Source organism: Microbacterium sp. SLBN-154 (assembly GCF_006715565.1).
Lineage (GTDB): Bacteria > Actinomycetota > Actinomycetes > Actinomycetales > Microbacteriaceae > Microbacterium.
Genome location: NZ_VFNL01000001.1, coordinates 1861967 through 2091733 on the forward strand (window position 1 = coordinate 1861967; position 229767 = coordinate 2091733).

The 229767-nt window shown below is 69.4% G+C and carries 217 protein-coding genes and 5 tRNA genes (2 of these 222 only partly in view); 151 read left to right on the forward strand and 71 right to left on the reverse strand.

Features of this window, described 5'->3' with window-relative positions; genetic code table 11:
• From murD to FBY40_RS09115, 13 genes are all read left to right on the forward strand, one after another.
• Positions 1 to 1099, forward strand: partial view of a UDP-N-acetylmuramoyl-L-alanine--D-glutamate ligase gene (gene murD, locus FBY40_RS09055; protein WP_141938138.1) — the 3' portion only. Its footprint begins 464 nt before the window's first position; the window shows 1099 of its 1563 coding nt (coding positions 465–1563); the start codon falls outside the window, past its left edge; it ends in the stop codon at positions 1097 to 1099.
• Positions 1044 to 2273, forward strand: a complete 1230-nt coding sequence (gene ftsW / locus FBY40_RS09060; RefSeq protein ID WP_141938140.1) for a putative lipid II flippase FtsW — start codon at positions 1044 to 1046, stop codon at positions 2271 to 2273. The genes murD and ftsW overlap by 56 nt, the downstream gene beginning before the upstream one ends.
• Entirely contained in the window at positions 2270 to 3361 is a 1092-nt protein-coding gene (locus FBY40_RS09065) for a UDP-N-acetylglucosamine--N-acetylmuramyl-(pentapeptide) pyrophosphoryl-undecaprenol N-acetylglucosamine transferase (protein WP_141938141.1), read from the forward strand. Before ftsW ends, FBY40_RS09065 begins: the two co-directional genes overlap by 4 nt.
• Before the next feature lie 53 nt (positions 3362 to 3414).
• The gene (gene murC, locus FBY40_RS09070) at positions 3415 to 4884 is read left to right on the forward strand and encodes a UDP-N-acetylmuramate--L-alanine ligase (protein WP_141938143.1); all 1470 of its coding nucleotides are present in this window, start codon (positions 3415 to 3417) and stop codon (positions 4882 to 4884) included.
• Positions 4885 to 4888: 4 nt separating this feature from the next.
• Positions 4889 to 5926, forward strand: a complete 1038-nt coding sequence (locus FBY40_RS09075) for an FtsQ-type POTRA domain-containing protein (protein WP_141938145.1) — start codon at positions 4889 to 4891, stop codon at positions 5924 to 5926.
• Positions 5927 to 6128: 202 nt separating this feature from the next.
• Complete coding sequence (gene ftsZ, locus FBY40_RS09080) at positions 6129 to 7289, forward strand: cell division protein FtsZ (RefSeq protein WP_141938147.1); 1161 nt, start codon at positions 6129 to 6131, stop codon at positions 7287 to 7289.
• A 16-nt stretch (positions 7290 to 7305) separates the two neighbouring features.
• Entirely contained in the window at positions 7306 to 8028 is a 723-nt protein-coding gene (locus FBY40_RS09085) for a YggS family pyridoxal phosphate-dependent enzyme (protein WP_141938149.1), read from the forward strand.
• 33 nt (positions 8029 to 8061) lie between these two features.
• Complete coding sequence (locus FBY40_RS09090) at positions 8062 to 8517, forward strand: cell division protein SepF (RefSeq protein WP_124293020.1); 456 nt, start codon at positions 8062 to 8064, stop codon at positions 8515 to 8517.
• Between the two features lie 9 nt (positions 8518 to 8526).
• Positions 8527 to 8829, forward strand: a complete 303-nt coding sequence (locus FBY40_RS09095) for a YggT family protein (RefSeq protein WP_124293021.1) — start codon at positions 8527 to 8529, stop codon at positions 8827 to 8829.
• A 120-nt stretch (positions 8830 to 8949) separates the two neighbouring features.
• A complete protein-coding gene (locus tag FBY40_RS09100) occupies positions 8950 to 9543 on the forward strand; it encodes a DivIVA domain-containing protein (RefSeq protein WP_124293022.1) in 594 nt (197 codons plus the stop codon).
• Positions 9544 to 9546: 3 nt separating this feature from the next.
• The gene (gene lspA / locus FBY40_RS09105; protein ID WP_141938151.1) at positions 9547 to 10128 is read left to right on the forward strand and encodes a signal peptidase II; all 582 of its coding nucleotides are present in this window, start codon (positions 9547 to 9549) and stop codon (positions 10126 to 10128) included.
• A gap of 1 nt (position 10129) precedes the next feature.
• The gene (locus tag FBY40_RS09110; RefSeq protein WP_141938153.1) at positions 10130 to 11050 is read left to right on the forward strand and encodes an RluA family pseudouridine synthase; all 921 of its coding nucleotides are present in this window, start codon (positions 10130 to 10132) and stop codon (positions 11048 to 11050) included.
• A gap of 38 nt (positions 11051 to 11088) precedes the next feature.
• The gene (locus tag FBY40_RS09115; protein WP_141938154.1) at positions 11089 to 11658 is read left to right on the forward strand and encodes a GNAT family N-acetyltransferase; all 570 of its coding nucleotides are present in this window, start codon (positions 11089 to 11091) and stop codon (positions 11656 to 11658) included.
• A gap of 11 nt (positions 11659 to 11669) precedes the next feature.
• Here the strand turns inward: FBY40_RS09115 and FBY40_RS09120 are convergent, their stop codons facing one another.
• Positions 11670 to 12143, reverse strand: a complete 474-nt coding sequence (locus FBY40_RS09120; protein ID WP_141938156.1) for an NUDIX domain-containing protein — start codon at positions 12141 to 12143, stop codon at positions 11670 to 11672.
• A gap of 123 nt (positions 12144 to 12266) precedes the next feature.
• Between FBY40_RS09120 and dnaE the strand changes: the two genes are divergently transcribed.
• The 5 genes from dnaE to FBY40_RS09145 all read left to right on the forward strand — a co-directional run bounded on the left by dnaE (position 12267) and on the right by FBY40_RS09145 (position 19892).
• Positions 12267 to 15731 carry a DNA polymerase III subunit alpha gene (dnaE, locus tag FBY40_RS09125; RefSeq protein ID WP_235015077.1) on the forward strand — a complete coding sequence of 1155 codons (3465 nt, stop codon included), beginning with the start codon at positions 12267 to 12269 and terminating at the stop codon, positions 15729 to 15731.
• Between the two features lie 115 nt (positions 15732 to 15846).
• The gene (locus tag FBY40_RS17565) at positions 15847 to 17031 is read left to right on the forward strand and encodes a hypothetical protein (protein ID WP_442922858.1); all 1185 of its coding nucleotides are present in this window, start codon (positions 15847 to 15849) and stop codon (positions 17029 to 17031) included.
• 13 nt (positions 17032 to 17044) lie between these two features.
• Positions 17045 to 18343, forward strand: coding sequence for a histidinol dehydrogenase (gene hisD, locus FBY40_RS09135; RefSeq protein ID WP_141938162.1), 1299 nt, complete (start codon positions 17045 to 17047; stop codon positions 18341 to 18343).
• A gap of 12 nt (positions 18344 to 18355) precedes the next feature.
• Positions 18356 to 18841 carry a transcriptional regulator NrdR gene (nrdR, locus tag FBY40_RS09140; protein ID WP_124293029.1) on the forward strand — a complete coding sequence of 162 codons (486 nt, stop codon included), beginning with the start codon at positions 18356 to 18358 and terminating at the stop codon, positions 18839 to 18841.
• 10 nt (positions 18842 to 18851) lie between these two features.
• The gene (locus tag FBY40_RS09145; RefSeq protein WP_141938163.1) at positions 18852 to 19892 is read left to right on the forward strand and encodes a quinone-dependent dihydroorotate dehydrogenase; all 1041 of its coding nucleotides are present in this window, start codon (positions 18852 to 18854) and stop codon (positions 19890 to 19892) included.
• 1 nt (position 19893) lies between these two features.
• Here FBY40_RS09145 and FBY40_RS09150 read toward each other — a convergent pair whose 3' ends face one another.
• Positions 19894 to 20493 carry a DUF3043 domain-containing protein gene (locus tag FBY40_RS09150; protein WP_124293031.1) on the reverse strand — a complete coding sequence of 200 codons (600 nt, stop codon included), beginning with the start codon at positions 20491 to 20493 and terminating at the stop codon, positions 19894 to 19896.
• A gap of 48 nt (positions 20494 to 20541) precedes the next feature.
• Here FBY40_RS09150 and FBY40_RS09155 point away from each other — a divergent pair, with 48 nt between their 5' ends.
• The 6 genes from FBY40_RS09155 to FBY40_RS09180 all read left to right on the forward strand — a co-directional run bounded on the left by FBY40_RS09155 (position 20542) and on the right by FBY40_RS09180 (position 26484).
• On the forward strand, positions 20542 to 21936 hold the full coding sequence (locus FBY40_RS09155; RefSeq protein WP_141938165.1) for a dipeptidase: 1395 nt from the start codon (positions 20542 to 20544) through the stop codon (positions 21934 to 21936).
• A 90-nt stretch (positions 21937 to 22026) separates the two neighbouring features.
• Positions 22027 to 22389 carry an iron-sulfur cluster insertion protein ErpA gene (gene erpA / locus FBY40_RS09160; RefSeq protein WP_124293033.1) on the forward strand — a complete coding sequence of 121 codons (363 nt, stop codon included), beginning with the start codon at positions 22027 to 22029 and terminating at the stop codon, positions 22387 to 22389.
• 155 nt (positions 22390 to 22544) lie between these two features.
• Positions 22545 to 23474, forward strand: coding sequence for an aa3-type cytochrome oxidase subunit II (gene ctaC, locus FBY40_RS09165; RefSeq protein ID WP_141938167.1), 930 nt, complete (start codon positions 22545 to 22547; stop codon positions 23472 to 23474).
• Between the two features lie 2 nt (positions 23475 to 23476).
• Positions 23477 to 25240, forward strand: a complete 1764-nt coding sequence (gene ctaD / locus FBY40_RS09170) for an aa3-type cytochrome oxidase subunit I (RefSeq protein ID WP_141938169.1) — start codon at positions 23477 to 23479, stop codon at positions 25238 to 25240.
• Entirely contained in the window at positions 25241 to 25681 is a 441-nt protein-coding gene (gene ctaF / locus FBY40_RS09175) for an aa3-type cytochrome oxidase subunit IV (RefSeq protein WP_124293036.1), read from the forward strand.
• Positions 25682 to 25683: 2 nt separating this feature from the next.
• Entirely contained in the window at positions 25684 to 26484 is an 801-nt protein-coding gene (locus FBY40_RS09180; RefSeq protein ID WP_141938171.1) for a PP2C family protein-serine/threonine phosphatase, read from the forward strand.
• A gap of 27 nt (positions 26485 to 26511) precedes the next feature.
• On the opposite strand, the gene FBY40_RS09185 is transcribed toward FBY40_RS09180, so the two are convergent.
• The 5 genes from FBY40_RS09185 to ctaE form a co-directional block, all read right to left on the reverse strand.
• Complete coding sequence (locus FBY40_RS09185) at positions 26512 to 26937, reverse strand: rhodanese-like domain-containing protein (RefSeq protein ID WP_141938173.1); 426 nt, start codon at positions 26935 to 26937, stop codon at positions 26512 to 26514.
• Between the two features lie 204 nt (positions 26938 to 27141).
• Positions 27142 to 28938 (reverse strand): cytochrome bc1 complex cytochrome b subunit, encoded by a 1797-nt coding sequence (gene qcrB, locus FBY40_RS09190; protein WP_141940107.1) that lies wholly within the window; start codon positions 28936 to 28938, stop codon positions 27142 to 27144.
• Between the two features lie 44 nt (positions 28939 to 28982).
• Complete coding sequence (gene qcrA / locus FBY40_RS09195; protein ID WP_141938175.1) at positions 28983 to 30062, reverse strand: cytochrome bc1 complex Rieske iron-sulfur subunit; 1080 nt, start codon at positions 30060 to 30062, stop codon at positions 28983 to 28985.
• 29 nt (positions 30063 to 30091) lie between these two features.
• Positions 30092 to 30892 (reverse strand): cytochrome bc1 complex diheme cytochrome c subunit, encoded by an 801-nt coding sequence (gene qcrC, locus FBY40_RS09200; RefSeq protein WP_141940108.1) that lies wholly within the window; start codon positions 30890 to 30892, stop codon positions 30092 to 30094.
• 20 nt (positions 30893 to 30912) lie between these two features.
• Positions 30913 to 31557 (reverse strand): aa3-type cytochrome oxidase subunit III, encoded by a 645-nt coding sequence (gene ctaE, locus FBY40_RS09205; protein ID WP_124293040.1) that lies wholly within the window; start codon positions 31555 to 31557, stop codon positions 30913 to 30915.
• Between the two features lie 146 nt (positions 31558 to 31703).
• On the opposite strand from ctaE, the gene trpD reads away from it, so the two are divergent.
• From trpD to FBY40_RS09235, 6 genes are read left to right on the forward strand one after another with little or no spacing between them, the layout of a single operon-like run.
• Positions 31704 to 32768, forward strand: a complete 1065-nt coding sequence (gene trpD / locus FBY40_RS09210) for an anthranilate phosphoribosyltransferase (RefSeq protein WP_141938177.1) — start codon at positions 31704 to 31706, stop codon at positions 32766 to 32768.
• Positions 32765 to 33760 (forward strand): PHP domain-containing protein, encoded by a 996-nt coding sequence (locus tag FBY40_RS09215; protein WP_141938179.1) that lies wholly within the window; start codon positions 32765 to 32767, stop codon positions 33758 to 33760. Before trpD ends, FBY40_RS09215 begins: the two co-directional genes overlap by 4 nt.
• Entirely contained in the window at positions 33739 to 35055 is a 1317-nt protein-coding gene (locus tag FBY40_RS09220) for an MFS transporter (RefSeq protein WP_160141382.1), read from the forward strand. The genes FBY40_RS09215 and FBY40_RS09220 overlap by 22 nt, the downstream gene beginning before the upstream one ends.
• Before the next feature lie 23 nt (positions 35056 to 35078).
• Positions 35079 to 35576, forward strand: a complete 498-nt coding sequence (locus FBY40_RS09225) for a hypothetical protein (RefSeq protein ID WP_141938183.1) — start codon at positions 35079 to 35081, stop codon at positions 35574 to 35576.
• A 57-nt stretch (positions 35577 to 35633) separates the two neighbouring features.
• A complete protein-coding gene (locus tag FBY40_RS09230; protein ID WP_141938185.1) occupies positions 35634 to 36068 on the forward strand; it encodes a hypothetical protein in 435 nt (144 codons plus the stop codon).
• Positions 36065 to 36715, forward strand: coding sequence for a DUF6226 family protein (locus FBY40_RS09235; RefSeq protein ID WP_141938187.1), 651 nt, complete (start codon positions 36065 to 36067; stop codon positions 36713 to 36715). Before FBY40_RS09230 ends, FBY40_RS09235 begins: the two co-directional genes overlap by 4 nt.
• Before the next feature lie 6 nt (positions 36716 to 36721).
• On the opposite strand, the gene FBY40_RS09240 is transcribed toward FBY40_RS09235, so the two are convergent.
• From FBY40_RS09240 to FBY40_RS09250, 3 genes are read right to left on the reverse strand one after another with little or no spacing between them, the layout of a single operon-like run.
• Positions 36722 to 37651 (reverse strand): 5'-3' exonuclease, encoded by a 930-nt coding sequence (locus FBY40_RS09240; RefSeq protein WP_141938189.1) that lies wholly within the window; start codon positions 37649 to 37651, stop codon positions 36722 to 36724.
• A gap of 41 nt (positions 37652 to 37692) precedes the next feature.
• Positions 37693 to 38415: a hypothetical protein gene (locus FBY40_RS09245; protein WP_141938191.1), complete on the reverse strand. Its 723-nt coding sequence runs from the start codon at positions 38413 to 38415 to the stop codon at positions 37693 to 37695.
• A 26-nt stretch (positions 38416 to 38441) separates the two neighbouring features.
• Entirely contained in the window at positions 38442 to 38954 is a 513-nt protein-coding gene (locus FBY40_RS09250; RefSeq protein ID WP_141938194.1) for a hypothetical protein, read from the reverse strand.
• A gap of 207 nt (positions 38955 to 39161) precedes the next feature.
• Between FBY40_RS09250 and FBY40_RS09255 the strand changes: the two genes are divergently transcribed.
• Genes FBY40_RS09255 through FBY40_RS09270 form a run of 4 tightly spaced genes read left to right on the forward strand, consistent with a single transcriptional unit; the run spans position 39162 to position 43480 of the window.
• Positions 39162 to 40097: a hypothetical protein gene (locus FBY40_RS09255; RefSeq protein ID WP_141938196.1), complete on the forward strand. Its 936-nt coding sequence runs from the start codon at positions 39162 to 39164 to the stop codon at positions 40095 to 40097.
• Positions 40094 to 41293: an acylneuraminate cytidylyltransferase gene (locus FBY40_RS09260; protein ID WP_141938198.1), complete on the forward strand. Its 1200-nt coding sequence runs from the start codon at positions 40094 to 40096 to the stop codon at positions 41291 to 41293. Before FBY40_RS09255 ends, FBY40_RS09260 begins: the two co-directional genes overlap by 4 nt.
• Positions 41290 to 42162: an N-acetylneuraminate synthase family protein gene (locus FBY40_RS09265; protein WP_141938200.1), complete on the forward strand. Its 873-nt coding sequence runs from the start codon at positions 41290 to 41292 to the stop codon at positions 42160 to 42162. Before FBY40_RS09260 ends, FBY40_RS09265 begins: the two co-directional genes overlap by 4 nt.
• A gap of 13 nt (positions 42163 to 42175) precedes the next feature.
• A complete protein-coding gene (locus tag FBY40_RS09270; RefSeq protein WP_141938202.1) occupies positions 42176 to 43480 on the forward strand; it encodes a DUF6716 putative glycosyltransferase in 1305 nt (434 codons plus the stop codon).
• Here the strand turns inward: FBY40_RS09270 and FBY40_RS09275 are convergent.
• The 3 genes from FBY40_RS09275 to FBY40_RS09285 all read right to left on the reverse strand — a co-directional run bounded on the left by FBY40_RS09275 (position 43441) and on the right by FBY40_RS09285 (position 46333).
• Positions 43441 to 43608 carry a methionine/alanine import family NSS transporter small subunit gene (locus tag FBY40_RS09275; protein ID WP_141938203.1) on the reverse strand — a complete coding sequence of 56 codons (168 nt, stop codon included), beginning with the start codon at positions 43606 to 43608 and terminating at the stop codon, positions 43441 to 43443. The genes FBY40_RS09270 and FBY40_RS09275 overlap by 40 nt on opposite strands.
• A complete protein-coding gene (locus FBY40_RS09280; RefSeq protein WP_141938205.1) occupies positions 43605 to 45197 on the reverse strand; it encodes a sodium-dependent transporter in 1593 nt (530 codons plus the stop codon). The genes FBY40_RS09275 and FBY40_RS09280 overlap by 4 nt, the downstream gene beginning before the upstream one ends.
• Before the next feature lie 92 nt (positions 45198 to 45289).
• Entirely contained in the window at positions 45290 to 46333 is a 1044-nt protein-coding gene (locus FBY40_RS09285) for an FUSC family protein (protein ID WP_141938206.1), read from the reverse strand.
• Positions 46334 to 46418: 85 nt separating this feature from the next.
• On the opposite strand from FBY40_RS09285, the gene FBY40_RS09290 reads away from it, so the two are divergent.
• The 8 genes from FBY40_RS09290 (at position 46419) to FBY40_RS09325 (ending at position 55544) form a co-directional block, all read left to right on the forward strand.
• Positions 46419 to 47078 (forward strand): SDR family oxidoreductase, encoded by a 660-nt coding sequence (locus tag FBY40_RS09290; RefSeq protein WP_141938208.1) that lies wholly within the window; start codon positions 46419 to 46421, stop codon positions 47076 to 47078.
• A gap of 48 nt (positions 47079 to 47126) precedes the next feature.
• Complete coding sequence (locus FBY40_RS09295) at positions 47127 to 47624, forward strand: MarR family winged helix-turn-helix transcriptional regulator (RefSeq protein ID WP_124293057.1); 498 nt, start codon at positions 47127 to 47129, stop codon at positions 47622 to 47624.
• A gap of 83 nt (positions 47625 to 47707) precedes the next feature.
• A complete protein-coding gene (locus FBY40_RS09300; protein WP_141938209.1) occupies positions 47708 to 48097 on the forward strand; it encodes a hypothetical protein in 390 nt (129 codons plus the stop codon).
• A 204-nt stretch (positions 48098 to 48301) separates the two neighbouring features.
• The gene (gene rpsA, locus FBY40_RS09305) at positions 48302 to 49756 is read left to right on the forward strand and encodes a 30S ribosomal protein S1 (protein ID WP_124293059.1); all 1455 of its coding nucleotides are present in this window, start codon (positions 48302 to 48304) and stop codon (positions 49754 to 49756) included.
• 100 nt (positions 49757 to 49856) lie between these two features.
• The gene (locus FBY40_RS09310; RefSeq protein ID WP_141938211.1) at positions 49857 to 51065 is read left to right on the forward strand and encodes an MFS transporter; all 1209 of its coding nucleotides are present in this window, start codon (positions 49857 to 49859) and stop codon (positions 51063 to 51065) included.
• 9 nt (positions 51066 to 51074) lie between these two features.
• Complete coding sequence (locus FBY40_RS09315) at positions 51075 to 52676, forward strand: MFS transporter (RefSeq protein ID WP_141938212.1); 1602 nt, start codon at positions 51075 to 51077, stop codon at positions 52674 to 52676.
• A 4-nt stretch (positions 52677 to 52680) separates the two neighbouring features.
• Entirely contained in the window at positions 52681 to 54366 is a 1686-nt protein-coding gene (locus FBY40_RS09320; RefSeq protein WP_141938214.1) for a sensor histidine kinase, read from the forward strand.
• Positions 54366 to 55544, forward strand: a complete 1179-nt coding sequence (locus tag FBY40_RS09325) for a hypothetical protein (protein WP_141938215.1) — start codon at positions 54366 to 54368, stop codon at positions 55542 to 55544. Before FBY40_RS09320 ends, FBY40_RS09325 begins: the two co-directional genes overlap by 1 nt.
• Before the next feature lie 3 nt (positions 55545 to 55547).
• Here FBY40_RS09325 and FBY40_RS09330 read toward each other — a convergent pair whose 3' ends face one another.
• A complete protein-coding gene (locus FBY40_RS09330) occupies positions 55548 to 55919 on the reverse strand; it encodes a response regulator transcription factor (RefSeq protein ID WP_235014741.1) in 372 nt (123 codons plus the stop codon).
• Positions 55920 to 56028: 109 nt separating this feature from the next.
• Here FBY40_RS09330 and coaE point away from each other — a divergent pair, with 109 nt between their 5' ends.
• The 14 genes from coaE (at position 56029) to FBY40_RS09400 (ending at position 71331) form a co-directional block, all read left to right on the forward strand.
• The gene (coaE, locus tag FBY40_RS09335) at positions 56029 to 56655 is read left to right on the forward strand and encodes a dephospho-CoA kinase (protein WP_141938218.1); all 627 of its coding nucleotides are present in this window, start codon (positions 56029 to 56031) and stop codon (positions 56653 to 56655) included.
• Positions 56656 to 56695: 40 nt separating this feature from the next.
• Positions 56696 to 57304, forward strand: coding sequence for a hypothetical protein (locus FBY40_RS17320; RefSeq protein WP_160141383.1), 609 nt, complete (start codon positions 56696 to 56698; stop codon positions 57302 to 57304).
• Positions 57305 to 57341: 37 nt separating this feature from the next.
• On the forward strand, positions 57342 to 59420 hold the full coding sequence (gene uvrB / locus FBY40_RS09345) for an excinuclease ABC subunit UvrB (protein ID WP_124293067.1): 2079 nt from the start codon (positions 57342 to 57344) through the stop codon (positions 59418 to 59420).
• Complete coding sequence (locus FBY40_RS09350; protein WP_235014743.1) at positions 59413 to 59850, forward strand: VOC family protein; 438 nt, start codon at positions 59413 to 59415, stop codon at positions 59848 to 59850. Before uvrB ends, FBY40_RS09350 begins: the two co-directional genes overlap by 8 nt.
• A gap of 73 nt (positions 59851 to 59923) precedes the next feature.
• The gene (uvrA, locus tag FBY40_RS09355) at positions 59924 to 62878 is read left to right on the forward strand and encodes an excinuclease ABC subunit UvrA (protein ID WP_141938221.1); all 2955 of its coding nucleotides are present in this window, start codon (positions 59924 to 59926) and stop codon (positions 62876 to 62878) included.
• A 7-nt stretch (positions 62879 to 62885) separates the two neighbouring features.
• A complete protein-coding gene (gene uvrC, locus FBY40_RS09360; RefSeq protein ID WP_235014745.1) occupies positions 62886 to 64796 on the forward strand; it encodes an excinuclease ABC subunit UvrC in 1911 nt (636 codons plus the stop codon).
• A complete protein-coding gene (rapZ, locus tag FBY40_RS09365) occupies positions 64789 to 65700 on the forward strand; it encodes an RNase adapter RapZ (RefSeq protein WP_442922859.1) in 912 nt (303 codons plus the stop codon). The genes uvrC and rapZ overlap by 8 nt, the downstream gene beginning before the upstream one ends.
• Before the next feature lie 74 nt (positions 65701 to 65774).
• Positions 65775 to 66752 carry a DNA-binding protein WhiA gene (gene whiA, locus FBY40_RS09370; protein ID WP_124293069.1) on the forward strand — a complete coding sequence of 326 codons (978 nt, stop codon included), beginning with the start codon at positions 65775 to 65777 and terminating at the stop codon, positions 66750 to 66752.
• 119 nt (positions 66753 to 66871) lie between these two features.
• Positions 66872 to 67498, forward strand: a complete 627-nt coding sequence (locus tag FBY40_RS09375) for a superoxide dismutase (RefSeq protein ID WP_124293070.1) — start codon at positions 66872 to 66874, stop codon at positions 67496 to 67498.
• Between the two features lie 111 nt (positions 67499 to 67609).
• Positions 67610 to 68620, forward strand: coding sequence for a type I glyceraldehyde-3-phosphate dehydrogenase (gene gap / locus FBY40_RS09380; protein WP_141938223.1), 1011 nt, complete (start codon positions 67610 to 67612; stop codon positions 68618 to 68620).
• 8 nt (positions 68621 to 68628) lie between these two features.
• Positions 68629 to 69846, forward strand: coding sequence for a phosphoglycerate kinase (locus FBY40_RS09385; protein ID WP_141938224.1), 1218 nt, complete (start codon positions 68629 to 68631; stop codon positions 69844 to 69846).
• A complete protein-coding gene (gene tpiA / locus FBY40_RS09390) occupies positions 69834 to 70652 on the forward strand; it encodes a triose-phosphate isomerase (RefSeq protein WP_141938226.1) in 819 nt (272 codons plus the stop codon). Before FBY40_RS09385 ends, tpiA begins: the two co-directional genes overlap by 13 nt.
• A gap of 73 nt (positions 70653 to 70725) precedes the next feature.
• A complete protein-coding gene (gene secG / locus FBY40_RS09395) occupies positions 70726 to 70974 on the forward strand; it encodes a preprotein translocase subunit SecG (RefSeq protein ID WP_124293074.1) in 249 nt (82 codons plus the stop codon).
• Positions 70975 to 70977: 3 nt separating this feature from the next.
• Positions 70978 to 71331 carry an RNA polymerase-binding protein RbpA gene (locus FBY40_RS09400; protein WP_141938228.1) on the forward strand — a complete coding sequence of 118 codons (354 nt, stop codon included), beginning with the start codon at positions 70978 to 70980 and terminating at the stop codon, positions 71329 to 71331.
• A 28-nt stretch (positions 71332 to 71359) separates the two neighbouring features.
• Here FBY40_RS09400 and pgl read toward each other — a convergent pair whose 3' ends face one another.
• From pgl to tkt, 6 genes are read right to left on the reverse strand one after another with little or no spacing between them, the layout of a single operon-like run.
• Entirely contained in the window at positions 71360 to 72133 is a 774-nt protein-coding gene (gene pgl, locus FBY40_RS09405) for a 6-phosphogluconolactonase (RefSeq protein WP_141938230.1), read from the reverse strand.
• Entirely contained in the window at positions 72126 to 73079 is a 954-nt protein-coding gene (locus tag FBY40_RS09410; protein ID WP_141938232.1) for a glucose-6-phosphate dehydrogenase assembly protein OpcA, read from the reverse strand. Before FBY40_RS09410 ends, pgl begins: the two co-directional genes overlap by 8 nt.
• Complete coding sequence (gene zwf / locus FBY40_RS09415) at positions 73076 to 74668, reverse strand: glucose-6-phosphate dehydrogenase (protein ID WP_141938234.1); 1593 nt, start codon at positions 74666 to 74668, stop codon at positions 73076 to 73078. Before zwf ends, FBY40_RS09410 begins: the two co-directional genes overlap by 4 nt.
• Before the next feature lie 7 nt (positions 74669 to 74675).
• Positions 74676 to 76298: a glucose-6-phosphate isomerase gene (locus FBY40_RS09420; RefSeq protein ID WP_141938236.1), complete on the reverse strand. Its 1623-nt coding sequence runs from the start codon at positions 76296 to 76298 to the stop codon at positions 74676 to 74678.
• Positions 76295 to 77425 (reverse strand): transaldolase, encoded by a 1131-nt coding sequence (tal, locus tag FBY40_RS09425; RefSeq protein ID WP_141938238.1) that lies wholly within the window; start codon positions 77423 to 77425, stop codon positions 76295 to 76297. The genes FBY40_RS09420 and tal overlap by 4 nt, the downstream gene beginning before the upstream one ends.
• Before the next feature lie 50 nt (positions 77426 to 77475).
• Entirely contained in the window at positions 77476 to 79581 is a 2106-nt protein-coding gene (gene tkt / locus FBY40_RS09430) for a transketolase (RefSeq protein WP_141938240.1), read from the reverse strand.
• A 258-nt stretch (positions 79582 to 79839) separates the two neighbouring features.
• Here tkt and FBY40_RS09435 point away from each other — a divergent pair, with 258 nt between their 5' ends.
• A complete protein-coding gene (locus FBY40_RS09435; RefSeq protein ID WP_141938242.1) occupies positions 79840 to 80766 on the forward strand; it encodes a heme o synthase in 927 nt (308 codons plus the stop codon).
• A gap of 204 nt (positions 80767 to 80970) precedes the next feature.
• On the forward strand, positions 80971 to 81825 hold the full coding sequence (locus tag FBY40_RS09440) for a type IV toxin-antitoxin system AbiEi family antitoxin domain-containing protein (RefSeq protein ID WP_235014747.1): 855 nt from the start codon (positions 80971 to 80973) through the stop codon (positions 81823 to 81825).
• Positions 81826 to 81984: 159 nt separating this feature from the next.
• On the opposite strand, the gene FBY40_RS09445 is transcribed toward FBY40_RS09440, so the two are convergent.
• Complete coding sequence (locus FBY40_RS09445; protein WP_141938244.1) at positions 81985 to 83082, reverse strand: COX15/CtaA family protein; 1098 nt, start codon at positions 83080 to 83082, stop codon at positions 81985 to 81987.
• Between the two features lie 291 nt (positions 83083 to 83373).
• Here FBY40_RS09445 and sufB point away from each other — a divergent pair, with 291 nt between their 5' ends.
• From sufB to FBY40_RS09480, 7 genes are read left to right on the forward strand one after another with little or no spacing between them, the layout of a single operon-like run.
• Complete coding sequence (gene sufB, locus FBY40_RS09450; protein ID WP_124293084.1) at positions 83374 to 84792, forward strand: Fe-S cluster assembly protein SufB; 1419 nt, start codon at positions 83374 to 83376, stop codon at positions 84790 to 84792.
• On the forward strand, positions 84793 to 85983 hold the full coding sequence (gene sufD, locus FBY40_RS09455; RefSeq protein ID WP_141938246.1) for a Fe-S cluster assembly protein SufD: 1191 nt from the start codon (positions 84793 to 84795) through the stop codon (positions 85981 to 85983).
• Positions 85980 to 86306 (forward strand): non-heme iron oxygenase ferredoxin subunit, encoded by a 327-nt coding sequence (locus tag FBY40_RS09460; RefSeq protein ID WP_141938248.1) that lies wholly within the window; start codon positions 85980 to 85982, stop codon positions 86304 to 86306. Before sufD ends, FBY40_RS09460 begins: the two co-directional genes overlap by 4 nt.
• Positions 86306 to 87076, forward strand: coding sequence for a Fe-S cluster assembly ATPase SufC (gene sufC, locus FBY40_RS09465; RefSeq protein WP_141938250.1), 771 nt, complete (start codon positions 86306 to 86308; stop codon positions 87074 to 87076). Before FBY40_RS09460 ends, sufC begins: the two co-directional genes overlap by 1 nt.
• A 24-nt stretch (positions 87077 to 87100) precedes the next feature.
• Positions 87101 to 87430 (forward strand): metal-sulfur cluster assembly factor, encoded by a 330-nt coding sequence (locus FBY40_RS09470; RefSeq protein ID WP_124293088.1) that lies wholly within the window; start codon positions 87101 to 87103, stop codon positions 87428 to 87430.
• A 7-nt stretch (positions 87431 to 87437) separates the two neighbouring features.
• Positions 87438 to 88589 carry a MalY/PatB family protein gene (locus tag FBY40_RS09475; RefSeq protein ID WP_141938252.1) on the forward strand — a complete coding sequence of 384 codons (1152 nt, stop codon included), beginning with the start codon at positions 87438 to 87440 and terminating at the stop codon, positions 88587 to 88589.
• Entirely contained in the window at positions 88586 to 89974 is a 1389-nt protein-coding gene (locus tag FBY40_RS09480) for an MFS transporter (RefSeq protein ID WP_141938254.1), read from the forward strand. The genes FBY40_RS09475 and FBY40_RS09480 overlap by 4 nt, the downstream gene beginning before the upstream one ends.
• A gap of 22 nt (positions 89975 to 89996) precedes the next feature.
• Here FBY40_RS09480 and FBY40_RS09485 read toward each other — a convergent pair whose 3' ends face one another.
• The 6 genes from FBY40_RS09485 to FBY40_RS09510 all read right to left on the reverse strand — a co-directional run bounded on the left by FBY40_RS09485 (position 89997) and on the right by FBY40_RS09510 (position 95639).
• Positions 89997 to 90893, reverse strand: coding sequence for a siderophore-interacting protein (locus FBY40_RS09485; RefSeq protein ID WP_141938255.1), 897 nt, complete (start codon positions 90891 to 90893; stop codon positions 89997 to 89999).
• Positions 90890 to 91726, reverse strand: a complete 837-nt coding sequence (locus tag FBY40_RS09490; protein WP_141938257.1) for an ABC transporter ATP-binding protein — start codon at positions 91724 to 91726, stop codon at positions 90890 to 90892. Before FBY40_RS09490 ends, FBY40_RS09485 begins: the two co-directional genes overlap by 4 nt.
• The gene (locus FBY40_RS09495) at positions 91723 to 92799 is read right to left on the reverse strand and encodes a FecCD family ABC transporter permease (RefSeq protein ID WP_442922860.1); all 1077 of its coding nucleotides are present in this window, start codon (positions 92797 to 92799) and stop codon (positions 91723 to 91725) included. The genes FBY40_RS09490 and FBY40_RS09495 overlap by 4 nt, the downstream gene beginning before the upstream one ends.
• A complete protein-coding gene (locus FBY40_RS09500; RefSeq protein ID WP_141938259.1) occupies positions 92796 to 93842 on the reverse strand; it encodes a FecCD family ABC transporter permease in 1047 nt (348 codons plus the stop codon). The genes FBY40_RS09495 and FBY40_RS09500 overlap by 4 nt, the downstream gene beginning before the upstream one ends.
• A gap of 13 nt (positions 93843 to 93855) precedes the next feature.
• Positions 93856 to 94872, reverse strand: coding sequence for an iron-siderophore ABC transporter substrate-binding protein (locus FBY40_RS09505; RefSeq protein WP_141938261.1), 1017 nt, complete (start codon positions 94870 to 94872; stop codon positions 93856 to 93858).
• Positions 94873 to 95009: 137 nt separating this feature from the next.
• The gene (locus FBY40_RS09510) at positions 95010 to 95639 is read right to left on the reverse strand and encodes a biotin transporter BioY (protein ID WP_141938262.1); all 630 of its coding nucleotides are present in this window, start codon (positions 95637 to 95639) and stop codon (positions 95010 to 95012) included.
• Positions 95640 to 95747: 108 nt separating this feature from the next.
• Between FBY40_RS09510 and FBY40_RS09515 the strand changes: the two genes are divergently transcribed.
• Complete coding sequence (locus tag FBY40_RS09515) at positions 95748 to 97346, forward strand: ABC-F family ATP-binding cassette domain-containing protein (RefSeq protein ID WP_141938264.1); 1599 nt, start codon at positions 95748 to 95750, stop codon at positions 97344 to 97346.
• Between the two features lie 24 nt (positions 97347 to 97370).
• Here the strand turns inward: FBY40_RS09515 and FBY40_RS09520 are convergent, their stop codons facing one another.
• The 4 genes from FBY40_RS09520 to FBY40_RS09535 all read right to left on the reverse strand — a co-directional run bounded on the left by FBY40_RS09520 (position 97371) and on the right by FBY40_RS09535 (position 99460).
• Positions 97371 to 98270 (reverse strand): SURF1 family cytochrome oxidase biogenesis protein, encoded by a 900-nt coding sequence (locus tag FBY40_RS09520; RefSeq protein ID WP_141938266.1) that lies wholly within the window; start codon positions 98268 to 98270, stop codon positions 97371 to 97373.
• Between the two features lie 20 nt (positions 98271 to 98290).
• The gene (locus FBY40_RS09525) at positions 98291 to 98509 is read right to left on the reverse strand and encodes a hypothetical protein (RefSeq protein ID WP_141938268.1); all 219 of its coding nucleotides are present in this window, start codon (positions 98507 to 98509) and stop codon (positions 98291 to 98293) included.
• The gene (locus tag FBY40_RS09530) at positions 98506 to 98778 is read right to left on the reverse strand and encodes a DUF3099 domain-containing protein (protein WP_235015081.1); all 273 of its coding nucleotides are present in this window, start codon (positions 98776 to 98778) and stop codon (positions 98506 to 98508) included. The genes FBY40_RS09525 and FBY40_RS09530 overlap by 4 nt, the downstream gene beginning before the upstream one ends.
• 193 nt (positions 98779 to 98971) lie before the next feature.
• Complete coding sequence (locus FBY40_RS09535; RefSeq protein ID WP_141938272.1) at positions 98972 to 99460, reverse strand: DUF4190 domain-containing protein; 489 nt, start codon at positions 99458 to 99460, stop codon at positions 98972 to 98974.
• Between the two features lie 78 nt (positions 99461 to 99538).
• Here FBY40_RS09535 and FBY40_RS09540 point away from each other — a divergent pair, with 78 nt between their 5' ends.
• Positions 99539 to 100249, forward strand: coding sequence for a beta-ketoacyl-ACP reductase (locus tag FBY40_RS09540; protein ID WP_141938274.1), 711 nt, complete (start codon positions 99539 to 99541; stop codon positions 100247 to 100249).
• Between the two features lie 25 nt (positions 100250 to 100274).
• On the opposite strand, the gene FBY40_RS09545 is transcribed toward FBY40_RS09540, so the two are convergent.
• Genes FBY40_RS09545 through FBY40_RS09555 form a run of 3 tightly spaced genes read right to left on the reverse strand, consistent with a single transcriptional unit; the run spans position 100275 to position 102942 of the window.
• Positions 100275 to 100997 carry an alpha/beta fold hydrolase gene (locus tag FBY40_RS09545; RefSeq protein WP_200829966.1) on the reverse strand — a complete coding sequence of 241 codons (723 nt, stop codon included), beginning with the start codon at positions 100995 to 100997 and terminating at the stop codon, positions 100275 to 100277.
• Positions 100998 to 101031: 34 nt separating this feature from the next.
• Positions 101032 to 101670, reverse strand: coding sequence for a phosphoserine phosphatase SerB (serB, locus tag FBY40_RS09550; protein WP_141938276.1), 639 nt, complete (start codon positions 101668 to 101670; stop codon positions 101032 to 101034).
• 27 nt (positions 101671 to 101697) lie between these two features.
• Entirely contained in the window at positions 101698 to 102942 is a 1245-nt protein-coding gene (locus tag FBY40_RS09555; RefSeq protein ID WP_124293102.1) for a glucose-1-phosphate adenylyltransferase, read from the reverse strand.
• 77 nt (positions 102943 to 103019) lie between these two features.
• Here FBY40_RS09555 and glgA point away from each other — a divergent pair, with 77 nt between their 5' ends.
• The 3 genes from glgA to FBY40_RS09570 all read left to right on the forward strand — a co-directional run bounded on the left by glgA (position 103020) and on the right by FBY40_RS09570 (position 105408).
• On the forward strand, positions 103020 to 104225 hold the full coding sequence (gene glgA, locus FBY40_RS09560; protein WP_141938278.1) for a glycogen synthase: 1206 nt from the start codon (positions 103020 to 103022) through the stop codon (positions 104223 to 104225).
• Positions 104226 to 104255: 30 nt separating this feature from the next.
• Positions 104256 to 105041, forward strand: coding sequence for an ABC transporter ATP-binding protein (locus tag FBY40_RS09565; RefSeq protein WP_141938280.1), 786 nt, complete (start codon positions 104256 to 104258; stop codon positions 105039 to 105041).
• Positions 105042 to 105156: 115 nt separating this feature from the next.
• Positions 105157 to 105408 carry a type B 50S ribosomal protein L31 gene (locus FBY40_RS09570; protein ID WP_141938282.1) on the forward strand — a complete coding sequence of 84 codons (252 nt, stop codon included), beginning with the start codon at positions 105157 to 105159 and terminating at the stop codon, positions 105406 to 105408.
• Between the two features lie 45 nt (positions 105409 to 105453).
• Here FBY40_RS09570 and FBY40_RS09575 read toward each other — a convergent pair whose 3' ends face one another.
• Entirely contained in the window at positions 105454 to 106209 is a 756-nt protein-coding gene (locus tag FBY40_RS09575; RefSeq protein WP_141938284.1) for an exonuclease domain-containing protein, read from the reverse strand.
• 53 nt (positions 106210 to 106262) lie between these two features.
• Here FBY40_RS09575 and FBY40_RS09580 point away from each other — a divergent pair, with 53 nt between their 5' ends.
• The gene (locus FBY40_RS09580) at positions 106263 to 107162 is read left to right on the forward strand and encodes an alpha/beta fold hydrolase (RefSeq protein WP_442922861.1); all 900 of its coding nucleotides are present in this window, start codon (positions 106263 to 106265) and stop codon (positions 107160 to 107162) included.
• Here the strand turns inward: FBY40_RS09580 and FBY40_RS09585 are convergent.
• Positions 107122 to 107685 (reverse strand): CGNR zinc finger domain-containing protein, encoded by a 564-nt coding sequence (locus tag FBY40_RS09585; protein WP_141940116.1) that lies wholly within the window; start codon positions 107683 to 107685, stop codon positions 107122 to 107124. The genes FBY40_RS09580 and FBY40_RS09585 overlap by 41 nt on opposite strands.
• Before the next feature lie 74 nt (positions 107686 to 107759).
• Here FBY40_RS09585 and FBY40_RS09590 point away from each other — a divergent pair, with 74 nt between their 5' ends.
• Positions 107760 to 108764, forward strand: a complete 1005-nt coding sequence (locus FBY40_RS09590) for an EamA family transporter (protein WP_141938286.1) — start codon at positions 107760 to 107762, stop codon at positions 108762 to 108764.
• Here the strand turns inward: FBY40_RS09590 and FBY40_RS09595 are convergent.
• Positions 108736 to 109209 (reverse strand): Lrp/AsnC family transcriptional regulator, encoded by a 474-nt coding sequence (locus FBY40_RS09595; protein ID WP_141938287.1) that lies wholly within the window; start codon positions 109207 to 109209, stop codon positions 108736 to 108738. The genes FBY40_RS09590 and FBY40_RS09595 overlap by 29 nt on opposite strands.
• A 162-nt stretch (positions 109210 to 109371) precedes the next feature.
• Here FBY40_RS09595 and pdhA point away from each other — a divergent pair, with 162 nt between their 5' ends.
• From pdhA to FBY40_RS09610, 3 genes are read left to right on the forward strand one after another with little or no spacing between them, the layout of a single operon-like run.
• Entirely contained in the window at positions 109372 to 110499 is a 1128-nt protein-coding gene (gene pdhA, locus FBY40_RS09600) for a pyruvate dehydrogenase (acetyl-transferring) E1 component subunit alpha (RefSeq protein ID WP_141938289.1), read from the forward strand.
• 2 nt (positions 110500 to 110501) lie between these two features.
• Entirely contained in the window at positions 110502 to 111512 is a 1011-nt protein-coding gene (locus FBY40_RS09605) for an alpha-ketoacid dehydrogenase subunit beta (RefSeq protein WP_141938291.1), read from the forward strand.
• Positions 111509 to 112909, forward strand: a complete 1401-nt coding sequence (locus FBY40_RS09610; RefSeq protein WP_141938293.1) for a dihydrolipoamide acetyltransferase family protein — start codon at positions 111509 to 111511, stop codon at positions 112907 to 112909. The genes FBY40_RS09605 and FBY40_RS09610 overlap by 4 nt, the downstream gene beginning before the upstream one ends.
• A 16-nt stretch (positions 112910 to 112925) precedes the next feature.
• Here FBY40_RS09610 and FBY40_RS09615 read toward each other — a convergent pair whose 3' ends face one another.
• Positions 112926 to 114671, reverse strand: coding sequence for an alkaline phosphatase family protein (locus tag FBY40_RS09615; protein WP_141938295.1), 1746 nt, complete (start codon positions 114669 to 114671; stop codon positions 112926 to 112928).
• Between the two features lie 19 nt (positions 114672 to 114690).
• Positions 114691 to 115284, reverse strand: a complete 594-nt coding sequence (locus FBY40_RS09620) for an SACE_7040 family transcriptional regulator (RefSeq protein ID WP_141938298.1) — start codon at positions 115282 to 115284, stop codon at positions 114691 to 114693.
• A gap of 105 nt (positions 115285 to 115389) precedes the next feature.
• On the opposite strand from FBY40_RS09620, the gene FBY40_RS09625 reads away from it, so the two are divergent.
• The 5 genes from FBY40_RS09625 to FBY40_RS09645 are packed head-to-tail and all read left to right on the forward strand — an operon-like array spanning position 115390 to position 121470.
• Entirely contained in the window at positions 115390 to 116994 is a 1605-nt protein-coding gene (locus FBY40_RS09625; RefSeq protein WP_141938299.1) for a carboxyl transferase domain-containing protein, read from the forward strand.
• Positions 116991 to 118964, forward strand: a complete 1974-nt coding sequence (locus FBY40_RS09630) for an acetyl/propionyl/methylcrotonyl-CoA carboxylase subunit alpha (protein WP_442922862.1) — start codon at positions 116991 to 116993, stop codon at positions 118962 to 118964. The genes FBY40_RS09625 and FBY40_RS09630 overlap by 4 nt, the downstream gene beginning before the upstream one ends.
• Positions 118945 to 120111 (forward strand): acyl-CoA dehydrogenase family protein, encoded by a 1167-nt coding sequence (locus FBY40_RS09635; RefSeq protein WP_141938302.1) that lies wholly within the window; start codon positions 118945 to 118947, stop codon positions 120109 to 120111. Before FBY40_RS09630 ends, FBY40_RS09635 begins: the two co-directional genes overlap by 20 nt.
• 13 nt (positions 120112 to 120124) lie before the next feature.
• Entirely contained in the window at positions 120125 to 120655 is a 531-nt protein-coding gene (locus FBY40_RS09640) for a MaoC family dehydratase (protein WP_141938304.1), read from the forward strand.
• A gap of 5 nt (positions 120656 to 120660) precedes the next feature.
• On the forward strand, positions 120661 to 121470 hold the full coding sequence (locus FBY40_RS09645) for an HpcH/HpaI aldolase/citrate lyase family protein (protein ID WP_141938306.1): 810 nt from the start codon (positions 120661 to 120663) through the stop codon (positions 121468 to 121470).
• Here FBY40_RS09645 and FBY40_RS09650 read toward each other — a convergent pair.
• Both FBY40_RS09650 and FBY40_RS09655 read right to left on the reverse strand, forming a co-directional pair.
• Complete coding sequence (locus FBY40_RS09650) at positions 121460 to 122074, reverse strand: histidine phosphatase family protein (protein WP_141938308.1); 615 nt, start codon at positions 122072 to 122074, stop codon at positions 121460 to 121462. The genes FBY40_RS09645 and FBY40_RS09650 overlap by 11 nt on opposite strands.
• A gap of 37 nt (positions 122075 to 122111) precedes the next feature.
• Positions 122112 to 122966, reverse strand: coding sequence for a Sir2 family NAD-dependent protein deacetylase (locus FBY40_RS09655; RefSeq protein ID WP_442922863.1), 855 nt, complete (start codon positions 122964 to 122966; stop codon positions 122112 to 122114).
• Positions 122967 to 123071: 105 nt separating this feature from the next.
• Here FBY40_RS09655 and FBY40_RS09660 point away from each other — a divergent pair, with 105 nt between their 5' ends.
• Positions 123072 to 123884 (forward strand): TrmH family RNA methyltransferase, encoded by an 813-nt coding sequence (locus tag FBY40_RS09660; RefSeq protein ID WP_141938312.1) that lies wholly within the window; start codon positions 123072 to 123074, stop codon positions 123882 to 123884.
• Between the two features lie 6 nt (positions 123885 to 123890).
• Here FBY40_RS09660 and FBY40_RS09665 read toward each other — a convergent pair whose 3' ends face one another.
• On the reverse strand, positions 123891 to 124721 hold the full coding sequence (locus FBY40_RS09665) for an SGNH/GDSL hydrolase family protein (protein WP_141938314.1): 831 nt from the start codon (positions 124719 to 124721) through the stop codon (positions 123891 to 123893).
• A 131-nt stretch (positions 124722 to 124852) separates the two neighbouring features.
• Here FBY40_RS09665 and FBY40_RS09670 point away from each other — a divergent pair, with 131 nt between their 5' ends.
• Both FBY40_RS09670 and FBY40_RS09675 read left to right on the forward strand, forming a co-directional pair.
• A complete protein-coding gene (locus FBY40_RS09670; RefSeq protein ID WP_141940117.1) occupies positions 124853 to 126661 on the forward strand; it encodes a DEAD/DEAH box helicase in 1809 nt (602 codons plus the stop codon).
• An 83-nt stretch (positions 126662 to 126744) separates the two neighbouring features.
• Complete coding sequence (locus FBY40_RS09675) at positions 126745 to 127872, forward strand: VIT1/CCC1 transporter family protein (protein WP_141938316.1); 1128 nt, start codon at positions 126745 to 126747, stop codon at positions 127870 to 127872.
• A gap of 48 nt (positions 127873 to 127920) precedes the next feature.
• Here the strand turns inward: FBY40_RS09675 and FBY40_RS09680 are convergent.
• Positions 127921 to 128005: transfer RNA gene (locus FBY40_RS09680), tRNA-Leu, on the reverse strand.
• Between the two features lie 141 nt (positions 128006 to 128146).
• Here FBY40_RS09680 and FBY40_RS09685 point away from each other — a divergent pair.
• Complete coding sequence (locus FBY40_RS09685) at positions 128147 to 129448, forward strand: M20/M25/M40 family metallo-hydrolase (RefSeq protein WP_141938318.1); 1302 nt, start codon at positions 128147 to 128149, stop codon at positions 129446 to 129448.
• Between the two features lie 40 nt (positions 129449 to 129488).
• Complete coding sequence (locus tag FBY40_RS09690) at positions 129489 to 130319, forward strand: undecaprenyl-diphosphate phosphatase (RefSeq protein WP_141938319.1); 831 nt, start codon at positions 129489 to 129491, stop codon at positions 130317 to 130319.
• Between the two features lie 19 nt (positions 130320 to 130338).
• Here FBY40_RS09690 and FBY40_RS09695 read toward each other — a convergent pair whose 3' ends face one another.
• Positions 130339 to 131205, reverse strand: coding sequence for a PAC2 family protein (locus FBY40_RS09695; protein WP_141938321.1), 867 nt, complete (start codon positions 131203 to 131205; stop codon positions 130339 to 130341).
• Between the two features lie 86 nt (positions 131206 to 131291).
• On the opposite strand from FBY40_RS09695, the gene FBY40_RS09700 reads away from it, so the two are divergent.
• The 9 genes from FBY40_RS09700 (at position 131292) to lnt (ending at position 141186) form a co-directional block, all read left to right on the forward strand.
• On the forward strand, positions 131292 to 131978 hold the full coding sequence (locus tag FBY40_RS09700; protein ID WP_235014752.1) for an HAD family hydrolase: 687 nt from the start codon (positions 131292 to 131294) through the stop codon (positions 131976 to 131978).
• Positions 131975 to 132964: a tRNA (adenine-N1)-methyltransferase gene (locus FBY40_RS09705; protein ID WP_141938323.1), complete on the forward strand. Its 990-nt coding sequence runs from the start codon at positions 131975 to 131977 to the stop codon at positions 132962 to 132964. Before FBY40_RS09700 ends, FBY40_RS09705 begins: the two co-directional genes overlap by 4 nt.
• A 9-nt stretch (positions 132965 to 132973) precedes the next feature.
• Complete coding sequence (locus FBY40_RS09710; RefSeq protein WP_141938325.1) at positions 132974 to 133930, forward strand: FKBP-type peptidyl-prolyl cis-trans isomerase; 957 nt, start codon at positions 132974 to 132976, stop codon at positions 133928 to 133930.
• Positions 133931 to 133977: 47 nt separating this feature from the next.
• The gene (locus tag FBY40_RS09715; RefSeq protein WP_141938326.1) at positions 133978 to 134985 is read left to right on the forward strand and encodes a helix-turn-helix transcriptional regulator; all 1008 of its coding nucleotides are present in this window, start codon (positions 133978 to 133980) and stop codon (positions 134983 to 134985) included.
• Positions 134982 to 135980, forward strand: coding sequence for a helix-turn-helix transcriptional regulator (locus FBY40_RS09720; RefSeq protein WP_141938328.1), 999 nt, complete (start codon positions 134982 to 134984; stop codon positions 135978 to 135980). The genes FBY40_RS09715 and FBY40_RS09720 overlap by 4 nt, the downstream gene beginning before the upstream one ends.
• Before the next feature lie 41 nt (positions 135981 to 136021).
• Complete coding sequence (tatA, locus tag FBY40_RS17570) at positions 136022 to 136276, forward strand: twin-arginine translocase TatA/TatE family subunit (RefSeq protein WP_141938330.1); 255 nt, start codon at positions 136022 to 136024, stop codon at positions 136274 to 136276.
• A gap of 62 nt (positions 136277 to 136338) precedes the next feature.
• Positions 136339 to 137094, forward strand: coding sequence for a twin-arginine translocase subunit TatC (gene tatC / locus FBY40_RS09730; RefSeq protein ID WP_141938333.1), 756 nt, complete (start codon positions 136339 to 136341; stop codon positions 137092 to 137094).
• A gap of 22 nt (positions 137095 to 137116) precedes the next feature.
• Positions 137117 to 139591 (forward strand): DEAD/DEAH box helicase, encoded by a 2475-nt coding sequence (locus tag FBY40_RS09735; RefSeq protein WP_141938335.1) that lies wholly within the window; start codon positions 137117 to 137119, stop codon positions 139589 to 139591.
• Complete coding sequence (gene lnt, locus FBY40_RS09740) at positions 139588 to 141186, forward strand: apolipoprotein N-acyltransferase (RefSeq protein ID WP_141938338.1); 1599 nt, start codon at positions 139588 to 139590, stop codon at positions 141184 to 141186. The genes FBY40_RS09735 and lnt overlap by 4 nt, the downstream gene beginning before the upstream one ends.
• Here lnt and FBY40_RS09745 read toward each other — a convergent pair whose 3' ends face one another.
• From FBY40_RS09745 to FBY40_RS09760, 4 genes are all read right to left on the reverse strand, one after another.
• Entirely contained in the window at positions 141187 to 141570 is a 384-nt protein-coding gene (locus tag FBY40_RS09745; RefSeq protein ID WP_124293134.1) for an RNA polymerase-binding protein RbpA, read from the reverse strand.
• 114 nt (positions 141571 to 141684) lie between these two features.
• On the reverse strand, positions 141685 to 142488 hold the full coding sequence (locus FBY40_RS09750; protein WP_235014755.1) for a glycerophosphodiester phosphodiesterase family protein: 804 nt from the start codon (positions 142486 to 142488) through the stop codon (positions 141685 to 141687).
• A complete protein-coding gene (locus tag FBY40_RS09755) occupies positions 142469 to 143617 on the reverse strand; it encodes an SPFH domain-containing protein (RefSeq protein ID WP_235014757.1) in 1149 nt (382 codons plus the stop codon). Before FBY40_RS09755 ends, FBY40_RS09750 begins: the two co-directional genes overlap by 20 nt.
• A complete protein-coding gene (locus tag FBY40_RS09760) occupies positions 143614 to 144108 on the reverse strand; it encodes an NfeD family protein (RefSeq protein WP_141938340.1) in 495 nt (164 codons plus the stop codon). Before FBY40_RS09760 ends, FBY40_RS09755 begins: the two co-directional genes overlap by 4 nt.
• Positions 144109 to 144236: 128 nt before the next feature.
• On the opposite strand from FBY40_RS09760, the gene FBY40_RS09765 reads away from it, so the two are divergent.
• Both FBY40_RS09765 and FBY40_RS09770 read left to right on the forward strand, forming a co-directional pair.
• The gene (locus FBY40_RS09765; protein ID WP_141938342.1) at positions 144237 to 145001 is read left to right on the forward strand and encodes an SDR family oxidoreductase; all 765 of its coding nucleotides are present in this window, start codon (positions 144237 to 144239) and stop codon (positions 144999 to 145001) included.
• 3 nt (positions 145002 to 145004) lie between these two features.
• A complete protein-coding gene (locus FBY40_RS09770) occupies positions 145005 to 146984 on the forward strand; it encodes a S9 family peptidase (RefSeq protein WP_141938343.1) in 1980 nt (659 codons plus the stop codon).
• 28 nt (positions 146985 to 147012) lie between these two features.
• Here FBY40_RS09770 and FBY40_RS09775 read toward each other — a convergent pair whose 3' ends face one another.
• Together FBY40_RS09775 and FBY40_RS09780 are read right to left on the reverse strand one after the other, a co-directional pair.
• Positions 147013 to 147564 carry an HdeD family acid-resistance protein gene (locus FBY40_RS09775; protein WP_141938345.1) on the reverse strand — a complete coding sequence of 184 codons (552 nt, stop codon included), beginning with the start codon at positions 147562 to 147564 and terminating at the stop codon, positions 147013 to 147015.
• Positions 147565 to 147673: 109 nt separating this feature from the next.
• Positions 147674 to 148699: a sugar-transfer associated ATP-grasp domain-containing protein gene (locus FBY40_RS09780; RefSeq protein WP_141938346.1), complete on the reverse strand. Its 1026-nt coding sequence runs from the start codon at positions 148697 to 148699 to the stop codon at positions 147674 to 147676.
• A gap of 48 nt (positions 148700 to 148747) precedes the next feature.
• Here FBY40_RS09780 and FBY40_RS09785 point away from each other — a divergent pair, with 48 nt between their 5' ends.
• The gene (locus FBY40_RS09785; protein WP_141938347.1) at positions 148748 to 149446 is read left to right on the forward strand and encodes an alanine racemase C-terminal domain-containing protein; all 699 of its coding nucleotides are present in this window, start codon (positions 148748 to 148750) and stop codon (positions 149444 to 149446) included.
• Entirely contained in the window at positions 149443 to 150495 is a 1053-nt protein-coding gene (locus tag FBY40_RS09790; RefSeq protein WP_141938349.1) for an alanine racemase, read from the forward strand. Before FBY40_RS09785 ends, FBY40_RS09790 begins: the two co-directional genes overlap by 4 nt.
• 3 nt (positions 150496 to 150498) lie before the next feature.
• On the opposite strand, the gene FBY40_RS09795 is transcribed toward FBY40_RS09790, so the two are convergent.
• Positions 150499 to 150717: a DUF7455 domain-containing protein gene (locus FBY40_RS09795; RefSeq protein ID WP_141938350.1), complete on the reverse strand. Its 219-nt coding sequence runs from the start codon at positions 150715 to 150717 to the stop codon at positions 150499 to 150501.
• A 168-nt stretch (positions 150718 to 150885) separates the two neighbouring features.
• Between FBY40_RS09795 and FBY40_RS09800 the strand changes: the two genes are divergently transcribed.
• Complete coding sequence (locus FBY40_RS09800; protein WP_141938352.1) at positions 150886 to 152958, forward strand: DNA gyrase/topoisomerase IV subunit B; 2073 nt, start codon at positions 150886 to 150888, stop codon at positions 152956 to 152958.
• A gap of 10 nt (positions 152959 to 152968) precedes the next feature.
• On the opposite strand, the gene FBY40_RS09805 is transcribed toward FBY40_RS09800, so the two are convergent.
• Positions 152969 to 155422, reverse strand: a complete 2454-nt coding sequence (locus FBY40_RS09805; RefSeq protein ID WP_141938353.1) for a DNA gyrase/topoisomerase IV subunit A — start codon at positions 155420 to 155422, stop codon at positions 152969 to 152971.
• Between the two features lie 61 nt (positions 155423 to 155483).
• Here FBY40_RS09805 and FBY40_RS09810 point away from each other — a divergent pair, with 61 nt between their 5' ends.
• Positions 155484 to 156608 carry an alkaline phosphatase family protein gene (locus FBY40_RS09810; protein WP_235014759.1) on the forward strand — a complete coding sequence of 375 codons (1125 nt, stop codon included), beginning with the start codon at positions 155484 to 155486 and terminating at the stop codon, positions 156606 to 156608.
• A 15-nt stretch (positions 156609 to 156623) separates the two neighbouring features.
• Here FBY40_RS09810 and sepH read toward each other — a convergent pair whose 3' ends face one another.
• Positions 156624 to 157667, reverse strand: coding sequence for a septation protein SepH (gene sepH / locus FBY40_RS09815; protein WP_141938354.1), 1044 nt, complete (start codon positions 157665 to 157667; stop codon positions 156624 to 156626).
• 276 nt (positions 157668 to 157943) lie between these two features.
• Here sepH and FBY40_RS09820 point away from each other — a divergent pair, with 276 nt between their 5' ends.
• Positions 157944 to 158237, forward strand: a complete 294-nt coding sequence (locus FBY40_RS09820) for a DUF4193 domain-containing protein (protein WP_124293148.1) — start codon at positions 157944 to 157946, stop codon at positions 158235 to 158237.
• On the opposite strand, the gene FBY40_RS09825 is transcribed toward FBY40_RS09820, so the two are convergent.
• The gene (locus tag FBY40_RS09825; RefSeq protein WP_327437039.1) at positions 158170 to 158721 is read right to left on the reverse strand and encodes a DUF3093 domain-containing protein; all 552 of its coding nucleotides are present in this window, start codon (positions 158719 to 158721) and stop codon (positions 158170 to 158172) included. The genes FBY40_RS09820 and FBY40_RS09825 overlap by 68 nt on opposite strands.
• Before the next feature lie 18 nt (positions 158722 to 158739).
• On the opposite strand from FBY40_RS09825, the gene dut reads away from it, so the two are divergent.
• From dut to dxs, 5 genes are all read left to right on the forward strand, one after another.
• A complete protein-coding gene (gene dut, locus FBY40_RS09830) occupies positions 158740 to 159192 on the forward strand; it encodes a dUTP diphosphatase (RefSeq protein ID WP_200829968.1) in 453 nt (150 codons plus the stop codon).
• On the forward strand, positions 159189 to 159785 hold the full coding sequence (locus tag FBY40_RS09835) for a DUF3710 domain-containing protein (protein ID WP_141938358.1): 597 nt from the start codon (positions 159189 to 159191) through the stop codon (positions 159783 to 159785). Before dut ends, FBY40_RS09835 begins: the two co-directional genes overlap by 4 nt.
• A complete protein-coding gene (locus tag FBY40_RS09840) occupies positions 159782 to 160561 on the forward strand; it encodes a DUF3159 domain-containing protein (RefSeq protein WP_141938359.1) in 780 nt (259 codons plus the stop codon). The genes FBY40_RS09835 and FBY40_RS09840 overlap by 4 nt, the downstream gene beginning before the upstream one ends.
• A 134-nt stretch (positions 160562 to 160695) precedes the next feature.
• Positions 160696 to 163518 (forward strand): aconitate hydratase, encoded by a 2823-nt coding sequence (locus tag FBY40_RS09845; protein WP_141938361.1) that lies wholly within the window; start codon positions 160696 to 160698, stop codon positions 163516 to 163518.
• Between the two features lie 143 nt (positions 163519 to 163661).
• Positions 163662 to 165620 carry a 1-deoxy-D-xylulose-5-phosphate synthase gene (gene dxs, locus FBY40_RS09850; RefSeq protein WP_141938362.1) on the forward strand — a complete coding sequence of 653 codons (1959 nt, stop codon included), beginning with the start codon at positions 163662 to 163664 and terminating at the stop codon, positions 165618 to 165620.
• A gap of 86 nt (positions 165621 to 165706) precedes the next feature.
• Here the strand turns inward: dxs and FBY40_RS09855 are convergent, their stop codons facing one another.
• From FBY40_RS09855 to FBY40_RS09870, 4 genes are all read right to left on the reverse strand, one after another.
• Positions 165707 to 167869: a 3-hydroxyacyl-CoA dehydrogenase NAD-binding domain-containing protein gene (locus FBY40_RS09855; protein WP_141938363.1), complete on the reverse strand. Its 2163-nt coding sequence runs from the start codon at positions 167867 to 167869 to the stop codon at positions 165707 to 165709.
• A 13-nt stretch (positions 167870 to 167882) separates the two neighbouring features.
• Positions 167883 to 169088, reverse strand: coding sequence for a thiolase family protein (locus tag FBY40_RS09860; RefSeq protein WP_141938365.1), 1206 nt, complete (start codon positions 169086 to 169088; stop codon positions 167883 to 167885).
• 76 nt (positions 169089 to 169164) lie between these two features.
• Positions 169165 to 170364, reverse strand: a complete 1200-nt coding sequence (locus FBY40_RS09865; protein WP_141938367.1) for a ribonuclease D — start codon at positions 170362 to 170364, stop codon at positions 169165 to 169167.
• Positions 170357 to 170944, reverse strand: coding sequence for a DUF3000 domain-containing protein (locus FBY40_RS09870; protein ID WP_124293157.1), 588 nt, complete (start codon positions 170942 to 170944; stop codon positions 170357 to 170359). The genes FBY40_RS09865 and FBY40_RS09870 overlap by 8 nt, the downstream gene beginning before the upstream one ends.
• Before the next feature lie 25 nt (positions 170945 to 170969).
• On the opposite strand from FBY40_RS09870, the gene FBY40_RS09875 reads away from it, so the two are divergent.
• Positions 170970 to 172259 carry an alpha/beta hydrolase family protein gene (locus FBY40_RS09875; protein WP_141938369.1) on the forward strand — a complete coding sequence of 430 codons (1290 nt, stop codon included), beginning with the start codon at positions 170970 to 170972 and terminating at the stop codon, positions 172257 to 172259.
• Here the strand turns inward: FBY40_RS09875 and FBY40_RS09880 are convergent.
• The 3 genes from FBY40_RS09880 to FBY40_RS09890 are packed head-to-tail and all read right to left on the reverse strand — an operon-like array spanning position 172228 to position 174414.
• On the reverse strand, positions 172228 to 172959 hold the full coding sequence (locus tag FBY40_RS09880; RefSeq protein WP_160141384.1) for a dihydrofolate reductase family protein: 732 nt from the start codon (positions 172957 to 172959) through the stop codon (positions 172228 to 172230). The two genes, FBY40_RS09875 and FBY40_RS09880, sit on opposite strands and share 32 nt — an antisense overlap.
• 44 nt (positions 172960 to 173003) lie before the next feature.
• Entirely contained in the window at positions 173004 to 173465 is a 462-nt protein-coding gene (locus FBY40_RS09885) for a SufE family protein (RefSeq protein ID WP_124293160.1), read from the reverse strand.
• Positions 173466 to 173508: 43 nt separating this feature from the next.
• Positions 173509 to 174414, reverse strand: a complete 906-nt coding sequence (locus tag FBY40_RS09890; RefSeq protein WP_141938374.1) for a sulfurtransferase — start codon at positions 174412 to 174414, stop codon at positions 173509 to 173511.
• A gap of 134 nt (positions 174415 to 174548) precedes the next feature.
• Here FBY40_RS09890 and zapE point away from each other — a divergent pair, with 134 nt between their 5' ends.
• The 3 genes from zapE to FBY40_RS09905 all read left to right on the forward strand — a co-directional run bounded on the left by zapE (position 174549) and on the right by FBY40_RS09905 (position 177653).
• The gene (zapE, locus tag FBY40_RS09895) at positions 174549 to 175583 is read left to right on the forward strand and encodes a cell division protein ZapE (protein WP_141938376.1); all 1035 of its coding nucleotides are present in this window, start codon (positions 174549 to 174551) and stop codon (positions 175581 to 175583) included.
• Between the two features lie 213 nt (positions 175584 to 175796).
• Positions 175797 to 177065: an ammonium transporter gene (locus FBY40_RS09900; RefSeq protein WP_141938378.1), complete on the forward strand. Its 1269-nt coding sequence runs from the start codon at positions 175797 to 175799 to the stop codon at positions 177063 to 177065.
• Positions 177066 to 177131: 66 nt separating this feature from the next.
• Complete coding sequence (locus tag FBY40_RS09905; RefSeq protein WP_200829970.1) at positions 177132 to 177653, forward strand: type II toxin-antitoxin system PemK/MazF family toxin; 522 nt, start codon at positions 177132 to 177134, stop codon at positions 177651 to 177653.
• Between the two features lie 10 nt (positions 177654 to 177663).
• Here FBY40_RS09905 and FBY40_RS09910 read toward each other — a convergent pair.
• Positions 177664 to 177739 (reverse strand) — tRNA-Val (locus FBY40_RS09910).
• Positions 177740 to 177886: 147 nt separating this feature from the next.
• On the opposite strand from FBY40_RS09910, the gene FBY40_RS09915 reads away from it, so the two are divergent.
• The 5 genes from FBY40_RS09915 to FBY40_RS09935 all read left to right on the forward strand — a co-directional run bounded on the left by FBY40_RS09915 (position 177887) and on the right by FBY40_RS09935 (position 180271).
• Positions 177887 to 177959, forward strand: a tRNA-Gly gene (locus tag FBY40_RS09915).
• Between the two features lie 55 nt (positions 177960 to 178014).
• A tRNA-Cys gene (locus tag FBY40_RS09920) sits at positions 178015 to 178088 on the forward strand.
• 25 nt (positions 178089 to 178113) lie between these two features.
• A tRNA-Val gene (locus tag FBY40_RS09925) sits at positions 178114 to 178185 on the forward strand.
• A gap of 390 nt (positions 178186 to 178575) precedes the next feature.
• Positions 178576 to 179490, forward strand: a complete 915-nt coding sequence (locus tag FBY40_RS09930; RefSeq protein ID WP_160141385.1) for an Ltp family lipoprotein — start codon at positions 178576 to 178578, stop codon at positions 179488 to 179490.
• A 547-nt stretch (positions 179491 to 180037) separates the two neighbouring features.
• Positions 180038 to 180271 (forward strand): hypothetical protein, encoded by a 234-nt coding sequence (locus FBY40_RS09935; RefSeq protein WP_141938382.1) that lies wholly within the window; start codon positions 180038 to 180040, stop codon positions 180269 to 180271.
• 118 nt (positions 180272 to 180389) lie between these two features.
• Here the strand turns inward: FBY40_RS09935 and FBY40_RS09940 are convergent, their stop codons facing one another.
• Complete coding sequence (locus tag FBY40_RS09940; protein WP_235014761.1) at positions 180390 to 180668, reverse strand: hypothetical protein; 279 nt, start codon at positions 180666 to 180668, stop codon at positions 180390 to 180392.
• Positions 180669 to 181003: 335 nt separating this feature from the next.
• Positions 181004 to 183469 (reverse strand): glycoside hydrolase family 10 protein, encoded by a 2466-nt coding sequence (locus FBY40_RS09945; RefSeq protein ID WP_141938386.1) that lies wholly within the window; start codon positions 183467 to 183469, stop codon positions 181004 to 181006.
• 223 nt (positions 183470 to 183692) lie between these two features.
• On the opposite strand from FBY40_RS09945, the gene FBY40_RS09950 reads away from it, so the two are divergent.
• From FBY40_RS09950 to FBY40_RS10005, 12 genes are all read left to right on the forward strand, one after another.
• Entirely contained in the window at positions 183693 to 185021 is a 1329-nt protein-coding gene (locus FBY40_RS09950) for an ABC transporter substrate-binding protein (protein WP_141938388.1), read from the forward strand.
• Positions 185022 to 185026: 5 nt separating this feature from the next.
• The gene (locus tag FBY40_RS09955) at positions 185027 to 185905 is read left to right on the forward strand and encodes a carbohydrate ABC transporter permease (protein WP_141938390.1); all 879 of its coding nucleotides are present in this window, start codon (positions 185027 to 185029) and stop codon (positions 185903 to 185905) included.
• Positions 185902 to 186822 carry a carbohydrate ABC transporter permease gene (locus FBY40_RS09960; protein ID WP_141938391.1) on the forward strand — a complete coding sequence of 307 codons (921 nt, stop codon included), beginning with the start codon at positions 185902 to 185904 and terminating at the stop codon, positions 186820 to 186822. The genes FBY40_RS09955 and FBY40_RS09960 overlap by 4 nt, the downstream gene beginning before the upstream one ends.
• Positions 186819 to 187583 (forward strand): GntR family transcriptional regulator, encoded by a 765-nt coding sequence (locus FBY40_RS09965; RefSeq protein WP_160141386.1) that lies wholly within the window; start codon positions 186819 to 186821, stop codon positions 187581 to 187583. Before FBY40_RS09960 ends, FBY40_RS09965 begins: the two co-directional genes overlap by 4 nt.
• 29 nt (positions 187584 to 187612) lie before the next feature.
• A complete protein-coding gene (locus tag FBY40_RS09970) occupies positions 187613 to 189094 on the forward strand; it encodes a DUF4127 family protein (protein ID WP_160141387.1) in 1482 nt (493 codons plus the stop codon).
• Complete coding sequence (locus tag FBY40_RS09975) at positions 189091 to 190902, forward strand: FAD-dependent oxidoreductase (RefSeq protein ID WP_160141388.1); 1812 nt, start codon at positions 189091 to 189093, stop codon at positions 190900 to 190902. The genes FBY40_RS09970 and FBY40_RS09975 overlap by 4 nt, the downstream gene beginning before the upstream one ends.
• A gap of 5 nt (positions 190903 to 190907) precedes the next feature.
• Complete coding sequence (locus FBY40_RS09980; RefSeq protein ID WP_268815534.1) at positions 190908 to 191639, forward strand: N-acetylmannosamine-6-phosphate 2-epimerase; 732 nt, start codon at positions 190908 to 190910, stop codon at positions 191637 to 191639.
• The gene (locus FBY40_RS09985; protein ID WP_141938398.1) at positions 191632 to 194394 is read left to right on the forward strand and encodes a hypothetical protein; all 2763 of its coding nucleotides are present in this window, start codon (positions 191632 to 191634) and stop codon (positions 194392 to 194394) included. The genes FBY40_RS09980 and FBY40_RS09985 overlap by 8 nt, the downstream gene beginning before the upstream one ends.
• Positions 194391 to 195332, forward strand: a complete 942-nt coding sequence (locus FBY40_RS09990) for an N-acetylglucosamine kinase (protein WP_141938400.1) — start codon at positions 194391 to 194393, stop codon at positions 195330 to 195332. The genes FBY40_RS09985 and FBY40_RS09990 overlap by 4 nt, the downstream gene beginning before the upstream one ends.
• An 80-nt stretch (positions 195333 to 195412) precedes the next feature.
• A complete protein-coding gene (locus tag FBY40_RS09995) occupies positions 195413 to 196441 on the forward strand; it encodes a cupin domain-containing protein (RefSeq protein WP_141938402.1) in 1029 nt (342 codons plus the stop codon).
• Positions 196438 to 197112 (forward strand): DNA alkylation repair protein, encoded by a 675-nt coding sequence (locus tag FBY40_RS10000; protein ID WP_141938404.1) that lies wholly within the window; start codon positions 196438 to 196440, stop codon positions 197110 to 197112. The genes FBY40_RS09995 and FBY40_RS10000 overlap by 4 nt, the downstream gene beginning before the upstream one ends.
• Positions 197113 to 197134: 22 nt before the next feature.
• The gene (locus tag FBY40_RS10005) at positions 197135 to 197659 is read left to right on the forward strand and encodes a DUF6790 family protein (RefSeq protein ID WP_141938406.1); all 525 of its coding nucleotides are present in this window, start codon (positions 197135 to 197137) and stop codon (positions 197657 to 197659) included.
• Positions 197660 to 197678: 19 nt separating this feature from the next.
• Here FBY40_RS10005 and FBY40_RS10010 read toward each other — a convergent pair whose 3' ends face one another.
• Complete coding sequence (locus FBY40_RS10010) at positions 197679 to 198836, reverse strand: SLC13 family permease (RefSeq protein WP_235014763.1); 1158 nt, start codon at positions 198834 to 198836, stop codon at positions 197679 to 197681.
• 271 nt (positions 198837 to 199107) lie between these two features.
• On the opposite strand from FBY40_RS10010, the gene thrS reads away from it, so the two are divergent.
• The 3 genes from thrS to FBY40_RS10025 all read left to right on the forward strand — a co-directional run bounded on the left by thrS (position 199108) and on the right by FBY40_RS10025 (position 202236).
• Positions 199108 to 201036 carry a threonine--tRNA ligase gene (thrS, locus tag FBY40_RS10015; protein WP_235015083.1) on the forward strand — a complete coding sequence of 643 codons (1929 nt, stop codon included), beginning with the start codon at positions 199108 to 199110 and terminating at the stop codon, positions 201034 to 201036.
• Positions 201029 to 201583 (forward strand): HIT family protein, encoded by a 555-nt coding sequence (locus tag FBY40_RS10020; protein ID WP_235014765.1) that lies wholly within the window; start codon positions 201029 to 201031, stop codon positions 201581 to 201583. The genes thrS and FBY40_RS10020 overlap by 8 nt, the downstream gene beginning before the upstream one ends.
• Positions 201584 to 201648: 65 nt before the next feature.
• Positions 201649 to 202236 carry a hypothetical protein gene (locus FBY40_RS10025; RefSeq protein ID WP_141938410.1) on the forward strand — a complete coding sequence of 196 codons (588 nt, stop codon included), beginning with the start codon at positions 201649 to 201651 and terminating at the stop codon, positions 202234 to 202236.
• A gap of 31 nt (positions 202237 to 202267) precedes the next feature.
• On the opposite strand, the gene pdxY is transcribed toward FBY40_RS10025, so the two are convergent.
• Both pdxY and FBY40_RS10035 read right to left on the reverse strand, forming a co-directional pair.
• On the reverse strand, positions 202268 to 203119 hold the full coding sequence (pdxY, locus tag FBY40_RS10030) for a pyridoxal kinase PdxY (protein ID WP_141938412.1): 852 nt from the start codon (positions 203117 to 203119) through the stop codon (positions 202268 to 202270).
• Positions 203120 to 203126: 7 nt separating this feature from the next.
• The gene (locus FBY40_RS10035; protein ID WP_141938414.1) at positions 203127 to 204467 is read right to left on the reverse strand and encodes an aminotransferase class I/II-fold pyridoxal phosphate-dependent enzyme; all 1341 of its coding nucleotides are present in this window, start codon (positions 204465 to 204467) and stop codon (positions 203127 to 203129) included.
• 78 nt (positions 204468 to 204545) lie between these two features.
• On the opposite strand from FBY40_RS10035, the gene pdxS reads away from it, so the two are divergent.
• Together pdxS and pdxT are read left to right on the forward strand one after the other, a co-directional pair.
• The gene (pdxS, locus tag FBY40_RS10040) at positions 204546 to 205436 is read left to right on the forward strand and encodes a pyridoxal 5'-phosphate synthase lyase subunit PdxS (protein ID WP_141938416.1); all 891 of its coding nucleotides are present in this window, start codon (positions 204546 to 204548) and stop codon (positions 205434 to 205436) included.
• Positions 205426 to 206022, forward strand: coding sequence for a pyridoxal 5'-phosphate synthase glutaminase subunit PdxT (gene pdxT, locus FBY40_RS10045; RefSeq protein ID WP_141938418.1), 597 nt, complete (start codon positions 205426 to 205428; stop codon positions 206020 to 206022). Before pdxS ends, pdxT begins: the two co-directional genes overlap by 11 nt.
• A 96-nt stretch (positions 206023 to 206118) precedes the next feature.
• Here pdxT and FBY40_RS10050 read toward each other — a convergent pair whose 3' ends face one another.
• Positions 206119 to 207498, reverse strand: a complete 1380-nt coding sequence (locus tag FBY40_RS10050; protein WP_141938420.1) for a pyridoxal phosphate-dependent decarboxylase family protein — start codon at positions 207496 to 207498, stop codon at positions 206119 to 206121.
• A gap of 127 nt (positions 207499 to 207625) precedes the next feature.
• Here FBY40_RS10050 and FBY40_RS10055 point away from each other — a divergent pair, with 127 nt between their 5' ends.
• The 8 genes from FBY40_RS10055 to FBY40_RS10090 all read left to right on the forward strand — a co-directional run bounded on the left by FBY40_RS10055 (position 207626) and on the right by FBY40_RS10090 (position 216383).
• On the forward strand, positions 207626 to 208384 hold the full coding sequence (locus tag FBY40_RS10055) for a YebC/PmpR family DNA-binding transcriptional regulator (RefSeq protein ID WP_141938422.1): 759 nt from the start codon (positions 207626 to 207628) through the stop codon (positions 208382 to 208384).
• Between the two features lie 52 nt (positions 208385 to 208436).
• Positions 208437 to 209015 (forward strand): crossover junction endodeoxyribonuclease RuvC, encoded by a 579-nt coding sequence (gene ruvC, locus FBY40_RS10060; RefSeq protein WP_141938424.1) that lies wholly within the window; start codon positions 208437 to 208439, stop codon positions 209013 to 209015.
• Between the two features lie 56 nt (positions 209016 to 209071).
• On the forward strand, positions 209072 to 209692 hold the full coding sequence (ruvA, locus tag FBY40_RS10065; RefSeq protein ID WP_141938426.1) for a Holliday junction branch migration protein RuvA: 621 nt from the start codon (positions 209072 to 209074) through the stop codon (positions 209690 to 209692).
• Positions 209685 to 210713, forward strand: a complete 1029-nt coding sequence (gene ruvB / locus FBY40_RS10070; RefSeq protein WP_141938428.1) for a Holliday junction branch migration DNA helicase RuvB — start codon at positions 209685 to 209687, stop codon at positions 210711 to 210713. The genes ruvA and ruvB overlap by 8 nt, the downstream gene beginning before the upstream one ends.
• Positions 210714 to 210797: 84 nt before the next feature.
• Positions 210798 to 211259 carry a preprotein translocase subunit YajC gene (locus FBY40_RS10075; protein ID WP_141938430.1) on the forward strand — a complete coding sequence of 154 codons (462 nt, stop codon included), beginning with the start codon at positions 210798 to 210800 and terminating at the stop codon, positions 211257 to 211259.
• A gap of 36 nt (positions 211260 to 211295) precedes the next feature.
• A complete protein-coding gene (gene secD / locus FBY40_RS10080) occupies positions 211296 to 213026 on the forward strand; it encodes a protein translocase subunit SecD (RefSeq protein ID WP_141938432.1) in 1731 nt (576 codons plus the stop codon).
• A complete protein-coding gene (gene secF, locus FBY40_RS10085) occupies positions 213026 to 214015 on the forward strand; it encodes a protein translocase subunit SecF (protein ID WP_141938434.1) in 990 nt (329 codons plus the stop codon). Before secD ends, secF begins: the two co-directional genes overlap by 1 nt.
• 94 nt (positions 214016 to 214109) lie before the next feature.
• Positions 214110 to 216383: a RelA/SpoT family protein gene (locus FBY40_RS10090; RefSeq protein WP_141938436.1), complete on the forward strand. Its 2274-nt coding sequence runs from the start codon at positions 214110 to 214112 to the stop codon at positions 216381 to 216383.
• Here FBY40_RS10090 and FBY40_RS10095 read toward each other — a convergent pair.
• The 3 genes from FBY40_RS10095 to FBY40_RS10105 form a co-directional block, all read right to left on the reverse strand.
• Positions 216353 to 216931, reverse strand: a complete 579-nt coding sequence (locus FBY40_RS10095; RefSeq protein ID WP_141938438.1) for a hypothetical protein — start codon at positions 216929 to 216931, stop codon at positions 216353 to 216355. The genes FBY40_RS10090 and FBY40_RS10095 overlap by 31 nt on opposite strands.
• Positions 216932 to 216993: 62 nt before the next feature.
• The gene (locus FBY40_RS10100) at positions 216994 to 218262 is read right to left on the reverse strand and encodes a DUF349 domain-containing protein (protein ID WP_141938440.1); all 1269 of its coding nucleotides are present in this window, start codon (positions 218260 to 218262) and stop codon (positions 216994 to 216996) included.
• Positions 218263 to 218362: 100 nt separating this feature from the next.
• A complete protein-coding gene (locus FBY40_RS10105) occupies positions 218363 to 218689 on the reverse strand; it encodes a dioxygenase (RefSeq protein ID WP_141938441.1) in 327 nt (108 codons plus the stop codon).
• A 162-nt stretch (positions 218690 to 218851) separates the two neighbouring features.
• On the opposite strand from FBY40_RS10105, the gene FBY40_RS10110 reads away from it, so the two are divergent.
• The 11 genes from FBY40_RS10110 to aroB all read left to right on the forward strand — a co-directional run.
• Positions 218852 to 220165: a replication-associated recombination protein A gene (locus FBY40_RS10110; protein WP_141940124.1), complete on the forward strand. Its 1314-nt coding sequence runs from the start codon at positions 218852 to 218854 to the stop codon at positions 220163 to 220165.
• The gene (locus FBY40_RS10115; RefSeq protein WP_235014768.1) at positions 220162 to 220701 is read left to right on the forward strand and encodes a tetratricopeptide repeat protein; all 540 of its coding nucleotides are present in this window, start codon (positions 220162 to 220164) and stop codon (positions 220699 to 220701) included. Before FBY40_RS10110 ends, FBY40_RS10115 begins: the two co-directional genes overlap by 4 nt.
• 286 nt (positions 220702 to 220987) lie before the next feature.
• Positions 220988 to 221617: a 30S ribosomal protein S4 gene (gene rpsD, locus FBY40_RS10120; protein WP_124293195.1), complete on the forward strand. Its 630-nt coding sequence runs from the start codon at positions 220988 to 220990 to the stop codon at positions 221615 to 221617.
• A gap of 110 nt (positions 221618 to 221727) precedes the next feature.
• Positions 221728 to 222009 (forward strand): ATPase, encoded by a 282-nt coding sequence (locus FBY40_RS10125; protein ID WP_124293196.1) that lies wholly within the window; start codon positions 221728 to 221730, stop codon positions 222007 to 222009.
• A gap of 67 nt (positions 222010 to 222076) precedes the next feature.
• Positions 222077 to 224737 carry an alanine--tRNA ligase gene (gene alaS, locus FBY40_RS10130; RefSeq protein ID WP_141938443.1) on the forward strand — a complete coding sequence of 887 codons (2661 nt, stop codon included), beginning with the start codon at positions 222077 to 222079 and terminating at the stop codon, positions 224735 to 224737.
• Positions 224734 to 225201: a Holliday junction resolvase RuvX gene (gene ruvX / locus FBY40_RS10135; protein ID WP_141938445.1), complete on the forward strand. Its 468-nt coding sequence runs from the start codon at positions 224734 to 224736 to the stop codon at positions 225199 to 225201. The genes alaS and ruvX overlap by 4 nt, the downstream gene beginning before the upstream one ends.
• A 248-nt stretch (positions 225202 to 225449) precedes the next feature.
• Positions 225450 to 226751, forward strand: coding sequence for an endolytic transglycosylase MltG (mltG, locus tag FBY40_RS10140; RefSeq protein ID WP_235014770.1), 1302 nt, complete (start codon positions 225450 to 225452; stop codon positions 226749 to 226751).
• A complete protein-coding gene (locus FBY40_RS10145) occupies positions 226745 to 227602 on the forward strand; it encodes a shikimate dehydrogenase (protein WP_141938450.1) in 858 nt (285 codons plus the stop codon). Before mltG ends, FBY40_RS10145 begins: the two co-directional genes overlap by 7 nt.
• A gap of 5 nt (positions 227603 to 227607) precedes the next feature.
• The gene (aroC, locus tag FBY40_RS10150) at positions 227608 to 228840 is read left to right on the forward strand and encodes a chorismate synthase (protein WP_141938452.1); all 1233 of its coding nucleotides are present in this window, start codon (positions 227608 to 227610) and stop codon (positions 228838 to 228840) included.
• The gene (locus tag FBY40_RS10155; protein ID WP_141938454.1) at positions 228824 to 229348 is read left to right on the forward strand and encodes a shikimate kinase; all 525 of its coding nucleotides are present in this window, start codon (positions 228824 to 228826) and stop codon (positions 229346 to 229348) included. Before aroC ends, FBY40_RS10155 begins: the two co-directional genes overlap by 17 nt.
• Positions 229345 to 229767 carry the 5' end (the start) of a 3-dehydroquinate synthase gene (gene aroB / locus FBY40_RS10160; protein ID WP_141938456.1) on the forward strand. It continues 654 nt past the right edge of the window, so 423 of the gene's 1077 nt are visible here — the first part of the coding sequence; its start codon is at positions 229345 to 229347; its stop codon lies beyond the right edge, outside the window. Before FBY40_RS10155 ends, aroB begins: the two co-directional genes overlap by 4 nt.

The window sequence follows — 229767 nt, forward strand, 5'->3', positions numbered from 1 at the left end:
GCTCGTCGCGGGTGGACTGCGCGCCGCCCCGGTCGGCAACATCGGCACGCCCGTGCTCGACGCCGTCCGCGACCCCGGTGGCTTCGACGTCCTCGTCGTCGAGCTCTCCAGCCACCAGCTCTGGTATCTCGGACTCCAGACCGGCCCGGCGCCGGTCTCACCGCACGGCAGCGTGTGCCTGAACCTCGCCGAGGACCACCTGGAGTGGCACGGTTCCTTCGCCGACTATCGCGACGCGAAGGCGCACGTGTACGACAACACCCGGGTCGCATGCGTCTACAACAAGTCGGATGTCGCGACCCGCACCATGGTGGAGGAGGCGGAGGTCGTCGAGGGCGCACGCGCCATCGGGTTCGACCTGGGCGTTCCCGGGCCGAGCGACCTCGGCGTCGTCGACGGGATCCTCGTCGACCGGGCCTTCCTCGACGATCGCCGCACCAGCGCCCTGGAGCTGACGACGGTCGCCGAACTCGCCGAGCGAGGCCTGGCCGCACCGCACATGGTGGCGAACATCCTCGCCGCCGCGGCACTGGCCCGGGCACTGGAGGTCCCCCCGGCGGCGATCCGCGAGGCGCTCCGCGGGTTCCGGCTCGACCCTCACCGCATCGAGGTCGTCGCGTCGCACCGCGGGATCGTCTGGGTGGATGATTCGAAGGCCACCAACCCGCACGCCGCGGCCTCGTCGCTCTCGGCCTTCCCCGGGGCGATCTGGATCGTCGGGGGACTGCTGAAGGGCGTGGAGATCGCCCCGCTCGTCGCCCAGGTCGCCGGGAAGGTGCGCGCGGCCGTCGTCATCGGTGAGGACCGGACCGCGGTCACCGCGGCGTTCTCGCGACACGCGCCGCACGTCCCCGTCTACGAGGTGACCCGCGGCGAGACTGAGGACGTCATGACGCAGGCGGTCGAACTGGCCGCGCAGGTCGCTCGTGACGGGGATGTGGTCCTCCTCGCCCCCGCCGCGGCGTCGTTCGATCAGTTCTCCTCCTACGCCGACCGCGGAAGGAAGTTCTCCGCCGCCGTGCAGCGATGGATCGAGATGGGGGATGACGGTGACGACGACGCAGACCCGCAGCCCCCGCACCCCGCCGAGCCCGCCTGACGTCGACGGGCGGCGTGGACTCGCGGCCCGGGTATCGCTCGGCCGGGTCTTCGCCCCGGTGCCGAGCGAGTTCCTCCTCATCGCCTCCACGGCGCTGCTGCTGACGATCTTCGGTCTGGTGATGGTGCTCTCCGCGACCTCCGCCACCTCCACCGCCGCGGGCCAGGCACCCTGGGATGCCGCGATGAAGCAGGCGGTGTTCGCGGTGATCGGCGTGCCGCTGATGTTCATCGCCAGTCGCCTGCCGATCAGGTTCTGGAAGCGGATCGCATGGCCTGCCCTCATCGGGGCCGTCGCCTTCCAGCTGCTGGTGTTCACCCCCCTGGGCCACGGCGCCGACGGCAACCGCAACTGGATCACGCTCGCCGGGTTCCAGGCGCAGCCCTCCGAGTTCCTCAAGCTCGCCCTGGCCCTGTGGGTGGGGTACGTGCTTTATCGCAAACGCACGCTTCTGGCGATGTGGCGGCACGTGTACATCCCGCTCGTCCCGGTGGCGGGCCTCGCCATCGCGACGGTGCTCGCCGGTCGCGATCTCGGCACGGCGATGATCCTCGTGCTGCTCGTGCTCGGGGCGCTGTTCTTCTCGGGCGTTCGGCTCCGCATCTTCATCCTCCCCGCCATCGCCGCGGCAGCGGCGGTCGCCGTGCTCGCCGTGACGAGCCCCGACCGCATGCGCCGCTTCCTCAGCTTCCTCAATCCCAACTGCCTCGAGGACTACTTCAACGACTGCTATCAGCCCCTCCACGGCATGTGGGGCCTGGCCGGGGGCGGTGTCTTCGGCCTCGGTCTCGGCAACTCGAAGGAGAAGTACGACTGGCTCCCCGCCGCGGCCAACGACTACATCTTCGCCATCGTGGGCGAGGAGCTCGGCCTGATCGGATGCGCCGTGGTGCTCGGCCTCATCGCGCTCTACGCCGTGGGCGCCTTCCACGTGATCCGGCGCACCGACGACCCGTTCGTCCGCATCGTGGCCGGCGGTATCACGGTCTGGGTCGTGGGTCAGGCACTGATCAACATCGGCGTGGTCCTCCGTGTCTTCCCCGTGCTCGGGGTGCCGCTGCCGTTCATGTCGCAGGGCGGGACGTCGCTCGTCTCGGTGCTCGTGGCGTCGGGCGTCCTGCTGGCCTTCGCGCGTTCGCTCCCACCCAGACGGGCGGTTAGTGTCGTCGGGTGACGACCTACCTTCTGGCCGGCGGCGGCACCGCCGGGCACGTCAATCCTCTGCTGGCGGTCGCCGACGCCCTGCGCGCGCGCGAGCCCGACGCCGAGGTGCTCGTCCTCGGTACGCGAGAGGGTCTGGAGGCCCGCCTCGTGCCCGAACGCGGGTACGAGCTCCTGTTCGTCGACAAGGTGCCCTTCCCCCGGCGTCCTGATCGCGCCGCCGCGATGTTTCCGCAGCGCTTCGGGCGGGCAGTCGCGCAGGTGCGGCGCCATCTGCGCGACCGGGGGGTGGAGGTCGTCGTCGGCTTCGGTGGATACGCCGCGGCGCCGGGCTACGTCGCGGCCCGGCGCGAGCGCATCCCGACCGTCGTCCATGAGGCCAACGCGCGTCCGGGGCTCGCCAACGTGCTCGGCGCACGACGCGCGGCGGCGGTGGGCGTGGCCTTCCCGGGGACGCGCCTGCGCGGTGCCCGGGTCGTCGGCATGCCGCTGCGCCGGGAGATCGTCGACCTCGACGCCGCCGCCCGACGCGGCGAGGCGGCGGAGGCCTTCGGTATCGACCCGGCACGGCCCGTGCTGCTGGTGTTCGGCGGGTCGCTCGGCGCGCAGCGACTCAACGAGGCCTTCGGCGACGACGGCGGCGCCGCCTGGCGGGACGTGCTCGACGCCGGCTGGCAGCTGCTGCACGTCACGGGCGAGCGGAGCGCGACCCCCGACCCGGGAGTCGCCGGGTACTGCGTTCGCCGCTACATCGATCGCATGGATCTCGCGTTCGCGGTGGCCGACGCGGTGGTCTCCCGCGCCGGGGCGGCGACCGTCAGCGAGATCAGCGCGCTCGGCATCCCCGCGGTCTACGTTCCCTATGCGGTCGGCAACGGCGAGCAGGCGCTCAACGCGGCATCAGCGGTCGCCGCGGGGGCGGCCGCACTGATCCTGGATGCGGACTTCACCGCCGAGCGGGTGCGTCGAGAGGTCATCCCGCTCCTCGCGGAGCCGGCGCGCCTGGAGTCGATGCGCCGGGCTGCAGCATCCGTCGGCACGCGCTCGGGAAGCGAGGCGGTCCTCGCCCTCATCGACGAGGCGCTCGCTCGCGGCCGGTGACCTCAGCGCGCCGGGAGGGGGTGCGCAGGAGGCCGATCTAGGATTGACGGGCCATGATCAGACCTGACCTGTCCCTGCCGATCCCGGATGACATCCGCGCCGCCCACTTCATCGGCATCGGGGGATCCGGGATGTCGGGGCTGGCCCGGATGTTCCTGGCCCGAGGAATCCGGGTGTCCGGCTCCGACCGAGCCGACAGCCCGTCCCTCCGGGCCCTCGCGGAGCTCGGTGCGACGGTGCACGTCGGCCACGACGCCGCGCACCTCGGCGACGCCGACACGGTCGTGCACACGGGAGCGATCTGGCCGGAGAACCCCGAGTACGTCACGGCGAAACAGCGCGGTCTCGCTGTCATCCACCGTTCGCAGGCGCTGCACTGGCTCATCGGCGGGCGCCGACTGGTGTCCGTCGCCGGTGCGCACGGCAAGACCACCTCGACGGGCATGATCGTCACCTCGCTGCAGGCTCTCGGCGCGGACCCCACCTTCGTCAACGGGGGTGTCATCGCTCAGCTCGGCGTCTCCAGCGGAACGGGAGCCGACGAGCTGTTCGTCATCGAAGCAGACGAATCCGACGGTACCTTCCTTCTCTACGACACCTCGGTCGCCCTCATCACCAACGTCGACCCCGACCACCTCGACCATTACGGATCCGCCGAGGCCTTCGTCCAGGCCTTCGCCCGTTTCGGCGGCGAAGCCCGCGAGGCAGTGGTGATCTCCGCCGACGATCCCGGCGCGAAAGAGGTCGCAGCGCTGCTCGATCACCCTCGCGTGATCACGTTCGGCCGGGACTCCGGGGCCGATGTGCGCCTGAGCGACATCGACGCGCACGGGCCCGTCGGGTTCCGGCTGACGCATGAGGGCGAGACGGTCGAGGTCCGTCTGCGCATCCCCGGAGTGCACAACGCCGTCAACGCCGCGGGTGCGGTCGCCGTGCTGATCGGCCTCGGCTTCCCGCTCGGCTCCGCGGCGGACGCGGTCGCCGGCTTCGCCGGAACCGACCGGCGGTTCGAACTGCACGGCAGCGAGCGCGGGGTGAGCGTGTACGACGACTACGCCCACCACCCGACCGAGGTCGCCGCCGCCCTTGCCGGCGCTCGGAGCGTGATCGGCGACGGTCGCATCATCGCCGTCCACCAGCCCCACACCTACTCTCGTACGCAGCACATGTACCGCGAATTCGCCGAGGTGCTCGAGCAGCATGCCGACCACACCGTCGTCCTCGACGTGTACGGCGCGAGGGAGGATCCCGTCCCCGGGGTCACGGGCGATCTCGTCGCCCACGCCTTCACCGACCCCGATCGGGTGCGCTTCGTCGCCGACTGGCAGCGTGCTGCAGACCACGCCGCGGCGCTCGCGCGACCGGGCGACTACGTCATCACCCTCGGATGCGGCAACGTGAACCTCATCGTCCCGCAGATCCTCGAGGCGCTGACCCGCATCCGTCCGGGCGCCGACGATCCTGCGGTCCTCCGCCGCGCCCCTGTCTCCCGCGACACCGATACCGCCGCCGTCGAAGGCTGACCCGATGGTCCGTCGGCCGTCCCCCCTCCCGCCGCCGGCCACGCCGGCGCGGCGCGAGCCTGCTGCGGCGTCGGCGGACGACACGCTCGACGGTGACGACGGCTCGGGCGTCATCCTCCCGCTCCCGACGGCCGTCGGCTCCACCGCGGGCCCGCGCGGGAGAGCACGGGGACGTTCCGGCGGGCAGGACGCCGGCGAGGTGCGCGGATCGGAGCCCGACGGGTCGGCGCCGGGAGGGTCGGACGCCCCGCCCCCCGAGGACGTCGAGCCGACGGAGCAGCCCGTCGGGCTGCTGGCGGTGTGGCGCGCGTCGCGTGCCCGGCGGAAGGCGCTGCGCGCAGAAGTCCGGCGTTTCACCGTCCGCCAGCGCCGTCGGCGTGCGCTGTGGGTGTCGGCGATCGGCGCGATCCTGGTCGTGGCGGGGGTGACCGCCGCCGTGGCATACAGTCCGCTCTTCGCCGTCGAACGTGTGCGGGTCGTCGGTGCGGTTCAGCTCGACGCCGGCGGGGTCGAGGCGGCGCTGTCGTCGCAGCTGGGCACCCCGCTTCCGCTCGTCGATGAAGCGGCCATCCAGGACACGCTCTCGGACTTCCCGTTCGTGCAGAGTTACACCCTCGAGGCGCGGCCGCCGCACGAACTCGTGGTCCGGATCGTCGAACGCGCGCCCATCGGCGCGATCGCATCGGCCTCGGGATACTCCGTCGTCGATGCCGCAGGGGTCGTCCTGTCCGCCAGCACGGAGCCGCCGCCCGGCGAGCCGGTCCTGGATGTCCGCGGCGGGGTCGACGGCGACGCGTTCGCGGCCGTCGGCAGGGTGATGAGGGCGCTTCCCGCCTCGATCGGCGACCAGGTGACGGCCGTGAGTGCGACGTCGGCCTTCGACGTGACGTTGACGTTGACCTCGTCCTCCCGCGTGGTGTGGGGGAGTGCGGAGGAGTCGGCGATGAAGGCCCGCGTTCTCGAGACCGTCATGGCCGCGCGGCCGGCCGACACCGTCACGGAGTACGACGTGTCCTCGCCCGACGCGGTCGTGATCCGCTGACACGCTTCTGACCGGCGGGAGCCGCGCAGGATCGGGGGTGCACCCGGTCGTCTGCGCCACCGGGAGATCAGGATGTCGCGACACGCCGCGACCCTCCGCGCCGAGCCGCGCTGGCCGCTTACCTTCAAGAACAGGAATTGCATACCGAGCAATTCTTTATACCTCTAGTAGAGGTTGAAGGTTCGGGAAGACGGAGGCCGGCATGAGCCAGAACCAGAACTACCTCGCCGTGATCAAGGTGGTCGGTGTGGGTGGCGGCGGCGTGAACGCCGTCAACCGCATGATCGAACTCGGGTTGCGCGGCGTGGAGTTCATCGCGATCAACACCGACGCCCAGGCGCTGCTCATGAGCGACGCCGACGTCAAGCTCGACGTCGGACGGGAGCTCACGCGTGGGCTCGGCGCCGGCGCCGACCCCGAGGTGGGTCGTCGAGCGGCGGAGGACCACGCGGAGGAGATCGAGGAGGCCCTGCGCGGTGCCGACATGGTCTTCGTCACCGCGGGTGAAGGTGGTGGCACCGGCACCGGTGGTGCGCCGGTCGTCGCCAAGATCGCGAAGTCCATCGGAGCCCTCACCATCGGTGTGGTCACCAAACCCTTCTCCTTCGAAGGTCGTCGTCGACAGAGCCAGGCCGAGGCCGGTGTCGCTCGGCTGAAGGAAGAGGTCGACACCCTCATCGTCGTGCCGAACGATCGTCTGCTCGAGATCAGCGACCGCGGCATCTCGATGGTGGAGGCCTTCGCCACCGCCGATCAGGTGCTCCTGGCCGGTGTGCAGGGCATCACCGACCTGATCACGACCCCGGGTCTGATCAACCTCGACTTCGCCGACGTCAAGTCGGTCATGCAGGGCGCCGGGTCGGCGCTCATGGGCATCGGCTCCGCCCGCGGCGCCGACCGCGCCATCAAGGCCGCAGAGCTCGCCGTCGAATCGCCCCTCCTCGAAGCGTCGATCGAGGGCGCGCACGGTGTGCTGCTGTCGATCCAGGGCGGGTCGAACCTCGGAATCTTCGAGATCAACGACGCCGCTCAGCTGGTGAAGGAGGCCGCGCACCCCGAGGCCAACATCATCTTCGGAACGGTCATCGACGACACCCTCGGCGACGAGGTGCGCGTCACCGTCATCGCGGCGGGATTCGACGGCGGCGAGCCGTCGCTGCGGATCGATCCGGTCGCCGCGGCCCGCCCGGCCAGTGTGCCCGTCGTGCCCGCGATGCCGGCTGTCGATGCCGCGCGGGAGGTCGAGCCGGAGCGGGTCGAGCCGAAGAAGGAATCGGTCGCGGTGGGGGCGCCTCTGCCCGACACCGGCTACGACTCGGCATTCGGCGACGACGATCTCGACATCCCCGATTTCCTGAAGTGATCCGCATCGCCTCGCGATGACCGGACCCGCGACTCTCGGCGAGCCGCCGGACGAGGACGACCTCGCCCGGCGGCTCGCCGACGTGGATGCGCGCATCGTCGAGGCGGCGCGCTCCTCCGGTCGTCATCCCGAGGAGATCACCCGGATCGTGGTGACCAAGTTCCACCCCGCGCGTCTCGTGGAGAGGCTGCACGGGCTCGGCGTCCGGGATGTGGGAGAGAACCGTCAGCAGGAGCTCTCCGCCAAGCACGAGGCCGTAGGCCCGCTGCCCGGCCTTCGCTGGCACTTCATCGGTCAGGCGCAGACCAACAAAGCCCGCGCGATCCGTTCCGCCGCCTCTGTCGTGCACTCGGTGGATCGTCCGAAGATCGCCGACGCCCTCGAGCGCGTCGCCGAGGAATCCGATCCCCGGCTGGATGTCTTCCTGCAGGTCAACCTCACCGACGACCCCGGCCGCGGAGGAGTCGCCCCGGGCGAACTGATCGCCCTCGCCGACCACACCGCGCGCTGCGGCACCCTGCGCGTGCGCGGAGTCATGGCCGTCGCCCCCCTCGACGAGCCCCCCGCCGCGGCGTTCGAGCGCCTCGCGCGGTATGCCGAGGCGGTGCGCACCGCGGTTCCCGACGCGACCTGGTTGTCGGCGGGGATGACCGGAGACTTCGCCGAGGCGATCGCCGTCGGCGCGACACACCTACGCATCGGTACGGCAATCACCGGCCCGCGGCCCGAGCGCGGTTAACCTCGGAAACGACACGAGCAAACGGAGGATCCGATGTCGAACCCGCTCAAGAAGACCATGGTGTACCTGGGCCTCGCCGACGAGGAAGAGGTCTACGAGGAGCCCACGTCGCAGCCCGCTGCCCGGCAGAAGCCGCAGGCCGTCGAGAAGGCCGCACCCATCACCCCGATCCACCGTCCGGCCGTCGTCCGTCAGCCCGCGCCGACCGCGGTGAGCGAGATCCTGACCGTGCACCCCAAGCAGTACCGCGACGCACAGGTGATCGCCGAGAACTTCCGCGACGGCATCCCCGTGATCATCAACCTGTCGCAGATGTCCGACGCCGATGCGCGCCGCCTCATCGACTTCGCCAGCGGCCTGTCGCTGGGTCTGTACGGGCGAATCGAGCGTGTCACCAGCAAGGTCTTCCTGCTCTCGCCGGAGAACGTCGCCGTGTCCGGGGACGGTGCCATCGCGCACGCGGACCCGGAGGCCGTGCCCTTCTCGTAGCCTAGGTACGTGCCCGTCATCGCGTTCATCGCTTCCATCCTCAACGCGATCCTCTTCATCTACGTCTTCGTCCTGCTCGGACGCCTGGTGCTCGAGTGGATCCCCTTCTTCAACCGCGAATGGCGGCCGAAGGGCGTAGGCCTGGTGCTCGCCGAGGTCGTCTACACCGTCACGGATCCGCCGATCAAGATGTTCCGGCGCTTCATCCCGCCGCTGCGGGTGGGGCCCGTCGCTCTCGATTTCGGCTTCGCGCTGACGATGCTGCTCTGCTTCATCCTGCTCGCCGTCACCCGTTCGCTCACGATGGTCTGAGCCCCTCCGGCGCCTTCGACACGTCCCGGGCCCGGGGCTATGCTTGGCTGGATACGACCGCCGCAGGACGGTGGGAGGGCCGCGACGTCGGCCAACGACCAGCTCGAAAGAGGAATCACCATGGCATTGACCCCCGATGACGTCGTCACCAAGCAGTTCCAGCACGTCCGCTTCAAGGAGGGTTTCGACCCGGACGAGGTCGATGACTTCCTCGACGAGATCGTCGTCGAATGGCGCAAGACGATCGCCGAGAACGAGGAGCTGAAGGCCAAGATCGCCGCCCTCGAGTCCGGCGAGTCCGCCGGCCCGGCCACGGTCGCCGCCCCGGTCGCCGAGGTCCCCGCCGCCGTGTCCGAGCCCGCGCCCGCCGCGGACGCCGGTTCGCCGAGCGCCGCCAGCGCCGGCATCATCGAGCTCGCGCAGCGCCTGCACGACGAGCACGTCGCCGAAGGCCGCGCCAAGCGCGATCAGCTCATCTCCGACGCTCAGGCGCAGGCCACGTCGATCGTCTCCGAGGCCGAGGCCCGCGGACGCGACGAGATGGCTCGCCTCGAGAAGGAGCGCGCCACCCTCGAGGGCCGCATCAGCGAGCTGCGCCAGTTCGAGCGCGATTACCGCACGCAGCTCCGCAGCTACATCGAGGGGCACCTGCGCGACCTGGACGCGTCGTCGACCGCCACCGGGTCTGCGCCCGTGCCGGCCGTCGGCCTGTAATCCTTGACCGGTCGAACCCCGCTTCACCGGGCGGCGGCCAGCATCATCGTCGTGATCCTCGCGACGGTCGTGCTGGCCGCCGACCAGTTCACGAAGTACCTCGCCATCGAGAACCTGCCCTACCAGGAGCCGGTCCGCATCCTGGGGGACTTCCTGATCTTCTATCTCACCCGCAACCCCGGGGCCGCGTTCTCCCTCGGTGAGGACGTCACCTGGATCTTCACGATCGCCCTGGCGGTGGTGGCGGTCGTGATCGTGTTCCTCGCGGTCACCCGCCTGCGCTCGCGCATCTGGGCGGTCGTCCTGGGGCTCCTCCTGGGCGGCGTGCTCGGCAATCTCACCGATCGCCTTCTCCGTGAGCCCGGGTTCCCCGTCGGTCACGTGGTGGACTTCATCAACACCCCGTGGATGATGCCCGCGATCTACAACGTCGCCGACATCTTCATCGTCACCATGATGATCTCGGTCGCCGCCCTCGTCCTGTTCGGTCCGCACCTGGACGGGACGCCGCAGGAGCGCTCGCCCCGCAAGGGAGAACCGGCACCCGCCGATCCCGCGGCACGCTCAGAGCGCTCGGCCGACTGACGTGGAGTCGCGACACCTCCCCGTTCCGGACGGGCTCGACGGCACCCGCGCCGACGCCGCGCTGGCGAAGATGCTGGGGTTCTCCCGCACCTTCGCGGTGGACGTCCTCGATGCCGGCGGTGCGCGCATGGACGGGCGTGCCCTGGGGAAGTCGGATCGCCTCCGCGGCGGCGCCTGGCTCGAGGTCGAATGGGCGGCCAAGGAGGACCCCCGCGTCATCCCTATGGAGGTCCCCGATCTCGGGGTGGTGCATCAGGACGACGACCTGATCGTCGTGGACAAGCCGGCAGGAGTCGCGGCGCATCCGTCGGTCGGCTGGGAGGGACCCACGGTCCTCGGCGCCCTTGCGGCGGCCGGTGTGCGCGTCGCGACGACGGGAGCGGCTGAGCGGCAGGGCGTGGTCCACCGGTTGGACGTCGGTACGAGCGGTCTCATGGTGGTCGCCAAGACCGAGGCGGCCTACACCGCTCTCAAGCGCGCGTTCAAAGAGCGCGAGGTCGAGAAGATCTACCACGCCGTCGTGCAGGGGCACCCCGATCCGCTGGCGGGCACGATCGAGGCGCCGATCGGGCGCCACCCCACGCATTCCTGGAAGTTCGCGGTCATCCCCTCCGGTAAGGATTCGGTCACCCACTACGAGACCCTCGAGGCCTTCCCGGGCGCATCGCTGCTGGAGATCCACCTCGAAACCGGCCGGACCCATCAGATCCGCGTGCACATGGCCGCCCACCGGCACCCGTGTGCCGGAGACCCCCTGTACGGTGCCGATCCCACCCTCAGCGCGCGCCTGGGTCTGACCAGGCAATGGCTGCACGCGCATCACCTCGCCTTCACCCACCCCGCCACGGGGGAGTGGGTCGCCTTCACGTCGGACTACCCGGCCGATCTCGCCGCAGCGCTGGAGACCCTCCGCGGCGAGTGACGGTGCCGGTGTCGGTCGGGCCGCGGCAGAGTGGAGCCATGGCCATCCAGGTGAGACCGGCGACGGTGTTCGATGACATCCGCGCCGTGGTCGGCCCGAAGAATCCGGCGTCCAACGTCTGCTGGTGCCTGAGCTACCGCATCCCCGGCACCGAGAATCGCGAGCTGCGCGGGCCTGCACGCGGCGAGAGAGTGCGACAGCTGCTCGCCGCCGGCCCACCGGGCGTTCTGGCCTACGACGGCGGAGAGGTGGTGGGCTGGGCCGCTGTGCATCCCCGCGCCGACACGTCGTTCGCCACGAACCGGAAGATCCCCCATGTGGACGAGAAGGATGTGTGGAGCGTGTGGTGCATCCGCGTGCGGCCCGGATTCCGCGGGCGCGGCATCTCCCACGCTCTGCTGGACGGCGCGGTCCGATTCGCGCGCGAAAGCGGCGCACCCGCGATCGAGGGATACCCCGCCGACAACCGCGGGGCGAAGGTCGACCTGACGATGGCCTACGTGGGCACCCGCGCGCTGTTCGAGCGGGCCGGTTTCGTCCACGCGGCCGACACGACGTCCGTCCTGAACGGCTTCCCGCGGGTGCTCATGCGGCGCGACCTCGGCTGAGACTCCGGCGCTCACCGACCCTGGAGGAAGACGGCCGGACCGTCCTCGAGCGCACGGCGGACGCGTTCGGCCATGTCGTCGTCAAGCAGGCGCTCGACCGCGGTGATCGGGTACCAGCCGACCTCGGTCATCTCGCCGTCCACCGGTGCGGGCGAGCCCGAGATCCACTCGCAGCGGAAGGTGAGATCGAGATAGTCGCTCTGATCGCCGTTGTCGTAGGTGATCCGGGGGATCTGGTGCACGAAGGCGAGTCGGACCGCGCGGACGACGACCCCCGCCTCCTCCTCCGCCTCACGGCAGGCGGCGTCCGCGGGCTCCTCGCCGGGATCGACGATGCCGGTGACGGGGGTGAGCCGGCCATTGTCGCTGCGGCGCCCGAGCAGCACGGCGCCGTCGCGCTCGATCACGGCGGTCACACCCACGAGGGGGAGGGGGCGGGTCCCCACGTGACGGCGCAGCTCCAGGACGAAATCCGGTGTCGGCATTGCGGTCTCCCTCTGTCCGGCTGCCACGCTATCCGACACGCCGCCGGTGTCCGACCTGCCGCGTACGCTGGTTCCGTGGCATCCGACTCCTTCGTTCACCTGCACGTGCACAGCGAATACTCGATGCTCGACGGGGCGGCCAAGATCGGCGCCATGACGCAGGCGGCCGCCGACTACGGCATGCCGGCCATCGCCGTCACCGACCACGGCAACACCTTCGCCGCGTTCGAGTTCTACAACGCCGCCAAGGCCTCGGGCATCAAGCCGATCATCGGTCTCGAGGCCTATGTCACGCCCGGCACGCACCGCAGCGACAAGTCCCGCGTGCAGTGGGGCACCCCCGAGCAGCGCAGCGACGATGTCTCCGGCTCGGGCGCGTACACGCACATGACGATGTGGAGTCAGAGCACCGAGGGCATGCACAATCTCTTCCGGCTCAGCTCGTTGTCGAGCATGGAGGGGTACTACTTCAAGCCGCGCATGGACCGCGAGCTGCTCGAGACCTACGGCAAGGGGCTCATCGCGACGACGGGGTGCCCGTCGGGCGAGGTGCAGACGCGACTGCGTCTCGGCCAGTACGACGCCGCGCGAGCGGCGGCCGCGGAGTTCCAGGACATCTTCGGCAAGGAGAACTACTTCGCCGAGATCATGGATCACGGGCTCTCCATCGAGCGCCGGGTCATGACCGATCTGATCCGCATCTCGAAGGATCTCGGCATCCCGCTGGTGGCGACCAACGACTCCCACTACACCCACCAGCACGAGGCCGACGCGCACGCGGCGCTGCTGTGCGTGCAGTCGGGATCGACCCTCGACGACCCCAACCGCTTCAAGTTCGACGGCGACGGGTACTACGTCAAGACGGCGCAGGAGATGCGGCAGATCTTCCGCGAGCACCCCGAGGCGTGCGACAACACCCTCCTCATCGCCGAGCGATGCGACGTCGAGTTCAACACGAGCGCCAACTACATGCCGCGCTTCCCCGTGCCCGACGGCGAGACCGAGGACAGCTGGCTGGTCAAGGAGGTCGAGAAGGGCCTTCACTACCGGTACCCGAACGGCATCCCGGACAACGTCCGCAAGCAGGCCGAGTACGAGACCGGCATCATCCTCCAGATGGGGTTCCCCGGCTACTTCCTGGTCGTCGCCGACTTCATCAACTGGGCGAAGGACAACGGCATCCGCGTCGGCCCGGGCCGTGGCTCCGGTGCGGGCTCGATGGTCGCGTACGCCATGCGCATCACCGACCTCGACCCGCTCGAGCACGGCCTGATCTTCGAGCGCTTCCTCAACCCCGATCGCGTCTCGATGCCCGACTTCGATGTCGACTTCGACGACCGGCGCCGCGGCGAGGTGATCGACTACGTCACCGAGAAGTACGGCTCCGAGCGGGTCGCGCAGATCGTGACGTACGGCACCATCAAGTCCAAGCAGGCTCTGAAGGACGCGGGGCGGGTGCTGGGCTTCCCGTTCAGCATGGGGGAGCGGCTGACGAAGGCGATGCCGCCGGCGGTCATGGGCAAGGACATGCCGCTGAGCGGCATGTACGACGCACAGCATCCGCGCTTCAAGGAGGCCAGCGAGTTCCGCGCCCTCATCGACTCCGATCCCGAGGCGAAGACGGTCTTCGATCGGGCGCTCGGACTCGAGGGGCTGAAGCGTCAATGGGGCGTCCACGCCGCGGGCGTCATCATGTCGTCGGAGCCCCTGCTCGACATCATCCCGATCATGCGTCGCGAGCAGGACGGCCAGATCGTCACGCAGTTCGACTACCCGTCGTGCGAAACCCTCGGCCTGATCAAGATGGACTTCCTCGGGCTTCGCAACCTCACGATCATCTCGGACGCGCTCGACAACATCCGGATGAACCGGGGCGAGGAGCTCGACCTCGAGCACCTCGCGCTCGACGACACAGCGGCGTACGAGCTGCTCACCCGTGGCGACACCCTCGGCGTGTTCCAGCTCGACGGCGGTCCGATGCGTTCGCTGCTGCGACTTCTCAAGCCCGACAACTTCGAAGACGTGTCGGCCGTCATCGCGCTCTACCGCCCGGGCCCCATGGGTGCGAACTCCCACATCAACTACGCCCTCCGCAAGAACGGGCAGCAGGAGGTCACGCCGATCCACCCCGAGCTCGAGGAGCCGCTCAAGGACATCCTCGACATCAGCTACGGCCTGATCATCTATCAGGAGCAGGTCATGGCCATCGCGCAGAAGGTGGCGGGCTTCTCACTCGGCCAGGCGGACATCCTCCGCCGTGCGATGGGGAAGAAGAAGAAGTCCGAGCTCGACAAGCAGTACGAGGGCTTCTCGGGCGGTATGAAGGAGCGCGGCTACGGCGACGGGGCCATCAAGGCGCTGTGGGACATCCTGCTGCCCTTCTCGGATTACGCCTTCAACAAAGCCCACTCGGCTGCGTACGGCCTGGTCTCGTACTGGACGGCGTATCTGAAGGCCCATTATCCGGCCGAGTACATGGCGGCGCTCCTGACGAGCGTCGGTGACTCCAAGGACAAGATGGCCGTCTACCTCAACGAGTGCCGACGCATGGGCATCAAGGTGCTGCCACCGGACGTGGGGGAGTCGATCCGCTATTTCGCGGCCGTCGGCGAAGACATCCGCTTCGGACTGGGCGCGGTGCGCAATGTCGGCGCGAACGTGGTCGACGCCATCGTCGCGGCCCGCCAGGAGGCGCGCTTCACGTCCTTCCACGACTTCCTGTCGAAGGTTCCCGTGCCCGTCGCTAACAAACGGACCGTCGAGTCGCTGATCAAGGCGGGCGCGTTCGACTCGCTCGGGGCGACGCGTCGTGCGCTGATGGAGATCCATGAGGATGCCACCGAGCAGGCCGTCCTCGACAAGCGGCGTGAGGCCAACGGCGAGGTCGGATTCGACTTCGATTCCCTGTGGGACGAACCGCAGCAGGTGCAGAAGGTGCCCGACCGGCCGGAGTGGACCAAGAAGGACAAGCTGGCCTTCGAGCGCGAGATGCTCGGGCTCTACGTCTCCGACCACCCGCTCGCGGGGTTGGAGATCCCGCTGGCCAAGCACGCCTCGCTGTCGATCCACGACCTGTTGGCCTCGGAGGACATCGCCGACGGCGAGCAGGTGACCGTCGCCGGCCTCGTCACGAGCGTGCAGCACCGGGTGGCCAAATCCAGCGGCAACCCGTACGGCATGATCACCGTCGAGGACTTCGACGGTGAGGTCACCGTGATGTTCATGGGTAAGACCTACACCGAGTTCCAGTCCATGCTCCAGGCCGACTCGATCCTCGTGGTCCGCGGACGCGTGTCGCGACGCGATGACGGCATGAATCTGCACGCCGTCTCGGCCTTCGTGCCCGATCTCGGTGCGGTGGATGCCTCCGGTCCGCTCGTTCTCCTCGTCCCCGAGCATCGGGCGACCGAGACGGTGGTGACCGAACTCGCTCAGGTGCTGACCCGTCACCGAGGCGACACCGAGGTGACCCTGCGCCTGCACAAGGGCGGGGTGGCGAAGGTGTTCGAGGTCCCGCTGCCGGTGACGGTGACCGCCGACCTGTACGGCGAGCTGAAAGGTCTTCTCGGGCCCCAGTGCCTCGGTTGATCGAGTGTGACGGCTCGTCGCCCGCGCGGGCTGTCGCGATGACGCCCGTGAGGAGGATGGGCGGCGCGGGTAAGATCGGGATTCGCCGTGCGGACCGCGCGGCTCCCCGGGAAGGATGACTGTGACCGACGGAATCAGCAACGACGAACCGACCGTGGACACCCCCGCCACGACCGCCGCGACCGATGACGCACCCACCGTCGCCGGCGGCCCGTCCGACACCGGGGTGCAGTACGGCGTGGGGCCCTTCTCGCTGCGCGAGGTGATCCTGGGCGGCGTCTGGCTCGTGGCCTTCGTCGTGTCGTTCTTCTCGTTCAGCACCGTGCAGTTCAGCTCGGTTTGGACCACCGGTCTGTGGTGGATCCTCACGATCGGCGCGCCCACGGCCGCGGTCTTCCTGCTGGCGCTGCGCCGCCTGTCGCCCGAGGGCATCCGACGCGTCGGCTCGCTCGGAATCGACCAGTTCGCCTCCGTGGCCTTCACCGTCTCGGCTGTCATCTGGCTTCACCTGATCTGGGAGACCGTCGCCATCGTGGTCGCCGGCGGGCCGTGGCTGCGCGGCTGGGTCATCTGGGTGGAGTTCTTCCTCATGCTCGCCGGTGTCGTCCTCACCGTGTTCGCGCCGCTGATCCCTGCCCTCGCCGAGGACTTCCGAGACCGTCGCGAGGTCGTCGCCCACCGCTTCGCCCGCCCCGCGCGGCCGGTCACGCCGCGTCCGCGCACCCCGCGTGCTCAGAAGCCCGTGCCGGCCCCCGCCGCCGCGCCGGCACAGGACAGCGCCCCCGACACCGCCGCCGACGACACCGGACCGTACGACACCGGCGCGTACGGCGTGAACCCCTACGCACCCGCCTCCGCCGGCGCGCACGCCTCTGCGGGTGTCCCGGTCGGACCCGAGGCGATGAGCGGATCGGACGCGGATGCCGACCGTGCGAGCCAGACAGGCGATCTCGAGGCGATGTTCGGGCCCTCGCGCACCGAGCGCCCCGACGCCGATGACGACCAGCCGAAGACGGCGGTCGCCGACACCGTGGCCACCGACGTCACTCCCGACGACGATGCTCGGGATGCCGACCAGACGGCCACCACGGTGATCGAACCCGAGACGCGCTACCAGGCGTTCTGGGCCCTCGTGCCCGAGGAGCGCGACATCGTCGACGAGAAGGGCGCCACGCTGTTCCGCATCGGTCCGACGGCGTGGGCTCTCGTGATCGAGGACCGCCAGAGCCACTTCGTCGTCCGTCACGAAGACGGCCGCACCGGGTACCTGCACGACGTCTCCGGCGTCACCCGCGGCTGAGGACCCCATCCCCATGCGCACCATCGATCTGCGGGGGCAGGCTCTCACCCCCGCTGAGCTGCTCGCCGCCGTCCCGCGTGCGGCCGGTACTCGCGAGGCGGCGTTCACCGCCGCCTCCGACATCGTCGCCGACGTCGCGGCGCGTGGCGAGGCGTCGCTGCGTGAGCAGGCGGAGCGATTCGACGGGGTCACCGGACACGACATCCGGGTGCCGGCAGCGCACCTCGATGAGGCGCTGACGGGCCTCGCCCCCGACATCCGCGCAGCGCTCGAGGAGGCGATCGACCGCGTGCGCCTCGGTTCGGCGGCCCAGGTCCCGGCGGAGATCGTCACCATGATCCGTCCCGGCGCGCGCATCGTGCAGCGGTGGCAGCCCGTACGTCGCGTGGGCCTGTACGTTCCCGGGGGCAAGGCCGTCTACCCGTCGAGCGTCGTGATGAACGTCGTCCCCGCGCAGATCGCCGGGGTCGTCGAGGTCGCGCTCGCCTCGCCTCCGCAGCGTGAGTACGGCGGGCGGGTGCACCCCGTCATCCTCGCCGCCGCGCGACTTCTGGGCGTCGCCGAGGTCTACGCGATGGGCGGTGCCGGGGCGATCGGCGCCTTCGCCCATGGTGCCACCGCCATCGGGCTGGAGCCTGTCGATGTGGTGACCGGACCCGGCAACAACTTCGTCGCAGCGGCCAAGCGCGCCGTCGCGGGTCTGGTCGGTACCGACTCCGAGGCCGGGGCCACCGAGATCCTCATCGTCGCGGACGAATCCGCTGACGCCGACATCGTCGCGGCTGACCTCATCAGTCAGGCGGAGCACGACGAACAGGCATCCGCCGTCCTCGTCACCACGTCGCCCGCTCTCGCCGACGCGGTTGCGGCGGCGGTCGCATCGAAGGCAGCCGCCACCCGTCATGCGACGCGCGTGCAGACCGCCCTCGCCGGCGCGCAATCCGCCATCGTGCTGGTGGACGATCGGGCTGCTGCCACGGCGTTCAGCAACGCCTACGCCCCCGAGCACCTCGAACTCCACCTCGCCGACCCCCGCCCGGAGGACTTCGTCCACGCCGGCGCGATCTTCGTCGGTCGCCACACACCGGTGAGTCTCGGCGACTACCTCGCGGGGAGCAATCACGTCCTTCCGACGGGGGGACAGGCCCGCTACGCTGCCGGGCTGTCGGCGTCGACATTCCTCCGGCCGCAGCAGGTGGTGACGTACGACGAGCAGGCACTGGCCGAGGTGCGCGACGCGATCGTGACGCTCGCCGATGCCGAGGACCTGCCCGCGCACGGCGAGGCCGTGACCGCACGCTTCTCGGCGTAACCTGTTCTCGCCATGCATTGTCCCTTCTGTCGTCATTCCGACTCCCGCGTCATCGACTCGCGTACCAGCGACGACGGACTGAGCATCAAGCGCCGCCGGCAGTGCCCGGAGTGCGGCGGCCGGTTCTCCACGATCGAGACGGCGAGTCTGAATGTGATCAAGCGGTCCGGGGTGATCGAACCGTTCAGCCGCGAGAAGGTCATGTCGGGTGTCCGCAAGGCCTGCCAGGGACGCCCTGTCACCGAGGGCGATCTCGCGGTCCTCGCCCAGACCGTCGAAGAGGCGGTACGTCAGACCGGCGCCTCGCAGATCGACACCAACGAGATCGGCCTGGCGATCCTCGGCCCGCTCCGCGAGCTCGACGAGGTCGCCTTCCTGCGTTTCGCCAGCGTCTACCAGGCCTTCGATTCCCTGGAGGACTTCGAATCGGCCATCGCCGGCCTCCGTGCCGACCACGCCGATCGCGTGCGGACGGGTGAGAGCGAGCCGACTCGCTAGCCTGGAGGGGATGTATCCCCTCCTGTTCCGCACGGTCCTCGCGCGCATGGACCCCGAGACCGCGCACCACGCCGCGGTCGTCGTCATCCGGGCGCTCGGCGTGCGGCCGCTGTCCGCACTCGCAGCCCGATTCACCCGGCCGGCTCCGACACTGGAGACCTCGGCGCTCGGCCTGACGTTCCCGACGCCGTTCGGCGTCGCAGCCGGGTTCGACAAGGACGTCCGCGCGGCGCGTGGACTGGCCGCACTCGGATTCGGTCACATCGAGGTGGGCACGATCACCGCCCACCCGCAGCCCGGGAACCCCCGCCCACGCCTGTTCCGCCTGATCCCCGACCGTGCGGTGATCAACCGGATGGGCTTCAACAACGCCGGTGCCGAGGCCGCTGCCGCGCGATTGGTCGCCCTCCGCCGACGTCGACGCCGGCCCGTCATCGGGGTGAACATCGGCAAGAGCCGCGTCGTCGAGGTGGCCGATGCGACCGCCGACTATGTGCGCAGCACGACGCTGCTCGCCCCCCTCGCCGACTACCTCGTGGTCAACGTGTCCTCACCCAACACTCCGGGCCTGCGCGACCTTCAGTCCGTCGCGAGCCTCGGGCCCCTGTTGACGGCCGTCAAGGATGCCGCCGGCGACACGCCCCTGCTGGTGAAGATCGCCCCGGACCTCGCAGACGAAGACATCGTCGAGGTCGCCCGGCTCGCCGTCGACGGCGGTCTCGCGGGCATCATCGCCACGAACACCACCATCGGACGCGAGGGGCTGGTCACGGATCCGCAGACCGTCGCCGCGGCCGGCGCAGGCGGCCTCTCCGGAGCGCCGCTGCGCGATCGCTCGCTCGAGGTGCTGCGACTGCTGCGCGGAAGCGTTCCCGCATCCTTCGCGGTGATCTCCGTCGGCGGGGTGGAGACGGGGGAGGACGTGCGCGAGCGGCTGGAGGCCGGCGCCACCCTCGTCCAGGGCTACACCGGATTCCTCTATCGCGGTCCGCTCTGGGCGCGTCAGATCAATCGAGCGCTCGCCCGCTCGGTCCCGCACCCGTCGGTCTGAGTCAGGCGATCCGCCCGCCACGGAAGCCGCGACGCTTCACCTGGGGCTTGGGAAGGCGTAGGAACCGCATCTGGATGCTGCGCATCGCGGCGTACCATCCCAGGCCCTTCTCCATCTTGTCGGCCCCGAACTTCTCCCGGGCGCCGCGCTTGACGCGGATCGAGGTGATGATCATGTCGCCGATGACGAACAGGATGAAGATCCACAGCACCACGAACGACCAGTACTGCACGGCGAGCACGGGGACGAAGGTCGCCACGATCACCAGGACCATGGCGGGCATCACCGCTTCGCCCAGGTGGAAGCCCGAATCGACGAAGTCGCGGACCCAGCGGCGCTGCGGGCCCTTGTCGCGCACCGGGAGATAGCGCTCGTCTCCGGCCGCCATGCCGGCGCGCGCCTTCTCGCGCTGCGCGGCCAGGTCGGCGCGCGCGCGTGCCTTGGCCTCCTTGGTGTCGGGAACCAGGGGGCGCTTGCGAGCGGCCTCGCGCTCGGCGCGGGTCGGCGTCGCGCGACCCTTCCCCGTCGCGGACGCGGCGCCCTCGGGCGCGTCCTTCGGTGTGGAAGCTGCGGGGGTGGGTGCGCCGGGAGTCTTGGCCACGGGAGATCCTTGGAAGCGGAGAACGGGTGTCCGCTTAAGATTACCCGCATGACCTCCACCCCCACCCGGCGTGATGTCGTCCGCGACGCCGCGCTCTCCGGCATCCCCACCGCCCTGGCCGATCTCGGCGCGCTCGTGCGCATCCCCTCGGTGGCGTTCCCCGGTTTCGATCACGCCGAGGTGCGCCGATCGGCCGAGGCGGTGGCGACCCTCGCGCGCGAGACCGGGGTCTTCGACGACGTGCGGATCGTGGACGCCGCCGTCCCCGACACCGGAGAGCGGGGGATGCCGGCGGTCCTGGCCACGCGCCCCGCGGCGCCCGGGCGGCCGACCATCCTGCTCTACGCCCACCATGACGTCCAGCCTGTCGGTGATGAGTCGCTGTGGGATTCACCGCCCTTCGAGCCCACCGTGCGAGACGGGCGGCTCTACGGGCGGGGCGCCGCCGACGACAAGGCGGGCGTGATGGCCCACATCGCCGCGGTTCGGGCGCTCCGCGATGCTGCGGGCGAAGACCTCGGTCTCGGCATCGCCCTGTTCATCGAAGGGGAGGAGGAGGCGGGCTCGCGTTCGTTCGCGCAGTTCCTCTCCGACAACGCCGAGACGCTGCGCGCCGATGTGATCGTCGTCGCGGACTCGGGCAACTGGGACGCGCGGACGCCGGCCCTGACCGTGTCGTTGCGCGGCAATGTGCGCTTCACGCTGACCGTGCGAACCCTCGATCACGCCTCGCACTCGGGGATGTTCGGCGGTGCCGTGCCCGACGCCATGCTCGCCACCATCCGACTGCTGTCCACGCTCTGGGGCGCCGACGGGTCGGTCGCGGTCGAGGGGCTCGCTCGCCGGGACGCGGCCACGCCCGAGTACACGGAGGAGACCCTGCGCGACGAGGCCGGCCTGCTCGACGGCGTGAGCCCGATCGGGTCGGGGTCGATCCTGAGCCGCATCTGGAACCAGCCGTCGGTGACGGTCACCGGCATCGACGCGCCGAGCGTGAAGAACGCCTCCAACACGCTGAGCCCGGAGGTCTCGGTCGTCGTCAGCGCGCGCATCGCGCCGGGCCAGTCGGCGTCGGAGGCGTACGAGGCCCTCCGTGCCCATCTCCAGCAGCACGCGCCGTTCGGTGCCCGACTCGCCTTCGGCGATGTCGACCTCGGCGACGGCTTCCTCGTCGACACCAGCGGCTGGGCCGTGGAGTCGGTCCGGACCGCCTTCGCCGAAGGCTACGGCGTCGACCCGGTGGACCTGGGTGTCGGCGGATCTATCCCGTTCATCGCCGACCTCGTCCGGGAGTTCCCCACCGCCCAGATCCTCGTCACCGGTGTCGAAGACCCCCACGCCCGCGCCCACGCGCCGAATGAGTCGCTCCACCTCGACACGTTCCGGAACGCCGTCGTCTCGGAGGCGCTGCTTCTGGAGGAGCTTGATCGCAGAGTCTCTTGATGGGCGTGCTATCCCGTCCTGAAGGAGGGGTCGGGGCGTAGAATCGGTTCACCGAGCCCTGTCTCGCGCACTGCACCCGGAGGATCTGAAATGACCGACACCGCTCTGTCCACCGACACCGCGCGCGCACACGGCGTGCTTCTCACCGATGCCGCCGCGCTGAAGGTGAAGAACCTGCTCGACCAGGAAGGTCGCGACGACCTGCGACTCCGCGTCGCCGTCCAGCCGGGCGGATGCAGCGGGTTGATCTACCAGCTCTACTTCGACGAGCGCCTCCTCGAGGGCGACAAGACCGTCGACTTCGACGGCGTCGAGGTCATCGTCGACGACATGAGCGTCCCCTACCTCGACGGTGCGACGATCGACTTCAAGGACACCATCTCCGAGCAGGGCTTCACGATCGACAACCCGAACGCGGCCGGCAGCTGCGCCTGCGGCGACAGCTTCCACTGACCCGCTCGTGACCGCTCATCTCACCTCGGCGACCCATCGTCGAGGGCGACGATGGGCGTGTCCCCGCGGTCGAACAACCTGGGCGTCAGGCCAGAACGCGCCCAGAGGTTGCCCTAGACTAGCCACGGAAACACACTGAACGGAAAGGTGCGCACGTGCCCTCGAAACGCCGTCTCCGCTGGGCGTTCGTCCCGGTCGGGATCGCCGCGGCCCTCGTGCTCGCGGGATGCACTCCGACCGAGTTGAACGGGTACCTGCCCGGCTTCGTCGAGGAGGGTACGCCGGCGACCAACCGGACCGAACTCGTCTCGGGTCTCTGGGTCAACTCCTGGATCGTCCTCCTCGCCGTCGGCGTGGTGACCTGGGGCCTCATGGGCTGGGCGGCGATCGCCTACCGGCGGCGCAAGGGTCAGACCGGCCTTCCCGTCCAGCTGCGGTACAACATGCCGATCGAGATCTTCTACACGATCGTGCCGTTGATCCTCGTCGTCGGCTTCTTCGCCTTCACCGCCCGCGATCAGGCGATCATCGAGACGCAGTACGAAGACCCCGATGTCTCGATCACCGCGATCGGCAAGCAGTGGGCGTGGGATTTCCAGTACAACGGCGAGGACGAGGACAACTCCGACGCCGTGTGGAGCATGGGCGTGCAGGCCGAGCCCGACGCGCGCGGCGACTACGACCAGGCGGCGCTGCCGACCCTGTACCTTCCCGTGAACCAGACGGTGAAGATCGATCTCGAAGCCCGCGACGTCATCCACAGCTTCTGGATCATCGACTTCCTCTACAAGAAGGACATGTACATCGGCAAGGACAACGAATGGTCCTTCACGCCGACCCGAGAGGGCACGTACGCCGGCAAGTGCGCCGAGCTCTGCGGCGAGTACCACTCCGCGATGCTCTTCAACGTCGAGGTCGTCAGCGAGGCGGAGTACGAGCAGTACCTCGACTCTCTCCGCGATCGCGGCCAGACCGGTGACATCACCGATGCGTACGACCGGTTGCAGAACCTTCCCGGCACCGGGGCGGGCTCCGAGACGGAGACCAGCTCGAGCGGGGAAACGAGCACAGAGGATCAGGGCTGATCATGGCGACGACACTGCCACTGCAGGAATCCACCCCCGGCCGCTCGACCACGCTGCCGCCGCGACAGGCCGCGCTGCTGAGCTCGTCCCGCGTCGAGCAGAAGGGCAACATCGTCGTCAAGTGGATCACCTCCACTGACCACAAGACGATCGGGTACATGTACCTGATCGCGTCGGTGGTGTTCTTCATGTTCGCCGGCGTGATGGCCCTCATCATCCGTGCCGAGCTGTTCGAGCCCGGCATGCAGGTCGTTCCGACCAAGGAGCAGTACAACCAGCTGTTCACGATGCACGGCACCGTGATGCTCCTGATGTTCGCGACGCCGCTGTTCGCGGGCTTCGCCAACGCCATCCTTCCCCTGCAGATCGGCGCCCCCGACGTGGCCTTCCCGCGTCTGAACGCCTTCGCCTTCTGGCTGTTCCTGTTCGGTTCGCTGATCGCGGTCTCGGGCTTCCTGACCCCGGCAGGTGCGGCCTCGTTCGGCTGGTTCGCCTACCAGCCGTTGGCGAGTGCGACCTTCTCACCAGGTGTCGGTGGAAACCTCTGGATGCTCGGCCTCGGCATGAGCGGTTTCGGCACGATCCTGGGTGCCGTGAACTTCATCACGACCATCATCACGATGCGTGCCCCGGGCATGACGATGTGGCGCATGCCGATCTTCACCTGGAACACCCTCGTCACCAGCATCCTGATCCTGATGGCCTTCCCGGTCCTCGCCGCCGCCATCCTCGCCGCCGGCTCGGATCGCATCTTCGGCTCGCACGTCTACGACCCCGAGAACGGCGGCGTGCTGCTGTGGCAGCACCTGTTCTGGTTCTTCGGCCACCCCGAGGTCTACATCATCGCGCTGCCGTTCTTCGGCATCGTCTCCGAGGTGTTCCCGGTGTTCAGCCGCAAGCCGATCTTCGGTTACAAGACCCTCGTCTACGCGACCATCGCCATCGCCGCCCTCTCCGTGGCCGTGTGGGCGCACCACATGTACGTCACCGGCGGCGTGCTCCTGCCGTTCTTCGCGCTGATGACGATGCTCATCGCCGTTCCCACAGGCGTGAAGATCTTCAACTGGATCGGCACGATGTGGCGGGGGTCGGTGACCTTCGAGACGCCCATGGTGTTCGCACTCGGCTTCCTGGTCTCCTTCGTCTTCGGCGGTCTGACCGGCGTCATCCTCTCGTCGCCGCCGCTGGACTTCCACCTCTCCGACTCGTACTTCGTCGTGGCGCACTTCCACTACGTCGTCTTCGGCACGGTCGTGTTCGCGATGTTCGCCGGCTTCTACTTCTGGTGGCCGAAGTGGACGGGTCGCATGCTGAACGAGCGCCTCGGCATCATCCACTTCTGGCTGCTGTTCATCGGCTTCCACATGACCTTCCTCATCCAGCACTGGCTGGGCGTGGACGGCATGGTCCGTCGCTACGCCGACTACTCCGCCGCGGACGGGTGGACCTGGCAGAACCAGGTCTCCACCATCGGTGCGATGATCCTCGGTGCGTCGATGATCCCGTTCCTCTTCAACGTCTGGATCACCGCGCGCAAGGCGCCGAAGGTCACCGTCAACGACCCGTGGGGCTACGGCGCCTCGCTCGAGTGGGCGACCTCGTGCCCGCCGCCGCGGCACAACTTCACCTCGATCCCGCGCATCCGCAGCGAGCGTCCGGCGTTCGACCTGAACCACCCCGAGGCGGGCCTCCCCGTCGGCGTGGGCCCGGCGAAGGACGCGCCCGACACGCCCGTGGTCGACCTGGCACAGGGAGAGGTCAAGTAAGTGCGTACCAACGTCGGACTCTGGTGGCTGCTCAGCGGCTTCTTCCTGCTGGTCTTCGCGTTCTACACGGTGTGGAACATCATCTCCTACACGACCGCCGAGGTCCCGTGGTTCTCGGCGATCGAGTGGGTCGGCTCCGTCGCGCTGCTGTTCACGGCCTTCATGGCGGCTCTGATCGCGTTCTACATCCAGCGCGTGCACGTCGCTCAGGGTGGCGAACTTCCCGAGGACGTGCTCACCGCCGATATCGATGACGGCGACCCCGAGATGGGCGAGTTCAGCCCGTGGTCGTGGTGGCCCATCGTGCTGGCCTTCTCTGCGGGTCTCGCCTTCATCGGCCTGGCCGTGGGCGCGTGGATGGTGCCGATCGGCCTCGGAGTCTTCGCCGTCGCGATCGTCGGCTGGGTGTACGAGTACTACCGCGGATACTTCGCCCGCTGACGGTGGGGTTCCGACTGGAGTCCGTCGCGGCGTCCGCCTCGGGCCCGCGACCGAGCAACCAGGATTCGGCGTTCGCGGCGCCCTGGGGTGCGGGAGTTGCCGACGGCGTCGGCGGTGGTCCCGCCGGAGATCTCGCGTCAGCCGCTTTCGTGCACCGTCTGGTGGCGGGGTGGCACCAGTCTCCGGATGCCGAGATGCTGACCGAGCGCACGCTGATGGCCAACTGGGACATCGCGGCCCATGGGCACCGCGATCCACGGCTCGTCGGAATGGCGACGACCTTCACGGGCCTCTTCGTCGGATATCGGAACCGGCTCCTCCTCGCCCACATCGGAGATTCCCGCGCCTACTCTCTCCGGTCGGGAACGATGACCCGGATGACGCGCGACGACTCGTTCGTCCAGGCGCTGGTCGACGGCGGCCATGTGCGCGCCGAGGACGCCATGAGCCATCCGCACCGTAACCTGATCACGGCCTCCATGTCCGGCGGCCCTGATGACCTTCCGCTGGTGACGTGGGTCGATACTCTCCAGGACGACCGCTGGCTCCTGTGCAGCGATGGACTCACCGACTACGTCGACGACGTCGCGGTGAGCGAGGTCTTGAGTCGGGATGACCGCGAGGAAGCGGCGTCAGAGCTGATCGACCTGGCGCTCGATGCCGGCGCTTCCGACAACGTCACCGTCGTGGTCGCCGACGTGATCGCTTCCGACGACGCCCCGCCGAGGAAGACGCCGGTGTTCGTCGGCGCCGCGGCGCGACGCTTCACGCTCGACGATCCGTTCCGCGACGTCGCCGTCTGAGTCGGGTCGCGTCTCGCGGCGCGCCGGTCAGCGAGCCGCAGACGTCTGCGCCCGCACGACCATGACGGTCGGGTCGAACGTTCGGGGGAGAGGGCCCTCGTCGTTCTCGGTGGGCTGTCCTTCTCTGACCCAGTATTCGTACCCGCCGATCATCTCCCGCACCGCGATGCCGAGGCCGGCAAGGGCGGCCGCCGCCTTGGTGCCGGCGTTGCAACCGGGGCTCCAGCAGTAGACGATGACCTCTCTCACCCCCGCCAGCTCCTGGGGCGCCCGCGTGGGGATCTCGCGATAGGGGAGATGCCGGGCGCCGGTGATGCGCCCCTGCCGCCACGCCTCGTCGCTGCGCACGTCGAGGAGGACGACGTCCTCGCCCGCGCGTTGCGCGGCGTAGACGTCGGAGGCGTCGGTCTCGTAGGCGAGCTTGGCGGCGAAGTACGAGGCGGCGTCGATCATGCGCCCACTGTAGGAGGCGGACGGCCGACGTCGCGATCTGCGTGACGGTCATCGACCGGTGGTTTCCTGCCGTTCCGCGAGGATGCGTCTACCCGGGGGCGGCGGGGACACGAGCCGGGCGGATGCACCGGCCACCCGCGACGGCCGACATGGTGAAGGGCCCTACCCTCCCGGGGGAGTGCAGGGCCCTTCACCGTGAACGGATCAGTCCTTGTCGCGCGTGGGGGGACGGGTCTCCTCGGCGACGATGACGTTCGAGGGGCGAACCGCCGTCTCCGAGCGGCTGCCGTCGTCGATGGGCACATGCGGAGCGTCGGGGACCCCGGCGCGCTCGTGGGCGCCCTGCAACTCGGCATCCTTCTCGCTGGCGACGTGGTCGAGCGTGTGGTGCTGGTGCTCCAGCGCCGCGTCGAGTTCCGTCTGCGTGAGCGGGGTGAGGCGGTCCTCGAAGAACCACCGGGAGATGGATGCGCGCACGTTCTGGTGCCACGGGATGCGGCCCTTCGCGTTCGGACGCACCACCAGGGGCTCGTACACGTCGGTCTCGATGAGCTTCCAGCGCTCGTACTCGTCGACCGGCTGGTGGACCTCGATGTACTCGCCGCCCGGGAGCCGCACGATGCGGCCCGACTCGTAGCCGTGCAGGAGGATCTCGCGGTCCTTCTTCTGCAGCGCGATGCAGATGCGCTTGGTGACGAAGTAGGCGATGATCGGGCCGAGGATGAGCGCCACCTGCAGGGTGTGGATGACACCCTCCATGGTGAGCCAGAAGTGGGTTGCGATCAGGTCGGAAGACGCTGCCGCCCACATCACCGCGTAGAAGGTGACACCGGCAGCGCCGATGGCGGTGCGGGTCGCCGCGTTGCGGGGACGCTGGGCGATGTGGTGCTCGCGCTTGTCACCCGTGATCCATGCCTCGATGAAGGGGTAGAGGGCCACCACGACGAGGAAGAGCCCGAGGATCGTGATCGGGATGATGATGTTCCACGACCAGGTGCGGTCGAGGAAGACCGTCTCCAGGTGCGGAGGGATCAGACGCAGCATCCCGTCGGCGAAGCCGATGTACCAGTCCGGCTGGGTTCCCGCCGACACCGGCGACGGGTCGTACGGGCCGTAGTTCCAGATCGGGTTGATGGTGAACAGCGACGCCACCAGCACGATCACGCCGAACGTGATGAAGAAGAAGCCGCCCATCTTGGACATGTAGACCGGCATCATCGGGTAGCCCACGACGTTGTCGTTCGTGCGGCCGGGGCCGGCGAACTGCGTGTGCTTGTTGATGATCATCAGCATCAGGTGCGCGACGAGCAAGGCCACCAGGATGGCGGGCAGCAGCAGGATGTGCAGCGCGTAGAGGCGACCGACGATGGCGGTGCCCGGGAACTCGCCGCCGAAGAGCAGGAACGAGGTCCACGTGCCGATCAGGGGGATGCCCTTGATCATTCCGTCGATGATGCGGAGGCCATTGCCCGAGAGCACGTCGTCGGGGAGCGAGTAGCCGGTGAAGCCCTCACCCATCGCGAGGACGAACAGCACGAAGCCGATGACCCAGTTGAGCTCGCGGGGCTTGCGGAACGCGCCGGTGAAGAACACGCGGAGCATGTGCACGCCGATGCCGGCGATGAAGACCAGCGCGGCCCAGTGGTGGATCTGGCGGACCAGGAGGCCGCCTCGGATGTCGAACGAGATCTCGAGCGTCGAGGCCATGGCAGCCGACATCTCGATACCGCGCATCGGCAGCCACGACCCGGTGTAGTGGGTCTCGACCATGGACGCGTCGAAGAAGAACGTCAGGAACGTCCCCGAGATGAGGACGACGACGAAGCTCCACAGCGCGATCTCACCGAGCATGAACGACCAGTGGTCGGGGAAGATCTTGCGACCCAGCTCTTTGACGAGGCCGGAGACGCTCGTGCGCTCATCGACGTAGTTGGCCGCCCAGCCGACGAATCGGCCTCCCAGCGGCTTGCCGTCGGTTGTGCCCTGGGTTCCGTCCGTCATGGCCGGCTCGAGGGTCACGTTCTCTGTGGGGTGGTTCCCGGTGCTCATCGGCGCTCCCAGAAGCTCGGGCCAACGGGTTCGGTGAAGTCACTCTGGGCCACGAGGTAGCCCTCGTCGTCCACCGTGATCGGTAGCTGCGGCAGCGGCCGCGCGGCCGGGCCGAAGATCACCCGTGCGCCGTTGGCCACGTCGAACTGCGACTGGTGGCACGGGCACAGCAGGTGGTGGGTCAGCTGCTCGTAAAGAGCGACGGGGCAGCCGACGTGGGTGCAGACCTTGGAGTAGGCCACGATCCCGTCGTAGGTCCAGTCCAGACGGTTGGTCTCGGCGGGGAGGTCCTCGGGGCGCAGGCGCATGAGGAGGACGATCGCCTTGGCCTTCTCCTCGAGATAGCCCTCTTCGTGCGACAGCTCGGCGAGGGGCTCGGGGATGACGTGGAAAGCGGAGCCGAGCGTGACGTCGGCGGCCCGGATGGGCTCGCCGGTCGGGTCGAGGGCCAGACGCATGCCCTCCCCCCACATGGTGTGCTCCAGAAGGGCGACGGGGTTTCCGGCGATCGGGTTCTCGGTGGAGTTGAACGGAGCGAGACCGCGGAACAGCGTGATGCCCGGGAGGATCGAGGCGACCAGCGCGGCGAAGAGGCCGTTGCGGATCAGCGCGCGGCGGCCGAAGCCGGACTCCTCGTTCGCGGTGCGGAACGATTCCACGACTGCTGCTCGGGTCGTGTCCTTGCCGCGGGTGGCGTGACGGGGCTCGACGTGCTCCTTGTCGGCCATGATCGCCTTGGACCAGTGGATGGCGGCGATGCCGATGGCCAGGAGCGCCAGGGCGATCCCCAGACCGATGAAGAGGTTGTTGTACCGGATGTCGGTCAGGCGGCCACTCTCGATCGGGAACGCGAAGTACGCCACGATCGCTGCGATGCTGCCGGCGACCGACAGGTAGAACAGGGTGTAGACCGTGCGGACCGCCCGCTTCATCGCGGCGGGATCCTTGTCCGTCATCCGCTCACGGTGGGGCGGCAGAGCCGGTGCTTTCACCGGATCCTTGACGGCCACGGCAAGACCGCTCGAGGGCTGCCAGGAAGCCCTCTCGTGGGCGAGCGCGTCGTCCTCGTGTGCCATGGTGCTCCTCGTTGCTGTGTCGTGTCGGGTCAGTTGGATTTCGCCGTGACCCACACGGTGATGGCGATCAGCGAACCGATGCCGAAGATCCAGATGAACAGACCCTCGGAGACCGGGCCCAGCGAACCGAGCTCGAACCCACCGGGGGACCGGTTTTCCTGTATGTAGAGCAGGTAGGTGATGATGTCCCGCTTCTCCTCGAGGGAGAGGTTCATGTTGTTGAACACCGGCATGTTCTGCGGGCCGGTCACCATCGCGGCGTAGATGTTCAGCGGCGTCGTGCCGTTCAGCGCCGGAGCGTACTTGCCCTCCGTCAGCGCACCGCCCGCGCCGGCGACGTTGTGGCACATCGCGCAGTTGATGCGGAACAGCTCGCCACCGTGGGACGCGTCGCCCTCACCGTCGAGGACTTCCTCGGCCGGGAACTCGGGACCCGGGGCGACCGACTGGACGTACTCGGCGAGAGCCTGGGTCTGCGCCTCGGTGAACTGCACGGGCTTCTGCGGAGCCTGCGGGCCCTGCGCCTGCAGCGGCATGCGTCCGGTGCTGACCTGGAAGTGGACCGACAGCTCGCCGACGCCGTACAGCGACGGGCCGGCCTCGGAGCCCTGCAGGTCCAGGCCGTGGCAGGTGGCGCAGTTGGCCTGGAACAGCAGCTCGCCGTCTTCGACCGTGAGCTCCTGCGTCGAGCCACCGTCGTCGGTGGCCGCGACGGCTGCGGAGGCGCCGGCGTAGACGCCGCCGGTGATCAGCAGGCCGATGCCGATGAGGGCTGCGGCGGCCCAGGGGCTGCGGCGACCGGTCGCGCGGTGTGATTTCTTGCGTGCCATGTCGGGGTTCAGCTCCGCTCTCACTTGAGGAAGTAGATGACGAGGAAGAGGGCGATCCAGACGACGTCGACGAAGTGCCAGTAGTACGACACGACGATCGCCGAAGTCTCTTCCTTGCGCCCGAAGTTGCGGACCGCGTAGGCACGGCCGATGACGAGGAGGAAGGCGATGAGACCACCTGTGACGTGCAGGGCGTGGAACCCGGTGGTGAGGTAGAAGGCCGAGGCGTACGAGTCGGAATCGATCGTCATGCCTTCGTAGACGAGCTGGGCGTACTCCCACACCTGACCCGACACGAAGATCGCGCCGAGCGCGAAGGTGAGCCAGAACCACTCGACCATGCCCCAGCGGTTCCAGAAGCGGTTCGACTTCACCGTGTACGGCTGTGCGCGCTCAGCGGCGAAGACGCCCATCTGGCATGTCACCGATGACAGCACCAGGATGATCGTGTTGACGGTCGCATACGGCACGTTCAGCAGCTCGGTGCGGTCGGCCCAGAGCTCGGGCGAGGTGCTGCGGAGGGTGAAGTAGATCGCGAACAGTCCCGCGAAGAACATCACCTCCGAACCGAGCCAGACGATCGTTCCGACGGCGACCGGATCGGGTCGCTTGACGGACCGCATGGCCTGGGAGTAGGTGGCAGGGGTGGTCGTCACGCTCCCCATTATGTCTGAGATCGGGCCGTCGATCGCCCAACGGATCGGGTGGATCTCTCACCGTCGAACCAATCCTGGGGCTGCATGATCGCTGAGGTTCCCCTCACAAAAGCCCACGAAATGGCTTGACGGCCGTCGACAGTAGGCTGATGGCCATGGCGGAGCTGTATTCGTGGCCGGGTGTGCTGACGAGCCTGTTGGATCGACGCGACCTCAGCGTGTCCGAGTCCACCTGGGCGATGCGTCAGATCATGACGGGCGACGCGACCCCCGCGCAGATCGGCGGCTTCCTCACCGCCCTGCGCGCGAAGGGCGAGACGGTCGACGAGATCGTCGGGTTCCGCGACGCGATCCTCGAGGCGGCGGTGCCCCTCGACGTGCCGGCCGATGTCCTCGACATCGTCGGCACCGGTGGCGACAGGTTCGGCACGGTCAACGTCTCGACCATGGCTGCCGTCGTCGCCGCGGCATCCGGAATCCCCGTCGTCAAGCACGGCAATAAGGCCGCGAGCTCGTCGTCGGGATCCTCCGACGTGCTGTCCGCCCTCGGTATCGATCTCACCCTCGATCCCGCAGCCGTCGCAGAAAGCCTCTCCCGCGCGGGCATCACCTTCGCCTTCGCCACGGCGTTCCACCCCGGATTCCGCCACGCCGGTCCGGTGCGGCGCGAGCTCGGCGTACCGACGGTGTTCAACTTCCTCGGGCCGCTGTGCAACCCCGCCCGCGCCGAGGCGAACGCCGTAGGGGTGGCAAACCTCGACCGCGTCCCCCTCATCACCGGCGTCTTCCGCACGCGAGGCGCGACCGCGCTGGTCTTCCGCGGCGACGACGGATTGGATGAGCTCACCACCACCGGTCACAGCCGGTTGTGGGAGATCAGCCTCGGCGACGTGCACGAGCACGACCTGGATCCGCGCGACCTGGGCATCCCGCTCGCCGACATCGACGATCTGCTCGGCGGTCAGCCCGAGGAGAACGCCGCGGTCGTGCGTCGCGTGTTCGACGGCGAGAGCGGTCCGGTGCGCGACATCGTGCTGCTCAACGCCGCCGCGGGCATCGTCGCCTACCGGCTCTTCCGCGATCCCGGCCAGGCGGGTCGCCCGATCCTCGAGCGGCTGGCGGAGGCTCGGGATGTCGCTGCGGCGGCCATCGACGACGGCGCGGCCGCCGGCAAGCTCGACGAGTGGGTCACCACGTCGCAGGCGCTCGCGGGGGCATGAACCCGCACGACGCGCTGACCGAGATCGCGCGACTCCTCGAACGCGAGCGGTCGTCGCGCTACAAGTCCAAGGCCTTCCGGACGGCGGCGGACGCCATCGCCGACCTCGACGACGCGCAGCTGCGCGACACCGCCGCGTTGAAGCGGAAGAAGGGCATCGGCGATTCGACCTTCGCCGTGATCCAGGAGGCGCTGGCGGGCCGGGTTCCGCAGTATCTGACGGATCTGCGCGCCAAGGCCGGGGGAGAGCGCATGTCTGCGCTGCGGCCCCTCCTGCGGGGCGACCTGCACGCGCACAGCGAGTGGTCGGACGGACTCACCTCCATCGACCTGATGGTCGCCGCGGCGAACGACCTGGGGCACGAGTACTTCGCGCTGACCGATCATTCCCCGCGGCTGCGCGTGGCGAACGGACTGTCGGCCGAGCGGCTCCGTGAACAGCTGAAGGTCGTCCGGTCGCTTCCCTCCGGCGGTGTCACCGTCCTCACCGGCATCGAGGTCGACATCCTCGATGACGGCGGTCTGGATCAGGAAGACGACCTGCTCCACGAGCTCGACGTGGTCGTCGCGTCGGTGCATTCCCACCTGCGCATGGAGCGGGGACCGATGACACGGCGGATGGTCGCGGCGGTCTCGAGCGGTCGCGTCGACGTGCTCGGGCACGTCACGGGGCGGCTGGTCGAAGGATCGCGCGGCACGCGTCCGCCGTCGGAGTTCGACGCGCGCGCGGTGTTCGAGGCCTGCGCGGCACGCGGGGTGGCGGTGGAGATCAACTCCCGCCCCGAGCGCCAGGATCCGCCCGACGACCTCATCGCGATCGCCCTCGACGCCGGCTGCCTGTTCTCCATCGATTCCGATGCCCATGCGCCCGGACAGCTGTCGCTGCTGGACTACGGCGCCGAACGTGCCGAGAAGGCCGGGATCCCCGCGGAGCGGATCGTCACCACGTGGCCGCTGGCGAAGCTCCGGGAGTGGACAGGCTCCCGGCGGTGAATCGCTCCTTCCCCTGGTTCGTCATCGCCGGCGTCCTCACCGCTTCCCTGAGCCTTCGTGGACCCATCGTCTCGCCGACACCGGTGCTGCGCGACATCGAAGCCGACCTCGGCATCACCGGCGCGACCGCCGGGCTCCTCACCACGGCGCCCGTGCTCATGTTCGCGCTGCTCACCCCGCTCGCTGCGGTCTTCGTCCGCCGCACGGGTGCCGAGATGGCTCTCCTCGTATCCCTGTCGGGTGTGCTCCTGGGCACGGTCATCCGCGCCGTGCCCGATTTCGGCTTCATGCTCGCCGGGATGGTGGTGATCGGAGCATCGATCACGATCGGGAACGTCGTGATCCCGGTGATCATCCGGCGCGATGTGCCGCCCGAGCGGGTCGCGGTCGTGACCGCCGGGTACGCGGCGACCATGAACGTCGGGTCGCTCATGACATCGTCCTTGACCGCACCGCTGGCGTCGCTCATCGGCTGGCCTTGGGCGCTGCTGTCGTGGTCGCTCATCACGATCGCGGGCATCGTGCTCTGGGGTGCGCATCTCGCGCGGTCGCGGCGACAGGGTGAAGACGCGGAGCGTTACTCCGGAGACGTGACACGTGGGCGCGACGGCTCGGGCGGGGCATCCGCTCTCGACATCGACCCCGCCACGATCACCGGCCCGCTGCCGGTCGTCGCCTCTCGGCGCGAGGAGAGGTCGATGATGCGCCGGCCCGTCACCTGGCTGCTGGTGGCGTCGTTCGGGTTGCAGAGCTTCCTGTATTACGGCCTATCGACCTGGATGCCCGCGATCGCCTCCGACGAACTCGGGGTCGGGCCTGACGCGGCCGGGGTGCTCGCCTCGATCTACCAGGGGGCGGGGATCCTAGGAGCGTTCGTGGTCCCGTTCCTCGCCCGGTGGACGCCCCGGTTGGTGCCACCGGTGGTCATCTGCGTGTCGTGGGTCGTGCTGGGCATCGGACTGCTCGCGGCGCCCGGTCTTCTGGGCCTGTGGCTCGCGATCGGCGCCATCGGGCATGCGGGCGGGTTCGTCGTGATCTTCTCGGTGCTGGTCGCGGTGGCGCGCAGTGACAGCGAAGCGGCCGGTCTCTCGGCTTTCGTGCAGGGTGGCGGATACGTCGTCGCGGCCGCCGGTGGGCCCCTCTTCGGCCTGCTGCACGACCTCACCGGCAGCTGGACGCCGGCGCTCGTGCTCGTGCTGGCGCTGGTCGGGGTCTATTCCGCAGTGCTGATCGGGGCTAGCGTCGCCTCCGTGCGGAGCGGACCGCGGGGAGGGACGAGGGGCGGACGAGGATGACGCGGCATCGGCGTCTTGCTGAAATGGCCGGCTTCGCCCTCGTCCTGGGGTGCGCGGTGTCGGTCCTCGCAGGATGTGCCGGCGGGGGAGTGCAGGTCTCGGCCGAATCCAGGGCGGGCAGTCCGACGCCGACGGCGGCGTGTCCTGCCGTGCCGGGGGTCGAGCTTCCGCCCGAGTGCGCTCCTTACGACCCCGACGCCGCGATGGCCGCCAACGATGGCTATCGGGAGCGCATGCCGCTGTCGGACGAGGCTGTCGCGGCGAACCGCGAGCTGCTTCCGGAGGTCGTCGTGGCGTTGGACTCGCTGCGAAGCGACGGGGCGGTCACCCCGGAGTCGGTCGTCGCGACGCTGCACGATGCGGGGCTCACGGACGTGCAGACGCGGGGCGATTCCAACGGTCTTCTCTTCGGGGCGGTGGGCGTGGCTGGGGGGTGCTTCTACGGAGAGATCTCCGTGCAGACCGTGCAGATCGAGGTCGGCGGGCTCATTCTCGACGGCGGCTGTCTGCCGGCGCAGTGACGTCGTGGTGGCTCTCGCACAGCGTTCCCGCTCGGTGGTGTCGGATAGCGTGGGCCGATGAGCACCGACCGCGTACGGGAGGTCCGCGTCCGAGCGGGGCGCGTGCAACCGTCAGGCTCCTGGATCTACGTCTGGATCGACGTCGTGACGAACGCAGTGGCCTACGTCGGCGGCACGGGGTTCGATCCCGAGCTGCGTGCATATCTGCACGTCACCAGCGACGACCCGGATATCGGTCGGGTCCGCGCAGCGATCCCGCGGTATGAGGAGAGGAACTTCGACGTCCTCGCGTTCGCGGTGCCCGGCCACATCGACCGGGCCGAGGCAAGATCGGCGCTCGCCGCCGACGTGACGTGCGGTGGGCAGCCGGCGGCGTCGTCATCTCGGGAGGTCGCGGAGTTCGTCGGGCGGATCCTCAGCGAGCTCGACGCTCGCGGGGTGAAGAGGATGCTGGGCGACGCGGCGCGACCCGAACACGGTTCGCCGAGATGATGTACGTTCGCCCGTCCTTCGCGACACTGACCTTCCGAGACCGGGACGGTCGCGTCATCGACTATGGCAACAGGTGGCACGGTTCGCCGCCGGACGACACGTATTCGGTGGTGACGCATCCGGAACGGTTCGCGCCATTGCACGCCGTTGCCGACGCTCTGATCGAGCATCTCCGACTCACATATGACGTTGTCATCGCGCAGGGCGACGACCTCGTTGCGGACCTTCTGCACCCAATTCATCACGACGTCGTGAAGGGGGTGCGGCTTCGGCCCGTCGATGCTTCGTGTGCCGCGCTGACCTTCATCTTCCACGACCATCCGGGCGTGCATGTCCATGCGGGCCTCCTTCATGACTTCGCGTACCCGGTGTGTGGCTGTGATGCCTGCGACTCGACGTGGGAACGCGAGGCCGATGAACTCGAACGACTGGTGGGTGCGGTGGTGACCGGTCACTACAGGGAAGCGATCTCTTTCCGGGAGGGAGACCCCTGGCTCGCCTTCGCATTCGAGTCGCCGGACAGCCGTTCATCCGGGGGATTCCGAGCGCAGGGCATGTCGCGAGAAGACGCTCAGATGGCGCTGGATGCCCTCCAGAGCATCTCCGGACCCTGGTCTGCCTGGCCGCCCGCCTCGACGGTGGTGTGAGGGTAGCTACGCGCCTGCGAGGCCGATCGCCGCAAGAACACGATCCATCGATCCGCCCAGCGCCCAGCGCTCGACGAGCTCGCGCGCGGCCTCCGTGGCCTGGGAATCGAGGGGAGTCAGATCGTCACCGGTCACGGTGAGATCGAGATCACGTGCCACGCCGACGACCCGCGGTGCCACGTCGAGGTAGGGGAGTGCGGCCAGGATCTTGGATCGCACCCCCGCGGACATGCCCTCGCCGGCCTCGGCCGCCGCGATGATGCCCGCAAGATCGTCGTGCTGCGACAGGAGGCCGGCCGCGGTCTTCTCTCCCACGCCGCTCACGCCGGGAAGACCGTCCGAGGAGTCCCCGCGCAGTATGGAGAAGTCGGCGTACTGGTCAGGTCGCACCCCGTACTTCTTCTCCACCACCTCGCCGGTGATCACTTCGAGATTGCTCATTCCCCGGGCGGTGTAGATGACGCGGACGCCGCGTTCGTCGTCCACGAGTTGAAAGAGGTCGCGGTCGCCGGTGACGATGTCGACCGGCACCGTCGCTGTCGTCGCCAGCGTGCCGATGACGTCGTCTGCTTCGTAGTCGGATGCCCCGGCGATCGGAATCCGCAGCGCGTCGAGCGTCTGGCGAATCATCGGCACCTGTGCTTCGAGCGGATCGGGCACCACCTCGACATCGTGCCCGCCCGCGACGATCTCGGCGACGCGATGCGCCTTATAGGAGGGAATGAGATCGACACGCCACTGCGGGCGCCAGTCGTCATCCCAGCACGCCACCAGTCTCGTCGGCTCGTACGTCGTCACCAGCTTGGCGATGATGTCGAGGAAACCGCGTACGGCGTTCACGGGCGTGCCGTCGGGTGCTTTGACCGTGTCGGGCACGCCGTAGAACGCGCGGAAGTACAGGGACGCGGAGTCGAGCAGCATCAGGCGATCCGGCATGGGCACATCCTGTCACGTCGACCGAGTTCAGTTGCGTCCGATCAACAGCCCGGACCGGCCGGGTCCTCCCGGCACGTCCGGTCCACCAGTGCCGTTCGTACCTCGCGGACGTCGACCTCGTAGCCTCCGGCCGAAGAGGTGACGACCCCGGGCACAGGGCGCCACGTCGACCCGAAGGTGACGGCGGCGGTGTACTCCACCGTCACCGTCACCGGGTACACCCCGCGCTCGGCGTAGACATGGCTGGTCGCGGTGGGCGTGAACTGCGGCTGCCCGAGGGCCGACCACGACGACCCGCCTGAGGAGGACCGCGTGGTCGTGCCGTCGCCATAGGAGAACACATACGCCGCCGGCTCGAACCGGACCACCACATCCCAGCCGAGGATCTCGCCGGGGATCTCCTGCGCACTCGCGGATGCGTACACATTCGTCGGCATCCCGACCACACCGAACCCGGAAGGCTCGCCGCCGAGGTGCGGCACCGCCGGACGGAACGAGGCGAGATCCTCGATCGTCACCTCGGGAGGAGCCTCGACCTGATAGTTGATGTCGCATCTCCGCAGTTCGACGACGCAGTCGGGTTCGACAGGATCGGCGACGTCCGCACTCTCCGATCCGCCTCCGCGAGGGGCATCGCCGACCTGCGCACCGCCTCCGCCCGAGCCCGTGCTGGCGCCGACGTTGACCTCGGTACCGGTGTTGCCGACCTCGCACGCTGTCCACGCATCTTGTGCACCGCACCCGGTCGAGCTAACCGCAACCATCAGCGGGACGGTGATTAGTAGGGCGCTTAGGAATCGCATATTGGCGAATCAATCGCTGTGCTTTCGGAGATCTTCAGCCCGGTGGCGGCATCAGCTGCGCTGAAGCTAACCCTTACGGGCTGGCGATCGGCCCGGGTCTCAGGCACGACAGAGTCGCCCTCCGCATTCTTTACGTCCACGCTCGTGACGTCCAGGCAGAGATCTGCGATGACTCGTTCTATCTCGCCGGTCGGAGTGAAATCGATCGGGGTGAAGGAGTCGAATGCGGTGGCGCCGGTCACGGACCAGTTGTCGGCGAACATCTGAGAGAAGGATTCGCGGCTTGAGGCGTATGCGTCGCCGGTCGTCCACTCGTAGACGGGCTCGAAGGTCTCAGGATCGCTCAGGTCGACGGCGTTGAGCGCGTCGACGTAGTTGCGGTACGTCTCCTCGGCGGCGGCGAAGGCCTCTTCCTCTGTCGCGAAGGGCTCTTCGGACTCCACCGGCTCGGGCTGCGGTGCGCACCCGGCCGTGAGCACGAGCACCAGGCCGAGCGTCACACCGGCGACCCCTTTCACCGTGCCTCGTGCTCCTGATCCACCCCGGCTTTTCACGGACACCACCGTAGTGCGCGGCCGCGCGGACTCTCGGAGTTATCCACACCCGATACCGGCACCGGACGTTCACCTGCTCGTCGACCGACCGACCCCCAGGGGAGTGCTCACCGTTCACCTGCGCGCTCGACGCTGGACGCTCTGGGAGGTGGCATGAACCGAGACGCCGTGCTGGCGTGGGTGGAGTCACCCCTGCAACTGATCGGCGCCGCCGAGTGGGCCGCCGCACATCGCATCACCGTCCCGGTCGCGGGGCGCCTGACGCCGCAGATGTCCGAGACGGCCGACCTCCTCCTCGCGCGCGGAGCGCGGTTCGGTGAGATGGAGCCCTACCTCGGTATCCCGTGGAAGCTGCTCGCGCAGCATCCGCACTGGCTCGTCGGCGACGGATTCTCCGGACAGTTCCGTCTCGCCGCCGCCGTCCTGCGTCCCCGCACCCTCACGTTCCTCGACGACGGCGCCATCGCACTGCCCTTCGCCGACACCCTCCTCCAACGCCGCCCCTATGCCCGCCCTCACGTGACCGAGAAGGGCCTGACCTCTCTGGTCGCGCCGTTCACCGCCGAGACGATCGCCCGCCGCGCGCGCTCCCGTGCCGCCCGGTTGTTCACGGCCTTCGACCTCGGCCCGGATCGCGAAGCCGCGCTCGCCGATCGGGGCTTCGCGATCGAGCGGCACCGATTCGCCTGGACGCGCGCCACCGCTCCCTCGCCGGTCGATCTCGGCACCCGCGTGATCCTCGGAAGCGCCCGCCCGGTCGACGGACGGATGACACGTGACGCCTACCTCACATGGCTCGCCGAGGTGACCGAGGCCGCGCCGACCGGCGCCGAACCTGCGACCTACCTCCCGCACCGGCGCGAGACCGCCGAACAGCTCGACGCCGTCCGCCGCGTTCCCGGTGTCGCGGTCGCCGCGGCATCCGTCCCCGTCGAACTGATCCTCGCCGGCGCGACCCGACCGCTGCAGCTGCACACCCTTCCCTCGACGACGTCGACCACTCTTCCGCTCATCCTCGCCGGCACCGGCTCGACCATCAACGGCGAACCGGTGCCGACCGGCCAGGCGCGGGCGGGGGCCGAACGATGAGCGACGTCGTCGCGATCATCCCCGCCCGGGGCGGGTCGAAGGGTGTTCCCCGCAAGAATCTGCGTCGCGTCGGCGGCATCCCGCTCATCGGACGCGCGATCCAGGCAGCCCGGCGCTGCGATCTCATCGACCGCGTCTGCGTCTCGACCGACGACGACGAGATCGCCGCCGTCGCGGAAGAGTGGGGAGCCGAGGTCATCCGGCGCCCCGCCGACCTCTCGGGCGACACCGCGAGCTCCGAGTCGGCGATCCTCCACGCCCTCGACGACCTCGAGGCGCGCGACGTCAACGTCGGCGTCGTGGCGTTCCTGCAGGCCACCTCGCCGTTCATCGACAGCGAAGCCCTCGCCGGCGCCATCCGCCTGGTGCAGCAGCGCCGCCGCGACAGCGTGTTCTCGGCGATCGAGACGTACGGCTTCCTCTGGCGCAAAGGCACCGGCGACTGCGCCGAGGCGATCAACCACCGCGCCGAGCACCGTCCGCGCCGGCAGGACCGCGAACCGCACTACCTCGAGACGGGCGCGTTCTACGTCATGCGAGCCCGGGGGTTCCGCACGGTCCGGCACCGCTTCTTCGGCAGCATCGGGATCGCCGCGGTGCCCGAGCGCACCGCGATCGAGATCGACTCCTTCGCCGAGCTCGAGCTCGCACGCGCCCTCGCTCCTCTCATCGACGCACCTGAACCCCTCGATGTCGATGCGGTCGTCACCGACTTCGACGGCGTGCACACCGACGACACCGTCACCGTCACCGAGTCCGGTGTGGAGGCGGTGCGCGTCAGCCGCTCCGACGGCATGGGCGTCGCGCGCCTGCGCGCCGCGCAGATCCCCGTTCTCATCCTCTCGACCGAAGAGAACCCGGTCGTCAGCGCCCGGGGGCGGAAACTCCGCGTCGAGGTCGTCCAGGGCGTCGGCGACAAGGCCGGGGCGCTCCGCGGCTGGGCCGATGCCGCACGCATCCCGCTGTCGCGGATCGCCTACCTCGGCAACGACGTCAACGACGTGCCGGCGATGGACATCGTGGGCTGGCCCGTCGCCGTCGGTGACGCCGACCCCGTCGTCCTGAGCGCCGCGCGCGTCGTCCTCGACCGACACGGCGGCGACGGCGCCGTGCGCGAGCTCGCCGAGCGTGTGCTCCGCGCCCGCCGCGGCCCGACATCCCTTCCCTACCTCCAGGAGAACAGGACCACCCCATGACCGTCACCATCGGCTCCCGCGTCATCGGAGGCGGCCACCCCGCCTACGTCATCGGCGAGATCGGACTGAACCATAACGGCGATGTCGAGATCGCCAAACGTCTCATCGACGTCGCCGCCGACGCGGGCGTCGACGCCGTGAAGTTCCAGAAGCGCACGCCCGAGATCTCGACCCCGGAGCACATGCGCGACATCCCGCGCGAGACGCCGTGGGGAACGATGAGCTACCTCGACTACCGTCGCCGTGTCGAGTTCGATCGCGATCAGTACATCGAGATCTCCGACCACGCCATCCTGCGAGGACTGGAGTGGTTCGCCTCGCCATGGGATGTGCCGAGCGTGGCGTTCCTGGAAGACCTGGGCGTCGGTGCGCACAAGGTCGCCTCCGCGTGCCTGACCGACCGCGCGCTGCTGAGCGCCCTCTGCGACACCGGCAAGCCGGTCATCCTCTCCACCGGCATGTCGACGATGGCGCAGATCAGCGCGGCCGTCGACGTTCTCGGCACCGATGACCTCGTGCTGCTGCACGCCACCTCCACCTACCCGATGGAGCCCGAGGAGGCCAACCTGCGCATGATCCCCGCGCTGCGCGACCGCTTCCCCGGAGTGCCCGTGGGGTACTCCGGCCACGAACGCGGCCTCCAGGTCTCGCTCGCCGCGGTCGCTCTGGGCGCGGTCGCCGTCGAACGCCACATCACGCTCGATCGCACGATGTGGGGCTCCGACCATGCCGCCTCCCTCGAACCCGCCGGCCTGCAGCACCTCGTGCGCGACATCCGGATTATCGAGGCAGCTCTGGGAGACGGCGTCAAGCGCGTGTACGACAGTGAGCGAGGCCCCCTGGCCAAGCTCCGCCGCGTCCCGACGTGACGGGTTCTCCCTCGTGACAGGCGCGGCCGCCGGCATACTGCCGCCGCGGAGGATCCGGGTCGTCGGTATCGCCGACACCGACTCGTACGTGAAGTGGGCGGCGGCGCTTGTGGGAAGCGCTCCGGCCACCTGGGACCGCTCGATGCGGATCCTCGATACGCCGCTGGCGGTATCGGACGACCAGCTGCGCGCGGCTTTGACCACGAGCGGCCTGTCCGTCGACGCCGTCGCGCGGCTGACGCTCGCGCAGCTGGAGGAGAGCGTCGCCGACGATCCGCCGGATGTGGTGATCATCGGCGCGCGCGGCCCGTTGGCCCGCGTTCTCGTGCGTCTGTTCGCCACCCTTCCGGGGCGACCGGTCGTGGTGACGGGGCTTCCCGGCATCTCCGTCCCGGCCACCAGGAAAGCTCTGTTCTACCGGCAGGGAGCCGATCTCTTCGTCGTGCACTCCCGGCGCGAGCGGACGGAGTTCGCAGCGCTGTCGGCGACCACCGGTCTGCCCCACCGCTTCGCCCTGGCCACCCTGCCCTTCGCTGCCGCGGCCGCGCGGGCGGGCGGTCAGGGGCGTGCCCCCGAGGCGACCGACATCGTCTTCGCCGCCCAGGCCATCGTGCCGAGTGACCGGGAAGATCGCGTGAGGTTGGCCGGGATGCTCCGGAGCCTCGCATCGGCGGACAGCTCACGGCGCGTCGTGGTCAAGCTTCGCGCCGCAGCGGGGGAGCACCAGACCCACCTCGAGCGCGACGCGTTTCCCGAGCTCCTGCGCTCCCTCGGTGAGTCGCCGGAGAACCTCGTCCTGTCGACGGCGCCGATGCAGGCGGCCCTCGATCAAGCCGCCGGACTGGTCACGGTCAGCTCGACCGCGGCGATCGAGGCCATCGCCCGCGGCATCCCGGTTCTGGCGCTCGATACATTCGGCGTCTCGCCCGCGCTCATCAACGTGGTCTTCGAGGGCAGCGGCCTCCTCGGGGGCGAGGACGACCTGCTCGCGGGTCGATTCCGGCTCCCGGCGGCGTCGTGGTTGCGGGAGAACTACCTGCACGACCCGGCAGAGGATGACTGGATCCCGGCCGTCGAGCGGATGGTCGGGTTCCGGCGACAGGGGCTGCTGGCTCACCCCGCGCTCCCCACGGGACGCGGAGGGCGCCTGCGTCTGGCCTGGGAGCGGAAGTCCGTGTTCGGGGAGATGGACCGTTCACCGGCCGGGCGATGGGCGCTCGCGGTCGGGGTGCCCGCGCGAACCGTCGTGCGGACGGCGCGGCGCGTCCGCACCCGGCTTCAGGTGTCGCGTTCGGCCGGGCCGATGTCTTCGCGGTGATCATCCGTCCCACCCGGGGGGTACTCGCTGGGCTCGGGGCGCGAGCGAAGGAAGAGGATGCTGACGGCCAGCCCTCCCCAGACGATGACGATCGACAGGATCAGGAATGTGATGGCGAGACCGGTCATTTCGCGTGCTCCTTCCGGGTCTCCGCCTGGCCTTCGGGCGGGAACGACGGCCACGCGCGGAAGTCATCCGGCGAGTCGCGCCACTTCAGCGCCGACATCACGATGGCAGCGACCACGATGAAACCGATCGTGCCCCAGCCGAACACCAGCAGGTACCACTCGGGAAGTCCGCCGTACCCCTCCACGATCAGCACGACGATGCGCTGGATCAGCATGTAGGCCAGCACGATCGGTGCGAGGACTCCCACGAGCACCACCCACACGCGCCCGACCTGGAATGTCGACACCGCATTGAGGTGGTAGCGGAGCTCGGGGCCGCCGCGCAGCACCCAGATCACCACGATCGTGGTCAGCACCGCCGAGGCGACGATGCCCACATTGTTGGCGTACTGGTCGGTGACGTCGAGGGCCAGGAGGCCGGTGGTGGTGGAGAAGAGCAGGATCGACAGCACCGCCGAGACCGAACCCACGGCGGTGGCCGCCACCCGCGGTGTCAGTCGGAACTTCTCCTGGAACGCCGCCGAGACGACCTGCAGGACCGAGATCAGCGACGTGAAGCCGGCGAGGGTGAGGGAGCCGAAGAACAGGCAGCCGAACAGCGGCCCGCCGGGCATCTGCGACACGATCGCGGGGAAGGTGATGAACGACAGACCCACGCCGGTCAGGCCCTCGAGCTCGGCGACCTGGATGCCCTGCTGGAAGGCGAAGAACCCCAGCGTGGCGAAGACGCCGATGCCGGCGAGGATCTCGAAAGACGAGTTCGCGAATGCCACGACCAGGCCGGGCGAGGTCAGATTCGACCGCCGACGCCGGTAGGAGGCATAGGTGATCATGATGCCGAACGCGATCGACAGCGAGAAGAAGATCTGGCTGTACGCCGCGATCCACACATTCGGATCGCCCAGGGCCGCCCAGTTCGGCGTGAAGAGGGCGTTCAGCCCGTCGGCTGCGCCGTCGAGGAAGAGGGCGCGGACGACGAGGACCAGGAAGGCCGCGATGAGGATGGGGAGGAAGATGACGTTCGCCCGCTGCAGGCCCTTTGCTACTCCCGCGGCGAGCACGAGGATCGCCGCGATCCACACCACTGCGAGGGGGATGAGCACGCCCGGGACGAACTCCAGGCTCAACCCGGGGTCGCCGACCTGCAGGTAGTCGGCCTGGAAGAAGGTCGCCGGGTCATCTCCCCAGCGCAGGTCGAAGGAGAAGACGAAGTAGCTGAGCGCCCAGGCGATCACGGCCGTGTAGTAGAGGCCGATGACGAAGGCGATCGCCACCTGGAACCATCCGAGCGACTCGGTGAAGCGCCCGATCGATCGGCCGATGCGCCGGAAGGCGGTGGGGGCAGCACCCCGGAACCGGTGCCCGAGGGCGTAATCGAGGAACAGGATCGGGATGCCCGCGGTCAGGAGCGCGACCAGATAGGGGATGAGGAACGCCCCACCGCCGTTCTCGTAGGCGACCCCCGGGAAACGCCAGATGTTGCCGAGGCCGACCGCCGACCCGATGGCCGAGAGGATGAAGCCGACCTGGCCGGTCCACTGCTCGCGGGGCCGGGCCGTAGCCGAAGGGGCGGGGGCGTTCTGAGTCACTGTCGTCCTCCGTCGTGGCTGTGGTGCGTCACCGCGGTGCCCCCGCACGCTACCAGTCCCGAGGGCGGGCGACACCCCTCATCGACCGCCCGTCACGGATTCCCCTCGCTGAGCTGATCGTGGATGCGGCGCAGGTCTTCCATCAACGAACCCACGACGATCCAGTTCGTCGCCGACGGCGCGGTCAGCCGCAGGGGTGCGGTCAGCGCCGGGATCGTCGTCGTCGCCGTCGGCTCCGCGTCACCCGACCGGGGGGCGCGGCGCAGATCCAGGCGGATGTCGTGCGCCGCGCGACGCAGCTGATCGGCGATCGCGAGGACAGCGGGCTCGGTGGCGAGAGTGGCGTCGTAGTGGTCGTAGACAGCACGCGTCATCCCGATCGTCTGGGTCACGATGGGACCGAAGAGGGCGAGGAGCTGCTCGACCTCGCCGAGCTCGCGTCGATACCGCCGGGCCCGCGGATTGAGCGAGAGCGAGTCGCGCGCCGTCGCGATGGCCTCGTCGGCGTCGACCACCATCGGCCGCAGCAGCCGGACGGTGAGCATGAGCTCTTCGATCTGCGGACGCGTCTGCTGCGCGGTGAGAGCATCGGCGAGGCGTTCGAGGGATCGGGCGAGTTCCTCCCCGACCCGGTCGACGGCTTCGTGTGCAGGAGCCACGGCGACCGGCGGCACCATCACGATGTGGACCACCATTCCGATGAGGGCGCCGATGATGGTCTCGAGGATGCGGTCGACGGCGTAATCAGGGGTGGTGGCGCCCAGGGCGAGCACGAGCACCGCGCTGATGGCGACCTGGTTCGCCGTTCCCGCCGTCACGCGAGCCGCCCAGGCCACGATCAGGGCGACGATGATCGCGACCAGGACCACCCAGGTGGCATCGCCGAACACCATCCCGAGCCCCGAGGCGATGGCCACACCCACGATGACCCCGACGCTGCGTTCGATCGCCTTCGCGAACGACTGGTTGAGGCTCGGCTGCACCACGAGAAGCGCGGCGATCGCGGCGAACACCGGGGGAGGACCCTGGATCAGCCAGCCGGCGACGAGCCAGGCAGCCACGGTCGCGATCGCCGATTTGGCCACCTGCAGCACAGGCGCGCGACGCGGCGCGCGGATCGCCGAGGTCAGTCGCATACCTCAACGCTAGCCACGTCGGGCGGGGTTGACAGCGCCGACGACGCCCGATGGGCTGAGGGTTCGTCGAAGAGAAGGAGAGCGGATGTCTCGGGTGCTGGTTTTCGGTGGACACGGCAAGGTCGCGATGCTCCTGGCGCCGCTGCTGGTCTCGCGGGGGGACGAGGTGACCGCGGTCATCCGGAATCCCGCCCACGTCGAGGAGGTCGAGGGCACGGGTGCGACGCCGCGCGTGGCCGACATCGAGCAGCTCGACACCGAGGCGCTCGCCGAGCTGGTGGCGGGCCACGACGCGATCGTCTGGTCGGCCGGTGCCGGCGGCGGCGACGCCGCGCGCACGTACGCGGTGGACCGCGATGCGGCGATCCGCTCGATGGACGCCGCGGGCCGGGCGGGTGTCGAACGATACGTGATGGTGTCGTGGCTGGGCTCCAAGGCCGATCACGGCGTGCCCGAAGACGACGACTTCTTCCCCTACGCCGATGCCAAGCTCGCCGCCGACGATCATCTGCGCGGCACCGAACTGGAGTGGACGGTGCTCGGACCGGGCGCACTCCTGGATGAACCCGGCACAGGACGGATCACCATCGATCCCGACGGCCGCGGTGCGGTACCGCGCGCCGACGTCGCCGCCGCCGTCGCGGCGGCGCTGGTCGAGCCCGCGACGGTCCGGCGGACGCTGCGCTTCGGCGGGGGAGAGCAGCCGATCGCCGAGGCCTTCGTCGCCGCATCCGACGCGCGATAGCGCTCCGGGACGCAGCTCACCCCTCGTGGCGTCCGCTACGGTCGAAGTATGAGCGGGGAGGCCCGGGAGAGGGATGACGACGTCGATCTGCTGATCGACGCGTGGTCCCGTCGGCTCCCCGACGTCGATCTCACTCCGCTTGATGTCATGTCGCGACTGAGGCGCGTCGCGCTGCGACTCGCCCGCCTGCGCGCCGAGGCCTTCTTCAGCGCAGGTCTGTCGGTATGGGAGTTCGATGTGCTGGCCGCTCTGCGTCGAGCGGAGGACCCTCACGAGCTGAGCCCTGCGCAGCTGATCGAATCCACCATGATCGGCAGCGCGGCGATGACCAACCGTCTGGAGAAGCTCGCCGCACGCGGCCTCGTCGAGCGGCGGCCGAACCCGCGCGACGGTCGCGGCGTGCTCGTGCGCCTGAGTCCCGAGGGCACCGAGCGCGTCGACGCCGCAATGACGGAGCTCGTCCGCCGGGAGGCCGAGGAGCTCGCGGGGCTGTCGCGCGAGGAGCAGGGCCTGCTGACCCGTCTCCTGGGCCGGCTCCTGGTCTGAGGCGGACATCCGGCGGTGTCCTCGCGGAGCCCCCGGCTGCCGCATCCTTTCCTTTCCGCACCCGCTCCTGCCATTGTGAGATCATGCGCAGCCCGAAGCTCGTCCTCGCCGCCCTCTCCGCGGCGGCATTCGCCCTCTCGCTCAGCGCCTGCGCACCCGGCGCGGCGAATCCCGGGAGCACGTCCGTGATCGCCCCCGTCACCGAGTCGGCCAACGACCTGCAGGGTGCCACGGTCGAGCTCATCGTCGGTCAGGTGCTCAACATCGACACCGGTGACCTCGCGATCGACAGCTACGAGGGGGAGGTGGCAGACCCCGCGGTGGCGGAGTTCGTCCAGGGCAGGGATGACGGCAGCGCCACCTTCAACCCCGGCGTGCGTGCGCTCGCCGAGGGCACGACGACGGTGACGATGATCAATCAGGACGGCGGGATCCAGCCGCTGGAGTTCACCGTCGAGGTCTCCGCGGGCTGACGCTGTCTGATAACCTGAAGTGTCACGCGTGTGACGGTTCCACCATGCCCGGTTTCGATCTCGGGATGACGTGTGGGCCGGTGCGCCACATGTGACGCCGTACGACCACAATCCGCTCCGCCTCGGGGCCGGAACCCGTCCGCTTCCGCGTGCGGATCAGGCAGCCGAGGCCCGAACACCACACCACCAAGGACAACCCACTACATGACTACCGCAACGACCGCCCCGGCCACCAAGCAGGTCGCGATCAACGACATCGGATCTGCCGAGGACTTCCTGGCCGCGGTCGAAAAGACCCTGAAGTTCTTCAACGACGGAGACCTCATCGAAGGCACCGTCGTGAAGATCGACCGCGACGAGGTCCTCCTCGACGTCGGCTACAAGACCGAGGGTGTCATCCCCTCGCGCGAGCTTTCGATCAAGCACGACGTCGACCCCAACGAGGTCGTCAACGTCGGCGACCACGTCGAGGCGCTCGTCCTCCAGAAGGAGGACAAGGAAGGGCGTCTGATCCTGTCCAAGAAGCGCGCGCAGTACGAGCGCGCCTGGGGCGACGTGGAGAAGATCAAGGAGACCGACGGCGTGGTCACCGGTCAGGTGATCGAGGTCGTCAAGGGCGGCCTCATCGTCGACATCGGCCTGCGCGGATTCCTCCCCGCCTCGCTCATCGAGCTGCGCCGCGTCCGCGACCTCACCCCGTACCTGGGTCAGGAGATCGAGGCGAAGATCCTCGAGCTCGACAAGAACCGCAACAACGTCGTGCTCTCGCGTCGCGCTCTGCTCGAGCAGACCCAGTCCGAGTCGCGCACCACGTTCCTCAACAACCTGCACAAGGGTCAGGTCCGCAAGGGGACGGTCTCGTCGATCGTCAACTTCGGTGCCTTCGTGGACCTCGGCGGCGTGGACGGCCTCGTGCACGTCTCCGAGCTGTCGTGGAAGCACATCGAGCACGCCTCCGAGGTCGTCGAGGTGGGCCAGGAGGTCACCGTCGAGATCCTCGAGGTCGACCTCGACCGCGAGCGCGTCTCCCTGTCGCTGAAGGCGACGCAGGAGGACCCGTGGCAGGTCTTCGCCCGCACCCACGCGATCGGCCAGATCGCGCCGGGCAAGGTCACCAAGCTCGTGCCGTTCGGGGCGTTCGTCCGCGTCGCGGACGGCATCGAGGGTCTCGTGCACATCTCCGAGCTCTCGGGCAAGCACGTCGAGCTCGCCGAGCAGGTCGTGTCGGTCGGCGAAGAGGTCTTCGTCAAGATCATCGACATCGACCTCGAGCGTCGCCGCATCTCGCTGTCGCTGAAGCAGGCCAACGAGTCGGTCGACCCCTACGGCACCGAGTTCGACCCGGCCCTCTACGGCATGGTCACCGAGTACGACGAGAACGGGGAGTACAAGTACCCCGAGGGCTTCGACCCGGAGACCAACCAGTGGAAGGAAGGCTTCGACGAGCAGCGCGAGGCCTGGGAGCAGGACTACGCCGCCGCGCAGGCGCGCTGGGAGGCCCACAAGGCCGCCGTCGTCAAGGCCCTCGAGGCCGAGGCCAACGCGCCGGCCGTCGAGTCGACGGGTTCGTCCTCGTTCTCGTCCGACACGTCGGGCGGCGGAACGCTGGCCGACGACGAGGCGCTTGCCGCGCTTCGTGAGAAGCTCTCTGGTCGCTGAGCCCGCACCATCCGCGCACAGGGCCGGAACCCGTCAAGGGTTCCGGCCCTGTGCCGTGTGCGAACGAACGTGACGGGATGAACCGCGTAGCGTCGGACCGATGAGCGACGCGACCGGGCACCTGCCGGGGAGTCGCGCGTACCGGCGTCTCCTCGTCGCCCTGTTCTTCGCCGGGATCGCCACCTTCGCGCAGCTGTACTCGCCCCAGGCTGTGCTGCCGCTCATCTCCGCCGACCTCGACGTCTCACCGCCGACCGCCTCCCTCGCGGTGTCGGCGACGACGCTGGGTCTGGCCGCCGCCGTCATCCCGTGGTCCATCGTCGCCGACCGCTTCGGTCGCGTGCCGGCCATGACCGTCGGGATCTGCACGGCCACCGTCCTCGGTCTGCTGGCACCGCTGGCAAACGACATCGGCGTGTTCCTCGGCATCCGACTCGCCGAGGGGGTGGCGCTCGGCGCGATACCCGCCATCGCCCTGGCCTATCTCAGCGAGGAGGTCGACGCGCGCCACACGGCGTCCGCGGCAGGAAGCTACATCGCCGGCACGACCGTCGGCGGGCTGTCGGGGCGGCTGGTGTCCGGGCCGGTCGCCGACCTCGTCGAATGGCGGGCCGGAATGTGGGCGGTGGCGATCCTGTGCGCGGCTTCGGCCGTCGTCTTCCTCTGGCTCGTCCCGCGGGCGCGGGGTTTCATCGCCCACCGCCACCGGCCGGAGCGCGGGCTCGGCCAGCGGCTCTCCGCGCTCCTGCGAACGCCCGCCCAGCTCGCGATCGACGCGCAGGGATTCCTCCTCATGGGGGCGTTCGTCGCGGTGTTCAACTACCTCGGTTTTCACCTCGCGGAGCCCCCGTTCTCCCTGCCGGGCTGGCTGGCGACCCTGCTGTTCCTCTCCTACCTCGCCGGGACGGTCTCGTCCCCCTGGGCGGGTGCGCTCGCCGTGCGTCACGGCCGGCTCCCGGTGCTCCTCGGCGGCATCTCGGCGATGCTCGTGGGGTTGGGGGCGCTGCTGGCGCCCGCAACCGTGGTCGTCCTCCTCGGCCTCCTCGTCTTCACCGCGGGGTTCTTCGCGGCCCACGCCGTGGCATCGGGGTGGGCCCCCGCGGCCGCCTCGGCCGACACCCGGGCGCAAGCGTCCTCGCTGTACTATCTCGCCTACTACGGCGGGTCGAGCCTGTTCGGCTGGTGCCTCGGCTTCGTCTACGCCGGGTCCGGGTGGACGGCCTTCATCGGCGCACTCGCGGCGATGTGCGCCGCTGCGGCGGTCACCGCTGCGGTGGCGCTGCGCACCGCAGGTCTCGCGCCTCGATAAAGTGAGCGCGTGACTCAGACGCGCGCGGGCGACGCAGACCTCGGCACGGTCCCGCCCCGGGCGCCCGTCGTCCTGACGGCCCTGATCCTGGCCGCGCTGGTGTGCAACATCAACCTCGCCGCGGCCAACGTCGCTCTTCCCGATGTCGGAGACGCCTTCGGCGCCACCCAGACCGCGCTGAATCTCGTCGCCGTCGGATGCGGGCTGGGGCTTGCGATGTCGGTGCTGTACCTCGGGGCTCTGGCCGACCGTTACGGACGCAAGCAGCTGCTTCTGCTCGGCTTGGCCCTCACCGTCGTCGCAAGCTTCCTCTCCGCCTTCTCCCCGTCGGTGGAGATGCTCATCGCCGCGCGGATCTTCACCGGTGTCGCGGCGGGGATGGCCTTTCCCACCACCCTTTCGCTGATCACCGCCCTGTGGGCCCAGGGGCCCCGGCGCACCGTGGCGATCGCCCTCTGGTCGGGCGTCAGCGCCACGGCTGCGGTCATCGGCTCCGTGCTCGCCGGGTTGCTGCTGACGATCTGGTGGTGGGGCTCGGCCTTCCTGCTGGCGGCGCCCATCGCCGCGATCGCGTTCGTGCTCGTCGCACTCTTCGTGCCCTCGCACGTCAAGGAATCGGACGAACCCGTCGACCATCTCGGAGGGGTCCTCGCGACCCTCGCGATCGCGGCGCTCGTGCTCGGAGTGAGTCTGGTCTTCGCGCCCGGCCAGACGGTGCTCGGGCTGATCCTGCTCGGCGCCGCGGTGGTGCTCCTGGCACTGTTCGCCTGGCGCCAGATCGCGGCGCGGCATCCGATCTACGAACTGAAGGTCGCCCGGCGCCGCATGTTCTGGGTGCCGGCCACCGGCGGCACGATCGTCTTCGGGTCGCTGATGGGGGCGATGTTCGTCGGGCAGCAGTTCCTCCAGAACATCCTCGGGTACAGCACCCTCGAAGCCGGGCTGGCGGTGGTGCCGGCCGCGGTCGGTCTGCTGCTGTGCGCACCGCTGTCCGCGCGGCTCCTCACCTCCCGCGGCTCGCGCGCGACCATGCTGGCGGGGTACGCGCTGGTCCTGCTGGGCTTTCTCACCACCCTGTTGTGGGGGGAGTCCACGCCGTACGTGCTCGTCGGCGCCGGCTTCCTCTTCATCGGCAGTGGTGCCGCGTTCGCGATGACTCCGGCCTCGCGCGCGCTCACCGAGAGCACGCCGGTGAGACGTGTCGGAATGGCCTCAGCGACGTCGGACCTGCAGCGCGACCTGGGCGGATCGATCATGCAGGCCCTCCTCGGGGCGGTTCTCGCCGCCGGCTTCGCCGCCTCGTTCGCTCGTCAGATCGCCGCGTCGGCGGAGGCGCAGTCGGTGAGCGCCGAGGTGACGCAGGCGCTGCAGGCCTCCTACGCCTCCGCATTGCGGGTCGCCGAGCAATACCCGCAGTACGCCGGCGAGATCACCCAGGCGGCGACGCAGTCGCTGCTCGACGGCGCGTTCTTCGCCTATCTGATCGGGGCGGTGGCGATCATCGTCGGCGCGACGGTCGTGGCGGTCTTCCTGCCCCGCTTCGCCCGCGAGCAGGAGCTCGTCGCGGACTACGCGCGGGAAGACGCCGACCCCTCGGCAAGCCGGTCGTAGTCGCATGGACGTCACCCCCACCGCATCCGTTCCCTCCGCCGCCCCCGATACGCGCCGCTGGATCGATGTCGTTCTCGCCGATCGCACCCGCGGGCGTTCGCCCGCTCTCACCCAGCTCCTCCTCGGCGCCCTCGTGCTGGCGGTTGCGATCGCCGTCCTCGCGACCGATCTCGTCGGGAGCATGCCGGTCTTCTTCGCCGGGGTGATCGGGATCTTCATCCTCACCGGACTCGCCCTCGTGGTGCCGTGGGACCGCATGTCTTCGTGGTGGCTGATGGCGATCCCGCTGGCCGACATCGTCGCCGTCGGTGTCATCCGGAGTGCCGCCCCCGCCCTCGGGACGGGATTGCTCTTCATCTTCCCGGTGATGTGGCTGGCGACCGGCTTCGGACTCGCGGGCCTCATCTCGGGCGTCGTCACGGCCAGCGTGACGTACTGGATCACCGTTGCCATCGGGCCGCCGACCGGGGCTTTGCTGAGCACCATCCTCCTTCCCGTCGTCCTCGTCGCCGTCGGGCTCACCTCCTTCGTCGCCGCGCGGCGGGCTGCGGCACAGCGGATGCTGCTGGACAAGCAGGCCGCGCTGCTGCGGCAGTCGGCCGAGCGGGCCCGGCGGCAGGAGCAGCTCGTGACCGAGGTGCTCGACGCCGTCGACTTCGGCATCATCCGCATCGACGAGACCGGCGCGATCACGGTGACCAACGACGCCCATGCGCGCCTGCAGCAGGTGCTGGCCGACGTCGAGGCGGAGGACCAACTCGAGGCCTATCGCATGGATCGCACGACCCGTCTGCCCCGCGAAGAGCTCCCGCTCGAGCGGGCGCGCCGCGGCGCGGTCTTCCAGGACGAACGCGTGTGGTTCGGCTCGCCGGGCGGGCTGCAGCGGGCGTTGAGCTTCACCGCACGACGACTGCGCGATTCCGACGGTCGGGATGCCGGGGCGGTCGTCGTCTCCCGCGACGTCACCGTTGAGATGCTCGCGGCACGGGCGCGCGACGAGGTGATCTCGTCGGTGTCGCACGAGCTGCGGACGCCGCTGACGTCGATCCTCGGCTACATCGAGCTCGCCATCGACGACCCCGAGACACCGTCCCGGATCCGATCGAACCTCCAGATCGCCGACCGGAACGCCGAGCAGCTGCTCGAACTCGTCTCCGACGTCCTGACGGCATCGGCGGCTGCCGACGACCGCGTCGAGCTCGTCATGCAGCCGGAGGTCGTGGAGGTCTCCGAGGTCATCCGCGCTGCCGTCGAATCGCTGGTGCTTCGCGCGGGCGAGCGCGGCGTCACCATCGACACGACCCGGCTGCGTCCGGCGCACGCCTATGTCGACCCGCGTCGGCTCGCCCAGGTGATCGACAACCTGCTCTCCAACGCCGTCAAATACAACCGCGAGGGTGGGCGGGTGTCCCTGCAATCGGCGACGACGGGGCGATGGACCGCGATCGTCATCGAGGACAGCGGCGTGGGCATGACGGAGGATGACGTCGAAGCACTCTTCCAGCGCTATTACCGCGGTGTCGCGGTGCGCTCCTCGCCCGTGTCGGGCACGGGCCTCGGCCTCGCGATCAGTCGTGACATCGTTCGCGGACACGGCGGAGACATCACGGTCAGCAGTGTGCTCGGGGTGGGCTCGACGTTCACCGTCACCCTCCCCGCGACCCGTCCGGGTGGAGGGGGAGAGGCCTGATGCTCGCGGAACTCGATCTGGTGACGAGCGCGGTGATGACCGCCCTCGTCGTCTTCGTCGCGGGGACGGTGTTCCTCCTCGAGACCGTGCTTCGTCGGGATGAGGCTGCCGGGCGGGCGTGGGCGCTGGGATTCCTCGGCGCCATCCTGACCTCCCTGCTCTACCTTGCCTGGGCTGCCGATCCCACCGCCCTCTGGGCGGTCGTGGCAGGAAACTCCGCGTTCGTCGCCGGAACCGGGGCGATGTGGATCGGCTGCCGTCTCTACAACGGTCGACGAAACGGGACGGCCGTCGGCGTGATCGCCGCGCTCAGCGCGGTCACCGCCGTGGCCACCGTGCTCGAACAGCCCAGCCTCGACGACTGGGCGGGGGCGGCGTGGACGTTCGCCGCTCTCGTCTTCGTCGCCGGTGCGGCGGGGATCGAGTGCTTCCGCGGTTCGCTCGGCGGCATGCGGACGGCGTGGGTGCTCGGCGCCGTGTTCGGCATCGAAGCCGTCTACTTCTCCTTCCGTCTCGTCGCGTTCCTTCTGCTCGGCCCGGACGACCCGTTCTTCCAGACGTGGTTCGGCAGCGTCGTCGTGGGCATGCTGACGGTCCTGCTGATGATCGTCGCCGTGGTCGTGACCTCCGTGCTCCGCGCCGGACGGGCGGAGCTGCGTCACCAGCGTGCGCTGGCCGGAGCAGAGGATGTCGTGACGGGGATCCTCACCGAGAAGCGTCTCCGCGCGGCCCTGGACTCGCTGACGACCACCGCCGAAGCCCGGGGAGTGGCGCTCGCGGTGATCGAGGTCAGACTCGACGACCTGGCGCACATCGCCACCGCCTTCGGTGAAGACGCGCGCCGCGAAGCGATCGTGGTGTGGCGCGAGGCGGTCCGCAGTCACGCACCTCTGTTCTCGGTGATGGGGGAGGACGGCGAGGACGGCATCGCCCTGGTCACGACCGCGTCCTCGCCGAGCACTGCTCGCCGGGAGGCCATGACGCTGTATCGCGGCAGTTTCGACGCGCTCGGTCAGCTTTCGGGCGTCGGTCTCCCCGTCGTCGGCGTCGGCGTCGCCCTGACAGAGGTCGTCGGATACGAGCCTGAAGCGCTTCTTCGGGTGGCGCGCACGAGCGCCGTGAGCGGATTCTCCAGCGCCGACTCGGCCGTGGTGGTCGCGCGCACCGCCGACGGCTGAGGCCTACTCGGGTCGGCGGGTCGTCGTCAGCGCCTCGATGCGGGCGCGCAGCTCGCGCGGCCGGAAGGGCTTGCGCAGATACTCGTCGGCGCCGGCGTCCAGCCCCTCCTGCGCATCGGACTCCTGCACGAAGGCCGTGATCATGATGATGTGGGTGTCACTGAAGCGGCGGATGCGCCGGGCGGTCTCATAGCCGTCGATCCCGGGCATGCTGATGTCGAGGGTGACCACCTCGGGTGACACGCGACGCACCAGCTCCACGCCGTCCAGGCCGTTGTCGGCGGCGTGGACGTTGTAACCCGCCGACTCCAGGACGAGCGAGATGAGCGACCGGATGTCGGCCTCATCTTCGATCACGACGGCTGACTGTGGCACCGCGTTGCCTCGCTCGCTTCGGACGCGTTCGGGGGATGCGTCCGATCGGCCCATTCTAGAGTGCGCAGCCCTCCGGCGTCCCACGACGTCGGCGTGGCATGCTCGGAACATGCCTCTGCTCGCACTCACCGGCGGGATCGCCTCGGGGAAGTCGACCATCGCCCGGCGGTTCGCCGACCACGGGGCCGTCGTCGTCGACGCCGACGCGATCGTGCGGCACGTCCAGCTGCCGGGCTCCCCCGTCCTCACCGCGCTCGCCGCGGAGTTCGGCGACGACATCCTCCGCGAGGACGGATCGCTGGACCGGGCCGCCCTGGCCGGCCGCACCTTCGGTGATGCCGCGGCGGTCGAGCGGATGAACGCCATCGTGCACCCCGCCGTCCGGGCGGAGTCGGCCCGACGCTTCGCCGAGGCGTTCACGGCGGACCCCGAGGCGGTGGTCGTCTACGACGTCCCCCTGCTGGCAGAGGCCCGCGCCGCGGACCCCTGGGATCTGATCGTGGTCGCCCACGCGCCCGCGGAGATCCGACGGCGACGGTTGGTCGACCTCCGGGGCTTCACGGAGCCGGACGCGGCCGCCCGGATCGCCGCGCAGGTGACCGACGACGAGCGCCTTGCGCTCGCCGACGTTGTGGTCGACACGGCGGTGCCGCTGGCGGACACGCTCTCCCAGGTCGACCGGCTCTGGCAGGAGCTTCCCCGACGGATAGCAGAGAAAAACGCCGGACGCCGCTGAGTTCGGCGTACCCTGTCGCTACCGATCAGGAGGAGCCGACATGGGTGTGCTCTGGAGATTCCGTCGGCGGCGGAGGGCGCCGTACCGCGCGGTCACCGAGGAGGAGCAGATCTCACGCTACGTGTACCTGCTCAACACGCTGCCGGCATCGGTCATCGAGAGCGCGCACGCCGCGGCCTTCCGCGACCTTCCCCTCGAGCGCCGGCGAGAAATGCTCGCGGAGCTCCGACCGTTCCTCAGGGACGACGAGAGGCGGGATGCCGAGGCTGAGCCGGGTCTGCTGGCGAAACTCGTACGCCGTGCCGAGCAGTACCGCAGCGATCAGGCCGACGATCGGATGACGCTCGAGACGGGCGACCCGCGGCAGGCGGCCGACCCCCGATCGATCCTGATGAGCGCCGGGGTCATGACGGTCGTCGCGCAGCAATTCCTCCTGACACAGGCGGTCACGGCCTACTTCACCGTCGGTGCGGGATCGCTCATGCTCGCCGAGCAGCCGGGATGGCTCGTCGACACCGTCGACCCTGCAGCGGCGTCCGTCGACGCCGGCGCATACGGCGGCGACGGGGGATTCGGCGGCGGCGCGTTCGGCGACGGCGGCGGCTTCGGCGGGATGGACGCGGGAGGATTCGGCGGCGGTTTCGGCTGACGGACCGGATGTCGGAGGGCGCGCCTACCCTGGAACAGTGCAGACCACACGATCCGTCAGGCCCTTCGAGGTCGTCAGCGAGTACGAGCCGTCCGGCGACCAGCCGTCGGCGATCGCCGACCTCGCCGCCCGCATCAACGCCGGCGAAACCGACGTCGTCCTGCTGGGAGCGACCGGAACGGGAAAGTCCGCCACCACCGCGTGGCTGATCGAGGCGGTGCAGCGGCCCACCCTGGTGCTGGCGCACAACAAGACCCTGGCCGCCCAGCTGGCCAACGAGTTCCGCGAGCTCATGCCCCACAACGCGGTCGAGTACTTCGTGTCGTACTACGACTACTACCAGCCCGAGGCCTACGTGCCGCAGACCGATACCTTCATCGAGAAGGACTCCTCCATCAACGCCGAAGTCGAGCGGCTGCGCCACTCGACGACGAACTCGCTGCTGTCCCGACGTGACGTCGTGGTGGTCTCGACCGTCTCGTGCATCTACGGGCTCGGCGCGCCCGAGGAGTACCTGCGTGCGATGGTGGCGCTGCAGGTGGGCGAGGTCTACGACCGTGACGCGCTGATCCGCAAATTCATCTCCATGCAGTACAACCGCAACGATGTGGACTTCTCACGAGGGAACTTCCGCGTCCGGGGCGACACGATCGAGATCATCCCGGTGTACGAGGAGTACGCCATCCGGATCGAGATGTTCGGCGACGAGATCGAGGCGCTGTACATGCTCCACCCCCTCACGGGCGACGTCGTGCAGCGCATGGAGTCGGTTCCGATCTTCCCCGCCTCCCACTACGTCGCGGGCACGGAGACCGTTCAGCGCGCGATCGGGACGATCGAGCACGAGCTCGCCGAGCGCCTGAAGGAGCTGGAGTCGCAGAACAAGCTGCTCGAAGCGCAACGGCTGCGGATGCGGACGACGTTTGACCTCGAGATGCTTCAGCAGCTGGGTTTCTGCTCGGGTATCGAGAACTACTCGCGTCATCTGGACGGACGGATGCCGGGGGAGCCGCCGCACACTCTGCTGGACTTCTTCCCCGACGACTTCCTCATGGTCATCGACGAATCGCACGTGACCGTTCCGCAGATCGGCGCGATGTACGAGGGCGATGCCTCTCGAAAGCGCACGCTGGTGGAGCACGGGTTCCGGCTCCCCAGCGCGCTGGACAACCGACCGCTGCGGTGGGACGAGTTCAAGGAGCGCATCGGACAGACGGTCTACCTCTCGGCGACCCCCGGGCGATATGAGATGGGCATCGCCGACGGGGTGGTCGAGCAGATCATCCGACCCACCGGACTGATCGACCCGCAGATCGTGGTCAAGCCGTCGAAGGGCCAGATCGATGACCTCCTCGAAGAGATCCGCCTGCGTGTGGAGCGCGACGAGCGCGTGCTGGTGACGACCCTGACCAAGAAGATGGCCGAGGAGCTCACCGACTTCCTCGGCGAGCACGGCGTGCGCGTGCGGTACCTGCACTCCGACGTCGACACCCTGCGACGGGTGGAGCTGCTGACCGAACTGCGCGCGGGCGTGTACGACGTCCTGGTCGGCATCAACCTGCTTCGCGAGGGTCTCGACCTGCCGGAGGTTTCGCTGGTATCGATCCTGGATGCCGATAAGGAGGGCTTCCTCCGATCCGGCACCTCCCTCATCCAGACCATCGGCCGTGCGGCGCGGAATGTCTCGGGTGAGGTGCACATGTATGCCGACACCATCACCGATTCGATGCGGAACGCCATCGACGAGACCAACCGTCGACGCGACAAGCAGATCGCGTACAACCTCGAGCACGGCATCGATCCGCAGCCCCTGCGCAAGCGGATCGCCGACATCACCGAGGTGCTCGCTCGCGAGGCGGACGACACCAAAGCCCTGCTGAACCGCAAGGATGCGCGAGTGAAGTCGGGGAAGGGCAAGTCGCCCACGCCGCAGCTGCGACGGGAGGGCATCGCAGCCGAGGGTGCCGAGCAGTTGGAGGCCACGATCGCCGACCTCTCCGGCCAGATGCTTGCGGCCGCGGGGGAGCTGAAGTTCGAGCTCGCGGCGCGCCTGCGTGACGAGGTGCAGGACCTCAAGAAGGAGCTTCGCGCGATGGAGCGCGCCGGTCATGCCTGACGTGGGGATGGCACAGCGTGTCAGCCTCATCACTCTGGGTGCAGCGGACCTCGAACGCGCGTTGGCCTTCTACCGCGCGCTGGGGTGGTCGCCGCACGAACAGTCGATCGACGGTGTGGTCGCCTTCTTCCAGCTCGACGGGTTCGTCCTCGCGCTGTGGGGGAGGGCAGAGCTCGCCGAGGATTCCGGTGTGGACGACCCCGGCGGATGGGGCGGGGTGACTCTGGCGCACAACGTGTCCTCCGTCTCCGCCGTCGACGCCCTTCTCGCCGCGGCCGCGGACGCGGGTGCCCGGATCAGTCGTCCGGCTGGGCCGACCACGTGGGGCGGCTATTCGGGTGTCTTCGTCGATCCGGACGGTCACCCGTGGGAGGTCGCGCACAATCCCGGATGGCGGCTCGACGCCGCGGGGCGGGTGTCGATCGGCTGAGAGGATCGTGCCGAGGTTCTCGCTCGGCGCGAACGCCGGACTCCATGTCGGAGGCCCCACCTACACTTGACGGGTGCCCATCGTTCCCGTCGCCCTGCCCGGTTCTCCAGCTTCCACAGGCCTTCCGACCGGCTCCGCATCCGGCGGTAATCACTCTTTCGGGTCGTCCGGAAAGCTCAGCGTCCGAGGCGCGCGCGTCCACAATCTGAAGGACGTCGACCTCGACATCCCTCGTGACTCGCTCGTCGTCTTCACCGGCCTGTCGGGGTCGGGGAAATCCAGCCTCGCCTTCGACACGATCTTCGCCGAAGGTCAGCGCCGATACGTCGAGTCGCTGAGCGCCTACGCCCGCCAGTTCCTCGGCCAGGTCGACCGGCCAGACGTGGACTTCATCGAGGGCTTGAGCCCCGCCGTCTCGATCGATCAGAAGTCGACCAACCGCAACCCCCGGTCGACGGTAGGCACGATCACCGAGATCCATGACTACATGCGTCTGCTGTGGGCCCGCATCGGCATACCGCACTGCCCCGAGTGCGGCGAGATCATCCAACGGCAGACCGTGCAGCAGATCGCCGATCAGCTGATGGAGCTCCCCGAGCGCACCCGATATCAGATCGTCGCGCCGGTGGTCTCGCAGAAGAAGGGCGAGTTCGTCGACCTCTTCAAGGAGTTGAGCGCCAAGGGCTACTCGCGGGCCATCGTCGACGGCGACATGGTTCAGCTCGCCGACGCCCCGGCGCTGAAGAAGAGCTACAAGCACGACATCGCGGTGGTCGTCGACCGCCTGGTCGCAAGCCCCGACATCCTCTCTCGGGTCACCGACTCGGTGGAGACGGCACTGGGCCTGGCCGGCGGAGTCATGCAGGTCAATTTCGTCGACCGCGAGGGCGATGAGGCCTGGCAGTCCTTCTCCGAGAAGCTGGCGTGCCCGAACGGGCATCCGCTGCAACTCACCGAGATCGAACCGCGCACGTTCTCCTTCAACGCTCCGTTCGGCGCCTGTCCCGCCTGCTCGGGTCTCGGCACCCGCATGTCGGTGGACGTCGAGCTCATGATCGGCGACGAGGACCTCTCGATCCGCGACGGCGTGCTGATCCCGTGGACGACACAGGGCAAGGGGCTCTTCCAGTACTACGAGCGGCTGTTGGAGGGGCTGGCCCGCGACCTGGACTTCTCGCTCGACACCCCGTGGCGCAAGCTCCCCGCCGACATCAAGGACGCAGTCCTGCGCGGCGAGAACTACAAGGTCACCGTCCGGTGGAAGAACCGGTACGGGCGGGAGATGCGGTACTCCTCGGGCTTCGAGGGCGTCGTCCCCTACATCGAGCGACAGTATCTCCAGGCCGAGTCCGACACACAGCGGCAGCGGTGGGCGGAGTTCCTCCGAGAGGTCCCCTGCCCGGTCTGCGACGGCGCGCGGCTGAAGCCCGAGGTGCTGGCGGTGCAGGTGCACGGACATTCCATCGCGGAGGCCTCACGGCTGAGCTTGGGTGACGCCCACGCGTTCTTCGCCGACCTCGAGCTCACCCCGCGAGAAGCCAAGATCGCCGCGCAGGTGCTGCGCGAGATCCGCCTCCGGCTCGACTTCCTCATCCAGGTGGGGCTGAACTACCTCAACCTCAGTCGTTCGGCCGGTTCGCTGTCGGGGGGAGAGGCGCAGCGCATCCGCCTCGCGACGCAGATCGGCTCGGGCCTCACCGGCGTGCTCTACGTCCTCGACGAGCCCTCCATCGGCCTGCACCAGCGTGACAACCGTCGCCTGATCGAGACCCTGGTCAAGCTGCGCGACCTCGGCAACACCCTGATCGTCGTCGAGCACGACGAGGAGACGATCCACGCCGCGGACTGGATCGTCGACATCGGTCCGCGCGCCGGCGTCGACGGCGGCGAGGTGGTGCACTCCGGACCGCTCGATGCGCTCCTGGCCGACCCGCAGTCGATCACCGGCGACTATCTCTCCGGTCGGCGCGCGATCCCGACGCCCAAGAAGCGGCGCCGGATCGATCGCTCGCGCAAGATCAGCGTCGTGGGCGCCCGGGCCAACAACCTCCGCAACGTCACGGTCGACTTCCCCCTCGGTGTGCTCACGGCCGTGACCGGGGTCAGCGGTTCGGGCAAGTCGTCACTGGTGAACGACATCCTGTATCAGGTCCTGGCCTCGCGGCTCAACGGTGCGCGCACCGTGCCGGGCAAGCACACGCGGGTGACGGGTCTGGACAACCTCGACAAGGTCGTCCACGTCGATCAGGCACCCATCGGCCGTACGCCTCGCTCGAACCCCGCGACCTACACGGGCGTGTTCGACCGGATCCGCACGCTCTTCAGCGAGACCCCGGAAGCCAAGGCCCGGGGCTACCAGCCGGGCCGGTTCAGCTTCAACGTCAAGGGCGGCCGCTGCGAGGCGTGCTCGGGAGACGGCACCATCAAGATCGAGATGAACTTCCTCCCCGACGTCTACGTCGACTGCGAGGTCTGCCACGGCAAGCGGTACAACCGCGACACCCTCTCGGTGCACTACAAGGGCAAGAACATCGCCGAAGTCCTCGAGATGCCGATCTCCGAGGCCGCGGAATTCTTCGAGCCCATCCAGGCCATCCACCGCTACTTGAAGACCCTCGTCGACGTCGGCCTGGGCTACGTCAGGCTGGGACAGTCGGCGACGACCCTCTCCGGGGGCGAAGCGCAGCGCGTCAAGCTCGCGACGGAGCTGCAGAGGCGCTCGAACGGCCGCAGCATCTATGTCCTCGACGAGCCGACGACGGGGCTGCACTTCGAAGACGTGCGTCGATTGCTCGAGGTGCTGAACGGGCTGGTCGACAAGGGGAATTCGGTCATCGTCATCGAGCACAACCTCGATGTCATCAAGTCGGCCGACTGGGTGATCGACCTCGGACCCGAGGGCGGATCGGGCGGGGGCCAGGTGATCGCCACGGGCACACCCGAGCAGGTCGCGCGCGTCGAGGAGAGCCACACCGGCGCCTTCCTGGCCGAGGTGCTCGGCGAGTCGGCGGTCCGCAAGGCCGGCTGAGTCGGCCGTGACGACCACCGAACGCGCCCCCCGACGGGGCCGACCGCAGCTGTCCTACCGGCCCAAGGCCGGTGAGATCCCCACCAATCCGGGCGTCTACCGATTCCGCGATGCGCAGGGTCGTGTGCTCTACGTCGGCAAGGCGAAGAACCTCCGCGCCCGCCTGTCGAACTACTTCGCTCCGCTGCACACCCTTCACGAGCGCACGCGACGAATGGTGACCACCGCGACGTCGGTGGAGTGGACGGTGGTGGCCACCGACGTCGATTCCCTGCAGCTGGAGTACCAGTGGATCAAGGAGTTCGATCCGCCCTTCAACGTCCGCTACCGCGACGACAAGTCCTACCCGTTCATGGCCATCACGCTGGGCGACGAGGCGCCGCGCGTCATGGTGACCCGCAACCACCGCATCGCGGGGGCGAAGTACTTCGGCCCGTACCCGAAGGTGTGGGCGGTCCACGACACGATCGATCTGCTCATCAAGGTCTTCCCGATCCGTACGTGCAGCGACGCGTCGTACAAGAAGGCGATGGCTTCGGGGCGCCCGTGCTTCCCCGGTCAGATCGGCCGCTGCGGCGGACCGTGTTCGATGAAGGTGACGATCGAAGAGCACCGCGCCGTCGTCGACGATTTCATCGCCTTCATGGCGGGCGGAGACCAGCGCTTCACCCGCGAGATGACCGCCCGGATGAACGAGGCCTCGGCGGCGATGGATTATGAATCCGCGGCGGTGTACCGAGACAAGCTCCAGGCCATCGACGCGGTCCTCAAGCGCAGCGCCCTCGTACTGCCCTCCGACACCGACGCCGATCTCTTCGGCATCGCCGAGGACGAGCTCGCCGCCGCCGTCCAGCACTTCGTCGTCCGCGGCGGCCGGGTGCGCGGTGTGCGTGCGACGACCATCGAGAAGGAGATCGACATCTCCGGGGCCGACCTCGTCGACCAGGTGCTCCAGCGCACCTACGGCGACGCCGCGGCGGCCGACATCCCCCGTCAGGTGCTCGTTCCCGAGCTGCCCGATGACGCCCAGGAACTGGAGGAGTGGCTCCGCGCCAGGCGCGGCAAGAAGGTCTCGATCGGTGTCGCCCAGCGGGGCCAGAAGGCGGAGCTGATGAAAACCGCGACGCTGAACGCCCAGCAGGCGCTCATGCTCCACAAGACCCGCCGCACGAGTGACTACGTCGCTCGCACCCAGGCGCTGACCGATCTGCAGGAGGCGCTGGGCCTGGAGGAAGCGCCTCTGCGGATCGAGTGCTACGACGTCTCCCATCTCGGTGGGACGAATGTCGTCGCGTCGATGGTCGTCTTCGAAGACGGACTGCCGCGCAAGGATCAGTACCGGTCCTTCAAAGTGGAGCAGACCTCGGATGACACGGACTCGCTGCATCAGGTGCTGACACGCCGGCTGGCCTACCTCGATCGACCGGAGGAACAGGAGGAGACGACGGAAGAGGGCGTGGTCGCGCGCAAACGGCCCCGCTTCGCCTATCCGCCCCAGCTTCTTCTCGTCGACGGTGGCCAGCCGCAGGTCGCGGCAGCCGCCCGGGCCCTCGCCGACGCCGGACACTCCGAGATCGCTCTGGCGGGAATCGCCAAGCGGCTCGAGGAGGTGTGGCTGCCCGGCGACGACTTCCCCGTCATCCTGCCGCGCACCAGCGAGGCGCTCTATCTCCTCCAGCGCCTGCGCGACGAAGCCCATCGATTCGCGATCAGGCATCAGCGCAACCGCCGTCGTCGCGACATCCAATCTGTGCTGACCGAGGTACCCGGCCTCGGAGAGGCTCGCATCCGCGCCCTTCTCCGCCACTTCGGGTCGGTGACCGCGCTGAAGAAGGCGACACCCGACGAGATCGCCGAGCTCCCCGGTGTGGGGCCGAAGCTCGCCGCCGCGATCGTCGACCACCTCGCGGATGGGTAACCTGGAGCAGACGACGGGGGAGGGCATGGCCGACGAACAGACGACGCCCGGTGAGATGCTCATCGTCTCGGGGATGTCCGGCGCGGGCCGATCCACTGCGGCGAACGCCCTCGAAGACCTCGAGTGGTACGTGGTGGACAATCTGCCCCCGCAGATGCTGAAGCCGCTGCTCGATCTGACGGAGCTCGCTGCCCACGCGCTGCCCAAGGTGGCGGTGGTCGTCGACGTCCGCGGGCGCAATCTCTTCGCCGAACTCCCGCAGGCCCTGCACGACCTCCGCGACCGGCGCCAGCTGCGCGTGCTCTTCCTCGACGCCTCCGACGAGGTGCTCGTGCGTCGCTTCGAAGCCGTACGTCGTCCGCATCCGCTGCAGGGTGAGGGCACGATCCTCGATGGGATCCGGCGCGAACGGCAGCGACTGGCCGCCATCCGTGAGAACGCCGACCTCATCATCGACACCTCGCAGTTCAACGTCCACCAGCTGGCGACCCATATGGTCGACCTCTTCTCCGAGGAGGGTGCCGCGCGGCACGTGGTGACCGTCATGAGCTTCGGATTCAAGTACGGTCTTCCCCCCGACGCCGACCTCGTCGCCGACATGCGCTTCCTGCCCAACCCCTTCTGGAACGATCAGCTGCGGCCGCTCACGGGCGTGGACGAGGGTGTGCGTGACTACGTCCTCGAACAGGAGGGCGCCGTGACGTTCATCGACGCCTACGCCGCCGCGCTCCGGCCGGTGCTCGAGGGCTATCAGCGCGAGAACAAGCGGCACTCCGTCGTGGCGATCGGCTGCACCGGCGGAAAGCACCGGTCGGTGGTGATGGCCCGCGAACTCGCCGCACGATTGGGCGAGGTGCCCGGTATCGCCGTACGCGTGAAGGATCGCGACCTGGGGCGCGAGTAGCCGGAGCCGTGGTCGTGGGCGGCGGGGCGCCCGAGTAGGCTGGAGCGTCGTTCCGACCCATGCTGAGGAGTCCCGTGTCGCTGACCGCTGAGGTGAAGGCCGAATTGACCGCTGTCCGCGACCCGCGGCCGACGGCACGAGTGGCCGAACTGACGTCGCTGCTGAGGTTCGCGGGCGGTCTGCACTCCATCGCCAACCGAGTGGCGGTCGAAGCCGAGGTCGACACCGAAGCCCTCGCGCGTCGCGTGGCCAGGGATCTGGTCGAGCTCTACGGCGTCCGCCCCGAACTCGTCCACGTGCACGGCTCGGGAGCGCGAAACGGCAGCCACTACGCCGTGCGGGTGATCGAAGGCGGCGAGACGCTCGCGCGCCAGACCGGCCTGCTCGACCAGCGACGCCGCCCCGTCCGCGGTCTCCCGAACAGGCTCACCACCGGCGCCCGCCCCGACCTCGCGGCCATCTGGCGCGGCGCCTTCCTCGGCGCCGGTGCGCTCAGCGAGCCGGGCCGCTCGGCGGCGCTGGAGATCAGCTGCCCCGCCTCGGAGGCCGCCATGGCGCTCGTGGGCGCCGCTCATCGATTGGGCATCCCGGCGAAGGCGCGCGAAGTCCGCGGCATCCCCCGTGTGGTCGTCCGTGAGGGGGAGGGCATCCGCGTCGCCCTGGCCGAGATGGGCGCCGCGCGGGCGGCGGCGCAGTGGGATCAGCTCCGTCAGCGCCGTGAGGTGCGGGCCGGGGTCAATCGCCTGGTGAACTTCGACGACGCCAACCTCCGCCGCTCGGCGCAGGCTGCCGTCGCCGCGTGTGCCCGTGTCGAGCGGGCGCTGGAGATCCTCGGCGACGAGGTTCCGGAGCACCTGCGTCAGGCCGGCGAGCTCCGTCTCGCGCACCGTGACGCCAGCCTCGACGAGCTCGGTCACCACGCCGACCCGCCGCTGACCAAGGACGCCGTCGCCGGCCGCATCCGTCGTCTGCTCGCCATGGCGGACAAGAAGGCCGAGACGGACGGGATCCCCGGCACCGAGTCGGCGGTTCCGGCCGGCGTGGACGACTGATACAACGTCTCGTCGCGGGGAACAAGCCCGGAGACCGATTGTTGGGTCTCAGTAGGATGAAACCCGTCACCCTCGCTGCGCCGGGGAGCCTCGGCGCGCGCCGATAGGAAGAAGAGAATATGGCGAAGTACACCTTGCCCGACCTCCCCTACGACTACGCCGCGCTGGAGCCGCACATCAGCGGCAAGATCATGCAGCTGCATCACGACAAGCACCACCAGGCGTACGTCACCGGTGCGAACACGGCGCTGGAGCAGCTCGCCGAGGCGCGCGAGAGCGGCAACCTCGCGAATGTGAACAAGCTCGAAAAGGATCTGGCGTTCAACCTCGGCGGCCACGTCAACCACTCCATCTTCTGGACCAACCTCTCGCCGGAGGGCGGCGGACAGCCCGAGGGCGAGCTCGCGGCCGCGATCGCGGAGTTCTTCGGCTCGTTCGAGAAGTTCCAGGCGCACTTCACCGCCGCCGCGACCGGCATCCAGGGCTCGGGCTGGGCCGTCCTCAGCTGGGACCCGATCGGCGAGCAGCTGATCATCCAGCAGCTGTTCGATCAGCAGGCCAACACCGCCCAGGGGACGGTGCCGATCTTCCAGCTGGACATGTGGGAGCACGCCTTCTACCTCGACTATCTCAATGTCAAGGCCGACTACGTCAAGGCAGTGTGGAACATCGCCAACTGGCAGAACGTCGCCCAGCGCCTCGACGCCGCCCGTGAGAAGACCTCGGGCCTGCTGGTACTGTCATAGCAAGCGCGGCGTCCCAGCGGGATCGCCCGCTGGGACGCCGTTGTTCCATTCCTTTCCTCACCTTCGCAACCCCTCGCGCTCGCGCGCACGACACATCAGGAGTCCTCTCTCGTGGCTGTCAAGATCGGAATCAACGGCTTCGGCCGCATCGGACGCAACTACCTTCGCGCGGCCCTCGCGCAGGGCGCTGACATCGACATCGTCGCGGTCAACGACCTCACCGACAACAAGACCCTCGCGCACCTGCTGAAGTACGACTCCGTCGGCGGGGTGCTCGACGCCGAGGTCTCGTACACCGAGGATTCCATCACCGTCGGCGACAAGACCATCAAGGTCTTCGAGGAGCGCGACCCCGCCAACCTGCCGTGGGGCGAGCTGGGCGTCGACATCGTCATCGAGTCCACCGGACGCTTCACCAAGGCCGAGGACGCCAAGAAGCACATCGCCGGCGGCGCCAAGAAGGTCCTCATCTCGGCTCCCGCCACCGGTGACGACGCCACCATCGTCATGGGTGTGAACGAAGAGACCTACGATCCCGCCTCGGACGTCATCATCTCTAACGCCTCGTGCACCACCAACTGTCTTGCGCCGCTGGCGAAGGTCTTCAATGACGCATTCGGCATCGAGCGCGGCTTCATGATGACCGCGCACGCCTACACCGCGGACCAGAACCTCCAGGACGGCCCGCACGGCGACCTGCGGCGCGCTCGAGGTGCCGCCATCAACATCGTCCCCGCCTCGACCGGAGCGGCCAAGGCCATCGGCCTGGTCCTGCCCGAGCTCAACGGCAAGCTGAGCGGCTCGTCCTACCGTGTTCCCGTCCCCACCGGCTCCATCGTCGACCTGACGATCGTCACCCCCACCGAGGGGCTCACGGTCGACCAGATCAACGCCGCCTACAAGGCAGCGGCTGCCGAGGGGCGCCTCGAGGGAATCCTGGAATACACGGAGGACCCGATCGTCTCCAGCGACATCCAGGGCAACCCGCACTCGTCGATCTTCGACGCGGAGCTGACCAACGTCAGCGGCAACCTGGTGAAGGTGTCGGCCTGGTACGACAACGAGTGGGGCTACTCCAACCGACTGGTTGACCTCACCGAGTACGTGGCCGAGCGTCTCTGAGTCGACGGATGGCTCTGCGTACCCTCGGGTCCCTCGGCCCGCTGGCCGGTAAGCGCGTCCTCGTCCGCTGTGATCTGAACGTCCCCCTGCGGGACGGTCGCATCACCGACGACGGCCGCGTGCGCGCCTCGCTTCCCACCGTGAACGCGCTCATCGATCAGGGTGCCCGCGTGGTGGTCTGCTCGCACCTCGGCCGTCCCGACGGCGCTCCCGACGAGAAGTACAGCCTGGCGCCTGTGGCCCAGCGCCTGTCGGAGCTGCTCGGCAAGCCCGTCGCCTTCGCACGCGACACCGTGGGGGAGTCGGCTCACGAGGCGGTCGCCGCCCTGGACGACGGCGACGTGGCGGTGCTGGAGAACCTGCGTTTCCAGCCGGGAGAGACGGCGAAGGATGACGCAGAGCGTCGCGCCTTCGCCGCGCAGCTCGCCGACCTCGCCGACGCCTTCGTCTCCGACGGGTTCGGCGTCGTGCATCGCAAGCAGGCCAGCGTGTTCGATGTCGCGGACCTGCTGCCCTCGGCAGCGGGGCTCCTCATCGAGAAGGAGCTCGACGTCCTCGACCGCCTCACCGAGAATCCCGAGCGGCCGTACACGGTCGTCCTCGGCGGCTCGAAGGTCAGCGACAAGCTGGGCGTCATCGAGCATCTCCTGCCGCGGGTGGACCGGCTCCTGGTCGGCGGGGGGATGATGTTCACCTTCCTGGCCGCCGAGGGTCACCCGGTGGGCAAGAGCCTCCTCGAGGAGGACCAGCTCGACACCGTCCGCCGCTACGTCGAGGACGCCCGTACCCGCGGCGTCGAGCTCGTGCTGCCGGTCGATGCGGTGGTCGCGGCCTCGTTCGCCGCCGACGCCGACCACGTCGTCGCACCCGTATCGGCTTTGGAGGAGACGCCGTTCGGTGCCGATGGTCTGGGCCTGGACATCGGCCCCGACACCGCCGCGCTCTTCGCCGACCTCGTCGCCGACAGCCGCACGGTCTTCTGGAACGGCCCGATGGGCGTGTTCGAGATGCCCGCCTTCGCCGCCGGCACCCGCCGTGTCGCCGAGGCGCTGACCAAGGTCTCCGGACTCAGCGTGGTCGGGGGCGGCGACTCGGCCGCGGCGGTGCGGCAGCTCGGCTTCGCCGACGACCGATTCGGCCACATCTCCACCGGAGGTGGCGCGAGCCTCGAATTCCTCGAGGGAAAGAAACTCCCCGGACTGGAGGTCCTCGGATGGCAGGCGTGACGACCGATTCGGCTGTGTCGCAGACCAGGCGCACCCCGTTCGTCGCCGGTAACTGGAAGATGAACCTCGACCACCTGCAGGCGGTCGCCTTCGTGCAGAAGCTGCACTGGAGCCTCAAAGACGCCGGTCACGAGACAGGCAGCGTCGAAGTGGGCCTGTTCCCGCCCTTCACCGACCTCCGTACGGTGCAGACGCTCGTCGATGCCGACAAGATCCCGTTCGCCCTCGGCGCCCAGGACCTCTCCGCACACGACTCCGGCGCCTACACGGGCGAGATCTCGGGTGCGTTCCTGGCGAAGCTCGAGTGCCGGTACGTCATCATCGGTCACTCGGAGCGTCGTCAATACCACGGCGAGACGGACGAGGTCGTCGCCTCGAAGGTGGCCGCGGCCCTGCGTCACGGGCTCGTGCCCGTCATCTGCGTCGGTGAGACGGCGGAGGATCTCGAGACGCACGGTGCCAGCGCCGTTCCGGTGGCGCAGTTGGAGAAGGCGCTCGCGGGTCTCGCTCAGGGGAGCGAGGTCGTCGTGGCGTACGAGCCCGTCTGGGCGATCGGATCCGGCCAGGCGGCGACTCCCGACCAGGCCCAGGAGGTCTGCGCGAAGCTCCGCGCCGTGGTCGGCGCATCGCTCGGAGAGGAGGCGGCGCTGCGCACGCGCGTGCTCTACGGCGGGTCGGTCAAGTCCGGCAACATCGCCCGCTTCATGCGCGAGCCGGACGTGGACGGTGCGCTCGTCGGCGGTGCCAGCCTCGTCGTGGATGAGTTCGCCGCCATCATCCGGTATCAGAAGCACGTCGGAGTCTGACCCCGGCGGCAACCCGACCTATACTTGACCCCTGTGCGGTTCGCCCGGACCGCGCTGAAAGGCCACTACGACTGTGCAGATCCTCGAGTTCGTCCTGCAGGTGCTCCTCGGCATCACGAGCCTCCTGCTGACCCTCCTCATCCTCCTTCACAAGGGACGCGGTGGGGGGCTCTCCGATATGTTCGGGGGAGGGATGACCTCGGCTCTGGGATCGTCGGGACTCGCCGAGCGCAACTTGAACCGCTTCACGGTGGTCCTCGCTCTGGCGTGGTTCGCCTCCATCGTGGCCCTCGGCCTCATCACCAAGTTCCAGGGACTGTAAGACATGGCAACCGGAGGAAATGCGATCCGCGGCACCCGAGTCGGTGCCGGCCCGATGGGCGAGCAGGATCACGGTTATCACGCAGAGCGCATCGCCGTTTCGTACTGGGACGCGCTGGGCAACGAGACGGTTCGATACTTCGCCGCCGGAATCCCCGACGAGGAGATCCCCGAGACGATCGACTCGCCGCACTCCGGTCTTCCGGCCGGGCGTGACCGCGAGAACCCGCCGGCGGTGGCCAAGACCGAGCCGTACAAGACGCACCTGGCGTATGTGAAGGAGCGTCGCACCGAGGAAGAGGCCGACGCCCTCCTCGAAGACGCGCTGAACCAGCTCCGCGAGCGTCGCGGCCAGTAGACCTGCGCCGGCGGCGGTGCCGGGACTCTCAGTAGTCCTGGTCGATCAGCTCGGGCGGCACCTGGGCAGCGGCTGCCTGGTCGACGAAGAACACCGTGCGCCGGGTGCCCTTCGCACCCGCGGCGGGGACGCTGGGGTAGCTCGCCCCTGCGAGGGCGAGACCGAGCGCGGACGCCTTGTCAGCGCCCGACAGCACGAGCCAGACCCGCTGTGACGAGTTGATCACCGGCCGGGTGAAGGTGAGCCGCTGCGACGGCGGCTTGGGCGAGTCGCGCACGGCGACCACCGATGCGTCGGTGACGAGGATCTCGGGGCGGTCGGGGAAGAGCGATGCGATGTGACCGTCGGGTCCGACGCCGAGGAAGCTGATGTCGAAGGTCGGCCACTGCGGATGATCCGACGTGCCGTACCGCGCGAGCTCGGCGGCATACGCCGCGGCCGCTTCGTCGAGGTCCAGACCCTCGTCGCTGGCCGGAGCGGCGTGGACGTGCGCACCCGGGAGAGCGTTCAGCAGAGCCTCCCTGCTCTGACGCTCGTTGCGCTCGGGGTGGAACCGTCGCACGAAACGCTCGTCGCTCCACCAGAAGTGCACCCGCGTCCAGTCGATCGGGTACCGGAGAGCCTTCGCAGCGGCGGCACGCAGCACGGCGGCGCCGCTGACACCGCCCGTCAGGGCGACATGGACATCTCGGGACGCCGACTTCTTCGCTACCCGGGTGAGGAAACGCTCGGCGACGGAGTCGGCCAGCGCGGCAGCGTCGGAGGTGATGACGACGCGCTTCTCGCCGGACGAATCAGTCATGTGTCTCCTGCGTCGTAGGCGGATCGAGAAGCGCCCAGCCCTCGGTGATCACTCGACCGTACAGGACATCGGGGTCCAGGCGGCGCAGCTCCTCGGCGAGGCACTCCCGGAGGCTCCGCCGGGGGAACGCGAGATCGTGCTGGGGCTGACCAGGCTGTGTGAGCAGCGCCACGGCGGGACTCGGTCGCTCCAGGACGACATCACCGCTTTCACGCACGAGGGTCACCGACTTGATGCCGTGCGGCCACTCCGCGGTGGGGAGGTAGCCCCAGTCGACGGGCACATCGAGGGCGAGACGCAGCCATGCGGCGAGGAGCGCCGTAGAAGGCGAGTCTGACGCGCCACGGACGGTGATGCTCGTGACGGTCTCGAACGGCGGCTGATCGAGGATCGCCGCCAGCTGTTCCCGCCAGCGGGTGAGGCGGGTCCACGCGAGGTCGGTGTCCCCTGGCCGGTACTTCTCGCCGAGGGAGGCGACCCACGCCGACGGATCGGGCTTGGTTGCCGCATCGGTGATGCGTCGCTGAGCGATCTTTCCGATCGAGGTCTGCGAGGGGATGTCCGGGGTGTCATCCGGCCACCACACCACGACCGGCGCGTCCGGGAGAAGCAGCCCCGTGACGAGACTCTCGAGGTTCGTCGAGCCCGCCTCGCCGAGGGCATGCAGGGTCACGACCTCGCTGGCACCGGCATCGCCGCCGACGCGGATCTGCGCGTCCAGCCGCGGCGGGGAGTCTTCACCATTCGTCATCACGACGATGACGCGCATCGGATGCTCACGCGAGGCGGCATTGGCGACGTCGATGACGTCTTCCTGAGCTCCCTGGCGGGTGACGATGATGAGGGTCAGGACGCGTCCGAGGGCGACCGCGCCGCCCTCCTCCCGGACGTTGACGAGGGCGCGCGAGATCTTGCTGACGGTGGTGTCGGGCAGGTCGACGATCATGGACGCCTCCAGGTGCGGCCGTCGCGGGCGAGCATCGCCTCGGCGGATTCCGGGCCCCATGAGCCCGGGGAATACTGCTCGAGCGGTCCCTCCTGGGCGGCCCAGAACTGTTCGATGGGATCGAGGATCCGCCACGACAGTTCCACTTCCTCGTGCCGAGGGAACAGCGGCGGGTCACCCAGCAGGACGTCGAGGATGAGGCGTTCGTACGCCTCGGGGCTCGCCTCGGTGAAGGCGTGGCCGTAGCCGAAGTCCATCGTGACGTCTCGGACCTGCAGGCCCGCGCCCGGCACCTTCGACCCGAACCGGATGGTCACGCCCTCATCGGGCTGCACCCGGATCACCAGGGCGTTCTGGCCGAGACCCGAGGTCTGGTTGCGCGAGAACAGCAGTTCGGGTGCGCGTTTGAACACCACCGCGATCTCCGTGACGCGGCGCCCGAGACGTTTCCCGGTACGCAGGTAGAACGGCACCCCCGCCCACCGGCGCGTGTTGACCTCGAGGGTGATGGCGGCGTAGGTCTCGGTGGTGGACTCGGGGTTCATCCCCTCTTCCTCCAGGAATCCCAGGACCCGTTCGCCACCCTGCCAGCCGCCGGCGTACTGACCGCGCGCGGTGGAGCGGGCCAGGTCTTCGGGCAGGGTCACCGCGGCGAGCACCTTCTCCTTCTCCGCGCGCAGATGCTGGGCGTCGAACGAGATCGGCTCTTCCATCGCGGTGAGCGCGAGGAGCTGCAGGAGGTGGTTCTGGATGACGTCGCGCGCTGCGCCGATCCCGTCGTAGTAGCCGGCGCGACCGCCCACACCGATGTCTTCGGCCATGGTGATCTGCACGTGGTCGACGTAGTTGCGATTCCAGATGGGCTCGTACAGCTCGTTGGCGAAACGCAGGGCCAGGATGTTCTGGACCGTCTCCTTGCCGAGGTAGTGGTCGATCCGGAAGATCGAGTCGGTCGGAAACGCGCTCCGCAATGCGTCGTTGAGAGCCTGAGCCGAGGCCAGATCGTGTCCGAAGGGCTTCTCGATCACCACGCGCCGCCACCGCTCGGGGCGGTCGGCGGTGTCGTCGACGAGTCCCGATGCCTTCAGCTGCTCGGCGACGACCGGGAAATCCTTCGGCGGGATCGAGAGGTAGAACGCATGATTGCCCATGGTTCCACGCTCGGCATCGAGCTGATCCACCGTCTCACGCAGGCGACGGAACGCGTCGGCGTCGCCGAACTCGCCCGAGACGAACCGGATGCCTTCCAGCAGCTGCGCCCAGGTCTCCTCACGGAATTCCGTCCGGGCGTTCGCGCGCACGGCGTCGTAGACGACCTGGGCGAAGTCCTGGTCCTCCCAGTCGCGGCGGGCGAAACCGACCAGCGCGAACCCCGGAGGCAGGAGCCCGCGGTTCGCGAGGTCGTAGACCGCGGGCATCAGCTTCTTGCGGGAGAGGTCGCCGGTCACACCGAAGATCACCAGGGCGCTCGGCCCCGCGATGCGGTTCAAGCGCCGGTCTTCAGGGTCGCGGAGGGGATTGCTTCCGCGGGAGATCTCGACACCCGACGCTGCTGCGCCGCTGCTCGATCCGGGGATCTCGTCGGTCATGAACGTCCTACTGGGCGGCTTCGAACAGGGAGAGGACCTCGGCCTGCGGGTCGGTCAGCGTGAGCGTCACGACCGGGCGGCCGTGACCGTCGGCCAGCACGCTCGCGTCACCGGCGGCCTGTGCCTGGATCAGCTGGCCGAAGGTGAAGGGGCGGCCGGGGATCTCGAGGTCGACATCGGTCTGCTCGAGGATCTGCAGGTACACCCCCGTCGCGGGCCCGCCCTTGTGGTACTGACCGGTCGAGTGCAGGAACCGCGGACCCCAGCCGAAAGTGGTCGGGCGACCGGAGTCGGCGGCGACCAGCTCGCGGAGACCCTGCAGCTGCGGCAGGTCGAGTCGGTTGACGTACGCCTGAATGGAGACGTAGCCATCGGCGGGAAGCTGCGCCCACAGGGCATCGAGCACGCCGGCGACCGTTCCGGATGCCGCGAGCGCGGGGTCGGAGACCCGCACCTCCACGCCGTCCAGGGTGAAGGCGGGTGCCGAAGGCTCCGGGCGTGCGTCGAGCAGACCGCGGGCGGCGGTCTTGGCCGACTCCACATCAGGCTGGTCGAAGGGGTTGATCCCCAGCATCCGTCCCGCGATCGCCGTGGCGTACTCCCACACCATGAACTGCGCGCCGAGCGAACCGCTGACGAGGATCTCGCCCTCGTGACGCTCACGCAGGTGGAAGGTGCCGGCCTCGTCGACCAGGCGCACGATCTGCAGGTCGTCGGGTCGGGAGTCGAGCTCAGGCGAGACGGGGAGGAGGACGACCGGGAGGATGCCGGTGCCCTGCTTGCCGGTCGATTCGGCGATGAGCTGTTCGATCCAGTCGGGGAGTCCGACGATGTGGGTTCCGTCGGTGACCAGGCCCAGCTTGTCGCGTCGCGGGGTTCCCCCGGCGATCGCCGCGGCCAGGATGAGCGCGGGATTCTCGGGACTGTCGACGGCGACTTCGAGGAGCGTGGCCTCGGCTTCGTCGAGCAGCTCGCCGATGTCCACGCCCGCCAGCCCCGCCGGCACGAGGCCGAAGGCGGTCAGTGCCGAGTAGCGACCACCGACCTCGGGGTCGGCGTTGAAGACGCGGTAGCCCTCGGCGCGCCCGGACTGATCCAGCGGCGATCCGGGATCGGTGACGATGACGATCCGCTCGGTCGGGTCGATCCCGAGGTCGCGGAAGGCTGCCTCGAAGGTGCGCTTGGCCGAGTCGGTCTCGACCGTCGACCCCGACTTCGAGGACACCACGAGCACGGTCTGCGAGAGGCCGCCGGCCTCGCTGTCGCCGTCGAGCGCCGCGAGAACCTGGCCGGGGGCGGTGGAGTCGAGGATCACCAGGGGGACCCCCGAGGTCTGCGCGATCACCTCGGGGGCGAGGGAGGAGCCGCCCATTCCCGCGAGCACCACGCGGGTGACTCCCCGCGAGCGCAGCTCGTCGCGAAGGGCTGTGATCTCGGCGACGAGCGGACGCGACACCGATACCGCCTGCACCCAGCCGAGGCGCTTGGATGCCTCGGACTCCGCATCCGGACCCCACAGCGACGCATCGCCGGCGGTGATCCCCGACGCGACCAGGCTGGCGACCAGGCCCGGGAGCGTCTCGTCGACGACGGACTTGACACGCCCCGAGAGGTGGATGTCGAAGCTCACTGAGCCGCCTCCTCGACGCTGGCGGGCGCCGCCTCGAGAGCCGCCGCCACCGTTCCCTGCAGCTCGTGCCAGGAGGCGATGAACTTCTCCACGCCCTCCTTCTCCAGAACATCGGTGACGTCGTCGAAGTCGACGCCGACGGCCTTCAGCTGATCGAAGACCGCGTGCGCGTCGGCGTAGTTGCCGGTGACGGTGTCGCCGGTCACCTCGCCGTGGTCGAAGGTGGCCTCGAGCGTCTTCTCCGGCATCGTGTTCACGGTGCCGGGCGCGACGAGCTCGGTCACGTAAAGGGTGTCGGGGAGGGCCGGATCCTTGACGCCCGTCGACGCCCAGAGGGGACGCTGGACGCGGGCTCCCGCCTCGAGGAGCGCGGTCGCGCGATCGGTCGCGAACTCCCGCTCGTACAGTTCGTACGCCAGTCGCGCGTTGGCCACGCCGGCTCGGGACTTCAGCGCCCGCGCCTCATCGGTGCCGATCGACTCGAGGCGCTTGTCGACCTCGGTGTCCACGCGCGACACGAAGAACGACGCGACGGAGTGGATGGCGGAGATGTCGTGCCCGGCCTCCCGTGCCTTCTCGATACCCGAGAGGTAGGCGTCGATGACGGCGGCGTAGCGCTCCAGGCTGAAGATCAGGGTGACGTTGACCGAGATCCCCTCCGCGAGCACCTCGGTGATCGCGGGAAGACCCGCGAGGGTCGCGGGGATCTTGATGTGGACGTTGGGGCGGTCCACCCGGTCCCACAGCTTCTTGGCCTCTGCCACCGTCGCAGCGGTGTCGTGCGCGAGGTCGGGGGAGACCTCGATCGAGACGCGGCCGTCGACCCCGTCGGTGGCGTCGAAGACCGGCCGCAGGATGTCGGCGGCCGAGCGGACGTCATCCGTCGTGATCTCGAAGATGGTGCGGTCGACGTCCGCCCCGTCGTCGGAGAGCGCCGTGACCTGCGCCTCGTAGTCCTCGCCCTTGGCGAGGGCGCCGGCGAAGATCGTCGGATTGGTGGTGACGCCGCTGACGTTGCGGCTCTCGATCAGACCGGCCAGGTTGCCGGATTCGATGCGCTGGCGGGACAGGTCGTCCAGCCAGATGCTGACGCCCTCTTCGACAAGACGTGCGGTGGGGGTGGTCATCAGGATCTCCTCAGTGCCTCGGGGGCTCAAGAGCGCGGTGGCTCGGTGGATCAGTGGGCGGCGGCCGCGGCCGCGATGGTCTCACGGGCCGCCTCGACGACGGCCTCGGCGGTGATGCCGAATTTCTCGAACAGCGTCTTGTAGTCCGCCGACGCGCCGAAGTGCTCGATCGACACCGAGCGCCCACGATCGCCGACGATGCCGCGCCAGGGCAGGGCGATGCCCGCCTCGACCGAGACCCGAGCGGTCACGGCGGAGGGGAGCACCGATTCGCGGTAGGCCTCGTCCTGCTCGGCGAACCACTCCAGCGACGGAGCCGACACGACGCGGGCGTTCACGCCCTCGCCACGCAGCGTCTCGCGCGCAGCCACGGCCAGCTGCACCTCGGAGCCCGTCGCGATCAGGATCACGTCGGGGCGTCCGTCAGGAGCATCGGCCAAGACGTACGCGCCGCGTGCGGCGCCGTCGGCCGAGGCGAGGGTGTCGCCCGAGGCTTCGCCCTCCCCACGCTCGAACACCGGGATGTTCTGACGGGTCAGTGCGAGGCCCGCAGGGCCGGCGTGGCGACGCAGCAGCTCCAGCCACACCACGGCGGTCTCGTTGGCGTCGGCCGGGCGGACCAGGGTGAAGTTGGGGATGGCGCGCAGCGCGGCGAGCTGCTCGATCGGCTGGTGCGTGGGACCGTCCTCGCCGAGCGCGACGGAGTCGTGGGTCCACACGAACAGCGACGGGATGTTCATCAGGGCGGCCAGGCGCACCGACGGGCGCATGTAGTCGCTGAAGATGAGGAACGTCCCGCCGAAGGCGCGGGTCGGACCGTGGAGCACGATGCCGTTGATGATCGCGCCCATCGCGTGCTCGCGGATTCCGAAGTGCAGTACACGGCCGTACGGGTCGCCCGACCACTCGTGCGTGGACCAGACCTCGGGGATGAAGGACTTGGCGTCCTTGATCGTCGTGAGGTTCGACTCGGCGAGGTCGGCGGAGCCGCCCCAGAGCTCGGGGAGCTGTGCGGCCAGGGCGTTGATGACCTGACCGGAGGCCGCGCGGGTGGAGACGTCCTTGCCGGCGGCGAACACCGGCAGAGCGTCGCGGATGTCACCGGGGAGCTCCCGCGCCTGGATGCGGTCCCAGAGGGCCTTGCGCTCGGGGTGGGCTGCGGCCCAGGCGTCGAACTTCTCCTGCCACGCGGTGCGCGCCGCGGCGCCGCGCTCTCGCAGCGAGCGGGTGTGGGTGAGCACGTCGTCGGGCACCTCGAACGTCTCGTCCGGGTTCCAGCCGAGCACCTCCTTGGTGGCGCGCAGTTCGTCGGCGCCGAGGGCCGAGCCGTGGATCTTGCCGGTGTTCTGCTTGCCGGGGGAGGGCCAGCCGATGATGGTCTTCAGGATGATGATCGACGGTCGGTCGGTCTCGCCCTTGGCCTGCTCGATCGCGTCGTAGAGCGCGGCGGCGTCTTCGACGTACTGTCCGGTCTTCTTCCAGTCGACCGTCTGCACGTGCCATCCGTATGACTCGTAGCGCTTCGCTACGTCTTCGGTGAAAGCGACGTTGGTGTCGTCCTCGATCGAGATCTGGTTGGAGTCGTAGATGACGACCAGGTTGCCGAGGTTCTGGTGCCCCGCCAGCGACGACGCCTCGGATGTGACGCCCTCCTGCAGGTCTCCATCGGAGGCGATGACGTAGATGTGGTGGTCGAAGGGGGATTCGCCCGCCGGGGTCTCGGGGTCGAACAGCCCGCGCTCGAAGCGCTGCGCATAGGCGAAGCCGACCGAAGAGGCCAGGCCCTGTCCGAGCGGACCCGTGGTGATCTCCACGCCGTCGGTGTGACCGAACTCGGGGTGACCCGGGGTCTTCGACCCCCAGGTCCGCAGCGCCTTCAGATCGTCGAGCTCGAGCCCGAAACCGCCGAGGTACAGCTGCACGTACTGCGTCAGCGAGCTGTGGCCGGCGGAGAGGATGAAGCGGTCACGGCCCGGCCAGTGCGTCTCGGCCGGGTCGTGGTTCATCACCCGCTGGTACAGCAGGTACGCCGCCGGGGCCAGGCTCATCGCGGTGCCGGGATGACCGTTTCCGACCTTCTCCACGGCGTCCGCCGCCAGGACTCGGGCGGTGTCCACCGCGCGTCGATCGATCTCTTCCCACCGCAGTGCCGACACCCGGGCCGCCTTTCTCGAAGGTGCGTCCCGACGCCAGGCAATCCACGCCGAAGACCGGTGAGGTTCAGGGGATTGGGCGCGGGGCGCGCGTGTGGCTTCAGCATAGCGAAGCGGCACATCCGAGCGAGCGACTGTGACAGGCCGCGACGGGGGGTTGACATCCGCGGACATTCGCGACAGCTGCCTCGCGCCGGACGGAGCCCGCGCGCCATGACCTAGACTCGAGGGGGACTTTCTCGAGGCTCGCAACGGGGGACGATGGACATCTCAACGGCCGCCGGTGGCGCGATCACGCGTCACCGCCCGTCTCCGGGTCGTACCATCCGTGCGTACATCGCGCTGACCAAGCCTCGCGTCCTCGAGCTGCTGCTGGTCACCACGGTCCCGGTGATGATCCTCGCTCAGAACGGACTGCCGAACCTCTGGCTCGTCCTCGCGACCGTGATCGGCGGCTCGCTGAGCGCCGGGTCGGCCGCGGCGTTCAACATGTACCTCGACCGCGACATCGACGCCCACATGCAGCGCACCGAGAACCGTCCCCTGGTGACGGGGGAGGTCACCCCGCGCGGGGCGCTGGTGTTCGCCTGGTCGCTCGCCGTGGCATCCACTCTCTGGCTCCTGGTGACGACCAATCCGCTCGCCGCCGGCCTGTCGGCGGGTGCGATCTTCTTCTACGTCGTCATCTACACGATGATCCTCAAGCGCCGCACCGAGCAGAACATCGTCTGGGGCGGCATCGCCGGGTGCTTCCCGGTGCTGATCGGATGGACCGCGGTGACGGGGTCGCTGTCGTGGACGCCGTTCGTGCTGTTCCTGCTGGTGTTCCTGTGGACGCCGCCGCACTACTGGCCGCTGTCGATGAAGTACCGCGGTGACTACGCGGAGGTCGACGTGCCGATGCTCGGCGCGACCCGCACCGGCTCGCAGGTCGGGCTGCAGGTGATCCTCTACGCCTGGGCGACCGTGGCGTGCTCGCTGCTGCTGATCCCCGTCGCCGGGATGGGACTCGTCTACACCGTGTCGGCTGTGGTGTTCGGCGGCTGGTTCATCTACGAGTCGCACCGCCTGTACAACCGAGCGGTTCGTGGCACCGAGCCGCGACCCATGCGCGTCTTCCACGCCTCGATCTCGTACCTCACGCTGCTCTTCGTCGCGATCGCCGTCGACCCGCTCCTGCCCTTCTGACGCGCGGCGCGCCTCCTCCCGCGCGTCGGTGCCGCGGGGATCGAGCGTGCCACGGTTCGTTCGCGATATTCCGGCCGTGTGGAGGGCGATCGCCGAGTCTGAGAGGGCGTGAACCTCTCCTCCCCAACCGCTGACACCAGCGAGTCCTCCCCAGATTCGTCGCGGGCGCCCGGGCGGATGCGGCTCGGCAGCGAGGATCGTGGCGTGATCACTTCGAAGACGGCGAGGCAGTTCGATCAGATCGAGCGGATATCCCTTGCACGCGGCGGCGTCGTGCGGACCGCACGGCTTCTCGAAGAAGGGGTGAGCCGGCACACGCTGGCCACGGCGCGAGAGTCGGGTCTGCTGCTTCCCCTCCGTCGAGGATGGGTCGCTACGCCCGGCGCCGACGCGGAACTGGTTGCCGCCGCCCGATGGGGCGTCGTGCTGGCCTGCGTGACATCCGCCCGTCGTCACGGGCTCTGGGTGCTCGAGGAGGATCGCGCGCATGTGGCGTGCGCTCCCCATGCCACCGGCGCACGGCCCGATCGTGCAACGGTGCACTGGGCGAGGCCGCCGGTGCCGCGGCATCCGGACGACCTCGTCGACCCCCTTCCGAATGCTCTCGTGCTCGCTGCGTCGTGCCTCCCCCGCGAGGAGGCGCTCGTCATCTGGGAATCGGCCTTTCGACTGCGGATGATCGATGCGACGGTTCTCGGGCGGATGGCCCTCCCGCCCGCCTCTCGAGAGTTGCTGGCCCTCGCCCGCCCCTTCTCAGACTCGGGCTTGGAGACGCTCTTCATCGTGCGGCTGCGCTGGCTTCCGGTCGCCATCACACCCCAGGTCTGGCTGGCCGGGAAACCCGTCGACTTCCTCATCGGCGATCGACTCGTCGTCCAGATCGACGGCAGTCACCACGTCGGCGCGCAACGCGCCCGGGACAACGCCCACGACGCTGAGCTGATGCTCCTCGGCTACCACGTCCTTCGCGTCGGCTACGCCGAGATCGTCGAAGACTGGCCCGCCGTGCAGCGACGAATCCTCGATGCGGTCGCGCAGGGCCTGCACCTCGCTCGCTGACACGGAGATCTCCCTCCGCGCGGCCACCCTCGACCGATGCGTCCGAGGTTCGGCGAATCGCCGAGGAAGGGACGGAGGAAAGCGTGGGACGAACGAACAGCGACGCGCCCGCGAGGGTGGGAGGGCGCGGGGGCAGGAAGGCGGGGCAGGGAGGCGGGATCAGGCGCCGACGCCGGCGCGAGCCTCCGACGCGTCACGCGTGTCGACGGGCACGCCGCCGGTCACCGGTCGGGTCAGGTGAAGCACCACCGCGGTCATGGCTGCCGCCGTGAGCGCGGCGAGGACCATGTGGATGCCCACTGCGAGGATCGGCAGGCCGTTCCGGGCCTGGAAGAGCCCCACGGCGATCTGGATCAGCTCTGCCCCGAGCAGGATGATGCTCCATCGTGCGAGGAGAGGGGTGCGGTCGCGTTGCCGCCATGCGCCGACGACGAGGGCGATCGTCAGAGCGAACAGCACGTAGCTGGGCCATGCGTGGATGTGCTCGAGGAGTTCGGCGTCGAACCCGCTCCTGCCGGCGTCGGCGTCGCCCGAATGCGGGCCGGCCCCGGTGGTCAGGATGCCGAAGACGATCGTGACAGTCATGGCCGCGACCGCGGCTCTGGTCGTCCAGCGCAGCCACGCGGGGACGGCGGTTTCGCGTGGCAGATCGGGGCGGTTCATCCGGACGAGGAAGGCCGCGGTGACGCACACGAGGACGACGGAGACGACGTAATGGAAGCCGACGATGAACGGGTTCAGACCCGTCAGCACCGTGATCCCCCCGACGAGAGCCTGCGCGACGACACCGATCAGCACCACCCAGGCCAACATCACGAGGTCCTGCCGCGTCGACGTCGTGCGGACGGAGCGGATCGCAGCCGCGATCACCGCGGCGAGCAGGACGCCGTTGGCGAGCGGTCCCGCGGGGATGTCGAGGGCGATGCCGAGCGCCAGGGCTGCTCCCGCGCCCGCGATTCCGCCGGCAGCGAACCACAGGGTCGGCGCGAGTGCTCGGCGACCGCCGGTTCGCAGCACGATCAGAAGGACGACGGCCAGCGCGAGGATCCCCACGACGCCGGTGAGCGTGCGGTTCCCGAACTCGATCACGCCGTGGATCCCCATCTCGGGCGTGGGGACGATCGAATCGGCGGTGCACCGCGGCCAGGTGGGGCAGCCGAGCCCCGAACCGGTCAGCCGCACGGCCCCGCCGGTGCCGATGATGAGGACCTCGGCGACGAAGGACAGCCACGCGAAGACGCGGAGAGGACGACTCATGCCATCAGGCGCACGGCGCGGGCGAGTCGACACGGGCGCGGGCGCGGACATGCGGGGACCTCCTGGGTCGGATGCCGCCGGGCGCCCGGCGCGGGCCGGGGGGAAGGCGGAACCTGTAGAATCGAGGGGTTCGGTCGCGCGCCCTCGGGCGCAACCCCTTCTGAACAGTTTAGGCGTCCGGCGCGACGCCAGGAGCGGGCCGACCCCGCGGCATCCCTGCCGTTTCTCCCCGAGGCAGGGGGAATGTCAGAACGGAGACATCCGTTGGGGCCCCTAGAGGAGAGTGTGACGATGTCGGATGTACTGATCGATCGCCCGGAGCTCGAAGGCCTGGGGGTGTACGAATTCGGATGGCACGACACAGACGCCGCGGGAGCAAGCGCCCGTCGTGGCATCAGCGAGGCGGTGGTGCGTGACATCTCCGCGATGAAGAACGAACCCGAATGGATGCTGAAGAACCGTCTGAAGGGGTTCCAGCTGTTCGGGCGCAAGCCCATGCCCACGTGGGGCGCCGACCTGTCGGAGATCGACTTCGACAACATCAAGTACTTCGTGCGCTCCACCGAGAAGCAGGCGCAGTCCTGGGAGGACCTCCCTGAGGACATCAAGAACACCTACGAGCGGCTCGGCATCCCCGAGGCCGAGCGGGCGCGTCTGGTCGCCGGCGTCGCGGCGCAGTACGAGTCCGAGGTCGTCTACCACCAGATCCAGGAGGACCTGGAGCGCCAGGGTGTCATCTTCATGGACACCGACACCGCGCTGAAGGAGCACCCCGAGTTCTTCGAGGAGTACTTCGGCACCGTGATCCCCGCCGGTGACAACAAGTTCGCGGCTCTCAACACCGCGGTGTGGTCGGGAGGCTCCTTCGTATACGTCCCCAAGGGCGTGCACGTCGACATCCCCCTCCAGGCGTACTTCCGCATCAACACCGAGAACATGGGGCAGTTCGAGCGGACGCTGATCATCGCCGACGAGGGGTCGTACGTCCACTACATCGAGGGCTGCACCGCCCCGATCTACAAGAGCGACTCCCTGCACTCGGCCGTGGTCGAGATCATCGTGAAGAAGAACGCCCGCGTGCGGTACACGACGATCCAGAACTGGTCGAACAACGTCTACAACCTCGTCACCAAGCGTGCCGTCGCCCACGAGGGCGCCACGATGGAATGGGTCGACGGCAACATCGGCTCCAAGGTGACGATGAAGTACCCGTCGATCTTCCTGGTCGGCGAGCACGCCAAGGGCGAGACCCTCTCCGTCGCCTTCGCCGGTCCCGGTCAGCACCAGGACGCCGGCGCGAAGATGATCCACATGGCGCCGTACACCCAGTCGTCGATCGTGTCGAAGTCGATCGCGAGGGGCGGCGGTCGCGCCGGCTACCGCGGCGAGGTGAGGGTGGACGCCAATGCGCACCACTCCGCCAACACGGTGCGCTGCGATGCGCTGCTGGTCGACACGATCTCGCGATCCGACACCTACCCGGCGATCGACATCCGGGTCGACGACGTGCAGCTCGGTCACGAGGCGACGGTGTCGAAGGTCAGCGAGGAGCAGCTGTTCTACCTCATGAGCCGCGGTCTGCCCGAGGACGAGGCGATGGCCATGATCGTCCGCGGGTTCATCGAGCCCATCGCCCGTGAGCTGCCGATGGAGTACGCGATGGAACTGAACAAGCTCATCGAGATGGGCATGGAAGGCAGCGTCGGCTGAATGAGCTCCACCACGCAGGCACCCGTCGCGGTGCCGGGATCCACAGCGCACACCGACGGGGGGTGGGGGCTGGCTCCCATCCAGACCCGCTCCGAGCGTCCGCAGTCCTATGACCCGGCTGACTTCGGCGCCCCGACGGGCCGAGAGGTCAACTGGAAGCACACCCCGATCGAGCGTCTCGCGCCGCTGTGGCAGACGGATGCCGCGGCGGCACGCCCGGCAGGCATCACCGTCGGTGAGCACGTCGGCGTGACGGTCGACGCCCTCGCCCCGGGTTCCGCGCCGCGTGGCGAGGTGTTCACGCCCGAGGACTACCCGGCGGCACTGGCCTGGGTCCGCTCGCCCGAGGCGACACGCATCCGGCTGCGGTCGGGAGCCGAGCTGTCCGAACCCGTCGTCGTCGACGTCGTCGCGGACACGGCGGCCACGTTCTCCCACCTCGTCATCGAGGCCGAACCGAACGCTCGCGGCACCGTGCTGCTGCGTCACGCCGGACCGGCACTCCTCGCGCAGAACGTCGAGATCATCGTCCGTGACGGCGCCGCCCTCACGGTCGTGTCGGTTCAGCGCTGGGACGACGACGCCGTTCACGCGGCGGCGCACCAGGCCCGGGTCGAGCGCGACGGCTCGCTCACGCATGTGGTGGTGAGCCTCGGCGGCTCGGTCGTCCGGGTGAACCCGTCCGTCGAGCTGGCAGGGGCAGGGTCTCGCGCTCAGCTCTACGGCGTGTCGTTCTCGGACTCCGGTCAGCACCTGGAGAGCCAGGTCTATCTCCACCACAAGGGCCCGCACACCGTCGGAGACGTGCTCTACAAGGGCGCCCTCCAGGGTGAGAGCGCCCGGAGCGTCTGGATCGGCGACGTGCTCATCGGTCGCGACGCCGTGGGAACGGACTCGTACGAGGCCAACCGCAACCTCGTCCTCACCGACGGTGCCCGTGCCGACTCGATCCCCAACCTCGAGATCGAGACCGGCGACATCGCCGGCGCCGGTCACGCCAGCGCCACCGGGCGCTTCGACGACGAGCAGCTGTTCTACCTGCAGGCCCGGGGCATTCCTGAGGCGGAGGCGCGGCGGCTGGTCGTTCTGGGCTTCCTCGGCGAGATCGTCCAGCGCATCGGCATCCCGGCGCTGGAGGACGAGCTGATCGCGGCCATCGAGCGCGAACTCGAGGAAGGAGCGGCCGCGTGAGCGCGACCCGCGTCTGTGCCCTCAGCGACCTCGAACAGGACTCCGCCCTGCGTGTGGAGGTGGACGGGGTGGCCATCGCCGTCGTCCTCGACGCCGCCGGCGAGGTCCACGCCATCGGCGACACCTGCACGCACGGCGACATCTCCCTCGCCGAGGGCTTCGTCGACGGTGACACGCTGGAGTGCTGGGCCCACGGCTCGGCGTTCTCGCTGCGCACCGGCAAACCTCTCAACCTCCCCGCGTACGAACCCGTCCCGGTCTTCGAAGTGACCATCGACGGCGACGACGTGCTCATCGACCCGAATGTGAAGAAGGACATCTGATGACTGTGCTCGAGATCCGCGACCTCCATGTCACGGTCGAGACCGACGCCGGGACCACCCCGATCCTCAACGGCGTGACCCTGACCGTCCGAACCGGCGAGACCCACGCGATCATGGGGCCCAACGGCTCCGGCAAGTCGACGCTGGCCTACACGATCGCCGGACACCCGAAGTACACCGTCACGAGCGGCTCGATCACGCTCGACGGCGAAGACGTGCTGGAGATGTCGGTCGACGAGCGGGCGCGGGCGGGGCTCTTCCTCGCCATGCAGTACCCGGTCGAGATCCCCGGTGTCACGGTGACCAACTTCCTGCGCACCGCCAAGACCGCGATCGACGGCGAGGCGCCGGCGATCAGGACGTGGACGAAGGATGTCAAGGCGTCCATGAAGAGCCTCCGCATCGATCCGAAGTTCGCCCAGCGCAACGTCAACGAGGGGTTCTCCGGCGGTGAGAAGAAGCGTCACGAGATCCTGCAGCTCGAGCTGCTCAAGCCGCAGATCGCCGTGCTCGACGAGACCGACTCCGGTCTCGACGTCGACGCGCTGAAGATCGTCTCCGAGGGTGTCAACCGCGCCAAGCAGGACACCGATCTCGGTGTGCTTCTCATCACGCACTACACCCGCATCCTCCGCTACATCCGCCCCGACTTCGTCCACGTGATGGTCAACGGCCGCATCGCGGAAGAGGGCGGCCCCGAACTCGCGGAGCGGCTCGAGGAAGAGGGCTACGACCGCTTCATCGGCGATGAGACGCCGGTCGACGCCTGAGATGACCCCGCGTAGGATGCAGCCATGACCGCGACGCTCAGCCCGGAGAAGTTCGACGAGGTCACCGAAGCCCTCAAGGACGTGATGGACCCCGAACTGGGGATCAACGTCGTCGACCTGGGTCTCATCTACGATCTCGCGTGGGATGACGAGAACGACGCCCTCGTCATCCACATGACCCTCACGTCGGCAGGGTGCCCGCTGACCGATGTCCTCGAGGAGCAGACCGCTCAGGCGCTGGATGAGGTCGTCGAGCGCTTCCGCATCAACTGGGTGTGGATGCCGCCGTGGGGTCCCGAGCGGATCACCGACGACGGGCGCGACATGATGCGCGCGCTCGGCTTCGCGATCTGACACAGGGGTGCAGCCTCTCGAGGCCCTTCCGCTGGCCGACCTGCGGGAGCGATCCAGCGCGAAATGGCGGGCCTATCCCGCTGATGTGCTGCCGCTCTTCGTCGCGGAGACCGACTTCGCGCTGGCTCCGGCGATCTCGGCGCGGTTGAGCCGCGCGGTCGAGCTCGGGGATACCGGCTATACCGCGCCGGGATCGGGTGTCCGCGAAGCGTACGCCGGATTCGCGGGACGGCGCTTCGGCTGGCATCCGGATCCCGCCCTCATGCGGACCACGTGCGATGTGATGATGGGGGTCGTCGAGATCCTGCGTCAGGTGACCCGCCCGGGCGACCGGGTGGTCGTCATGCCGCCCGTCTACCCGCCCTTCTTCGACGCGGTGGCCGAGGCCGGCGCCGTGGTCTCGCCCGTCCCTCTCGTCGAGGGACGGGAGGGGCCGGAGATCGACCTCGCCGGTGTCGATGCGGCTCTCGCGGCGGGTGCCCGGGCGGTCCTGCTGTGCCACCCGCACAATCCCACCGGGACCGTGCACCAGCGACGAACCCTGGAGCGCCTGGCCGAGCTCGCCGCCGCCCACGATGCCGTCGTCCTGAGCGATGAGATCCACGCTCCTCTGGCGCAACCCGATGCCGGGTTCGTGCCGTTCCTGGCGGTCTCGGACACGGCGGCCTCGGTCGGGTTCGCCCTGGTCAGTGCCAGCAAGGCGTTCAATCTCGCCGGTCTGAAGTGCGCGATCATGGTCGCCGCTACCCCCGAACGCTTCGGAACGCTCCGGTCGCTTCCCGTCGAGGTCGAGTGGCGCACGGGTATCTTCGGCGCGCACGCGGCGATCGCGGCATTCGCCGACAGCGACGAATGGCTCGACGCGCTCCTGGCTCGGCTCGACGTCAATCGCCGGCTGCTCGACGAGCTCCTCGTCGCCCACCTCCCGCTCGCGCGCTATCGCATTCCACCAGCGGGATACCTCGGGTGGGTCGATCTGAGCGCGTACGGATGGGGGGATGACCCGGGGCGGCGCATTCTGCGGGAGGCACGCGTCGCGTTCCACTTCGGTCCGCAGTTCGGTGCGGAGGGTCGCGGACACGTGCGGATCAACTTCGGCTGCGGCCCCGACGTGCTGCGCGAGGCCGTGGCGCGCGTCGGCGCCCTCGCACACGCATGACCTCCTCCCGCGCGTCCGTCGACGTCGCACCCCCGTCGGTCTGGGGTCCGCCGTTCCTCTGGGTGACCGTCGGTGCGGTCGCCCTGATCTTCCTCGCAGCGACCCAGGCGCTTGCGGTGACCACGGTGATGCCGGTGGTCAGTGCCGACCTCGACGGCGACCGCCTCTACGCGGTCGCTTTCGCCGGGACTCTCGCAACCAGCGTCATCGGCATGGTGGCGGCGGGCGCCTGGTGCGACCGGGGCGGTGTGCTGGCGCCCCTCAGCACAGCGGTCGGGCTGTTCGTGATCGGTCTTCTGATCGCCGGGCTGGCCCCCAGCATGCCTGCTCTGGTGGCGGGGCGACTCGTTCAGGGTCTGGGAACCGGCGGGCAGACGGTCGCCCTGTACGTCGTCGTCGCACGGGTGTACCCCGGGATCGTGCATGGACGCGTCTTCGCGGCCTTCTCGGCCGCCTGGGTCGTCCCCTCGCTCATCGGCCCCTTCCTGGCAGGTGCCGTGGCGGAGTTCCTGCACTGGCGCTGGGTGTTCCTGGGGGTCGCGGTACTCACCGTCGTCGCCTATCTGCTCGTGGTGGCGCGCCTGCAGGGTCTTCCGCTTCACACCGACGAACCGGCCTCCGCGCGGGTGGGGCCACGGCTCGCGTGCGCTCTCGTCGTCGCCGTCGGCGCGCTCGGGCTCAGCCTGGCCGGTGAACTCGGCAGGTGGGCGTGGCTTGCGGTCATCGCCTCGGTCGTCGTCATCTCCCTCGCCGCGCGTCCGCTCCTGCCCCCCGGCGCGCTGCGTGCCGCCCGCGGGCTGCCCAGTGTGGTCCTCATGCGCGGCCTGATCGCGGGAGCGCTGTTCGGGGCCGAGATCTACATCCCCTACCTGCTCATCGACGATTACGGCTTCTCGCCGACCTGGGCGGGTCTGGGCCTCACGGCGGCCGCGTTGGCGTGGGCGGGCGCCGCGGAGGTGCAGGGCCGTGTCGGAGACCGCCTGGGCAACACCCGCATCACCGTCATCGGCTCGGCGCTGCTGGTCACCTCACTCCTCATCGCGGTGGCGACGGCGCTGCTGAGCCTCACCCCGGTGGTCCTGATCGCCGGATGGACCTTCGCGGGCGCCGGAATGGGACTGATGTACCCGCGACTGACGGTCCTGACGCTGGCGTACTCGACACCGCAGAACCAGGGCTTCAACTCCTCGGCGCTGTCGATCTCGGACGCCGTCGGCTCAGCGTCATCCATTGCGGTCATGGGGCTGGTCTTCACCCTGCTGGCCGGGACGGATGCCGGGTTCCCGACCGTCTTCGCGATCGGCATGCTTCTCGCGGTCGCCGCCCTGGTTCCGGGGCTCCGCCTCGGTCACGCACACGAGGCGCGGTCGAGCACCGGGGCCTGAGACCGTCGCGTCCTCACGCGGCTCAGTTCTCGGCGCGGCCCAGCCGCCAGTAGCCCATGAAGGCCACGGCACGCCGGTCCACACCCTGCTCGGTGACGAGATGGCGCCGAAGGGCCTTGATCGCGCTCGCCTCACCCGCCAGCCAGGAGTACAGGGGCGCGCTTTTGAGCGCCGCGCCCCCCTTCGCGGTGCGCGGAACCTCCCAGAGGATTCCCTCGTCGATGTCGATCTCCTCGATCTCGCCCCCGCGCCCCGCGGGGGCCAGGCGCTGCACCGCGTCCTCGACCGCCGTGACGAGGTGGGCGTGCCGAGGCCCGTCGCCCCGGGCGGCGACGAGGTAGTCGAAGCCGGGATGCCGCGGAAGGTAGTCCAGATCGCCCTCGTGCGGCACCTCCACCGCCACGACTCCTCGAGCGTCGGGGGCCAGCTGCTCCAGGATCACCGCGATGGCGGGGGCCGCGGTCTCGTCACCGGCGAGAAGCAGGTTCTCGGTGTGCCGGGGCGGGACGAAGTCGATTCCGAGACTCACGCCCTGGTCCGCGGTCGTCGGGGCGAGGATCAGCACCTCGTCGCCCTCAGCGGCGGCGGCGATCCACGCCGACGCCGGACCGGAGATCTCGTGAGCGACCATGTCGATGTCGACCTCCCGCGCGGCGTGGCGCACGGCGCGGGTGGTGTAGGTGCGAAAGGGGAGACGCCCGTCGTCGGGCTGCGCGCGCCACCGGGCGTACCAGTCCTCGCCGGTGGGCATCGCATCGAGCGGCAGGCTCGCTGTGGGGAAGACCACCTTCACGCGCTGGTCGTAGCCCGGATCCCCGTACTGGTCGAGGTCATCGCCGACGAACGTGAACCGACGGAAGCTCGGGGTCAGCTCGGTGATGCGCGAGACGCGCACGCGGAAGAAGCGCATGGCGCTCATCGGGAAGCCTCCGTGACGGGTTGGACGGCGGTGCGGGTGGCGTGGTGGCGGCCGCGGGGGAGGACGATCGGCGCCCCTGAGACGGGATCGTCGATGACGACCGCGTCCAGGTCGAAGACCTCGGCGATCAGTTCCCGCGTGAGGATGTCACGCGGCGGGCCCTCGGCGACGACGTGGCCGTCGCGCAGGGCGAACAGGTGATCGGCGTAGCGGGCGGCGAGGTTCATGTCGTGGAGCACCATCACGATCGTCGTGCCGCGGTCGCGATTCAGATCCGTGAGCAGGTCGAGCACCTCGATCTGGTGGGCGACGTCGAGGAACGTGGTCGGCTCGTCCAGCAGCAGGATGTCGGTCTCCTGCGCGAGGGCCATCGCGATCCACACCCGCTGCCGCTGGCCCCCCGACAATTCGTCGATCGGGCGGTCGGCGAGGTCGCTGGTCCCGGTCGCTTCCAGTGCCCGCGCGACGACCTCGTCGTCGTGGGCGCTCCATCGCGCGAGCGGGCGCTGATGGGGGTGGCGGCCCCGGCCGACGAGGTCGGCCACGGCGATCCCCTCGGGGGCGACGGGGCTCTGAGGGAGGAGCCCCAGCATCCTCGCGACCTCTTTGGAGCCCCGACGGTGCAGAGCCGTGCCGTCGAGGACCACCTGACCCGCGCGGGGCGCGATGAGACGGGACAGGGCTCGCAGAAGCGTGGACTTCCCGCAGCCGTTCGCACCGATGATCGCCGTGACCTGCCCGGGCGGGACCACGAGGTCGAGGCCGGAGACGATCGTGCGTTCGCCGAACGAGAGGGTCAGCCCTTCGGCGGCGAGGCGGTGCGTGATGGTCATAGCGAGCCTCCGGAGCGGTTCGTCCTGATGAGGAGGTAGACGAGGTACGGGGCGCCGAGGATGCCGGTGATGACGCCGACCGGCAGCCGGTTCTCGAACGCGAACTGGCCGAGGAGATCGGCGCTCATGACGAGGAGCGCGCCGACGAGGCCCGCGGGCACGAGGAGCGAGCCGGCCGGTCCGAACAGGCGCGCGGCGATGGGCCCCGACATGAACGCCACGAACGCGATCGGACCGGTGGCCGCTGTCGCGAACGCCAGCAGTGCGACGGCCGCGACGATGAGGAGGAGGCGGCTCGACGTCAGCGCGACACCGAGCCCCGCGGCGGCGTCGTCTCCCAGGCGCAGCAGGCCCAGGTTCCGTGACTGACCGATCATCACCGGGATGAGGATGACCGCGGCGATGACGACGGGTGACACCGTCTGCCAGTCGGCACCGTTGAGGCTGCCGGTGAGCCACCGCATCGCGACCTGCAGGTCCCAGGCTGCGGCACGGGAGAGGACGGAGGTGACGACACTGTCGAGCATGGCGGCCACGCCGATGCCGATCAGGACCAGACGCGTTCCGGCGAAGCCGTTGCGGTGGGAGAGGAGCCAGATCGCCAGGGCGGTCAGGACCGCCCCGCCCAGGGCCAGCAGCGAGACGGCCGTCTCGGAGAGCGACAGGACGACGATGCCGATGACGGCTGCCGCGCTGGCTCCGGAGCTGATGCCGATGATGTCGGGAGAGGCGAGCGGATTGCGCAGGAGGGACTGGAAGGTGACCCCGGCCATCCCGAAGGCCACCCCGGCGATGAACGCCAGGACGGCACGCGGAAGCCGCAGCTCACCGACGGTGAAGGACGCCCCGGCGACCTGTTCGCCGAGGACCACGCGGATGACCTCGCCGGGACCGTAGAAGGTGTTGCCGATCATGAGGGAAGCGAGGAAGACCCCGGCGATGGCGATCGACAGCGCCCCGACGACGACGGCGCGGCGGCGTGCCCGGCGCCTCCGGCCGTGTGCGATCGCCGACGCGGTGGTCTGCGCCGGGGTCGTCGACGGGGCCGCGGGTGCGTAGCGGAGGTCGATCACAGTTCACGCACCCGGCGTCGACGGACGATCCAGATGAAGAAGGGGGCTCCGATAAAGGCGGTGAGGATGCCGACCTCGATCTCCTCGGGACGCGCGACGACTCGCCCGACGACGTCGGCGAGGACGAGGAGGGCGGCGCCCATGACGGCCGACAGGGGAAGAAGCCAGCGATGGTCGGTGCCGATCAGCAGCCTGCACAGGTGCGGGATGACGAGGCCCACGAAGCCGATCGGGCCCGCGACCGCCGTCGCCGCGCCGCAGAGGATGACCGCGCCCGCGGTGGACAGCAGACGGGTGCGGCCGACGTTCTCGCCGAGTCCGGCGGCGAGGTCGTCGCCGAGCGCGAGGGAGTTCATGCCGCGGGCGGTCATGAGGCAGATGAGGGCGCCGACGGCGAGGACGGGCATGACGGCGAAAAGCCGGTCCCAGGTCGCGCCCCCGACGCCGCCGATCTGCCAGAAGCGGAAGCTCTCCATGACGTCCAGGCGGGGGAGGAGGATGGCGCTGACGAGCGACGCGAAGGCGGCCGAGACCGCCGCGCCGGCCAGAGCGAGCTTGAGCGGCGTCGCGCCGCCGCGGCCGAGCGAGCCGACGGCGTAGACGAAGACGGCGGCGGCACCCGCACCGGCGATCGCAAGGCCCATGCTGGCCCAGGGGTCGCTCAGCCCGAAGAAGGCCAGCCCGATGACGACCGCCAGGGCCGCTCCGCCGGAGACGCCGAGGATCCCCGGATCGGCGAGGGGATTCCGGGTGACGGCCTGCATGGTCGTTCCTGCGAGCGCGAGCGCGGCGCCGACGACGACGGCGAGCAGGGTCCGGGGGACGCGCGCGCCCACGACCGCCTCACCGACGGTCTCGGTGCTGCCCGAGAGGGCGGCCAGGAGCTCCGACACGCTGATGTTCCGAGCGCCGAACGCGATCGACGCGGCGCACAGCACCAGCAGCAGGGCGATGGACGCGCCCAGCCACGCCCATCGCACCGCGACCGGACGCCGCGCTGCGGCGGCATCCGATCGCGATGCGGGTGCGAGCGTCGTCGTCACGATTCGGGCGGCGTCAGTTCAGCGCGTCGGAGAGGAGGGTGAAGTATTCATCGATGCCCCAGCCGATCGAGAGCGGCGAGGGGTTCGCCGAGGCAGCGAGGGGCGTGCTGTTCTCGAGGACCGCGATGTTGCCGTTCGCGATCGCCGGGATCTGCGACAGCAGCGGGTCGGCCTGCAGCTGCGACACGAGCTCGCCGTCGGCATCGCCGTAGGTGACGAAGATGTCGACGTCGTCGAAGCGATCCGCTTCCTCGGCACTGACGCTGAGGAAGAACTCCTCGGTGTCGGCCGACATCTCCTCGACGGTGGTCGGCAGCGGCATCCCGAGCGACGCGAGGAACCCCGGCCGGGTGTCCAGCGCCGTGTAGAACCCGATCTGACTGAAGTCGGCCGGGTCGAGGTAGGAGAACAGCACCTGCGCCTCGGCGAGGTCGGAGTGGGCGGCCAGCGCCTCGTCCACCCGGGCGTGCAGGTCGTCGATGAGGGCGATGCCCTCCTCCGCGCGTCCGAGCGCGGTCGAGTTCAGCTCGATCATCTCCTCGTAGGAGGTGCCCCAGGCCACCTCGGGATAGGCGACCACGGGGGCGATCTTCGACAGGGTGTCGTAGTCCTCCTGCGTCAGGCCCGAATAGGCCGCGAGGATCACGTCGGGCTGAGTGTCGGCGACGGCTTCGAAGTCGATGCCGTCGGTCTCGTCGAACAGCACAGGTGTCTCGGCGCCGAGTGCGTCGAGCTCGTCCTCGACCCAGGGCAGCACACCGTCGCCGTCGTCATCGCCCCAGGTGGCCTTGCTCATCCCGACCGGAACGATGCCCAGTGCGAGCGGCACCTCGTGATTGCCCCACGCGACGGTCGCGATGCGCTCGGGCTCGTCGCTGATCGTCGTCTCGCCGAAGGCGTGGGTGATGGTCACCGGGAAGGGGCCCTCAGCCGAGGTGGCCGCGTCGACGGTGGTGCCGGTGGCGGCCGAACCGGCACAGCCGGCGAGCGAGAGTGTGACGACGAGGCCGGCGCCCAGCGCTGCAGCCATGCGGGAGTGAGTCAAGAAAGCCTCCAGGAGATTAGGACAGCCTTACTTTACCTGAGGCGGTGTGCAGCGCCCGTTCCGATGACGAAACCCCGGCCGCCGGGCCGGGGTTTCGCTCGATGTCGAGAGATCGGATGGCGTCAGCGACGATCCAGCCTGCGGACGAGCGCCCATGCGCCAGGGATGAGTGCGGCCGCGATCGCCGCCTTGATGATGCCTCCGACGATGAAGGGGAACAGGCCCGCTTCGAGAACCTGCCAGAAGGTCAGTTCCATTCCGAGGACGGCGTTGAGGATGAGGGCCATGTAGGGGATGCCGAAGAGGAACGGGATCGCGCTCGCCGCGACGAAGCCGAGGAACGCCAGGACGGGCCGTCGGTCCCAGGCGCGCTCGGCGAACCACCCCGCGACGGCCGCAGCGGCGATGAAGCCGATGATGAACCCGAAGCTCGGCTTGGCCACCGCCGCGATCGTCCCGGTGAAGTCGGCGAAGACGGGCAGGCCTGCGAGTCCGGCGAGCAGGTAGACGGTGAGGCTCGCGGCGCCGCGGCGGGCTCCGAGGGCGGCGCCGACCACGATCACACCGAGCGTCTGTCCGGTGATGGGCACGGGCCACAGCGGAATCGACACCTGCGCCAGTACGGCGACGAACAGTGCGCCGGCGGACACCAGGGCGGCGTCGACGGCGAAGGCGCGGGTGCGGGACGAGGGGCGCGCCACGACGTCTGCGAGGACGCGACGAGGGCGGGGAGCGACGGCGATCGATGACATGCGCTCAGCCTAGAAGACGCCACCGGCTGAGGCGAAGCCGATGCAGTCGTATACTGGGACGCTGGCCACTCGGCCTCTCCCTCCCTGCTGACCGATCGGACGTTCGCCGTGCTCGCCGTACACGACCTCGAGATCCGCGTGGGTGCCCGCGTGTTGATGTCCGAGGTGTCGTTCCGGGTGTCCGGCGGCGACAAGGTCGGTCTGGTGGGCCGCAACGGCGCCGGGAAGACGACCCTCACGAAGGTCCTCGCCGGTGACCTGCTTCCCTCCAACGGCCGCGTCGACCGTTCGGGAGAGATCGGCTACCTTCCGCAGGATCCTCGTTCCGGTGACCCGGAGATGCTCGCACGCACGCGCATCCTCGATGCACGAGGCCTCGGGACGATCGCGATCGGCATGCAGGAGTCGTCGGTGTCGATGGCCTCCGACGATCCCGACGTGGCGGCGCGTGCCATGCGTCGCTACGCCCAGCTCACCGAGCGGTTCGAAGCTCTGGGCGGGTATGCAGCCGAGGCCGAGGCCGCGTCGATCGCCCACAACCTGTCGCTTCCCGACCGCATCCTGGATCAGCCGCTGAAGACCTTGTCCGGCGGTCAGCGCCGGCGCATCGAGCTCGCCCGGATCCTGTTCTCGGACGCCGGCACGATGATCCTCGACGAGCCGACCAACCACCTCGATGCGGACAGCGTGGTGTGGCTGCGCGAGTTCCTCAAGGGCTACAAAGGCGGACTCATCGTGATCTCCCACGACGTGGAGTTGGTCGGTGAGACGGTGAACCGGGTGTTCTACCTCGACGCCAACCGCCAGGTGATCGACGTCTACAACATGAACTGGAAGAACTACCTGCGCCAGCGGGTGGCCGACGAGGAACGCCGGAAGAAGGAACGCGCGAACGTCGAGAAGAAGGCCACCGTGCTGCAGCAGCAGGCGGCCCGGTTCGGGGCGAAGGCCTCGAAGGCTGCCGCTGCCCACCAGATGGTGGCGCGGGCGGAAAAGATGCTGGCAGGCCTCGACGAGGTCCGCCAGGAGGATCGGGTCGCCAAGCTCCGTTTCCCCAAGCCCGCCCCGTGCGGGAAGACGCCGCTGACCGCCGCCGGCCTGTCGAAGTCCTACGGATCGCTGGAGATCTTCACCGACGTCGACCTCGCCATCGACCGCGGCTCGAAGGTCGTCGTCCTCGGCCTCAACGGTGCCGGCAAGACGACACTGCTGCGCATCCTCGCGGGGGTGGACGCCCCCGATACCGGTCAGGTCGATCCGGGCCACGGACTGAAGATCGGCTATTACGCACAGGAGCACGAGAACCTCGATGTCTCGCGGTCGGTGCTGGACAACATGATGTCGGCGGCGCCGAACATCACCGCCACCGAGGCTCGCAAAGTCCTCGGCTCGTTCCTCTTCACCGGTGACGACGTGCTCAAACCCGCCGGGGTGCTCTCGGGCGGAGAGAAGACGCGCCTGTCGCTGGCGACGCTCGTGGTCTCGAGCGCCAACGTGCTCCTGCTCGACGAGCCGACCAACAACCTCGACCCCGCATCGCGCGAGGAGATCCTCGATGCCCTCGCGCACTACGAGGGCGCCGTCGTCCTCGTCTCGCACGACGAGGGCGCCGTTCACGCCCTGAACCCGGAGCGGGTTCTCATCCTGCCGGACGGTGTCGAGGACATCTGGGGACGCGATTACGCCGAGTTGATCTCGCTGGCGTGATCCGCACTCCGTCCGCGTCGGATCTCAGGTCCGACGATCGGAGCCGGCAGCGTCGAGCAGGGCGTCCTCTTCGCTCGCGTCGGGATCGTTGCGACGCCTCCCTCGGCGCGCTCGCGGGACGACGTCGTCGACGGCCGTGGCCGAAGGAGGCGAGTCGGCGCGGGCGGAAGGGGCGCCCGTTCCGTCATCCTCCTGGTCCTCCCGCCGGTACCGGAGTTCGGTGCGGATGATGTAACCGATGAAGATGAACCCCATGATCGCGAACAGGATCCACTGGATCGCGTAGGACAGGTGGGGACCGGGGTCTTCGGACGGGATCTCGAGAGCCGTCGGCGCAGCGGGGGCGGCCGGATCCTCGCTCGACATCAGCGCGTAGAGAGACGGCTGCAGGGCGTTCGCGGTGTCGGCGGGCAGACGCTCTGCGACCAGAGCGATGTTGATGGTCGGCACCTGGCCCTCGGGTGCCGACCGGCCCGACCGTGGCGCCGCCTCCTCCGGTCGGAGACGAGCCTCGACCGTCACCGTCCCCGCCGGTGGCGCCGGGACCGCGTCGGGCTCGGCCTGATCGGCACCCGGGGGAACCCAGCCGCGATTGATCAGGACGACCCTGCCGTCATCCATGCGGAACGGCACGAGGACTTCGAAAGCCGCGGTGCCCCCGTGCGGCCGGTTGCGTACGAGCAGTTGTTCGTCGCCGAGGTACTGCCCGATGAGCTCGACCGGACGCCACTCGTCCTCGGGGTCGAGCGCCGATCCGGTGGGAACCACCTCTTCGAGGGGCACCGCGGCGGCGTCGTAATTCTGCTCCACGATCCGCAGCTCGGTGGCGCGCTCGGCGTTGCGCGAGAACTGCCAGTTCGACAGGAAGGCGCACGCGATCGCGAAGAGCACGGCCACGAGTGCGTATCCGGTCCAGCGGACCACGGCGGAAGATCTCGTCGCCGTCACGGTCCGCTGACCACCGGATCGAGGGGGGACACATCGAGAGGGAACGAGCGCGCGGCGAGGAACTCGCGCAGATACTCGCGATGCTCGTCGCAGGCCACCCACGACTTCCACCGATCAGCGCTGTGGATGCGGGGATTCCGCCAGCGGATCAGCCACGACGCCGCGGCGCGGCATCCCGCGCGTGAGCACTGCGCCGGTGACTCGCCGGTGCTCACTCGCCCTCTCCGCGCCGCGGGGGCGGAGCGGACTCCTGGATGCGCAGAACGCGGTCGGCCGGGGCGGGCGGCGGCGCCGAGTCGACCGGCGTCGCGATCTGGCGCTCCGGATTCTCCGAGCGCGCCACGCGATCCGTCGCGCCGACGTTGGCGAACACCACAGCCACGTAGGGGAGGAAGACCGCGCCGAGGGCGAACACCCAGGTGTACCAGCCGTAGGGGGTGATGAGAACCATCAGCACGAAGCACAGGACGCGCACACCCATCATGGCGAGGTAACGCGCCGACCGCGCACCGGAATCGTCACGAGGTGCGCGGGGCAGCGACGTGGCGGATGGAGGCCTCGACGAGCGGTTCACGATGGGATAAGGGTACGCCGCGTGGAGGGAGGCGGCTCCGGCCGAGATCAACACTTTCTCGATCGCAAGAGATCTCGACGACGGCGACGCGCGACCGGCCTGCTCAGGAGAGCGTGCCGGTGGTGGCGCTGCCGATGATCAGCGGCAGGAAGGACAGGAAGAACAGCACCAACAGAAGGATGAACCCGAGGCCGACGTACCCGACGATCATGCCGGCGAGTGCGAGACCGCGGCCCTGCTCGCCGGTGCGCTTGATCTGCGAAAGGGCCATGTGGCCCGTGATCACGCCGACGAGCGAGCCGATGAAGGGGAGGACGACGAACGATGCGATGGACGAGATGAGGGAGACGATCGCCAGGACATTCGTCCTCGGGGCCGCGTACGCGCCGTACGGCGCGTTCCCGTACGGAGGCTGGCTCCCGTACGGGGCGGTCGCGCCGTAGGGGGACGGGCCGGGGTAGGGGGTCTGTGCGGGCGGCTGACCGTAGGCCGGCGGCTGAGCGGGCGCCGAGGAGCCCTGCGGGGATCCGGGGTACGGCGGAACCGCGGGGGTGGTCGGATCGGTGCCCTGCGGGTTCTCGGGTGTGCTCACGGTGCGCCCTTTCTCGTCTCACTCCAGCGTTTCAGGCCGCCGTCCCGGGTGTCAAACCTGCCTGGCTAGGCTGTGAGGATGAGCAACGAACGTGTCGTCCTGGTCACCGGCGGAAACCGCGGCATCGGGCGGTCCATCGCCGAGCGCTTCGTGGCCGACGGCTACCGGGTGGCCGTCACCGCCCGTTCGGGCGAGGGCCCCGACGGCGCGCTCACCGTCCGGGCCGACGTCACCGACGCCGCCTCGCTCGATGCGGCGATGACGGAGGTGGAGCAGGCTCTCGGTCCCGTGACGATCGTCGTCGCGAACGCCGGGATCACGCGCGACACCCTCCTGATGCGCATGAGCGAGGACGATTTCGACAGCGTCGTCGCCACCAACCTCGGTGGGGCGTTCCGGGTGGTCAAGCGGGCGTCGAAGGGCATGATCCGCGCACGATTCGGGCGCATCATCCTCATCTCCAGCGTGGTCGGCCTCTACGGTTCCGCCGGGCAGGTGAACTACGCGGCCTCCAAGAGCGGACTCGTGGGGTTCGCGCGGTCGCTCACCCGCGAGCTCGGGGCGCGGGGGATCACGACGAACGTCGTCGCACCGGGGTTCATCGAGACCGACATGACCGCCGAGCTGCCCGCTGACACCCAGGCCGAGTACAAGAAGAACATCCCCGCCGGACGCTTCGGCGACGCGGCCGAGGTCGCGGGCGTCGTCGCGTGGCTGGCCTCCGACGACGCGGCCTACATCTCCGGCGCGGTGATCCCGGTCGACGGCGGACTCGGCATGGGGCACTGACCCGGGCGGTCGTCATCGCGACGGATCACCGTCCGAGCGCCTCCGCGATCGCACGCGCGACGGCATCGGGCTTGGAGAACTGCGGCCAGTGGCCGCTGGCCTCATCGGGCGCGCGGAGCGAGACGGCGCGCAGGGGGCCGTGCGCGGCGAGGCCGGCGGCCCACGCGGGCGGATCCTGACGGATCTCCTCGATCTGCTCGGGCGAGACGGTGTTGGTGAGGATCGTCGCCGGGATCTCGCGGCGCCGGTCGTCGGTGAGCGAGACGGGGTCGGTGGGGACTCGGCGGGGCACCACCCCGATATGCGCCATGGCCCGATCCCGCACGTCCGGATGGAGGTCGTCGACGTCGTCATCGTCGAAGAAGTCCCACCCGGGGAACGGCACGGTGTCGTCGTCGACCGGGAACTCGGAGATGATGCCGCCGTCTGACGGCGGGAAGGTGTCGAGGAACACCAGGTGCGCCACCTTCGTCGGCCGGAGGTCGGCGGCGCCGTAGATCACGTTGCCGCCTCCGCTGTGACCGACCAGAGCGACGGGAGGCTCCCGCCTGTCGATCTCGGCCACGACGGCATCGATCCATTCGCCGATGCCGATGTCGGCGGTTGCAGGGTCGGGAGGGATGTCGCCGCGCCGGATGCCCGGCATGGTGAGGGGGACGGGTGCGAGCCCGGCGGCTCGCAGACCCGGCACCACCTCATCCCACGACGACGCAGTGAGCCAGAGTCCGGGAACCAGGAGGACGTCCATGGCCGCCACCGTACTCCCGGTCTGCGACACCGCCCTACGGCAGGAGGGGGATCACCTCGCGCAGATCCACCGGCCCGATCACGAGGTCGGCCCGTTCCCGGACGAGCGGCTTGGCGTTGAAGGCGAGGCCGAGTCCGGCGACCAACATCATCAGGAGATCGTTCGCACCGTCGCCGATCGCGACGGTGCGCTCTCGCGGAACGCCGTGGTCATCGGCCCACGCCACGAGGGTGGCTGCTTTCCCCTCGGCGTCGACGATCGCACCGGAGACCTGGCCGGTCAGCGCGTCGTGCGCGACGGCGAGCCGGTTGGCCCGCCACAGATCGACACCGAGCGACGGCGCGATGTGGTCGAGGATCTCGTGGAAGCCGCCGGAGACGACGCCGACGATTCCGCCGCGGTCATGCACCGCGGCGATGAGCTCGGCGGCCCCCGGGGTCGGCTCGACTCGTGCGCGCACGCGGTCGAGCGCCGCCAGCGGAACTCCGGTCAGCTTCGCCACCCGGGCGCGCAGGCTCGTGGCGAAGTCGACCTCGCCGCGCATCGCCGCCTCCGTGGCGGCGGCGACCTCCGCTCCGCGGCCGGCCTCATCGGCGATGAGTTCGATCACCTCGTTGCGGATCAGGGTCGAATCGGCGTCGAGGACGACGAGGAATCGCGCGGGGTCGCTCACCCGTCCACCGTAGCGGCGGACCGAGGGTCACCGATCGACGAAGACTCCCTTGCCGACCACGGTGATCCCGCTGTCGGTGACGGTGAATCCGCGGGCGATGTCGCGTTCGCGGTCGACCCCCACGGTGGCCCCGTCGGCAAGGACGACGTTCTTGTCGAGGATGGCGCGATGGATCCTGGCGCCGGCACCCACCTGCACGTGGTCGAACAGCACGGCATCGGTGATCGTCGAGCCCCCGGCTGCGAGCGTCCACGGACCGACCACGCTGCGCTCGAGATGCGTCCCGGAGAGGACCGAACCCAGCGAGACGATCGAATCGATGGAGTTGCCGATCCGGCCCACCGAGTCGCGGACGAACTTCGCGGGCGGCGAGTTGACGGCCTGCGAGTGGATCGGCCACTGCATGTTGTAGAGGTTGTAGACGGGCAGCGTCGAGATGAGATCCTGGTGGGCCTCGAAGAACGAGTCGATCGTCCCGACGTCGCGCCAGTACGACCGGTCGCGATCGGTCGACCCCGGCACGTCGTTGCGGACCATGTCGTAGACGCCCGCCTCACCGCGACCGACGAAGTACGGGACGATGTCCCCGCCCATGTCGTGGTTGGAGGTCGGGATCTCGCCGTCGGCCTCGACCGCCTCGATCAGAGCGTCGGCGTCGAAGATGTAGTTGCCCATGGACGCGAGCACCTGATCGGGCGCATCCGCCAAGCCCTCGGGGTGCTGCGGCTTCTCGAGGAAGTCGCGGATGCGGCTCGGGTCGTCGGGATCGACGTCGATGACGCCGAACTGGTCGGCCAGCGAGATCGGCTGGCGGATGCCGGCCACCGTGGCCCGGGCGCCCGACTCGATGTGCGCGGCGAGCATCTGCCGGAAGTCCATGCGGTACACGTGGTCGGCGCCGATCACGATGACGATGTCGGGCTGCTCGTCGTTGATGAGGTTCAGGCTCTGGAGGATCGCATCCGCCGACCCCGAGAACCAGCGCTTGCCGAGCCGCTGCTGCGCGGGCACCGAGGCGACGTAGGAGTCCAGCAGGGCCGACATCCGCCACGTCTGCGACACGTGACGGTCGAGGCTGTGGGACTTGTACTGGGTGAGGACGACGATCTGTCGGAGCCCCGAGTTGATGAGGTTCGATATCGCGAAGTCGATGAGCCGGTACTGGCCGCCGAACGGCACGGCGGGCTTGGCGCGGTCGGCGGTCAGGGGCATGAGTCGCTTCCCCTCGCCGCCGGCGAGGATGATTCCGAAGACCTTCGGCGCTGCAGGCATGGCACCACCCTAGGCCCGGTTTCGCGCTGGTACCCAGCGACTGTCCAGAGATGCCGACGTGTACTAGGTTTCGACCCATGCGCGTGGACATGATCACCAAGGAATACCCGCCGGAGATCTACGGAGGCGCCGGGGTGCACGTCACCGAACTGGTCCGGGCGCTGCGAGACGGGGGCACCGGGTCGCCGGTCGACGTGCGCGTGCGCGCGTTCGGGGCCGACCGTGACGAGGCGGCCACGACCTCGTACCGGGTGCCCGCAGAGCTGACCGGCGCCAACGCCGCGGTGCAGACCCTCGGCACCGACCTCGAGATCGTGCCGGATGTCGCCGGCGCCGACGTCGTGCACAGTCACACCTGGTACGCCAACTTCGCCGGCCACCTCTCCTCGCTTCTGCACGGCATCCCGCACGTGCTCACCGCGCACAGCCTCGAGCCGCTTCGGCCGTGGAAGGCCGAACAGCTCGGCGGGGGATACGCGGTGTCCAGCTGGGTGGAGAAGGTCGCCTACGAGCACGCTGCGGCGATCGTGGCGGTCAGCGAAGGCATGCGCGCGGACATCCTCCGCAGCTACCCCGCGGTCGATCCGGGCAAGGTGCGAGTCATCTACAACGGGATCGACACCGGCTCATGGCACCCCGTGACGGACGATCCCCTCCTGTCCCGACTGGGAGTCGACCCGGCACGGCCGTCGGTCGTCTTCGTCGGTCGGATCACCCGGCAGAAGGGTCTGCCGTATCTTCTGCGCGCCGCGGCCCAGCTGCCGCCGGAGGTGCAGCTGGTGCTGTGCGCCGGTGCTCCGGACACCCCGCAGATCATGGCGGAGGTGGAGGAGCTCGTCCGAGGCCTCCAGGAAACGCGCGACGGAGTGGTGTGGCTGGACCGCCTGCTCTCGCGCCACGAACTGTGCACCGTGCTCACCGCCGCGACCGCCTTCGTCTGCCCCTCGGTGTACGAGCCCCTCGGGATCGTGAACCTCGAGGCGATGGCGTGCGGCGCCGCGGTCGTCGGCACCGCCACGGGCGGCATCCCCGAGGTCGTCGTCGACGGGGTCACCGGCCGTCTCGTGCCGATCGAGCAGATGGACGACGGCACGGGGACGCCGCTGGACCCCGACCGGTTCGTCGACGACCTCGCCGCCGCCCTCACCGACGTGGTCGCCGACCCCACTCGGGCCCGGGCGTGGGGGGATGCGGGGCGACAGCGGGCGATCTCCGACTTCAGCTGGCACAGCATCGCCGCTCAGACGGCCGCTCTGTACCGGGAGGTCGCCGCGGCGCCGTGACGGCGGGGGCCCGGCCGATAGGCTGGGGTCATGCCGCAGGTGCTGGAGTTCTCCGACGTCGTCGTCCGCAGAAACGCCCGTGACATCGTCGATCACCTCGACTGGGAGGTCAGCGACGATCAGCGGTGGGTGGTGCTCGGCCCCAACGGTGCGGGGAAGACCACGATCCTCCAGCTCGCGGACACCCTGATCCATCCGACCTCCGGTGCGGTCACGATCCTCGGCGAGCGCCTCGGTCGGACGGATGTCTTCGAGCTGCGTCCGCGCATCGGCTTCGCCTCCAGCGCCATGGCGCGGCGGATCCCCGAGGACGAGACCGTTCTCAACGTCGTCCTGACCGCGGCGTTCTCCGTGGTCGGGCGCTGGCGCGAGGACTACGAGGACATCGACGAGCGCCGAGCCCTGCGCGTCCTCGCCGAGTGGCGTCTGGACGAGCTGGCCGATCGCACGTTCGGCACGCTGTCGGATGGTGAGCAGAAGCGCGTGCAGATCGCGCGCTCCATCATGACCGACCCGGAGCTGCTGCTCCTGGACGAACCGACCGCCAGCCTGGATCTCGGTGCGCGGGAGGAGCTGCTGCTGCTGCTGGGCGGGTACGCTCAGGCGCCGACCACGCCGGCGATGGTGATGGTCACGCACCACGTGGAGGAGATCCCCGTGGGCTTCACCCATGTTCTGCTGCTCCGCGAGGGGCGCGCCGTCGCGGCCGGGCCGCTCTCCGAGGCGCTGACGGGGGAGTCGCTGACGGAGACCTTCGGCACGCCGATCACGCTCCGCGAGGAAGACGGACGCTTCACCGCCCGCGCTGCCCGGTGACGACCGCGCCCGCTGTCCGGCGGAACCCGGTTCGGTGGTCCGGGCCGACGCCTGGTAGACTCATCCGCTGGTGCTCTCGCACAACAGACTTTCCGTCGCTCCCGCAAGGATTCCCATGAAGACTGACATCCACCCCGACTACCGCGCGGTCGTTTTCCGCGACCTCGGCTCGGGCGAGACCTTCCTCACCCGTTCCACCGTCACCAGCGACAAGACGATCGACCTCGATGGTGTCGAGTACCCCGTCATCGACGTCGAGATCTCGTCGGCGTCGCACCCGTTCTACACGGGCAAGCAGCGCATCCTCGACTCGGCCGGTCGCGTCGAGAAGTTCAACCAGCGCTTCAAGAACTTCGGCGGCCGCTGAGCCACCGCGAAGAAGCCCCCGACCGCGGTCGGGGGCTTCTTCGCGTCATCGCACCGGCCACGTGCCGTCGATCGGATCGCCGGCATCGATGCGACCGATCCTCACGAAGTACTCGGTGAGGCTGGCAGCCTGGTCGCGCGCCCACGCGATCTGCTCGACGTGGATCTGACGAGCTGTCGACGGGAGCAGGCCCCGGTATCGGCGAGCGAGGGCCTGGGCCACGCGTCCCGCCGCCCGCGCATCAGCAGCCGCTTCATGCGCCTCGTCGAGGGTGACCGCGTAGTGCTCCGCCACCCTCGTGAGGGTGCGCTTCCCCCGTCGATAGCGGTCGTAGTGCCGGTCGATGACGAGCGGATCGAAGACCGGATTCGGATGCTCCAGCGGCACGACGCCGTGCCGAAGGGCTTCGTGGCGCAGCAGCGAGAAGTCGTAGGCGGCGTTGTAGGCGACCACCGGAATGCCGGCGTCGAGGATGCCGCGGAGACACCCGACCACCTCGGCCACGACCTCCGCTGCGGGCCGGCCCGTGGCGCGGGCCTCGGCGGTGGTGATCCCGTGCACAGCGGTCGCCGCCGGGGGGATCTCCACACCGGGGTCGGCCCGCCACGACCGACCGCAGACCGCTGTGCCCGTGGCATCCAGCAACCCGACGTGCGCCGTCACGACCCTGTCGGTGCGGACATCCACACCCGTGGTCTCGAGGTCGAACACCCCCACGACACAGAGCCACGGCGGCGGGTCGTCGCGGAGGGGAACCGGAGCCGACGCAGCGGGATCGGGGACGGAGCGAGGGATCGTCATGGCTCCGCACCGTACGCGCCGGTCCCGACATCGGCTCCCGGTTAGACTCGAGCGTGTCGATTCCGCACCCGGAGGTTCCCGCCCCGCGCGCCGTGGTGCCCGAGGGCGACCGGGTGGAGGTCCTGGGCGGTCGGACCGCCTACTGGACATACGGGCCCGCCGACGCCGCCGTCACCGTGCTCGCGGTGCACGGGTTCCGCGGCGACCACCACGGGTTGGCCGCGATCATCGGGCTTCTGCCCGATATGCGCGTGATCGTCCCCGACCTTCCCGGTTTCGGGGATTCGACCCCCCTTCCCGGGCGGCGACACGACATCGACGCCTACCGCGCCTGGCTCACCGCGCTCCACGCGACCCTCGCCCCGGAGGCGGTGATCCTGGGTCACTCGTTCGGCTCGATCGTGGCATCGGCGGCGGTGGCCGGAGGGCTTCCGACGTCACGGCTCATCCTCATCAACCCCATCGGCGCGCCGGCGCTGGAGGGTCCCCGTGGCCTCCTCACCCGTCTCGCGGTGCTCTACTACCGGATGGGCGCCCGCCTGCCGCGCCCGGCTGGGGAGTGGGTGCTTCGGCAGCGTGCGATCGTCCGCGGGATGAGTGTCGCGATGGCCAAGACGCGCCGCCGCGATCTGCGCCGTTACATCCACGACCAGCACGATCGATACTTCTCGCGCTTCGCCGACCGTGACGTCCTCCGCGAGGCGTTCGAAACCTCGGTCGGCAACGACGTGCGGGTTTTCGCGCCCGAGATCGCGCAGCCGACGCTCCTCATCGTCGCCGAGCGCGACGACATCACACCCCTTGCCGCGCAGCGGCGGCTGCGGACGCTGTTCCCCCGGGCGGAGCTGGTGGAGATCCCCGAGGTGGGGCACCTGATCCACTACGAGACCCCCGGGCCCGCAGCCGCCGCCATCACTCGCTTTCTTGCGCCTTCCGCTGCCGATACGCGTTGACGTTCATCCGGTTCCCGCAGTTGCCGGTGTCGCAGTAGCGCTTGGACTTGTTCTTGGAGAAATCGACGTAGACACCGTCGCAGTCATCGGCGGCGCACCGCCGCACGCGGTCGTACTCGTCGGCGCGGATGACGTCCACGAAGGCCATGGCCGCTTCGACGAGCACCCGCGTGGCCAGGGGGGCATCGTCGGACGTGGCGTGGATGTGCCAGTCCATTCCGTCATGCTTCATCAGACGGGGGAGGGCATGTCCGCGTCGCAGCATCTCGTTGACCAGGGGCACCGCTCCGTCGCGGTCGACGTCCCACAGCCCCTGCAGCGGTCGGCGAACTCCGCGCAGCGCCGAGAGTTCGGCGTCATCACGACGGATGACGCCGGTGTAGGGGTTGATCCGCAGGTATTCATCGAACTGCTCGAGGGTCGTGAGGGTGTCCGCCGCGTCGACACCACCCACGCCGGGGAGGGTGTTGACCAGGTACGCGGCAGCACGGAGATTGCTCTCGGTGTCATGAATGAACACCATGTTGACTCCTGACATCGGCCGACGCTAGTGTCACCAGTGTACGCATGCTTGACTCCTGACAGACGGATGACCTGATGACCGCGACCGCCCCGCTCCCCGTGCTTCCCCTGGTCGTTCCCGCGGCTGCGTCGCGGGCGGCCACCACGGGCCTGGTGATGGCCCTGGCCTCGGCATTGGCATTCTCCTCGAGCGGGCCGTTCATGAAGCCGCTGCTGGAGGCCGGGTGGTCGCTCGGAGCCGCGCTCCTGGTGCGGATGGGTGTCGCCGCCCTCGTCCTCCTGCCGGCCCTGTTGGTGGCCATTCGTCGCCAGCGCGGGTTCGTCCGACGCCACTGGCCCCTCATCGTCGCCTTCGGGCTCATGCCGGTGCTCGGATGTCAGCTGCTCTTCTTCTCGGCGATGCAGCGCATGCCGGTGGCGGTGGCGCTTCTCATCCAGTACCTGGCACCCGTGATCCTCGTCGTCGCGGTCTGGATCCGCACCCGCCGGCGGCCGTCGGTGCTCGTCCTCGCGGGGTCGGTGGTCGCGGTTCTGGGTCTGGTGCTCGTCGTCGACATCTCCGGAGCCGCGTTCGACCCGATCGGCGTGCTGTTCGCGCTCGGCGCGGCGGTGTGCGTCTGCGCGTACTTCGTCATCGCCGAGCGCGCCGGAGGCGATCTGCCGCCCCTTGCGCTGGCCGCCGCCGGACTGCTGTTCGGCAGCCTGGTGATGGCCGTGCTGTGCGCGACCGGCGTTCTGCCGTTCCGCGCCGTCGCCGTGACGGTGACGCTGGCGGGGGCGGAGGTGGCGTGGTGGCTGCCGCTGCTGTGGGTCGCTGCGGTGGCGACCACGGTCGGATACGGTCTGGGGGTGATGGCCGTGCCGCGGATCGGCTCCCGCGTAGGGTCCTTCGTCGGACTGTCGGAGGTGCTTTTCGCCCTGGCCTTCGCCTGGATCTTCCTCTCGGAGATCCCCGCCGCCGTTCAGTTCGTCGGCGGAGCGCTCATCCTCGTCGGCGTGATCCTCGTCCGCCTCGACGCGGCGTCCTCGGTCGATGCCCGGGGAGCAGGGGTTACGCGTCCCGTCGTGCCAGCTCCATGAGCGGCCGCACGCGGTAGCCGATGACCTCTCCCATGACAAGGGAGGTCTCGGTACGCTCGACGCCCTCGATGGCGAGGATCCGGGCATCGGTGTCGAAGAGGTGCTGAGTGTCGCGACAGGCGACGCGCACCAACAGATCGACCTGGCCGCTCAAGCCGTGGACCTGAACGATCTCGGGCACGCGTCCGAGCTCGGCGGTGATGCGGGGGAGATCGGCCTGTCGCACGATGACGCTGAGGAACGCCTCGATCGGGAAGCCGAGGGCCTCCGGCGAGATCGCGCGTTCGTAGGAGAGGAACACGCCGGCGCGCTCGAGTCGCGACATCCGTGCCTGGACCGTGTTGCGCGACAGGCCCAGTCGCTCCGCCAGCGCGACGACCGTGGCGCGCGGATCGTCCGAGAGGGCGGCGAGAAGCTCGAGATCGACGTGATCGAGAGTGCTCATACTGCGAAAGATTAGCAGGCTGAATCACCCCAGTCTGCGCATGTTGCTCAATCATCGCGAAGAAGCTTGAGCTAGGTGACAGAACGAGTAGCCTCAGGCTTGTCAGCGAAGCTGCTGGCGACTCACGCGCGGCGCTTCACGAGAGCCTCGCCTCGAGGAGGGATGACAACGGTGCACACCCTGAATCCGATGGCTGATCTGGCCACCGATGTGGACGACGTCGCTCGTCTACTGACCCCCGCCGGCGAACGCGTCGTCGATCCCGATCTGCAGCAGTGGATCGAGGATGTCGACACCGCCGCCATCCAGCGGCTCTACCGTGACATGGTGCTGCTGCGCCGCATCGACGCGGAGGGCGTGGCTCTCCAGCGGCAGGGCCAGGTGGGTCTGTGGCCGCCGTGCCAGGGGCAGGAGGCGACGCAGATCGGCACCGCCCGCGCGCTGCGTGCGGACGACTTCGCCTTCCCGAGCTATCGCGAGACCGGCGTCGTCTACGCACGGGGCGGCAAGCCCTCCGACTACGTCCTGGCCTGGCGCGGCGAGGGCCACTCCACCTACAACCCCTACAAGCTGCACACGGCGACTCAGCAGATCATCATCGGCGCCCAGTCGCTCCATGCGGTCGGCTACGCGATGGGCGTCCAGCGCGACGGGGGCGACCAGGTGGCCGCCGCCTACTTCGGAGACGGCGCGACCAGCCAGGGCGATGTCAACGAAGCGATGGTGTTCGCCTCCTCGTTCGGTGCGCCGGTGGTCTTCGTCTGCACGAACAACCAGTGGGCCATCTCCGAGCCGGTCAGCGTCCAGGCGCGGTTCCCGATCGCAGGGCGCGCGCCCGGGTTCGGCATCCCCAGCATGCGCGTGGACGGCAACGACGTGCTGGCGTGCCTCGCCGCGATGCGGTGGGCGGTCGACCACGCCCGGAAGGGCCGCGGCCCGGCGTTCCTCGAGGCCGTCACCTATCGCATGGGTCCGCACACCACCTCGGACGACCCGACACGCTACCGCGACAAGGAGGAGGTCGAGATCTGGCGTCGCCGCGATCCGATCGACCGGGTGGAGGCGCTGCTGCGTGCCGAGGATGCGTTCGACGACGGCTTCGTCGCCGAGGTCGCCGCTGACGCCGACGCGCTCGCCGCCGAGGTGCGCCAGGCTGCGATGGGGGCGGTGACCCGGGAGCCGCTGTCGATCTTCGACGACGTCTATGCCGAGCCCCACTCCGGCATCGACGAGCAGCGTGTTGCCTACGCCGCGTACCTCAACGGCTTCGCCGCGACGCAGGAGAGCTGACCATGGTCCAGTTGACGATGGCCAAGGCGATCAACGAGGGTCTGCGTCGTGCGATGGCGGATGACCCCAAGGTGCTGGTGATGGGCGAGGACATCGGCAAGCTGGGCGGCGTCTTCCGAGTCACCGACCGCCTCCAGGAGGAGTTCGGCGCCAAGCGCGTCATCGACACCCCGCTCGCGGAGTCGGGCATCGTCGGCACCGCCGTGGGCCTCGCCCTGCGGGGCTTCCGGCCGGTGGTGGAGATCCAGTTCGACGGCTTCGTGTATCCCGCCTTCGATCAGATCGTCTGTCAGGTCGCCAAGCTCCACTACCGCACCCGCGGCAACGTCCGGATGCCGCTGACGATCCGCATTCCGTGGGCGGGGGGTGTCGGGGCGGCCGAGCACCACTCCGAGTCGCCGGAGGCGTACTTCGTCCACACGTCGGGTCTGCGCGTCGTGGCGGTGTCCAACCCGCAGGACGCGTACGTCATGCTCCGCCAGGCGATCGCCTCGGATGACCCGGTGGTCTACTTCGAGCCCAAGCGGCTCTACCACACCAAGGCGGAGGTCCACCTCGACGTCGATCCCGCCGATGCGCCGCCGATGGGTCTTGCCCGCGTCGCGCGGGAGGGCACCGATGTCACCGTGCTGACCTATGGCGCCCAGGTGGCCACGGCATTGGACGCCGCACTTGCCGCGGAGGAGGACGGCATCTCCCTCGAGGTCATCGACCTGCGCTCGCTGTCGCCGGTGGACTACCGGACCGTCGGCGCCTCGGTGCGCAAGACCGGGCGCGTGGTGGTCACCCACGAGGCCGCTCGCGAGGCAGGAGTAGGCGCCGAGCTGGTCGCCAGTGTCACAGAGCGGTGCTTCCACTACCTCGAGACGCCTCCTGTCCGGGTGACGGGACACGACATCCCCTACCCGCCCGCGAAGCTCGAGAAGCACCACGTTCCCGACCTCGACCGCGTCCTCGATGCCGTCGACCGGGTCCTCGACCGCCCGAACAGCCTGACGGGAGTCGAACAGTGATCCAGGAGTTCCGCCTCCCCGATCTCGGCGAAGGACTGCCCGAGGCCGAGCTCGTGCAGTGGCTCGTGTCCGAGGGCGACCGCGTCGCGCTGAATCAGACCATCGCCGAGGTCGAGACGGCCAAGGCTGTCGTGGAACTGCCTTCGCCGCACGCCGGGGTCGTGCAGGCGCTGCATGCCGCCGCGGGAGACGTCGTGGAGGTCGGCTCGCCGCTGATCTCCTTCGAGGTCGGTGCCGAGGCGTCCGCGCGCCCTGCGGCCCCGGCTGCGTCGTCGACGGCGACCGCCGATCCCGCTCCGCCTGCCGCCCCCGTCTCGGACGCACCGGCCGACGACGCAGCCGGACCCAACCTCGTCGGCTACGGCGCCGCGCCGCGCAGCGGGAACCGCCCGCGCCGCCGACCGCGGATCGCCACGTCCACGCCGCGGACGACCGCGACCGACACCGCAGTCCTCGCTGTCGCACCGCACGACGACATCCGCCTCGTGGAGTCGGTCGAGTCGGTGCAGGAACGGCCGAGATCCACGCCGCCGGTCCGTAAGCTCGCCAAAGACCTGGGCGTCGACATCGCGCTTGTGACGGGGACGGGCCAGGACGGTCTCATCACCCGCGACGACGTCCGCGGCTATGCAGAAACGACTGCCCGCGCAGATCAGCAGCCGGTGAGATCCGTCCTCGAGCACGACACCGCGGAGGTCGGTGAGACCCGGATCCCGATCCGGGGCGTGCGCAAGCACACCGCGGATGCGATGGTGCGCAGCGCCTTCACCGCGCCGCACGTCACCGTGTTCCTCACCGTCGATGTCACCGAGACGACCGAGCTCGTCGCCTCCCTGCGCGAGGACCGGTCGCTCGCCGACCACCGTATCGGCGTCCTCGCCGTGGCGGCCAAGGCCGTCTGCCTCGCGCTGCGTCACCACCCGACGCTGAACTCTCGGTGGGACGGCGAGAGCGGTGAGATCGTGCAGTATCACGGGGTGCACCTCGGGATCGCGGCTGCGACCGAGCGCGGCCTCGTCGTACCGAACATCCGGGACGCGGATCGGATGACCCTCCCTGCGCTTGCTGACGCGATCCGCGACCTCGCGACCACGGCCCGTGCCGGCAAGACCTCGCCCGAGGCGATGCGCGGGGGTACCTTCTCCATCACCAACGTCGGCGTGTTCGGCGTGGATGCGGGGACCCCGATCCTCAATCCTGGCGAAGCGGGGATCCTCGCCATCGGCGCGGTTCGGTCTCAGCCCTGGGAGCATCGCGGCCAGATCGCCCTGCGCGACGTGGTCACCCTCGCGCTGTCGTTCGATCACCGTCTCGTCGACGGCGAACAGGGTTCGCGGTTCCTCGCCGACGTGGGGGCGGTGCTGCGGGAACCCGGACGGGCGATGCTGCTGGGATGAGGGCGGTGGGGAACCGTCACGCCTGCGTGAACAGGCCCCTGCCCCGGCGGCGCAGGTAGTCGTACGCCTCGGCGTACGTCTGCGGTTCTCCCCGGGAGCCCTCGCCGTATCGCGCCTGCAGGAGGCCGAGCAGCCCGCGGCCGGGTGGGCTCAAGGGCTTGTCCCGGTGCGGCGATGACGTGACGTCGATCGGCTCGTCGGCCTGCGGGTTCGGCGGGTGGTACATGGGGTGGACCGTCGGCCAGGTGGCGGGATGGCGGGGCCTGCTGAGGTTCAGCACCGAGAACAGCGTGTTCGCCCCCGCATCCCGACGATTGAGGGGCTGAAGTCCGTGACGGCGGGCGACGGTCGCGATCACCGAACCGTGGTGCATCTCGTCGTTGATGACGGTTCCGGCGCGGGTGTACGCCGAGACCGCGATCGCGGGGACGCGCCCGCCCAGCCTGTCGAAAGCGAAGCCCATCTCTCCCGGTGCGGCGTCCTCCACCGGAGGCACCGCCCGAGGCGGTGCGACATGGTCGTAGGTGCCGCCATGCTCATCGAAGGTGATGAGGAGGAGCGTGTTCATGGCGTTCGACCCTGTGGCGCTGGAGCTGGCGCGGATGGCTTCGTAGATGCGCGCCACCAGCTTCTCGCCGGCACGGACGTCGGAGACCGCCGAATCGATGACCAGGCGGCCGTCGACCTCGCTCGAGCGGTAGATCCCGAAGGGGGGATGAAAGTCGTTGTGGTTGTACGCCAGGCGCGGTTCGATGAAGGCGTAGGCGGGGAGCGTGCCGTTCTCGACGTCGCGGTAGAACTCCGGCATGAAGGCGAAGTGGTCGGTCCGCCAGTACTTCTCCAGGACCGGGGCGTGCAGCACGCCGGTCAGTGAGACCAGCTGCATCTCATCGAAGTAGATCTTCCAGGACAGGCCCGCGTCCTCGAGCCGATTGAAGATCGTGGGGGTCTCGGGCGCATTCAGCCACTTCTCGTACCCGCCCCCGTGCTTGTTCGTCACGAAGCCGTGGGAGGTCGAGGCATGGAAGAACGAGCGGTTGCAATAGGTCTGCGACGGCACGCCCGCGAACCAGGCGTCGAAGACGGCGAACTCCCGAGCGAGGGTCGACAGCACCGGAAGCTGCTCGGGCGAGAAGCCGCCCATGATCTGGAACGCCTCCTCGAGCGTCGGCTCCGTGCCTCGGCGCAGCCGGGTGAAGTTGTTCCAGTAGTCCCGGAGGAAGCCGTCCATCGTCGGTGCGGTCCCGGGCGGGGGAGCGTTGAACGGGGGACTCATCTGCCCCACCTGCGCCGTGGCATTGCCCGGCGGGTCGACGCGGCCGAACAGCTGGGTGTTGACGTGCGGGAACTCCTCGCCGGGGTCGGGGTTGGGAAGACCCATCACGACGTCGGTCGCTCCGGAGTACACGTGAGCGCCGACGCGGTCGCCGTGCGGCGAGAGATTCGCGTAGTCGCCGAAGGCGAGTCCGTCGAACCGCGTCCGCTCGGGAAGGGTCTCGGGGGTGTACAGCCATCCGAGCATGTTGTCGAACGATCGGTTCTCGCCCATGAACACGACGATGTGATCGAAGCCGGGCTCGGAGCGTGCTGCCAGGGCCGGAAGCTCCTGCGCCCCCTCGCGCACGCCGGCAGCATGACCGACCGCGGCGCCGCCGGCGGCGCCGGTGGCTCCGCCCACGGCGAAGCCGGCCGCCGCCAGGCCGCCGACCTTCAAGAAGTCACGGCGGGACGTCGAGGCCTCCTGTTCGGGGTTCTCTCGCATCGTGGAGCGAGGATACCGCTCAGACGGCCAGTGCGGCTCCGGCCATGTCGGTCAGGATTCCGCGGACGTGCGCCTCGTCGGGGGCGCCCTGACCCGTGCGGATGCTGTGGGGAGTGGAGTTGATGAGGCCGAAGCACGCGTAGGCCCGCACCCGGAGGTCCTGTTCGCTGCGATCCGGGTGCACGGCGGCGAGGACGCCGACCCACATCTCCACGTATTCGCGCTGCAGACGGCGCACCGTCCGACGATCCTCGTCGCCGAGATTGGCCAGGTCGCGGTCCTGGACGCGGATGACGTCGGCGTCGGTCAGGGCGAAGTCGACGTGGAAGGCCACCAGCTGCGTAAGGCGGGCGTCGGCGTCATCGGTCCGCTCGAGCACTGCTCGTCCGCCGTCGCGCAGTCTTTCGCTCACGCCGACGAGGATTGCGCCGAGCAGGGCCTGCTTGTTCGCGAAATGGCGGTAGATCGCCGGGCCGCTCACGCCGACCGCCGCACCGAGGTCTTCCAGGCTGACGCCGGTGAACCCCCGCTCGGCGAAGAGGCGTGCCGCCTCGGCGAGGAGAGCGGAGTGCCGGTCCGCTTTGGCCCGATCACGACCCGTGGTGCTTGCCATTTCAGTTAATCCCCGCTAACGTGAGAGCTCGGTTAACGCACACTAACCGTCCTCGGCGCGCCGCGACAACGGGCGTGACCGGATCGTGACGTCAACGGAGATGACATGGCCAGGCTCACCACCACCGTGCGTCGGGATGACGACTTCCGCCGCTCCGAAGCGGCGCAGCGCGACCTGGCGGGCGACCTTCGCCGCCGGTTGGCCGCAGCAGCCCTCGGTGGACCTGCGGCCTCGCGGGAGCGCCACGTCGCCCGCGGCAAGCTTCTGCCCCGCGACCGCGTCGACCGCCTGCTCGATCCGGGCAGTCCCTTCCTCGAGATCGCCCCGCTGGCCGCCGACGGACTGTACGGCGGGGAGGCCCCCGCAGCCGGAGTCGTCGCCGGTATCGGGCTCGTGCACGGACGCCACGTCATGGTCGTCTGCAACGACGCCACGGTGAAGGGCGGGACCTACTTCCCGCTCACGGTGAAGAAGCACCTTCGTGCCCAGGAGATCGCCCTGGAGAACCGCCTCCCGTGCATCTACCTGGTCGATTCGGGCGGTGCCTTCCTGCCGATGCAGGACGAGGTCTTCCCCGACCGCGACCACTTCGGACGCATCTTCTTCAACCAGGCCCGACTCTCAGCCGCAGGGATCCCGCAGATCGCAGCGGTGATGGGGTCGTGCACCGCGGGCGGGGCGTATGTGCCGGCGATGAGCGACGAGACCGTCATCGTGCGGGGCCAGGGGACGATCTTCCTCGGCGGACCGCCGCTGGTGAAGGCCGCGATCGGTGAGATCGTCACTCCCGAAGAGCTCGGGGGTGGGGAGTTGCACGCCCGGCGCTCGGGCGTGGTCGATCACCTCGCCGATGACGACGAGCATGCGCTGGAGATCGTCCGCGACATCGTCGCCACTCTCCCCGCCGAGCCGGATCCCGTCTGGCAGGTCGAACACACCGTCCCCCCGGAGGCCGACCCCGCGGAGCTCTACGGGGTCGTTCCCGTGGACGTCAATCAGCCGTACGACGTGCGTGAGGTGATCGCGCGGTTGGTCGACGACAGCGATTTCCACGAGTTCAAGCGCGAGTACGGCGACACCCTCGTCACCGGCTTCGCGCGGATCCACGGGCATCAGGTCGGCATCGTCGCCAACAACGGGGTCCTCTTCTCGGAGTCGGCTCAGAAGGGCGCGCATTTCATCGAACTGTGCGACCAGCGCGAGACGCCGCTGCTGTTCCTGCAGAACATCACCGGATTCATGGTGGGGCGCGATGCCGAGGCCGGCGGGATCGCCAAGGACGGGGCGAAGATGGTCACCGCCGTGGCCACGACCCGCGTGCCCAAGCTCACGGTCATCATCGGCGGATCCTTCGGCGCGGGGAACTACTCGATGTGCGGCCGCGCATACTCGCCTCGCTTCCTCTGGAGCTGGCCGGCGAGCCGGATCTCGGTCATGGGCGGGCCCCAGGCCGCGGCGGTGCTCGGCACGGTGAAGCGGGATCAGCTCGAATCGCGAGGCGAAGACTGGAAGTCCGCCGATCAGGACGCGTTCGAAGCGCCGATCCGCGCCCGCTACGACGAGCAGGGCAGCCCCTACTACGCCACCGCCCGACTCTGGGACGACGGCGTCATCGACCCCGCCGACACCCGCGACATCCTGGGTCTGGCCCTCGATGTCGTCAGCCGTACACCGCTGCCCACGCCGCAGTTCGGCGTCTTCCGGATGTGATCCCCGTGACCAGCGACCACCCTGTTCCTGTCTTCGAGACCGTCCTCGTGGCCAACCGCGGCGAGATCGCCCGCCGCGTCATCCGCACCCTCCGCCTCCTCGGGATCCGCGCCGTCGCCGTCTACAGCGACGCCGACGCCGCCGCACCGCACGTCCGCGAAGCCGATGACGCGGTCCGGATCGGCCCGGCGCCGGCATCCGCGTCGTATCTCGACATCGCCGCCGTCATCGACGCCGCTCGTCGGTCGGGCGCGGAGGCGATCCACCCGGGCTACGGCTTCCTCTCCGAGAATGTCGCCTTCGCACGGGCGTGCGCCGAGGCCGGCATCGTCTTCATCGGCCCGGGCGAGAGGGCACTGGAGGTCATGGGCGACAAGATCCGGGCGAAGGAGCACGTCGCCGGCTTCGGCGTTCCGACCGTTCCCGGCTTCTCGGCCGCCGGGATGGATGACGCCGAGATCGCCCGGTCCGCGCACGAGATCGGATTCCCGCTGCTGGTCAAGCCGTCGGCGGGCGGGGGAGGCAAGGGCATGCAGATCGTTCGCGCCGCGGACGATCTTTCTGTGGCTGTGGAGAGCGCCCGGCGCGTGGCGCGCGCGGCGTTCGGTGACGACACGCTGCTCCTCGAGCGGCTTCTCGAAAGCCCACGCCACATCGAGGTGCAGGTGCTCGCCGACGATCACGGTCACGTGATCCATCTGGGTGAGCGGGAATGCACCCTGCAGCGTCGTCACCAGAAGGTCATCGAGGAGGCGCCATCTCCGGCGATCGACCCCGTGACGCGCGAGCGTCTCGGGCGCGCGGCCTGTGCCGCCGCGGCGAGCGTCGACTACCGGGGCGCGGGGACGGTGGAGTTCCTCGTCGCCGCGGCCCGCCCTGAGGAGTTCTTCTTCATCGAGATGAACACCCGCCTGCAGGTGGAGCACCCCGTGACCGAGGAGGTCACCGGTATCGACCTCGTCGCCGAGCAGGTGCGCATCGCCGCCGGCCTTCCCCTCTCGGTGGCGCAGGATGACGTGCGCATGCGAGGTCACGCCATCGAGGCGCGCGTCTACGCCGAGAGTCCGGAGCGGGGCTTCGTGCCGTCGGTGGGGGAGATCCTCGCGTGGCGGCCCGCTCCAGGGATCCGCACCGACGCGGCCATCGGGACCGGTTCGATCGTGACCGCCGATTACGACCCGATGATCGCGAAGGTGATCGCCCACGCCGGCGATCGGGCGGGCGCCCTGCGGGCTCTGGATGAGGCACTGGCAGCGACGGTGATCGCCGGCGTCGAGACGAACGTGGCGTTCCTGCGGACCCTGCTCGCCCGCGAGGACGTGCAGGCGGGCGACCTCGACACCGGCATCATCGACCGGATGCCGGAGCCCGAGCCCTCCGCACCGGACGACGTCGAGCTCGCGGCCGCGGCCGCGGCGATCGAGACGGCAGCGGGTGAGGGGCCGGCGACGCGTCCCCGATCGGGCGCAGGGCCGGTGTGGCGGAGCCTGCGCGGGTGGCGCAGCGGGCGGGCGCCGGTAGAGGACACCGTGTCGTTCGTCGTGGACGGCATCGGCGTCGTGTCGGCCCCGCGGACGGGCTCGACGCCGACGGCGGAGGTGGTCGTCGCGCGCGCCGAGGACGGCGCGGTGTGGACCTGGCGGAACGGGGCCACGCATCGCCTGACTCCCATCGATCGGCGGGAAGCGATGACGCGTCGCCTGGCCGCGCACTCGCGCCGGACAACGTCTTCGGCTCCGCAGGTTCGCGCACCGATGCCGGGGGCGGTGGTCGCCGTGCACGTCGCGGACGGCGCGAGGGTGACCGCGGGCGATCGCCTCGTGAGCATCGAAGCCATGAAGATGGAGCACATCGTGATCGCGCCCCACGACGGCGCGGTCCGGATCCACGTCGCAATCGGCGACCAGGTGAACCGCGACCAGATCGTCGCGGAGGTCGAGGAGGACCAGGATGACCATTCCGCTCAGTGAGTACGCGCTCGAGGAGACCGAGCTCGAGCTGGCGCAGCTCGTGCGCCAGTTCGCCGATGAGGTCGTCGCACCGGTCTCGTACGAAGCCGACCGCACCCACACGCTGCCGCTTGACGTGGTGGCGCAGATGGGGGAGATGGGGCTGTTCGGACTCCCCTTCCCCGAGGAGGTCGGCGGGCAGGGCGGGGACTACGTCGCGCTGTGCCTGGCGATCGAGGCGCTCGCCCGCGTCGACCAGTCGATCGCCATCACGCTGGAGGCCGGGGTGAGTCTCGGGGCGATGCCGATCCACCGCTTCGGCACCGACGCGCAGCGCGAGGAGTACCTCCCCGACCTCCTGGCCGGTCGCGCGCTCGCCGGGTTCGGTCTGACCGAACCCGAGGCGGGTTCGGATGCCGGAGCCACCCGCACGACCGCCCGCCGTGACGGCGAGGAGTGGGTGATCAGCGGGTCGAAGCAGTTCATCACCAACTCCGGCACGGACATCACCCGCTTCGTCACGGTCACCGCCGTCACCGGCGAGGCCGGGGGACGGAAGCAGATCTCCACGATCATCGTCCCCAACGGCACTCCGGGATTCACCGTCGAGCCGGGGTACGACAAGGTGGGGTGGCGGGCGTCGGACACCCACCCGCTCACGTTCACCGACGCGCGCGTCCCCGTCTCGCACCTCCTCGGCGAGGAGGGGCGTGGCTTCGCGAACTTCCTCCACATCCTCGACGAGGGCCGCATCGCCATCGCCGCGCTTTCGACCGGCGCGGCCGAGGGGTGTCTGGAGGCCGCAGTGGACTACGCCCGGTCGCGCACCGTCTTCGCTGCGCCGCTGGCGAGCCGGCAGGGAATCCAGTTCATGCTCGCCCGGATGCAGGCGCGCGTGCACAACGCTCGTCTGGCCTGGCTGCACGCGGCCCGGCTGCGGGACGCCGGGAAGGCCTTCAAGACCGCCGCAGCCATCGCGAAGGTCACCGCGAGCGACGCGGCGATGGACAACGCCCGCGACGCGACTCAGATCTTCGGGGGCAACGGGTTCATGAACGAGTACCCGGTGGCGCGCCATTACCGAGACTCCAAGATCCTCGAGATCGGAGAGGGCACGACCGAGGTGCAGCTGCTGGTCATCTCGCGGGCGCTGGGACTCGGCGGGTAGCGTGGGCGGCACCGTGAACGACAACTCCGAGCGCCCCGCCGTCATTCAACGCGGACTCTACTTCGACGAGATCGACGTCGGAGCCCGCTACGCGCACCGACCCGGGAGAACGGCGACGGAGACCGACAACGTGCTGTTCTCGGCACTGACGATGAACTCCCAGCCCCTCCATCTGGATGCCGCGTGGGCCGCCGACAGCCCCTTCGGCGAGCGGCTCGTCAACTCGATGTGGACCCTGGCGACGATGGTCGGGGCTTCGGTGTCGCAGCTGACGCTCGGGACCCTCGTCGCGCAGCTCGCGATGACCGACATCACCTTCCCCGCCCCGCTCCGCCACGGTGACACGCTTTACACCGAGACGGAGATCCTCGACGCGCGTCTGTCCGCATCCCGTCCGGGTCAGGGGATCGTCACCATGCGCCACACCGGGCGGAATCAGGACGGCGTCGTGGTCGCTTCCGCCACCCGGGTCGCCCTGATGTGGTGCCGGGATGCCGACGGCGGGACGGCCCGCGCCGCCGCCGGGACCTCAGAGGAGGTGTGAGAGGGATGCTGCCCGCACCGGCTCTCCTCTTCTGCCCGGCCGACCGGCCCGAACGTTTCGGCAAGGCGCTCGAGCGCGCCGATGCCGTCATCCTCGACCTCGAGGATGCTGTCGGCCCCGACCGCAAGACCGCCGCGCGCGGCGCCCTGATCGACGCCGACCTCGACCCGTCCCGCGTGATCGTGCGGGTGAATCCGGTGGGCACCGAGGCGTTCGCCGCCGACATGGCGACCCTGTCTCAGACCGATTTCCGCACCGTGATGATCGCCAAGGCCGAGAGCGCCAAGACGCTGCGGGCCATCGACCGCCGTTTCTCGATCGTCGCCCTGTGCGAGACGGCTCGCGGCGTGGCCGCCGCGGAGAAGCTCGCCGCCCACGACCAGGTGGTGGGCCTCATGTGGGGCGCGGAGGATCTCGTGGCAAGCCTTGGCGGCACGTCCAGCCGCAAGAGCAGCGGGCGCTACCGGGACATCGCCCGCTACGCCCGCGCGCGCGTGCTGCTGGCGGCGGGTGCCCACGCCAAGGCGGCCATCGACGCGGTGCACCTCGACATCGCCGATGTGAAGGGGCTCGCGCGGGAGGCCGCCGACGCCGCGGCGTCCGGATTCACCGCCACCGCCTGCATCCACCCCTCGCAGGTCCCCGTGATCCGCCGTGCGTACCGGCCCGACGAGGCGACGATCGCCTGGGCGCGGAGTCTCCTCGCTGTCGCCGAGGATCGACCCGGCGTGTTCACCCACGAGGGACGCATGGTCGATGAGCCGGTCCTCCGGCATGCACGCTCGGTGATGGACCGCGCCGCCGTCACCGGGTGAGGTCGGCCGGCAGCGCCGGCCGGAGTGCGCCACCCTCGATCTCGAAGCGGTGCAGCGAGCCGTTCGGCAGTCGGACGCCGGGCTCGGGCAGGCGGTCCTCGGTGGCGTGCCCGATCACCTCGCGGATGAGCGCTCCGTGCGCGACAACGATGAGCGGGGGGATCGTCCCGCCGACGGCCGCGTCCTGCCGCGCACGCAGCAGCGTCGCGATCGCGCGGGCGCGGAGGTCGGTTCGCGTCTCCGCTCCCGGCACGTCCGCGATGTGCCAATGGCCCCAGCGCCGCTGGAACTCCGCAGTGACCAGACCCTCCGCCTCCCCGTACGCGCGCTCGCGGAGGCCCGGATATCGGCGCGGCGCTGCAAGGCCCAGCGCCGCGGCGATGATGTCGGCCGTCTCCGACGCCCGCTGCAGGTCGCTGGAGACGATGGCAGCGCCCTCTGCGGCATCCTGAGTCGTGTTCGCGAGCTCTGTGCGCAGCTGCTCCGCGGCCTCACGGGCCTGCGCGCGGCCGGTGTCGTTGAGGGGGATGTCGGTGAGCCCCTGGATGCGACCGGCGCGGTTCCAGTCGGTCTCGCCGTGGCGGACCAGGATCAGTGAGCTCACCGCACGAGCGTACCGGGGCCCGGCTGAGGGTCCGCCCTCAGCGGGCGTCGGGCACCGGGAGGTTGTCGGCGAGGAAACGCAGGACCGGAGACGTACCCGCGTCGATCTTGACCGTGGCCCGCGCATCTCCGCGCGTCTGCCCCCGATTGATGATCACCACGGGGAGCTTCCGACGTCGCGCGCGCTCGAGCAGGCGGATGCCGGAATTGACCACCAGCGACGACCCGGCGATCACCAGCGCATCGGCCGTGCGGACGATCTGCTCGGCCTCGCGGAACTTCTCGGCCGGGACGAACTCGCCGAAGAACACGACATCGGGCTTGAGCATGCCGCCGCACACCGTGCAGTCGGGGAGGATGAAACCGTCGGTCGCCGAGGGCACGACATCCCCATCGGGTCCGAGGGGAACCGCGTCCGGCACGGTCAGCCACGGGTTGTCGCGCTCGACCCGGACCGCGAGGTCGCGGCGGTCGAACACCTGGCCGCAGTGCGTGCAGAACACGCGGCGCATCGTGCCGTGCAGCTCCACGACACGGCGGCTCCCCGCGCGCACATGCAGACCGTCGACGTTCTGAGTGACCACTCCGGCTGCGATGCCGCGATGCTCGAGGTCGGCGATCGCCCCGTGTCCGGCGTTCGGGCTCGCGGCGGCGAACGCTCGCCATCCGAGATGGGAGCCCACCCAGTAGCGGCGACGGGCGGCGGCGTCGCCGAGGAACTGCTGCGCCGTCATCGGGGTGCGTACCGGAGCGCCCTCGCCGCGATAGTCGGGGATCCCCGAGTCGGTCGACACCCCGGCGCCGGTGAGGATCGCCAGCCGACGGCCTCGGAGCACGTCCAACGCCTCGGAGACGGCCGGCGTCTGAGAGCTCAGATCGGTCGTGACGGTCACAGACACCTCCCTTCGCCGAGTGTAGGTCGCCGGGTGCAGGTGAGGGACTCTAGGCCCGGCGCTTTTCGGCGATGTTACGAGACGTCCGGGTGCGAGAGTGGTCGGATGCAGCTGCACGAGATCGACGATCCGGACGACGATCGCCTTTCGGACTACCGCGACCTCACCGATGTCGCTCTGCGAAGGGTGCGCGAACCCGATGAGGGGCTGTACATCGCGGAGTCGGCGAAGGTGATCGGCCGGGCCCTGGGGGCGGGGCATCGTCCGCGTTCGGTCCTGGTGCAGCGCAAGTGGGTCGACGACGTCATGCCGCTTCTGGCCGAGACACCCGAGGTCGATGTGTTCGTCGTCCCGCCGGCCGTCGCCGAGGCCCTCACCGGATACGCCGTGCACCGTGGGGCCCTCGCCGCGATGCACCGTCCGGCCCTTCGGAGCGTGGCCGACACCGTCGCGGGGGCGCGGACGGTGGTGGTGCTCGAGGACATCGTCGACCACACCAACGTCGGTGCGGTCTTCCGCAATGCCGCCGGGCTCGGTGCCGACGCCGTCCTGGTGTCACCGCGGTGCGCCGACCCGCTCTACCGCCGGAGCGTGCGCGTGTCGATGGGGACCGTCTTCCAAGTGCCGTGGACGCGGCTGGCCGACCCGCGTTCGAGCGCCGCCGAGCTGGCATCGGCCGGCTTCCACGTCGTCGCGCTCGCCCTGGCCGAGGATGCGGTGACCCTCGACGCCTTCGCTCGCGATCGGCCGGATCGGGTCGCCCTGCTCCTCGGCGGCGAAGGACACGGTCTGTCGCGCCGAAGTCTCGCCGACGCCCATTCGGTGGTCACCATCCCGATGACGGGCGGTGTCGATTCGCTCAACGTCGCCGCGGCGAGCGCGGTGGCCCTGTGGGCACTCACGCGCGAGGCGCCGTGACGCCGCTCAGGAGTCGTCCGTCGACCGGATGATCGGCAGGGGCTCGGGCCGCTTGGGCACGACGGTGTCGCCCGAGGACTGCTGGCGCAGTCGTCGCAGCACCCACGGCACGAGGTATTCCCGCGCCCACACCAGGTCGTTCGACCGCGCCTGACGCCAGGTGCGCACCGGCAGGGGATCGGGCGCCATCGGCTGGAGGTCGTCGGGCACGGCCAGGGTGCGCAGCACCATCCGGGCGACTTCGTGATGACCGAGCGAGTTGTAGTGGAGCCTGTCGTCGTCGAAGAAGCGCACGTCCTGCACCTCCTTGAGAGCCCACTGGTCGGCGACGATGCAGTCGTACTGCTCCGCGATCGCGCGGATGTTCTCGTTGTAGATGGCGACCTTGCCGCGGATGCCGCGGAACACCGGGGTGAAATTCGTGTCGATGCCGGTGAAGACCACGAGCGTCGCACCGGAGGCGGACAGTCGCACCACCGCGTCGTGGAAGATGTCGGCCACCACGTCCGGATCCGAGCCCGGACGGATCACGTCGTTGCCGCCGGCGGAGAAGGTGACCAGATCGGGTTTGAGCTCGAGGGCGGGCTCGACCTGCTCGTCGACGATCTGACGGATCAGTCGACCCCGGATCGCGAGGTTGGCATAGGAGAAATCGGGAACCTGACGGGAGAGCACCTCGGCCACCCGGTCGGCCCAGCCTCGGTGCCCGCCGGGCGAACCGGGCTCGGGATCGCCGATGCCCTCGGTGAACGAGTCGCCCAGGGCGACGAATCGCCGCCAGGGATGCAGTTCGTGGTTCGCGGCATAGGGGCTCGGGTGGTCGGGGGTGGTCGACATGGCGCTTCCTCGGCTCGTGGCTTGTGTCGAGGGTAGCGTCCGAGGCGTCGTCTATCGTGGTGACTCGTCGTGTTCGGGAAGGGGGAGCTGTGGACGAGGCCGCTCTGACCGACACCGCCGGCGACACCGACATCCATCTCGGCAGCTTCGCCGCCGAGCACCTGTCGCCGACCTGGCCGCAGCGGGCGCCGTGGGGCACCGCGCAGCGGCTGCGCGCCTGGCAGGCCGAGGCGCTGGACCTCTACTTCTCGCTCGACGGCCCCGACGGCGAGGGGGCGGGACCGCGTGATTTCCTCGCGGCGGCCACCCCCGGGGCCGGCAAGACGACCTTCGCGCTGCGATTGGCCACCGAGCTCCTTCGGCGCCGGGTGGTCGACCGCGTGGTCGTCGTGGCCCCCACCGAGCACCTGAAGTCGCAGTGGGCCGATGCGGCCGCACGCGTGTCGCTGCGCCTGGATCCGGCGTTCAGCAACCGGTTCGTCGCGCCCTCCCGCCAGTACCACGGGGTTGCGGTGACGTACGCGCAGGTCGCGGTGAAGCCCTCGGTCCATCAGCACCTGACCGACTCCGCGCGCACCCTCGTCATCCTCGACGAGGTCCACCACGGCGGCGACGCCCTCAGCTGGGGTGATGCGCTTCGGGAGGCCTATGGTCGGGCGACCCGGCGGCTGCTGCTGTCGGGAACCCCGTTCCGCAGCGATACCGCGCCCATCCCCTTCGTGGAGTACCACCCCAACGACAAGGGCATCAGGATCTCCCGGACCGATTACGCCTACGGCTATCGCCGGGCCCTCGAGGACGGGGTCGTGCGCCCCGTGATCTTCCTCGTCTACGCCGGGCAGATGCGGTGGCGGACCAAGACGGGCGATGAGATGGAGGCCCAGCTCGGACAGGACAACACCAAGGACATCACCTCGCAGGCGTGGCGCACCGCACTCGACCCCGAGGGAGACTGGATTCCCGCGGTTCTCCGGTCTGCCGATCGTCGACTCAGCGAGGTGCGCGAGCAGGTGCCCGATGCGGGTGGTCTGGTGATCGCGACCGACCAGACCGCGGCGCGGGCGTACGCCGCGATCCTGGAGGGGATCAGCGGGGAACGACCCACGGTCGTGCTCTCCGACGAGGCGGAGGCGTCGTCGCGGATCGAATCGTTCTCGGCGGGGACGTCGCGGTGGATGGTCGCGGTGCGGATGGTGTCCGAGGGTGTCGATGTTCCGCGCCTGGCCGTGGGGGTCTACGCCACGTCGGCGTCCACCCCGCTGTTCTTCGCCCAGGCGATCGGGCGTTTCGTCCGTGCTCGGCGTCGCGGCGAGACCGCGAGCGTGTTCCTGCCGAACGTGCCGCAGCTGCTCGCGCTCGCTCACGAGCTGGAGCGCCAACGCGATCATGCCCTCGACCGCGACACCGACGGCGACGACGAGTGGAACGCCGAAGAAGACCTGATGGACGCCGCCGAGCGCGAGGAGAAGGCCTCCGACGCGCTGACGCAGGAGTTCACCTTCCAGGCGCTCGGGTCGGCCGCCCACTTCGACCGCGTCATGTTCGACGGCCGTGAGTTCGGTCAGCTCGCCGTGCCCGGAACTCCGGAGGAGGAGGAGTTCCTCGGACTTCCGGGCCTTCTCGAACCCGAGCATGTCCACGAGCTGCTGCTGCAGCGTCAGGCGCGCCAGAGTCGTCATCGCAAGGTTCGTGAATCAGCCGCGGCCACGGGTTCCGAACCGGCGACGCCTGCACCCCCCGCGGCCCTGCACCGCACCCTCAAGGAGCAGCGTCAGCTCCTCAACAGCCTGGTCGGCCTGTACGCCCGGCAGAGCGGTGAACCGCACGGGGCCGTCCACGCCGAGCTGCGGCGCATCTGCGGTGGGCCCGCCGTCTCGCACGCCACCGTGGCGCAGCTGCAGGCGCGCATCGATGTGCTGCGCGCACGCGTCCGGTCCTGAGCGGGGCGCCGCTTCGGTCGTCCGAAATGCTGGCAATCCGCGTCCTGGTAGGGGCCCGCGGGGTGCCGGTGGCTAGCGTGGAGATGTTCCCACCCCCCCCGAAACGAGGTCGATTCCGCGTGCCCGCCGCCCCTGCTCACATCACCGCTCGCGACCGTCGCCGGTGGGCGCAGTACCTCGTCGACGAACGCGCCGAGGCGCGCGTCTACCGTGAGCTCGCCGCCCGACGGGGAGGGGAGGAGCGTGACATCCTCCTCGCCCTCGCCGAGGCCGAGGGCCGGCATGAGGCGCACTGGCTCGAGATGCTGGGCGGTGAGCCCGACCGGCTGCCACGTCCGGATGTGCGCACCCGCGTGCTCGCACTGCTGGCACGGCGCTTCGGCTCGATCTTCGTCCTCGCGCTCGCTCAGCGAGCCGAGGCGCGATCGCCCTACGAGGCCGAACCCTTCGCCTCGGCCTCGATGGCCGCCGACGAACGCATCCACCAGGAAGTGGTGCGCGGGCTGGCTGCCCGGGGTCGTCGACGACTGTCGGGCTCGTTCCGTGCCGCCGTGTTCGGCGCGAACGACGGACTCGTCTCGAACATGGCCCTGGTGATGGGTATCGGCGCCACCGGCGTCGCCCCCTCGTTCGTCCTCTTCAGTGGCGTGGCGGGACTGCTGGCCGGCGCGCTGTCGATGGGGGCGGGGGAGTTCGTCTCCGTGCGCTCGCAGCGGGAGCTTCTGGCGGCCACCGAGCCGAACAACGACGCCGACCACGTCCTTCCCGACCTCGACCTGGACGCCAACGAGCTCGCACTGGTCTACCGCACGCGGGGGATGTCGGAGGCCGATGCCGACGCGCGGGCGCGAGCGGTCGTCGGCGCGGCCCGTGACGCGGACCGGAGCGTCCCCTTCCGGCTGGCCGCCGAGGACTCCGACGCGCACGATGTCATCGGTCGCGACTGGGGTGCGGCGCTGTCGAGCTTCCTGTTCTTCTCCTCGGGCGCTGTGATCCCGCTCCTGCCGTGGCTGTTCGGGCTGTCGGGGACGATCGCCATGGTCTCCGCGTTGGTGCTCGTCGGCATCGCGCTCCTGGCCACCGGCGCGATGGTCGGACTGCTCTCGGGCGGCCCGCCGCTGCGCCGGGCACTGCGCCAGCTCACCATCGGCTACGCGGCCGCGGCGGTCACCTACGTTCTCGGGCTGATCTTCGGAGTCGCCGTGGGATGACGGCGAAGAACAGAAAAACCCCCGGCGAACCGGGGGTTTTTCTTGTTGTGCGCGAGGGGGGACTTGAACCCCCACGCCCTATACGGGCACTAGCACCTCAAGCTAGCGCGTCTACCTATTCCGCCACCCGCGCATGGGTGTTTCGGTCGTGCAACCGAGGATCGACATTACCACGTCCGCGGGGCCGCTCGTGCGCACGGGCGGGCCGGCGACCCCGGAGGGCGTCGGATCGGGCCGCAGATCGCGGGCACCGGGGGCGGGTAGGTTAGTCCGCATGCCGACGCCCGGATCCGATCTCCCCGAAGTCGCCCGCATCGCCCAGGATCTCATCCGATTCGACACCACCAACTTCGGCGGCGGCCGATCCCGCGGCGAGCGCGAGGCCGCCGAATACGTCGGTGCCTTCCTGCAGTCGCTGGGACTGCAGCCGGAGTACTACGAACCCATCGATCGGCGCACGAACGTGATGGCCCGCGTGCCGGGCCGGAATCCCGATCGGCCGGCCCTCGTCCTGCACGGCCACCTCGACGTCGTCCCCGCCGTGGCCGAGGATTGGAGTGTCGATCCCTTCGGCGGCGAGGTGCGCGACGGCATGCTCTGGGGCCGCGGAGCGGTCGACATGAAAGACATGGATGCGATGATCCTCGCCTCCGTCGCCGAGATGCTCCGCGCGGGCGAGAAACCGGATCGCGACCTCGTGCTGGTGTTCTTCGCCGATGAGGAGAACGGTGGCATCGAAGGGTCCCAGCTCGTCGTGCGCGACCGCCCCGAGTGGTTCGCCGGGGCGACGGAGGCCATCAGCGAGGTGGGCGGCTACTCGATCAGCGTCGCAGACCGTCGCGCCTACCTGTTGCAGGTGGGGGAGAAGGCGCTCGTGTGGATCCGGCTCATCGCCCGGGGACGCGCCGCCCACGGCAGCAGCTTCCACCCCGACAATGCCGTCACCCGCCTCGCTGAAGCGGTGGCGGCGCTCGGCCGCACCGCGTGGCCGGTCACGCTGACCGACACGACGTCGCAGCTCGTGGCCGCTCTCGGCGAGCTCTCCGGCCGCGCCGGTGACGACCCCGACGAGCTGGCCGCCGAGGCCGGCCCCGCGGCGGGATTCCTCCGCGCGACGCTGCGGACGACCACCAACCCCACCGGGCTGACCGCGGGATACAAGCACAATGTCATCCCCGATCGCGCGGAGGCGCTCATCGACGTCCGCGTGCTCCCCGGCACCGAAGACGCCGCTCTGGCCGACATCCGTCGCATCATCGGCGACGACGTGGAGGTGGAGGTCGTCCACCGCGACATCGGGCTCGAGGTGCCCTTCTCCGGCGACCTCGTGGACGCGATGGTGCGGGCGCTGGGCGCACACGATCCAGGCACCCCCGTCATTCCCTACCTCATGGGAGGCGGCACCGACAACAAGGCCTTGGCCGAGCTCGGGATCGCAGGGTACGGATTCGCACCGCTGCGCCTCCCTGCGGATCTGGACTTCACCGGCATGTTCCACGGCGTCGACGAGCGGGTGCCGATCGCGGCGCTCGAGTTCGGTCAGCGAGTGCTCACCGACCTGCTGCGCACCTGCTGACGCAGCGCCGCCACTCCTCCCCGTCCACCGAAAGGCGCACATGCAGCTCATCGAGGCGATCTTCCTCGGCATCGTCCAGGGCCTCACCGAATTCCTCCCGGTCTCCTCCAGCGCACACCTGCGCATCGTGGGGGAGTTCCTGCCGTCGGCGGAGGACCCCGGGGCGACCTTCACCGCGATCACCCAGATCGGCACCGAAGCGGCGGTCCTGCTCTACTTCTGGAAGACCATCGTCCGCATCATCTCGCGGTGGGCGCAGTCACTGGCCGGGCGGGTGCCCAGGAACGACCCCGATGCCCGCATGGGATGGCTGATCATCATCGGCACCATCCCGATCGGCGTCCTCGGATTCCTGCTGCAGGATGTCATCCGCGATACGTTCCGCAACCTCTGGCTCGTGGCGATCGTGCTCATCGTGTTCGGACTGCTCCTCGGCGCCGCAGACCGGTGGGGCGCGCGTCGGCGGGAGCTGAGCGACCTGACCTATCCGCACGGCCTCGCGCTCGGCTTCGCGCAGGCGCTCGCCCTCGTCCCCGGTGTGTCGCGCTCGGGTGCGACCACGACCCTCGGCCTCGCCCTCGGCTACACCCGCCCCGCCGCGGCCGAGTACGCCTTCCTGCTCGCCGTGCCCGCGGTGTTCGGCAGCGGGTTCTACGAGCTGCTGCAGAGCTTCGAAGAACCCGGCGGACCCTACAGCCAGCTCGACACGGCGGTGGCGACCGTGGTCGCCTTCGGTGTCGGCCTTGCGGTCATCGCGTTCCTGATGCGCTACCTCAAGCGCGGCAGCTTCCTGCCGTTCGTCATCTACCGACTGGCGCTGGGCACGCTGCTCATCGTGCTGCTGTCAGTGGGGGTGCTGCAGCCCTACTGATCGGGAACGACGGTTCCGATCAGGAACGGCGGGGGTCGTCCCGGCCGGGCTTGGTCGGTCCGTCGCCGCGGCGACGCAGGTAGCGTTCGAACTCCTGGGCGATGGCGTCGCCCGAGGCCTCCGGAGAATCCCACGTGTCGCGGGTCCGCTCGAGCTGCCGGATGTACTCAGTCATCTCCTCGTCGTCCGCCGCCGCGGCGTCGATCGAGGCCTCCCAGGCGGCCGCCTCCGTGGACAGATCGCCACGAGGAACCTGCGCGCCCGTGAGATCCTCGAGGCGATCCAGGAGCGCCAGCGTAGCCTTCGGCGACGGGGTGTGCCCCGCGACGTAGTGGGGCACGCTCGCCCACAGGCTCGCGGTGGGGATGCCTGCGGCCTCGGCCGCGTGCGCGAGTACGCTCAGAATGCCCACCGGTCCCTCGTAGGTGCTCTTCTCGAGGTCGAGGGACTGGCGCAGCTGCTCGTTGTCGCTGCCGGCGAAGACGGAGATCGGGCGGGTGTGCGGGACATCCGACATCATCGAGCCGAGGGCGACGAAGCCGGTGACGTCCTCCCGGAGGGCCGCGTCGATGATCTCGGAGGCGAACGCCTGCCAGGCGCGCGCCGGCTCGACACCGGTGAGGAGCCAGAGCTGGGTGCCGCGGGTCTGCCGGACCGGCCGGAGGAGACTCGTCTCGGGCCAGGAGAGCTTCCGCCGTCCCTCGCCGTCGATGGAAACCTGGGGTCGGGTGTACTGGTAGTCGAAGTACAGCTCCGGGTCGACGGAGAAGACGGATTCGTAGCCGTCCGTCCCGCGGATCTGCGCCAGGGCCGACGACGCGGCCTCTCCCGCGTCGTTCCATCCGTCGAACGCCGCGACGATCACCCTGCGTCCCAGACCCTCCACAGGACCTCCCTCGGCCCGCCGGCGCGGGCTGCTACCCAGGATAGGCGTCGCGTGGGCCGGACGGGGGCGCCCGGTAGCCTTGAGCAGTGCATTCCCCCTCCCTCGCCGCCGTCCTCTGGGACATGGACGGCACACTGGTCGACACCGAGCCCTACTGGATGGCGGCGGAGACTCCGCTGGTCGAACGCTTCGGCGGGACCTGGTCTCACGAGCAGGCACTGGGCCTGGTGGGCCTGGGACTGGAGGAATCGGCACGCATCTTCCAGAACGCCGGTGTGCGGATGGGGATCCACGAGATCATCGATCACCTCACCGACGAGGTGATGCGACAGCTCGCCGTCACCGGCGTGCCGTTCCGCCCCGGCGCCCAGGAACTGCTGCGAGATCTCAAGGCCAACGGCGTCAAGACGGCCCTCGTCACCATGTCCATGCGCCGGATGGCGACCACCGTGGTGGAGCTCATCGACTTCCCGGCGTTCGACGTCGTCATCGCCGGAGACGACGCGACCCGCCCCAAGCCCTTCCCCGATCCGTACCTGCAGGCGTGCGACCTTCTCGGCGTCGCCCCGGCGGACACGGTCGCGATCGAGGATTCCCCCAACGGACTGCGCTCGGCCGTCGCGTCGGGCGCCTCCGTGATCGGGGTGCCGCTGATGGTCTCCCTCACCGGGGCGGGGGCGCACACGATCTGGGAGAGCTTGGAAGGGCGCACCACGGCGGACCTGCAGGCGTTCCACACCTTCCGCATCGCCCGCGAAGGCGCCCACGCATGAGCGGCCGGTGGAGCGGACCCTTCCGCGTCGGCGAGCGGGTGCAGCTGACCGGACCCAAGGGGCGACTGCACACGGTCACCCTCCGAGAGGACGGGGAGCTGCACACGCATCACGGCGTCCTCGCCCACCGCGACATCATCGGCATCCCCGACGGTTCCGTGGTCGTCGGCAGCGGGGGGCACGAATACCTCGCCCTTCGACCGCTGCTGCGCGACTTCGTCATGTCCATGCCCCGGGGTGCGGCGATCGTCTATCCGAAGGATGCCGCGCAGATCGTCGCCGACGCCGACATCTTCCCCGGTGCCACCGTGGTCGAGGCCGGCGTCGGTTCCGGCGCACTGGCGCTCTGGCTCCTGCGCGCGATCGGACCGGAAGGGCGGCTGGTCTCCTTCGAACGGCGGGCGGACTTCGCCGAGGTCGCGCGCGCGAACGTCGCGACGTTCCTGGGTGAGGAGCCGCCCGCGTGGCGCGTGGTCGTCGGCGACCTCGTCGACGAGCTGCCGCAGAACCTGGAGAACGGCACCGTCGACCGCGTCGTCCTCGACATGCTCGCGCCCTGGGACTGCATCGACGCGGTCGCCGATGCGCTCGTCCCCGGCGGCGTCGTCATCTGCTACGTCGCCACCGCGACGCAGCTGAGCCGGGTCGCGGAGTACATCCGCGGCACCGGCCTGTTCACCGACCCCGAGGCCAACGAGACCATGGTGCGCGGCTGGCACGTCGAAGGACTCGCTGTGCGCCCCGATCACCGGATGGTCGCCCACACCGGCTTCCTGCTCACCGCCCGCCGGCTCGCCCCGGGCGCCGTGCTCCCCGAGCGCAAGCGCCGGGCGTCGAAGTCGAGCTACGGCGATGAAGACGTCGAGCTGTGGACGCCGGGCGCCGTGGGCGACCGGGAGATCACCGACAAGAATCTGCGCAAACGCGTCCGCGAGGCGCAGCGCGCCGCCGATGCCCGCACAGGGGGCGCCCAGGGGTCCGCCTAAACTAGCCGGGTGCGAAAACTCCCCGCTCTGCTCGCCGTCGTCGGCCTGTCCGCGCTGACCCTGGTCGGATGCACCAGCGTCCCGGCTGCGGGATGCGACCGGCCCGCGTCATCCGGATCTTCTCTCGACTCCCTCGTCACCGTCGACGGTGACCTGGGGAGCGCCCCCGAGGTCGAGCTGTACACGCCGTTCCAGGTCCGCTCGACCTCTCACACCGACCTCGAGGCCGGCAACGGAGCAGCGCTGACCGCGACCGAGCAGGCGGCTCTGCTGGATGTCACCATCGTCAGCGGCGAGACCGGTGAAGTGCTCATCCAGACCCCCTACGACGACGACATCGCCCGCGTGGCGCCGATGTCGCAGTGGTACACCCCGATCCCTGCTCTGGAAGACGCGCTGGAGTGCGCGACCGAGGGGTCGCGCGTGGTCGTCGGCCTCGCGCCCGGCGACATCCTGCCGGAGGCGGCGGCCAGCATCGGTCTCGCCGAGGATGAGTCGGCGGTCGCCGTCATCGACGTCCGCAAGGCCTATCTGCCCCGGGCTGCGGGCGCACTGCAGTTCAACGCCGGCTTCAACCTCCCCTCCGTCGTCCGCGCCGCCGACGGCACACCCGGTGTGATCGTCCCGGACGCCGCTGCGCCGAGCGACCTCGTCGTGGAGACCCTCATCCGTGGTGACGGGCCCGAGGTGACCGGCGACGTGCCGGTGCGCGTTGCCTACACCGGCGTGCTGTGGGATGACAAGACGGTGTTCGATTCCTCCTGGGGCCAGGCACCGGTCTCGTTCGCGCTCGACGACGTCGTTCCCGGTTTCGCCGCGGGGCTGGAGGGCCAGACGGTCGGATCGCAGGTGATGGTCGTCGTTCCGCCGGACCAGGGGTACGGCGACGCGGGCCAGGGGAGCATTCCCGGTGGCGCGACCCTGGTGTTCGTCGTGGACATCCTCGGACTCGACGAGATCTCCTGACCTCCGCGCCTTCCGGATCTTCGCCCAGCCGCGCCTAGGATGAGGGGGTGCCGGCGAACACCCCTACGAAGAATCCGCCGGAGGAGCGCCTGGTCAACCTCGTGGTCGCCCTCATGGCGACGGAGCAGGGACTGACCAAGGACACGATCCTCCGCTCGGTCTCGGGCTATCGCGAGCACACCGAATCCGGCGCGTCGAAGGACGCACTGGAGAAGATGTTCGAACGGGACAAGGAGAACCTCCGCGGCCTCGGCGTTCCCATCGAGACGATCGGCGACTTCGCCGATCCCGACGATCTGCGCGACGCGCGGTATCGGGTGCCGAAGTCGGAGTACTCCCTTCCCGAGGACATCGACTTCACGCCCGCCGAACTGGCGCTGCTGAACCTCGCCGGGGAGGTGTGGAGCGAGGGGTCGCTGTCGGCCGAGGCCCGCAGCGGTCTGCGCAAGATCCGTGCCCTCGGCATCGACGTCGATGAGCCGATCATCGGATACTCGCCGCGCATCAGCGCCCGCGAGCCCTCGTTCCCTGTGCTGCAGCGCGCCATCGAGCAGAGTCGCGTGGTGACCTTCCCCTACGTGCGCCCCGGGGACGAGAACGAGCGGCTGCGACGGGTCAGACCCCTTGCCCTCGTCGAGTACGAGGCCCGATGGCACGTGTTCGGACGCGACCTGAATCTCGACGCCGATCGCACCTTCCTCCTCAGCCGCATCGTCGGGGACGTCGCCGTCACCCGCGACACCTTCGACCCGGCGCTGCGCGACGGCGCGGGTGAGAGGGCGCTGGCGGAACTGCAGGACCTTGCTGAACGCCAGCTCGCCCACCTCGAGGTCGACCCCGGCACCGAGGCGGCGCTGCGCCTCGCCCGTCGGGGACGCCCGGCCGGTCAGGGGATCCACGTGCCGTTCGTCGACGTCCACGTTCTCGCCGACGAGCTGGCCTCGTACGGCCCCGAGGTGCGGGTGGTCGCTCCCGAGGGACTGCGCGCGCTCGTCATCTCCCGCCTGCGGGGGGCGCTCGCGCGCCACGACGGCGTGCCGGGGGGCGTCTCGTGAGCGCGCGACGTCCACTGGTGGCCACGGACCGGGCAGCGCTCATCCTGCAGCTGGTGCCCTACCTCATCAGCAAGGGCGAGGTGTCGATCGCCGAGGCCGCAGAAGAATTCGATGTGACCCCCGACGAGATGCGCAACATGGTGCAGAAGCTCACCGTCATCGGACTTCCGGGCGAACGGGGCTACTGGCAGATGGCGAACGACCTGTTCGACATCGACTGGGATCTCCTCGACACCCGGGACGTCATCGCCATCACGCACTCCGTCGGCCTCGAGCGGTCTCCGCGACTGACCGCTCGCGAGGCGGCTGCACTCGTCGCGGGACTTCAGCTCGCACGCACCATCCCGGGAGTCGGCGACACCGAGGTGTACAGCGGTCTCCTCGCCAAGCTCTCGCAGGGGGCGTCGGCCAAACCGGCCGACGTCATCGTCGCGCCGAGCCCCGTCGACGACGTGCGCGAGGCGGTGGCGGTCGCCCTGCGCGAGCGTGTCGCCGTCACCTTCACCTACAAGGCGCCCGAGTCGGAGCCGACCACCCGCACGGTCGACCCGGTCAAGGTGCACATCGCCGATGGCCAGTGGTACCTGCAGGGATGGTGCCACCTGCGTCAGGCGATGCGCACGTTCCACCTGGACAGGGTCAGCGATCTGCGGATCACCGACATCCCGAGCACGCACAGCGAAGACGCCGCACCCGGCTGGTTCGAACCGACCGACGGCGGGGGAGAGGTCATCGCCCGCATCCGCTTCCGTGCGTCGCTGGCGCCGCTGCTGGGCGACTACCTCGATCGGGCGACCGTCGTGCGGAACGGCGACGAAGCGATCGCCACTCTGCGCGTCGCCGATGAGACGACGCTGCGCCGCCTCGCGGCACGTCGCGGCGGCGTGGTCGAGATCGTCTCGCCCGAGGGGGCCCGTCGCGCGGCTGCGGAATGGGCTCGCGCGGGGCTCGCGCAGTACACCGAACGCGCCGATCCGCCACCGGCCGGTTCATAGACGTCGCGGGTTAGACTGAAAACCCGACCTAAGGAGTCCTGATGCTCGGCAACGCTTTCGGGTGGCCTCACCTTCTTGTCTTGCTCGCGGTCATCCTGTTGCTCTTCGGCGCTGCGAAGCTGCCTGCTCTCGCCAAGAGCGTCGGCCAGTCGGCCCGAGTCTTCAAGGGTGAGATGAAGGCGATGAAAGAGGAGGACGTGAAGCCCGCCGACACACCGGCGGCCTCACCGGCACCCTCCAACCCGCCCACCGCGTCGTCCGACGCGAGCCTGGGCAGGCCGTCTGAAAACACCTGATCGGCGTGGCCACGGCTGAGCGCGCCCGGACAGACGACAGCGAGCCGCGGCGCGAAAAACGCATGTCGCTAAGTGCGCACCTGCTGGAGTTGCGCCGACGGCTGATGTTCGCGGTCATCGCCCTCGTGGTGGGGATGGTCGTCGCCTTCATCATCACCGATCCGATCATCTACTGGATCACCGGTCCGATCCGGGACATCGCGGCAACCCGCGGGGATGACTTCTCCGCGCTGAACTTCACCACCGTGACGTCCGCATTCGATATGCGGATGCGGATCGCGTTCTCGATCGGACTGTTCCTGTCTGCTCCGGTGTGGCTGTGGCAGGTCTGGGCGTTCGTGATGCCGGGGCTCACGCGGAAAGAGATCCGCTACACGATCGGTTTCGTCGCCGCTGCCGTCCCCCTCTTCTTCCTCGGCTGCTGGGTCGGCGTGCTCATCGTCCCGCACGTGATCGACCTGATGTGGGGCTTCACCCCCGAGGGCGGCACCAACTTCTACAACGCCGCCGAGTACTACGACTTCGTGTTCAAGCTGATGATCGTCATCGGCGTCTCGTTCGTTCTGCCGGTCTTCCTCGTCGCGCTCAATCTCGCGGGCGTCATGAGCGGTCGTGCGATTCTGAAGGGCTGGCGCGCCGCGGTTCTGATCGCCACGGTCTTCGCTGCTCTCGCCACCCCCGCTGCCGATGTCGTGAGCATGCTGATGCTGGCCGGGATCCTTGTCGTCCTCTTCTTCGCTGCCGCCGGGTTGTCTCTGCTGTTCGACAGCCGCCGGTCCCGCCGCGACGCCGCACTCCTGCCGCCCGGGGCGAGCTGATGACACCGCCCGGGTCGGCCTGATGAGCGAGCCCTCGCCGGCCGAGCGGTATGCCCGCGCGGCCGCGGCCTCTCGTGAGCAGCGCGGGCATCCGATCACGACCGCCTTCGCCGCATCGCGACCGTTCGAACTCGATCCGTTCCAGATCGAGAGCTGCCGGGCGCTGGAGGAGGGGCGGAGCGTCCTGGTGGCCGCCCCGACCGGTGCCGGGAAGACGATCGTCGGCGAGTTCGCCATCCACCTCGCGATGCGCGAACCCCATGACAAGGCGTTCTACACCACCCCGATGAAGGCCCTGTCGAATCAGAAGTACCGCGAGCTCGTCGACGAGTACGGTCCCGACGAGGTCGGCCTGCTCACCGGCGACACGAACATCAACGGCAACGCCCGGGTGGTCGTCATGACCACCGAGGTGCTCCGCAACATGCTCTACGCCGACTCTCCGGCGCTGAGGAGCCTGCGCTACGTCGTCATGGACGAGGTGCACTACCTCGCCGATCGCTTCCGCGGCGCCGTCTGGGAGGAGGTCATCATCCATCTGCCCCGGAGTGTGCGGCTGGTCTCCCTGTCGGCCACGGTGTCCAACGCCGAGGAGTTCGGCGACTGGCTCGACACCGTGCGCGGCGACACCGAGGTCATCGTCTCCGAGACCCGTCCGGTGCCGCTCGAGCAGCACGTTCTGGTCCGTGGCGACCTCCTGCCGCTCTTCGACGACCGGGCCGGGGTGGCCACCGCGCAGGTCAACCAGGAGCTGATGCGACTGCGGTCGTTCAAGGGCACGAGCTTCGAGAACAACCGCCGCGCCCAGCAGATCCGAAGCGATCCCAGCCGTCGTCGGCCTCCGCGGGGCGGGGTGCGGCCGGTGCGGCCCTCGAACATCCGCAGCATCGAGCGGATCGATCGTCCCGACGTCGTGCGACTCCTCGAGCGCAGCAATCTGCTGCCGGCGATCTTCTTCATCTTCAGCCGAGCCGGTTGCGACGCGGCCGTACAGCAGGTCCGCCGCGCCGGACTCCGGCTCACCACCCGGGAGGAGCGTGACGTCATCCGCGAGGTGGTCGAGGAGCGGACCCGCACGCTCGGCGATGAGGACCTCGCCGTGCTCGGGTTCTGGGAGTGGCGGGAGAACCTGGAGCGGGGTGTCGCCGCCCACCATGCCGGTCTCCTCCCCGCCTTCAAAGAGGTCGTCGAGGAACTGTTCCAGCGCAAGCTCGTCAAGGCGGTCTTCGCCACCGAGACGCTGGCGCTGGGGATCAACATGCCGGCGCGGACCGTCGTGCTGGAAAAGCTCGAGAAATTCAACGGCGAGGCGCGCGTCGCGATCACCGCAGGCGAGTACACGCAGCTGACCGGGCGCGCGGGTCGGCGGGGCATCGACGTCGAGGGGCATGCCGTCATCCAGTGGACCGAGCAGATGGACCCGCAGCAGGTCGCCGCTCTGGCGTCTCGGCGCACCTACCCGCTGAACTCGAGTTTCCGTCCGACCTACAACATGGCCGTCAACCTCATCGACCAGTTCGGTCGGCCCCGGGCGCGCGAGGTTCTGGAATCGTCCTTCGCCCAGTTCCAAGCGGACCGTTCGGTGGTCGGGATCGCCCGGCAGGTCAAAGAGGCCGAGGAGTCGCTGGCGGGCTACGCGACGGCGATGGCCTGCGACCGGGGCGACTTCGTGGAGTACGCCGGGATCCGACGTGAGCTCAGCGACCTCGAGAAGATCAACCGAAGGGATGCCACGGCGCCGCGGGGCCTCCGGGAGAGCCGGCAGCGACAACTCGCATCCCTGCGCAAACGCATGCAGCGTCATCCGTGTCACTCGTGCCCGGACCGGGAGAGTCATGCTCGCTGGGGCGAGCGGTATCACCGTCTCGACCGTGACGTCCAGCGGATGCGTCGGCAGATCGACAGCCGCACCGGCACCGTCGCGCGGGTGTTCGACCGCGTCGTCGATGTGCTCACCGCGGTCCACTACGTCGATGTGGACGATGCCGGCGCCACCCACCTGACCGCCGAGGGGCGCCGTATGAGGCGCATCTACGGCGAGCGCGATCTGCTGGTGGCGGAGTCGCTCCGGCTGCACCTCTGGGATCGGCTGGATGCTGCATCCCTGGCGGCTCTCGCCTGCTGCCTCGTCTTCGAGCCGCGGCGCGAGGACGGTCGTGAGAACGCGCTCCCGCGGGGTGCATTCCGTCCGGTGTTCGCCGAGACGCTGACGCTCTGGCAGCGTCTGGACGACCTCGAGCGCGAGCATCATCTGCCGGGGTCGGAACCGCCCTCGGGCGGCCTGGCCCTGGCCATGCACACCTGGGCACGCGGAGGCATGCTCGACCGCGTCCTGGAAGAGGCCGACATGGCCGCGGGCGACTTCGTGCGCTGGGCGAAGCAGACCATCGACCTCCTGGACCAGCTCTCGATCGTCGCCGACACCGAGGTGGGACGGACTGCGCGCTCGGCGCTGGATGCGGTCCGGCGCGGCATCGTCGCACACTCGTCGGTATGAGCGCCTCGTCCGCGGTTCGCGGAGTCCTACGTCCGCTCCTCCCGCTCTGGGCGGCGGTTCTCACCGCCGCCGTCGCCGGCCCGATCCTCGATCTGGCCTTTCCGGACGTGGGGTGGTGGCCGTTCGCGTTCGTCGGCGTGGCCTTCGCCCTGGTGTCCCTCATCGGCCGGAGCATCGGCGGTGCCGTCCTCGTCGGCTTCGTCTTCGGCGCCTCCTTCCACCTCATCCACATCATCTGGATCACCCGCTACCTCGGCCCGATCCCCTGGCTGGCGCTGTCGGGTCTGCAGGCCATCCTCATGGGGGTGGGCGCGATCCCGATCGCCCTCGCCTACCGATGGTTGCCGCGAGTGCTGCCGGCGCGCGTGGCACAGCTGACCGCTCTGCCGCTTCTCGTCGGCGGGCTGTGGACCGCCCGCGAACTGTTCATGGGTTCCTGGCCCTACACCGGGTTCCCGTGGGGGCGGATCGGGATGAGCCAGTCCGAGAGCCCACTGGCCGACATCGCCTCGTGGACGGGGGTCGCCGGGCTCACCTTCCTCATCGTGACCGCCACCGCCGCGATCATCGAGTGGCTGCGGGCAGGTCGTCTGCGCGACGTTCGCACCGCGCTTCCCGCGATCGCAGCCGTGGTGCTGCTCGTGGCCGTCCCGGCTTTCCCGACCACCCCGTCCGGTGATCTCCGGGTCGGCGCGGTGCAGGGGAATGGGCCCTCGGCCTACTTCGATGAACGCACGCCGTACGCGATCCTGAACGCCCAGCTCGAAGCGACTGCACCGTTGGCCGAGGAGGATCTCGATCTGCTCGTGTGGCCGGAGGGCGGCATCGACTACGACCCGCTGCAGGACAGCACCACCGCGGCGACCCTCGACGCCCTGGCCGAGGAGTTCGGGGCACCGCTGCTCGTCAACGCCGCCACGGACCGTGGCGACCTGACGTTCAACACGTCCATGCTGTGGGAGGCGGAGGCGGAGAACCCCGTGGCGTTCCACGACAAGCGCAACCCGGTCCCGATGGGGGAGTACGTCCCGGACCGGTGGTTCTTCGAACGGATCGTCCCGGATCTCGTCGGTCTGATCCAGCGCGAGTACACGCCCGGCGACAACCCTCCGCTCATCGACGTCGACGGCGTGGGGGTCGGGCTGGCGATCTGCTTCGACGTGATCTACGACGCCGTCATCTGGGAGGGTGCGCGTGACGGCGCGGAAATGTACGTGTTCCAGACGAACAACGCCGACTTCCGCGACACCGATGAGAACCTCCAGCAGCTGGCCTTCGCGCGGATGCGCGCGATCGAGACCGGCCGTTCCGTGGTGAACCTCTCAACGGTGGGCACCAGCCAGGTGATCGCTCCGGACGGGACGACCCTCGACAGCCTGCCGGCGGATACCGCCGGACAGATGCTCGCCGATGTTCCGCTGCGCACCGGACTCACACCTGCCGTCGTGATCGGCCCCGCCGTGCAGGTGCTGCTGGGCTGGGGCAGTCTCCTCGCCCTCGCCGTGGTCGGCATCGCGCTGCGGGTTCGCGAGCGCGCGCAGACGAAGACGCCGGCCTCCGAGGAGACCGGCGTCGACAGGGACGTCAGAGCCTGATCAGGCGCTGAGCTTGCCCTTCGACGTGTCGTCGGCAGCGCCGCGGCGGGCGCGGACGAAAGCGAGACGCTCTTCGAGCAGCTCTTCGAGCTCAGGGATCGTGCGCCGCTCCAGGAGCATGTCCCAGTGGGTGCGGGGTGCCTTCTCGTCGCTGTGATCGACCGTCGCGGTGCCTTCGCCGATGCGCAGGAGCGCCTCGGAGCCGCATGTGCGGCATTCCCAGGCCTGGGGCACCTCGGCGTCTGCCGCGAAGGTCAATGTGGTGTCACGCCCGCAGGACGTGCAGGAATAGATGTGCTGTACGCGTTCATGGAACACGACGCCCTCTTCGCTCTGTAGGCTCTGGGCGCCGAGTCGGATGCCGCGAAGACTGCGGTCTGCCATTGTGTGGTCCTTCCGTCGCTGATCAGGTATAACGCCCCCGCCTGGGCGGATCATCCGAAGGGCGGGGCCAGAAGCGGCTTTCACAGCCGATGCTCAGGCCTTCGCGCCGGTCGTTCAGGACGCGCGACGGGCGGCGAGGGGGAGCGCGATGTCGGCGCGATCCGTGACGAGTCCGTCCACGCCGGCGTCGAGGAGCCTCTCCATGTCCGCCGGATCGTTCACCGTCCACACATGGACCTCGACGCCGTGCCGATGGGCGGTCTCGATGAGGCGCGGAGTGACGATCGGCACGCGACCCTGTCGCTCGGGCACCTGCAGGGCGTCGACGTTGGAAAGGAGTCGGGAGACCGTGCGACGGGCTCGGATTCCCGACGCGAGGAGGAGCCGGGTGATCGTACGCGTGCCGGCCGAGGTCGCCGGTCGGATCGATGCGCCGGCATCGACGGCCGCTGCGAGCGCGGCGCGTCGACGTTCATCGGAGAAGCTCGTCAGGAGCACGCGATCGGCGTACGGCGCGACGCCGCGACCGACCGGCTCCGCGGCGGCGGGCGCCTTGACGTCGAGGTTGAATCGCACCGTGGGGAAAGACTCCAAGGCCTGGGTGAGGGTCAGCAGCCCCCCGAGTCCGGCCATGAGCTCCGACAGCTCGGCGACGGTCACGGCGGCGACGGCGCGCGGATCACCCGCGACGCGCAGCAGATCGTCGTCGTGGAAGAGCACCACCTCACCGTCGAGCGTCACATGGCAATCGGACTCGACATAGGTCGCCCCGGCGGCGTGCGCGGCCGCCACGGCGGCGAAGGAGTTCTCGACGAGACCCGCGGATCCCTCGGGCACGAGGCCGCGGTGGGCGAGCACGCGAGGCGCATCCGACGCCTCGAACCACGGATGCTGCGGGTCAGGCAGGGTCGCTCCCACCCTCGGTCGGGGTCGGGGTCGAGGTCGAGGTCGAGGTCGGGGTCGGGGTCGGGGCATCGGCACGGACCGCACCCGGTGTGGTGGAGCGTGCTTCGTTGGCGATGGCATCAGCGTCCGACGCCGCCTCGCGCGCGGCCGCGACGGCCGCATCCGAGGCGGCGGAGTACTCGGCACGGCGTGCAGCGGTCGCGGGACGTCGCGCACCTCCGGGCGTCGCCGTGGATCCGCCTTCGTCGCGTCCGCCGAGCGCGTTCCCGATGCCCTTGAGCGCCTCGGTCAGTTCGCTGGGGATGATCCAGAGCTTGTTCGACGGGCTCTCGCTGATCTTCGGCAGGGTCTGCAGGTACTGGTAGGCCAGCAGCTTGTCATCCGGCTCGCCCGCATGGATGGCGCCGAAGACCATCTCGATGGCCTCGGCCTCGCCCTGTGCCCGCAGCACCGCCGCCTGCTTGTCTCCCTCGGCACGGAGGATCTCGGCCTGGCGCCGACCCTCGGCCTCGAGGATCTGGGACTGCTTCGTGCCTTCGGCGGTCAGGATCGCGGCACGGCGGTCGCGCTCCGCGCGCATCTGCTTCTCCATCGAGTCCTGGATCGAGGTCGGCGGATCGATGGCCTTCAGCTCGACGCGCGACACCCGCAGACCCCACTTGCCCGTGGCTTCATCGAGCACCACGCGTAGCTGGCCGTTGATGTTGTCGCGGCTCGTGAGCGCCTCTTCGAGGTTGAGCCCCCCGACCACGTTGCGAAGCGTCGTGGTGGTCAGCTGCTCCACTGCGCTGAGGTAGTTGGCGATCTCGTAGGTCGCCGCGCGGGCGTCGTTCACCTGGAAGTAGACGACCGTGTCGATCGACACCACCAGGTTGTCCTCGGTGATGACCGGCTGCGGGGGGAAGGACACCACCTGTTCGCGCATGTCCACCAGAGGGCGAAGGCGATCGACGAACGGGACCAGGATGTTCAACCCCGGCGAGAGCGTCCGCTGGTAGCGCCCGAGCCGCTCCACGATCCCGGCGTAGGCCTGCGGGATGATCCGGATCGAACGGAAGAGCACCACCACCACGAAGATCGCCAGGACGACGAGGAGGACGATGACGAAGATCTGGCCGATGAAGGCGCCGGGATCGATCACGGAGTGTTTCCTTCCGATGGGTCGGGAGCGGCGGGAGTGGCGGGGCTCACCTCGACGGTGGCGCCGAGGACCCGGTCGACGGTGACGCGCATGCCGACCCCGGCGCCCACGGCGCCGGCGGCCAGGCGCGCGGTCCAGGTCTCGCCGTTGTCGAGGCGCACCGAGCCGCCTTCGCCGTCGACGAAAGAGGCCACGACGCGTCCACCCATGCCGTAGAGGGCATCGACGTTGGTCCTGGCAGGTTCGCCTCGATGGAGGATCTTCAACAGCAACGGCCGGATGGTGAACAGCAGGAGTGCCGAGATCGCCGCGGCCGCGGCGATCTGCAGCCACCACGGTCCGCCGAGCAGATTCACCCCCAGGCCGCCGATGAGGCTCCCGGCGCCGATCATGAGGAAGGTGAACTCGAGCGTGAGGAGCTCGATAATGATGAAGACCCCCGCGAGCACCAACCACACGATCCACAGGTATTGCGTGAGATCCGGCAGCATCGCGGCTCCTCCTCGGCCTTGACGGCCACCCTAACACCGCAGTCCGGCACGTCGGCGTTGATAGGGTTCAGGGGGCCGGACGGCCTTGCCGCGGCATCCGCGGCGCGTCATCACAGGAGTCGCCACACATGTCTCAGACCCTTGCTCCCGGATCGCTGGCAGGCAAGACCGCCCTCGTGACCGGGTCTTCCCGCGGCATCGGAGCCGACACCGTCCGCTACCTCGCCGAGGCGGGCGCCAATGTCGTCATCAACTACCGCAACAAGGCACCGCGGGCCGAGAAGCTCGCCACCCAGCTGCGCGACCTCGGTGTCCGCGTGCTCGTGGTCGGAGCCGATCTCACCGACCCCGACTCGGTGCAGGCGATGTTCGCCGAGGTCGAGCGCGAGTTCGGTCGGCTGGATGTCCTCGTCCTCAATGCCTCGGGCGGCATGGAGGCCGGCATGGCGGAGGACTATGCGCTCCGTCTCAACCGCGACGCCCAGGTGTCGGTCCTCGAGACCGCCCTGCCTCTGCTCGGTGAAGGCGCGCGTGTCGTCTTCGTCACCAGCCACCAGGCGCACTTCATCCGTACGACTCCGACGATGCCCGAGTACGAGCCGGTCGCGCTGTCCAAGCGTGCGGGCGAGGACGCGCTGCGGGAGCGTATCCCGATGCTCACGGAGCGTGGCGTGGAGTTCGTGGTCGTGTCGGGCGACATGATTGAGGGCACGATCACCGCCACGCTCCTCGAACGTGCGAACCCCGGCGCGATCGCTTCGCGACGCGAGTCGGCGGGACGGCTCTACAACGTCTCGGAGTTCGCCGCCGAGGTGGCCCGAGCCGCCGTGGATCCCATCCCCGACGACAACACGCGGCTGGTGGGCGACACCGCATCTTTCGCGGGGGAGTGAATCGTGGGCCCCACCGACATCCAGAAGCTCCTCGGGGTCGGGCGGCCCGCACTCTCGTCGCACGGCGAGTTCGCGGTCTTCTCCGTCAGCCGTCCTGACCTTCTGGCCAACCGGACGGTCGGTCAGCTGTGGCGGATCGATCTGCCTGACGGTGCTCCGCGCCGACTCACCCGCGGAGTCCTCGACACCGCCCCGGTGCTCTCGCCGGATGACACGCGCCTGGCGTTCCTCCGGCCGGATGCCCGGGGTCGTTCGCAGGTGTTCGTGGTCGCCCCGGCCGGCGGTGAGCCGGTGCAGGCCACCGACGCCCCGCTCGGGGTCGGCGAGGTCGTCTGGACGACGGACGGCCGCTCCCTGGTCTACACCGCCCGGATGCCCGAGGACGGACGGTACGGCACCGTCGAAGGATTGGATGCCGCGGCGGAGGCGCCTCGGCGGATCACCGGCGTGCGCTGGAACGCCAATGGTCTCGGCTACCTCGCCGACCGCCCGGCGCAGATCTTCGTGATCGCCGCGCCCGAGGTCGACAGTGAGCCGTTCTACGACCCCGCGCCCGCCGTCCGCGACGACGATGAGGCCGCGCGCCGGACCGTGGTGGGGGCGACCCCGCGTGCGCTCACCGACGGCGACCTCAGCTGGTCGACCCTGGCGGTGGCGGGCGAGGAGGTGCTGGCCGTTCCCGATCGGATCGAGGCCGACCGTCGAGACCTGCGCACCCCCGTCGTCGCGCATCACCTCGACGGCTCCGGGCGCCGCGAGGTGCTCGGAACCGGTGCGAACCTGTCGGTGACGGGTCTCGCCGTCGCGGACGACGGCACGGTGGCCGCTCTCGCCTCGGACGTGGGGCCCGCGGGAACGGACTTCGTCGCGCCCGGCACGGCGCTGTTCGTGATCGCCGAGGGTGAGGCCCGCGTCCTCACCGATCCCGAGACGATCGATCTCGGCGAGGTCGGAAGCCATCTCACCCCGATCGGCGACGACTTCCTCGTGCAGGACCGGCGCCGCGGACGCGTCCGGCTCCTCCGCGTCGCCCGCGACGGATCGGCCGCCACGGTCATCGGCGGCGACCGCGAGGTGCTCGGTCATGCGGCATCCGGCTCCGTCGTCGTCGCCGCCGTCGCCACCCCCGACTCCTTCGGCGAGATGGTCCTCGCCGGGCCCGGTGAGCCCCGCGTGCTGACCGCGTTCGGAGCCTCCGCGGCCGCAGCGGGAATCGTGGAGCCGCGCGAGCTGACCGTTCGCGGTCGCGACGGCTACCCGGTGCACGGCTGGGTCGCCCGGCCCGACGGGGACGGGCCCTTCCCCGTCGTCCTCCAGATCCATGGGGGACCCTACGCCAGCTATGGCGTCCATCTCTTCGACGAGACCCAGGTCCTCGTCGACGCGGGCTACGCCGTGGTCTACTGCAACCCGCGCGGGTCGGCCGGATACGGCCGCGCGCACGGTCGTGCCATCCGCCAGGCGATGGGTACGCTCGACCATCACGACGTCATCGATTTCCTCGACGGCGCGCTGGAGTCCGATCCGACTCTCGATGCCGGTCGGCTGGGCATCATGGGCGGCTCGTACGGCGGTTACCTCACCGCGTGGATCATCGCGCACGACCACAGATTCCGTGGAGCGATCGTCGAGCGCGGCTTCCTCGAGCCGACGTCATTCCAGGGGACGAGCGACATCGGCTCGTTCTTCGGCGACGAGTACGTCGGCCTCGACCCCGAACTCATCGCCGCGCAGAGCCCCATGGCGGTCGTCGGGCAGGTGCGCACGCCCACCCTCGTGATGCACGCCGAGGAAGACCATCGTTGCCCGCTGGAGCAGGCGACGCGCTATTACGCGGCGCTCACGCGTGCGGGGGTTCCGTGCGAGATGCTGCTCTTCCCCGGTGAGAACCACGAGCTCACCCGGAGCGGCCGGCCCCGCCACCGCGTCGAACGCTTCGACGCGGTGGTGGAGTGGTGGGCGCGTCACCTGCCGGTCGCCTGACCGGGCTGGACGGCCCGAGCCGTTCCGGTCAGGCGCGACCGAAGCGCAGGGCTCGGATGATCTGGATGATGCCCAGGATCACGAGCGAGACGCCGAAGAACAGCCAGACGATGAGGGCCCCCCAGATCGGGGCGAACATCACCACGACGCCCGCGACGATGCTGATGATCGCGAAGAAGATCGTCCAGCCCTTCGACGACGCGTCCGACAGGGTGGAGAGCGAGACGATCCCCTCGACCACCCACGTGATGCCGATCATGAGCCCGACGAGAAGGAGCAGCCAGTCGGTCGCCGCACCGAAGTTCAGGAAGGCGACGACGCCGGCGATGACGAACAGCACGCCGAGGACGATGTAGCCGATCCGCGACCAGCCGCCTCGCTCCCGCGAGAACGCGCCGAGGCCGATGTAGACCAGCCCGGCGATGATGGCGTAGATGGCGAGCAGGAAGGTGACGACGCCGAACGCCTTCTGCGGCCAGATGAGGATGAGCAGACCAAAAATCAGCGCGATCGCGCCGACGACGCCCAGGGCGACCCGGACGGTGTTGGTGAGGGACTTCTCCCCGGTGCCGGTGGACATGACCGAACCCTTTCTGAGCATTTCCTGAGAGACTGCGCTCTCACTGTAGACCCGGGACGGGCTCAGGGGAACGGCGACAGGCCGTCGGGTTCGGGGCTTCCCGTCGTCGTCAGCCCAGCCCGGTCGCGGCCAGATAGCGGGCTTTGTGTCCGGTGCGGATGCCGGTGACGCTCGGCTTGTTCTCGTAGACGCCGGCTCCCCAGTTCCCCTCGACCAGCACCGGACCGGTGGGGGTCACCACGATGTCCCATCCGACGTACTGCACCTGAGGGACGACGCGGGCGACGCGGTCGACGAACGCGACGACCTCGGCCATCATCGGCAGCTGGAAATCGGCGATACGGAATCCGGAGTCCGGATGGGTGATGTGCACGTGGCCGTGGGAGTCGTAGCCGGGACCCACCGCGCGACCGTCGTCGTCGAGCATCGTGTAGAAGCCGCCGAACGACATCTGGTCGCTGACCGCGCCGCGGCCGAACTTCTGCGCGATCGCGAGGATGTGGGTGCGCTCCCCGTCGAAGAATGCCGTGACACGCGTGGTGTTCACCGTCCCCGGGCAGACGGCGGCGAGGTCGGGATGCTGCGCGATGACCTCTTCGATGAGGAGCTCGCCCCGGTCGTGAAGCCCGCGGTGGAATGCTGCCCAGTCGTCGATGTCGGCGGCGTGATAGCGGTGGACGCCGGTCCCGGCCTGGCCGATCGGTTCCTTGGTGACGATGGTCCCGTGACGCTCGGTGAAGGCGCGGACCTCGTCGGCGTTGCCGGGTTCGACCACCATCCACTCCCGGTGCAGGTGCTCGGAGAAGGCGCGGTCGAACTCGATCTTGTCCTGGAACAGGTGTCGGAAGTCGGGGTGGTCGAAGCGCTGCGACAGCTGATTGGAGAAGGGGTGCGTCATGAACGTCGCCCGCTCACGACCGGTGAGGATCGCGAAGTCGTAGTCGATGTAGTCCTGGAAGCCCACCTGACGGAACCCCGCGGAGAAGAGCATGTCCACCACGATGGCGGGTGTCCACTTGCCGTGCTGTGCGGCGGCTTCCCTGGCCCGCTCCCACACCGAGCCCACGTTGATCCGCCGCGCGCGGTAGGCGAGGTAGCGAAGGCGGGAGGAGAGGCCGAGACCGGTCGAGGGCATGGGGACTTTCGAGTCGGGGACGACGGACCCGGATAGTCTAGAGGGGTGATGTCGGTGGATCCTCTGCGTCCGACTGCCGAGTCCTCACGGGCCGCCGCCCCCGTCGCGGCGCAGCTGGATCCCCGGCCCGTCGCTCTCATCCGAGGATCTGCTCTCGCGCACAACCTGCGGATCGCCCGCGACGCCGGGGTGCTCGTCGTCGATCGCGACGTCCTGGATGCCGACGCCTGGGGTCACGGCGCCGACATCGTCGAGCGTGCCGTGTCGACGGCGGGCATGGCGTGGGCGGAGAGCGGGGAAGACGCCGCGCTCGCGGGGGCCTGGCTGTTCGGCCTCCCGGGATCACCCGGTCGGCCCGTCATGGCGCTCACGGGTCGGGTGATCGCGACCAAGCTCCTGCGCGCAGGGGAGGGCGTGTCTTACGGGTACACCTTCCGGGCCCCATCGGACACCACCGTCGCCCTGGTCAGCGGCGGGTACGGACAGGGCGTGGTGCGCAATCTCGGCAACAGGGTGGCCGTCCGCGTCGAGGGGCGCGATGCGCCGGTCGTCGGTCGGGTCGCGATGGACGTCTGCGTGGTCGACCTCGGGCCGCGGGCAGCCGTCACTCCGGGAGCGCCGGCGGTCTTCTTCGGCGATCCTGATCGGGGGGAGCCGTCGCTGGGGCCGTGGACCGCGGCGACGGGACTGGACGCCGATGAGATCGTCGCGATCGTCGGTGTCCGCGCTCGTCGGGAGGTGGCATGACCGGATCGGTGCTCGAGGTCGACCTCGACCGGTTCGCGTCGAACCTCGCTCGGGTCCGCGCGGCGGTCGCGCCCGCCGAGCTCATGCTCGTGGTCAAGAACGATGCGTACGGGCACGGCGTGGACGCCGTGGTCGCGCGCGCACGACGGGAGGGTGTCCGCTGGTTCGGAGCCTTCGACCTCATGACCGGTGCACGGGTGCGAACAGGTGCGGGCGGGGACGCGCGCATCTTCGTGTGGATCGCCGATACGCCCGAGCAGGTCGCCGCCGCGATCGATCTGGACCTCGACATCGGGGTGGGCGATCGCCGGCTTCTCGACGACGTCGCCGCTCGGCGCGGAGACCCACGCCCCGCACGGGTTCATCTCAAGATCGACACGGGGCTGCGCCGCAACGGCGTCCGGCCGGAGGAGTGGTCGGAGTTCGTCTCCGTCGCCGCGGCCGCCGAACGCGCGGGGAGCCTCGTCGTCGAGGGCATCTGGAGTCACATCGCCGAAGCGTCCGATGAGGACGACGACGTCGCGCGGAGCCGGTTCGAACAGGCTCTGGAGGCCGCGGAGACCGCGGGGCTCCGGCCCCGCTGGCGCCACCTCGCAGCCAGTGCCGCGGCGTTCGCCCGACCGGAGTTCCGTTACGACATCGCCCGGGTCGGGGCGTTCTGCTACGGCATCCGTCCCGCGGGCGGGCCCGACGAGGCCGAGCTCGGAGTGCAGCCCATCGCTCGCTGGGTCGCGCCCGTCCTCGAGGTGGCCGACGACGTGGTGCGTCTCGATGTGGGGTCGCGCGACGGGCTGTTCAGCTCCCTGGCGTCGCGGGCCGATGTCGCGACGCCCGGAGGGTCGCGCCGGCTCCTCACCGTCTCGGGGGCGACGTCGGAGGTCGCCGCGTGGCCGGGGGCAGCCGTGGGTGACCGCGTGGTCGTGTACGGCGGCGCCGGTCGTGACGAAGAGACCGCGACCTCGCTCGCCGAGACGATCGATTCGATCGGCGAAGAGGTCGCGGTCCGGGTCTCGCCGCTCGTGCCCCGGCGGTACCGGGGCCTGCGGTGATGGTCAGTCGTCGCTGCTGAGACGTGCGGTCTCGTCGTGCCACGACGTGGCGACGGCGCGGAGCTTCTCTTCGTACTTGCGGCCGTGGTGAGCGCAGAACAGCAACTCGCTGCCGTTCACCTCGGCGGCGATGTAGGCCTGAGCTCCGCAGGAATCGCAGCGGTCCACCGCGGTCAGGCGGTATTCGAGGACGGCCGTCTCAGAGGGTGTCGAAAGTGTCATCGCGGTGCCTCCTCGGGATTGTGACTCTCGGCGTGGTCCCCACATACAACCACGGCACGATGACGGTCATGCCGCGATCCGATGACCGTTCGCTGAGCGCGTACGGCGGCGCCCGACAGTCGTGTCTGTGCAAGGACGGGTCGGAACCCCCGGTTAGCCTTGGAGATTGTGACCGCCGCTGAGTATTCCGCCCACCACCTGCAGGTGCTCGAAGGGCTCGAGGCCGTCCGCAAACGTCCGGGCATGTACATCGGCTCGACCGACGCCCGCGGTCTCATGCACTGCCTGTGGGAGATCATCGACAACGCCGTCGACGAGGCACTCGGTGGCCACGGAGATCACATCGACGTCGTCCTCCACGCCGACGGCAGCGTCGAGGTCCGCGACCGCGCCCGCGGCATCCCCGTCGATGTCGAGCCCCGCACCGGGCTCACCGGCGTGGAGGTCGTGTTCACCAAGCTGCACGCGGGCGGCAAGTTCGGCGGGGGCTCGTATGCGGCGTCCGGAGGTCTGCACGGCGTGGGTGCCTCCGTCGTCAACGCCCTGTCCGAGCGCCTCGACGTCGAGGTCGACCGCGGTGGCAAGACCTATGCGATGTCGTTCCACCGCGGCGAGCCAGGGGTGTTCGCGGGCCCGGGCCCTGACTCGCCCTTCACCCCCTTCGAAGACAGCAGCGAGTTGCGCGTGGTTGGAAAGGCTCCGCGCGGGGCGACGGGAACGCGCATCCGCTACTGGGCCGACCGACAGATCTTCACCCGCGATGCCGCGTTCTCCTTCGAGGAGCTGGAGCAGCGGGTGCGGCAGACGGCGTTCCTCGTCCCCGGTCTGCAGATCGTCGTGCGCGACGAGCGCGCAGGCGAGCCGGTCGAGACGGCCTACCGCTTCGAGGGCGGCATCTCGGAGTTCGTGGAGTTCCTCGCCCCCGACGCCGGTGTCACCGACGTGTGGCGGCTGACCGGCACCGGGGTCTTCACCGAGACCGTCCCCGTCCTGCAGCCCACCGGCGCGATGATCCCCACCGAGGTCGAGCGCACCTGCGAGGTCGACATCGCGCTGCGGTGGGGGATCGGCTACGACACCGTCGCCCGCTCCTTCGTCAACATCATCGCCACGCCGAAGGGCGGCACCCATCAGCAGGGGTTCGAGCAGGGGCTGATGAAGGTGCTGCGCGCACAGGTGGAACAGAACGCCCGTCGGCTGAAGGTCGGCAACGACAAGATCGAGAAGGACGACATCCTCGCCGGCCTCACCACGGTGATGACCGTCCGACTGCCCGAGCCGCAGTTCGAGGGTCAGACCAAAGAGGTGCTGGGCACCCCGGCCGTCCGTCAGATCGTGGCCCAGGTCGTCACGAAGGAGCTCACCGCGCGCTTCTCCTCCACCAAACGCGACGACAAGGCGCAGACGTCGCTGCTGCTGGACAAGGTCGTCTCGGAGATGAAGGCGCGCATCTCGGCGCGCACGCACAAAGAGACCCAGCGCCGGAAGAATGCCCTCGAGTCGTCGTCTCTGCCGGCCAAGCTGGCCGACTGCCGCACGAACGACGTCGCCGAGTCAGAGCTCTTCATCGTCGAGGGTGATTCGGCGCTCGGCACGGCCAAGCTGGCGCGCAACAGCGAATACCAGGCTCTGCTGCCGATCCGCGGGAAGATCCTGAACGTTCAAAAGGCGTCGATCAGCGACATGCTGTCCAACGCCGAATGCGCATCGATCATCCAGGTGATCGGTGCGGGTTCGGGCCGGTCGTTCGATCTGGAGGCCGCGCGCTACGGCAAGATCATCCTGATGAGCGATGCCGACGTGGACGGTGCGCACATCCGCACCCTTCTGCTGACCCTGTTCTTCCGCTACATGCGTCCCCTCGTCGAGGCCGGACGGGTGTTCGCCGCCGTCCCGCCCCTTCATCGGGTCATCGTGATGCATCCCGGGACCAAGCCCAACGAGACGGTCTACACCTTCAGCGAACAGGAGCTGCACACGCTGCTCACCAAGCTCACCAAGGCGGGCAGACGCTGGCAGGAGCCGGTGCAGCGGTACAAGGGTCTCGGCGAGATGGACGCCGACCAGCTCGCGACCACGACGATGGATCGGGGCGGACGGACCCTTCGGAGGGTGCGCGTGCAGGACGCCGAGGCGGCCTCGCGTGTCTTCGAACTGCTGATGGGCACCGACGTCGCCCCCCGTCGCGAGTTCATCGTCGACTCCAGCGACCGGCTGTCGCGCGAGCGCATCGACGCCTGACCGGCGTCCCTCAGCGTACGGCGGTCCCGACCGCTCCGACGACGGCGTCGAGCGGTGTTCCCGATGCGTCGCGTCGAGCACCCGTTGCGGGCAGCTGACGGACCGCGCCGTCGGGACCGACCGCTCGAGGGTCGGAACCGACCCACGCCAGGCTCAGGGTGTCTTCCCCTCGGAGGAAGCGATGCGCGCGCACCCCGCCGGTGCCGCGTCCCTTGGCGGGATACTCCGTGAAGGCCGAGACTTTGGCGGATCCGGGGTCGGTGCCTGCCAGAGCTGTGGAGGCGCCCGCGACGGTGACCACCACGGCGTCGAAGGCCGAGCCGCCGACGACGAAGAACCCGATCGCCTCCACTCCCGGGGCCAGCCTGATCCCGGCCATCCCGCCGGCGGCACGGCCCTGGGGTCGGACGGAGGACGCGTCGAAGCGCAGGAGCTGCGCGTCCGCGGCGACGAACACCAGCTCCGCACCGTCGGGCGCGAGGGCGGCCCCGACGACGCGGTCGCCGTCCTTGAGGGAGATGATCGCGACGTCGTGTTTGCCCGCGAGCTCGGAAGCGGCGACCCGCTTGACCACGCCCTGCGCGGTGCCGAGTGCGATGGGCGGATCCGACGCGAGGGGAACGAGGGCGACGACGTGCTCGCCGCCGGTGAGGCCGAGGTACTGGTCGACGCGGGTCCCGGCCGACAACTGCACCGAGTTCCCCGGAACGGAGGGCAGGTCGACCGGCGAGAACCGGACGAGGCGCCCTGCCGTGGTGACAGCTCCCACGTCTCCGCGCGTCGTGGTGTCGACCGCGGAGCGCACCGCGTCGTGCTTCGATCGGCGGGCGGGGGGGACGATGCCGCCGCCCGGCGCCTCCGGCGTCCGCTCGGCGCGCACCATGCGTCCCGTCGCGGAGAGGAAGACCCGGCAGGGCGCGTCGGCGATCTGGAGGTCGACCGGACCCGCCGACTTCGACGACCGCGCCGCGACCGGACCGCCGTTCAGCAGCAGGGTCCGCCGCGGGGTGCCGAGCGCTTCGGCGGTGGCCTCCAGCTCCGTGGCCACCTGGGCCCGGAGCAGCGCCGGATCGCCCAACAGCTCGACGAGGGCGTCGATCTCGGCCTTCAGGGCGTCGCGTTCGGCTTCCAGTTCGATGCGCGAGAACTTCGTCAAGCGCCGCAGGCGCAGCTCCAGGATGTACTCGGCCTGCACCTGGGTGAGGTCGAAGACGTCCATGAGTCGGCCACGCGCCTGCTCTCCGTCATCGGAGGTGCGGATCACCTGGATGACCTCGTCGATGTCGAGGATCGCGATGAGGAGACCTTCGACGAGGTGGAGGCGTTCGCGGCGGCGTGCGAGGCGGTATTCGCTCCGCCGGGTGATCACGCGGATGCGGTGGTCCAGGTACACCCGGAGCATCTCGCGCAGCCCGAGCGTCTTTGGCTGGCCGTCGACGAGGGCGACGTTGTTGATGCCGAAGGAGTCCTCCAGCGGCGTGAGGCGGTACAGCTGCTCGAGGACGGCGTTGGGGTCGAACCCCGTTTTCACGCCGATGACCAGACGAAGGCCTTTCGTACGGTCGCTGAGATCGGTGACGTCGGAGATGCCGGTGAGCTTCTTGCTCGTGACGGCGTCCTTGATCTTCTCGATCACACGCTCGGGACCCACGAGATACGGCAGCTCGGTGACGACGAGTCCGGTTCGGCGCGGGCCGAGGCTCTCGATCGACACCTTCGCCCGGGTGCGGAATGATCCGCGCCCCGCGGCATAGGCGTCGCGGATGCCGTCGAGCCCGACGATGATCCCCCCGGAGGGGAGATCGGGGCCGGGGACGAACTCCATCAGCTCTTCGAGGGTCGCTTCGGGATTCTCGAGCAGGTGCACGGCGGCGGCGACGACCTCGATGAGGTTGTGCGGGGCCATGTTGGTGGCCATCCCCACCGCGATGCCCGACGCGCCGTTGACGAGCAGGTTCGGAAACGCTGCCGGAAGCACCTCCGGCTGCTGGAACTGGCCGTCGTAGTTGGGGATGAAGTCCACGACGTCTTCATCGAGGTCTGCGGTCATCGCCAGCGCCGGGGGAGCCAGACGGGCTTCGGTGTACCGCGGGGCCGCGGGACCGTCGTCGAGCGAGCCGAAGTTGCCGTGTCCGTCGACCAGGGGCACCCGCAGCGAGAAGGACTGTGCCAGGCGCACGAGGGCGTCGTAGATCGGAGCGTCGCCGTGCGGGTGGAGCTTCCCCATCACCTCGCCGACGACGCGCGCGCTCTTGACGTGCCCGCGATCGGGCCGCAGCCCCATGTCGGCCATCTGGAAGAGGATGCGGCGCTGCACGGGCTTCAATCCGTCACGGGCGTCGGGCAGGGCGCGGGAGTAGATGACGGAGTAGGCGTACTCCAGGAACGACCCCTGCATCTCGACGGAGACGTCGACGTCCTCGATGCGTTCGGCGGGCGTGGTGTCAGCGGGTGATGCGGGCATGGCGATGGGGTTCCAAGACGGAGCGGGGGAGCCGCCGGCGGGGTGTGCCAGACTGGCCCGGGTGACCGTCAGCCTACCGTCGGACCCGCCCGGTGCCCGGCGCCTCACCGGGGTCGTGCCGGAGTTGATCGCGGCGCTCGGGGGCGCATCCGACCGACTGGCCCCTGCGCGAAGCGCGATCGTCTGCGTGGTCGATGGCCTCGGAGCCCATAATCTGCGAGGCCGCAGCGGTCACGCGAGGTATCTCGCGGCGGCGATGTCGAAGAAGGATGTCGTGCGGACCGTGTTCCCCACCACCACCGCCGCGGCGCTCACGAGTCTGCTGACGGGGACCGAGCCGGGCACACACGGCATCGTCGGCTACCGGGCCTTCGTCCCCGACACCGGCGAGGTCCTCAACCAGCTCCGCGGGTGGGACACGCACGGACTTCCGGTGAGCTGGCAGCGCGCCGCGCCTCTCTTCGGCCGGGAAGCCGAAACCGGCCGGCCGACGTTCTTCGTCTCCAAGCCCGAGTACACCGGCACGGGGTTCACCGAGGCGACGCTGCGCGGTGCGGTTGCGGTGCCGGCAGAGGACTTCTCCGACCGGGTCGACCTCGCCGTCGACCTTGCGGCCCGGCATCCGGGCGCCCTCATCTATCTCTACACACCGGAACTGGACGGGATCGGTCATCGTCGCGGATGGGAGTCCGACGAGTGGACGATCGGGCTGGAGGACGTGGACGCCGCACTGGCGCGGCTCGGCGGAGCGCTGCCGGACGACGTGGGGGCGATCATCACCGCCGACCACGGGATGGTCGACGTTCCCCGGCACCGGCATCGTCTCCTGGTCGAGGGGAGCCCCCTGCTGGAGGGCGTGGCACAGATCGGCGGCGAGCCGCGGATGCTCCATCTGTACGCCGATCCGGGGGCCGCTGATGCCGTCGCCGACGCATGGCAGGCAGCGGAGTCTTCTCACGCATGGGTCTTCACGAGAGACCAGGCTGTCGCGAGCGGCCTGTTCGGCGAGGTCGATCCCGTGGTGCGGCCGCGGATCGGCGACGTCCTCGTCGCCGCACGCGGGACCACCGCCTACTACGACGACCGGGATGCCGAACGCACCGGTCAGCAGATGGTGGGCCAGCACGGCTCGCTCACCGATGCCGAGCGGATCGTTCCGTTCATCCGCCTCGGCGCGTTCGCCTGAGCGCTGCCGCTCGTCTCAGTCGTCGCCGCGTGCGCCGAAGACGATCTCGTCCCACGACGGCATCGACGTGCGTCCCTTGCGGCGGCCGGCCGCCTCGGCGACCTGCGTCGCCGATGAAGCCCTGTCCGGCGGGAGGTTCTCCTCGGAGGGCTCGGGGCCGTCGCCGTACCCCGGCTCGAGGGCGTCGAAGAGCGCGACAGGCTGGGATGACGTCGTGCGCTCTCGCGCCTCCTCCGCGCCCGGAAGGGGTTCACGCTGACCACGACGACGACGCAGGGCTTCGAGCAGGTCGGCGGTCTCCGCGGAGGTGACGGCCGGTTCGGTCGCCCGCTTGATCGCGGCCTCCTGGACGGCCGGTGCGACCGGCGCAGGGATCTCGGGGTGCTCGAGGTCGGCCTCCGGCGGGCGGCGGGGCCCGAAGGCGCCGCTGTCGAAGCGCGAGTCGTCCTTCGCGGGGGCGGTGTCCAGGGCGCGCAGGCGCGGGATCAGTCCTTCGGGGAGCGAACCCTGACGCGACAGCTGGATCGCGTCGGCGTTCAGAGGCGAGAGGGTGCTGCGGCGAGGGTCGAAGCTCCACCGCGCATCATGGTCGACGCTGTTGGCGGTGAACTCGAGCTTGACGATCCATCCCGAGGGCTCCTTCCAGCTCGTCCAGCGTTCGCCGACTGCGCCGGCCTCGTGGAGCTTGCCGCGCACGGCTGCTCCGAACGTGGGGTGCGCGTCGTGCTCGAGCTGACCGCCCAGCAGCACCGGCACAGCGAGAGCCTGACCGACGACGTGCTCGCGCTCGGCGAGCACCGGACCTTCGAAGCGGGCCACGTCTTCCACGCGGCACCCGAGCAGTGTCGCCACCTCGGTCGTCGACAGCCCGGCACGGATGTGCGACTGGATCTCCCGGGGGCTGGGGCGAGCGGCCTGGCTGTCGTGGTCGCGGTCACGCCGGGTGCGGCGCAGCTCGTTGCGCAGCACCTCATCGACGGGCAGCGAGAACCGGTCGCCCGATTCGGTCGCGAGGACGAGTCTGTCGTCCTCGGTTCCGATCACCTTGAGCTGTTCCATGCGAACGCCTCTCCGACTCAGCAGTGCCGCCATGGTGTCACAGGGACGCCCTGGGGCCGGGAATATCGTGCGCGTGGCGCATGTTCCGGTGGGTGATCGTCGCCCTCTCGCGCCTGGGGCGGCATCCGATCACCCGCAGGCGTGCCCAGAGGCGTCCGAACCGGTCGCCGCGGCGCCGGATGCGGCATTTGCGAAATGCCCACCGGTCATGCAAACTATGGCCGCCTGTTCAGGCCAGGTGCACCCGAGAATCACCGGAAGTAGAGATCCCCCCGCATGGCAACCGACTACGACGCCCCCCGCAAGACCGAAGACGACAGCGAGTCGATCGAGGCGCTCAAGGAGCGTGTCCCCGACAAGATGTCCGGTTCGGTGGACGTCGAGGACGCCGACAATCCCTCCGGCTTCGAACTGCCCGGAGCCGACCTGTCCGACCTCGAGCTGGACGTGGTCGTGCTTCCCCCTCAGGAGGACGAGTTCACCTGCATGAACTGCTTCCTCGTCAAGCACCGCTCGCAGCTGGACCACGAGGGCGGCGACGGACCGATCTGCCGGGAGTGCGCGGCGTAACCGGCTCGGCGTCGCCGCGTCGCGCCCGCTCGATCGCAGCGATGAGGCGGTCGGGTGTGCGGGTCGAGACCACCCACGCCGGCACCGGGTCGTCGGGGTCTTCGAGCGCGATGACCACGACCGGGTCGATCCCCCCGCGGATGAGGTGCCACGCCCGGGGGTGCAGCTCCACGCCGCGCTTACGGCGGGCTTCCTCGCCGGTGAACCCCTCGGCCCCCCCGAGGTGACGCACCTCGATGCGGGCCCGTCCGGCCCGCAGCATCCCGTCACGGACCTCCACCACCGGCGAGGCGGCGACCAGAGCTACGACGACGAGCGCAGCGACCGCCGCGCCGACGACTAGGGCGACCGTGGGATCGACGGGAGTGAAGACCAGGGCCGCCATCGGTCCGCACAGGGCGGCGGCCACCAGCAGCCACAGACTCGGACCCAGTCTTTCGCGGTACAGCACCGCCTGCTCGCCGCTGCGGCGTGGCTCTGACATGTGCATTACCCTCGTTGCGTGACTGAAACCGTGGACGTCCTCATTATCGCCCCCGACGTTCCGGCCTACTCCCACCCCGGCGATGCGGGTGCCGATCTGGTGTCCGCGGAGGCCGTGAGGCTGGAGCCCGGCCAGCGCGCCCTCGTCGGCACCGGCGTGCGGATCGCCCTTCCCGAGGGCTTCGCCGCCTTCGTCGTCCCCCGCAGCGGACTGGCCGCGAAGCACGGAATCACCATCGTCAACTCGCCGGGCACCGTCGACGCGGGCTACCGCGGCGAGATCAAGGTCGCCCTGCTGAACACCGACCGAGACACCGCGTTCGAGATCGCACCCGGCGACCGGATCGCCCAGCTCATCGTGATGCCCGTCACCCGGGCCGCGTTCGTGCCGGTCGACGACCTCCCCGACAGCGTCCGCGGCGCCGGGGGGTTCGGTTCGACCGGCTACCAGAAGGACGGAGCGACGGCATGACCGACGCGACACCGCAGAACACCCCCAAGAGCGCACCCGCCGATCGGGCGACCGAGGGGCCGTTCGATGAGGCGGAGGCCAATCCGGTCCGCCCTTACATCGATCTCGGAGGGATCAAGGTCCTCCCGCGTGAGGGTCTGAACCTGCGGCTGGAGGTGGAGGAGCAGACCAAGCGCATCGTCGCCGTGGGCTTGGACTACGCCGACTCGACACTGCAGATCCAGCCGTTCGCGGCACCGCGCTCGGCGGGGCTGTGGGAGGAGACGCGAGAGCAGATCCGTCAGCAGATCCGCCAACAGGGCGGGCGCGTCGAAGAGCGCGAGGGTCCGCTCGGACCCGAGCTGCTCGCCGAAGTGCCCGTCGTGGCAGGACCGGACGGGGGAGCGGGCAAGCGCATCGCCCGCTTCGTCGGCGTCGACGGGCCGCGTTGGTTCCTGCGCGGGGTCATCGGCGGGGCGGCGGCGGCCGACGTCGACGCTGCGGCGAAGATCGAGGACCTCTTCCGCTCCATCGTCGTGGTCCGCGGTACGTCGCCGATGCCGCCGCGCGATCTCATCCCCCTCCGCATGCCGGCTACGCCGGGCACGGCGTGAACGACAGCCCGACGGGCGTCCACGCCCCCGACCCCGAACCCGCGCCCGGGGCCGGGGATCAGCGCGCCTCCGAGCTCCTCGGCGCCGCCCTCGGCGGGGCGGCCAAGCGCGCAGGCCTCGATCCGACCCAGCAGGGGAGCACCGGCCGCGTCGTCTGGTCGGCGATGGGCGGCTGGCGCGGGGTTCTCGAATCGGTGCTGCCGAGCCTGACGTTCATCCTCACCTACACCCTCGTGCCCGGCGACACTCAGGAGAAGCTGATTCCGGCCCTCGCCGTCTCGGTGGGCATCGCGGCGGTGTTCACGATCGTGCGCCTGGTGCAGAAATCGCCCCCCTCGGCGGCGATCGGCGGACTGGTCGCAGCGGGCGTGGCGGCAGGGCTGGCGCTGATCACGGGGAACCCCTCCGACAACTTCATCCCGGGTTTCATCACCAACGCCGTCTACGGCTCGGCGCTGCTGGTCTCCGCACTCGTCGGCTGGCCGATCATCGGTCTCGCGGTGGGTTTCCTCGTCGGCGAGGGAACGCGGTGGCGGATGGACCGTCGCAAGCGGCGGGCATTCTTCTGGCTCACCATCGCGTGGGCCGCGCTGTTCGCGGCGCGTCTGGCCGTGCAGTTCCCCATCTACTTGACCTCCCTGGACGAGAGTCAGCGCGACAGCGCGGTGGCGCTGCTGGGAACGCTCAAGCTCGTGATGGGCATTCCCCTCTTCGCTCCGCTGCTCGCGGTCACGTGGCTGGTGGTGCGCGCCCTCTATCCTCCCGCTCCCAAGTGATACATTTATCTTGACGTCGAGATAAATTGAGCGTTGCGGGCTAAGGCTCGCCTTGCTAGCCGCCACACCGACGGCCAGCGAAGATGGGGATGCGGGGACTGCTTGCGTCCTCGCGGCCGACGAAGGAGACAGACGTGTCCACAGTTGACAGCTTCGGTGCCAAGAGCACCCTGACGGTCGGCAGCACCGACTATGAGATCTTCCGCATCGACGCGGTCCCGGGATACGAGAAGCTGCCGTTCAGCCTCAAGGTCCTGCTGGAGAACCTGCTGCGCACCGAAGACGGTGCGAACGTCACCAAGCAGCAGATCGAGGCCCTCGGTTCGTGGGACCCCACCGCCGAACCCGACACCGAGATCCAGTTCACCCCCGCTCGAGTGGTCATGCAGGACTTCACCGGCGTCCCCTGCATCGTCGATCTCGCCACGATGCGCGAGGCCGTGGCCGACCTGGGCGGCGACCCCACCCGCATCAACCCGCTCGCGCCCGCCGAGCTCGTGATCGACCACTCGGTCATCGCCGACCTCTTCGGCCGTCCGGACGCGTTCGAGCGCAATGTCGAGATCGAGTACGAGCGCAACGGCGAGCGCTACCAGTTCCTGCGCTGGGGACAGACGGCGTTCGACGACTTCAAGGTCGTGCCGCCCGGGACCGGCATCGTGCACCAGGTGAACATCGAGCACCTCGCGAAGGTCACCTACACCCGCACCGTCGGAGGGAGCCTGCGCGCGTACCCCGACACCTGCGTCGGGACCGACTCGCACACCACGATGGTCAACGGCCTCGGCGTGCTCGGCTGGGGCGTGGGCGGCATCGAGGCCGAGGCGGCCATGCTCGGCCAGCCCGTCTCGATGCTCATCCCCAAGGTGGTCGGATTCAAGCTCACCGGCAGCATTCCTGCCGGCGTCACCGCGACCGACGTCGTCCTGACCATCACCGACATGCTCCGGAAGCACGGTGTGGTGGGGAAGTTCGTCGAGTTCTACGGCGACGGCGTCGCCTCCGTGCCGCTGGCCAACCGCGCCACGATCGGCAACATGAGCCCCGAGTTCGGCTCCACCGCCGCCATCTTCCCGATCGACGCGGTGACGGTCGACTACCTACGCCTCACCGGGCGATCCGATGAACAGCTCGCCCTGGTAGAGGAGTACTCCAAGGCCCAGACGCTTTGGCACGACCCGTCGCGCGAGCCCGACTTCAGCGAGTACCTCGAACTGGATCTCGGCACCGTCGTCCCCTCGATCGCCGGACCCAAGCGCCCGCAGGATCGCATCGAGCTGACCGCGGCGAAGACCCAGTTCGAGAAGGATCTCCTCGACTACGCCGAGGCCGGACCCGAAACGCGGGTCGACGAAGCCGTCGAGGGCACCTTCCCGGCATCCGACCCGGTGGGCTTCACCCCGGACGACGAGAACATCTCCGATCGCGTCGTGACCGCCGATCACCGCAGCCACGCCCCGGCGGCGGTCTCCAAGCCGACACCGGTCACGACCTCGGACGGCGCCTCGTACACGCTGGACCACGGCGCGGTCACGATCGCCGCCATCACCTCGTGCACGAACACCTCCAACCCGTCGGTGATGCTCGCCGCCGGCCTTCTCGCGCGAAATGCGGCCAAGAAGGGCCTCAAGGCCAAGCCGTGGGTCAAGACGACGCTTGCGCCGGGATCGAAGGTCGTCACCGACTACTACGAGAAGGCGGGGCTGACCGACGATCTCGAGGCGCTGGGCTTCTACACCGTCGGCTACGGCTGCACCACCTGCATCGGCAACTCCGGGCCTCTCATCGAGGAGGTCTCGGCCGCGGTCAACGACAACGACCTCGCCGTGACGGCCGTGCTGTCGGGCAACCGCAACTTCGAGGGGCGCATCAACCCCGACGTGAAGATGAACTACCTCGCGAGCCCGCCGCTCGTGATCGCCTACGCGCTGGCGGGGTCGATGAACTTCGACTTCGAGACCGACCCTCTGGGCACCGACAGCCAGGGCAACGACGTCTTCCTCAAGGACATCTGGCCGAGCCCCGCCGAGGTGCAGCAGACGATCGATTCGTCGATCTCGACCGACATGTTCGAGAAGCAGTACGGCGCCGTGTTCGAGGGCGACGAGCGGTGGCGCTCGCTTCCCACACCCACCGGTGCGACCTTCGAGTGGGACGACGCCTCGACCTATGTGCGCAAGCCCCCGTACTTCGACGGCATGGCGCTGCAGCCCGACCCGGTGAGCGACATCGCCGGGGCCCGCGTGCTGGCCAAGCTCGGCGACTCGGTCACCACCGACCACATCTCGCCGGCGGGATCGATCAAGGCCGACAGCCCGGCGGGCCGGTACCTCCAGTCGCACGGCGTCGACAAGAAGGACTTCAACTCCTACGGCTCGCGTCGCGGCAACCACGAGGTCATGATCCGCGGGACGTTCGCGAACATCCGGCTGCGCAACCAGCTCCTGGACGGCGTCGAGGGCGGCTTCACCCGCGACTTCACCCAGGACGGCGGGCCGCAGTCCTTCATCTACGACGCATCGGAGAACTACCAGCAGGCCGGAGTGCCGCTGGTGATCCTCGCCGGCAAGGAGTACGGCTCGGGGTCGTCGCGCGACTGGGCGGCCAAGGGCACGCGCCTGCTGGGCGTCCGCGCCGTCATCGCCGAGAGCTACGAGCGGATCCACCGCTCGAACCTCATCGGCATGGGCGTCATCCCGCTCCAGTTCCCTGCAGGGGAGTCGGCGTCCTCGCTGGGCCTCGACGGCACCGAGGTGTTCACGATCACCGGCATCGAGGAGCTCAACGCCGGATCCACCCCGAAGACCGTGCACGTCATCGCCGAGCCCACCGACGCCTCGGGCGGCGGCAAGGCGCCGGTGGAGTTCGACGCCGTCGTGCGCATCGACACCCCCGGCGAAGCGGACTACTACCGCAACGGCGGGATCCTGCAGTACGTGCTGCGTTCCCTGGTCTGAGCACCGCGGACCAAGCGCCCGGCCGGCGTCGAAACCGGCCGGGCGCTTCCGCGTCGCCCTCGTCCCGGGCGGCGTTAGACTCGCACCACGCGCATCCGTCTCCTCGTCCCGGGGACGACGGATCGCCCGGCGAAAGGAGACCGGTGGCGATCCTCGACACGATCTCGAACCCTCGTGACCTCGACGGGCTCAGCATCGAGCAGCTCAACGAACTGGCCGCGGAGATCCGCGCCTTCCTGGTGGAGAATGTCTCCCGCACGGGCGGGCATCTCGGACCCAATCTCGGGGCAGTGGAACTCACCATCGCGCTGCACCGGGTCTTCGACTCCCCGCAGGATCCGGTGATCTTCGACACCGGACATCAGTCCTACGTGCACAAGCTCCTCACCGGCCGGCAGGATTTCTCGGGTCTGCGTTCGCGCGGCGGCCTGGCGGGCTACCCGCAGCGTTCCGAGAGCGTCCACGACGTCGTGGAGTCCTCTCACGCGTCCAGCTCGCTGAGCTGGGCGGACGGCGTCTCGCGCGCGCTCAGCCGCACGGGCCGCCGGGATCGCCACGTCGTGGCCGTTGTAGGGGACGGTTCGCTCACGGGCGGCATGACGTGGGAGGCCCTGAACAACATCACCGACGACAACGACCGGAACCTGGTCATCATCGTCAATGACAACGGGCGATCGTACGCTCCGACGATCGGCGGGATGGCGCGATTCCTGAACCGCGTCCGCACGACCGAGGGGTACGAAACGCTCGCGCGAGGCTCGGCCGACCTGTTCCGCCGCCTCGGGCCCGCCGCCCGCGCTCTCTATCGCGGCGTCCGCGGAGGTACCCACGGCTTCCTCGCGCGCTTCATCAACAACGAGGCGTTGTATTCCAATCTCGACATCAAGTACCTCGGACCCGTCGACGGGCACGACCTCGAGGCGATGATCGAGACGCTGGAGCTGGCGAAGGCGCACGGCGCACCCGTGATCGTCCACGCCATCACCGAGAAGGGCCGCGGCTACGAGCCGGCCCGCAATGACGTCGCCGACCAGTTCCATGCTGTGGGCCGCATCGACCCGGTGACCGGTGAGCCGCTGGGCGGCGGTTCTGGAACGGCCTGGACGGACGTCTTCGCCGAGGAGCTCGTGGCTGTCGGCGAAGAGCGTCCTGAGATCATCGGGATGACCGCGGCGATGCTGCGTCCGACCGGCATGCTTCCCTTCGCGCAGCGTTTCCCCGACCGCGTCTATGACGTGGGCATCGCCGAGCAGCACGCCGCAGCATCCGCCGCCGGTCTGGCGTTCGGTGGTCTGCATCCGGTGGTGGCGATCTACGCGACGTTCATGAACCGCGCGTTCGATCAAGTGATGATGGATGTCGCGCTGCACCGCGCGGGCGTCACGTTCGTCCTCGATCGCGCGGGCGTCACCGGCCCCGACGGACCGAGTCATCACGGGATGTGGGATCTGGCGATGCTGCAGATCGTGCCGCATATCCGGATCGCCGCGCCACGCGACGCCGAGCGGCTTCGCGAGGAGTTCCGCGAGGCCGTCGCGGTGGAGGATGCTCCGACGGTGATCCGCTTCCCCAAGGGGAGCGTCAGCCCCGACCTGCCCGCCGTCGAACGTCTCGCAGACGGGGTCGACGTCCTGTCGCGCTCGGACGCGCAGGATGTCCTCATCATCGGCATCGGACCGATGGCGCACCTCGCGATGGATGTCGCGGATCGCCTCGGCGCACAGGGGATCGGGGCCACCGTCATCGACCCCCGCTGGGTCGTTCCCGTGCAGCCCTCCATCGTGGACCTCGCCGCGTCCCACCGGCTCGTCATCACCATCGAAGACGGCATCCGCGTCGGTGGGATCGGAACGCGCGTTCGTCAGGTCCTCCGGGAGTCGGGCATCGACACGGCCGTGGATGAACTCGGCCTGCCCGACGAGTTCATCGATCACGCCAGCCGGGAGCAGATTCTGGAGGATGCGGGGCTGACAGCGACCAAGATCGCACAGGACGTCGTTTCGCAGGTGCTCGGCACCCGCATCCCGGTCGCACGTCCGAGCGGTGACGACGGGTCGCTCTGGCTCGCCGAGCCGGCACGGCTCAGCGACGCGGAGAAGTGAGGATCGCCGGGATCTGACGAACCCGGCGATCGGACGTACGAAGGCCCCCAGCGTGAGCTGGAGGCCTTCGTCATGACAGCGGGCGGCTAACCGCGCGACGCGACACCGCGGATCGGCGGGTGGTGGAAGGTGTCGCCGAACACGCGCTGGGACGCTCCCTCGCGGTCGAGGTACGGCGATGCCCCACCGTCGATGAACGGCCAGCCCGCACCGAGGATGAGGCAGAGGTCGATGTCCTCGACCGCCGGCACGACGTTCTCGTCGAGCATGATGCGGATCTCCTGGGCGAGTCCGTCCTGCACGCGAGTGAGGATGGTCTCAGCCGAGGCCGGGCTGTCGCCCAGGTGGCCCTTGAGGACCTTCTCCGCGGCCTTGGTGAAGCCGGTGACCCGGCCCGACTTGTCCTTCTCGACGACCTCGGACAGCTCCGCCAGGGCGTGGAAGTTCTCGTTGGCGTAGAACCGGTCGGGGAACGCGCGCACCATGGTGTCCTGAACGTGCGCGGCGACCTTCCACCCCACGAGATCGATCAGCTGGAACGGACCCATCGGAAGCCCCAGCGGCGCGAAGGCCTTCTCGACGTCGACGACGGGGGTCCCCCCATAGACCGCGCGTGCGGCCTCGCCCATGACCTTGGCCAGCAGACGGTTGACGACGAAGCCGGGTGCGTCGGCAGTGAGCACCGCACTCTTGCCGAGCCCCTTCGCCACGACGAAGGCGGTGGACAGGGCCGCGTCCGAGGTCTTCGGGGTGGTGACGATCTCGATGAGAGGCATGACCGCGACCGGGTTGAAGAAGTGGAACCCGACCAGTCGATCGGGGTGCGCGAGCTTCGCCCCGATCTCCTCGACCGACAGCGAGGAGGTGTTGGTCGCGAGGATGGCGTCCTCGGCGACGACCGCCTCGATCTCAGCGAACACGGCCTGCTTGACCCCGACCTCCTCGAAGACCGCCTCGATGACGAAGTCGCAGTCGGCGTACAGACTCTTGTCCGTCGTCCCCGTCACGAGGGCGCGCAGCCGGTTGGCCGTGTCGGCGTCCAGACGTCCCTTTGCCTCGAGCTTGCCGATCTCGTCGTGGATGTAGGCGACGCCCTTGTCGACGCGCGCCTGATCCAAGTCGGTGATGAGGACGGGCACCTGCAGCTTTCGCACGAACAGGAGCGCGAACTGACTTGCCATGAGCCCGGCGCCGATGATCCCGACCTTGGTGACCTTCTTCGCCAGGGCCTTGTCGGGAGCGCCGACCGGGCGCTTCGCGCGCTTCTGCACGAGGTCGAACGCGTACATCGACGCCGCGAACTGGTCGCCGACGACGAGGTCTGCGAGGGCTTCGTCCTCTCGGGCGAACCCTTCGGCCCTGGTTCCGGACTTGGCCTTGTCCAACAGATCGAGCGCGACGTAGGGGGAGCGCGGCACGGTCCCGATCTTCGATTCGAGCATGCCGCGGGCCATCTTGATCGCGATCGGCCATTTGGTGAGACGCTCGATCTTGCCCGGCTCGTTCTTTCGTTCGACCTTGCGTCCGCCCAGGACGCCGTCGGCCCAACGCAGCGAATCCTCGAGGAAGTTCGCTGCCGGGAAGATGGCGTCGACGATGCCGTAGTCGTATGCCTGCTGGGGTTTGAGCATCCGATTCTGCTTGAGCGGGTTCGAGATCACGACCTCGAGGGCGTTCTCGATTCCGATGAGGTTCGGCAGCAGGTACGCGCCGCCCCACCCCGGGATGATGCCGAGGAAGACCTCGGGGAGCGCGATCGCCGCAGCGGAGGCGTCGACCGTGCGGTAGGTCGAGTTCAGGGCGATCTCGAGTCCGCCGCCCAGGGCGAGCCCGTTGACGAAGGCGAACGAGGGGACGCCGAGCTCGGACAGCTGCCCCAGCACGCGGTGACCGAGCTGCGCGACCAGGCGAGCGGTGTCGCGCGAGTCGACCTTGGTGATGTCGCTCAGATCGGCGCCGGCGGCCAGGATGTACTGCTTGCCGGTGATGCCGACCGCGTCGATCTCCCCGGCATCCGCTCGTTTCTTCAACGAGTCGAGCGTCGCACCGAGCTCGGTGAGCGTTGCGGGCCCGAGCGTGTTCGGGCGCGTATGGTCCCGACCGTTGTCGAGGGTGATGAGGGCGAGGACCTTGCCCGAGGGCAGACGGACGTCGCTGACGGGGGAGTGGGTGACCACCTCGTCATCGGTGAGGGCGGACAGGGGGGAGAAATCGATCTCGGCGTACTGTTCGGAAGATGTGTTGGTCATCGCTGTCGTGCCCTTACTTGCGCTTCTTGCCGTTGTAGTGGGGGTTCTCCCAGATGACCGATCCGCCCTGCCCGAGTCCGACGCACATCGCGGTGAGGCCGTAGCGGACGTCGGGCCGCTCGGCGAACTGGGCGGCGAGCTGGATCATCAGGCGCACGCCGGATGCAGCCAGGGGGTGTCCGAAGGCGATCGCACCGCCCCAGGGGTTCACACGAGGGTCATCGTCGGCGATGCCGAAGTGGTCGAGGAAGGAGATGACCTGGATGGCGAAGGCCTCGTTCAACTCGAACAGGCCGATGTCGTCGATCTTCAGCCCGGCGCGCTTCAACGCCTTCTCGGTGGACGGGATCGGGCCGATGCCCATGATCTCGGGCTGGACGCCGGCGAAGCCGAAGGAGACCATCCGCATCTTGGGGCGCAGGCCCAGTTCCTTGACGGCGGCGCCGCCGGCCAGGAGCGACATGGTCGCGCCGTCGGTCAGCGGTGAAGAGGTTCCCGCCGTCACGCGCCCGTGTGCGCGGAACGGCGTCTTCAGCCCTGCGAGGTCGTCCATCGTGGTCTGCGGGCGGCGTCCCTCGTCTTCGGTGGCGAGACCCCAGGCGCCGTCGGCGCCCTTGATGGCCACGGGGACCAGGTCGGACTGGATCTTCCCGGCGTCGTAGGCGGCCTGCACCTTGTGCTGGCTCAGCATGCCGTACCGGTCGGAGCGTTCCTTGGTGAGGTGCGGGAAACGGTCGAAGATCCGCTCCGCGGTCACGCCCATGTTCAGGGCGCCGGGGTCGACCATCTTCTCCGCCACGAAGCGCGGGTTCGGGTCGGCGTTGCCGCCGATGGGGTGGTGCCCCATGTGCTCGACGCCGCCGGCGAGGGCGAGGTCGTACATCCCGACTCCGATGGAGGCGCCCATCGTGGTGACGCTCGTCATCGCGCCGGCGCACATCCGGTCGATCGCCAGGCCCGGAACGGTCTGCGGCAGCCCCGCGAGGAGGGCGACGCTGCGACCGAGGGTGAGCCCCTGGTCGCCGGTCTGGGACGTCGCGGCGATGGCGACGTCGTCGATGCGGTCCTTCGGCACCGAAGGGTTGCGTTCCATGAGCCCGATGGTCGCCTTCACGGCGAGATCATCAGCCCGGGTGTTCCAGTACATGCCCTTCTCGCCGGCGCGCCCGAAGGGGGTACGCATACCGTCGACGAAGAAGACGTCGGAAAGCTCGGCCACTTAAGCCTCCAAAAATCGGGGATCTCTGCGAGCGTAGGTGGGCCGTCGAAATCGCGCGGAATCGGTTGGGCGCAATCTACGAAGCGCTCTCCGGGGCCGTCGAACCGCTTTGCACGGATTCCACAAAGGCATCGGCGATGATCTGTGCAGTCTGGTCAATCTGCCACGGGCGTGCGCCGAGGGAGCGCAAGGACTCTCCGACCCCCACCGCGGTGATCTCGTCAGGCGGCGACCACGCGACACGGCGCAGGAGTTCGGGCGTCAGCAGGTTCTCGGTGGGCATGGAGAGCGCGGCGGCGCGCTCCTCCACCACGGGACGCGCGGCCTTCAGCCGCGCGTCGGCGGCGGGATTGCGGTCGGGCCACACGCGCGGCGGTGGAATGGTGTCGGTGCCGGGGAGGCGGTCGGGCGGGAGGTCGGTCGCCGCGCGGCCCTCTTGGATCGCGTTCCACCACCGGTCCAGCTGACTGCGGCTGGCGCGACCGGTGAACTCCTTCACGCCGGCGAGTTCGTGCTTCGACGCGGGGTCTGCGCGGATCGCCGCGACGAGGGCCCGATCCGGGACGAGTCGCCCGGGCGCGACGTCCTGCTCTCGCGCATACTCCTCGCGTGCGGTCCACAGGGCGCGGGCGACGGCGAGCGCCCGGCGCCCGCGCACGGTGTGCAGGCCGCTGAGGCGCCGCCACGGGTCCTCCCGCAGCGGCTTGGGCTCTCGGGCCAGCACGGCGGCGAACTCCTGACGCGCGAACTCGGTCTTGCCCTGCTCGGCCAGCTCTGTGACGAGGGCGTCGCGGACGTCGATCAGGTGGGCGACATCCAACGCGGCGTACTCCAGCCACGAATCGGGCAGGGGCCGGGTCGACCAGTCCGCAGCCGAGTGGGCCTTGGCCAGGCTGATGCCGAGCGTGTCCTCGACGACGGCGCCGAGCCCGACCCGCTCGTGACCGAGAAGACGCGCCGCGAGCTCGGTGTCGAACATCTCGATGGGCTCGAGGCCCAGTTCGCGAAGCGACGGCAGGTCCTGGCTGGCGGCATGCAGCACCCACTCGGCGCCGCCGATCGCCTCCTGGAGGGCGGCGAAATCCTGCAGGACGGGCGGGTCGAACAGATGCACCCCGGCGCCCCGGCGGAAGACCTGGATCAGGTAGGCCCGCTGCGAGTACCGGAATCCGGAGGCTCGTTCGACATCGACGGCGACCGGTCCCTCCGCGTCGCGCAGGGCCGAGATGGCGCGCGCGAACGACCCCGCGTCCGCGATCACGGTGTAGTCAGCCACGCATCGTCCTCCGAGGACCGAAGACCGCGATGCCCTCCGACCCCGGCGGGAGACCGGCGAGCATGCAGACCAGTTCGCTCCAGGCTTCCACATGTCCCGTCATATCGCCGTCCGGTGACCAGGACGCGCGCAGTTCGATCTGCGCACCGTCCCCCTCCTCGGCGAGCGAACCGAAGCCCTTCGAAAGGGTCTTGGTCGCGGTGCCCGACGCCGAATGATAGGCGGCGTGGCGGGAGTCCAGGGCATCGATGAGCCATGACCAGGCGACGTCCGCCAGCAGCGGGTCCACACCGATGTCGGCCTCGAGAGGCGCCTGGGCGAAGCAGACGATCCGCCACGGACCTCCCCACGCCGCCGGTTCGGACTCGTCGTGGAGCAGGATGAAGCGGCCCGTTCCATACGGCGAGTCCACGCCGTCGTCCTCCGGTCGCACGTCGCCGGCGAGCGCGATCGCCTCGGGTGCGAGGCCCGCGGGCGCGGGGATCTCGCGCACCGCGAAGTCCTCTCGGAACGTCGTCGCCCGCACGGCCTCCGCGGCGAGGGCGAACGCCGTCGTCGCCGGGGATCCTTGGTCAGCCACGCGGACAGACTAGAGTGATCGCTCGATGGTCGACTCCAGGCGCGCCGCACCCTCCGGCGCCACACCCGGCTTCGTGGGTGGAGTCCGGGCCGCGGTCGCGATCCTCGGCGCCGCCGTCGCCGCCGCGGCCGGTGTGCTGGGCGTGGTGTCGGTCCGTGTCGCGCGACGGGTGGTCACGCCTGCCGTGCGCGTCGCCGACACCCGTATCCTCGCCGTCGATCCCATCGCGCAGACCATCACGCTCTCCCGCACGGACGACACCGTCCTTCCGGGACGATACGGATTGTTCACCGCCGGCGACACCGGCTACCTCAAGCTCGGGTCGGTGCTCGACCAGGACGCCCTCGGCGTCAAGCGCAAGCTTCTCACCCACGTTCCCCCCGGCGCCGGGGTGGCTCCTGACGCCGCCTTCAGCGGGTGGTACTACGAACGCCCCGAGGAACTGCACCTGCCCTTCTCTTCAGAACTCATCGGATCCGGCGTCGGGCCGTGCCCCGCGTGGCTCTTCCCGGCTGAGGCCTCCGACGAGATGCCCGAGACGTGGGTCATCCAGATCCATGGGCGAGGCACCACGCGCTCGGAGTGCCTCCGCGCCGTGCCGGTGTTCCACGCCCTGGGGATCACCTCCCTCGTCGTCTCCTACCGCAACGACGGCGAGGCCCCCCGCAGTCGGACCGGCACCTACGCCCTCGGCGCCACCGAGTGGCGCGATGTCGATGCCGCCGTCGGATTCGCCCGTCGCCGCGGCGCCCGGCGCATCATCCTCATGGGGTGGTCGATGGGTGGTGCGATCGCGCTGCAGGTCTCACTGAACTCTCCCCACCGTCAGGTGATCGCAGGCCTCATCCTCGAATCGCCCGTCGTCGATTGGCGAATCGTCCTGAACTACCAGGCGAAGATGATGGGGCTTCCGGCGCCGGTCACGGGTCTCGCCCTCGGCGCGCTGGCCAGCGAGTGGACGACGCCGCTGACCCGCACCGGCGGGCCGATCCCCTTCGACCAGCTGGATGTCGTGGCGCGCGCCGGCGAGCTGCGGCATCCCGTCCTCATCCTGCACAGCGACGACGACGGATTCGTGCCCTCCGACGCCTCCCACGATCTCGTCGTCGCCCGCCCCGACCTGGTCGAGCTCATCGTCTTCGACGTGGCCCGGCACACCAAGCTGTGGAACTACGACCAGGAACGGTGGAGCACGGCGATCCGGACGTGGCTCGGTCGTCACGGGCTGAGCCTCGATGTCGACGGAAGCCGACCCGACGGCGATGAGGGCGGAACCCCCGAGCTCAGCGGCGGATCGTCAGACGCCGGTAGCTGAAGCCGGCGTCGTCCACCAGCATCCCCGCCACCTCCGACGGCACGGACGTGGAGAGGGAGAGGAAGGGGTGGTGCACGGGTTCGAGAAACGGCGAGACGGTGACGCAGACCTCGTCGACCATCCCCGACTCCACGAACTGCGTCGCAAGGCCCGCGCCGCCTTCGCACACGATCCGGCGGAGACCCCGCGCGTGGAGTGCTCGCACGATGTCGACGGGATGCAGCCGTGAGGCGTCCTCGCCCGGGGCACCCGACGACGGCACCGCAACGACCTCGGCCGGTGCGTTCCCCACCGCGGCGGTGACGCGGGCAGCGTGCTCGGGGCGGCAGAGGAGAAGGGCCGGCGGTACCTCCCGGCCGTCACGGCGTCGGAGCGAGCCGTCGCCGAGGTCGCCGGTGGCGGTGACGATCGCCAGGCGCGCAGTCTTGGGCAGAACCGATCCTTCGGCCCGGACGGTCTCGGCCCCGACGACGACGACGTCGGCCTCGCGACGGATCGCACCCAGGAGGAGCCGGTCCACACGCGAGCTGATCGACGTGCTCGAGCCATCGGCACCCGTGGATGATCCGGTGAGCGTGGCGACCATGTTCAGCCGGACGAAGGCGTTCTCGGGGCGGTGGTAGCGCCGCGATATCCACTCTCCGGCGGTGTCGTCCGCCGTGTCGACGCGCTCGAAGGAGGCCGGTATGACCTCCGTCACCCATCGCCCTGCGGGCGCAGAGGCGTGCGCCGAACCCGACATGGTCAGCCCGGGGCGCCGACGCGCTTGGCGCGCACCTGCCGCTTGGCCCGCCCGAGCATGCCGGTCATCCCCGCGATGCGCAGGGGCGACACCGCACGGGTCAGGCCGATGCTCTGGGGATAGTCGTCGGGGACGGCGAGGACCTCGTCGGCCGTCAGGCCGGTGAGCCCCTGGACCAGGATGCTGGCGAACCCCCGCGTGGTGGGCGCTTCGGCCGGCGCGGTCGCGTGCATCGCCACGACGCCCTCCGGGTCGACCTCGACGATGATGAAGACCGGAGACTGGCATTCGGCCACGCGTTCGAGCAACTCCGGGTGATCGGCGAGCGCGTCCGGGATCGGCGGGAGCTCGTGCGAGAACTCCAGCAGAAGCTGCAGTCGCTCCTGCTCGGGGAGTTCGAGGAAGTCGTCGCGGATCGCCGCCAGTGCGGCGGGCACGTCCGAGGAAACGTCGGGGGATGTCATCCCCGCCATCCTCCCACGCCCTTGCGGGGTCTGACCGGCCGGCTCAGACGCGGGCCGGGATCTCTCCCGGCTCGTCGCCGGCCACGATCGGCACCCGTACCGCCGAGCCCCACTCGGTCCACGACCCGTCGTAGTTGCGCACGTCGGAGAAGCCGAGGAGGTGGCGCAGGACGAACCAGGTGTGGCTGGAGCGTTCGCCGATCCGGCAGTAGGCCACGATCGGCGCGGTGCCGGTGAGTCCGATCTCGTCCCGGTAGATCTGCTCGAGCTCGGCGCGGGACTTGAACCCGCCGTCTTCGGCGACGGCCCTCGCCCACGGCACGTTCTTCGCGCTCGGGATGTGACCGGCGCGAAGCGCCCCCTCCTCGGGGTAGGCGGGGGCGGTCGTGCGGGTGCCGTTGTACTCCTCGGGGGAGCGGACGTCGATCAGCGGGTTCCCGAGGTGGGCGAGCACGTCCTCTTTGTAGGCGCGGAGAGCGGTGTCGTCTCGCTGGACGACCGGGTAGTCAGTCGGGGCGGGGGTGCTGGCCTCCGTCGTCAGCGGCCGTCCCTCGGAGATCCACAGATCGCGTCCGCCGTCGAGCAGTCGGACATCCTCGTGTCCGAAGAGCGAGAACACCCAGAGGGCGTAGGCGGCCCACCAGTTGTTCTTGTCTCCGTAGATGACGACCGTGTCGTCGCGCGAGATGCCCTTGCGGCTGAGGAGCTCGGCGAATCCCTCACCGTCGACGTAGTCGCGCACCACGGGGTCGTTCAGCTCGGTGTGCCAGTCGACCTTTACGGCGCCCGGGATGTGGCCGGTCTCGTAGAGCAGCACGTCTTCGTCGGACTCGACCACGACCAGTCCCGGCGTGCCCAATCGCTCCTCCAACCAGGCGCCGGTGACCAGGCGCCCGGGGTCGGCGTATTCGGCGAACTTGGGCGATGACGTGTCGAACTCCACGGGCACGGGGCACACTCCTCGGGATGTCGGGGGAGACGGGTGGACGGCGTAGGGTGTAACCGTCCCCTCGAGCCTAGGATCCGCTGCGCCGTGGCGCACCCTCGGCCTCGATATCTGTAAGACGGCGACACAGGACGTTCATGACCGCTACCCGCACCGGAACCGGTGTCATCCACCTCACATCGCGCGACTCGCAGATCTCCGGTGCCGACATGGTGGCCGCCCTGACCCCGCCGCCGCAGTTCGCCTCCGCGACCTTCGACTCCTACCGGGCAGACCCCGAGTATCCGTCGCAGCAGAGTGCGAAGGACTACCTGATGACCTTCGTCGGCGGCGGCCCCGCCCCCGAGCGAGGCGGGTTCTTCCGTCGGCCGAAGAGGCAGCCCGAGACCAAGCCGGGGGTCTACCTCGACGGCGGATTCGGGGTCGGGAAGACCCACCTGCTCGCGGCGGTCTACCACGCGATGCCCGCGCGACGGAAGTACTTCGGATCCTTCATCGAGTACACCGCGTTGGTCGGGGCGCTCGGCTATCAGAAGACCGTTGAGCTTTTCCGGGGCACCGACCTCATGTGCATCGACGAATTCGAGCTCGACGACCCGGGCGACACGATGGTGATGACCCGTCTCCTCGGAGAATTGGTGGCGGGCGGCACGAAGCTGGCCGCGACCTCCAATACCCCGCCGAACGCGCTCGGCGAGGGCCGCTTCGCCGCGCAGGACTTCCTCCGTGAGATCCATGCGATGGCGGCAAACTTCGAGACCATCCGCATTGACGGCACCGACTACCGGCACCGCTCGCTGGATGGGCACGCCGTCACCCTCGACGACGCCGACTACGCCGGCGCGATCGCCGACGCCGCGACGCGGACAGTGGTCTCCGACGACGCGTTCGACGACCTCGTCGCCCACCTCGCCCGTGTGCATCCGTCGCGCTACATCCGTCTCATCGACGGCGTCGGGATGATCGGGATGCGGGATGTCCGCACCTTCGACGACCAGTCGGCCGCTCTGCGCTTCGTCGCCTTCATCGACCGCGTCTACGACGCCCAGCTCCCGATCCGCGCGACCGGACTCTCCCTCGACCAGGTGTTCCCGGCCGAGATGCTCAGCGGTGGCTATCGCAAGAAGTACCTGCGCGCGACATCGCGTCTCATCGCCTCGACGCTCGCCTGAGCGCCGGGTCGCACGGCTCCGCCACGGGCGCGGAGCCGTTTCGTAGCGTCGTCGTGGCCGCTTCGCGGCATCCGGAAACCTGATGTTTACCTGCACGGGGCTCGCGTAACCGACTCGAAACACGGTGCGCACGGCGGGCGAAACCGCGGATGAGCACACTGGGTGCCACCCGACGCTACATCCTGCGTCCCTGCAGAGAGGTTCTCCTGAGAGATGGATCAAGGCAATACCGCATTCATACTCATCGCGGCCGCACTCGTCCTGCTGATGACGCCAGGGCTGGCGTTCTTCTACGGCGGACTGGTGAAAGCCAAGAGCGTCATCAGCATGATGATGCTCAGCTTCGGCTCGCTCGGACTCATCGGCGTCCTCTGGGTGCTCTACGGCTACGCGATCGCGTTCCCGGGTGCTGAGGGTGTCGTAGCCCCCTGGTCAATCGACTGGTCGGCACTCGGTCTGACGAGCCTCCTCGAGGTGCCCGAGGGCGCCGCCTACCCGCCGATGGCCTTCGTCGCCTTCCAGGCCACGTTCGCCATCCTCACCGTGGCTCTCGTCTCGGGCGCCATCGCCGACCGCGCGAAGTTCGGCGCCTGGCTGATCTTCGCGGGCCTCTGGGCCACGATCGTCTACTTCCCGGTCGCGAGCTGGGTGTTCAACTTCGGCCTGGCCGAGGACGGCAGCTTCGCCTACGGCGGCTGGATCACCTACGGCCTCCAGGAGACCTTCGGCGTCGGCGCGATCGACTTCGCGGGTGGAACGGCGGTCCACATCAACGCCGGTGCCGCGGCTCTCGCGCTGGCGCTGGTGCTCGGCAAGCGCGTGGGCTTCCAGAAGGGCGTCCACGTGCCCCACAACCCGCCGTTCGTGCTGCTCGGCGCCGGTCTGCTGTGGTTCGGCTGGTTCGGCTTCAACGCCGGCTCCGAGCTCGCCGCCGACGGCGTGGCCGCCATCGCCTTCGTCAACACCATCGCCGCTCCTGCCGCCGCGCTGCTGGCATGGCTGGTCGTCGAGAAGATCAAGGACGGCAAGCCCACCTCGGTCGGCGCCGCCTCGGGCGCCGTGGCGGGCCTCGTCGCCATCACGCCGGCCTGCGCCTCGCTCGACCCGATCTGGGCGATCCTCCTCGGTGTCATCGCCGGTGTCGTCTGCGCCCTGGCCGTCGAGCTGAAGTACGCCTGGGGCTTCGACGACTCCCTCGACGTGGTGGGCATCCACCTCGTCGGTGGCCTTGTGGGAACGCTCTACATCGGCTTCTTCGCCAACGGCACCGGCCTGTTCATGGGCGGTGACGGCACGCAGCTGCTGGTGCAGGCGATCGCCGCGGTGGCAGTCCTCGCCTACTCCTTCGTGCTCGCGTGGGTCATCGGCTTCGCCATTCAGAAGACGATCGGCTTCCGCGTCAAGAACGAGGACGAGGTCGCCGGCATCGACACCGTGGTCCACGGCGAGGAGGGTTACGTCCTCACCGACACCCGGGGTTGACCAACAGAACGTTCCATCCGGAGGGCGTCGCGCGAGAGCGCGGCGCCTTCCGCGTATGTTGGCGTGATGGTGCGTATGCGCGGTCTCCTCGGTTCCCTGTCGGCGCTCCTCGGCGCGGGTCGCGGAAGCCGAGGATCGCGCCCGGGTGCGGGGCGCTCCTCGACGCCGCCGGCAGTGGGTACCCAGACCGTCGCACGCCCGCCCCGGAACCTCGTCATCGAGTACGGGCCCGATCCCGACGGCACTGCCGATGCGGGTGAGATCGTCTGGACGTGGGTTCCCTACGCCGAGAACGACGGGCGCGGCAAGGACCGTCCGGTCCTCGTCATCGGTCGGGCATCAGCCGATCGGGTCTACGCGGTGCGACTGACCAGCCAGGCGCACGACGGCGACCATGACTACCTGCCGCTGGGCACGGGGGAGTGGGACAGCCGTGGTCGCGCCTCGTGGGTGGACATCGATCAGCTGTACACCGTTCATGACCGCGGGATGCGACGTGAGGCGGCTGCCCTGGACCTGCAGCGTTTCACCACGGTGGCCGAGGCGCTTCGAAGGAGATACGGCTGGCGGTTCTCCGCGCCGAGATGAGACTCGGATGTGGTGGGCGATACCAGACTCGAACTGATGACCTCTTCCGTGTGAAGGAAGCGCGCTACCAACTGCGCCAATCGCCCGTCGGCCCGGGGGCCGGGTACCGATGTTACCGGATGCCGGAGCCCGGTCCGAACCGGAAGCCGCGGCGACACGCGGCGGACGCGCTGGTTTGGAACAGGGCGCCGGATCGGCTAAAGTCGGTGAAGCGCCCGGGAAGCCGGGAGCACGCGGATGTAGCGCAGTTGGTAGCGCATCACCTTGCCAAGGTGAGGGTCGCGAGTTCGAGTCTCGTCATCCGCTCGAGTGCGGGGTCCACCCTCCGGGGTGGACACGACGCGTGGGTCGAACCACACACGGTGGCGTGGCCGAGCGGCTAGGCACCGGCCTGCAAAGCCGTTTACACGGGTTCGAATCCCGTCGCCACCTCCACTCCACATAATCAAACAGCCCTTGGGCGCGATTGGCGCAGCGGTAGCGCGCTTCCCTGACACGGAAGAGGTCACTGGTTCGATCCCAGTATCGCGCACAGATGAAAACCCCCGGTCAGCCGGGGGTTTTCTGCATCTCCAGGAGGCTCGGGCAATATCTGGGCGTTACCGTGCCCTCGTTTCGACTGCCGAAGCCTCTACCCACGCTCGGGCATCGGCCTCGAGGTACAAGACGACCTTCCCACGAGCTCGTCGACGACCTCGCCCTAACGGCCGCCCCCATAAAGCCCGTACTTCATGAGGAGGAATCTACTCGGGACCGGACGTCACGTGTATCAGATGCCCTTGCGGTGGTCGCCCTCCGGGGGCAGCTGCATAACTCGTCCACGAGTCCAGGCTATGCGCGCAGCCTCTCCTGCCGTTATGGTGACGCCTACGACACCGGCTCAGTGGGGATGCCGGTGCCAGCAGAACCCTGGGGGAACATCATGAGCAACAACACGCCTACGCCCGCGCCCGGATGGTACCCGGCGCCGCACGCGAACAACGAGCACCGCTACTGGGACGGTGCGCGCTGGACCGATTGGACGCCCGAGTCCGCAGCGGCGGCCGCGTCAACGCAGCCAGCAACTACCACCGAAACGTCGGTCATGGCGGAGCACCCAGGCGTCGCGACCGCCACGCTTCCCGGCCCTGAGACCACAACCCCACCGGACGCCGCCAAGAAGAAGGGTCTTCCGTGGTGGGGTTGGGTACTCATCGGACTCGGCGCGCTGATCTTGCTGATCGGCATCATCGGAGCGATCGGAGGTGCTGGCGCGTCACGCACCGCCGCACCCATCGTGTCTGAGGCAGCCGAGGAGGTCGACCCGGTTGGGCCGGAAGCTGAACCTGTGGCGCCACCTGCTCCGGAGACAGCCGACGTGCCTACGGTTACAGGCTCGTCCGTCGCGGACGCGCGCGCCGCGATCGAGGGGGCTGGCTTCACCGTGACTTTCCAGCCTGAGGGCGTCGCCGACGACTGGGTCGTTGTTTCCGTGCTGCCCGGTGAGGGCACCGAATACACCGTGGGCGAGGACCTTCTCGTCCTCGCAGAGCCGCCCGCGCCAGTCTTGTCGCTGTCGCAGCAGAACGCCGTCGCCGCCGGTGAGCAGTACCTCTCCGTGTTGAGCTTCTCCCGCCAGGGGCTGATCGGTCAGCTCGAGTTCGAGGGCTACTCCACCGAGGATGCGACGTTCGCGGTGGACTACATCGCACCCGACTGGAACGAGCAAGCGGCAGGGAAGGCGCAGGAGTACCTGGACTCAATGGCGTTCAGCCGGCAGGGTCTGTATGACCAACTTGCGTTCGAGGGCTTCACGGACGAGCAGATCAACTACGGTCTAGCGGCGGTCGGCTACTGAAGTGGGTCGCGTGGGGCAGTAGGCGGCAGGATCGCCGGGGCTGATCGCTCGCCGCCCGCACGCTTAAGCCGCGTGACGGAACTGCAGCATCGCCGCCTCGAGGGAGAACTGCACCGACCCGACGTCGCTGGTTATCAGGACATGCAGGGACCGTCGCCGTTGTCCCACTGCTGGTCGTGTGACTCTGTGCGCACCGCACGGATCATCGAGGAGTGTGAGTGGCCGCTGAGGATACGCGACACCACCTCCCCGTACACGGCGGGGAGTCGGACCGTGGCGGTGGCGTCCCTGACGATCTCACCGAGCCCGACCTTCCAGCCAGGGGTTGGGTCTGTCACACCTGGTGCGCGTCACGACGGCCCGGATGTAGTCGATCCGTTTCCGCTTCTCTATTTCCGCCGTGGGGGAGGTGCGACGTCGCTTGTGAGCCTGTGGCACTCGGTACCCTCCGCCCGTGACGGGAGCTGCCGGTCACTTGGTTGTTCGTGCGCTGTGAAGTCGGTGCGCGTCTCGTGGGGCCGTCTTCTCGTGCCTTAGAGTCACGCGTATGGCTTCCGAGGGTGACTTTGTTCCTGGATGGCTGCGGGCAACCGTGTGGGGGATCGCCATCTCCCTTGCGGCCCTCGGTGTGGTCTTGGCGCTGGTGTCGGGCAGTTTCCTGCCGCTCGTGGCGTTCCTCGGGCTCGCTGTTCCGATGGTCCCGCTCGGAAGACGTCGCGGTGCCGGCGCCGGCTCCACCGGCCAGCGACGTCATGGAGGCGCCGCCGCCGCCGGGCGCTGACCGCAGCTCAGGCGGGCAAGAGGGTTTCGCTCTGCCATCGGCGAAACCGACGTTCACGCTCGAGACGCACCGTGTCACGGAAGGTCTCGGTGCAGGGCGTGGGCCTCGGTGAAAGGGCTCACGGCGAAGGGTCGACCGCGTTCGCCCACACCCAGCACCGGTACTCACGCGTGCCCACGTGGAACCTGATCGCCACCGCGCGCGGGGTCCACATGCACGCCTCGGCGTCGACCTGCACCGGCGTCGCGCCAAAGCGAATCCACGCGCGCACAGCCTTCGGGTGGGGATCGGTCGTGCACGGCAGGAGGTCCAACTGCAGCTCCGCCCGGGTCAACGTCTGCAAAGACCCCTGTGCCGCGGTGCGTTCGAGGACACGATCGCTGATCCGGCGGTCCACCGCGTCGGCGTAGCGCCTGTTCGTGCCAATGCCGATCGTCCCTCCTCCGCCCGAGCAGCGGCGAGTCTATCCGCGGCCGACGACATGGTCCGTGTCCACCGTCCCCGGGGGAGGAGAGGGAGTTCCGCGGGTGACGAGTTCGAATCCGAAGCCAGTGCTCTCGGCTCGAGAGGACTCGTCGGGGCGCGGGGCGCTCAGCAGGACCGACCGGTCCGGGCCCGAGGCACGCGGGACGGTGACCTGGTTCGCGACCGCATGCGAAGGGGTGGAGTCCCCGGACTCTGAGAACTCCACCCCCGCCGCGTTCGCGGTGTCATCGCCGCTGCGGCCCAGCGTCACCGACGGACGGCGTCCTCGACCCAGCGTCCGTACATCGCCAGATCGCGCTGCGCCCGCTCCACCCATGCCGCTGACGCGGTGTCATCAGCGGGAAGGAGGCTCGATGCTTTGTCGAGCTCCCGGGCGGCCTTGTCGAGCTTGCCGTCAGACAGCGCGTCGAGGGCTTTGTCCAGACGGTGTTCGATGCGATCAGCGTCTTTCACGGCCACGCAGTGGCCCGTAACGCCGGCGGGCAGGCCGTCACGCAGGTGGCTGATCCCCGTCGAGGCGGCGCCGATCGGATCCGCGTGCGGAGCGACAGCCTCGACCCGGTGCGCGCCTTCCGACAGCGCCCGTGCCTGCGCATCGCTCAACTGGTTGTAGGCGAACAGGCCCGTGCCGTCAGACCCTGCCGCGTTCACCGCGCGGATCTGCTCCAGCACCGTGCCGGGCGTCGAGCCACGGAACGGTCCGTACGTCGCGGTGTACAGGTACTCCTCATCGCCCACCCGTTCGCGCATGGCCTGGGTGTCGCGGGCGACAGAGGTTCCAGAGGTGCCGAAAGACATGCCCGTCAGGACGTCGACGAAGCCGCGGTCGACCCAGTCGCCCCAGTTCTGGAACTTCTTGTCGAGCCCGTCGACGGGGTCGGCGAAGACGGCCGCAGACAGCGCGATCTCGGGAGCGGACTCCTGCTGCAGCTCGCGAACCTCGCCGACGAACGAGGTCACGTTCGCGATCCGCCAGTCCGTCCAGGTCTGCCAGAGCGGCGAGTCCGGCGTGAGGGAGTAGGGATCGACGCCGTGTTCGGCGGCGAACGCCTGTCGCGAGTAATCGCTGTAGGAATACCCTGCCGTCTCCCACGGCTGCGAGACCGGGTACCGGATGTAATCGAGGTGGATTCCGTCGATGTCGTACGTCGACATGAGCTCTGAGAGCAGTGACTGCACGTAGGCCCGCGCGTCGGGATGCGCGGCGTCGAGGAAGTAGTAGCCGGGCTCCGCAATCGAGGGGTGGAGGCCGGGCTTCCCGACATCCTGTCGCTGGATCGCCGCCCACTCCGGGTGCTGCGACAGGATCGGACCGGTACCCACCGTCTGATCAGCACCGACGAAGAAGGTGTGAATCCAGGGATGCAGCTCGATGCCGCGCTCGTGTGCACCCTCGATCCATACCTGCAGGGGGTCGAACCCGACCATCTCGGGGCGCTGGGGGGCGATGCCGGCGGCGGCGGCCGCATCGGAGGGGTAGATCGTGTACCCCTGGTAGATGGTCTCGAGGAAGACCATGTTGAAGCCCGCCTCATCGATCCGGTCGAGCGATGCCTCAATCGCTTCCGGCGTGGTCTCTTCAGGACGCACCCACGTCGCGCGCCCTTCTGCGACCCGTGACTCCGCGGTGCGGTGCGCGGCGAGCTCGGCCGCGCCCCGCGCCGCCAGCGCGAGATCGACCGCGCCGGCCGCGTCGCCCGACCCCGAGGCGGCGCGCGCGTCGTCGAGGAGTGTCGCTGACTCCGTCGCCGCCGCGCGGGCGGCATCGGACGCGAAGACCAGGCACGACGCGGTTGCCGCCTCGATCCGGGCTGTGGCGTCGTCGAGGGCGCGCTCCGCACCGAAGATCGCGGTTCGTTCGTCGACCGTCGCGATCAGGACATCGTCCTCGATCGAGATCGCGGCCCCCACGACGGCGTTGGTCTGAAGCCACGTGCCGCGTCCGCCGTGACCGGAGAGGACGTAGCCGTCGGCAGGGATGTCGCGGTCGTTGCCGCCGGCGCCAGTGACGACGCCGTTCTGCACCGTGACCTCATAACCGAAGTCGTTCGTGCCGGTGGTCTCCCGGCCCGATGCCGGTGTGTACTGGACCATCTGCTCGGCGCCGCGACAGCCCGGGAAGCACGCGCCCGTGCCGTCGACACCGGGTGGGTTGGACTGGGCCGTCGGATCGACCGCGTCGAGGGTCGTGCGCTCTTCCCGCGAGATGACGGGACCGATCCGCACGGTGTCGCCCGCGCGGATGTTGTCACGAAGCCACGCGCGGACGTCGGGCGTGCCCCCCGGCGACACCGACAGGACGATGCCGTCGGCGGGGATCGCGTTGTCGCCCGGGCGAAGGGCGGGGTCTCCGCACGGGGCGAGGATCGTGCACACGCTCTGCACCGTCCACGCGCCGTCGGCGGTGGGACGCAGCACGGCCTCGCCGCCGAACCCGTTGGTCTTCGTGGTCGCCCCGAACGCCGGGGTGTAGACGGCGACCATCCCGGCGAGCCTGCTCGGCGGGTCGACCGCGGCGATCGCGATCCGCTCGCCGCCGACCGTCGTCACCTCGTCGCCCGCCGCGGGCGCGACGAGGGCGGCGGTGTGCGCATCGACGACGGGCGCCGGGGTCAGACCCAGCGCGGGCGAGGCGCTCAGCGCGCTCAGCGCGAGGGCGACGCCGGCCGCGGCGAGCGCGGTGCGGCGGCGTGCACGTGTCAGGGCATTCATCATCGAATCCTCGTCATTCCGAAGCAATGCGGCGTTGCGGCATAAAGTGCGCAACGATTGGTTCGAACCAATTGCGCGCCAACGCTAGCCCGCACGGCGATTGATCGCAAGGTCCAGATCTCGAGCCAGTGACAATGGTCACGCGAGCGTTGCATTGGTTCGAACCATTTGCTAACGTCCGTCCGTGGATCGCATCGATCCCGCAATCCGAAAGGTCCCACCAATGACGTTGAACCGAACCCGTCGCACGCTTCTCGCGGGTGCGACCGCGACCGGTCTGGCCCTCGCACTTGTCGGCTGCGGCCTCGAAGGTGTCGACACCGGCTCCGAGGCCTCCGCCGACGAGCTGTCGACCGTCGAAGGCGAGATCACCTTCGCCACGCTCGAGCTCAGCTCCAACCCCGACCTCGCGGCGTACATCGAGGACACGATCGCGGCCTTCGAGGAGGAGTACCCGGGCACCGAGGTCGAATGGATCGATGTGCCGTTCGCCGGCGCGCAGGAGAAGTTCGCCGCCGACGCCGCCGCCGGGAACCTCCCCGATGTCGTCAACATGAACCCCAACTTCGCTCAGCCGCTCGAACGCGAGGGAGTCTTCCTCGACATCGACCAGGCCGACCCCGAGCTCGCCGCAGAGTACGTCGAGGGGGCGTGGAAGGGATTCCAGGTTCCCGGCATGGAGGGGACGTTCGGTGTGCCGTGGTACCTCACCAGCGAGGTCACGATGTACAACGCCGCCCTCTACGAAGCCGCGGGGCTGGACCCCGACGACGCACCCGAGACGTTCGCGGAGCTCTACGAGGACGCTCGCGCCATCTCGGAGGCCGGTGCCGGAGAGTTCTACGGCCTGCACCCGGCGCTCGAGAACCGCTTCCTGACCGACCTGGCCAAGATCGGCGTCCCGCTGATCGATGAAGACCTGGTCTGGACCTTCAACACCCCGGACGCCGTCGAATACGTCGAGGGGCTCGCCGAGATGTACCAGTCGGGGGTCTTCCCGGCCGATTCGCTCACGCAGACCCTCAACGACGCCAAGGAGGGCTACCAGGCCGGGAACGTCGCGATGTTCCCCTCCGGACCGAACTTTCTCAACGGCATCGAGCAGAATGCTCCCGAGGTGTTCGCGAACACCCGGGTCGCACCGCAGATCGCCGCCGAGGGTGAGCCCGTCAACATGTCGGTGATGGGGCTGCTGATTCCCAAGACCAGCGAGAACCCCGGCACCGCCTTGGCCTTCACGAAGTTCATCACCAACGCCGAGAACCAGCTCGCCTTCTCCCAGGTCGCGCCGGTGCTGCCGTCGGTCACTGCAGCTCTGGAAGACCCGTTCTTCCAGGACGACTCCGACGGCACCGAACTGTCCAAGGCCGTCAAGCTCTCCGCAGAGGGGCTCACGCGCGCCGAGAACCTCACGCCGGTCCAGTACGACGACCAGGTCAAGAACGCCGTGCTGGCGAAGATCCAGCTCGCCCTCGCCGGAGATCTGACCGCGCAGGAGGCGCTCGACCAGGCGGTCGAAGAGGCCAACGCCATCACCGGCGGCGGGGAGTAGACGCGATGCGGCCCCGAAGGCTCGTCACGCCCTGGTTGCTCATGGCACCGGCGCTCGCCGTCGCCCTGATCTTCCACATCGTTCCGTTCTTCCGCACCGTCCAGTTGTCGTTCACCGACTTCCGGCTGGCCTCGGGGGGACAGTACGTGGGGTTCGAGAACTTCGGGGCCCTCGCGTCCTCCGACGTCTTCTGGCTCTCGGCGGGCAACACGCTCATCTACGTCGTCGTCGCGGTTCCCCTGCTGGTGACCCTTCCTCTGCTGCTGGCGATGCTCGTCCAGCCGAAGATCCCCGGCATGGCCTTCTTCCGAGCGTCGTTCTACACCCCCGTGATCGCCTCCATGGTGGTGGTCGGCCTCATCTGGGTGTTCCTCCTGAAAGAGCGCGGCCCGGTCAACTGGCTCTTCCAGACCCTTCGGATCGTGCAGCAGCCGCTGCCGTTCCTCACCGACGCCACCCTTCTCCTTTTCAGCTGCATCCTGGTCACGGTGTGGAAAGGCCTGGGCTTCTACATGGTCATCTATCTGACCGCGCTCGCCAACGTCCCCGGCGAGCTCCATGAAGCGGCGCAGATGGACGGTGCCGGAGGCATCCGGCGATTCTTCTCCGTCACCATCCCCTCGGTTCGGCCGACGATGCTGCTGGTCGGGGTGCTGTCCGCGATCGCGGCCATGAAGGTCTATGCCGAGATCTTCGTCATCGCCGGCCCGACCGCCGGGCCCGGAGGGCAGGTGCGTTCGATGGTGTTCACCATTCGCGAGGTGGGGTCCGGTTTCGACGGACAGGTGGGCTACGCCGCCGCCATGAGTCTGGTGCTGTTCATCTTCACCATCGGCCTGACCGTCGCGCTGCAGAAGCTCAGCAGGGAGAACGCGGAAGCATGACCGTCATCGAATCCGCGGACGCCGTCCGCAGCGCAGCCGCCCCGCTGACGACCGCCGAGCGCGCAGAGCTCCGACGCCGACGCCCCCTCGGCGTCGGGGGAGTCATCCGCCGGGTGGTGCACTACATCGTCCTCCTCGTGGTCCTGGTGCTGCTCGTCGGGCCTTTCCTCTACACGCTCGGAACGGCTTTGAAGGGGGAGGGGGACAGTGTGTTCTCCTACCCGCCCTATTTCCTGCCCCGCGACCCGACGTTGGAGAACTTCGCCAAGGTCGCCGACGTCATCCCGGTCTGGACCTTCATCGGCAACTCGCTGATCGTCGCCTCGGCCTCCACCGTGACCAACATCGCCTTCGGCTCGCTGGCCGGCTTCGCCCTGGCCCGACTGCGCTTCCGCGGTAACACCGCGGCGTATCTGACCTTCCTGGCGACGCTGGTCATCCCGTTCGAGGTCATCTTCATCTCGGTCTTCCTCACCGCTCGCCAGCTGGGACTCGTCGACACGCTGCTGGGCGTCATCCTGCCCTCCGCGGTGACGGGATTCTCCATCCTGCTCTTCCGGTCGGCGTTCCTGTCCCTTCCCCGCGCCATCGATGAGGCCGCGGTCCTGGACGGCGCCTCGGAGTTCCAGCGCTACTGGCGCGTCGCATTGCCTTCGGTGAAGGGGACGATGGCAGTGGTCGGTATCTTCAGCTTCATGTTCGCGTGGGACGACTTCCTCTGGCCGCAGATCGTCCTGACCAGCCAGGACAACTACACCCTCACTGTGGGACTGCAGTTTCTGGCGGGTGCGTTCGCGGATGACCAGAAGGTGGTGGCTGCCGGCACGATGATCGCCGTCATCCCGCTGATCATCGCGTTCTTCTTCGCTCAGAAATGGTTCTTCCGCGGTGCAGGAGAAGGGGCGGTGAAGGGATGACCCTCGAGACCGGCACGGATGCCCCCCAGCTCCCGCCCTCCCGCGCGGCCGGCGAGCCAGGATCGAAGGTGGAAGCAATTCGTTCGCGGCTGCGGGACGAGGTCATCGCGCACCTCGCCCCGCACGACCCGCTGCCGCCCGAGCGGGAGCTGGTCAACCTCTTCGGCGTCAGCCGTGCGACGGTGCGCCAGGCCCTCGCGCGCCTGGCCGACCACGGCTGGGTCTACCGGGTCCAGGGATCGGGCACGTTCGTGGCCGACAAGGACCTGGTGTCGAAGTCGCTGTACCTGACCTCATTCTCGGAGGACATCGCCGAGCGCGGGATGACACCCGGATCACGGGTGCTGCGGCTCGAGCACGGCCGCGCCGACGAACGGATCGCGCGAGAGCTGCTCATCACTCCGGGAGCCCGTGCGGTGCACATCGAGCGCCTCCGTACTGCTGACGGCGCACCGCTGTGCATCGAGAGCCTGTGGCTGCCCGAGTGGCTGACGGGCGACAACCTGGGACCGGAGCTGCTCGGGTCGCTCTACGAGTACTTCGGACACGCCGGCGCCACACCTGCCCGCGCGCATCAGACGATCCGGGCCGTGACTCTGGATGAACGGCAGGCGGAACTGCTCGAGTCGGCGCCGGGCTCACCGGCCCTTCTCGTCGCGCGCATCGTCTTCGACACGCACGGGCGGCGCATCGAATCCTCGACGGGTGTCTACCGGGGCGACGCGTACGAGTTCCAGATCAATGTGAAGCGCCGCGTCTGATGCCCGCGCCGTCTCGAACTCCGAGGCTGGTGCTCGTACCGCTGGACGAGCGGCCGGTCTGCCTCGATCTGCCACGCCGGATCGCGGCGATCGCCGGCTTCCGCATGGACGTGCCGCCCCCGGTCGCGCGCCCCGACCTCCGCCACGGCGGAGACCTCGGCGCGTTGACGACGTGGCTGGAGGCCGCGCTCCACGACGACGGCGAAGACGCCGCCCGTGCTGCCGTGGTGTCGCTGGACGGCCTCGGGTTCGGTGGCCTCATCCCCTCGCGCATCGGCGCCGAGAGCGCCGCCGCGGTGCTCGCACGCTTCGATGTGCTGCGCGACAGCCCAGCGCCTGTCTATGCCTCGATCGTCGTCCCTCGCGCCCCCGATGCGGCGGATGACTTCGAAGAGCCGCTGTACTGGGCCGAGTGGGGGCCCGCCCTCCACGCGCTGTCCCTCCACCTGGGTGGCGGTGGCGGTGGCGGACGCATCGCCGAGATCCCCGACGACGTGCGCGCTGACTGGCTGCGGCGTCGACTGCGGCAGCACGTGATCGCCCTCGGTGCCGTCGGCATGGTCGCCGACGGCACGCTGCGGCGACTGTTCGTCGGAGTCGACGACGCCGTCCCGGGGTCGCTGTCCGAGCGAGACCAGATGGCGGTAGTCGAGTGGATCGCGCGATTGGGGGTCACCAGTCGGGCCCGCGTCGCACCCGGCGCCGACGAGACCGGGGCGGTCCTGACCGCTCGCGCCATCGGCGAACAGCTGCAGACCCGGCCCTCGCGGATCGCCGTCCTCGCCGCCGACCCGCGAGGGCTGGAACGCGTGGCTCCCTACGAGACGGGACCCGTCGGTGACACCGCCCGCGCACAGCTGGACAGCGCGGGGGCCGAGCTCGTCGCGGACCCTTCGGAGGCGGACGGGATCCTCCTCGTCCACACCCCCGACGGCACGAGCGGCGACTGGGCGGTGTCGCCGCCGGAGCGAACGGATGCCGCAGCCGCGGACGCCACCGCTGCGCTGGCGGCGTCGCTCTCGACGGACGGCCGCATCGCGGTCGCCGTCGCCGACGTCGCCCAGCCCAACGGCGCCGATCCCGCACTGGTCCGCGCGCTCGCGCGGCGGCATGTGCTGGCGGATCTGGACGGGTATGCCGCCTGGAATACGGCGGGCAACACGATCGGAACGGCCGCAGCGCATCTGGTCACAGCGCTGGCCGCACGGCGCGCGGGCGTGTTCGACGGCGGCGCGAGCGCGCGCCTGGTGCGGACGCGCGTGATCGAGGACTACGGCTACATGAGCGCGGTCCGGCGGCAGCTGCGCGCACGCATCGGCTCACCCGTCGAGCGGCACGATCGGATCGAGGACGTCGGTGGTGCCGCCGCCTTCGTCGCCGCCGCGCTCACGGACGCGCTCGCCCCGCTCGCCTCCGCCGGGATCGGGAGGGTGACCGCCTCGGACATCTCGTTCCCATGGCGCCGGTCCTTCGAGATCGCGCTGTCCGATACGGCGGGGGAGAGCGCATGAACGGCGGCCGCCAGCTCCGGACAGACGTCGTGGTGATCGGGCTCGGTCTCGGCGCCGTCGCCGCCGCGCTCGCCGCGACCGACGCCGGCTGCGCGGTCGTGATGGCCGGTGGCGAGCGCCGGGTGGGTGGCCAGATCACGACACAGCTGACCGCACCGCTCGATGAGCATCCTCACATCGAGCGAGAGGCAGCGTGCTCCCTCCGCTATCGGGCTCTGCGCGACGGCATCCGGGCGGCCTACGACGGTCGTCGCAATCCCGGCGGCGGGTGGGTGAGCCGGCTGTGCTTCGAGCCCGCCGTCGGCGAGCGGATCCTTGAGACGATGCTGGACGAGCCGCTGCGGCGCGGGATGCTGACGATCCTGCGCGGCGCTCGCCCGGTCGAGGTGATCGGCGACGCCGAACATCTGACGGGTGTCGTCCTCGAGAGCGGTGGGCAGCTCATCTCCGTGACCGGCGACGTGGTGGTCGACGCCACCGAGACCGGCGACATCCTGCCTCTGGCCGGAGCGGACTGGGTGATCGGATCCGAGGGCCGCGCCGCATTCGGGGAGCCTCATGCGCTCCCAGGCGGTGCCGATCACACGGCGGAGCAATCCTGCACCGTCGTCGCCGCGCTGGTCCGCGACGACCATCAGCCCGTCCCGATCGCCGACGCACCGGCCCACTATGCGCGCTGGCGCGACGAGCAGCCTTTCAGCCTCACTCTGTCCAACGACGTCGGACACACCCACACCTTCTCGTTCTTCGACGACCACCAACCGCCGGGATCGTTCTGGTCGTATCGACGAGTTCGCGACAGCGCACAGCTCGGCGGCGCCGATGCCGCGGTCATCAACTGGCACGGCAACGACTGGTACGGCTCCGGGCTCGTCGCCGACCCCGGGGGGACAGAGGCGGCCGCCCGGGATCTCACCAGGGCGTTCGTCCACTGGCTGCGCACGGAGGCGCCCCGTGACGGCGGCGGGACGGGATATCCGGAACTGCGACTGGCGCCTGAGATCTCGGGGACGTCGGACGGTCTGGCCGAGTCGCCGTACGTCCGCGAGTCGCGCCGACTGCGCTCCGAGCATCCCGTCACCGAACTCGACCTGACCCCACGGAGCGATGAGGAACGGGCCGAACAGTTCACAGATGCTGCGGGAATCGCCTGGTATCACGCCGACCTCCACCCGCGGGTCGGCGGTCACCCGAGCGTCTATGCGCCGACGGCTCCTTTCCAGGTGCCGCTCCGGTCGCTGGTCCCGGAGCGCGGCCGGGGCCCGGCGAACCTGCTCGCCGGCGCCAAGAACCTGGGCGCGACGCAGATCGCAGCCGCCGCCTACCGCGTCCATCACGGCGAATGGGCAGTCGGGGAGGCCGCGGGCGTTCTGGCGGCGCACTCGGTCCGTCGTGGCCTCACCGCCCAGGCGATCCTGGCCAATGCGAACGAGCTGATCGCGGTTCAGATCGCCGTTCTCCGCGCCGGCGTCCCGATCGTCTGGGCGCTGGACCTCCCTCAGCAACACCCGGCGTTCGTCGCGGGATCGCTGCTGATCGCCCACGGAGGGCTGGATCGCATCGGACGACGACGGCTGACGGTCGATCCCGATCTTCCGGTGTCGACGGAGGCGGCGGCGGCGTTGCGGCGGGCGGCCGTGCGCATCGCCGCGCTCATCGACATCACCCCGACTCGTCCCGACCCGGCGCCCGGATGCACCTGGGGTGCGCTCGCCCGCGCGCTCGCCGAACCCGTGCTCGCCGCGATCGACCGATCGAGCGCGACCGACAACCCGCACGCCGTCGCCGGCGTGCGTCGTACCGAATGAGGATCATGCCCGACATCCCTTCCCTCCTGGATCGCCTCCGGGGGCGTCTCGTCGTCTCATGCCAGGCGCGACCCGGTGAACCGTTGCACGGTCCCGAGCACATGAGCGCCATGGCGCTGTCGGCAATCGCCGGAGGCGCCGGGGGAATCCGGTGCGAGGGCCCCGACGACGTCCGTGCCATCCGGGCGGTGACCGATCTGCCCGTGATCGGGCTCTGGAAGGCCGGCGTCGACGGCGTCTACATCACCCCGACGCTGGAACACGCCCTCGCCGTTGCCGAGGCGGGCGCCGACATCGTGGCTCTGGACGCGACCGCACGACCGCGCCCGGACGGACGCACTCTCATCGAGACCCTGCGCGAACTGAGCGCGCGGGGCATCCCCGTCATGGCCGACGTCGCCACGCTGGCGGAAGGTGTCGCTGCAGCGGCGGCCGGGGCGACGCTGGTCGGGACGACGCTGTCGGGCTACACGCCGGAGACCGCGGGTCTCGCCCATCACCCCGGTCCGGATCTGGACCTCGTGGCGGGGCTGGTGGACACCCTGGCGATCCCCGTGGTGGCGGAAGGGCGGATCACCACGCCCGCACAGCTCTCCTCCGCTTTCTTTGCCGGCGCGTGGAGTGTCGTCGTGGGGGGCGCGATCACGCGCCCTGCGATGATCACCGCCGGATTCGTCGGCGCCATCCCCGCCGACGCCGGAAGCCGCACCTTGCCGAAGGGAGCGGTCCGTGTCTGAGCAGCTCGTCGCGACACCAACCCGTGACCGCAGCGGGCGCGGCACCGGGCCGACCTGTCACGTCGTCACCCATGTGCATTGGGACCGGGAGTGGTACCGCCCGTTCGAGTCCTATCGCGCGCGGCTGATCGAACTCGTCGAGCAGGTATGCACCCAGCTCGACGCGGGCTCGATCGAGAGGTTCCATCTGGACGGACAGACGATCACCCTCCGCGATGTCGGAGACCTGCGTCCCGATCTGGTCGAGCGTGTCCGTCGGCACGTATGTGCGGGTGTCCTCACGGTGGGACCGTGGCACGTCCTCGCCGACAACCAGCTGGTCTCGGGCGAGAATCTCATCCGCAACCTCCTCGCCGCCCGTCGTCTGGGCGCCGGGATCGGGGCGCTGACAGCCATCGGATACTCTCCGGACGCGTTCGGTCATCCTGCGGACCTGCCCCGGATCCTCACCGGGTTCGGCATCGACACGGCCCTGGTCTGGCGCGGAGCGCCATCGGAGGCATCGGAGTTCCGGTGGCGCTCGCCAGACGGCGCAGAGGTGTACGCGGTCAACCAGGCCTACCACGAGGCGGAGATCCTGTGGACACCCGAGGGACGCGCCGAGCGCCTCGCGGCCTTCCTCGACCGTGAGCGTGAGCGTCGCCCCGAGGGCCCCTGGCTGCTGATGAACGGGGGCGACCACCTCGCCCCCCGCGCGGTGGGCCCGGTGCTCGCAGCGGTGGCTGGGTCGGAGACGTCCGGTGGGTCCCTGGTGCAGTCGAGTCTGGAGGACTTCTTCGACGATCTGCGCGCGACCCGTCCGGATCCGGTGGTCATCGAGGGCGAACTCCGATTCCTCGGCGGCCCGGGGTCGTTCCTGCTTCCCGGCACGCTGTCCTCGCGCATCCATCTGAAACAGGAGAACTCGCGCGCGGAACGGATGCTGGAGCGCATCGTCGAACCCCTCCTCGCCGCCGAGGTGCTCGATCCTCCCGCTGTTCCCGGGCTCTCGGCCGTCGACGCCACGCCGATCGCAGGCCCGACCGAGGCGCAGCTGCGTCACGCCTGGGAGCTCGTGCTCGAGAACGCTCCCCACGACTCCATCTGCGGGTGCAGCGTGGACGAGGTGCACCGGGAGAACTCGGTGCGCACCGATCGCGTGCTCGAGCTGAGCGATCAGATGCTGCGGCGCGCACTGCTGCGACGCCGCTTCGACACCCGTGTGCACGGGACGCCCGCCGACGACGCCGTCCGCATCGCGGTCCACGTTCCCTTCGCCGCAGGAGACCGGCACCTTCCCGTGGAGGTCGATGTCGTCGTCGCACCCGACAGCGACATCGCTCAGCTGAAAGATCCGAGCGGGCGAGCGGTTCCGATCGAAGTGGAAGACCTCGGTGTGCGGCGCTCCTTCGAGGCTGATCTCGACCTCCTTCCCGACTCCGTCGAAGCCCGGGTCCTGCGGCTTCGCTTCATCGCCTCCGTCGTCGAGCCCGGTGCCGTCGTCATCTTCACGGCGGAGCTGGCTCCTCACGACGGTCGCCCCCGCGCACGCGCCGACAGCGAACCGGGGCAGGTCGGCCAGGCGGTATCGCTTCCGGATGGTCGATCGGTCATCGTGCTCGCCGACGCCGCGTTCGACGTCGTCGACCCGGCCACTGGCACCCGTCACCGGGGCCTCGGGCGGCTGGTGGACGAGGGCGATCGCGGCGACACGTACACGTTCGACCCGCCGACGGGTGATCGTGGTGTCGAGGCGAGGGCGGGCAGCGTCGCGCTGATCCGGTCGGCAGTCCGTACGGTGATCTCCTGGCGCGCCGAACTCGACATCCCGCACTCGCTCGATGAGGCACGCGAGGCCCGGTCCGCCGCGACGATCCCCACTGCCGTGGACATCCGACTGACGGTGTGGCACGGTTCGGACACGCTGGAGTGGACGGCCGAGTGGGTGAACGCCTCACGTGATCATCGCCTCCGGGTGCTCGCTCCGGTCGCTGGTCAGCCGACATCGTGGACCAGCGGTCAGCACTTCTCGTCGCTGACGCGCCCTTTCGGGCCGGTCATCGGGTCGGCCCCGCACGAGCGGAATCGCGAGAGCGCGATCGGGACCCACCCCGCGCACGGGTACGTCACGGCCGGGGGAGGCGACGAGGCCGTCGGGATTCTGCTGGATCACGTGTCCGAAGTGCAGGGCATCGCAGGCGGCGACGGTGCTCCCGCGGAGCTGGCCGTGACCGTGCTGCGGAGCGTGGGGTGGCTCTCGAGGTTCGATCTCCGAACCCGCACGACCGGGGCAGGCCCGGAACTGGCCACCCCGGAAGCGCAGCTGCTGCGACCGATCACCGCCCGCGTCGCGTTCGTTCTGGGTGCGGCTGCCACCGACACCTACGCCCTCGCCGAGCGGGCCGACACGCGTCGGGTCGGCGTCGTCGCGCTGCAGTTGCGCGGGGGACCCGAGGCGCCGTCCGTCCTTGCACCACCGCTCTCGGTGTCCGGCGCGCTCGTCACCGCCTTCAAGCCGGCGGACGACGGCAGCGGAGTGATCCTGCGGCTGAGCAACCCCACCGATGCGGATCGCACTGCCACGCTCCATGCGGCCGTCGATGTCGACGTCTGGGCTGTTCGCATGGATGAGACGGCGCTGGCCGACGCATCGGTGCGGGTCGCGCGTGCGCAGCGGAGCGAGTACCCCCTCGCGCCCCAGCAGACCCTGACCCTGCGGCTGGTGCCCGCGGCCCCTCTTCCGGGGCGGCCCGCGACGGGGGGCGACCTGCGGTGAGGGGCGACCCGCACGCTGATGGGACGACCCGGCTGTCGGTCGACGCCGGGCAGTCCTCGATCCGCGTCCGTCGGAGCGACCCGCACGGAACGCACACCTCGGTGCTCCCGGGCATCCGCGCCGACCGACCGGCGACGCCCCAGGTGGTCGGTGTCATCCGCGACGCGCTCGCGAGCGCCCCGCCGACGACGCGGACGGTCTCGGTGGCGGTGGGTGCGTCCGGGTTCGACGAAGACCCCGCCGCGGCAGCGGATCTCCTCCTGGTCGAGCCGACGTTGACCTCCGCACGCATCGCGCACGACTCGGTCACCGGCTACCTCGGGGCCAACGCCGAGCAGCACGGAGTGGTGGCTGCGGTGGGCACGGGCGTGGTGATCCTCGGGTGCGGGACCGCCGGCCTCGCTCGCGTGGACGGGTGGGGCTATCTCCTGGGCGACGCCGGGGGTGCGTATTGGATCGGCCGAGCTGGTTTGGATGCTGCGCTGCGTGCGGTCGACGGCCGCGGGCCCGCGACCTCCCTCACCGCCTCCGCGACCGCGGCGTTCGGCCCGCTGCCGCTCGTTCCTCTCGCCCTGCAGGCCGATCCCCGCCGCGTCGAGCGCGTCGCGGCATTCGCGCGTTCGGTGACTGCAGCGGCAGAGCATGACGAGAGCGCAGCCGACATCGTGATGACGGCCGCGCGGGAACTGGCCGGCTCGATCGCGGCCGCCCTGCGGATGTCGGGGATGCCGAAGACGCAGGCGCGGGTCAGTGCCAATGGAAAGGTGGTGGAGGCGGATGCCCTGAGGAGGGCTCTCACCACGGAACTGCGCGAGGTCGGGGTAGAACTCCAGCCGCCTCTGGGCGAACCGATCGACGGTGTCGATCGGTTGCACGACCTGCCGTCGTCGCATCCTCTGCAGCGCGTCGTCTCGACCGCGGATCGCGTCCCGGTCTGACGGCGTTCGGAGGTTCCCGGGCACGCCTCTTCGGTCAGCTCCCCGCGCCAGGGGGCAGCCGGAGGGTCTACATTTTCGACATGGCCTCGCCGCACGTCGCATCGCTGCACGCCGCTCCCGCCGCCTTCGAGGGCGATTCCGGGGAGATCCGCCGGCTCACCCGCGCGGAGTTCCCGATGCTCAGGCGGATGTCCATCCAGAGGATCGTCCTGGCCCCCGGGGGTGTCCGCGAGCCGCAGTGGAACGTCAATGCCCACCAGCTCGCCTACGTCGCGCGGGGGAGAGTGCTCGTGTCGGTGCTCGGCAACGCCGACGCCTTCGCCTCCTTCGTCGTCGAAGCGGGACAGATGTTCCACATCGAATCGGGCGCCGTGGCGCACATGGAGAATGCCGGCGACACCGACGCCGAGATCATCGCGGCGCTCCGGTCGGATCACCCGCAGCACTTCTCCTTCTCCGGCAGTGTGAATGCGATGACCGATGCCGTCCTCGGAAACACCTACGACCTCGCGGCGGCGGCCTTCGAGATCCTGCCGCGGCGGGATCCGACCCCGATCTTCCGTCGTCAGGGCCCGGTGCGCATTCCCGACACCGCCGGGCTTCCGAACGCCCGGCTGTTCGACGCGGAAGGACAGCAGGCGCCGCTGTCGTACAGCTACGGGTTCGCCAAGCTCGCCCGCAACCAGTACTGGGCTTCGCTCGAGGACATCTCGATGTACCACCTCCATATCGACGGGAGTGGAATGCGCGAGCCGCACTGGCATCCGGTCACCGCGGAGCTCGGCTACGTCTGGAAGGGCAGAGGACGGATGCGGGTGCTCAGCCCCGACGGATCCCTCGACCAGTACGAGCTCGAGCCCGGACAGGTCTACTTCATCCCGCGCGCGTACCCCCATCACATCGAGACGCTCGGTGAAGACGGACTGGACTTCCTCATCTTCTTCGACCAGCCCACCCCCGGAGACATCGGATACCGGGCGACCGCCTCGGCGTTCTCGCGCGAGGTGCTCGCCGGTGCCTTCGGGATCCCCGAGCGGGATCTGCCCCGCCTGCCCTTCACCCCCGTCGATCCGCTCATCGTCGAGCGGCGGAATCCCCGGGATCCGTGAGCACCACCGCCGCTGAAGCCGCCCTTGTCTCCGATGTCCGAGCGGCCCTCCGTCGCGCCGCCGATCCCTCCCGCGCCGCGGGCCAGCAGGCGTACATGAAATCGGCGATGCCGTTCCTCGGGGTGCGGGTGCCCGAGGTTCGCCGCCTGGTCGCCGAGGTCGCCGGCACCCGCGACTCCGTGACGAGGCTCTCCGCCGCGCGCCTCCTCTGGGACGACGCGACCCACCGCGAGGAGCGCTACGCCGCCATGGCCCTTCTTCGACACCGTGCTCTTCGCGGAGATCCTCGTCTGGTGCCGATCGTCGAACACATGGTGCGCACCGGGGCGTGGTGGGACATCACCGATGAGCTGGCCCATCGCCTGGGCGACCTGCTCGATGCCCGACCCGAGGCGACCGCAGCGCTCGTGCGCGCATGGGCGCGCGACGACGATCCCTGGATCCGGCGGATCGCTATCCTCTCCCAGCTCGGACGACGATCACGGGTCGATCAGGCGCTTCTCGCCGATGCCATCCGCCCGAATGCCTCGGATTCCGAGTTCTTCATCCGAAAGGCCATCGGGTGGGCCCTTCGCGACCACGCCCGCACCGACCCGGACTGGGTGCGACATTTCGTCGCTTCACACGAACTCAGCGCGCTGTCGGTCCGCGAGGCGACGAAACACCTGTGAGACGGGCGATACGATCACGCGCATGACCGGTATATCGCCCGACGCTGCACGAACCGGGGCACGGCAGAAGACTCCGCTTCTCGTCGGCCTGCTCCCCTTCGCCGGGGTGGTCCTCTTCGTCATCGCCGAGATCGTCGGCTTCGTCGTCACCGGCGGTGCCGACGCTCTGCGGTGGACGACCATGAACGCCGTCCTGTTCCTCATCGGGTCCTCCAGCGTCGGCAATGGCATCGCCCACCTCTTCTTCGGGCCCGTCATCGCCCGATCGATCGGCTGGCAGCCGGGGCCCTTCCAGTTCGAAGTCGGTGCGGCCAACCTCGGAATCGGCGTGGCCGCGATTGTGGCCGCGGCAGCGTTCGATGCAGACGCCTGGCTCGCCCCGATCCTGGCCGCGCTGGTCTTCCTCGTCCTCGCGGGCATCGGTCACATCCGCGCGATCGTCGTCGAACGCAATCTCTCGATCAACAACGCCGGCCCCATCCTGGTGCTCGACTTCCTCATCCCGCTCGTCACGCTCGCCCTGTGGATCTGGTTGATGCTTTCCTGACGCTTCGGAGGCGGGTCGGCTAGACGGTCGTCGCGGCGAGCGCCAGCACCGCGCCGGCGACGATGAGCGGCGCTCCCACCAGGCCGAGGATGGCATAGCGCGCCCAGGACAGGGTGACACCGGCCGCGACGACGCGGGAGTGCCACAGCAGCGTCGCCAGCGATGCCCACGGGGTGACGAGGGGCCCGGCGTTGACCCCGATGAGCAGCGCCGCGAGGCGCACCGGGTCGTCGGCGGCGGACTCGAGCAGGAGGTAGGCGGGAAGGTTGTTCGCGATGTTGGCCGCTGCCGCCCCAACCCCCGCGATGCTCGCGAGAGAGGCCGCCGAGTCACCCGGACCGATGAGCGCCTTCAACGGCTCGAGGGCTCCCAGGGCCTCGAGTGCGGCGACGGCGACGAAAAGTCCGCAGATGAAGACCAGCAGCGACCACGGAACGAGCGAGAGCCGCAGACGGCGAGGCGAGCGCCACGCGAAAAGCGCCGTCAGGGCGAGAGCGGCGAGGCTCGCCGGGATCCAGGGCGGGACGCCGCTGACGAGGAACGGCAGCAGCACGATCACGATGGTCGCCGAGACCCTCAGCTGCACGCGGTCCGACACGACCGGAGGTGCCGAGGAATCGTGCCGACCCCGAAGCCGGCGGCGGAAGACCACGAACAGCAACAGCACCGACAGAACGACCGACACCACGGCGGCCGGCCACAGCAGTGCCACGAAACCGGCGACATCGCCGCCGGAGATGCGGTCGACGGCGAGCAGGTTCGTGAGGTTCGAGATCGGGAGCACCAGGGAGGCGGTGTTGGCGATCCACACCGTCGCGAGCGCGAACGGGATCGGGTCCAGTCGATGGGCACGCGCAACGGCGAGCACGACCGGAGTCAGAAGCACGGCGGTGGTGTCGAGGGAGAGGAAGACGGTGACCCCGACGGCGAGGGCGACGACCAGCAGCCACAGCAGCAGAGTCCTGCCGCGGGCGAGCCGGGCCAGGGCCGAAGCGGCGACATCGAAGACGCCGGCGGTCGCAGCGAGTTCGGCGACGACCGTGATCGCCACGACGAACAGCAGGATGCTCCAGACCCGGTCGCCGACGGCGAGAAGATCGGATGCCGGAAGGACACCGGTTGCCAGGGCCACCGCACCGGCAGCGAGGAGCCCGAGCCCCAGCATCCAGGTCTTCACTGCACCATCATGGTGCCCGGGTCCGCGTGCCCCGACCTGACTAGACTGTCGGCATGGATTCCCGGCCCAGCATCGCGGCTCTCGCCGCCCTGGTCGGCACGCGAACGCTCGACGCCTGAGCGGGCGGGGCGCCGGTGCGCCCGAAGCTGAGAACGTGACCGACCACCCGTGACCGAGACCCAGGAGTACCCCTGTGACTGACGCTTCCTCGTCGGACGAATCCGCCCGCGCCGACGGCTTCGCGCTCTTCCCCGATAAGTCCGTCATCGCCATGCGTGTGAACGGAGAACCGCGAGACCTCGCGACGACCGTCGGCGACGGCGACGACATCGAACCCATCACCATCGACAGCCCCGAGGGTCTGTCGATCCTCCGCCACTCCACCGCACACGTGCTCGCCCAGGCCGTGCAGCGCATCTCGCCGCAGGCGAACCTCGGAATCGGGCCGCCGATCACCGACGGGTTCTACTACGACTTCGGCGTGGATCAGCCGTTCACCCCCGAGGATCTCAAGGCCATCGAGAAGGAGATGCAGCGCATCATCCGCGAGGGTCAGCGGTTCGTCCGGCGAGTCGTCACCGACGAAGAGGCGCGCGCCGAGCTCGCGTCCGAGCCGTTCAAGCTCGAGCTCATCCGGCTCAAGGGCGGGGCAGACAAGACCGAGGGTGCCTCCGTCGAGGTGGGAGCCGGCGAGCTGACCATCTACGACAACGTCGACCGCGACGGTGAGACGGTGTGGAAGGACCTCTGCCGTGGTCCGCACGTGCCGAACACCCGGACGATCGGCAACGGCTGGTCGCTGCAGCGTGTCGCCGGCGCGTACTGGCGGGGGAGCGAGAAGAACCCTCAGCTCCAGCGGATCTACGGCACCGCGTGGGCATCCAAGGACGACCTCCGCGCGTATCAGCACCGTCTCGAGGAAGCAGCCAAGCGCGATCACCGCAAGCTCGGCCGCGACCTGGATCTGTTCTCGTTCCCCGAGGAGATCGGTTCGGGACTGTCGGTGTGGCATCCGCGCGGCGGCATCGTGCGCGGCGAGATGGAGCAGCACGCCCGCCGGCGACACATCGAGGGCGGCTACACCTACGTCTACACCCCGCACATCTCCAAGCAGGATCTCTTCCTGCAGTCCAACCACCTGGTGACCTACCGGGAGGGGATGTTCCCCCCGATCACCCTGGACGAGGAGCGGGACGGCGACGGGGTCGTCACCAAGGCGGGGCAGGACTACTACCTCAAGCCCATGAACTGCCCGATGCACATCCTGATCTTCAAGGAGCGTGCGCGCAGCTACCGCGACCTGCCGATGCGCCTGGCGGAGAACGGAACGGTGTACCGCAACGAGCTCTCTGGGGCGCTCCACGGCTTGACCCGGGTGCGCGGGTTCACCCAGGACGACTCCCACCTCTTCGTCACCCCTGAGCAGCTGGAGGGGGAGGCGACCCGCGTGCTGGAGTTCGTGATCTCGATGCTGCGTGATTTCGGTCTCGACGACTTCGAGCTCGAGCTGTCGATGCGCGACGACGAGAAGGAGAAGTGGATCGGCTCCGACGAGTTCTGGGAGTACTCGACCGACGCGCTCCGCAATGTCGCCGTCGCCAGCGGCCTGAAGCTCACCGAGGTTCCCGGAGAAGCGGCGTTCTACGGTCCGAAGATCGACCTGAAGACCCGCGACGCGATCGGCCGCACCTGGCAGCTGTCGACGGTCCAGGTCGATCCGAACCTGCCTGAGCGCTTCGAACTGGAGTACACCGACCGTGACGGTCAGAAGAAGCGCCCGATCATGATCCACCGGGCGCTGTTCGGGTCGATCGAGCGCTTCTTCGCGATCCTGCTCGAGCACTACGCCGGGGCGTTCCCCGTCTGGCTGTCGCCTGTGCAGGTGGTGGGAGTGCCCGTCGCGGAGGAGTATGCCGACTACCTCGACCAGATCGTCGCGCGGCTGCGGTCCGACGGCGTCCGCGCCGAGGTCGACCACAGCGACGACCGGATGCAGAAGAAGATCCGCACCCACACCACGCAGAAGGTGCCGCTCATTCTCATCGCCGGCGAGCAGGACCGGTCGGCGGGAACGGTGTCGTTCCGATTCCGCGACGGCAGTCAGGAGAACGGCATCGCCGTGGATGATGCGGTCCGGCGCATCCGCGCGGCGATCGACGGCCATCTGCTCGTCAACACCGCCGAGGATTTCCGTGTCTGACTCCGTCCGCGGCGGCGACGACCTCGTCGCCGCCGCGGCCCTCGCCGGCGTCCCCGATGAGTTCCAGCGGCTGTGGACGCCGCATCGGATGGCGTACATCCAGGCAGGTCCCGAGCCGCTGCGGGAGGAGTGCCCCTTCGACGAGGCGCCGCGGAAGTCAGACGAAGACGGCCTCATCGTCACCCGCGGGAAGACGGCGTACGTCCTGCTGAACCTCTTCCCCTACAACTCGGGGCACCTTCTCGTCTGCCCCTACCGTCACATCGCCACCTACGACGAGGCGACGGCCGAGGAGGTGGCCGAGATCGGAGCGCTCACCCAGACGGCGATGCGGGTCCTCCGGCAGGTCTCGCGGTGCGACGGCTTCAACATCGGGATGAACCAGGGTGCGGTGGCCGGTGCGGGTGTGGCCGCGCACCTCCACCAGCACATCGTGCCGCGGTGGGCCACCGACGCGAACTTCTTCCCGATCATCGCCAAGACGAAGGCCCTTCCGCAGCTGCTCGGCGATGTGCGCGTCGCCATCGCCGACGCCTGGCCCGCCTGATACCGCGTGCCGAGGGTGTGGACAACCCCAGGCCTCGCAGCGTGGCGCCCGCTACGGTGGCGGGCATGCCTTCACGCTCGACCGCCGCAGCCGCCTCCCTCGTGATCGTCGCCCTGAGCCTGGCCGGCTGCTCCTTCTCCCTCCCGGTGGTCGAGTCCGACGCATCGTCGAGCCCCACGGTGGCCACCCCGGCTCCCTCGCAGACCGAGAGCGACGACACGGCCGGTGAGGATCCCATGGCCGACGCGCTCGCCGAGCGCGACCAGTTCCTGGCCGATCAGCAGCTTCCCCTCGACGGCTCACCGCTGGTGGCGGTCACGCCCGCCCAGCAGGAGTTCATCGCCCAGCAGCGGGCCTTCATCGAATCTCAGGGCGGCACGTGGGATGCCCAGACCGAGAGCATCTCCCTCGCGCTCGCCGCCGACGCGTGTGAGACGGCGATCCTGAACTACCACGAGGTCGACGCGCCCCTGCTGCAGGCGCACGTCGCGTCATCCCCGGTCTTCGCGCAGCTGATCCCCGCCGACTTCCCCGCCGACCAGCGTGCTGCCGCCGAGCGCAACGTCGCGAGCGTCATGGTCTTCGGAGCCGGATTCCTCTGCCCCGAGGACGGGCCGCAGTGGGAGGCGGCCTTCACCGAGGTCTACGGCTGAGCCCGCTCCGCGGGCGCTCGGCCGCGAGCGCTCAGCGCACCTGCGCGACGGGGAACTGCATCCGCGGGTGGGCGTAGTGATCCTGAGCCTCGATGAGCTGCAGCTCGCGCTCGCCGGACTCCAGCGTCAGGGCGAGCAGGTCGAACACGCTCGACACCGTGCGCGCGAGAGCCTCGGCCGCATTCCGGGTCCGCAGGTAGTGGGCCGTGAACAGCGCAGCGGTGACGTCACCCGATCCGTTGGCCTTCATCGGCAGCTGCGGGGTCTTGACGATCCACGCTCCGGCATCGTCGACCGCCAGCATCTCCAGGGTCCCCTCTTCGCGCTCGGGACGCTCGACGCTCGTCACCAGCACGGTGCGGGGGCCCATCGCGCGCGCCGCATCGACGGATTCCAGAGTGGATTCGAGGGAGAGCGGCTCGGTGCCGGTGAGGAAGCCGAGCTCGAACTGGTTCGGGGTGATGATGTCGGCGACGGGGACCACGCGCTCGCGCAGCAGGACGGGAATGGCGGGAGCCACGAAGCATCCGGATCTGGCGTTGCCCATGACCGGGTCGCAGGCGTAGAGCGCGTCGGGATTCGCGGCCTTCACGCGGCGGACGGCGTCGACGATGACATCGCCGATCCCTTCGCTGCCCTGGTAGCCCGAGAGGACGGCGTCGATCTGTCCGAACACCCCTCGCTCCTCGACGCCCGTGAGCACCTCGGCGACGTCGGCCGGCGGGATGAGCGGACCGCGCCAGGCGCCGTACCCCGTGTGGTTGGAAAAGTTCACGGTGTACACAGGCAGCACCTCGACGCCGATCCGCTGCAGCGGGAAGACCGCCGCGGAGTTGCCGACGTGGCCGTGCGCGACGGCCGACTGGATCGAGAGGATCTTCACGGGAGCATCATCCTTCGGTGAGGGCCGCGGCACGCGCGGCGGCGGAGAGGTCGCGGGCCAGTGCCCGGGCGTCGGCGTCGTCGAGGTCGTGAACCGTGAGACGCAGATGGGTGCTGGGCTCATCGGAGCGGAGGGAGAATTCGTCTCCCGTGCGCGCGAGCCAGCCGCGGCGCATCAGCTGCTCCGACACCGCCCGTGCGGGTGCGCCGGTGTCGACCCAGAGGTTCAGTCCGTCGCGCGCGGTGGCGCCGAGACCGGCGTCGCGCAGGAGTCCGGCGACGCGGGCGTTGCGGGCGGCGTAATGCGCGGCCGCACGATCGATCGTCTCGCGCGCACCCGGGTCGGTCAGCTGCGCGAGCGCCAGGCGCTGGAGCAGATGGCTCACCCAGGTCGTTCCCGGGCTCAGCCGCGTGGCGAGGCGCTCCGCGGTGTCGGGGTCGGTCGCTGCCAGAGCGAGACACATGTCGGGTCCGAGGAACTTCGACACCGATCGCACCAGCGCCCACCGGCGGTGTCCGGAAGGGATCAGAGACAGGTAGGGGCGGCGCGACAGCAGGGAGTAGTGGTCGTCCTCGACGATGAGGACGTACGGATGCTGCGCCAGCACGTCTCGCAGAGCATCGGCGCGTTCGGCGGTCATGCCCGCCCCGGTCGGGTTCTGCGCACGGGGTGTGCAGACGATCGCACGGGCTCCGGCGTCGAGTGCCGCGGAAAGGCCGGCCACCGTCATCCCCTCGCCGTCGACGGGGACGGCGATCGGCCGGTATCCGCCGACCCGCACCGTGTGCAGGGCGGAGAGGAAGCACGGGTCCTCCAGGGCGACCGCGTCGTCGCGGGTGAGGGCCTGCGCGAGGAGTCGTTCGAGCGCGTCCACCGCGCCGTTGGTGACGGTGACGCGCATCTCGTCGGCGAGCACGTCGGGCTCGAACCACGCCCCGGCCCACGCGGCCAGCTCGGCGTCGACGACCGGTTCGCCGTAGAGCACCGGCCGGGAGGCGATCCGACCGAGGGCGGGGGCGAGGTCGGGGATGAGGGTCGGGTCGGGGTTGCCGGTGCCGACGTCGCGGAGGACCGTGTCGGGGGCGAAGCCCTCCTGCGGGACCGGCGCGCGGTCGGCCACGCGTGTGCCGCCGCGGCCACGGGAGACGACGAGCGCCGCCTGCGAGAGCTGTCGATAGGCCGCCACCACGGTGTTGCGATTCACGCCGAGGGCGGCGGCGAGATCGCGGACCGAGGGAAGGATGTCGCCGGGGGAGAGGATGCCCTCTTCGATCGACGAACGGATGCTGCGGGCGATCTCCACCGCGGTGGTGCCGCGGATCGCCTGCTGTACGTCGATCGCCGTCATCGCGACCAGCCTACGCCGTAGGTCATGATATTTTCTGGCCTAGGTCAAAATTCGAACCTCGTCTTGAAAGGACCGATGATGAGCACACCGACGACCGGATCCGACCGGGTCAAGCGCGGCCTCGCCGAGATGCTGAAGGGTGGCGTCATCATGGACGTCGTCACTGCCGAGCAGGCGCGCATCGCCGAGGATGCCGGCGCCGTGGCCGTCATGGCCCTCGAGCGTGTGCCCGCCGACATCCGCGCGCAGGGTGGCGTGTCGCGCATGAGCGACCCCGACATGATCGACGGCATCATCGACGCCGTGTCGATCCCCGTCATGGCCAAGGCGCGCATCGGGCACTTCGTGGAGGCCCAGGTGCTGCAAGAGCTCGGCGTCGACTACATCGACGAGTCCGAAGTGCTCTCGCCCGCCGACTACGTCAACCACATCGACAAGTGGAAGTTCACCGTGCCGTTCGTGTGCGGCGCGACGAATCTCGGCGAGGCGCTGCGGCGCATCACCGAGGGTGCCGCGATGATCCGCTCCAAGGGGGAGGCGGGCACGGGAGACGTCTCCGAGGCGATGAAGCACATCCGCAAGATCCGCGGCGAGATCGCGGCGCTGACCTCGCTTCCGAAGGACGAGCTGTACGTCAAGGCCAAGGAGCTGCAGGCTCCGTACGAGCTGGTCGCCGAGATCGCCGAGACCGGCAGCCTCCCGGTCGTGCTCTTCGTCGCGGGCGGCGTCGCGACGCCGGCCGACGCCGCGATGATGATGCAGCTCGGGGCCGACGGAGTGTTCGTCGGCTCGGGGATCTTCAAGTCGGGCAACCCCGCCGAGCGCGCCGCGGCCATCGTCAAGGCGACCACGTTCTTCGACGACCCGAAGGTCATCGCCGAGGTCTCACGCGGACTCGGGGAGGCCATGGTCGGCATCAACGTCTCCGACCTGCCGGCTCCTCACCGCCTCGCCGAACGTGGCTGGTAGGCCACGCGTCGGCATCCTCTCCCTCCAGGGGGACGTGCGCGAGCACGCGCGTGTGCTGTCGGAACTCGGTGCCGAGGTCGACCTCGTCCGTCGACCCGACGAGCTGTCCGCCGTCGACGGACTGGTGCTCCCGGGCGGGGAGTCCAGCACGATCGACAAGCTGTCGCGGGCGTTCGGCATGCAGGAGCCGATCCGCCGTGCGATCGCAGACGGGATGCCGGTCTTCGGCACGTGCGCGGGGCTCATCCTCCTCGCCGACCGCCTGGAGGACGGGATCGCGGGGCAGGAGACCTTCGGGGGACTGGACGTGACGGTCAAGCGGAACGCCTTCGGTGGGCAGGTGGAGTCCTTCGAGACGGAGGTGACGGTCGACGGCTTCGCCGGCCCCCCGGTGCACGCCGCCTTCATCCGCGCGCCCCTCGTGACCGCGGTCGGTCCGGCCGCTCGTGTTCTCGCGTCGCTCGCCGGCGGGGAGGTCGTCGCGGTGGAGCAGGGGCCGCTCCTCGGGATCGCGTTTCATCCCGAGGTCTCGGGGGAGACCAGGTTCCACCGTCGTTTCCTCGACCACGTCGCCGCGCGGGCCTGACGGCCCGCCCACCCCACCCTGTCCACCTCGCCCTCCGCGAGAATCCATCGACGCGCCGTTGCACCGTCGCGGCGTGACGCGGGATGACGGGGTGGGTCAGACGGCAGCGGGGGAGGTCAGGCGGGTGATCGCGGCGAGGGTCAGGTCGATGTCCTGGTCGGTGGTCACCCACGACGACATCGAGCAGCGCAGCACCGCCCGTCCGCGCCAGTGCGCTCCCGTGAGGGCGGCCGTTCCCTCCTGGAGGACGGCGCGCCCGAGCGCCTGGGTCGCGTCGTCGTCATCCAGTCGGAACATCACCTGGGTGAAGTCCGGCGCGCAGACCACCGTCACCCCCGGGATGGCGCGCAGACCGCGTTCCAGCCTGCGCGCGTTCGCGTGCAGTCGATCGACGAGTGCTTCGACGCCGTCTCGGCCGAGCGACGCCAGGGCTGCCCACACCGGGACGCCGCGGGCACGGCGCGACAGCTCCGGCGTGACATCCCACGGATCGAACCCGGTGTACATCAGGTAGTCGCCGCCCGCCCGGAACATCGCGATCGAGTCGGCGGGATCGCGGACGATCGCCATGCCGCAGTCGTACGGGACGTTCAGCGTCTTGTGGGCATCGGTCGTCCAGGAGTCGGCGGCGTCCACTCCCCAGGTGAGAGCGTGAAGCCGCGGTGACGCCGCAGCCCAGAGGCCGAACGCGCCGTCGACGTGAACCCACGCCGCATGCGTCTTCGCGATCGGGATGAGCTCGGCGAACGGGTCGAACGCTCCGGTGTGGACTTCGCCCGCCTGCAGGCAGACGATCGCCGCCGCATCCGCAGGAGCCTCGTCGAGCGCCGCCGCGAGCGCGTCCGGTCGCATCCTGCCGTCGTCGTCCGAATCGACGACGACGGTGTCGGCCTCGCCCAGCCCGAGGAATCGCGCCGCGCGATCGATCGAACCGTGGCGGTCGCGACCGACCACGAGCCGAATCGGCGGCGATCCGTGCAGCCCTTCACGGGTGAAGTCCCAGCCGCGTCGCCGCAGGAGCGCGTGCCGCGCGACGGAGAGGCAGACGAAATTGGACACCTGCGCGCCGGTGACGAACCCCACCGACGCACCGCGCGGAAGATCGAGGATCTCCAGGAGCCAGTCACCCGCGACGCGTTCCAGCGCGACAGTGGCGGTGGTCATGGCGCTCGAGCCGGAGTTCTGGTCCCAGGTCGAGACCAGCCAGTCGGCGGCGAGGGCGGCCGGCAGCGTGCCCCCGATGACGAAACCGAAGAAGCGGCCGCCCGGGATCGCGACGAGGCCCGGATCGGCACGGGCGGCGAGGTCCCGGATGAGGTCGGGGGCGGGCCGGCCGGTGCGGGGGAGAGGGCCACCGAAGGCTGCGGTCATCTCCTCGACGCTCGCCCGGGGCCAGACGGGGCGGTCGGGCAGGGACGCCAGGAACTCCCGCGCCGCCTCGTGGGCGGCGTCCAGCGCCGCGTCGCGCTCATCCATGGCGACAGTGTCCCGCCGCTCTCACGAGAGTGCAACGGAGTGCCGAGGATGCGGGTGCAACCCGCTCCGTCGGCGCGCAGATGCTCTCTCGCGGGGGTGGGAAGCAGGCGCGGCTAGAATCGTCATCATGTCCGGCCACTCCAAGTGGGCGACCACCAAGCACAAGAAGGCCGTCATCGACGCCCGCCGTGCGAAGTCGTTCGCCAAACTCATCAAGAACATCGAGGTCGCCGCCAAGATCGGCGGGGCCGACCTCTCCGGCAACCCCACGCTGTACGACGCGGTGCAGAAGGCCAAGAAGACCTCTGTCCCGAACGACAACATCGACCGCGCCATCAAGCGCGGCGCGGGGATCGGCGGCGAAGCGGTCGAGTACACCTCGATCATGTACGAGGGCTACGGCCCCAACGGCGTGGCGCTCATGATCGAGTGTCTGACCGACAACCGCAACCGTGCCGCCGCCGAGGTGCGCACCGCACTCTCGCGCAACGGCGGCAACCTCGCCGACCCCGGTAGCGTCGCCTACAACTTCACCCGCAAGGGCGTGATCGTCGTTCCCGGTGAGGGGACCAGCGAGGACGACGTCATGCTGGCCGTCCTCGACGCCGGCGCCGAAGAGGTCGAGCCGCACGGCCAGGGCTTCGCCGTCATCACCGAGGCCAGCGAACTGGTGTCGGTGCGCACGGCCCTCCAGGACGCGGGGATCGACTACGACTCCGCCGATGTCGAGTTCGTCCCCAACCTCAAGGTGGAGGTCGACGCCGACACCGCTCGGAAGGTCTTCCGGCTGATCGATGCGCTCGAGGACAGCGACGACGTGCAGAACGTCTTCAGCAACCTCGACCTGACCCCCGAGGTCCAGGCCGAGCTCGAAGCGGAGGACTGAGCCCGGGGCGCGCCTCACCCCCGACTCCCGTCTTCGCGCCTAGCGTGGCGGGGTGGCCTCTTCACGCGTTCCCTCTGTGCGGGTCCTGGGCGTCGATCCCGGTCTGACCCGCTGCGGGATCGGCGTCGTCGACGTCGCGGCCGACCGCAGCGCGCGTCTCGTGCACGTGGGCGTCATCCGCACCGAGGCGGGTGCGCCGATCGAGCACCGTCTCGCAGCGCTCGCGGCCGGATTGCGCGACATCGTCAGGGTGCACGATCCCGCGGTCATCGCCGTCGAGCGCGTCTTCGCCCAGCACAATCGCCAGACCGTGATGGGAACCGCGCAGGCGAGCGGCATCGCGCTGCTCGTGGCGGGGGAGGCGGGCCTTCCGGCGGCCACGCACACCCCGACCGAGGTCAAAGCCGCCGTCACCGGCTACGGCGCGGCCGACAAACGCCAGGTGCAGACCATGGTGGCGCGCGTGCTGCGTCTGGACCGTCTGCCCGAGCCCGCCGACGCCGCGGACGCCCTCGCGATCGCGCTGTGCCACGCCTGGCGCCGCGGCCCCGCCGCGGGGGCATCCGCCTCCGAGGCGCTCACGCCCGCGCAGCAACGGTGGGCCGACGCTGAGCGACTCGCGCGTCGCTAGCCCGCCGCACGCGTGTCGCTAGAACATATGTCCGAACCGTCCCCTAAGCTGAGGGCATGATCTCCTCCCTCCACGGCACCGTGCTGCACGTCGAGGCCGACAGCGTCATCGTCGAGGTGGGCGGAGTCGGGTTCTCCGTCGCGGTGACCCCGCAGGTTTCACGCAGCGCTCCGGTGGGAGAACGCCTCATGCTTCACACCGCACTGATCGTCCGCGAGGACGCGCTCTCGCTGTTCGGGTTCCCCACACGCGAAGAGCTGGCGGTGTTCTCGGTTCTCCTCGGGGTGACTGGCGTCGGTCCGAAGTCGGCGCTCGGGGTGTTGGCCACCCTCACGGTGCCGCAGATCGCCGATGCCGTCGCCGCCGACGATGACGCCCCGTTCCGCCGCGTGTCCGGGATCGGGCCGAAGACGGCGAAGCTCATCGTCGTGCAGCTGGCAGGCAAGCTCGCCCCCGCTCGTCCCGGAGGTGCGGCGGCCGCGGTCGCGCCCGCGCCCGATCTGAGCGCCCAGGTCGTTCAGGCGCTCGTGGGTCTCGGCTGGTCCGAGCGTACAGCGGCGGAGGCGGTGGCCACCGTCTCGGAGACCGCGACCGACGCCGACCGCTCCTCGGTCGGCGCGCTGCTGCGCCGCACCCTCGCCGAGCTCGGGCCGGCGCGGGAGTCGCTCCGTGGGTGAGGCTCTGGATCCGACCGAACCCGCGGACGAGTCCGAACTCGCCATCGAGGGAGCTCTTCGCCCGACCTCGCTCGCCGATTTCGTCGGGCAGCAGAAGGTGCGCGGTCAGCTCCAGCTGCTTCTGCAGGCTGCGCGCATCCAGCAACGCCCGGCCGACCACATCCTGCTCTCCGGCCCTCCCGGGCTCGGCAAGACGACGCTGGCGATGATCGTCGCGCACGAGAGCGAGCGGATGCTGCGGATGTCCAGTGGCCCCGCCATCCAGCATGCCGGCGACCTGGCCGCACTGCTGTCGAGCCTCGTCCCGGGCGAGGTGCTGTTCATCGACGAGATCCATCGCATGGCCCGCTCCGCCGAGGAGATGCTCTATCTGGCGATGGAGGATTTCCGCATCGACATCATGGTCGGGAAGGGCGCCGGAGCCACCAGCATCCCGCTCGATCTCGCACCGTTCACGCTCGTCGGCGCGACCACGCGTTCGGGGATGCTCCCCAACCCCCTTCGCGACCGATTCGGCTTCACCGCGCACCTGGAGTACTACGAGCCGGAGGAGCTGGAGCAGGTCATCCGGCGTTCGGCGGAGAAGCTCGGTGTGGAGATCCCGGCGTCGTCGCGATCCGAGATCGCGCGCCGCTCGCGCGGAACCCCGCGGATCGCGAATCGACTGCTGCGTCGGGTGCGCGACTACCTCATCGTCCACCGAGGCGGAGGCGCCGCCGATGCTGAGGTGGTGAACGCGGCCCTGGAGCTGTACGACGTCGATCGGATCGGGCTGGACCGTCTCGACCGCGCCGTGCTCGATGCCCTCATCCGTCGATTCCACGGCGGACCGGTGGGTCTCGGAACGCTCGCCGTCGCCGTCGGCGAGGAGCCCGACACCATCGAATCCGTCGTCGAGCCCTACCTCGTCCGCATCGGATTCATGGGCAGAACACCCCGCGGCCGGGTCGCGACCCCCGACGCGTATGCGCACCTGGGAGCCCCGCACCGCGATGGGGCCCTCAGATTCGATGACCTATAATCGCTCAAGGCTTCTCGCCGCCCTTCCTCCCTGCACGGCAGCGCCGCCCCAGGCGCGCCGAAACCGAAAGGTGCCTCTCACCTCATGGACTTCGCGACCTTCTTCGCCAACTACGGCCTGATCCTTCTGTTGGCCGCTCTGTTGGTCTTCATGTTCTGGAGCTCGCGCCGTCGCCTGCAGAAGCAGAAGGCCGAGCAGGAGGAGCGCGCCCGCCAGACCGTTCCGGGTGCCGAGGTTCTCCTCCAGGGTGGCCTCTACGGCACGATCGTCTCCTACGACCCCGACAACCTCGACCAGCCCGCGGTCGTGGAGATCGCCCCCGGGGTGAGCATCAAGGTGCACAGCCAGGCGATCCTCCGCGTGGTGAATCCCACCGACGTGCTGTCGGAGGAGGATTTCATCGAGGCCGAGGTGAGCAAGGAGGAGTACCTCGAGGGCGTGGCCACGGGCGACATCACCTCGATCAGCGACGACCGACGCGCCGCCTCACCCGCCGCGCCCATCGACGACTCCGACACGGACAAGCGCACCAAGCCCGACGCCTGACCCGTCGTTCGACGGCTCGAAGAAAGCTGACCCCTCGTGGCCACATCCACCCCCGTCCGCCGCGCCTGGCGGGCTCTGATCGGCCTGCTGGCGATCACGGCAGCCCTGTTCGGCATCAACGCGCTCGGTGTCTACGCGTTCGGCCAGAGCTCCTGGGTTCCTGAGCTCGCGCTCGATCTGCAGGGCGGCACCCAGATCGTCCTCGAGGCCCAGACGGAGAACGCGGAACCGCCGTCGACGGAGCAGCTGGAGCAGGCGGTCACGATCATCCGGCAGCGCGTCGATGCGTCCGGCGTCGGCGAGGCGGATGTCGCCACCCAGGCCGGCAACCAGATCGTCGTGCAGATCCCCGGCGAGGCCGACGAGGAGACCCGTCAGCGCATCGAGCAGTCGGCACAGCTGCAACTGCGTGCGGTGCTCGCCACGAGCAATGAGACCACCGGCGCGTTCATCGGGCAGGACGGCAACCAGACGCCCTACCCCACGCCCGACCCGTCCCTGCCGTCGACGCCGTCACCGTCGCCGTCCGACGGCAGCGATCCGGCGTGGATCACCCCGGCGCTGCAGGCGCAGTACGACGCCTACAACTGCTCCGACCCCGCGAACGACCCCGCGAACGCGCCGGCCGACCAGCCGCTCATCACCTGCGACCCCACCGGGACGGTCAAGTACCTGCTGGGACCGGTCGAGCTCGATGGGGCGGCGATCGACGACGCCACCTTCGGTCTTCAGCAGACCGACGGTCGCTGGGCGGTCAACCTCGTGTTCGACGGCGAGGGCACGCAGATCTTCGGAGAGATCAGCCAGCGCCTCTTCGGTGCCGCGCCGCCGCTGGACCAGTTCGCTTTCGTCCTCGACGGGTCGGTGCTCTCGGCGCCGCAGATGAACGGGGTCATCCTCGACGGCCGCCCGAGCATCACCGGCAGTTTCACGCAGGAGTCCGCGCAGGTGCTCGCCGACCAGCTGCGTTACGGCGCGCTGCCGCTGAGCTTCGAGGTGGTCAGCTCCGACACCATCTCGGCCACCCTGGGATCCCAGCAGCTGCAGATCGGCCTCATCGCCGGTCTCATCGGTCTGATCCTCGTCGCCCTCTACTCCCTCGCCGTGTATCGCGCACTGGGCTTCGTCATCATCGCCTCGCTGATCGTGATGGGCGTGCTGACCTACATCACGCTGTGCATCCTGGCGTGGCGCATCGGGTACCGCCTGTCTCTGGCCGGCGTGGCGGGTGTGATCGTCTCCATCGGATTCACCGCCGACAGCTTCATCGTCTACTTCGAACGAATACGAGATGAGCTCCGCGACGGCAAGTCGATCACGGGCGCCGTCGAAGACGGCTGGGCCCGCGCGCGCCGGACGATCTACATCTCCAAGTCGATCAACGTCCTCGCGGCGGTCGTGCTCTACATCCTCGCCGACGCCACCGTGAAGGGCTTCGCCTTCACGCTGGGGCTCACCACGGTGATCGACGTGCTGATCTTCATCCTGTTCACCCACCCGGTGCTGCAGCTGCTGGCGCGCACCCGCTTCTTCGGCTCGGGGCATCCCCTCTCCGGCCTCGACCCGAAGGCCCTCGGTGCTGTCTACCGGGGTCGCGCGCAGTTCCGCGCGCCGGTGACCGCGGGCAAGACGCCGGCGGCACGGCGGGCGGGCAAGGCGCGCAGCGAGGCGGAGCGACGGCAGACGATCGCCGAGCGCAAGCAGGCGGAGCTCGCCGCCACCGAGTCCGGCAAGTCCGCAACGAAGGTCAAGGACGGAGACCACTGATGCGGTCCATGAGCCAGCTCGGCAACGATCTCTACACCGGCAAGACCAGCTTCCCGTTCGTCGGGCGCCGGCGTCTGTGGTTCATCATCGCGGCGATCCTCGTGATCGGTTCCGCTCTGGTGCCGCTGTTCCGTCCCATCCAGCTCTCCATCGAATTCACCGGTGGCTCGCAGTTCACCGTCTCCGGCGTCGCCACCACCGATCAGGCCCTGGCGACCGACGCCGTGCAGTCCGTCGTCCCCGGCGCCGTCACCCGCGTCGTCACGGTCGGCTCGGACGCCATCCGTGTGCAGACCGACCAGGTCACCGACGACGAGAGCCTGCAGATCTCCACGGCACTGGCCGAGGAGTACCAGGTGCCCGCCGCCGATGTCAGCTACTCCTTCATCGGGCCCAGCTGGGGCGCGGATGTCACGCGGCAGTCGCTCTGGGGCCTTGCGATCTTCCTCGCGCTGACCTTCCTGATCCTCGCGATCTACTTCCGCACCTGGAAGATGTCGACGGCGGCGATCATCGGCCTGGTCGACGTGCTCATCATCACCGTCGGGGTCTACGCCCTCTTCGGGTTCGAGATCTCACCGGCCGCGGTCATCGGCTTCCTGACGATCCTCTCGTATGCGCTGTACGACACCACGGTGGTCTTCGACAAGATCAGGGAGAACACCAGCGAGGACGGCGAAGTCTCGGGTCGAACGTTCGGCGAGTCGGTCAACCTGGCAGTCAACCAGACGCTGGTCCGCTCGATCAACACCACGGTCGTCGCGGCGCTGCCCACCGGGGCGATCCTCTTCATCGGTGCGCTGTGGCTCGGCGCGCGGACGCTCACCGACATCTCACTGTCGATCTTCGTCGGAACGATCGTGGCGGCGTACTCGACGATCTTCGTCGCGGCCCCGCTGTACGCGCTCTTCCGCGAGAAGGAGCCCGCGATCCGGGCCCGCGACGAGCGCGTCCTCGCCGCGCGTGAACTGGCCGGCACACCTGTCTGAGCATCGACTCGAGGTGGCGGCGCCGGCCCGGGGCCGCGCGCGAAGGGTCTGCGCACGCGGCGTAGGATGAGGTGTCCAGCGGAGGGAGGGGTCAGTGACTGAGACCGTCCCGTCCGCCCCGGCACCTCCCTCGTCGCAGACGACATCGTCGCTGAGGCGGCTCGTGCCGAGGATCTTCTCGCGCTCCGCACGGCGTGACGACGTCGAACGCCTGCTGCGCACGGTGCGCACGCACCATCCCAAGGGTGATCTCACCATCATCGAGCGGGCGTACACCGTCGCCGACGGAGCCCACGCCGGGCAGACGCGGCAAAGCGGCGAGCCCTACATCACCCACCCGCTCGCGGTCGCGCAGATTCTCGCCGATCTGGGCCTGGGCCCGCGGGCGATCGCCGCCGCCCTCCTCCACGACACCGTCGAGGACACCGGCTACCCGCTCGACACCCTCGCGGCCGAGTTCGGCGACGAGGTCGCCATGCTGGTGGACGGCGTCACCAAGCTCGACAAGGTCAAATACGGCGAGAGCGCTCAGGCCGAGACCGTCCGCAAGATGATCGTGGCGATGTCGCGCGACATCCGGGTCCTCATCATCAAGCTCGCCGATCGCCTCCACAACGCCCGCACCTGGGGCTTCGTCCCGCCCGAGAAGGCCAAGAAGAAGGCCACCGAGACCCTGGAGATCTACGCCCCGCTCGCGCACCGGCTGGGTATCCAGACGATCAAGTCGGAGCTGGAGGACCTGTCCTTCGCCGTTCTGCATCCCAAGCTCTACGCCGAGATCGACAGTCTCGTCAAACAGCGGACCCCGCAGCGGGAGCAGTACGTCCAGAGTGTCATCGAAGCGGTCGAAGGAGACCTTCGCGATCTCCGGGTACGCGGTCGGGTCATGGGTCGGCCCAAGCAGCTGTACTCGGTGTATCAGAAGATGATCGTCCGCGGCCGCGAGTTCGACGACATCTACGACCTCATCGGAATCCGCGTGCTCGTGGGGAGCGTTCGCGACTGCTACGCGGTGCTCGGTGCGATCCACGCGCGGTGGACGCCGCTGTCGGGCCGCTTCAAGGACTACATCGCCACGCCGAAGTTCAACCTCTACCAGTCGCTGCACACCACCGTCATCGGTCCGGCGGGACGCACGGTGGAGATCCAGATCCGCACCAACGAGATGCATCAGCAGGCCGAGTATGGTGTGGCGGCGCACTGGAAGTACAAGGAACGGATGAACGGCGGCAAAGCCGACTCCAAGGCGGTCGACGCCGACATGGCCTGGCTCGCCCACATCTCCGACTGGCAGGCCGAGACGGCCGACCCGGGCGAGTTCCTCGACTCGCTGCGCTTCGAGATCGGCGCGAAAGAGGTGTACGTCTTCACGCCCAAGGGTCGCGTGATCGGCCTGCCCTCGGGTGCGACGCCGGTGGACTTCGCCTACGCCGTCCACACCGAGATCGGCCACCGCACGATGGGGGCGAAGGTCAACGGGCGGCTTGTGCCCCTGGAGTCCGAACTCAACAGCGGCGACGTGGTCGAGGTGTTCACCTCGAAGAATCCCGATGCGGGTCCGAGTCAGGACTGGCTCGGGTTCGTCAAGAGCACCCGCGCCCGCAACAAGATCCGCGGCTGGTTCACCAAGGAGCGGCGCGAGGAAGCGGTCGAGCAGGGGAAGGATGCGATCGCCCGGGCGATGCGCCGCCAGAACCTCCCGCTCCAGCGTCTGATGAACCAGGATTCCTTCACCGAGGTCGCCCGGCAGCTTCGTTACGAGGACGTCTCCGCCCTGTACGCCGCGGTCGGCGAGGGACATGTGTCGACGCAGTCCGTGATCGAGAAGGTCACGGCGCTCGTGAGTGCTGCCGAGGACACCTCCACGGGCCCGATCGACCTCCCGGCGGTCGGCCGGTCGCGGGCGCCCCGCGGCGGCGAGTCCGGGGTGCTGGTCCGCGGCGCCCCCGACATCCTCGTCAAGCTCGCCAAGTGCTGCACCCCCGTTCCCGGCGACGAGATCGTGGGTTTCGTCACCCGGGGGAGCGGGGTGTCGGTCCACCGTGCGGATTGCACCAATGTGAGATCGCTGAAGGAAGACCCCGAGCGTCTCATCGAGGTGGAGTGGGCCCCGACCACCAAGAGCGTGTTCCTCGTCCAGATCCAGGTCGAGGCGCTCGACCGCTCCGGGCTGCTCAGCGATGTCACGCGCGTGCTCAGCGAGCATCACGTCAACATCCTGTCCGCCACCGTGTCGACCTCCAACGACCGGTTGGCCATCAGCCGCTTCGTGTTCGAGATGGGCGACACCGTGCACTTGGATCGCGTGCTCAACGCCGTACGGCGCATCGATGCGGTCTACGACGTGTACCGCGTGACGTCTTCCTGATCGGCCGGACGGGCCGCCAGCTCGGCGAGGAGATCGAGGGCACGCCGCTTGTGCGGCACCCGTCCTCGGCTGCTGAGCTGTCGGTGTGCGGCCTCCGCCAGACCGGGTCTGAGCCCGGAGAGCTCCGCGGCGGCACGGGTGTGGTCCTCGTCGGCGACCCGGCAGAGGTCGGAGAGCGTCCGCACGGGCGTGGTCACCCAGACTCCGCCGATGTGCTCGACGTCCCCGTGATCGAGCGCCATGTCGCGGACGACGACGCGCCGGTCGTGCACCGCGGTCACCCGTCGGGTGACGGCCCGCTGCACGGTGTGGCGGGCCGGCGGCTCGGCGATCGCGCCGTGGATCCAGGTGGCGCTGAGGTGGGTGGCCGCGAACAGATCGGTGAGGATGCCGCCGAGCGATCCCGCCCGCAGGGCCGCCGTCTCCACGGCGTCGGCCGGCATGTAACCGTCGCCCACCTCGATGACGTCGCCGTCTAATCGCGCTGCCGACAGCTCGGTGGCCGACAACCGGTCGCCCGGGAGGTAGAGGAAGCGCGACAGGGGCATGGCCGCGAGTCTGCCGCGGATGGGCCCGCGGTGGGTCGCCCTGTGGACAACCCCGCCCGGGGTCAGCCGCCGAGTGCGCGCAGCCAGGCCTGCCGGGCCTCGAGCGCTTCTTTGGCCTTCGCCACCGCCCGGGCATCTCCCGATGCCTCGGCGGCGGCCACCTCGGCTTCGAGCTTGGCGATGGCGTCGGTCAGCTGACGGGTCATGTCGTCGGCGCGAGCCTGTGTCTCAGGATCGTTGCGCTTCCACTCGACCTCTTCGCGCGACCGGACGGCCTGCTCGACCTTGCGGAGCTCGTCGTCGAGCGAACGCTCGGCGTCGCGAGGGAAGATGCGACCGATCTCATCCCATTTGCGCTGGATGCCGGTCAGCAGCGAACGCGCCTTGGCGACGTCCTTCTCGTCCGGGATCGGGCGGGCCTCGACCAACAGGGCCTTCTTCGCCTCGATCTTCTCCTTCGATGCTTCGGCGTCGGCTGCTTCGCGTTCCCCGCGTGCGGCGTAGAGCGCGTCGCCGGCGGCCTTGAAGCGCGCCCACAGCGCGTCATCCGCCTTCTTTCCGGCACGCCCGGCGGACTTCCACTCGTCCAGCAGGTCGCGATAGGCGCCGATGCCGTCCTCGCCGCGCGGAGCGAGGGCTTCAGCGCGTTCGATAAGTCGGGTCTTGCGGTCGCGGACGGACTTGTGGGCCTCGTCGAGCTCGGCGTAGAACGACCGGCGGTGCTTGTCGATGGTGGCGCGGGCGTCGCGGAAACGCTTCCACAGCTGCTGCGCGGTCGAGCGGGGCAGACGCGGACCGTTCTGCTGCTGGGACTGCCACTGGTCGAACAGCGCGGACAGCTCGGTCGAGACCTGCTTCCACTGCACCGATCGCGGGTCGCGGGCGGCGAGCTCCTCTGCGCGCTCGACGAGGGCCGTGCGCTCCTTCACGGCGGCATCCACAGCCTCGCGGGCTGCGGCGGCCTCGGTCGCCGACGCTTCGGCGAGCGAGGAGGTGAGGGCGGCGACCCGCGCCTCGAGGGCGGCGAGGTTTCCCACCGCGGCGGCGCCGCTGATCTTCGCCTGCAGCGAGGTCGCGGTCGAGCGGAGGTCGCTGGCCGACGCGCCACCGCGGCGATGGCGGACCTCGAGGAGCGTCACCTCGGAGGCGAGATCGGTGAATTTGCGCTCGAAGTACGCGAGGGCCTCTTCGGGGGAGCCGTCGGGGAACTGGCCGACGACGCGCCATCCGTCCGTCTCTCGCACCGAGACGGTGCCGTCCTCGTCGACGCGGCCCCAGGGCTGGTCGTCGGTGGGGGTTTCCGGGCTGGTGGGGTCTGCTGCGGCAGTCACGGGATGCACCTCATCGCGGCCGAGGCCGGGTGTGGGGGATGGACGCGCCCCAGCCTAGTACGGCGTCGCGGCCGGGCGAGGGGATTGTGCCCGGGTGCGCCTATTGATCCGCAGGAGCGGAGGGATCACCGCTCGGCGCGGGCGTCGTCTCGAGCGGGGTGGGCTCGGGCGTGGGTCCGTCGGTCGGGCTGGGGACCGAGGTCTGGGTCGGCGAGGGCGCGGGTTCGGGTGCCCCGGGTCCGACGGTGAAGTAGGCGGTCTGCGCGGCGACGATCCCCGCGATGAGCAAGCCGCCGGCGACACCGGCGATGAGGTTGTCGCGGCGGCGTCGGCGTTGCTGACCCTCGTGGAAGCTCTGACGGGCCTGGTAGAGCCGGGCTCGTTCGCGTTCCGCGCGGGACGCACGATCCTTGCTTCCGGTGGCCACCGATCCTCCTTCGGTCCCGGCGGTCCCGGGCGCAATGATCCTATGCACAGCGCCGGGGGGCCGCCAAACGCGGGAGGAGGCGGTGTCGGCGGTCGCCGTTAGCCTTGGGGAGTGAGTGATACGGCGGGTCTCGTGCGCAGCCACACGCCCCTCGCCGTGCGGATGCGCCCCACATCCCTCAGCGAGGTCGCGGGGCAGGGGCACCTGCTGCGCAAGGGCTCGCCCCTGGTCACCCTCGCCGATCCCGAGGCGACGGGGACGACGGCGACGTCGGTGATCCTCTGGGGCCCGCCCGGCACCGGCAAGACGACGCTCGCGCAGGCGATCGCCCGCTCGTCGGGCCGGCGCTTCGTCGAACTCTCCGCAGTGACAGCCGGTGTCAAAGATGTCCGGGAGGTGATGCAGGACTCCCTCACCCAGCGAGACCTCTACGGTCAGTCGACGATCCTCTTCCTCGACGAGATCCACCGGTTCACCAAGGCGCAGCAGGACGCGCTCCTCCCCGGTGTCGAGAACGGCTGGGTGGTGCTGATCGCCGCGACCACCGAGAACCCGTCCTTCTCGATCATCTCGCCGCTGCTGTCACGGTCTCTGCTGCTGACGCTGCGTCCCCTCACCGACGCCGATCTGGGCATGCTGATCGACCGCGCCGTGGGTGATCCGCGGGGGCTCGCCGGAAGGCTCGCCCTCGACACCGAGGCGCGGAACGCTCTGGTCAGACTCGCCTCCGGCGATGGCCGGCGCGCCCTGACCGCTCTTGAGGCGGCGGCGTCGCTGGCGGAGAGGGATGCGACAACGGTCGGCGACGCAGACGAGGACGCCGCGGAATCGGATGCCACGGCTCCGACGATCACCGTCGACCACGTCTCGCAGGCCGTCGACCGCGCGCTGCTGCGCTACGACCGTCAGGGGGACGAGCACTACGACGTCATCAGCGCGTTCATCAAGTCGATCCGCGGCTCGGACGTCGACGCGGCGATCCATTATCTGGCTCGCATGATCGAGGCGGGCGAGGACCCGCGCTTCATCGCCCGGCGGCTCATCATCTCGGCATCCGAGGACATCGGTCTCGCCGACCCCCAGGCCCTCGTCATCGCGGTCGCCGCCGCCGATGCCGTGCAGTTCATCGGCATGCCCGAGGGGCGTATCCCGCTTGCCGAGGCGACGGCCTACCTCGCCACGACGGCGAAGTCGAACGCGGCCTACCTGGCCGTGGACGCCGCCATCGCCGACGTCCGTGCAGGTGGGTTCGGCCGCGTGCCCGTGCATCTGCGTGACGCCCACTATCCGGGGGCCAAGCGTCTCGGCCACGGCAAGGGGTACGTCTACCCCCACGACAGCGAGGTGGGAGTGGTGGCTCAGCAGTACCTCCCCGACGAGCTCCGCGGGAAGCGGTACTTCCGGCCGACGAACCACGGCCAGGAGCGGGACGTCCAGGCGCGGCTGGAGAAGATCAGAAAGCTGCTGGGAGAGTGACGGCGAGTGAGGCGCTCGAGGCTCGTCTCGAGCTGTTCTGGTCCCAGGCCGACGAGGATTCCGCGGCGGAGCTGTCGGCGATGTTGGAACAGCTTCTCTCCGACGTAGCCGCGCCACCCGAGCGCGCCTTGTTCGAGCGCGCCTCGCTCCACGATTTCCTCGGCGACGAGGACGCCGCCGTCCCGCTGTACCGCGCAGCGCTGGACGCCGGGCTCGCACCTCCGCACCGGACGCAGGCGATCATCCAGCTGGGCAGCTCTCTGCGCAACATCGGGGAGGTGTCGGCGGCGATGACGCTGCTGCAGACCGTCGAGGCCGGAGACCCGCTGTTCCCGGCCGCGCAGGCGTTTCTCGCGCTGGCCCTCCACGACGACGACAAGCCCACGCCGGCCCTGCGCACCGCCCTCGCGGCGCTGGCGCCCACCCTGCCCGCGTACCAGCGGGCGGTGTCGTTCTACGCCGATGACCTCGCTTCCCGGCAAGGGGTGCAGGCGCTCGACCGACGCGCAGCCGAGCCCGAGATCCTCGAGCGGTAGTGGGCGCGCCATCGTCATGAGGCGCCGATGCGCACCTCCGCCGTTGAAACCGATCGCGGCTCCGTCGGGTTCGACGGAGAAGGTGGGTCTCGGCCGCGGGAAGCGCCGGGAGGGTGCTGAGGGGCGATCTGGTAGACTTGACCGGCTCGAAACACCGTTTTCGGGCATCCCCTCTCTTCTTCACCGACCTTCCGGCATGCCCCGGCGTGCAGTCCGGAAGGGCGAAGAGGGGCGATACGTCCGCGAGCCGTGAAAGACACGGCAGCGTCATCGAAAGGAACACTTCGTGGCTACGAAGTCCCAGGACCGCCGCAAGGTCCGCCTGTCCCGCGCCCTCGGCGTCGCCCTCACTCCGAAGGCCGCGCGCTACCTCGAGAAGCGTCCCTACGCTCCGGGCGAGCACGGTCGCACCAAGCGCAAGGCCGACAGCGACTACGCCGTCCGCCTCCGCGAGAAGCAGCGTCTGCGCGAGCAGTACGGCATCCGCGAGAAGCAGATGCGCAACACGTTCAACGAGGCTCGTCGTACGCAGGGCCTGACGGGTGAGAACCTCGTCGAGCTGCTCGAGATGCGCCTCGACGCCCTGGTGCTGCGCTCGGGCTTCGCCCGCACCACCGCGCAGGCCCGTCAGATGGTCGTGCACCGCCACATCCTCGTCGACGGCCAGACCGTCGACCGCCCGTCGTTCCGCGTGAAGCCGGGCCAGACCATCCACGTCAAGGCCAAGAGCGAGGGCACCGAGCCCTTCCAGGTCGCTGCCGCCGGCGGACACGCCGACGTGCTGCCCCCCGTTCCGGGCTACCTGCAGGTCGAGCTCGACAAGCTGCAGGCGCAGCTCGTGCGTCGCCCCAAGCGCGCCGAGGTCCCCGTCGTCTGCGACGTCCAGCTCGTCGTCGAGTACTACGCCGCGCGCTGACGCTCGTCGGCTGCGTGCCTCTCGGAAGGCGTCGGGGTCACCCCGGCGCCTTCCGTCGTTTCCGCCTACGATGAGAAAGTGGCCGCGCCCGCGGCGGAGGAAGTGGTGTGATGAGAAGTCTCCTGTGGTTCTTGATCGGGATCATCGGCGGGTTCGTCGCCGCCCATGTGGTGAACAAGAACCCCCGTGGAGCCGAACTCCTCGCCGAGGTCGACGCGCGCATCTCGGAGTTCACCGACCGCATGGGCGACGCCTACCGCGACCAGCAGGGACGCTTCGCCGACACCCTGGACGACCTCGGTGACGCTGCCGAGGACGCCGTCGAGGCGGCTGCAGACGCCGCCGGTGAGGCACTGGCCAAAGCCAAGGCGGCCGCAGCGTCCTCCGACTGACCCGTCGCCCGATCCGCCATCCGCCCGCTCCGCGGGCGGATCACCCACGTCTTCCTGAGGACTTCGCATGAGAACCGCTGAGATCGCCCAGCGCTACCTCGACTATTTCGAGCGCAACGGCCACACCATCGTCCCGTCGGCGTCGCTCGTCAGCGACGACCCGTCACTGCTGTTCACCGTCGCCGGCATGGTGCCCTTCATCCCCTACCTCACCGGAGTGGTGCCCGCGCCCTATACCCGTGCGGCGGACGTGCAGAAATGCATCCGAACCAACGACATCGAAGAGGTCGGCAAGACCCCGCGGCACGGCACGTTCTTCCAGATGCTCGGCAACTGGTCCTTCGGCGACTACTTCAAGGAGGGCGCGATCCGCTACGCGTGGGATCTGCTGCTCTCCTCCGAAGCGGACGGTGGTCTCGGGTTCGACGAGAAGGACCTGTGGGTCACGGTCTACGAGGACGACGACGAGGCCGAGTCGCTCTGGCGCACCGTGGCCGGCATCTCACCTGACCGCATCCAGCGCCTCGGCCGCGACTCCAACTACTGGAGCACCGGACAGCCCGGCCCCGCCGGGCCCTGCTCGGAGATCTTCTTCGACCGCGGTCGGGCGTACGGCATCGACGGCGGTCCCGCGACCGACGATGACCGGTACGTGGAGATCTGGAACCTCGTGTTCATGCAGTACGCGATCACGAACGTCCGCTCCAAGGTCGACTTCGACATCATGGGCGAGCTCCCGCAGAAGAACATCGACACCGGCATGGGTCTCGAGCGCGTCGCGTTCCTCAAGCAGGGCGTGGAGAACATGTACGAGACCGACCAGGTGCGGCCGGTGCTCGATCGCGCGGTGGAGCTGTCGGGCCGTCGCTACGGTGCTGTGCACGACGACGACGTGCGCTTCCGCGTCGTGGCCGACCACGTGCGGTCCTCGCTCATGCTCCTCGCCGACGGTGTGACCCCGTCCAACGAGGGCCGTGGATACATCCTCCGGCGACTCATGCGGCGGGCGATCCGCGCCATGCGCCTGCTGGGTGTCGATGCTCCGACCTTCCCCGAGCTGTTCTCGGTGTCGCGCGACGCGATGAAGGCCGCGTACCCGAACCTCGACGCCGAGTACTCGCGGCTGTCCGCCTACGCCGTCGCGGAGGAGGAGACGTTCCTTCGCACGCTCGCGTCGGGATCGACGATCCTCGACCTCGCGGTCACGACCACCAAGGAAGCGGGGGGGACGAGCATCGCGGCCGCCGACGCCTTCCTGCTGCACGACACTTACGGGTTCCCGATCGATCTCACGCTCGAGATCGCCGAAGAGGCCGGGCTGAGCGTCGACCGTGCCGCGTTCGACACCCTCATGCAGGAGCAGCGCTCCCGCGCGAAGGCAGACGCCAAGGCGCGGAAGCGCGCCATCGCCGATCACAGCGTCTATCGGGAGTTCCGTGCCCGCGGGGAGACCGCGTTCACCGGGTACACCGACCTCGAGACCGAATCCACGGTTCTGGGCGTCCTCGTCGACGGTGTGTCGGTCGACCGTGCCCGCCAGGGCGAGATCGCCGAGGTGATCCTCGCCGAGACGGCCCTCTACGCCGAGTCGGGTGGCCAGGTCGCCGACAAGGGTGTGATTGTCGGGCCCGGGTACGAACTCGACGTGCTCGACGTGCAGCGTCCGGTTCCGGGCCTCATCAGCCACACCGTCGAGGTGCGCACCGGCGAAGTCGGGGTGGGCCAGCCCGCCACCTCGGTCGTCGATGCGGCGAACCGTCGGGCGGCGATGCAGGCGCATTCGGCCACGCACCTCGTCCACGCGGCTCTGCGCGACACCCTGGGAAGGTCGGCGACGCAGGCCGGGTCGCTCAACCGCGCCGGGTATCTCCGTTTCGACTTCACCTGGGGCCAGGCGCTGTCGGGCGAGACGAAGTCGGAGATCGAGGAGATCGCCAACAACGCGGTGCGGGACAACCTCGAGGTCACCACCCGCGTCCTCTCCCTCGATGAGGCCAAGGAACTCGGCGCGCTGGCGCTGTTCGGTGAGAAGTACGGCGACACCGTGCGGATGGTCGACATCGGCGGCCCCTGGTCGCGCGAGCTGTGCGGCGGTACCCACGTCGATCGCAGCGCCGAGGTCGGGATCATCAACCTCGTGGGGGAGTCGTCGGTGGGTGCCTCCAACCGACGCGTCGAGGCCCTCGTCGGCGCCGACGCGTTCCGCGAGCTGGCGGCCGAGCGCGCCATCGTGTCGCAGCTGACCTCCACCCTGAAGACGCCCCGCGACCAGCTGCCCGCTCGCATCGCCGATCTCGCAGCGAGCCTGAAGGCTGCCGAGAAGAAGATCGCGCAGCTGGAATCGAAGGCGCTCGGCGAGCGCCTCCCGAACCTGGTCGCCGCCGCTTCGCGCCAGGGGGCGTACGCGGTCGTCGCCGAGGACCTCGGCACGGCCTCCAGTGCCGATGACGTGCGGGCTCTGGCTCTTCAGGTGCGCGAGCGGCTCGGTGCCGATCCCGCCGTGGTGGCCCTCGGCGCCGTCGTGGGGGAGCGTCCGGTCGTCATCGTGGCGACGAACGACGCCGCCCGCAGCGCAGGGGCCCGTGCGGGTGTCCTCGCGAAGACCGCCGCGGGTGTCCTCGGCGGCGGCGGCGGCGGTCGTGACGACCTCGCCCAGGGCGGGGGGACGGATGCCGCGGCGCTGGCCGCCGCGATGGACGCCGTGACCCGGGCGCTCGCCGAGGGATGACCGGTTTCCGGCGGGGCGCCCGGCTCGGGATCGATGTCGGGAAGGCACGAGTGGGTGTCGCGCGCTCCGATCCGGACGGGCTGCTCGCAACTCCGGTGGAGACCGTCGCCCGTGACGAGCGGGCGGTCTCCCGGGTGCGGGAGCTCGCCGACGAGTACTCCGCGGTGGAGCTCATCGTCGGTCTTCCCTTGAATCTCCGCGGCGAATCGACCCCCTCCACCGAGGATGCCCGGGCCTTCGCGGAGGAGCTGGCGAAGGCCTCGGCGGTGACCGTCCGCCTCGTGGACGAGCGTCTGACGACCGTCTCCGCGCATGCGGTTCTGCGCGATTCGGGCAGATCGCAGCGTTCTTCTCGTAGCATTGTGGACCAGGCCGCGGCCGTCGTTCTGCTTCAGCACGCCCTCGATGTGGAGAAGCGGCAGGGACGACCGCCCGGAACCCCCGTCCCCCAGGAGCCCGCCTGATGCCCGATCACCCGTCGTCCGAGGATCCGTTCGCGGATCTCTTCGGGAAGCTGCCCGACCCCCGTACGCGAGACTCCCGCCGGACGGAGGGCGCCCCCGAGACTTCCGGATCGGCGGACGCGACCGCCGGTGGTCATACGCCTGCACCGCCGGCGAGCGAGGACGCCCCCCGGCCGTCGGCCCCACCGCCCTCCCGCCGAGCCGCTCGCGAGGCCGCCACGCGGTCCGCCGATACGACGTCCGCGCCGGTGCCCGCACCTCGCAGCGATCCGGATCCGATTCCCGCGCCACGTGCCGCGCAGACGCCGGCGTCCGTCGGCGTCGCCTCCGACGGGCCGTCGAGCGGAGCGCGGGGTGCCACCCGCACCGCGACCCGGCCGGCCGGCACCGCGACCCTCGAGGACCTGTTCACGGGCGAGGCCACCACCGAGGCCCTCGGATCTCCGCCGCCGAAGCCGGATCGGCGCCGGCGTCGCATCGGTGCCGCGATCGCCATCGGGCTGGTGCTCGCGGTCATCGGCGGCATCGTCGGCGGCGGTCTGTACGTCTGGAGCACCTACGAGTCCCAGATCCGCGAAGTGATGGGCTGGGAGGAGCCGGCCGACTTCGAGGACGGCCTCGCGAACGGCGAAGCACTCGTCACGATCGTCTCGGGTGACACCGGCCAATCGATCTCGCAGACCCTCTTCGAAGCCGGTGTCACCAAGACCTCCGGCGCCTTCTACGACTACCTGATCGACAACGGTCGGAGCCCGACGTTCATGCCCGGCGTGTATCGCCTGCAGCTGCAGATGACCTCCGAGGCGGCGCTCGCAGCGATCGAGAACCCCGAGAACAAACTGGAGAACTCCGCGCTCATCCCCGAGGGTCAGACGGCGGAGGCGACACTGGAGGTCGTCTCCGAAAGCCTCGGCATGCCGCTGGAGGAGCTGCAGGCCGCCGCCGCCGACCCCGCCGCGTACGGTGTCCCGGCGGACAGCCTCGAGGGGTGGCTCTTCCCCGCGATGTACACCTTCGATCCCGGCGTCACGGCGACCGATGTCATCCAGACGATGGTGAACCGCACCGTGCAGTCGCTGGATGCCGCGGGGGTCCCCGCCGACGACCGGCAGCGGATCCTCATCATCGCCTCGATCATCCAGAGGGAAGCCCGCTACGAGGCCGACATGCAGAAGGTCTCGCGGGTCATCCAGAACCGACTGGATCCCGGGAACCAGGAGACCTTCGGAAAGCTGCAGATGGACTCCACCGCCCAGTACGGGGTCGGCGATAGCCGCGAGGGCGTCGTGAGTTCGAGCGAGGAAGCCCTGACCGACCCGAACCCGTGGAACACCTACGTGCAGGTCGGGCTGCCCATCGGTCCGATCGCCAACCCCGGCGACGTCGCCATCAACGCGGCGATGAACCCCGCCGACGGCCCGTGGCTGTACTTCGTGACCGTCAACCTCAACACGGGCGAGACGATCTTCACCGAGACCTACAACGAGCACCTCCGGTATGTCGAGCAGTGGCGGGAGTGGTGCAGCCAGAATCCCGACGCGGGATGCTGAGGGCCAACGCCACGCGCCTGGCGGTGTGGGGCGATCCGATCGCGCACAGTCGATCCCCGCAGCTGCACTCCGCCGCCTACGCCGAGCTCGGCCTGCCGTGGACCTACGAGCGTCGACGGGTCTCGGAGGCGCAGTTCGACGCCGCACTGGCAGACCCGACGGAGACCTGGCGCGGCCTGTCGTTGACGATGCCGCTGAAGCACGTCGCCGCGAGGGCCGCGACCGCCCTCGACCGCGCGGCACAGCTCAGCGGTGCGGCGAACACCCTCATCCCCGATGACGAGGGGATCCGCGGCTTCAACACCGACGTGGCCGGGCTCGTCGCGGCCATCCGCGAAGAGGGGATCGAGCGGACCGAGCGCGGGACGGTCCTGGGTGCGGGAGCGACCGCGACCTCGGCGCTCCTCGCGCTGGAAGCACTGGGGGCGAGAGAGATCGAGATCCGCGCGCGCCGCCCGGACGCCGCGGGCCATCTGGTCGCCCTCGCCGCGAGCCTCGACCTGCACGTGACGGTAGTGTCCCTCGACGCGCCCCGCACCGGTTCGGGCGCCCGACCCGACACCGCGCTCACCATCGCCACCCTTCCCGGAGACGCCGAGCTGCCGGCATCCGTCCTCGACGCAGTGGTCGAACCCGGGGGGCTGCTCGTCGATGTCGTCTACGGCACGTGGCCGACTCCGCTCGCCGCGGCGTGGGAGGGCGCGGGCGGCCGAGCCGTCTCCGGGTTGCCGATGCTTCTGCATCAGGCGGTGCGGCAGGTGCGGATCTTCACCACCGGCGATGTCGACGAGCCGCTCCCGTCAGAGTCCGTCATCGTCGCGTCGATGCGCCGAGCCCTCATGGAAGACTAGGACCCATGCTTCGCGTGCTCACCGCCGGGGAATCCCACGGCCCCGAACTCGTCGCCATCATGGAGGGTCTTCCCGCCGGCGTCCCGGTCTCCCGCTCCGCCATCCAGGCCGACCTCGCCCGTCGACGCCTCGGATACGGGCGCGGTTCCCGGATGAAGTTCGAAGCCGACGCCCTCGAGATCTCCGCCGGTGTCCGTCACGGCTACAGCCTGGGCAGCCCGATCGCGCTGCGCATCGGCAACACCGAGTGGCCGAAGTGGACCGAGGTCATGAGCCCGGAGCCGGTGGAGCTCACCGAGATGTCGCGCGGACGCGGTGCCGCCCTGACACGCCCACGCCCCGGTCACGCCGACCTCGTCGGTATGCAGAAGTACGGATTCGACGAAGCCCGGCCGATCCTCGAACGGGCCAGCGCCCGTGAGACCGCGGCGCGAGTGGCTCTGGGAGCCCTCGCTCGAGGGTTCCTCGCCGAGCTCGGCATCCAGCTCGTCAGCCACACACTGTCGATCGGACCCGTGCGCACCCCGGACGATGCGCCGCTGCCCACGCCCGAAGACCTCGAGATCCTCGACGCCGATCCGCTGCGGTGCTTCCACCCCGCCACCTCCGAGCGGATGGTGGCCGAGGTCGACGCCGCACGCAAAGACGGCGACACCCTCGGCGGGATCGTCGAGGTGCTCGCCTACGGACTGCCGCCGGGGCTCGGCTCGCACGTCCATTGGGACCGGCGCCTGGACGGCAAGCTCGCTCAGGCGCTGATGAGCATCCAGGCGATCAAGGGCGTCGAGGTCGGCGACGGCTTCGAGACCACCCGTCGACGCGGATCCCACGCGCACGATGAACTCTTCGCCGGCGAGGCCGGCATCACCCGCAGCACCGACCGCGCGGGAGGCACCGAGGGGGGAATGTCCACCGGCACCGTTCTGCGCGTGCGGGCGGGGATGAAGCCCATCGCCACTGTGCCGCACGCTCTGCGCACGATCGACGTCGCCACGGGCGAAGCCGCCGCAGCGCACCACCAGCGGTCGGATGTCTGCGCGGTGCCGGCCGCCGGGGTCGTGGCCGAGGCCATGGTCGCGATCGTCCTCGCCGAGGTCGTGCTGGAGAAGTTCGGCGGCGACAGCGTCGCCGAGACGCTCCGCAATCTCGAGAGCTACGTCGCCGGTATCCCCGACACCCTGCGCACGGTCGGCGAGAGCGATCCGACGATCGCCGCCCACGATGACCCCGCCGTCTGAAGCGATCGTCCTCATCGGCCCGATGGGGGCGGGAAAGACGAGCCTCGGGAAGAGAGTCGCCCGTCGCCTCGGCGTGCCCTTCACCGACACCGACGCCGGGATCGTCCGTGAGCACGGTCCCATCGAGCGCATCTTCGCCGACCACGGAGAGGCGGAGTTCCGCCGGCTCGAGCGTGAGACCGTGGCCCGCGCGCTGCGCACAGGCGGCGTCGTCTCGCTGGGCGGGGGAGCGGTGCTTGACCCCGACACCCAGCGCGACCTCGAGAAGCACCGAGTGATTCTCCTGACCGTCGCGCCGCGCGTCGTGGCCCATCGCCTGCGCGACACGGCACGGCCGCTGCTGCAGGACGAAGACCCCATGACCCGGTGGAACGCGATCCTCGCCGAACGCCTGCCCCTGTACCGACGACTCGCGGACGCGACGTTCGACACCTCGACCGGCCCGCTGCAGAAGGTGGTCGACGCCATCGTCGCGTGGGCCGAGTCCCCGCAGAAGGAGAGAGCATGACCGACGCCACGGTGATCACCGTCGCAGGTGCGGCACCCTACGACGTCACGGTCGGCCGCGGAATCCTCCCGGGGCTGACCGACGCCCTCCCGGCCGACGCGCAGAAGGTGCTGATCGTGCATCCTCCGACGTTGTCGGCCCAGGCGGAGCAGCTGCGCGGGTCGATCGGAGGCGGCCGCCAGGTGCTCCTGGCCGAGATCCCCGACGCCGAACAGGGCAAGCGCATCGAAGTCGCCGCCTTCTGCTGGCAGATCATGGGTCAGGCCGACTTCACACGCACCGACGCCGTCATCGGGTTCGGTGGCGGAGCCGTCACCGATCTGGCCGGTTTCGTCGCCGCGACGTGGCTCCGCGGCGTGCCGATCGTGCAGGTGCCGACCACGGTTCTCGGCATGGTCGATGCCGCTGTCGGCGGCAAG

Bases quoted from the DNA above. Each gene is read 5' to 3' on its own strand.
- ftsW (WP_141938140.1), top strand. From the start codon at position 1,044: ATGACGGTGACGACGACGCAGACCCGCAGCCCCCGCACCCCGCCGAGC.
- murC (WP_141938143.1), top strand. From the start codon at position 3,415: ATGATCAGACCTGACCTGTCCCTGCCGATCCCGGATGACATCCGCGCC.
- FBY40_RS09075 (WP_141938145.1), top strand. From the start codon at position 4,889: ATGGTCCGTCGGCCGTCCCCCCTCCCGCCGCCGGCCACGCCGGCGCGG.
- ftsZ (WP_141938147.1), top strand. From the start codon at position 6,129: ATGAGCCAGAACCAGAACTACCTCGCCGTGATCAAGGTGGTCGGTGTG.
- FBY40_RS09085 (WP_141938149.1), top strand. From the start codon at position 7,306: ATGACCGGACCCGCGACTCTCGGCGAGCCGCCGGACGAGGACGACCTC.
- FBY40_RS09090 (WP_124293020.1), top strand. From the start codon at position 8,062: ATGTCGAACCCGCTCAAGAAGACCATGGTGTACCTGGGCCTCGCCGAC.
- FBY40_RS09100 (WP_124293022.1), top strand. From the start codon at position 8,950: ATGGCATTGACCCCCGATGACGTCGTCACCAAGCAGTTCCAGCACGTC.
- FBY40_RS09115 (WP_141938154.1), top strand. From the start codon at position 11,089: ATGGCCATCCAGGTGAGACCGGCGACGGTGTTCGATGACATCCGCGCC.
- FBY40_RS09120 (WP_141938156.1), bottom strand. From the start codon at position 12,143: ATGCCGACACCGGATTTCGTCCTGGAGCTGCGCCGTCACGTGGGGACC.
- dnaE (WP_235015077.1), top strand. From the start codon at position 12,267: ATGCTCGACGGGGCGGCCAAGATCGGCGCCATGACGCAGGCGGCCGCC.
- FBY40_RS17565 (WP_442922858.1), top strand. From the start codon at position 15,847: ATGACTGTGACCGACGGAATCAGCAACGACGAACCGACCGTGGACACC.
- hisD (WP_141938162.1), top strand. From the start codon at position 17,045: ATGCGCACCATCGATCTGCGGGGGCAGGCTCTCACCCCCGCTGAGCTG.
- nrdR (WP_124293029.1), top strand. From the start codon at position 18,356: ATGCATTGTCCCTTCTGTCGTCATTCCGACTCCCGCGTCATCGACTCG.
- FBY40_RS09145 (WP_141938163.1), top strand. From the start codon at position 18,852: ATGTATCCCCTCCTGTTCCGCACGGTCCTCGCGCGCATGGACCCCGAG.
- FBY40_RS09155 (WP_141938165.1), top strand. From the start codon at position 20,542: ATGACCTCCACCCCCACCCGGCGTGATGTCGTCCGCGACGCCGCGCTC.
- erpA (WP_124293033.1), top strand. From the start codon at position 22,027: ATGACCGACACCGCTCTGTCCACCGACACCGCGCGCGCACACGGCGTG.
- ctaD (WP_141938169.1), top strand. From the start codon at position 23,477: ATGGCGACGACACTGCCACTGCAGGAATCCACCCCCGGCCGCTCGACC.
- FBY40_RS09185 (WP_141938173.1), bottom strand. From the start codon at position 26,937: ATGATCGACGCCGCCTCGTACTTCGCCGCCAAGCTCGCCTACGAGACC.
- qcrB (WP_141940107.1), bottom strand. From the start codon at position 28,938: ATGACGGACGGAACCCAGGGCACAACCGACGGCAAGCCGCTGGGAGGC.
- qcrA (WP_141938175.1), bottom strand. From the start codon at position 30,062: ATGGCACACGAGGACGACGCGCTCGCCCACGAGAGGGCTTCCTGGCAG.
- qcrC (WP_141940108.1), bottom strand. From the start codon at position 30,892: ATGGCACGCAAGAAATCACACCGCGCGACCGGTCGCCGCAGCCCCTGG.
- ctaE (WP_124293040.1), bottom strand. From the start codon at position 31,557: ATGGGGAGCGTGACGACCACCCCTGCCACCTACTCCCAGGCCATGCGG.
- trpD (WP_141938177.1), top strand. From the start codon at position 31,704: ATGGCGGAGCTGTATTCGTGGCCGGGTGTGCTGACGAGCCTGTTGGAT.
- FBY40_RS09215 (WP_141938179.1), top strand. From the start codon at position 32,765: ATGAACCCGCACGACGCGCTGACCGAGATCGCGCGACTCCTCGAACGC.
- FBY40_RS09225 (WP_141938183.1), top strand. From the start codon at position 35,079: ATGGCCGGCTTCGCCCTCGTCCTGGGGTGCGCGGTGTCGGTCCTCGCA.
- FBY40_RS09230 (WP_141938185.1), top strand. From the start codon at position 35,634: ATGAGCACCGACCGCGTACGGGAGGTCCGCGTCCGAGCGGGGCGCGTG.
- FBY40_RS09235 (WP_141938187.1), top strand. From the start codon at position 36,065: ATGATGTACGTTCGCCCGTCCTTCGCGACACTGACCTTCCGAGACCGG.
- FBY40_RS09240 (WP_141938189.1), bottom strand. From the start codon at position 37,651: ATGCCGGATCGCCTGATGCTGCTCGACTCCGCGTCCCTGTACTTCCGC.
- FBY40_RS09245 (WP_141938191.1), bottom strand. From the start codon at position 38,415: ATGGTTGCGGTTAGCTCGACCGGGTGCGGTGCACAAGATGCGTGGACA.
- FBY40_RS09255 (WP_141938196.1), top strand. From the start codon at position 39,162: ATGAACCGAGACGCCGTGCTGGCGTGGGTGGAGTCACCCCTGCAACTG.
- FBY40_RS09260 (WP_141938198.1), top strand. From the start codon at position 40,094: ATGAGCGACGTCGTCGCGATCATCCCCGCCCGGGGCGGGTCGAAGGGT.
- FBY40_RS09265 (WP_141938200.1), top strand. From the start codon at position 41,290: ATGACCGTCACCATCGGCTCCCGCGTCATCGGAGGCGGCCACCCCGCC.
- FBY40_RS09275 (WP_141938203.1), bottom strand. From the start codon at position 43,608: ATGACCGGTCTCGCCATCACATTCCTGATCCTGTCGATCGTCATCGTC.
- FBY40_RS09285 (WP_141938206.1), bottom strand. From the start codon at position 46,333: ATGCGACTGACCTCGGCGATCCGCGCGCCGCGTCGCGCGCCTGTGCTG.
- FBY40_RS09290 (WP_141938208.1), top strand. From the start codon at position 46,419: ATGTCTCGGGTGCTGGTTTTCGGTGGACACGGCAAGGTCGCGATGCTC.
- FBY40_RS09295 (WP_124293057.1), top strand. From the start codon at position 47,127: ATGAGCGGGGAGGCCCGGGAGAGGGATGACGACGTCGATCTGCTGATC.
- FBY40_RS09300 (WP_141938209.1), top strand. From the start codon at position 47,708: ATGCGCAGCCCGAAGCTCGTCCTCGCCGCCCTCTCCGCGGCGGCATTC.
- rpsA (WP_124293059.1), top strand. From the start codon at position 48,302: ATGACTACCGCAACGACCGCCCCGGCCACCAAGCAGGTCGCGATCAAC.
- FBY40_RS09310 (WP_141938211.1), top strand. From the start codon at position 49,857: ATGAGCGACGCGACCGGGCACCTGCCGGGGAGTCGCGCGTACCGGCGT.
- FBY40_RS09320 (WP_141938214.1), top strand. From the start codon at position 52,681: ATGGACGTCACCCCCACCGCATCCGTTCCCTCCGCCGCCCCCGATACG.
- FBY40_RS09325 (WP_141938215.1), top strand. From the start codon at position 54,366: ATGCTCGCGGAACTCGATCTGGTGACGAGCGCGGTGATGACCGCCCTC.
- coaE (WP_141938218.1), top strand. From the start codon at position 56,029: ATGCCTCTGCTCGCACTCACCGGCGGGATCGCCTCGGGGAAGTCGACC.
- FBY40_RS17320 (WP_160141383.1), top strand. From the start codon at position 56,696: ATGGGTGTGCTCTGGAGATTCCGTCGGCGGCGGAGGGCGCCGTACCGC.
- FBY40_RS09350 (WP_235014743.1), top strand. From the start codon at position 59,413: ATGCCTGACGTGGGGATGGCACAGCGTGTCAGCCTCATCACTCTGGGT.
- rapZ (WP_442922859.1), top strand. From the start codon at position 64,789: ATGGGTAACCTGGAGCAGACGACGGGGGAGGGCATGGCCGACGAACAG.
- FBY40_RS09375 (WP_124293070.1), top strand. From the start codon at position 66,872: ATGGCGAAGTACACCTTGCCCGACCTCCCCTACGACTACGCCGCGCTG.
- FBY40_RS09385 (WP_141938224.1), top strand. From the start codon at position 68,629: ATGGCTCTGCGTACCCTCGGGTCCCTCGGCCCGCTGGCCGGTAAGCGC.
- tpiA (WP_141938226.1), top strand. From the start codon at position 69,834: ATGGCAGGCGTGACGACCGATTCGGCTGTGTCGCAGACCAGGCGCACC.
- FBY40_RS09400 (WP_141938228.1), top strand. From the start codon at position 70,978: ATGGCAACCGGAGGAAATGCGATCCGCGGCACCCGAGTCGGTGCCGGC.
- pgl (WP_141938230.1), bottom strand. From the start codon at position 72,133: ATGACTGATTCGTCCGGCGAGAAGCGCGTCGTCATCACCTCCGACGCT.
- FBY40_RS09410 (WP_141938232.1), bottom strand. From the start codon at position 73,079: ATGATCGTCGACCTGCCCGACACCACCGTCAGCAAGATCTCGCGCGCC.
- zwf (WP_141938234.1), bottom strand. From the start codon at position 74,668: ATGACCGACGAGATCCCCGGATCGAGCAGCGGCGCAGCAGCGTCGGGT.
- tal (WP_141938238.1), bottom strand. From the start codon at position 77,425: ATGACCACCCCCACCGCACGTCTTGTCGAAGAGGGCGTCAGCATCTGG.
- FBY40_RS09435 (WP_141938242.1), top strand. From the start codon at position 79,840: ATGGACATCTCAACGGCCGCCGGTGGCGCGATCACGCGTCACCGCCCG.
- FBY40_RS09445 (WP_141938244.1), bottom strand. From the start codon at position 83,082: ATGAGTCGTCCTCTCCGCGTCTTCGCGTGGCTGTCCTTCGTCGCCGAG.
- sufB (WP_124293084.1), top strand. From the start codon at position 83,374: ATGTCGGATGTACTGATCGATCGCCCGGAGCTCGAAGGCCTGGGGGTG.
- sufD (WP_141938246.1), top strand. From the start codon at position 84,793: ATGAGCTCCACCACGCAGGCACCCGTCGCGGTGCCGGGATCCACAGCG.
- sufC (WP_141938250.1), top strand. From the start codon at position 86,306: ATGACTGTGCTCGAGATCCGCGACCTCCATGTCACGGTCGAGACCGAC.
- FBY40_RS09470 (WP_124293088.1), top strand. From the start codon at position 87,101: ATGACCGCGACGCTCAGCCCGGAGAAGTTCGACGAGGTCACCGAAGCC.
- FBY40_RS09480 (WP_141938254.1), top strand. From the start codon at position 88,586: ATGACCTCCTCCCGCGCGTCCGTCGACGTCGCACCCCCGTCGGTCTGG.
- FBY40_RS09485 (WP_141938255.1), bottom strand. From the start codon at position 90,893: ATGAGCGCCATGCGCTTCTTCCGCGTGCGCGTCTCGCGCATCACCGAG.
- FBY40_RS09490 (WP_141938257.1), bottom strand. From the start codon at position 91,726: ATGACCATCACGCACCGCCTCGCCGCCGAAGGGCTGACCCTCTCGTTC.
- FBY40_RS09505 (WP_141938261.1), bottom strand. From the start codon at position 94,872: ATGGCTGCAGCGCTGGGCGCCGGCCTCGTCGTCACACTCTCGCTCGCC.
- FBY40_RS09510 (WP_141938262.1), bottom strand. From the start codon at position 95,639: ATGTCATCGATCGCCGTCGCTCCCCGCCCTCGTCGCGTCCTCGCAGAC.
- FBY40_RS09530 (WP_235015081.1), bottom strand. From the start codon at position 98,778: ATGATGGGTGTGCGCGTCCTGTGCTTCGTGCTGATGGTTCTCATCACC.
- FBY40_RS09540 (WP_141938274.1), top strand. From the start codon at position 99,539: ATGAGCAACGAACGTGTCGTCCTGGTCACCGGCGGAAACCGCGGCATC.
- FBY40_RS09545 (WP_200829966.1), bottom strand. From the start codon at position 100,997: ATGGACGTCCTCCTGGTTCCCGGACTCTGGCTCACTGCGTCGTCGTGG.
- FBY40_RS09555 (WP_124293102.1), bottom strand. From the start codon at position 102,942: ATGCCTGCAGCGCCGAAGGTCTTCGGAATCATCCTCGCCGGCGGCGAG.
- glgA (WP_141938278.1), top strand. From the start codon at position 103,020: ATGCGCGTGGACATGATCACCAAGGAATACCCGCCGGAGATCTACGGA.
- FBY40_RS09565 (WP_141938280.1), top strand. From the start codon at position 104,256: ATGCCGCAGGTGCTGGAGTTCTCCGACGTCGTCGTCCGCAGAAACGCC.
- FBY40_RS09570 (WP_141938282.1), top strand. From the start codon at position 105,157: ATGAAGACTGACATCCACCCCGACTACCGCGCGGTCGTTTTCCGCGAC.
- FBY40_RS09575 (WP_141938284.1), bottom strand. From the start codon at position 106,209: ATGACGATCCCTCGCTCCGTCCCCGATCCCGCTGCGTCGGCTCCGGTT.
- FBY40_RS09585 (WP_141940116.1), bottom strand. From the start codon at position 107,685: ATGGTGTTCATTCATGACACCGAGAGCAATCTCCGTGCTGCCGCGTAC.
- FBY40_RS09590 (WP_141938286.1), top strand. From the start codon at position 107,760: ATGACCGCGACCGCCCCGCTCCCCGTGCTTCCCCTGGTCGTTCCCGCG.
- FBY40_RS09595 (WP_141938287.1), bottom strand. From the start codon at position 109,209: ATGAGCACTCTCGATCACGTCGATCTCGAGCTTCTCGCCGCCCTCTCG.
- pdhA (WP_141938289.1), top strand. From the start codon at position 109,372: ATGACAACGGTGCACACCCTGAATCCGATGGCTGATCTGGCCACCGAT.
- FBY40_RS09605 (WP_141938291.1), top strand. From the start codon at position 110,502: ATGGTCCAGTTGACGATGGCCAAGGCGATCAACGAGGGTCTGCGTCGT.
- FBY40_RS09615 (WP_141938295.1), bottom strand. From the start codon at position 114,671: ATGCGAGAGAACCCCGAACAGGAGGCCTCGACGTCCCGCCGTGACTTC.
- FBY40_RS09620 (WP_141938298.1), bottom strand. From the start codon at position 115,284: ATGGCAAGCACCACGGGTCGTGATCGGGCCAAAGCGGACCGGCACTCC.
- FBY40_RS09625 (WP_141938299.1), top strand. From the start codon at position 115,390: ATGGCCAGGCTCACCACCACCGTGCGTCGGGATGACGACTTCCGCCGC.
- FBY40_RS09635 (WP_141938302.1), top strand. From the start codon at position 118,945: ATGACCATTCCGCTCAGTGAGTACGCGCTCGAGGAGACCGAGCTCGAG.
- FBY40_RS09645 (WP_141938306.1), top strand. From the start codon at position 120,661: ATGCTGCCCGCACCGGCTCTCCTCTTCTGCCCGGCCGACCGGCCCGAA.
- FBY40_RS09660 (WP_141938312.1), top strand. From the start codon at position 123,072: ATGCAGCTGCACGAGATCGACGATCCGGACGACGATCGCCTTTCGGAC.
- FBY40_RS09665 (WP_141938314.1), bottom strand. From the start codon at position 124,721: ATGTCGACCACCCCCGACCACCCGAGCCCCTATGCCGCGAACCACGAA.
- FBY40_RS09675 (WP_141938316.1), top strand. From the start codon at position 126,745: ATGTTCCCACCCCCCCCGAAACGAGGTCGATTCCGCGTGCCCGCCGCC.
- FBY40_RS09685 (WP_141938318.1), top strand. From the start codon at position 128,147: ATGCCGACGCCCGGATCCGATCTCCCCGAAGTCGCCCGCATCGCCCAG.
- FBY40_RS09690 (WP_141938319.1), top strand. From the start codon at position 129,489: ATGCAGCTCATCGAGGCGATCTTCCTCGGCATCGTCCAGGGCCTCACC.
- FBY40_RS09705 (WP_141938323.1), top strand. From the start codon at position 131,975: ATGAGCGGCCGGTGGAGCGGACCCTTCCGCGTCGGCGAGCGGGTGCAG.
- tatA (WP_141938330.1), top strand. From the start codon at position 136,022: ATGCTCGGCAACGCTTTCGGGTGGCCTCACCTTCTTGTCTTGCTCGCG.
- tatC (WP_141938333.1), top strand. From the start codon at position 136,339: ATGTCGCTAAGTGCGCACCTGCTGGAGTTGCGCCGACGGCTGATGTTC.
- FBY40_RS09735 (WP_141938335.1), top strand. From the start codon at position 137,117: ATGAGCGAGCCCTCGCCGGCCGAGCGGTATGCCCGCGCGGCCGCGGCC.
- lnt (WP_141938338.1), top strand. From the start codon at position 139,588: ATGAGCGCCTCGTCCGCGGTTCGCGGAGTCCTACGTCCGCTCCTCCCG.
- FBY40_RS09745 (WP_124293134.1), bottom strand. From the start codon at position 141,570: ATGGCAGACCGCAGTCTTCGCGGCATCCGACTCGGCGCCCAGAGCCTA.
- FBY40_RS09760 (WP_141938340.1), bottom strand. From the start codon at position 144,108: ATGCTGCCGGATCTCACGCAATACCTGTGGATCGTGTGGTTGGTGCTC.
- FBY40_RS09765 (WP_141938342.1), top strand. From the start codon at position 144,237: ATGTCTCAGACCCTTGCTCCCGGATCGCTGGCAGGCAAGACCGCCCTC.
- FBY40_RS09775 (WP_141938345.1), bottom strand. From the start codon at position 147,564: ATGTCCACCGGCACCGGGGAGAAGTCCCTCACCAACACCGTCCGGGTC.
- FBY40_RS09780 (WP_141938346.1), bottom strand. From the start codon at position 148,699: ATGCCCTCGACCGGTCTCGGCCTCTCCTCCCGCCTTCGCTACCTCGCC.
- FBY40_RS09785 (WP_141938347.1), top strand. From the start codon at position 148,748: ATGTCGGTGGATCCTCTGCGTCCGACTGCCGAGTCCTCACGGGCCGCC.
- FBY40_RS09790 (WP_141938349.1), top strand. From the start codon at position 149,443: ATGACCGGATCGGTGCTCGAGGTCGACCTCGACCGGTTCGCGTCGAAC.
- FBY40_RS09795 (WP_141938350.1), bottom strand. From the start codon at position 150,717: ATGACACTTTCGACACCCTCTGAGACGGCCGTCCTCGAATACCGCCTG.
- FBY40_RS09805 (WP_141938353.1), bottom strand. From the start codon at position 155,422: ATGCCCGCATCACCCGCTGACACCACGCCCGCCGAACGCATCGAGGAC.
- sepH (WP_141938354.1), bottom strand. From the start codon at position 157,667: ATGGAACAGCTCAAGGTGATCGGAACCGAGGACGACAGACTCGTCCTC.
- FBY40_RS09820 (WP_124293148.1), top strand. From the start codon at position 157,944: ATGGCAACCGACTACGACGCCCCCCGCAAGACCGAAGACGACAGCGAG.
- FBY40_RS09825 (WP_327437039.1), bottom strand. From the start codon at position 158,721: ATGTCAGAGCCACGCCGCAGCGGCGAGCAGGCGGTGCTGTACCGCGAA.
- FBY40_RS09835 (WP_141938358.1), top strand. From the start codon at position 159,189: ATGACCGACGCGACACCGCAGAACACCCCCAAGAGCGCACCCGCCGAT.
- FBY40_RS09855 (WP_141938363.1), bottom strand. From the start codon at position 167,869: ATGACCAACACATCTTCCGAACAGTACGCCGAGATCGATTTCTCCCCC.
- FBY40_RS09875 (WP_141938369.1), top strand. From the start codon at position 170,970: ATGGTCGACTCCAGGCGCGCCGCACCCTCCGGCGCCACACCCGGCTTC.
- FBY40_RS09885 (WP_124293160.1), bottom strand. From the start codon at position 173,465: ATGACATCCCCCGACGTTTCCTCGGACGTGCCCGCCGCACTGGCGGCG.
- zapE (WP_141938376.1), top strand. From the start codon at position 174,549: ATGACCGCTACCCGCACCGGAACCGGTGTCATCCACCTCACATCGCGC.
- FBY40_RS09900 (WP_141938378.1), top strand. From the start codon at position 175,797: ATGGATCAAGGCAATACCGCATTCATACTCATCGCGGCCGCACTCGTC.
- FBY40_RS09905 (WP_200829970.1), top strand. From the start codon at position 177,132: ATGGTGCGTATGCGCGGTCTCCTCGGTTCCCTGTCGGCGCTCCTCGGC.
- FBY40_RS09930 (WP_160141385.1), top strand. From the start codon at position 178,576: ATGAGCAACAACACGCCTACGCCCGCGCCCGGATGGTACCCGGCGCCG.
- FBY40_RS09935 (WP_141938382.1), top strand. From the start codon at position 180,038: ATGGCTTCCGAGGGTGACTTTGTTCCTGGATGGCTGCGGGCAACCGTG.
- FBY40_RS09945 (WP_141938386.1), bottom strand. From the start codon at position 183,469: ATGAATGCCCTGACACGTGCACGCCGCCGCACCGCGCTCGCCGCGGCC.
- FBY40_RS09950 (WP_141938388.1), top strand. From the start codon at position 183,693: ATGACGTTGAACCGAACCCGTCGCACGCTTCTCGCGGGTGCGACCGCG.
- FBY40_RS09955 (WP_141938390.1), top strand. From the start codon at position 185,027: ATGCGGCCCCGAAGGCTCGTCACGCCCTGGTTGCTCATGGCACCGGCG.
- FBY40_RS09960 (WP_141938391.1), top strand. From the start codon at position 185,902: ATGACCGTCATCGAATCCGCGGACGCCGTCCGCAGCGCAGCCGCCCCG.
- FBY40_RS09965 (WP_160141386.1), top strand. From the start codon at position 186,819: ATGACCCTCGAGACCGGCACGGATGCCCCCCAGCTCCCGCCCTCCCGC.
- FBY40_RS09975 (WP_160141388.1), top strand. From the start codon at position 189,091: ATGAACGGCGGCCGCCAGCTCCGGACAGACGTCGTGGTGATCGGGCTC.
- FBY40_RS09980 (WP_268815534.1), top strand. From the start codon at position 190,908: ATGCCCGACATCCCTTCCCTCCTGGATCGCCTCCGGGGGCGTCTCGTC.
- FBY40_RS09995 (WP_141938402.1), top strand. From the start codon at position 195,413: ATGGCCTCGCCGCACGTCGCATCGCTGCACGCCGCTCCCGCCGCCTTC.
- FBY40_RS10005 (WP_141938406.1), top strand. From the start codon at position 197,135: ATGACCGGTATATCGCCCGACGCTGCACGAACCGGGGCACGGCAGAAG.
- thrS (WP_235015083.1), top strand. From the start codon at position 199,108: ATGCGTGTGAACGGAGAACCGCGAGACCTCGCGACGACCGTCGGCGAC.
- FBY40_RS10025 (WP_141938410.1), top strand. From the start codon at position 201,649: ATGCCTTCACGCTCGACCGCCGCAGCCGCCTCCCTCGTGATCGTCGCC.
- FBY40_RS10035 (WP_141938414.1), bottom strand. From the start codon at position 204,467: ATGACGGCGATCGACGTACAGCAGGCGATCCGCGGCACCACCGCGGTG.
- pdxS (WP_141938416.1), top strand. From the start codon at position 204,546: ATGAGCACACCGACGACCGGATCCGACCGGGTCAAGCGCGGCCTCGCC.
- FBY40_RS10050 (WP_141938420.1), bottom strand. From the start codon at position 207,498: ATGGATGAGCGCGACGCGGCGCTGGACGCCGCCCACGAGGCGGCGCGG.
- FBY40_RS10055 (WP_141938422.1), top strand. From the start codon at position 207,626: ATGTCCGGCCACTCCAAGTGGGCGACCACCAAGCACAAGAAGGCCGTC.
- ruvA (WP_141938426.1), top strand. From the start codon at position 209,072: ATGATCTCCTCCCTCCACGGCACCGTGCTGCACGTCGAGGCCGACAGC.
- FBY40_RS10075 (WP_141938430.1), top strand. From the start codon at position 210,798: ATGGACTTCGCGACCTTCTTCGCCAACTACGGCCTGATCCTTCTGTTG.
- secF (WP_141938434.1), top strand. From the start codon at position 213,026: ATGCGGTCCATGAGCCAGCTCGGCAACGATCTCTACACCGGCAAGACC.
- FBY40_RS10095 (WP_141938438.1), bottom strand. From the start codon at position 216,931: ATGCCCCTGTCGCGCTTCCTCTACCTCCCGGGCGACCGGTTGTCGGCC.
- FBY40_RS10110 (WP_141940124.1), top strand. From the start codon at position 218,852: ATGCGCCCCACATCCCTCAGCGAGGTCGCGGGGCAGGGGCACCTGCTG.
- FBY40_RS10125 (WP_124293196.1), top strand. From the start codon at position 221,728: ATGAGAAGTCTCCTGTGGTTCTTGATCGGGATCATCGGCGGGTTCGTC.
- alaS (WP_141938443.1), top strand. From the start codon at position 222,077: ATGAGAACCGCTGAGATCGCCCAGCGCTACCTCGACTATTTCGAGCGC.
- ruvX (WP_141938445.1), top strand. From the start codon at position 224,734: ATGACCGGTTTCCGGCGGGGCGCCCGGCTCGGGATCGATGTCGGGAAG.
- FBY40_RS10145 (WP_141938450.1), top strand. From the start codon at position 226,745: ATGCTGAGGGCCAACGCCACGCGCCTGGCGGTGTGGGGCGATCCGATC.
- aroC (WP_141938452.1), top strand. From the start codon at position 227,608: ATGCTTCGCGTGCTCACCGCCGGGGAATCCCACGGCCCCGAACTCGTC.
- FBY40_RS10155 (WP_141938454.1), top strand. From the start codon at position 228,824: ATGACCCCGCCGTCTGAAGCGATCGTCCTCATCGGCCCGATGGGGGCG.